The 230,686-nt window shown below is 37.0% G+C and carries 217 protein-coding genes, 4 pseudogenes, 1 riboswitch and 2 other annotated features (1 of these 224 cut by a window edge); of the genes and pseudogenes, 161 read left to right on the top strand and 60 right to left on the bottom strand.

What is annotated here, in order from left to right; translation table 11 throughout:
* Nucleotides 1-82 precede the first annotated feature (82 nt).
* Nucleotides 83-634, bottom strand: coding sequence for an ECF transporter S component (locus tag V4T18_RS00005; protein WP_332645201.1), 552 nt, complete (start codon nucleotides 632-634; stop codon nucleotides 83-85).
* A gap of 193 nt (nucleotides 635-827) precedes the next feature.
* On the opposite strand from V4T18_RS00005, the gene V4T18_RS00010 reads away from it, so the two are divergent.
* The 11 genes from V4T18_RS00010 (at nucleotide 828) to accC (ending at nucleotide 9,672) form a co-directional block, all read left to right on the top strand.
* Nucleotides 828-1,676 (top strand): pyridoxamine kinase, encoded by an 849-nt coding sequence (locus V4T18_RS00010; RefSeq protein WP_332645202.1) that lies wholly within the window; start codon nucleotides 828-830, stop codon nucleotides 1,674-1,676.
* A gap of 204 nt (nucleotides 1,677-1,880) precedes the next feature.
* Complete coding sequence (locus tag V4T18_RS00015; RefSeq protein WP_332645204.1) at nucleotides 1,881-2,894, top strand: NAD(P)H-dependent flavin oxidoreductase; 1,014 nt, start codon at nucleotides 1,881-1,883, stop codon at nucleotides 2,892-2,894.
* 84 nt (nucleotides 2,895-2,978) lie between these two features.
* The gene (locus V4T18_RS00020; RefSeq protein WP_332645205.1) at nucleotides 2,979-3,497 is read left to right on the top strand and encodes a sigma-70 family RNA polymerase sigma factor; all 519 of its coding nucleotides are present in this window, start codon (nucleotides 2,979-2,981) and stop codon (nucleotides 3,495-3,497) included.
* A complete protein-coding gene (locus tag V4T18_RS00025; RefSeq protein ID WP_332645207.1) occupies nucleotides 3,490-4,851 on the top strand; it encodes a hypothetical protein in 1,362 nt (453 codons plus the stop codon). The genes V4T18_RS00020 and V4T18_RS00025 overlap by 8 nt, the downstream gene beginning before the upstream one ends.
* A 143-nt stretch (nucleotides 4,852-4,994) precedes the next feature.
* Complete coding sequence (locus V4T18_RS00030) at nucleotides 4,995-5,201, top strand: stage III sporulation protein AC (RefSeq protein ID WP_332645208.1); 207 nt, start codon at nucleotides 4,995-4,997, stop codon at nucleotides 5,199-5,201.
* A gap of 2 nt (nucleotides 5,202-5,203) precedes the next feature.
* Nucleotides 5,204-5,581: a pyruvate formate-lyase gene (locus tag V4T18_RS00035; RefSeq protein ID WP_332645209.1), complete on the top strand. Its 378-nt coding sequence runs from the start codon at nucleotides 5,204-5,206 to the stop codon at nucleotides 5,579-5,581.
* Nucleotides 5,582-5,590: 9 nt separating this feature from the next.
* Entirely contained in the window at nucleotides 5,591-6,502 is a 912-nt protein-coding gene (locus V4T18_RS00040; protein WP_332645211.1) for a stage III sporulation protein AE, read from the top strand.
* 191 nt (nucleotides 6,503-6,693) lie between these two features.
* Complete coding sequence (locus tag V4T18_RS00045) at nucleotides 6,694-7,074, top strand: hypothetical protein (RefSeq protein WP_332645212.1); 381 nt, start codon at nucleotides 6,694-6,696, stop codon at nucleotides 7,072-7,074.
* Nucleotides 7,071-7,604, top strand: coding sequence for a SpoIIIAH-like family protein (locus V4T18_RS00050; RefSeq protein ID WP_332645213.1), 534 nt, complete (start codon nucleotides 7,071-7,073; stop codon nucleotides 7,602-7,604). The genes V4T18_RS00045 and V4T18_RS00050 overlap by 4 nt, the downstream gene beginning before the upstream one ends.
* 197 nt (nucleotides 7,605-7,801) lie before the next feature.
* Nucleotides 7,802-8,296 carry an acetyl-CoA carboxylase biotin carboxyl carrier protein gene (gene accB, locus V4T18_RS00055; protein ID WP_332645214.1) on the top strand — a complete coding sequence of 165 codons (495 nt, stop codon included), beginning with the start codon at nucleotides 7,802-7,804 and terminating at the stop codon, nucleotides 8,294-8,296.
* 14 nt (nucleotides 8,297-8,310) lie between these two features.
* Entirely contained in the window at nucleotides 8,311-9,672 is a 1,362-nt protein-coding gene (gene accC / locus V4T18_RS00060; RefSeq protein ID WP_332645215.1) for an acetyl-CoA carboxylase biotin carboxylase subunit, read from the top strand.
* Nucleotides 9,673-9,770: 98 nt separating this feature from the next.
* Here accC and V4T18_RS00065 read toward each other — a convergent pair whose 3' ends face one another.
* The gene (locus tag V4T18_RS00065) at nucleotides 9,771-9,956 is read right to left on the bottom strand and encodes a hypothetical protein (RefSeq protein WP_332645216.1); all 186 of its coding nucleotides are present in this window, start codon (nucleotides 9,954-9,956) and stop codon (nucleotides 9,771-9,773) included.
* A gap of 347 nt (nucleotides 9,957-10,303) precedes the next feature.
* On the opposite strand from V4T18_RS00065, the gene V4T18_RS00070 reads away from it, so the two are divergent.
* On the top strand, nucleotides 10,304-10,708 hold the full coding sequence (locus tag V4T18_RS00070; protein ID WP_332645217.1) for an Asp23/Gls24 family envelope stress response protein: 405 nt from the start codon (nucleotides 10,304-10,306) through the stop codon (nucleotides 10,706-10,708).
* 99 nt (nucleotides 10,709-10,807) lie between these two features.
* On the opposite strand, the gene V4T18_RS00075 is transcribed toward V4T18_RS00070, so the two are convergent.
* A complete protein-coding gene (locus V4T18_RS00075; RefSeq protein WP_332645218.1) occupies nucleotides 10,808-11,362 on the bottom strand; it encodes a GNAT family N-acetyltransferase in 555 nt (184 codons plus the stop codon).
* A gap of 251 nt (nucleotides 11,363-11,613) precedes the next feature.
* On the opposite strand from V4T18_RS00075, the gene V4T18_RS00080 reads away from it, so the two are divergent.
* Genes V4T18_RS00080 through glpK form a run of 3 tightly spaced genes read left to right on the top strand, consistent with a single transcriptional unit; the run spans nucleotide 11,614 to nucleotide 15,563 of the window.
* Nucleotides 11,614-13,248 (top strand): glycerol-3-phosphate dehydrogenase/oxidase, encoded by a 1,635-nt coding sequence (locus V4T18_RS00080; RefSeq protein ID WP_332645220.1) that lies wholly within the window; start codon nucleotides 11,614-11,616, stop codon nucleotides 13,246-13,248.
* Nucleotides 13,249-13,262: 14 nt separating this feature from the next.
* Nucleotides 13,263-14,060, top strand: coding sequence for an MIP/aquaporin family protein (locus tag V4T18_RS00085; RefSeq protein WP_332645221.1), 798 nt, complete (start codon nucleotides 13,263-13,265; stop codon nucleotides 14,058-14,060).
* Between the two features lie 12 nt (nucleotides 14,061-14,072).
* Nucleotides 14,073-15,563: a glycerol kinase GlpK gene (gene glpK, locus V4T18_RS00090; protein WP_332645222.1), complete on the top strand. Its 1,491-nt coding sequence runs from the start codon at nucleotides 14,073-14,075 to the stop codon at nucleotides 15,561-15,563.
* Nucleotides 15,564-15,614: 51 nt separating this feature from the next.
* On the opposite strand, the gene V4T18_RS00095 is transcribed toward glpK, so the two are convergent.
* Nucleotides 15,615-16,229 carry a hypothetical protein gene (locus V4T18_RS00095; RefSeq protein ID WP_332645223.1) on the bottom strand — a complete coding sequence of 205 codons (615 nt, stop codon included), beginning with the start codon at nucleotides 16,227-16,229 and terminating at the stop codon, nucleotides 15,615-15,617.
* A gap of 235 nt (nucleotides 16,230-16,464) precedes the next feature.
* Between V4T18_RS00095 and nusB the strand changes: the two genes are divergently transcribed.
* From nusB to V4T18_RS00160, 13 genes and pseudogenes are all read left to right on the top strand, one after another.
* Complete coding sequence (nusB, locus tag V4T18_RS00100; protein WP_332645224.1) at nucleotides 16,465-16,848, top strand: transcription antitermination factor NusB; 384 nt, start codon at nucleotides 16,465-16,467, stop codon at nucleotides 16,846-16,848.
* A 27-nt stretch (nucleotides 16,849-16,875) separates the two neighbouring features.
* Nucleotides 16,876-17,742 carry a bifunctional methylenetetrahydrofolate dehydrogenase/methenyltetrahydrofolate cyclohydrolase FolD gene (folD, locus tag V4T18_RS00105; protein WP_332645225.1) on the top strand — a complete coding sequence of 289 codons (867 nt, stop codon included), beginning with the start codon at nucleotides 16,876-16,878 and terminating at the stop codon, nucleotides 17,740-17,742.
* 144 nt (nucleotides 17,743-17,886) lie between these two features.
* Nucleotides 17,887-19,233, top strand: coding sequence for an exodeoxyribonuclease VII large subunit (gene xseA / locus V4T18_RS00110; protein WP_332645226.1), 1,347 nt, complete (start codon nucleotides 17,887-17,889; stop codon nucleotides 19,231-19,233).
* A gap of 2 nt (nucleotides 19,234-19,235) precedes the next feature.
* Nucleotides 19,236-19,466, top strand: a complete 231-nt coding sequence (locus V4T18_RS00115; RefSeq protein WP_332645227.1) for an exodeoxyribonuclease VII small subunit — start codon at nucleotides 19,236-19,238, stop codon at nucleotides 19,464-19,466.
* A 3-nt stretch (nucleotides 19,467-19,469) separates the two neighbouring features.
* The gene (locus V4T18_RS00120) at nucleotides 19,470-20,354 is read left to right on the top strand and encodes a polyprenyl synthetase family protein (RefSeq protein WP_332645228.1); all 885 of its coding nucleotides are present in this window, start codon (nucleotides 19,470-19,472) and stop codon (nucleotides 20,352-20,354) included.
* A 96-nt stretch (nucleotides 20,355-20,450) separates the two neighbouring features.
* Nucleotides 20,451-22,340, top strand: a complete 1,890-nt coding sequence (dxs, locus tag V4T18_RS00125; RefSeq protein WP_332645229.1) for a 1-deoxy-D-xylulose-5-phosphate synthase — start codon at nucleotides 20,451-20,453, stop codon at nucleotides 22,338-22,340.
* Nucleotides 22,337-23,155, top strand: a complete 819-nt coding sequence (locus V4T18_RS00130; RefSeq protein ID WP_332645230.1) for a TlyA family RNA methyltransferase — start codon at nucleotides 22,337-22,339, stop codon at nucleotides 23,153-23,155. The genes dxs and V4T18_RS00130 overlap by 4 nt, the downstream gene beginning before the upstream one ends.
* 161 nt (nucleotides 23,156-23,316) lie before the next feature.
* On the top strand, nucleotides 23,317-23,766 hold the full coding sequence (gene ahrC / locus V4T18_RS00135; RefSeq protein WP_332645231.1) for a transcriptional regulator AhrC/ArgR: 450 nt from the start codon (nucleotides 23,317-23,319) through the stop codon (nucleotides 23,764-23,766).
* A gap of 16 nt (nucleotides 23,767-23,782) precedes the next feature.
* The gene (recN, locus tag V4T18_RS00140; protein ID WP_332645232.1) at nucleotides 23,783-25,480 is read left to right on the top strand and encodes a DNA repair protein RecN; all 1,698 of its coding nucleotides are present in this window, start codon (nucleotides 23,783-23,785) and stop codon (nucleotides 25,478-25,480) included.
* A 179-nt stretch (nucleotides 25,481-25,659) separates the two neighbouring features.
* Nucleotides 25,660-26,598 carry a SpoIVB peptidase S55 domain-containing protein gene (locus tag V4T18_RS00145; RefSeq protein WP_332645233.1) on the top strand — a complete coding sequence of 313 codons (939 nt, stop codon included), beginning with the start codon at nucleotides 25,660-25,662 and terminating at the stop codon, nucleotides 26,596-26,598.
* A 262-nt stretch (nucleotides 26,599-26,860) separates the two neighbouring features.
* Nucleotides 26,861-27,651 (top strand): annotated as a pseudogene (gene spo0A / locus V4T18_RS00150) (sporulation transcription factor Spo0A).
* Between the two features lie 703 nt (nucleotides 27,652-28,354).
* Nucleotides 28,355-29,926, top strand: coding sequence for a DUF342 domain-containing protein (locus V4T18_RS00155; RefSeq protein WP_332645234.1), 1,572 nt, complete (start codon nucleotides 28,355-28,357; stop codon nucleotides 29,924-29,926).
* Nucleotides 29,926-30,648, top strand: coding sequence for a glycerophosphodiester phosphodiesterase (locus tag V4T18_RS00160; protein WP_332645236.1), 723 nt, complete (start codon nucleotides 29,926-29,928; stop codon nucleotides 30,646-30,648). Before V4T18_RS00155 ends, V4T18_RS00160 begins: the two co-directional genes overlap by 1 nt.
* Before the next feature lie 41 nt (nucleotides 30,649-30,689).
* Here V4T18_RS00160 and V4T18_RS00165 read toward each other — a convergent pair whose 3' ends face one another.
* Nucleotides 30,690-30,929 (bottom strand): DUF2627 domain-containing protein, encoded by a 240-nt coding sequence (locus V4T18_RS00165; RefSeq protein ID WP_332645238.1) that lies wholly within the window; start codon nucleotides 30,927-30,929, stop codon nucleotides 30,690-30,692.
* A gap of 307 nt (nucleotides 30,930-31,236) precedes the next feature.
* Here V4T18_RS00165 and V4T18_RS00170 point away from each other — a divergent pair, with 307 nt between their 5' ends.
* The 10 genes from V4T18_RS00170 (at nucleotide 31,237) to V4T18_RS00215 (ending at nucleotide 43,903) form a co-directional block, all read left to right on the top strand.
* A complete protein-coding gene (locus V4T18_RS00170; protein WP_332645239.1) occupies nucleotides 31,237-32,331 on the top strand; it encodes a Glu/Leu/Phe/Val family dehydrogenase in 1,095 nt (364 codons plus the stop codon).
* 116 nt (nucleotides 32,332-32,447) lie between these two features.
* The gene (gene lpdA / locus V4T18_RS00175) at nucleotides 32,448-33,863 is read left to right on the top strand and encodes a dihydrolipoyl dehydrogenase (RefSeq protein ID WP_332645241.1); all 1,416 of its coding nucleotides are present in this window, start codon (nucleotides 32,448-32,450) and stop codon (nucleotides 33,861-33,863) included.
* Nucleotides 33,864-33,947: 84 nt separating this feature from the next.
* On the top strand, nucleotides 33,948-34,955 hold the full coding sequence (locus tag V4T18_RS00180; RefSeq protein WP_332645243.1) for a thiamine pyrophosphate-dependent dehydrogenase E1 component subunit alpha: 1,008 nt from the start codon (nucleotides 33,948-33,950) through the stop codon (nucleotides 34,953-34,955).
* The gene (locus V4T18_RS00185) at nucleotides 34,955-35,938 is read left to right on the top strand and encodes an alpha-ketoacid dehydrogenase subunit beta (protein ID WP_332645244.1); all 984 of its coding nucleotides are present in this window, start codon (nucleotides 34,955-34,957) and stop codon (nucleotides 35,936-35,938) included. The genes V4T18_RS00180 and V4T18_RS00185 overlap by 1 nt, the downstream gene beginning before the upstream one ends.
* 12 nt (nucleotides 35,939-35,950) lie before the next feature.
* On the top strand, nucleotides 35,951-37,279 hold the full coding sequence (locus V4T18_RS00190) for a dihydrolipoamide acetyltransferase family protein (RefSeq protein ID WP_332645245.1): 1,329 nt from the start codon (nucleotides 35,951-35,953) through the stop codon (nucleotides 37,277-37,279).
* Between the two features lie 119 nt (nucleotides 37,280-37,398).
* Nucleotides 37,399-39,093, top strand: coding sequence for a methylmalonyl-CoA mutase family protein (locus V4T18_RS00195; protein ID WP_332645246.1), 1,695 nt, complete (start codon nucleotides 37,399-37,401; stop codon nucleotides 39,091-39,093).
* Nucleotides 39,090-41,234 carry a methylmalonyl-CoA mutase gene (gene scpA, locus V4T18_RS00200; RefSeq protein ID WP_332645247.1) on the top strand — a complete coding sequence of 715 codons (2,145 nt, stop codon included), beginning with the start codon at nucleotides 39,090-39,092 and terminating at the stop codon, nucleotides 41,232-41,234. The genes V4T18_RS00195 and scpA overlap by 4 nt, the downstream gene beginning before the upstream one ends.
* A gap of 5 nt (nucleotides 41,235-41,239) precedes the next feature.
* On the top strand, nucleotides 41,240-42,325 hold the full coding sequence (gene meaB, locus V4T18_RS00205; protein WP_332645249.1) for a methylmalonyl Co-A mutase-associated GTPase MeaB: 1,086 nt from the start codon (nucleotides 41,240-41,242) through the stop codon (nucleotides 42,323-42,325).
* Between the two features lie 104 nt (nucleotides 42,326-42,429).
* On the top strand, nucleotides 42,430-42,870 hold the full coding sequence (locus V4T18_RS00210) for a BrxA/BrxB family bacilliredoxin (RefSeq protein WP_332645250.1): 441 nt from the start codon (nucleotides 42,430-42,432) through the stop codon (nucleotides 42,868-42,870).
* A gap of 76 nt (nucleotides 42,871-42,946) precedes the next feature.
* Nucleotides 42,947-43,903 carry an aromatic acid exporter family protein gene (locus V4T18_RS00215; RefSeq protein WP_332645251.1) on the top strand — a complete coding sequence of 319 codons (957 nt, stop codon included), beginning with the start codon at nucleotides 42,947-42,949 and terminating at the stop codon, nucleotides 43,901-43,903.
* Between the two features lie 27 nt (nucleotides 43,904-43,930).
* Here V4T18_RS00215 and prli42 read toward each other — a convergent pair whose 3' ends face one another.
* Nucleotides 43,931-44,026 carry a stressosome-associated protein Prli42 gene (gene prli42, locus V4T18_RS00220; RefSeq protein WP_332645252.1) on the bottom strand — a complete coding sequence of 32 codons (96 nt, stop codon included), beginning with the start codon at nucleotides 44,024-44,026 and terminating at the stop codon, nucleotides 43,931-43,933.
* Nucleotides 44,027-44,126: 100 nt separating this feature from the next.
* Between prli42 and mce the strand changes: the two genes are divergently transcribed.
* From mce to V4T18_RS00245, 5 genes are all read left to right on the top strand, one after another.
* Nucleotides 44,127-44,543 carry a methylmalonyl-CoA epimerase gene (mce, locus tag V4T18_RS00225; protein WP_332645254.1) on the top strand — a complete coding sequence of 139 codons (417 nt, stop codon included), beginning with the start codon at nucleotides 44,127-44,129 and terminating at the stop codon, nucleotides 44,541-44,543.
* Entirely contained in the window at nucleotides 44,543-46,102 is a 1,560-nt protein-coding gene (locus V4T18_RS00230; protein WP_332645257.1) for an acyl-CoA carboxylase subunit beta, read from the top strand. Before mce ends, V4T18_RS00230 begins: the two co-directional genes overlap by 1 nt.
* A gap of 153 nt (nucleotides 46,103-46,255) precedes the next feature.
* Nucleotides 46,256-47,209: a hypothetical protein gene (locus V4T18_RS00235; RefSeq protein WP_332645259.1), complete on the top strand. Its 954-nt coding sequence runs from the start codon at nucleotides 46,256-46,258 to the stop codon at nucleotides 47,207-47,209.
* A gap of 72 nt (nucleotides 47,210-47,281) precedes the next feature.
* On the top strand, nucleotides 47,282-48,394 hold the full coding sequence (locus V4T18_RS00240; protein ID WP_332645261.1) for a M20/M25/M40 family metallo-hydrolase: 1,113 nt from the start codon (nucleotides 47,282-47,284) through the stop codon (nucleotides 48,392-48,394).
* A gap of 21 nt (nucleotides 48,395-48,415) precedes the next feature.
* A complete protein-coding gene (locus V4T18_RS00245) occupies nucleotides 48,416-48,898 on the top strand; it encodes a chemotaxis protein CheW (RefSeq protein ID WP_332645263.1) in 483 nt (160 codons plus the stop codon).
* A gap of 50 nt (nucleotides 48,899-48,948) precedes the next feature.
* On the opposite strand, the gene V4T18_RS00250 is transcribed toward V4T18_RS00245, so the two are convergent.
* A complete protein-coding gene (locus tag V4T18_RS00250; protein WP_332645266.1) occupies nucleotides 48,949-49,581 on the bottom strand; it encodes a TetR/AcrR family transcriptional regulator in 633 nt (210 codons plus the stop codon).
* A 128-nt stretch (nucleotides 49,582-49,709) separates the two neighbouring features.
* Between V4T18_RS00250 and V4T18_RS00255 the strand changes: the two genes are divergently transcribed.
* Nucleotides 49,710-50,459 carry an SDR family NAD(P)-dependent oxidoreductase gene (locus tag V4T18_RS00255; RefSeq protein ID WP_332645269.1) on the top strand — a complete coding sequence of 250 codons (750 nt, stop codon included), beginning with the start codon at nucleotides 49,710-49,712 and terminating at the stop codon, nucleotides 50,457-50,459.
* Nucleotides 50,460-50,509: 50 nt separating this feature from the next.
* Here V4T18_RS00255 and V4T18_RS00260 read toward each other — a convergent pair whose 3' ends face one another.
* Together V4T18_RS00260 and V4T18_RS00265 are read right to left on the bottom strand one after the other, a co-directional pair.
* Nucleotides 50,510-50,671, bottom strand: a complete 162-nt coding sequence (locus V4T18_RS00260) for a hypothetical protein (RefSeq protein WP_332645272.1) — start codon at nucleotides 50,669-50,671, stop codon at nucleotides 50,510-50,512.
* 127 nt (nucleotides 50,672-50,798) lie between these two features.
* Complete coding sequence (locus V4T18_RS00265; protein ID WP_332645274.1) at nucleotides 50,799-51,950, bottom strand: FtsW/RodA/SpoVE family cell cycle protein; 1,152 nt, start codon at nucleotides 51,948-51,950, stop codon at nucleotides 50,799-50,801.
* 191 nt (nucleotides 51,951-52,141) lie between these two features.
* Here V4T18_RS00265 and V4T18_RS00270 point away from each other — a divergent pair, with 191 nt between their 5' ends.
* On the top strand, nucleotides 52,142-52,759 hold the full coding sequence (locus V4T18_RS00270; RefSeq protein ID WP_332645276.1) for an NUDIX hydrolase: 618 nt from the start codon (nucleotides 52,142-52,144) through the stop codon (nucleotides 52,757-52,759).
* A 53-nt stretch (nucleotides 52,760-52,812) separates the two neighbouring features.
* On the opposite strand, the gene V4T18_RS00275 is transcribed toward V4T18_RS00270, so the two are convergent.
* Complete coding sequence (locus V4T18_RS00275; RefSeq protein ID WP_332645279.1) at nucleotides 52,813-53,520, bottom strand: class I SAM-dependent methyltransferase; 708 nt, start codon at nucleotides 53,518-53,520, stop codon at nucleotides 52,813-52,815.
* Between the two features lie 456 nt (nucleotides 53,521-53,976).
* Between V4T18_RS00275 and V4T18_RS00280 the strand changes: the two genes are divergently transcribed.
* The 4 genes from V4T18_RS00280 (at nucleotide 53,977) to V4T18_RS00295 (ending at nucleotide 59,583) form a co-directional block, all read left to right on the top strand.
* A complete protein-coding gene (locus tag V4T18_RS00280; RefSeq protein ID WP_332645887.1) occupies nucleotides 53,977-55,491 on the top strand; it encodes a malate:quinone oxidoreductase in 1,515 nt (504 codons plus the stop codon).
* 212 nt (nucleotides 55,492-55,703) lie between these two features.
* Complete coding sequence (locus tag V4T18_RS00285; RefSeq protein WP_332645281.1) at nucleotides 55,704-56,126, top strand: universal stress protein; 423 nt, start codon at nucleotides 55,704-55,706, stop codon at nucleotides 56,124-56,126.
* 78 nt (nucleotides 56,127-56,204) lie between these two features.
* Nucleotides 56,205-56,418: a binding site (T-box leader), on the top strand.
* A 51-nt stretch (nucleotides 56,419-56,469) separates the two neighbouring features.
* Nucleotides 56,470-58,137, top strand: coding sequence for an arginine--tRNA ligase (gene argS / locus V4T18_RS00290; RefSeq protein ID WP_332645283.1), 1,668 nt, complete (start codon nucleotides 56,470-56,472; stop codon nucleotides 58,135-58,137).
* Between the two features lie 231 nt (nucleotides 58,138-58,368).
* Complete coding sequence (locus V4T18_RS00295; RefSeq protein WP_332645285.1) at nucleotides 58,369-59,583, top strand: MFS transporter; 1,215 nt, start codon at nucleotides 58,369-58,371, stop codon at nucleotides 59,581-59,583.
* 202 nt (nucleotides 59,584-59,785) lie between these two features.
* Here the strand turns inward: V4T18_RS00295 and V4T18_RS00300 are convergent, their stop codons facing one another.
* The gene (locus tag V4T18_RS00300; protein ID WP_332645287.1) at nucleotides 59,786-59,896 is read right to left on the bottom strand and encodes a putative holin-like toxin; all 111 of its coding nucleotides are present in this window, start codon (nucleotides 59,894-59,896) and stop codon (nucleotides 59,786-59,788) included.
* Between the two features lie 227 nt (nucleotides 59,897-60,123).
* Between V4T18_RS00300 and V4T18_RS00305 the strand changes: the two genes are divergently transcribed.
* On the top strand, nucleotides 60,124-60,981 hold the full coding sequence (locus V4T18_RS00305) for an AraC family transcriptional regulator (protein WP_332645288.1): 858 nt from the start codon (nucleotides 60,124-60,126) through the stop codon (nucleotides 60,979-60,981).
* 75 nt (nucleotides 60,982-61,056) lie between these two features.
* On the opposite strand, the gene V4T18_RS00310 is transcribed toward V4T18_RS00305, so the two are convergent.
* Nucleotides 61,057-61,422, bottom strand: a complete 366-nt coding sequence (locus tag V4T18_RS00310; protein WP_332645290.1) for a hypothetical protein — start codon at nucleotides 61,420-61,422, stop codon at nucleotides 61,057-61,059.
* Between the two features lie 953 nt (nucleotides 61,423-62,375).
* Between V4T18_RS00310 and V4T18_RS00315 the strand changes: the two are divergent.
* Nucleotides 62,376-63,502, top strand: a pseudogene (locus V4T18_RS00315) (MFS transporter).
* 147 nt (nucleotides 63,503-63,649) lie between these two features.
* Nucleotides 63,650-64,162, top strand: coding sequence for an acyl-CoA thioesterase (locus V4T18_RS00320; RefSeq protein ID WP_332645291.1), 513 nt, complete (start codon nucleotides 63,650-63,652; stop codon nucleotides 64,160-64,162).
* Between the two features lie 275 nt (nucleotides 64,163-64,437).
* Here V4T18_RS00320 and V4T18_RS00325 read toward each other — a convergent pair whose 3' ends face one another.
* A complete protein-coding gene (locus V4T18_RS00325; protein ID WP_332645293.1) occupies nucleotides 64,438-65,088 on the bottom strand; it encodes a DedA family protein in 651 nt (216 codons plus the stop codon).
* A gap of 96 nt (nucleotides 65,089-65,184) precedes the next feature.
* On the opposite strand from V4T18_RS00325, the gene V4T18_RS00330 reads away from it, so the two are divergent.
* The 4 genes from V4T18_RS00330 (at nucleotide 65,185) to V4T18_RS00345 (ending at nucleotide 68,096) form a co-directional block, all read left to right on the top strand.
* Nucleotides 65,185-65,688, top strand: coding sequence for a DUF1648 domain-containing protein (locus tag V4T18_RS00330; protein WP_332645294.1), 504 nt, complete (start codon nucleotides 65,185-65,187; stop codon nucleotides 65,686-65,688).
* 209 nt (nucleotides 65,689-65,897) lie between these two features.
* Nucleotides 65,898-66,380 carry a nucleoside 2-deoxyribosyltransferase gene (locus V4T18_RS00335; RefSeq protein ID WP_332645296.1) on the top strand — a complete coding sequence of 161 codons (483 nt, stop codon included), beginning with the start codon at nucleotides 65,898-65,900 and terminating at the stop codon, nucleotides 66,378-66,380.
* Between the two features lie 91 nt (nucleotides 66,381-66,471).
* Nucleotides 66,472-67,200 (top strand): SIR2 family NAD-dependent protein deacylase, encoded by a 729-nt coding sequence (locus V4T18_RS00340; protein ID WP_332645298.1) that lies wholly within the window; start codon nucleotides 66,472-66,474, stop codon nucleotides 67,198-67,200.
* 35 nt (nucleotides 67,201-67,235) lie between these two features.
* Nucleotides 67,236-68,096, top strand: a complete 861-nt coding sequence (locus V4T18_RS00345) for a hypothetical protein (protein ID WP_332645301.1) — start codon at nucleotides 67,236-67,238, stop codon at nucleotides 68,094-68,096.
* Nucleotides 68,097-68,181: 85 nt separating this feature from the next.
* On the opposite strand, the gene V4T18_RS00350 is transcribed toward V4T18_RS00345, so the two are convergent.
* Nucleotides 68,182-68,652, bottom strand: coding sequence for a YbaK/EbsC family protein (locus tag V4T18_RS00350; protein WP_332645303.1), 471 nt, complete (start codon nucleotides 68,650-68,652; stop codon nucleotides 68,182-68,184).
* A 135-nt stretch (nucleotides 68,653-68,787) separates the two neighbouring features.
* Between V4T18_RS00350 and V4T18_RS00355 the strand changes: the two genes are divergently transcribed.
* Complete coding sequence (locus V4T18_RS00355; RefSeq protein WP_332645305.1) at nucleotides 68,788-69,060, top strand: hypothetical protein; 273 nt, start codon at nucleotides 68,788-68,790, stop codon at nucleotides 69,058-69,060.
* Nucleotides 69,061-69,091: 31 nt separating this feature from the next.
* Entirely contained in the window at nucleotides 69,092-69,571 is a 480-nt protein-coding gene (locus V4T18_RS00360) for an HXXEE domain-containing protein (RefSeq protein WP_332645307.1), read from the top strand.
* A 108-nt stretch (nucleotides 69,572-69,679) separates the two neighbouring features.
* Here V4T18_RS00360 and V4T18_RS00365 read toward each other — a convergent pair whose 3' ends face one another.
* Nucleotides 69,680-70,228: a biotin transporter BioY gene (locus V4T18_RS00365; protein WP_332645310.1), complete on the bottom strand. Its 549-nt coding sequence runs from the start codon at nucleotides 70,226-70,228 to the stop codon at nucleotides 69,680-69,682.
* Nucleotides 70,229-70,441: 213 nt separating this feature from the next.
* Here V4T18_RS00365 and lepB point away from each other — a divergent pair, with 213 nt between their 5' ends.
* The 3 genes from lepB to V4T18_RS00380 all read left to right on the top strand — a co-directional run bounded on the left by lepB (nucleotide 70,442) and on the right by V4T18_RS00380 (nucleotide 71,511).
* The gene (lepB, locus tag V4T18_RS00370; RefSeq protein ID WP_442916883.1) at nucleotides 70,442-70,981 is read left to right on the top strand and encodes a signal peptidase I; all 540 of its coding nucleotides are present in this window, start codon (nucleotides 70,442-70,444) and stop codon (nucleotides 70,979-70,981) included.
* 25 nt (nucleotides 70,982-71,006) lie between these two features.
* Nucleotides 71,007-71,159, top strand: a complete 153-nt coding sequence (locus V4T18_RS00375) for a hypothetical protein (RefSeq protein ID WP_332645315.1) — start codon at nucleotides 71,007-71,009, stop codon at nucleotides 71,157-71,159.
* Nucleotides 71,160-71,379: 220 nt separating this feature from the next.
* Nucleotides 71,380-71,511, top strand: coding sequence for a hypothetical protein (locus V4T18_RS00380; RefSeq protein ID WP_332645317.1), 132 nt, complete (start codon nucleotides 71,380-71,382; stop codon nucleotides 71,509-71,511).
* Between the two features lie 147 nt (nucleotides 71,512-71,658).
* Here the strand turns inward: V4T18_RS00380 and V4T18_RS00385 are convergent, their stop codons facing one another.
* Nucleotides 71,659-72,540: a LysR family transcriptional regulator gene (locus V4T18_RS00385; protein WP_332645320.1), complete on the bottom strand. Its 882-nt coding sequence runs from the start codon at nucleotides 72,538-72,540 to the stop codon at nucleotides 71,659-71,661.
* 110 nt (nucleotides 72,541-72,650) lie between these two features.
* Here V4T18_RS00385 and V4T18_RS00390 point away from each other — a divergent pair, with 110 nt between their 5' ends.
* The 6 genes and pseudogenes from V4T18_RS00390 (at nucleotide 72,651) to V4T18_RS00415 (ending at nucleotide 76,733) form a co-directional block, all read left to right on the top strand.
* Entirely contained in the window at nucleotides 72,651-73,673 is a 1,023-nt protein-coding gene (locus V4T18_RS00390; RefSeq protein ID WP_332645323.1) for a DUF2332 domain-containing protein, read from the top strand.
* A gap of 101 nt (nucleotides 73,674-73,774) precedes the next feature.
* The gene (locus V4T18_RS00395) at nucleotides 73,775-74,362 is read left to right on the top strand and encodes a dienelactone hydrolase family protein (RefSeq protein ID WP_332645324.1); all 588 of its coding nucleotides are present in this window, start codon (nucleotides 73,775-73,777) and stop codon (nucleotides 74,360-74,362) included.
* Nucleotides 74,363-74,379: 17 nt separating this feature from the next.
* Complete coding sequence (locus V4T18_RS00400; RefSeq protein ID WP_332645325.1) at nucleotides 74,380-74,988, top strand: peptidase E; 609 nt, start codon at nucleotides 74,380-74,382, stop codon at nucleotides 74,986-74,988.
* Between the two features lie 18 nt (nucleotides 74,989-75,006).
* Nucleotides 75,007-75,840, top strand: a pseudogene (locus V4T18_RS00405) (alpha/beta fold hydrolase).
* Between the two features lie 15 nt (nucleotides 75,841-75,855).
* Nucleotides 75,856-76,350 carry a GNAT family N-acetyltransferase gene (locus V4T18_RS00410; protein WP_332645328.1) on the top strand — a complete coding sequence of 165 codons (495 nt, stop codon included), beginning with the start codon at nucleotides 75,856-75,858 and terminating at the stop codon, nucleotides 76,348-76,350.
* A 17-nt stretch (nucleotides 76,351-76,367) separates the two neighbouring features.
* The gene (locus tag V4T18_RS00415; protein ID WP_332645329.1) at nucleotides 76,368-76,733 is read left to right on the top strand and encodes a hypothetical protein; all 366 of its coding nucleotides are present in this window, start codon (nucleotides 76,368-76,370) and stop codon (nucleotides 76,731-76,733) included.
* A 52-nt stretch (nucleotides 76,734-76,785) separates the two neighbouring features.
* Here V4T18_RS00415 and V4T18_RS00420 read toward each other — a convergent pair whose 3' ends face one another.
* A complete protein-coding gene (locus tag V4T18_RS00420) occupies nucleotides 76,786-77,358 on the bottom strand; it encodes a hypothetical protein (protein WP_332645331.1) in 573 nt (190 codons plus the stop codon).
* A 246-nt stretch (nucleotides 77,359-77,604) separates the two neighbouring features.
* Between V4T18_RS00420 and V4T18_RS00425 the strand changes: the two genes are divergently transcribed.
* The 3 genes from V4T18_RS00425 to V4T18_RS00435 all read left to right on the top strand — a co-directional run bounded on the left by V4T18_RS00425 (nucleotide 77,605) and on the right by V4T18_RS00435 (nucleotide 81,239).
* Nucleotides 77,605-78,630 carry a beta-carotene 15,15'-monooxygenase gene (locus tag V4T18_RS00425; RefSeq protein ID WP_332645333.1) on the top strand — a complete coding sequence of 342 codons (1,026 nt, stop codon included), beginning with the start codon at nucleotides 77,605-77,607 and terminating at the stop codon, nucleotides 78,628-78,630.
* Between the two features lie 120 nt (nucleotides 78,631-78,750).
* Nucleotides 78,751-79,329 (top strand): GNAT family N-acetyltransferase, encoded by a 579-nt coding sequence (locus V4T18_RS00430; protein WP_332645334.1) that lies wholly within the window; start codon nucleotides 78,751-78,753, stop codon nucleotides 79,327-79,329.
* Between the two features lie 246 nt (nucleotides 79,330-79,575).
* Nucleotides 79,576-79,651, top strand: a riboswitch (glycine riboswitch).
* 250 nt (nucleotides 79,652-79,901) lie between these two features.
* Nucleotides 79,902-81,239: an amino acid permease gene (locus V4T18_RS00435; RefSeq protein ID WP_332645336.1), complete on the top strand. Its 1,338-nt coding sequence runs from the start codon at nucleotides 79,902-79,904 to the stop codon at nucleotides 81,237-81,239.
* An 82-nt stretch (nucleotides 81,240-81,321) separates the two neighbouring features.
* Here the strand turns inward: V4T18_RS00435 and V4T18_RS00440 are convergent, their stop codons facing one another.
* Entirely contained in the window at nucleotides 81,322-82,242 is a 921-nt protein-coding gene (locus tag V4T18_RS00440; protein WP_332645339.1) for an aminoglycoside phosphotransferase family protein, read from the bottom strand.
* 66 nt (nucleotides 82,243-82,308) lie between these two features.
* Nucleotides 82,309-83,088, bottom strand: a complete 780-nt coding sequence (locus V4T18_RS00445) for a class I SAM-dependent DNA methyltransferase (protein WP_332645888.1) — start codon at nucleotides 83,086-83,088, stop codon at nucleotides 82,309-82,311.
* Between the two features lie 175 nt (nucleotides 83,089-83,263).
* Between V4T18_RS00445 and V4T18_RS00450 the strand changes: the two genes are divergently transcribed.
* A complete protein-coding gene (locus V4T18_RS00450; protein WP_332645341.1) occupies nucleotides 83,264-84,250 on the top strand; it encodes a ring-cleaving dioxygenase in 987 nt (328 codons plus the stop codon).
* A gap of 52 nt (nucleotides 84,251-84,302) precedes the next feature.
* On the opposite strand, the gene V4T18_RS00455 is transcribed toward V4T18_RS00450, so the two are convergent.
* The 4 genes from V4T18_RS00455 to V4T18_RS00470 form a co-directional block, all read right to left on the bottom strand.
* Complete coding sequence (locus V4T18_RS00455; protein WP_332645342.1) at nucleotides 84,303-84,899, bottom strand: YdcF family protein; 597 nt, start codon at nucleotides 84,897-84,899, stop codon at nucleotides 84,303-84,305.
* 52 nt (nucleotides 84,900-84,951) lie between these two features.
* Nucleotides 84,952-85,500 (bottom strand): DinB family protein, encoded by a 549-nt coding sequence (locus V4T18_RS00460; protein WP_332645345.1) that lies wholly within the window; start codon nucleotides 85,498-85,500, stop codon nucleotides 84,952-84,954.
* Between the two features lie 249 nt (nucleotides 85,501-85,749).
* Nucleotides 85,750-86,286: a hypothetical protein gene (locus V4T18_RS00465; RefSeq protein ID WP_332645347.1), complete on the bottom strand. Its 537-nt coding sequence runs from the start codon at nucleotides 86,284-86,286 to the stop codon at nucleotides 85,750-85,752.
* A 140-nt stretch (nucleotides 86,287-86,426) separates the two neighbouring features.
* On the bottom strand, nucleotides 86,427-86,591 hold the full coding sequence (locus V4T18_RS00470) for a hypothetical protein (protein WP_332645349.1): 165 nt from the start codon (nucleotides 86,589-86,591) through the stop codon (nucleotides 86,427-86,429).
* Nucleotides 86,592-86,653: 62 nt separating this feature from the next.
* Between V4T18_RS00470 and V4T18_RS00475 the strand changes: the two genes are divergently transcribed.
* On the top strand, nucleotides 86,654-87,388 hold the full coding sequence (locus tag V4T18_RS00475; RefSeq protein ID WP_332645350.1) for a DUF3784 domain-containing protein: 735 nt from the start codon (nucleotides 86,654-86,656) through the stop codon (nucleotides 87,386-87,388).
* A 34-nt stretch (nucleotides 87,389-87,422) separates the two neighbouring features.
* Here V4T18_RS00475 and V4T18_RS00480 read toward each other — a convergent pair whose 3' ends face one another.
* Nucleotides 87,423-88,148 (bottom strand): YwaF family protein, encoded by a 726-nt coding sequence (locus tag V4T18_RS00480; RefSeq protein WP_332645351.1) that lies wholly within the window; start codon nucleotides 88,146-88,148, stop codon nucleotides 87,423-87,425.
* A 165-nt stretch (nucleotides 88,149-88,313) separates the two neighbouring features.
* On the opposite strand from V4T18_RS00480, the gene V4T18_RS00485 reads away from it, so the two are divergent.
* The 3 genes from V4T18_RS00485 (at nucleotide 88,314) to V4T18_RS00495 (ending at nucleotide 90,496) form a co-directional block, all read left to right on the top strand.
* Nucleotides 88,314-89,561, top strand: coding sequence for a DNA polymerase IV (locus V4T18_RS00485; protein ID WP_332645352.1), 1,248 nt, complete (start codon nucleotides 88,314-88,316; stop codon nucleotides 89,559-89,561).
* A gap of 82 nt (nucleotides 89,562-89,643) precedes the next feature.
* Nucleotides 89,644-90,120, top strand: coding sequence for a hypothetical protein (locus V4T18_RS00490; RefSeq protein WP_332645354.1), 477 nt, complete (start codon nucleotides 89,644-89,646; stop codon nucleotides 90,118-90,120).
* Between the two features lie 145 nt (nucleotides 90,121-90,265).
* Nucleotides 90,266-90,496, top strand: a complete 231-nt coding sequence (locus V4T18_RS00495; protein WP_332645355.1) for an acyl-phosphate glycerol 3-phosphate acyltransferase — start codon at nucleotides 90,266-90,268, stop codon at nucleotides 90,494-90,496.
* Between the two features lie 118 nt (nucleotides 90,497-90,614).
* Here V4T18_RS00495 and V4T18_RS00500 read toward each other — a convergent pair whose 3' ends face one another.
* From V4T18_RS00500 to proC, 4 genes are all read right to left on the bottom strand, one after another.
* Nucleotides 90,615-90,866 carry a hypothetical protein gene (locus V4T18_RS00500; RefSeq protein WP_442916881.1) on the bottom strand — a complete coding sequence of 84 codons (252 nt, stop codon included), beginning with the start codon at nucleotides 90,864-90,866 and terminating at the stop codon, nucleotides 90,615-90,617.
* A 192-nt stretch (nucleotides 90,867-91,058) separates the two neighbouring features.
* Nucleotides 91,059-91,493 carry a hypothetical protein gene (locus V4T18_RS00505; protein WP_332645360.1) on the bottom strand — a complete coding sequence of 145 codons (435 nt, stop codon included), beginning with the start codon at nucleotides 91,491-91,493 and terminating at the stop codon, nucleotides 91,059-91,061.
* A 126-nt stretch (nucleotides 91,494-91,619) separates the two neighbouring features.
* Nucleotides 91,620-92,630 (bottom strand): NADPH dehydrogenase NamA, encoded by a 1,011-nt coding sequence (gene namA / locus V4T18_RS00510; protein WP_332645362.1) that lies wholly within the window; start codon nucleotides 92,628-92,630, stop codon nucleotides 91,620-91,622.
* Between the two features lie 21 nt (nucleotides 92,631-92,651).
* The gene (proC, locus tag V4T18_RS00515; protein WP_332645365.1) at nucleotides 92,652-93,458 is read right to left on the bottom strand and encodes a pyrroline-5-carboxylate reductase; all 807 of its coding nucleotides are present in this window, start codon (nucleotides 93,456-93,458) and stop codon (nucleotides 92,652-92,654) included.
* A 42-nt stretch (nucleotides 93,459-93,500) separates the two neighbouring features.
* Nucleotides 93,501-93,711, bottom strand: a binding site (T-box leader).
* Between the two features lie 127 nt (nucleotides 93,712-93,838).
* Between proC and V4T18_RS00520 the strand changes: the two genes are divergently transcribed.
* Entirely contained in the window at nucleotides 93,839-94,780 is a 942-nt protein-coding gene (locus V4T18_RS00520; protein ID WP_332645367.1) for an MBL fold metallo-hydrolase, read from the top strand.
* A gap of 197 nt (nucleotides 94,781-94,977) precedes the next feature.
* Here the strand turns inward: V4T18_RS00520 and hmpA are convergent, their stop codons facing one another.
* Nucleotides 94,978-96,138, bottom strand: a complete 1,161-nt coding sequence (gene hmpA, locus V4T18_RS00525; RefSeq protein WP_332645369.1) for an NO-inducible flavohemoprotein — start codon at nucleotides 96,136-96,138, stop codon at nucleotides 94,978-94,980.
* 182 nt (nucleotides 96,139-96,320) lie between these two features.
* Here hmpA and V4T18_RS00530 point away from each other — a divergent pair, with 182 nt between their 5' ends.
* From V4T18_RS00530 to V4T18_RS00575, 10 genes are all read left to right on the top strand, one after another.
* Nucleotides 96,321-96,764 carry an Rrf2 family transcriptional regulator gene (locus tag V4T18_RS00530; RefSeq protein ID WP_332645371.1) on the top strand — a complete coding sequence of 148 codons (444 nt, stop codon included), beginning with the start codon at nucleotides 96,321-96,323 and terminating at the stop codon, nucleotides 96,762-96,764.
* Nucleotides 96,765-96,891: 127 nt separating this feature from the next.
* Nucleotides 96,892-97,641, top strand: coding sequence for an SDR family NAD(P)-dependent oxidoreductase (locus V4T18_RS00535; RefSeq protein ID WP_332645373.1), 750 nt, complete (start codon nucleotides 96,892-96,894; stop codon nucleotides 97,639-97,641).
* Between the two features lie 179 nt (nucleotides 97,642-97,820).
* Nucleotides 97,821-99,017 carry an argininosuccinate synthase gene (locus V4T18_RS00540; RefSeq protein ID WP_332645375.1) on the top strand — a complete coding sequence of 399 codons (1,197 nt, stop codon included), beginning with the start codon at nucleotides 97,821-97,823 and terminating at the stop codon, nucleotides 99,015-99,017.
* 60 nt (nucleotides 99,018-99,077) lie between these two features.
* Nucleotides 99,078-100,448, top strand: a complete 1,371-nt coding sequence (gene argH / locus V4T18_RS00545; RefSeq protein ID WP_332645376.1) for an argininosuccinate lyase — start codon at nucleotides 99,078-99,080, stop codon at nucleotides 100,446-100,448.
* A gap of 264 nt (nucleotides 100,449-100,712) precedes the next feature.
* On the top strand, nucleotides 100,713-101,438 hold the full coding sequence (locus V4T18_RS00550; protein ID WP_332645890.1) for an ABC transporter ATP-binding protein: 726 nt from the start codon (nucleotides 100,713-100,715) through the stop codon (nucleotides 101,436-101,438).
* Nucleotides 101,435-102,445: an ABC transporter permease gene (locus tag V4T18_RS00555; protein WP_332645378.1), complete on the top strand. Its 1,011-nt coding sequence runs from the start codon at nucleotides 101,435-101,437 to the stop codon at nucleotides 102,443-102,445. Before V4T18_RS00550 ends, V4T18_RS00555 begins: the two co-directional genes overlap by 4 nt.
* A gap of 152 nt (nucleotides 102,446-102,597) precedes the next feature.
* Nucleotides 102,598-102,981 (top strand): hypothetical protein, encoded by a 384-nt coding sequence (locus V4T18_RS00560; protein ID WP_332645379.1) that lies wholly within the window; start codon nucleotides 102,598-102,600, stop codon nucleotides 102,979-102,981.
* A gap of 107 nt (nucleotides 102,982-103,088) precedes the next feature.
* The gene (locus V4T18_RS00565) at nucleotides 103,089-103,388 is read left to right on the top strand and encodes a DUF378 domain-containing protein (RefSeq protein WP_332645382.1); all 300 of its coding nucleotides are present in this window, start codon (nucleotides 103,089-103,091) and stop codon (nucleotides 103,386-103,388) included.
* Nucleotides 103,389-103,556: 168 nt separating this feature from the next.
* The gene (locus V4T18_RS00570) at nucleotides 103,557-105,083 is read left to right on the top strand and encodes a DEAD/DEAH box helicase (RefSeq protein WP_332645384.1); all 1,527 of its coding nucleotides are present in this window, start codon (nucleotides 103,557-103,559) and stop codon (nucleotides 105,081-105,083) included.
* 22 nt (nucleotides 105,084-105,105) lie between these two features.
* The gene (locus tag V4T18_RS00575; protein WP_332645385.1) at nucleotides 105,106-105,876 is read left to right on the top strand and encodes a YqhG family protein; all 771 of its coding nucleotides are present in this window, start codon (nucleotides 105,106-105,108) and stop codon (nucleotides 105,874-105,876) included.
* A gap of 416 nt (nucleotides 105,877-106,292) precedes the next feature.
* On the opposite strand, the gene V4T18_RS00580 is transcribed toward V4T18_RS00575, so the two are convergent.
* From V4T18_RS00580 to V4T18_RS00590, 3 genes are all read right to left on the bottom strand, one after another.
* Nucleotides 106,293-107,606: a M48 family metallopeptidase gene (locus V4T18_RS00580; protein ID WP_332645387.1), complete on the bottom strand. Its 1,314-nt coding sequence runs from the start codon at nucleotides 107,604-107,606 to the stop codon at nucleotides 106,293-106,295.
* A gap of 170 nt (nucleotides 107,607-107,776) precedes the next feature.
* Nucleotides 107,777-107,944 carry a hypothetical protein gene (locus V4T18_RS00585; protein ID WP_332645389.1) on the bottom strand — a complete coding sequence of 56 codons (168 nt, stop codon included), beginning with the start codon at nucleotides 107,942-107,944 and terminating at the stop codon, nucleotides 107,777-107,779.
* Nucleotides 107,945-108,043: 99 nt separating this feature from the next.
* Complete coding sequence (locus V4T18_RS00590) at nucleotides 108,044-108,274, bottom strand: hypothetical protein (protein WP_332645390.1); 231 nt, start codon at nucleotides 108,272-108,274, stop codon at nucleotides 108,044-108,046.
* Between the two features lie 121 nt (nucleotides 108,275-108,395).
* On the opposite strand from V4T18_RS00590, the gene V4T18_RS00595 reads away from it, so the two are divergent.
* From V4T18_RS00595 to V4T18_RS00620, 6 genes are all read left to right on the top strand, one after another.
* Nucleotides 108,396-109,118 (top strand): ZIP family metal transporter, encoded by a 723-nt coding sequence (locus tag V4T18_RS00595; RefSeq protein WP_332645392.1) that lies wholly within the window; start codon nucleotides 108,396-108,398, stop codon nucleotides 109,116-109,118.
* Between the two features lie 48 nt (nucleotides 109,119-109,166).
* Nucleotides 109,167-109,325, top strand: coding sequence for a hypothetical protein (locus tag V4T18_RS00600; protein ID WP_332645394.1), 159 nt, complete (start codon nucleotides 109,167-109,169; stop codon nucleotides 109,323-109,325).
* A gap of 153 nt (nucleotides 109,326-109,478) precedes the next feature.
* The gene (locus V4T18_RS00605) at nucleotides 109,479-110,630 is read left to right on the top strand and encodes a toxic anion resistance protein (RefSeq protein WP_332645396.1); all 1,152 of its coding nucleotides are present in this window, start codon (nucleotides 109,479-109,481) and stop codon (nucleotides 110,628-110,630) included.
* 133 nt (nucleotides 110,631-110,763) lie between these two features.
* Nucleotides 110,764-111,525: an alpha/beta hydrolase gene (locus V4T18_RS00610; protein ID WP_332645398.1), complete on the top strand. Its 762-nt coding sequence runs from the start codon at nucleotides 110,764-110,766 to the stop codon at nucleotides 111,523-111,525.
* Nucleotides 111,526-112,023: 498 nt separating this feature from the next.
* Nucleotides 112,024-114,126 (top strand): bifunctional metallophosphatase/5'-nucleotidase, encoded by a 2,103-nt coding sequence (locus V4T18_RS00615; protein ID WP_332645401.1) that lies wholly within the window; start codon nucleotides 112,024-112,026, stop codon nucleotides 114,124-114,126.
* A gap of 47 nt (nucleotides 114,127-114,173) precedes the next feature.
* Nucleotides 114,174-118,649, top strand: a complete 4,476-nt coding sequence (locus tag V4T18_RS00620; RefSeq protein WP_332645403.1) for an endonuclease — start codon at nucleotides 114,174-114,176, stop codon at nucleotides 118,647-118,649.
* A gap of 60 nt (nucleotides 118,650-118,709) precedes the next feature.
* On the opposite strand, the gene V4T18_RS00625 is transcribed toward V4T18_RS00620, so the two are convergent.
* Entirely contained in the window at nucleotides 118,710-119,084 is a 375-nt protein-coding gene (locus V4T18_RS00625) for a hypothetical protein (RefSeq protein WP_332645405.1), read from the bottom strand.
* A 146-nt stretch (nucleotides 119,085-119,230) separates the two neighbouring features.
* On the opposite strand from V4T18_RS00625, the pseudogene V4T18_RS00630 reads away from it, so the two are divergent.
* The 6 genes and pseudogenes from V4T18_RS00630 (at nucleotide 119,231) to V4T18_RS00655 (ending at nucleotide 124,707) form a co-directional block, all read left to right on the top strand.
* Nucleotides 119,231-120,123 (top strand): annotated as a pseudogene (locus V4T18_RS00630) (DMT family transporter).
* Between the two features lie 6 nt (nucleotides 120,124-120,129).
* Nucleotides 120,130-120,720 (top strand): pyroglutamyl-peptidase I, encoded by a 591-nt coding sequence (gene pcp / locus V4T18_RS00635; protein ID WP_332645892.1) that lies wholly within the window; start codon nucleotides 120,130-120,132, stop codon nucleotides 120,718-120,720.
* A gap of 139 nt (nucleotides 120,721-120,859) precedes the next feature.
* The gene (locus V4T18_RS00640) at nucleotides 120,860-121,891 is read left to right on the top strand and encodes an ABC transporter permease (RefSeq protein ID WP_332645407.1); all 1,032 of its coding nucleotides are present in this window, start codon (nucleotides 120,860-120,862) and stop codon (nucleotides 121,889-121,891) included.
* A gap of 1 nt (nucleotide 121,892) precedes the next feature.
* Nucleotides 121,893-122,585, top strand: coding sequence for an ABC transporter ATP-binding protein (locus V4T18_RS00645; protein WP_332645409.1), 693 nt, complete (start codon nucleotides 121,893-121,895; stop codon nucleotides 122,583-122,585).
* Nucleotides 122,586-122,644: 59 nt separating this feature from the next.
* Nucleotides 122,645-123,325, top strand: coding sequence for a response regulator transcription factor (locus V4T18_RS00650; protein ID WP_332645411.1), 681 nt, complete (start codon nucleotides 122,645-122,647; stop codon nucleotides 123,323-123,325).
* Nucleotides 123,322-124,707, top strand: a complete 1,386-nt coding sequence (locus V4T18_RS00655; RefSeq protein WP_332645413.1) for a sensor histidine kinase — start codon at nucleotides 123,322-123,324, stop codon at nucleotides 124,705-124,707. Before V4T18_RS00650 ends, V4T18_RS00655 begins: the two co-directional genes overlap by 4 nt.
* A 54-nt stretch (nucleotides 124,708-124,761) precedes the next feature.
* Here the strand turns inward: V4T18_RS00655 and V4T18_RS00660 are convergent, their stop codons facing one another.
* On the bottom strand, nucleotides 124,762-125,046 hold the full coding sequence (locus V4T18_RS00660; RefSeq protein ID WP_332645416.1) for a YqhV family protein: 285 nt from the start codon (nucleotides 125,044-125,046) through the stop codon (nucleotides 124,762-124,764).
* A gap of 112 nt (nucleotides 125,047-125,158) precedes the next feature.
* On the opposite strand from V4T18_RS00660, the gene corA reads away from it, so the two are divergent.
* Both corA and V4T18_RS00670 read left to right on the top strand, forming a co-directional pair.
* The gene (gene corA / locus V4T18_RS00665) at nucleotides 125,159-126,121 is read left to right on the top strand and encodes a magnesium/cobalt transporter CorA (RefSeq protein WP_332645418.1); all 963 of its coding nucleotides are present in this window, start codon (nucleotides 125,159-125,161) and stop codon (nucleotides 126,119-126,121) included.
* A 99-nt stretch (nucleotides 126,122-126,220) separates the two neighbouring features.
* Complete coding sequence (locus V4T18_RS00670; protein WP_332645419.1) at nucleotides 126,221-127,732, top strand: succinate CoA transferase; 1,512 nt, start codon at nucleotides 126,221-126,223, stop codon at nucleotides 127,730-127,732.
* 92 nt (nucleotides 127,733-127,824) lie between these two features.
* Here the strand turns inward: V4T18_RS00670 and V4T18_RS00675 are convergent, their stop codons facing one another.
* A complete protein-coding gene (locus tag V4T18_RS00675; protein WP_332645420.1) occupies nucleotides 127,825-129,036 on the bottom strand; it encodes an aminotransferase-like domain-containing protein in 1,212 nt (403 codons plus the stop codon).
* A gap of 183 nt (nucleotides 129,037-129,219) precedes the next feature.
* Nucleotides 129,220-130,119 (bottom strand): EamA family transporter, encoded by a 900-nt coding sequence (locus V4T18_RS00680; RefSeq protein WP_332645422.1) that lies wholly within the window; start codon nucleotides 130,117-130,119, stop codon nucleotides 129,220-129,222.
* 187 nt (nucleotides 130,120-130,306) lie between these two features.
* Here V4T18_RS00680 and V4T18_RS00685 point away from each other — a divergent pair, with 187 nt between their 5' ends.
* Nucleotides 130,307-132,475 carry a bifunctional diguanylate cyclase/phosphodiesterase gene (locus tag V4T18_RS00685; protein WP_332645424.1) on the top strand — a complete coding sequence of 723 codons (2,169 nt, stop codon included), beginning with the start codon at nucleotides 130,307-130,309 and terminating at the stop codon, nucleotides 132,473-132,475.
* Nucleotides 132,476-132,603: 128 nt separating this feature from the next.
* Nucleotides 132,604-133,131, top strand: a complete 528-nt coding sequence (locus V4T18_RS00690) for an N-acetylmuramoyl-L-alanine amidase (RefSeq protein WP_332645427.1) — start codon at nucleotides 132,604-132,606, stop codon at nucleotides 133,129-133,131.
* 212 nt (nucleotides 133,132-133,343) lie between these two features.
* On the opposite strand, the gene V4T18_RS00695 is transcribed toward V4T18_RS00690, so the two are convergent.
* Nucleotides 133,344-134,252: a methyl-accepting chemotaxis protein gene (locus V4T18_RS00695; protein WP_332645894.1), complete on the bottom strand. Its 909-nt coding sequence runs from the start codon at nucleotides 134,250-134,252 to the stop codon at nucleotides 133,344-133,346.
* A gap of 519 nt (nucleotides 134,253-134,771) precedes the next feature.
* Between V4T18_RS00695 and V4T18_RS00700 the strand changes: the two genes are divergently transcribed.
* The 10 genes from V4T18_RS00700 to V4T18_RS00745 all read left to right on the top strand — a co-directional run bounded on the left by V4T18_RS00700 (nucleotide 134,772) and on the right by V4T18_RS00745 (nucleotide 144,778).
* The gene (locus V4T18_RS00700) at nucleotides 134,772-135,671 is read left to right on the top strand and encodes an ABC transporter ATP-binding protein (RefSeq protein ID WP_332645428.1); all 900 of its coding nucleotides are present in this window, start codon (nucleotides 134,772-134,774) and stop codon (nucleotides 135,669-135,671) included.
* A complete protein-coding gene (locus V4T18_RS00705; RefSeq protein ID WP_332645429.1) occupies nucleotides 135,664-136,905 on the top strand; it encodes an ABC transporter permease in 1,242 nt (413 codons plus the stop codon). Before V4T18_RS00700 ends, V4T18_RS00705 begins: the two co-directional genes overlap by 8 nt.
* A gap of 147 nt (nucleotides 136,906-137,052) precedes the next feature.
* Nucleotides 137,053-138,816: an ABC transporter transmembrane domain-containing protein gene (locus V4T18_RS00710; RefSeq protein WP_332645431.1), complete on the top strand. Its 1,764-nt coding sequence runs from the start codon at nucleotides 137,053-137,055 to the stop codon at nucleotides 138,814-138,816.
* A complete protein-coding gene (locus tag V4T18_RS00715) occupies nucleotides 138,806-140,581 on the top strand; it encodes an ABC transporter ATP-binding protein (protein ID WP_332645432.1) in 1,776 nt (591 codons plus the stop codon). Before V4T18_RS00710 ends, V4T18_RS00715 begins: the two co-directional genes overlap by 11 nt.
* A gap of 217 nt (nucleotides 140,582-140,798) precedes the next feature.
* A complete protein-coding gene (gene rarD, locus V4T18_RS00720; RefSeq protein WP_332645434.1) occupies nucleotides 140,799-141,707 on the top strand; it encodes an EamA family transporter RarD in 909 nt (302 codons plus the stop codon).
* A gap of 115 nt (nucleotides 141,708-141,822) precedes the next feature.
* On the top strand, nucleotides 141,823-142,455 hold the full coding sequence (locus tag V4T18_RS00725; protein WP_332645437.1) for a hypothetical protein: 633 nt from the start codon (nucleotides 141,823-141,825) through the stop codon (nucleotides 142,453-142,455).
* A 111-nt stretch (nucleotides 142,456-142,566) separates the two neighbouring features.
* On the top strand, nucleotides 142,567-142,956 hold the full coding sequence (locus V4T18_RS00730) for a hypothetical protein (protein ID WP_332645439.1): 390 nt from the start codon (nucleotides 142,567-142,569) through the stop codon (nucleotides 142,954-142,956).
* A 152-nt stretch (nucleotides 142,957-143,108) separates the two neighbouring features.
* Nucleotides 143,109-143,819, top strand: a complete 711-nt coding sequence (locus V4T18_RS00735) for a cytochrome c biogenesis CcdA family protein (RefSeq protein ID WP_332645441.1) — start codon at nucleotides 143,109-143,111, stop codon at nucleotides 143,817-143,819.
* A gap of 64 nt (nucleotides 143,820-143,883) precedes the next feature.
* Nucleotides 143,884-144,240, top strand: a complete 357-nt coding sequence (locus tag V4T18_RS00740) for a response regulator (protein WP_332645442.1) — start codon at nucleotides 143,884-143,886, stop codon at nucleotides 144,238-144,240.
* A gap of 40 nt (nucleotides 144,241-144,280) precedes the next feature.
* Nucleotides 144,281-144,778, top strand: a complete 498-nt coding sequence (locus V4T18_RS00745; RefSeq protein WP_332645444.1) for a CcdC family protein — start codon at nucleotides 144,281-144,283, stop codon at nucleotides 144,776-144,778.
* A 12-nt stretch (nucleotides 144,779-144,790) separates the two neighbouring features.
* Here V4T18_RS00745 and V4T18_RS00750 read toward each other — a convergent pair whose 3' ends face one another.
* Nucleotides 144,791-145,222 (bottom strand): DUF2621 domain-containing protein, encoded by a 432-nt coding sequence (locus V4T18_RS00750; protein WP_332645446.1) that lies wholly within the window; start codon nucleotides 145,220-145,222, stop codon nucleotides 144,791-144,793.
* A 119-nt stretch (nucleotides 145,223-145,341) separates the two neighbouring features.
* Here V4T18_RS00750 and V4T18_RS00755 point away from each other — a divergent pair, with 119 nt between their 5' ends.
* The 4 genes from V4T18_RS00755 to V4T18_RS00770 all read left to right on the top strand — a co-directional run bounded on the left by V4T18_RS00755 (nucleotide 145,342) and on the right by V4T18_RS00770 (nucleotide 146,726).
* Nucleotides 145,342-145,557 carry a DUF1659 domain-containing protein gene (locus V4T18_RS00755; protein WP_332645448.1) on the top strand — a complete coding sequence of 72 codons (216 nt, stop codon included), beginning with the start codon at nucleotides 145,342-145,344 and terminating at the stop codon, nucleotides 145,555-145,557.
* 35 nt (nucleotides 145,558-145,592) lie between these two features.
* Nucleotides 145,593-145,811 carry a DUF2922 domain-containing protein gene (locus V4T18_RS00760; RefSeq protein WP_332645451.1) on the top strand — a complete coding sequence of 73 codons (219 nt, stop codon included), beginning with the start codon at nucleotides 145,593-145,595 and terminating at the stop codon, nucleotides 145,809-145,811.
* A gap of 56 nt (nucleotides 145,812-145,867) precedes the next feature.
* Nucleotides 145,868-145,993, top strand: a complete 126-nt coding sequence (locus tag V4T18_RS00765) for a YvrJ family protein (protein WP_332645452.1) — start codon at nucleotides 145,868-145,870, stop codon at nucleotides 145,991-145,993.
* Nucleotides 145,994-146,111: 118 nt separating this feature from the next.
* A complete protein-coding gene (locus V4T18_RS00770) occupies nucleotides 146,112-146,726 on the top strand; it encodes an SCO family protein (RefSeq protein ID WP_332645454.1) in 615 nt (204 codons plus the stop codon).
* A 121-nt stretch (nucleotides 146,727-146,847) separates the two neighbouring features.
* Here the strand turns inward: V4T18_RS00770 and cydC are convergent, their stop codons facing one another.
* Together cydC and cydD are read right to left on the bottom strand one after the other, a co-directional pair.
* Nucleotides 146,848-148,521, bottom strand: coding sequence for a thiol reductant ABC exporter subunit CydC (cydC, locus tag V4T18_RS00775; protein ID WP_332645455.1), 1,674 nt, complete (start codon nucleotides 148,519-148,521; stop codon nucleotides 146,848-146,850).
* A complete protein-coding gene (gene cydD, locus V4T18_RS00780) occupies nucleotides 148,505-150,220 on the bottom strand; it encodes a thiol reductant ABC exporter subunit CydD (protein ID WP_332645458.1) in 1,716 nt (571 codons plus the stop codon). Before cydD ends, cydC begins: the two co-directional genes overlap by 17 nt.
* Nucleotides 150,221-150,397: 177 nt before the next feature.
* Between cydD and V4T18_RS00785 the strand changes: the two genes are divergently transcribed.
* The 5 genes from V4T18_RS00785 (at nucleotide 150,398) to V4T18_RS00805 (ending at nucleotide 155,420) form a co-directional block, all read left to right on the top strand.
* The gene (locus tag V4T18_RS00785; protein WP_332645460.1) at nucleotides 150,398-151,591 is read left to right on the top strand and encodes an NAD(P)/FAD-dependent oxidoreductase; all 1,194 of its coding nucleotides are present in this window, start codon (nucleotides 150,398-150,400) and stop codon (nucleotides 151,589-151,591) included.
* A gap of 16 nt (nucleotides 151,592-151,607) precedes the next feature.
* Nucleotides 151,608-152,147, top strand: coding sequence for a hypothetical protein (locus V4T18_RS00790; RefSeq protein ID WP_332645462.1), 540 nt, complete (start codon nucleotides 151,608-151,610; stop codon nucleotides 152,145-152,147).
* A gap of 14 nt (nucleotides 152,148-152,161) precedes the next feature.
* Nucleotides 152,162-153,556, top strand: coding sequence for an MBL fold metallo-hydrolase (locus V4T18_RS00795; RefSeq protein ID WP_332645465.1), 1,395 nt, complete (start codon nucleotides 152,162-152,164; stop codon nucleotides 153,554-153,556).
* A 201-nt stretch (nucleotides 153,557-153,757) separates the two neighbouring features.
* Nucleotides 153,758-154,792, top strand: coding sequence for an ATP-binding protein (locus V4T18_RS00800; RefSeq protein WP_332645466.1), 1,035 nt, complete (start codon nucleotides 153,758-153,760; stop codon nucleotides 154,790-154,792).
* The gene (locus V4T18_RS00805; protein ID WP_332645468.1) at nucleotides 154,785-155,420 is read left to right on the top strand and encodes a response regulator transcription factor; all 636 of its coding nucleotides are present in this window, start codon (nucleotides 154,785-154,787) and stop codon (nucleotides 155,418-155,420) included. The genes V4T18_RS00800 and V4T18_RS00805 overlap by 8 nt, the downstream gene beginning before the upstream one ends.
* A 600-nt stretch (nucleotides 155,421-156,020) precedes the next feature.
* On the opposite strand, the gene V4T18_RS00810 is transcribed toward V4T18_RS00805, so the two are convergent.
* Both V4T18_RS00810 and V4T18_RS00815 read right to left on the bottom strand, forming a co-directional pair.
* On the bottom strand, nucleotides 156,021-156,869 hold the full coding sequence (locus V4T18_RS00810; RefSeq protein WP_332645470.1) for an MBL fold metallo-hydrolase: 849 nt from the start codon (nucleotides 156,867-156,869) through the stop codon (nucleotides 156,021-156,023).
* Between the two features lie 4 nt (nucleotides 156,870-156,873).
* Entirely contained in the window at nucleotides 156,874-157,323 is a 450-nt protein-coding gene (locus V4T18_RS00815) for a MarR family winged helix-turn-helix transcriptional regulator (RefSeq protein ID WP_332645473.1), read from the bottom strand.
* Nucleotides 157,324-157,793: 470 nt separating this feature from the next.
* On the opposite strand from V4T18_RS00815, the gene V4T18_RS00820 reads away from it, so the two are divergent.
* From V4T18_RS00820 to cydS, 4 genes are all read left to right on the top strand, one after another.
* Nucleotides 157,794-158,570 carry a sulfite exporter TauE/SafE family protein gene (locus V4T18_RS00820; protein WP_332645475.1) on the top strand — a complete coding sequence of 259 codons (777 nt, stop codon included), beginning with the start codon at nucleotides 157,794-157,796 and terminating at the stop codon, nucleotides 158,568-158,570.
* A 115-nt stretch (nucleotides 158,571-158,685) separates the two neighbouring features.
* Nucleotides 158,686-160,026, top strand: a complete 1,341-nt coding sequence (locus V4T18_RS00825; protein ID WP_332645478.1) for a cytochrome ubiquinol oxidase subunit I — start codon at nucleotides 158,686-158,688, stop codon at nucleotides 160,024-160,026.
* Nucleotides 160,017-161,045 carry a cytochrome d ubiquinol oxidase subunit II gene (locus V4T18_RS00830; RefSeq protein ID WP_332645480.1) on the top strand — a complete coding sequence of 343 codons (1,029 nt, stop codon included), beginning with the start codon at nucleotides 160,017-160,019 and terminating at the stop codon, nucleotides 161,043-161,045. The genes V4T18_RS00825 and V4T18_RS00830 overlap by 10 nt, the downstream gene beginning before the upstream one ends.
* A gap of 13 nt (nucleotides 161,046-161,058) precedes the next feature.
* Nucleotides 161,059-161,154, top strand: a complete 96-nt coding sequence (gene cydS, locus V4T18_RS18320; protein WP_442916882.1) for a cytochrome bd oxidase small subunit CydS — start codon at nucleotides 161,059-161,061, stop codon at nucleotides 161,152-161,154.
* Between the two features lie 95 nt (nucleotides 161,155-161,249).
* Here the strand turns inward: cydS and V4T18_RS00835 are convergent, their stop codons facing one another.
* From V4T18_RS00835 to mscL, 3 genes are all read right to left on the bottom strand, one after another.
* Entirely contained in the window at nucleotides 161,250-162,419 is a 1,170-nt protein-coding gene (locus V4T18_RS00835) for an aminotransferase class I/II-fold pyridoxal phosphate-dependent enzyme (protein WP_332645481.1), read from the bottom strand.
* Between the two features lie 3 nt (nucleotides 162,420-162,422).
* Nucleotides 162,423-163,535, bottom strand: a complete 1,113-nt coding sequence (locus tag V4T18_RS00840; protein ID WP_332645483.1) for a methionine biosynthesis PLP-dependent protein — start codon at nucleotides 163,533-163,535, stop codon at nucleotides 162,423-162,425.
* A gap of 175 nt (nucleotides 163,536-163,710) precedes the next feature.
* Complete coding sequence (gene mscL, locus V4T18_RS00845; RefSeq protein WP_332645486.1) at nucleotides 163,711-164,094, bottom strand: large conductance mechanosensitive channel protein MscL; 384 nt, start codon at nucleotides 164,092-164,094, stop codon at nucleotides 163,711-163,713.
* Between the two features lie 250 nt (nucleotides 164,095-164,344).
* Here mscL and V4T18_RS00850 point away from each other — a divergent pair, with 250 nt between their 5' ends.
* The gene (locus tag V4T18_RS00850; RefSeq protein ID WP_332645488.1) at nucleotides 164,345-165,043 is read left to right on the top strand and encodes a lytic transglycosylase domain-containing protein; all 699 of its coding nucleotides are present in this window, start codon (nucleotides 164,345-164,347) and stop codon (nucleotides 165,041-165,043) included.
* A gap of 51 nt (nucleotides 165,044-165,094) precedes the next feature.
* Here V4T18_RS00850 and V4T18_RS00855 read toward each other — a convergent pair whose 3' ends face one another.
* Together V4T18_RS00855 and V4T18_RS00860 are read right to left on the bottom strand one after the other, a co-directional pair.
* Nucleotides 165,095-165,352: a GlsB/YeaQ/YmgE family stress response membrane protein gene (locus tag V4T18_RS00855; RefSeq protein WP_332645491.1), complete on the bottom strand. Its 258-nt coding sequence runs from the start codon at nucleotides 165,350-165,352 to the stop codon at nucleotides 165,095-165,097.
* 96 nt (nucleotides 165,353-165,448) lie between these two features.
* Complete coding sequence (locus V4T18_RS00860) at nucleotides 165,449-165,991, bottom strand: cysteine hydrolase family protein (RefSeq protein ID WP_332645493.1); 543 nt, start codon at nucleotides 165,989-165,991, stop codon at nucleotides 165,449-165,451.
* Between the two features lie 335 nt (nucleotides 165,992-166,326).
* On the opposite strand from V4T18_RS00860, the gene V4T18_RS00865 reads away from it, so the two are divergent.
* The 11 genes from V4T18_RS00865 to leuD all read left to right on the top strand — a co-directional run bounded on the left by V4T18_RS00865 (nucleotide 166,327) and on the right by leuD (nucleotide 180,208).
* A complete protein-coding gene (locus tag V4T18_RS00865; RefSeq protein ID WP_332645496.1) occupies nucleotides 166,327-167,514 on the top strand; it encodes an alanine racemase in 1,188 nt (395 codons plus the stop codon).
* The gene (locus tag V4T18_RS00870; protein ID WP_332645498.1) at nucleotides 167,502-168,818 is read left to right on the top strand and encodes a D-arabinono-1,4-lactone oxidase; all 1,317 of its coding nucleotides are present in this window, start codon (nucleotides 167,502-167,504) and stop codon (nucleotides 168,816-168,818) included. The genes V4T18_RS00865 and V4T18_RS00870 overlap by 13 nt, the downstream gene beginning before the upstream one ends.
* Before the next feature lie 264 nt (nucleotides 168,819-169,082).
* Nucleotides 169,083-169,961: a branched-chain-amino-acid transaminase gene (gene ilvE / locus V4T18_RS00875; RefSeq protein ID WP_332645500.1), complete on the top strand. Its 879-nt coding sequence runs from the start codon at nucleotides 169,083-169,085 to the stop codon at nucleotides 169,959-169,961.
* A 25-nt stretch (nucleotides 169,962-169,986) separates the two neighbouring features.
* On the top strand, nucleotides 169,987-171,657 hold the full coding sequence (ilvD, locus tag V4T18_RS00880; RefSeq protein ID WP_332645502.1) for a dihydroxy-acid dehydratase: 1,671 nt from the start codon (nucleotides 169,987-169,989) through the stop codon (nucleotides 171,655-171,657).
* 453 nt (nucleotides 171,658-172,110) lie between these two features.
* Nucleotides 172,111-173,859, top strand: coding sequence for a biosynthetic-type acetolactate synthase large subunit (gene ilvB, locus V4T18_RS00885; protein WP_332645504.1), 1,749 nt, complete (start codon nucleotides 172,111-172,113; stop codon nucleotides 173,857-173,859).
* On the top strand, nucleotides 173,856-174,371 hold the full coding sequence (gene ilvN, locus V4T18_RS00890; RefSeq protein WP_332645507.1) for an acetolactate synthase small subunit: 516 nt from the start codon (nucleotides 173,856-173,858) through the stop codon (nucleotides 174,369-174,371). The genes ilvB and ilvN overlap by 4 nt, the downstream gene beginning before the upstream one ends.
* Before the next feature lie 74 nt (nucleotides 174,372-174,445).
* Nucleotides 174,446-175,459 (top strand): ketol-acid reductoisomerase, encoded by a 1,014-nt coding sequence (gene ilvC / locus V4T18_RS00895; RefSeq protein WP_332645510.1) that lies wholly within the window; start codon nucleotides 174,446-174,448, stop codon nucleotides 175,457-175,459.
* Complete coding sequence (locus tag V4T18_RS00900; protein ID WP_332645513.1) at nucleotides 175,459-177,000, top strand: 2-isopropylmalate synthase; 1,542 nt, start codon at nucleotides 175,459-175,461, stop codon at nucleotides 176,998-177,000. Before ilvC ends, V4T18_RS00900 begins: the two co-directional genes overlap by 1 nt.
* A gap of 75 nt (nucleotides 177,001-177,075) precedes the next feature.
* Nucleotides 177,076-178,176 (top strand): 3-isopropylmalate dehydrogenase, encoded by a 1,101-nt coding sequence (leuB, locus tag V4T18_RS00905; protein ID WP_332645516.1) that lies wholly within the window; start codon nucleotides 177,076-177,078, stop codon nucleotides 178,174-178,176.
* 15 nt (nucleotides 178,177-178,191) lie between these two features.
* Nucleotides 178,192-179,598 carry a 3-isopropylmalate dehydratase large subunit gene (leuC, locus tag V4T18_RS00910; RefSeq protein ID WP_332645517.1) on the top strand — a complete coding sequence of 469 codons (1,407 nt, stop codon included), beginning with the start codon at nucleotides 178,192-178,194 and terminating at the stop codon, nucleotides 179,596-179,598.
* Between the two features lie 16 nt (nucleotides 179,599-179,614).
* Entirely contained in the window at nucleotides 179,615-180,208 is a 594-nt protein-coding gene (gene leuD / locus V4T18_RS00915) for a 3-isopropylmalate dehydratase small subunit (protein WP_332645520.1), read from the top strand.
* Between the two features lie 103 nt (nucleotides 180,209-180,311).
* Here leuD and V4T18_RS00920 read toward each other — a convergent pair whose 3' ends face one another.
* Together V4T18_RS00920 and V4T18_RS00925 are read right to left on the bottom strand one after the other, a co-directional pair.
* Nucleotides 180,312-180,494: a hypothetical protein gene (locus V4T18_RS00920; RefSeq protein ID WP_332645522.1), complete on the bottom strand. Its 183-nt coding sequence runs from the start codon at nucleotides 180,492-180,494 to the stop codon at nucleotides 180,312-180,314.
* Between the two features lie 168 nt (nucleotides 180,495-180,662).
* Entirely contained in the window at nucleotides 180,663-181,229 is a 567-nt protein-coding gene (locus V4T18_RS00925) for a nuclease-related domain-containing protein (RefSeq protein ID WP_332645896.1), read from the bottom strand.
* 1,073 nt (nucleotides 181,230-182,302) lie between these two features.
* Here V4T18_RS00925 and V4T18_RS00930 point away from each other — a divergent pair.
* The gene (locus tag V4T18_RS00930) at nucleotides 182,303-183,583 is read left to right on the top strand and encodes a methyltransferase domain-containing protein (RefSeq protein ID WP_332645525.1); all 1,281 of its coding nucleotides are present in this window, start codon (nucleotides 182,303-182,305) and stop codon (nucleotides 183,581-183,583) included.
* Complete coding sequence (locus V4T18_RS00935; RefSeq protein WP_332645527.1) at nucleotides 183,583-186,162, top strand: polynucleotide kinase-phosphatase; 2,580 nt, start codon at nucleotides 183,583-183,585, stop codon at nucleotides 186,160-186,162. Before V4T18_RS00930 ends, V4T18_RS00935 begins: the two co-directional genes overlap by 1 nt.
* A gap of 48 nt (nucleotides 186,163-186,210) precedes the next feature.
* Here V4T18_RS00935 and V4T18_RS00940 read toward each other — a convergent pair whose 3' ends face one another.
* The gene (locus tag V4T18_RS00940) at nucleotides 186,211-186,630 is read right to left on the bottom strand and encodes a universal stress protein (RefSeq protein WP_332645530.1); all 420 of its coding nucleotides are present in this window, start codon (nucleotides 186,628-186,630) and stop codon (nucleotides 186,211-186,213) included.
* Between the two features lie 13 nt (nucleotides 186,631-186,643).
* Entirely contained in the window at nucleotides 186,644-188,077 is a 1,434-nt protein-coding gene (locus V4T18_RS00945; RefSeq protein WP_332645532.1) for a SulP family inorganic anion transporter, read from the bottom strand.
* Nucleotides 188,078-188,324: 247 nt separating this feature from the next.
* On the opposite strand from V4T18_RS00945, the gene V4T18_RS00950 reads away from it, so the two are divergent.
* The gene (locus tag V4T18_RS00950) at nucleotides 188,325-190,163 is read left to right on the top strand and encodes a dynamin family protein (protein ID WP_332645534.1); all 1,839 of its coding nucleotides are present in this window, start codon (nucleotides 188,325-188,327) and stop codon (nucleotides 190,161-190,163) included.
* A 166-nt stretch (nucleotides 190,164-190,329) separates the two neighbouring features.
* Here the strand turns inward: V4T18_RS00950 and V4T18_RS00955 are convergent, their stop codons facing one another.
* Entirely contained in the window at nucleotides 190,330-191,100 is a 771-nt protein-coding gene (locus tag V4T18_RS00955; protein WP_332645536.1) for a sporulation protein, read from the bottom strand.
* Between the two features lie 24 nt (nucleotides 191,101-191,124).
* Nucleotides 191,125-192,465, bottom strand: coding sequence for an MFS transporter (locus tag V4T18_RS00960; protein ID WP_332645539.1), 1,341 nt, complete (start codon nucleotides 192,463-192,465; stop codon nucleotides 191,125-191,127).
* Nucleotides 192,466-192,656: 191 nt separating this feature from the next.
* Here V4T18_RS00960 and V4T18_RS00965 point away from each other — a divergent pair, with 191 nt between their 5' ends.
* The gene (locus V4T18_RS00965) at nucleotides 192,657-193,910 is read left to right on the top strand and encodes a helix-turn-helix domain-containing protein (RefSeq protein WP_332645541.1); all 1,254 of its coding nucleotides are present in this window, start codon (nucleotides 192,657-192,659) and stop codon (nucleotides 193,908-193,910) included.
* Nucleotides 193,911-193,934: 24 nt separating this feature from the next.
* Here V4T18_RS00965 and yfkAB read toward each other — a convergent pair whose 3' ends face one another.
* The gene (yfkAB, locus tag V4T18_RS00970) at nucleotides 193,935-195,044 is read right to left on the bottom strand and encodes a radical SAM/CxCxxxxC motif protein YfkAB (protein ID WP_332645544.1); all 1,110 of its coding nucleotides are present in this window, start codon (nucleotides 195,042-195,044) and stop codon (nucleotides 193,935-193,937) included.
* A 231-nt stretch (nucleotides 195,045-195,275) separates the two neighbouring features.
* Nucleotides 195,276-197,216 carry a right-handed parallel beta-helix repeat-containing protein gene (locus V4T18_RS00975; RefSeq protein ID WP_332645547.1) on the bottom strand — a complete coding sequence of 647 codons (1,941 nt, stop codon included), beginning with the start codon at nucleotides 197,214-197,216 and terminating at the stop codon, nucleotides 195,276-195,278.
* Between the two features lie 515 nt (nucleotides 197,217-197,731).
* Between V4T18_RS00975 and V4T18_RS00980 the strand changes: the two genes are divergently transcribed.
* From V4T18_RS00980 to V4T18_RS01010, 7 genes are all read left to right on the top strand, one after another.
* Nucleotides 197,732-198,853 (top strand): AAA family ATPase, encoded by a 1,122-nt coding sequence (locus V4T18_RS00980; protein ID WP_332645550.1) that lies wholly within the window; start codon nucleotides 197,732-197,734, stop codon nucleotides 198,851-198,853.
* A gap of 61 nt (nucleotides 198,854-198,914) precedes the next feature.
* Nucleotides 198,915-200,375 carry a vWA domain-containing protein gene (locus V4T18_RS00985; protein WP_332645551.1) on the top strand — a complete coding sequence of 487 codons (1,461 nt, stop codon included), beginning with the start codon at nucleotides 198,915-198,917 and terminating at the stop codon, nucleotides 200,373-200,375.
* Nucleotides 200,376-200,444: 69 nt separating this feature from the next.
* Entirely contained in the window at nucleotides 200,445-201,278 is an 834-nt protein-coding gene (locus V4T18_RS00990; RefSeq protein WP_332645553.1) for a DUF2785 domain-containing protein, read from the top strand.
* A 258-nt stretch (nucleotides 201,279-201,536) separates the two neighbouring features.
* A complete protein-coding gene (gene acnA, locus V4T18_RS00995) occupies nucleotides 201,537-204,242 on the top strand; it encodes an aconitate hydratase AcnA (RefSeq protein ID WP_332645554.1) in 2,706 nt (901 codons plus the stop codon).
* A gap of 162 nt (nucleotides 204,243-204,404) precedes the next feature.
* The gene (locus tag V4T18_RS01000; RefSeq protein WP_332645555.1) at nucleotides 204,405-206,600 is read left to right on the top strand and encodes a 5'-nucleotidase C-terminal domain-containing protein; all 2,196 of its coding nucleotides are present in this window, start codon (nucleotides 204,405-204,407) and stop codon (nucleotides 206,598-206,600) included.
* Between the two features lie 356 nt (nucleotides 206,601-206,956).
* Complete coding sequence (locus V4T18_RS01005; protein ID WP_332645556.1) at nucleotides 206,957-209,272, top strand: YhgE/Pip domain-containing protein; 2,316 nt, start codon at nucleotides 206,957-206,959, stop codon at nucleotides 209,270-209,272.
* A gap of 123 nt (nucleotides 209,273-209,395) precedes the next feature.
* Entirely contained in the window at nucleotides 209,396-209,653 is a 258-nt protein-coding gene (locus V4T18_RS01010) for a hypothetical protein (RefSeq protein WP_332645558.1), read from the top strand.
* Between the two features lie 28 nt (nucleotides 209,654-209,681).
* Here the strand turns inward: V4T18_RS01010 and V4T18_RS01015 are convergent, their stop codons facing one another.
* The 3 genes from V4T18_RS01015 to V4T18_RS01025 form a co-directional block, all read right to left on the bottom strand.
* Nucleotides 209,682-210,005, bottom strand: a complete 324-nt coding sequence (locus tag V4T18_RS01015; protein ID WP_332645560.1) for a nucleoside triphosphate pyrophosphohydrolase — start codon at nucleotides 210,003-210,005, stop codon at nucleotides 209,682-209,684.
* A gap of 77 nt (nucleotides 210,006-210,082) precedes the next feature.
* Nucleotides 210,083-210,376: a YxcD family protein gene (locus V4T18_RS01020; protein WP_332645562.1), complete on the bottom strand. Its 294-nt coding sequence runs from the start codon at nucleotides 210,374-210,376 to the stop codon at nucleotides 210,083-210,085.
* On the bottom strand, nucleotides 210,364-210,831 hold the full coding sequence (locus V4T18_RS01025; RefSeq protein ID WP_332645563.1) for a hypothetical protein: 468 nt from the start codon (nucleotides 210,829-210,831) through the stop codon (nucleotides 210,364-210,366). The genes V4T18_RS01020 and V4T18_RS01025 overlap by 13 nt, the downstream gene beginning before the upstream one ends.
* Nucleotides 210,832-211,048: 217 nt before the next feature.
* Here V4T18_RS01025 and V4T18_RS01030 point away from each other — a divergent pair, with 217 nt between their 5' ends.
* The 3 genes from V4T18_RS01030 (at nucleotide 211,049) to purU (ending at nucleotide 213,819) form a co-directional block, all read left to right on the top strand.
* Entirely contained in the window at nucleotides 211,049-212,032 is a 984-nt protein-coding gene (locus tag V4T18_RS01030; protein WP_332645565.1) for a diaminopimelate dehydrogenase, read from the top strand.
* A gap of 284 nt (nucleotides 212,033-212,316) precedes the next feature.
* On the top strand, nucleotides 212,317-212,892 hold the full coding sequence (locus V4T18_RS01035; RefSeq protein ID WP_332645567.1) for a transcriptional regulator: 576 nt from the start codon (nucleotides 212,317-212,319) through the stop codon (nucleotides 212,890-212,892).
* A 48-nt stretch (nucleotides 212,893-212,940) separates the two neighbouring features.
* Complete coding sequence (purU, locus tag V4T18_RS01040; protein WP_332645898.1) at nucleotides 212,941-213,819, top strand: formyltetrahydrofolate deformylase; 879 nt, start codon at nucleotides 212,941-212,943, stop codon at nucleotides 213,817-213,819.
* Nucleotides 213,820-214,199: 380 nt separating this feature from the next.
* Here purU and V4T18_RS01045 read toward each other — a convergent pair whose 3' ends face one another.
* Both V4T18_RS01045 and V4T18_RS01050 read right to left on the bottom strand, forming a co-directional pair.
* Nucleotides 214,200-214,571 carry a nucleotide excision repair endonuclease gene (locus V4T18_RS01045; RefSeq protein ID WP_332645568.1) on the bottom strand — a complete coding sequence of 124 codons (372 nt, stop codon included), beginning with the start codon at nucleotides 214,569-214,571 and terminating at the stop codon, nucleotides 214,200-214,202.
* A 254-nt stretch (nucleotides 214,572-214,825) separates the two neighbouring features.
* Nucleotides 214,826-215,635, bottom strand: a complete 810-nt coding sequence (locus V4T18_RS01050) for a TetR/AcrR family transcriptional regulator (protein ID WP_332645570.1) — start codon at nucleotides 215,633-215,635, stop codon at nucleotides 214,826-214,828.
* 114 nt (nucleotides 215,636-215,749) lie between these two features.
* Here V4T18_RS01050 and V4T18_RS01055 point away from each other — a divergent pair, with 114 nt between their 5' ends.
* The 10 genes from V4T18_RS01055 to V4T18_RS01100 all read left to right on the top strand — a co-directional run.
* Complete coding sequence (locus tag V4T18_RS01055) at nucleotides 215,750-218,836, top strand: efflux RND transporter permease subunit (RefSeq protein WP_332645572.1); 3,087 nt, start codon at nucleotides 215,750-215,752, stop codon at nucleotides 218,834-218,836.
* A 133-nt stretch (nucleotides 218,837-218,969) separates the two neighbouring features.
* On the top strand, nucleotides 218,970-219,158 hold the full coding sequence (locus V4T18_RS01060; protein WP_332645573.1) for a hypothetical protein: 189 nt from the start codon (nucleotides 218,970-218,972) through the stop codon (nucleotides 219,156-219,158).
* A 378-nt stretch (nucleotides 219,159-219,536) separates the two neighbouring features.
* Nucleotides 219,537-220,295: an N-acetylmuramoyl-L-alanine amidase gene (locus V4T18_RS01065; RefSeq protein WP_332645575.1), complete on the top strand. Its 759-nt coding sequence runs from the start codon at nucleotides 219,537-219,539 to the stop codon at nucleotides 220,293-220,295.
* 293 nt (nucleotides 220,296-220,588) lie between these two features.
* Entirely contained in the window at nucleotides 220,589-221,017 is a 429-nt protein-coding gene (locus tag V4T18_RS01070) for an acyl-CoA thioesterase (protein WP_332645576.1), read from the top strand.
* Nucleotides 221,018-221,112: 95 nt separating this feature from the next.
* On the top strand, nucleotides 221,113-222,333 hold the full coding sequence (locus V4T18_RS01075) for an RtcB family protein (RefSeq protein WP_332645577.1): 1,221 nt from the start codon (nucleotides 221,113-221,115) through the stop codon (nucleotides 222,331-222,333).
* Nucleotides 222,334-222,524: 191 nt separating this feature from the next.
* Nucleotides 222,525-226,277: a DEAD/DEAH box helicase gene (locus V4T18_RS01080; protein WP_332645578.1), complete on the top strand. Its 3,753-nt coding sequence runs from the start codon at nucleotides 222,525-222,527 to the stop codon at nucleotides 226,275-226,277.
* Nucleotides 226,278-226,289: 12 nt separating this feature from the next.
* On the top strand, nucleotides 226,290-227,033 hold the full coding sequence (locus V4T18_RS01085) for a nucleoside-diphosphate sugar epimerase (protein WP_332645580.1): 744 nt from the start codon (nucleotides 226,290-226,292) through the stop codon (nucleotides 227,031-227,033).
* A 164-nt stretch (nucleotides 227,034-227,197) separates the two neighbouring features.
* A complete protein-coding gene (locus tag V4T18_RS01090) occupies nucleotides 227,198-229,579 on the top strand; it encodes a hypothetical protein (RefSeq protein ID WP_332645583.1) in 2,382 nt (793 codons plus the stop codon).
* Nucleotides 229,579-230,514 (top strand): ABC transporter ATP-binding protein, encoded by a 936-nt coding sequence (locus V4T18_RS01095; protein ID WP_332645585.1) that lies wholly within the window; start codon nucleotides 229,579-229,581, stop codon nucleotides 230,512-230,514. Before V4T18_RS01090 ends, V4T18_RS01095 begins: the two co-directional genes overlap by 1 nt.
* Nucleotides 230,511-230,686, top strand: the 5' end (the start) of a protein-coding gene (locus V4T18_RS01100; RefSeq protein WP_332645587.1) for an ABC transporter permease. The gene runs 667 nt beyond the window's last position; 176 of the gene's 843 nt are visible here — the first part of the coding sequence; its start codon is at nucleotides 230,511-230,513; the stop codon falls past the right edge of the window. The genes V4T18_RS01095 and V4T18_RS01100 overlap by 4 nt, the downstream gene beginning before the upstream one ends.

Here is a 230,686-nt window from a genome sequence, read left to right on the forward strand (position 1 = left end):
TTCAACAAGTTGCCTAGGCTTTTTTCAAAATGTCCTTTACAAAGGGTACACTTTAAACTGAGGAGGCGTGTTTCCTTTGGTATTAAAAATTCTTTTTAAAATAAGGCGTTTTTTTCAGTACGATACAAACTGGAATTGCGATGATTAAACCAACAACACATTGAATTACATCTCCAGGTATTGATGCCATTGGGGCAATCCAGCTATTAAACATGATTGCTTGACCAACGTAATAAACTGAGATCATTACCGGCATTGAAACAACTGCTGCTATTATGTTTAATGTGATGTTGTTGCCTTTATTTCCGTTAGACCAAGCGATTTTCCCAACGATATAGCCTTGAAGTGCCCGTGCAATGATTGTTGTCGGTGCCCAAATTAACCAGCCACCTACGATATCGAATAAGCCCATTCCGATTGCTCCAGCCAATGCACCCTTTTTTGGTCCAAATAATATCGCCGCAATAAATAGCATCGCCGTACCTAAGTGAATCAGTCCACCTTGTCCGATCGGCAGCTTAATATTAATAAATACTGTTGCAACAAAAACAAGTGCTGCTAGTATTGCCGTAATGACTAAATCAAGTGTTTTCGTCCGTAATTTTGTAAACGACTGACTTTGAATATTTTGCATCTTTCTCTTCCTCACTATTTTGAATTCTGAGATAACTTTAGCAGAGGATTGACTATCATAAAAGTGTCAATTTGACAAAAAAATATAAGGTCAGATTGAACGTGTAAGTGTCAGAGCAAAGGTACATTTTCGACTTCTGTTATTTATGATACGATAAAAGTATTGAAGAGAGATGAGTTAGGTGGAGTGTTTTATGAAAAAAGTTGCAGTTATTCAGGATATGTCATCCTTTGGGAAGTGCTCATTAACAGCTGCGTTGCCAGTTCTATCAGTGATGGGGGTTCAGGCAGTACCCTTACCGACCGCAATCTTAACCTCGCAAACGGGGTATCCGAGCTTTTATTGCGAGGATCTGACCGCAAAGATGGATCACTTTGTAACGGAGTGGCGTAAGCTTGGGGCATCCTTTGATGGTATTCATACTGGCTTTGTCACAGGAAAAGAGCAAATCGATAATATTTTTCAGTTTTTAAATGAGTTTCATACGAGTGATACGACGTTGCTAGTTGATCCAGTGATGGGAGATATGGGTGAGGTGTATAAACTGTATACAGGCGAGCTGCTTGATCGAATGAAAGAGCTTGTAAAGCGGGCAGATATGATTACGCCCAATACGACGGAATGCTGCTTGCTAACAGGTCTTTCTTATGAAAAGCTACATAGTTATAAAGAGCAAAAGGATTATATACAAGCACTCGAGGAGGCCGGTCAGAAGTTGCACCAGGCCACAGGGGCAAAGGTCATTATTACCGGCTTGAACCCACCAGGTGCAGATTCAGACAAACGAAATGTCGGGAATATGTATATTGATTCGAATCGTTCATTCTATAGCTTACGTGAATATAACGGAGAAAGTTATTCTGGCACAGGTGACTTATTCGCATCCGTTATCATGGGCGGTATGATGCGGGGGCAGGATTTAGTTCAGTCGATGAAGCTTGCGGAGTCATTCCTTGCAGCCGCAATTGATGATACATCACAGGAAAGAATTCCGCGAGAAGCTGGTGTGAATTTTGAAAAGTACTTACGGATGTTGTTGTAAATATCTTTTTGTTCTGAGCATGTTTTATGAAGGTGTCTATAAATATTAATAAGATCAACATAAAAGTATTTATTAATAAAACTAGTTTTTCTAACTAAATTTCGTTTTCGCATCAGGGAAATTAGATAAACATAAAATTGTTTCTCGAACCATGTGGTATATTTCCGAAGTATCCTTTACAATTTTTGTATGGGGTGATGGTTAATGCTGAAAAAATTTAATATTGAAAAACCGATTATTCAAGCACCAATGGCAGGGGCGACGTCTCCTCGTTTTGTGGCAGCTTGCTGTGAGGCAGGTGTCCTAGGTAGTATAGGAGCTGGATATTTAAATGGTGAAGAAACAAGAGACTTTATTCGGGAAGTCAAGAAACTAACGGATAAGCCGTTTTCCGTGAATTTATTTATCCAAGAGGAGCCTCAGATTGACATTGGAGTACTACAAGATGCTCGAATGGCACTTCAGCCGATTTATGAGGAGCTTGGGATTGAGGGCGTTTCGAAGGTTATTTCAGACGAGGTATTTTCTGGGCAAGTACAAGCTGTAATTGATGAAAAGGTACCGATTCTCTCCTTTACATTTGGCATTCCTGAGCAAGAGGTAATTAAACGCTTAAAGGATAACGGCGTTTTTGTAATCGGTACGGCAACTACACTTGAAGAAGCAATCGCGGTGGAGAGAGCCGGCTTACAGGCGGTCGTTTTACAAGGAAGTGAGGCGGGTGGTCATCGTGGGTCATTTACTGAGCCACTGCAGCTTGTTCCACTACGTGAATTAATGGGAAATGTAGTCAGTGGGGTGTCGATTCCAATCATTGCAGCAGGCGGCATTATGACGAGTGAGCATGTGGGAGAAATGCTTAATCTTGGTGCAGGTGCTGTTCAGGTGGGTACAGCACTATTAACAGCTGAAGAAAGTGAAGTGAATGAGCTGCATAAAGAAGCCATTCTTCACTCTAAGGAAAAGGATACGACATTAACGAAAGCATTTACTGGTAAATATGCGCGCGGTTTGAAGAATACATTTACCGAGGCGCTAAAGGATGCCGTTGTTGCACCATATCCATTACAGCATCATTTAACAATCACGATCCGGCAAAAGAGTGGTAAAATCGGAAAGCCAGAGTACTTATCACTCTGGATGGGTGAAAACAGCTATATGGCGAAACGGGCACCTGTACACATATTATTAGATGAACTTACTCGAAATTTAGACTGAGAAATTTTTCTCAGTCTTTTTTCATTTCATTAAAACGAAGCGTCAACCACAATCGTCTAATATGTAAAGAAAGGAAGGGGAATCGTGAGTCGGATTTCTGAAGAGACTTTTAGGGAATTGATGGAACTGTATACCGAACCACTTTTGAAGATTGCCTATTTATATGTGCATGATTGGCAGGCAGCAGAGGACCTTGTGCAAGACATGTTTCTTACGTACTATGAAAAATCCTCACAATTTGCAGCACGCGCCTCAATTAAAACGTACTTAACAAGAATGCTCATCAATAAGTGTAAGGATTATTTAAAAAGCTGGCGCTATCGTACACATCTATTGACCAATAAGTTTTTCACTAAAAGTAGCGAGCGAAATCGAATCGTCGAAAGGGATGAACGGTTGCAGCTTGCGGAAGCAGTGCTCGGATTACCACTCCCATATCGTGAAGTAATTATCTTTTACTATTTCGAGGAGCTGACGGTGGCAGAGACCGCTGTCACATTAGCCCTATCAGAAAATACGGTAAAAACGCGCTTACGGAAAGCAAGGCAGCTGCTAAAGGATCGGTTAATCGATGAACGTTGGGAGGTGCTAGCAGATGAATGATATTAAGGATGCGTTGCTTTCGAAAATGGGGAATACAAAGGAAAGGGCGATTCGTGTGAGAAAAAAGGTAAATCAACAAAAACGCAAGAACAACAGGAATAGGTTTTACTATGTAGCGTTATCAATCGTCACGACAGCGGTGCTTCTTTTTTTACTCTATCCATTATTCGATCAGGAGCAACAAACAGCCATTGAAAAACCAACCCCAACTTACGAGGATGAGTTAAAGGCTTATTTTATGGAAGATGGAACAACCGCCTATTACAAAGGTGTCGGCAATGAGTTTGCTAGCTATAGAGAAACAACGTACTGGCTATCAGATCGATATGTACAGCTTATAAAGGATAATGGCGGAGCAGTTGTGGAGAGGGTATATCGAATTACGGAAGATGAAATTAGGTTAGTGCTAGAAGAGGAGATTGCAGAAGAGACAGTAAGAACGACCGATATTGATAAGCTTGAAGGGATGGCAACTCAATCGGTCTTTTTAAAACTACCGATAGAACAGGGAATGAAACTAGGAAATCAAACGGTTGTAGAAACTGATGGGAATCTGGAAACAGTTTTTGGTGAGTTTTCTCATGTGCTCGTGTTACGTGAAGAAAGTGACGCATCTCAAAACGACGTATTTCTTGCAAAAAACTATGGTGTTATTAAGCATAACTTTAAAAGTAAAGAGGATAATTATGTTGTGAGCTCAGAGTTGGCGTCAATTGGTACACCTTATGTGGAGCAAGAGGAGGAAGTTAACGTTGAAGTACCTGTTAATGCAGAAATGCCTGATACTGTAACCGTAAAAAGTAAGCTAACAGGGGAAGCGAAATCATTTATTGTAGCCGATATGCCACCGATAAGAGAGCGTCTTCAGGAAAGTAGTGATTACGGACTTGAAGTTAGCAAGATGGCTTATATAGAACTCTATTTACCAGACTCCTCTGCTAAATATTTCTTCCTGGAAACTGCGTGTGAACAGAATACTTGCAATGTTTTTTTAGTGAAAGAATCGACAGCGGGGATACAAACTTTAGCTATTGGGGAAGGGCTAGTCGATGAATATGCAGAATTCTCTCCGAATATGAAACGAGCACTAATCCGATTTGCAAAAATCACCTCAGAAGAAGTGATTCGTCACAGACTAGTTGCAGTTGATTTATCAACAATGAAGCTGTTAAATCCAGCATCAGGAAAAGAATATTTTATGGAGTACACATTACCAATTGAAAAATATAACTGGTTAAACGATGAGAGGATTAGTATTTTAACTGCTGATATTGACAGCTATACAGACAAAGATATTCGGACATGGCGCTCTGGTGCAAAAGATTTACGCGAAATTCAAATTACAATCCAATAAAAATATGCCGCGCAGGAAGGTCTTGCGCGGTTTTCTTCTATTATAAATCTTATGTTTTATTAATTGGGAAAATCGAATAGTTAATAAATGTTCTGAATAAATGCACGTCTTCATATAATACGGTACACGAGGAGGCAAAAAAAGTGGAGCTACAAGATGTATTAAGAGTTGCTGGTGTAGGGCTTGTGATTGCGTTATTACATGTATTCTTTGAGCAGACTGGGAAGAAGGAGTTTTCGTTTTTCTTATTTTTCATTGCCTATTTATATATGACAGCCGAATTAATTCGGTTTTTACGTCTATTCTTTGATGAAATCGCATTATTTTTACGCTGGTTAACTGCCTCTTAACGATGGTACTTCTACTATATTCTATTATATTACTACTACTCCTTCTATTAATTAAAGGTTCTATGGACAAGCTGACACCAATATTTACTGTGATGTTCTTTTTTATATTTTTCGAGCGTGTGTATTCATTATTGCTACGCCCATTTTTAAGTGAACTAGCACAAATGACAAATGGTCTTCCTTACAGTCGCTTATTATTGTATTCGGCATTTTTGTTTATATTAGGAAAATTATTTGGAGCTCTTTTAGAACAAAATGAACATGACGCGCTAGCCGAGCTTGTACAATTGGCAGTGCGTATTTTTATTCTTAGTTTATGGCTGAAGGAAATGGCACCCATTTTTTCGAAGCTGTCCAAGCTACTACAAATGCTTCAATAGGAGTTTTCAATGGAACAATTACTTGCACCGTTAACGTCGCCGATTTCACAAGCATTGCAAATTGTTTTATTAGTGTTATTGTATGTTCTCTTTTATTTAATGCTAGAAGCGTTCGATTCCAAAAGAATGAATTTGTATACAACGATATTACTTTTTTTATTATTAATGGCGTTAGGGGATATGGTTGTTGAGGCATTCGTCACCTTGCATAATTTAGCTTCAGTATTTTCGGCATTTTTTTTAGCACTAATCCCTATCGTAACTTCCGTGTTAGTTGTTATGCAATCTGTGCTATCACTGATTGCCTGGAGCCCGGTTATTATTTTCATTATCGAACTGCTCGTTTATATTTGTGAAAAATTGCTCATCCCTGGGCTCGTTCTTTCTGTGCTACTCGATATTTGTACACGAATCCTACCTGAAATTTCATTTGCAAAAGCAGCCGAACTGATACGAAAAGTCATATTAAGCTTAATTACGGCAGCCATCATCGGACTCAGTTCAATTTTGTCTTTTTCCTCTGTTGCCTTTTATACATTAAATGAGGCTCTAGCTTCACCTATAAAAAAAATAATAGAGCAAAATATTCCTATTATCGGTTCTTTACTAGTACAGGGTATTTCATTATTAAAAAAATTCCAATCCACAGCTACTACACTAACGGGCCTTTCAACGATCACAACTGTATTAGTAGTTGCCTTCTATCCAGCGTTAACCCTACTCATATATGCGTTTACTTTCAAGTTTGCGGCAGCAGTATCAGAACCATTTACAAATAGTCGAATAAGTGGACTTCTCGATGATATTGGTAAATCGTTACTAATCCTTTGTGCTGTTGCTATTTTACTAGCAGTTGGATTTATTGTTGTCTGGTTACTACTGTTTTTAATGCTTCAAATCGGAATGGGGAAAAGTCTATGATGGAATTTCTGTCAATCATATTACTTGGAAGAGTTTTATTACATTTGACCGAGGAAGCACAGTTTATTGTCTATATTAAACTAGCCATTTTCGTTTCACTTTTTTTCTTAATTAGTAAAATCCTAAAGTATATTTACGATATTGTGCTCATACAATAGGGTGACTTGTATAGAAAGGGGTGCAAGCAATATGTGGGACAACAAAAGCTTAGTATAATTTTAGTCGTTGTAGTTGCGGTAACACTATTTTTCTTTCTTCAGACAACTAATAGTGTGCCAGAAAAAGAGCAAGGTATAGAGGCACAGCTAGCAGCAACGCTTTCAAAAATTGCAGGCGTTGGACAAGTAGAAGTGTATTTACATGCTGAAACAATCCAAAATGAACGTTCTATTTTAAGTAGCTATTTCGAAGATTCTAGTAATAACCCATCCTATACAGGTGTATTAATTGTTTCGGAAGGTGCAGACTCGATGGAGATAAAGCGCCAACTAACAGACACGGTTAGTCGGGTATTGCAATTGCCGGCCCATCGTATTGTTATATTACCAATGGAAAAAGGGGGATCACAATGAAAGTGAAAAGAAGAACAGTATGGTTTTTAACGTTGCTAAGCTTAGCAGCAGTAATCTCAGTGTATTATTTATTTGAGCCAACAAATAAAATTGATTTTACAACTATTTTCTCTGATGGTGATTTGGACGAGACTATTTTAACAGGTGTTGATGACTCAAAGGCTGTAGAATCAGATAGCTATGTATTTGAGGAAATGCGTATGGAAATAGACAATGAAAGAAGTCAGCTTCGTGATCAGCTTGTAGCTAAAATGGCATCAGAGCAATATTCAGCAGAGGAAAAAAACGAAGCATTTAATGATATGAATAATTTAATAAAGCTTGAATCATCTGAGGCGATGTTGGAAATGCTAATCAAATCACTAGGCTATTCAGATACATTGGTACGTATTGAAGGGGAAAAGGTAGCAGTATCGGTCATGACTAATGAAATCTCACCTGCACAGGCAAATGAAATTGTATATATCGTTAGATCAGAACTAGAAGATGCCGTTGATGTTTCAGTAAAACCACAATCATCTTACTATTAATGTAAAAGAGGGTCGGAAAATTCTATATTTTCAGTGTTGTTATATAGCAGGGAAATGCAATTTTGTATTGAATATGTAAGCGTTTGTACTTATTTATGTGAAATTTTTTTAATTTTTAAAATACCTATTTCAAAATCATAAAATAAATTATACAATAGAACTCGTAGTTTAAAATTACGTTTAAGGGAGAGTTATTAATGTTCAAAGTCCAAGAAATCCGTGAAATTATCAAATTAGTTGATGCTTCAACAATTGACGAATTCGTATACGAAGCAGACGGCGCAAAAGTTAAACTAAAAAAGAATGGTGTAGTTACTGAAGTAGTCTCACCTAAAAAAGAAGCTGTAGCAGCTCCTGTTGTACAACAAACTCCAGCAGCACCAGCTCCTGCAGCGGCTCCTGCACCAGTTAAAGAAGAAGCTCCAGCAGCACCAGTAAGCGCAGATGCAGACTTACATAAAATCACATCACCAATGGTAGGTACGTTCTATCAAGCTCCATCACCAGACTCACCTGCATACGTGAAGGTTGGAGATAAAGTAGGCGAAGAATCAATCGTATGTATCGTAGAAGCAATGAAATTATTCAACGAAATCGAAGCTGAAATCACAGGTGAAATCGTAGAAATACTAGTTAAAGACGGTCAATTAGTAGAATACGGTCAACCATTATTCTTAGTGAAACCTGAGTAAGGAGCGCTACTAACATGAAAAAAGTATTAATTGCAAACCGTGGTGAAATTGCAGTACGTATTATTCGTGCATGTAAAGAACTAGGTATTTCAACAGTCGCAGTATATTCAGAGGCAGATGCTGATGCACTTCACGTAAAGCTTGCAGACGAGGCATATTGCATTGGTCCAAAATTATCGAAAGACTCATATTTAAGTTTCCCAGCTGTATTAGGCGTAGCGCAAAAAACAGGTGCTGACGGCATTCACCCTGGCTACGGGTTCCTAGCAGAAAACGCTGATTTTGCAGAGGCTTGTGAAAACGCTGGTATTAAATTTATCGGTCCATCATCACACTCAATCAAAATCATGGGTATTAAAGACGTTGCGCGTTCTGAAATGGAAAAAGCAAACGTTCCTTTAGTTCCAGGTACAGGTATCGTTCCTGATATCGAAACAGGTAAAGAATGGGCTGCAAAAATCGGTTACCCAGTTATCATCAAAGCAACTGCTGGTGGTGGCGGTAAAGGGATCCGTGTAGCTCGTACAGAAGAAGATCTTGTAAAAGGTATCGAAATTACACAAAAAGAGGCTGCTGCAGCATTCGGTAACCCAGGTGTATACTTAGAGAAATTTATCGAGTTCTTCCGTCACTGTGAAATTCAAGTATTAGCAGATGGTCATGGAAATGTTGTTCACCTTGGTGAGCGTGACTGTACAGTTCAACGTCGTATGCAAAAACTTGTTGAAGAAGCTCCATCTCCAGCGTTATCAGAAGAACGCCGTGCAGAAATGGGTGAAGCAGCAGTTAAAGCAGCTATTGCTTGTAACTATGAGGGTGCTGGTACGATTGAGTTTATCTACGACTATCAGGAAGACCGTTTCTACTTCATGGAAATGAACACTCGTATCCAAGTAGAGCATCCAGTAACTGAAATGATCACTGGTGTTGACTTAGTTCAACAACAATTAAAAATTGCTAGTGGAGCTAAGCTTCCATTCAAGCAAAAAGATATTAAAATCAATGGTTGGGCAATTGAGTGCCGTATCAACGCTGAGAACGCATACAAAAACTTCATGCCATCAGCTGGTACAGTAGACACTTACGTAACACCAGGTGGTTACGGAGTACGTATCGATTCAGCAGTATACGCTGGCTACACAATCCCACCATTCTACGATTCAATGGTTGCAAAGCTAATCGTTCACGCAGATACTCGTGAAGAAGCAATTGCAAAAATGAACCGTGCACTTTCTGAGTTCGAAGTTTCTGGTCCTGGAATCAACACGACAATTCCATTCCACCAAGCACTAATGAACAACGAAGTATTCCAATCTGCTAAATTCAATACGAAGTTCCTAGAAGAGAACGATGTATTAGGTGTAGCAAAAAAATAATTGTTTCGTAGATTCGAAACAACCAAATATAAAAACCTTCTAACTTTTTGGAGTTAGAGGGTTTTTATTGTTAAGGGCCATCTTTAATTGATTCCCTTCTAGTTTCTCTTCATATCAAAAAAGGCTATAGTTCCGCATATTATTACACCTAATCCAAATAAAGCAGTCATAAACCAATCATCGCCCCAATTTCTTATGGCACTATACAAGCAACCTAAAGCAACAGCTAGTGCAGCGAATTTAGATCTCCATTTTTCTATTTTTGAAGCTTTTTCGTTAGACAAAATATTTTCCTCCAATACTGTGGCTATATGCTAAAGGGATATTTGATAAATATAATACCTCGTAGGAGCCCTGGTCGAACAATAGTCGCCAATCTATAAAACTTCATTTTAGGCATAAAACAATCTTAAAATAGTATAACACGTTGGAAGATAAATGGTAAAATAGAGGCAATTGATGTTGCTTTTACTATCTGTTGATTCCAGGGATTTATAAATCATAATCAATCATTTATCAATTTATCTATACTTTCCGAAAGCGCCTGGATAAAAAGTGTAGTATACTATAGAGGTAGATAAGTGTTGGGAAGAAACGGCTTGTTTCTTTGCCTAAAGAGAGGATGGAAATGATGGCTGAGAAAATAACAAAATCATTTGCACAATCAACACCGGTTGGAAAAGAAGAGTTAGGGCAAATTGAGGTAGCACCAGAAGTAATTGAAGTTATCGCTGGTATTGCGACGACGGATGTTGAGGGTGTAGCAGCAACACGTGGTAACTTTGCATCAGGTGTTGTTGAACGCTTCGGTAAAAAAGTGCATTCTAAGGGAATAAAAACATCCACAACAGATGAAGGGCAGCTTGTTATTGACGTGTTCTGCTCCGTGAAATATGGTTTCTCCATTCCAAAGGTTGCGAAAGAGGTACAAACTTCGATTCGCCAAGCTATATTAAATATGCTTGCGATTGAAACGAATGAAGTAAATGTACACATTACAGCAATCCAATTTGAGAATGCTCAAGTTACAGAGTAACAACTGCATAAGATAAAGGAATATAAAAACGCTTGGGAAAAAATCCAAGCGTTTTTATATTCAGTTTTAATAAATAATGACAAGCATCTATTTGTCCGTTTACTTTGAATTTATAAAGTAAATTAAGTTGTCAGTCCATTCATCAAATTCGAAAATAAATCCTTTTCTTACACATTCAAATCTCATACCAACACTTTCTGCTAATTTTATTGAAGGTGTATTATCGAGATTAATGTGTGCTTCGATACGGTGGTAATGTAGTTTTTCAAAAGCGAGTCTTATTGCACCTTTTACAGACTCCTTACCATATCCTTGGCTCCAAAAATGGTTGTGAATCGTATATCCACATCTTGCCCATTGAAATTCATCCCTCATAATGGTTGAGAAATCAACTGTACCTAAATGAACATGATCTTCTTTTCGGAAAATACCAAATACATACACTTTGTCCTCTGAAGCCATTCTTTGGTGGTTATGCACTAATTTTTCAAACCAATCTATAGTACAAATACTCATATCTATTTTACCGTCGTCATATTTGTGTTGAGAAGGCATTCGATTATTAAATTGGGTTAACCAATGCAAATAATCCTCTTTATTATATGGCCTTAATATTAATCTATTTGTTTCTAAAGAATGGTTAAACTGACTCAAATAAGCATCTCCTTACGTAGTATTTCTTTTCATATAACTATTGTTGTATTATTTTACCATAATTTTAATGAAATTATTTTTAAATATCTCTACTAAATTTTGCTTTTGGAGCGTCTTTATGACCAGCCTCCAATTTCACCTGATGCTTTTTCGCTATCTGTTTCTTCAGGTATTGAATAATTCTCGTTTAACCGCACATATAATGCACTGAAAATAGTCAATAATAATTTTTAAAACGAAGAGGTGGTATTTTGAGAACATTCTCTGTATTAGATAGGGAATTACTGATATCGAATGCTGAACAGGAAATAGTAGATTTACTTATTATTGGGGGAGGGATAACAGGGGCTGGTATTGCCTTGGATGCAGTTACTAGAGGCTTATCAGTCGTGTTAGTGGAGATGCAGGATTTTGCAAGCGGTACTTCAAGCAGGTCTACAAAGCTTGTTCATGGTGGTTTACGTTATTTAAAGCAGCTCGAGATTAAAGAGGTTGCAGAATTAGGGCGTGAACGCGAAATTGTATATGAAAACGCTCCACATGTAACGACGCCAATTTGGATGCTGCTGCCTTTTCACGAAGGTGGAACATTCGGTAAGTTTACAACATCTATCGGGTTAAATGTTTATGATAGGTTAGCGGGTGTAAAACGGAATGAGCGTCGTTTTATGCTTTCAAGAGAAGAAACGCTAGCTAGGGAGCCACTCCTAAAAGCACAAGGGTTACTTGGTGGTGGGATGTATGTCGAATATCGTACGGACGATGCAAGATTAACAATAGAGGTAATAAAAGCAGCGAATGATCGTGGAGCACAACTATTTAATTATATGAAAGCAATCGCTATTGACGCAGAAAGTTCCCCATTTATAACGGTTACTGTTGAGGATGGGCTAACAGGGAAGCGACATAACATTAGGGCAAAAAAAGTGGTGAATGCAGCGGGTCCGTGGGTTGACCAAGTACGATCTTTAGAAGGCGAGGTAAAAGGGAAGCATATCATTTTGTCTAAAGGGATTCACTTAGTGTTTGATGGTTCTGACTTCCCGTTACATCAAGCAATTTATTTTGATTCCCCAGATAATCGTATGGTCTTTGCTATTCCTCGTGATGGGAAAACGTATGTAGGTACGACGGATACGTTTTATAAAGGGGATCCGAATGATTTACGTATTACCGACGAAGACGCTGCATATATTTTACAAGCAATCTCTTATATGTTCCCTAACTTAACATTAAATAGTACACATATTGAATCGGGTTGGGTAGGTGTACGACCTCTTATTCATGAAGAGGGGAAAAGTCCATCTGAGATTTCGCGTAAGGATGAAATTTGGAAATCGAAACATGGGGTTATCACGATTGCTGGTGGCAAACTTACTGGATATCGTAAAATGGCAGAAAAAATAGTAGATGTCATTTGTCAACAATTACAGAAAGAAACTAATAATACCTATTTACCGTGTGCAACTAAAAAAATGCCTATTTCTGGTGGGGATTTGTTTGGTTCAAAGTATTTTGAGCAGTATGTTCTTGCAAAACGTGTGAAAGGGGAGATGCTTGGATTAGCTGAGGAAAGTGAGCGGCTAGTTCGACTGTATGGCACGAATATAGAAATTGTTTTTCAACATGTAAGGGAAGCAACAGGTTTACTACCTCCTGCGATATATGCACAGCTTATGTATAGTATATATAATGAATCCATTGCAAAACCGGTTGACTTCTTTATTCGTCGAACTGGCGCATTATATTTCAATATTTCCTTTGTTAATCAGTATAAATTTGATGTGATTCAAACGATGAGTAACATGTTTAATTGGTCTGAGGAAATAGAAAAGGTGTATCGGGATGAATTAGAGGATGAAATACGTATGGTAAGAGCTGAATAAAAGGAGGAGAACAATTGTCAGCTTTTTTAGGGGAAGTCATTGGTACGATGATTCTCATTTTATTTGGGGGCGGGGTCGTTGCAGGTAGTTTGCTGAAAAACTCTAAAGCTGAAAATAGTGGATGGGTAGTGATAACAATTGCCTGGGGTCTTGCTGTAGCAATTGCAGCGTATTCAGTGGGCGGGATTAGCGGCGCACATTTAAATCCTGCATTAACAATTGGACTTGCTACCATTGGAGAATTCGCTTGGAGTGATGTGCCGGTATATATTGTTGCACAAATGATTGGTGCGATTTTAGGTGGAATTATAGTATTTTTTGCTTATAGTGCACATTGGGGTTTAACGAATAATCCAGATTTAAAGCTAGCGGTGTTTGCAACAGCTCCTGCAGTCCGTAATACAGCGGCTAATATTGCAACCGAGTTAATTGGTACGTTTGCGCTTGTCCTTGGTATACTTGCAATAGGGGCAAATGAATTTACAGAAGGGTTAAATCCCATTATAGTTGGTGCACTTATTATTGGTATTGGGATGAGTTTAGGAGGACCGACTGGTTACGCAATTAATCCAGCACGTGATTTAGGCCCGCGTATCGCGCACTATTTCTTACCGATTCCTGGTAAACGTGATTCTGATTGGTCTTATTCCTGGATCCCAGTCGTAGGGCCAATTATCGGTGGGATGTTCGGCGCTTTATTTTATAAGCAATTTTTCTTAGATGAAAATACAATGTTATTCTGGATTGTATTAGTCGTTGTGTTGGCGATTTTTGCGGCAGCTTATAAATCAACAGTGAAAAGCAGTGTATAGGGGGATATAGAAATGGAAAAGTACATTATGGCACTTGATCAAGGAACGACTAGTTCAAGAGCGATTCTATTTGATAATAAAGGAAATGTTGCGCATGTTGCACAACGAGAATTTAAACAGCACTTTCCTAAATCAGGCTGGGTAGAGCATAGTCCCGCAGAAATTTGGAGTTCAATTTTATCTGTAATTGCTACAGTATTATCAGAGAATAATATTCAAGCTACTCAAATTGAGGGTATTGGTATAACGAATCAACGTGAAACGACTGTTGTATGGGATAAAAATACAGGTGAACCTATATACAATGCGATTGTATGGCAATCTCGTCAAACAGTTGAAATCTGTGAAGAGCTAAAAGAGGCTGGTCATGATGAGATGGTACGAGAAAAGACGGGCTTACTAATTGATGCCTATTTTTCTGGCACAAAAGTCAAATGGATATTGGATCATGTTGAAGGTGCTCGTGAGAAGGCTGAAAATGGTGAATTATTATTCGGCACGATTGATACGTGGGTTATTTGGAAGTTAACTGAGGGTGCTGTACATGTCACGGACTACTCTAATGCATCACGAACATTAATGTATAATATTTATGATTTGAAATGGGATGAGGATTTGCTGGAAATCTTAAATGTCCCATCATCAATGCTGCCGGAAGTTCGTCCTTCATCCGAAATTTACGGTGAAGTAGCGAGTAAACATTTCTTTGGTTATTCACCGCCAATCTCTGGAATTGCTGGGGATCAACAAGCTGCGCTGTTCGGACAGGCTTGTTATGAAAAAGGGATGGTAAAAAATACGTATGGCACAGGTTGCTTTATGTTAATGAATACAGGTGAAGAGGCCGTTCGTTCAGAGCACGGTCTACTTACAACGATTGCTTGGGGAATTGATGGTAAAGTCAATTACGCTTTAGAGGGCAGTATTTTTGTAGCAGGATCGGCTATTCAATGGTTACGCGATGGCCTACGGATGTTTAGAAGTTCTGCAGAAAGCGAAGCTTATGCAACAAAGGTTGAGGATGCGGATGGTGTTTATGTTGTACCTGCCTTCGTGGGTCTAGGAACTCCATACTGGGATAGTGATGTACGCGGAGCAGTATTTGGACTAACACGTGGTACATCGAAGGAGCATTTTGTACGTGCAACATTAGAATCTCTTGCCTACCAAACACGTGATGTATTAGATGCTATGCAATCTGATTCTGGAATCGATTTAAAAACTTTACGTGTAGATGGCGGAGCTGTTACAAATGACTTTTTAATGCAGTTCCAGGCTGATATTTTAAACGTACCAGTAGATCGTCCGGCAGTTAATGAAACAACTGCCCTAGGAGCAGCTTATTTAGCGGGTCTAGCAGTTGGCTTCTGGGAGGACCAACAATCGCTACAGGCGCATTGGCAATTAGATCAAAAATTTGACCCGGAAATGGAAGAGGATCGTCGAGAACAGCTGTTTAGTGGCTGGCATAAAGCGGTCAAAGCAGCGCAAGTATTTAAATAAATTAAAATTAAAAATACGAGAATAGCGTAAAGTGAGCTATTCTCGTATTTTTTATTGCTCGCCAATTCTAAGAAAGAAATGATAGATAGTGTAATGCTGGATGCCTCGAGCGTGCTTTAGTGCCTCTTCTCGAAATTCTTCATAACGAATTCTATCACCATCTTGGAATGCTAACACAGCCTCGATTAATGGTTTCATCCACTTCTTTGATAATCTGAATGAATTCGCGTCATTCTGATTTCCTTGAAAAGCCTGAATTAACGCTAAAGTGTATTGCCCTAGTGGCTGGTCCTTTATCGGTTCTATCGCTTTTTTTGCAGCTTCAAAATCCATTTGTAGAATAGCTCGATTCGCACCGTATGTAGCTTGCATAAGTGGTGATGGATATTTAGCGAGGATTTTATCGATTGCCTGTATTTGCTCGGATTTTGACCCATTAGGTAGTGTTAATGCGTAAGCGTAAAGGGTATGACGCTTATTGGACTTTAAGTAGCCTTGGATAAGCTTAGGGTTTTGAATATAGTAGAGAATGAAAAAAATATAGGCTAGTCGAATAAGTCCTATTATTAGGATCGTTACTACAAAAAACCAAAATGGAATCGAAAAAACCGCCATAAGTATCCCTGCAATGACCGAAAAAATAATAATACCGATTGTATAAGTCATCCTCTTACTCCTTGAAATTGAGATTGAAATTATATTTTACCAGATAATTCTATAGAGTCGTATGTTTATAGAAAAGTTATTATCGGATTATAGAATTTTTTACGCTAAATCTTTAGTAAAACAAGATTTTGCTTCTTTGCTTTGTTGTAATTATCAAAATTTAATTCATACTGTGTTAAGACAGTTAAAATGTGCTATTATAGGACTTAATGCCACCAAAGAAGGAGATTTATGAATGAAACGACATGATGCGCGTCAAAAAGCGTTGCAAGTATTGTTTCAACTAGACAGCACGGAGCTTTCAATTGATGAAGCAATCGGTCACGTTCTTCAGGATGAAGAGACAGATGCTTTTTTTGAAGGGCTTGTTCGTGGAACAGTTGAACAAAAGGAAAAAATCGACGTAGCGCTAGAAGATAAGCTTGAAAACTGGACGCTTGCTCGTCTACCTAAAATTGAAAGAACGGTATTACGTTTATCAGTTTACGAATTATTATTTATGAGAGATACACCGAGTCGTGTCGTGTTAAACGAAGCAATTGAACTGTGTAAAATATTTAGCGATGAAAAATCAAGCAAATTCGTTAACGGTGTACTTTCTAAATTTACACAACAATAAGTAGTGAACATTGGAAGGAGTAATAACATGTCAAGTGCAATTATTAATGGTAAAGAAATCGGTCAAGAAATTCGCAAGTCAGTAGCCCAGCGTGTAAAAAAATTAAAAGAGCAAGGCTTAACACCGGGCTTAGCAGTAATCTTAGTAGGGGAAAACCCTGCTTCTAAAACATACGTAGCAAACAAGCAAAAATCTTGTGAAGCAATTGGTATGTTCTCTGAGCTTATTAAGCTTCCTGAAGATATTTCTGAACAAACTTTATTAGATAGAATTCGTGAATTAAACACTCGAAAAGATATTCACGGAATCCTTGTACAGCTTCCTCTTCCAAAGCATATTGATGAGGATGAGGTCATTGCAACAATTTCTGACGAAAAAGATGTAGATGGCTTCTCACCAGTAAGTGTAGGGAAAATGATGCTAGGACAAGAAACGTACTTACCATGTACTCCTTTTGGTGTAATGAAGCTGCTTGAGCATTCAAATATTGATGTAGCTGGAAAGCATGCAGTGATTGTTGGTCGTAGTCATATTGTTGGTAAGCCTATGGGTCAGTTGCTACTTCAAAAGGATGCAACGGTTACATATACGCACTCTAAAACACCGGATTTACCTTCTTTCACGAAGCAGGCTGACATTTTAATCGTTGCAGTGGGTCGTGCTAAATATATTACAGCAGAGCACGTAAAGCCAGGGGCAGTGGTCATTGATGTTGGTATGAACCGTGATGAAAATAACAAGCTTTGTGGCGATGTTGATTTTGCCAATGTTGATGGTGTTGCATCTCACATTACACCGGTGCCAGGTGGTGTAGGTCCAATGACGATTACAATGCTATTAGAAAATACTGTTCAGGCAGCTGAAAAAACAATAGCACACGACAAAATAAACTAAAACATGTAAAATAATCAATAGAACAGAAGCTGTTTTTCTGAAAGGATAGAAAGTACCCATTTATCCTCTAAAGAAACAGCTTTTCTATTGTATACATAATAATTTGTTTTCGTACATATCCGAATAAAGGAGTCTGGCGAATTTATGACATCGTCTTCGTACTTAACCGTAAAAGCGTTAACTAAATATATAAAGCGAAAATTCGATGCAGATCCTCATTTGCGTGACGTATATGTAAAAGGGGAGCTTTCGAATGTTAAAATGCATAGCTCTGGACATATTTACTTTACTTTAAAGGATGATGGAGCACGCATTAATGCTACTATGTTTCGAAATCAAGCTGCCAAATTAGCCTTTAAGCCAGAAGAAGGTATGCAAGTTTTTATTCGCGGGGACGTCAATGTTTATGAAGCGAGTGGAGTTTATCAGTTGTATGCACAAACGATGGAGCCAGATGGAATTGGTGGGCTTTTTGTCGCCTTTAATCAGCTAAAGGAGAGATTGCAAAAGGAAGGGCTATTTAATCCGAATTTTAAGCAGCCTATCCCACAATTTCCGAAAACAGTAGCGGTATTAACTGCAACAACAGGGGCGGCAATTCGAGATATTGTTACGACGATTAATAGACGTTTTCCACAAGCCGATATCCTTATTTATCCAACGCTTGTACAAGGAGCAGGGGCAGCACAAAATATTGCAGATAATATTTATTTAGCAAACCGACACGCCTTCTGTGACGTCCTAATTGTAGGTCGAGGTGGCGGCTCGATTGAGGATTTATGGGCATTTAATGAAGAAATCGTAGCGCGTGCCATTTTTGAAAGTCGAATCCCGATAATTAGTGCTGTTGGACATGAAACGGACACAACAATTGCCGATTATGTAGCAGATTTACGTGCTCCAACACCGACAGCTGCAGCTGAGCTAGCAGTTCCGAACAGACAAGAGCTCTATCAACGTGTATTAGCCAAAAAAACACAGCTGCATCAAATGGTAGTTGGACAACTTAATTTTGAACGAAGTCGATTAACAAAGCTTCAGCAATCCTACCCATTAGCAACACCAGACCGTTTGTATCGACCATTTATCGAAAAGCTTGTGACGATAGATACACGGTTGGCCAATGGGGCACAGCTTTATTTAATGAAGCATAGAAATGGACTTGAAAAGCTTAGTGCTTCGTTGAAAATACACTCACCGCAAGCATCGATTCAATTTTCAAAAAGGCAACTCGATGCAATTACACAAGGCCTTACAAGAGCAGCATATACTCATGTAGATCAGCAAAAGCAAGCATTTGCTGGAATGATTCGTACGTTAGAGGCCTTAAATCCACTATCAATAATGAGTAAAGGCTTTAGTGTCACATATCTTGACAAAAAAGTCGTGAAATCTGTTGAGGAGTTGTCAGATAAGGACAAAGTCAAAATACAATTTCATGACGGTGTTGCTGAAGCTAAAATACTTTCGACAAACAAGAAGGGGGAATAAGGATGCCTAAGAAACAAGCATTTGCAGATGCAATGACAGAGCTTGAGGAAATTGTCCGTAAACTAGAGCAAGGTGATGTCCCACTAGAAGAGGCCATTGATTTGTATAAAAAAGGGATGGAGCTTTCTAAATTTTGTCACGAAAAGCTAACAAATGCGGAAGAACAATTAATTTCAATAGTAGGTGAGGATGGACAAAAGCAACCATTTGCACCCTCAACTGGAGAGGTATAAAAAATGAGTGAATATTTAAAAGGATTTATTCAAGAAAATGTGCCAAAAATTGAAGCAGAAATGTATGCATTAGTACAGCAAATTCAAGCACCCCAAATGTTAAAGGAATCAATGCTATATTCGTTAAAAGCTGGTGGGAAACGAGTTCGTCCATTATTTGTTGCAGCTGTATGTGAACACTTTAAGCAGCCATTACATGCAGCGTATACGGTCGGTGCATGTGTAGAGATGATTCATACGTACTCTTTAATTCATGATGATTTACCATGTATGGATGATGATGATTTACGCCGTGGTAAGCCAACAAATCATATTGTTTACGGGGAAGCGCTGGCAACACTTGCGGGTGATGCTTTAAATTCGCTAAGCTTTGGCATATTAGCACGTTTAGATAGCGTGGATGCAGAAAAACGAATTGAGCTGATTCGATTATTAAGTGAAACGGCTGGTGCCCAAGGAATGGTTGGCGGCCAAGTGCTTGATATGGATGGCGAAAAGCGTCAGCTAAATTTAACAGAGCTAGAGCAAGTTCATGTGAATAAAACAGGTGCACTTCTACGATTCTCTATCGAGTCGGGTGCAATTCTTAGTGGTGCAACTATTGAGGAGCGTCAGGCGTTAATAGAGTATGCGCATCATATTGGCCTTGCTTTCCAAATTCAAGACGATATTTTAGATATTGAAGGTACAAGTGAACAGTTAGGAAAAACAGCTGGGAAAGATATTGCAAGTGATAAAAGCACATACCCAGCCTTACTTACTCTAGAGGGTGCAAAAGCTAAGCTAGAAGAACATTATGAGAAGGCGATTGCAGCATTAAATACATTGCAAAGTGACAGTACATTACTTCTAGACTTTGCCACTTACATTGTGCAAAGAAATAATTAAATAAAAAGGATATAGTTTTGTTCTAGCGAAGGACACTGTTATAATAAAACAATATCACTTACTTGTGAATAAATAGATGAAAAGGTGTGTGTAGAGATGGATTTATACAAAATTTCTAGTCCATCCTTTTTAAAGGGCTTGAACAATAGGCAATTAGAGGCGCTCTCACAGGAAATTCGAACGTTTTTAATTGAAAAGTGTTCTGTCACTGGAGGTCACATCGGTCCAAATCTTGGTGTAGTAGAGTTAACAATCGCTTTGCATAAAGCGTTTAATAGTCCACAGGATAAATTTTTATGGGATGTTGGGCATCAAGCCTATGTCCATAAAATTTTAACAGGTCGTGCTAGTCAGTTCGATACACTACGTCAATATAAAGGATTATGTGGATTCCCGAAGCTTATTGAAAGTGAGCATGACGAATGGGAAACAGGACATAGTTCAACGTCTTTATCGGCTGCTATGGGGATGGCGGCAGCACGCGATATAAAAAAGGGGAAAAACTTTATCGTGCCGATTATTGGAGATGGTGCGCTTACAGGTGGTATGGCACTCGAAGCGTTAAACCATATCGGGCATGAAAAAACAAATATGATCGTTATTTTAAATGATAACGAAATGTCGATTGCTCCAAATGTTGGCGCTCTTCATAATGTATTAGGTCGACTACGAACTGCGAAGGAATATTCGAAAGCGAAAGAGGAATTAGAAAGCTTAATGCATAAAATTCCTGTCGTAGGCGATCGTTTGGCTTCAACAGCAGAGCGTGTAAAGGATAGCTTAAAATATTTAGTCGTTTCCGGTGTGTTTTTTGAGGAAATGGGCTTTAAATATTTAGGTCCGATTGATGGACATGATTTCGAATCGTTAGATAAAACGCTAGAGTATGCAAAAAAAGTACGAGGGCCTGTTATAGTACACGTTATTACAAAAAAGGGTAAAGGTTACAAGCCTGCTGAGGAAGATACAGTTGGTACTTGGCACGGTACAGGTCCCTATAAAATGGAAACAGGTGATTTCGTAAAATCAGCTGTAAAAGGTCCAGCATGGAGTAGTTTAATCTCTGAATCAGTTCGTAAACTGATGAAGGAGGATGAGCGAATCGTTACGATTACGCCAGCAATGCCGGTAGGGTCCAAGCTAGAAGGCATTCAGCGTGATTTCCCGAAACGTTTTTATGATGTTGGAATTGCAGAACAGCATGCAGCAACGATGGCAGCAGGTCTGGCAACGCAAAAAATGAAACCGTTTTTAGCGATTTATTCGACATTCCTTCAGCGTGCCTATGATCAGGTGCTACATGATATTGCACGTCCGAATTTAAATGTTTTCATTGGTATCGATCGATCAGGTTTAGTAGGCGCTGATGGAGAGACACATCAAGGTGTATTCGATATTTCCTTCCTTCGTCATATTCCTAATATTGTGCTTATGATGCCTAAGGATGAAAATGAAGGTCAGCATATGGTGAAAACTGCACTAGAGTATGATGGTGGACCAATAGCACTTCGCTATCCGCGTGGAAATGGCCTAGGTGTACCGCTTGATGAGGAAATGAAAGTGCTCCCAATCGGCTCTTGGGAAGTTTTACGTGAAGGCAGCGATGCAACGATTCTAACATTCGGTACAACAATTCCAATGGCTCTTGAGGCAGCGGAAGAACTTGCAGCACGTGGGAAAAGTGTGAAGGTAGTAAATGCACGTTTTATCAAGCCTATGGATGAAGTAATGCTACACGAGCTTATGCAAACGAATAAGCCAATTTTAACGATTGAGGAAGCCGTGCTACAAGGTGGCTTTGGAAGTGCTGTATTAGAATTTGCAGCAGATCATCGTTATAGTGTAGCTATTGATCGAATCGGTATTCCAGATAAATTTATTGAGCATGGTAATGTAGATCAATTATTAGAAGAAATTAATGTAACAGCTGAAGAAGCAGTTAAGCGTATCGAATCACTAGTGAAAAAGCAGGTAGGAACCCTATGACGAAACAACCAAAAGAACGTGTAGACGTTCTTCTTGTCGAGCGCGGGCTTAGCGAAACACGAGAAAAAGCAAAGCGCTCGATTATGGCGGGGCTAGTATTTTCAAATGAAATTCGCATCGATAAGGCTGGCGAAAAAATAACTATCGATGCTCCGCTACAAGTGAAAGGTTCCGATTTAAAGTATGTAAGTCGTGGTGGCTTAAAGCTTGAAAAGGCCCTACAAATTTTCGATATGTCTGTTGATGGAAAGCTAATGCTTGATATTGGCTCGTCGACAGGTGGTTTTACAGACTGTGCATTACAAAATGGTGCAAGACATTGCTATGCATTAGATGTTGGCTCTAACCAGCTTGCTTGGAAAATACGTAGTGATGAACGAGTAACAGTTATGGAAAAAACCAATTTCCGCTACACAAAGCCTGAAGACTTAGTAGAGGGACTGCCTGACTTTGCAACGATTGATGTATCCTTTATTTCATTATCGCTCATTTTACCTGTATTAAAAACGGTTTTAATGCCCGGAGGAGATGTCATGGCGTTAGTAAAGCCACAATTTGAAGCGGGTAAAGAAAATGTCGGTAAAAAAGGGATAGTTCGAGATTCGAAAATTCATTTAGCTGTACTAGAGCAAACGGCTAAAATGGCTACAGAGGTAGGTTTTGTGGTTAAGGATGCTTCCTATTCACCAATTACTGGTGGAGAAGGTAATATTGAATTTTTATTCCACTTAAAAAATCCAATTGATGGTGATTTAATTGAACCATTTACTGATTTTTCATCAATTGTTCAACAGGCACATAATGAATTAAAGTAATAAAAAAGGGAAATCTTATACGTAGGATTTCTCTTTTTTTATTTATAATTAATACTAAATCCTAATGAGTAAAGCAAATTGGTACATCATTTCAATTTTTCTTGTTTTTTTTTTATGCAGATGGTAGTGTAAATATACAATGAAAAATAGAGGTGAATCTTATGAATAAAGGGCAACGTCATATTCGAATTCGCGATATTATTACAAATAATGAAATTGAAACACAGGACGATTTAGTCGAATACTTAAAAAAAGCTGGCTATAATGTGACACAAGCAACAGTTTCACGTGATATTAAAGAGTTACATTTAGTAAAGGTACCTTTACAGGATGGTCGTTATAAATATAGCTTGCCAGCAGATCAACGCTTTAACCCAATTCAAAAATTACAACGAGCACTTGCCGATGCATTTGTTAGTATTGATGGGGCATCGCACTTTTTAGTAATGAAAGCACTACCTGGAAATGGTAATTCTATAGCTGTGCTATTAGATCATTTAGATTGGCCTGAAATTTTAGGGACAATCTCAGGTGATGATACGATCTTAATTATTTGTAGAACAGAACAAGATAGTGAACATATTAAAAATCGATTATTAGATATGTTGTAATTCGAGGTGGATATTTTTGTTAAGAGAGCTTAGTATTCGTAACTTTGCCATTATTGATGATTTAACTGTTAGCTTTTCTGATGGACTTACTGTATTAACAGGTGAAACGGGAGCTGGTAAATCGATCATTATTGATGCAGTGCATTTACTTGCTGGAGGTCGTGGTTCACTTGAATTTATTCGTCATGGTGCAAGAAAAGCAGAACTTGGGGGATTATTTCAAATAATGAGCGATAATCATCCAATCTATGCAAAGCTAGAAGAAGCGGGTATTGAAGTCGAGGAAGGCACGATTATTCTTCGTCGTGATTTGAATGATAATGGAAAAAGTATCTGTCGTGTAAATGGCAAGCTTGTGCCTTTAACTGTGTTACGTGATATAGGTAGTAGCCTGATAGACATCCATGGACAACATGAAAATCAAGAACTAATGGATGAAAAATTCCACATTAATTTGCTGGATCATTTTGCAGCCGATACGTTGCAAGCTGTAAAAGAAAAATATACAGCCGTATATGAGGAGTACCGAGCACTAAAACGTGAAGTACAGTCTTTAAGCTTAGATGAGCAACGAATCGCCCAACGAATCGATTTATATCAGTTTCAAATTAATGAGCTTGAGGAAGCGGCTTTAAAAATGGATGAGGAAGAGCAACTTATAGAGGAACGACGACGTTTGATAAATTTCCACAAAATCTTTGAACGCTCTCATGTTGCCTATGAAACAATTTCTGGAGAATCAAAAGGGCTGGACTTTATAGGGGATGCAATGAACGCGTTAGAGGATATTGTTTCTCTAGATGCCAGTTTCCAGGAAGCCGCTGATGCGGTAACATCTAGCTTTTATGCTTTGCAGGACGCTGCCTATCAAATAAAAAATGTGATGGACGAGCTTGAATTTGATCCTGAACGCATGAATGAAGTAGAGCAACGTTTAGCGCAATACCAAGCAATGAAACGTAAATACGGAACAACTGTAGAAGAAATTTTATCGTATCATGAAAAAATTGAAGAAGAATTAATGCAGCTAATTAATCGAGATGAAACGATTGGGCAAAATGAGAAACGTCTGCAGGAAATGGAAGGCGTATTAGAAACACTTTCTGCTGAGTTATCGCGAATTCGTAAAGAAAATGCAGTTCTTCTTAGTGACGCAATTATGGAGCAGCTTCAAGTTTTACATATGGAGAAAGCAAAATTTATCGTGAATTTTACCTCTTTAGAGAGGTTTGACAGTAACGGTAAAGATGAAATTGTTTTTTACATTTCAACCAATGTTGGGGAACCACCAAAATCGCTACCTAAAATTGCATCTGGTGGGGAACTTTCGCGAATGATGCTGGCTCTAAAAACAATTTTTTCATCATCAAATGGAATTACGTCGATTATTTTTGATGAAGTTGATACAGGAGTAAGTGGACGTGTTGCACAGGCAATTGCAGAAAAAATTGCAGCAATTTCAATTCAATCGCAAGTTCTTTGTATTTCTCATTTGCCACAGGTTGCGGCGATGGCGGATCAACATTATTATATAAAAAAGCAAGTTGAGCATGATCGTACATTTACGACTGTAAACGAACTAAAGGATTCAGCGCGTATTGAAGAAGTAAGTCGAATGATGAGTGGAGCAGAAATTACGGAATTAACGCTACAACATGCCTCAGAGCTTATACAAATCGCATCAAGTCGAAAACAGGCAATGGTAACTGGGTAAAGGCTTAAAAATGTGCAATTGATGTTCGTTTTAACAGTCTTTGGACAGTAAAAAAATTGCAATCATGATATCATGAACTTTTAAGCAAGAAACACTGTCTGATATGCTTCAAGGGCACCTAATTTTTCCGTTCATAATGCGCCAAAACTTTCACATAGTAAGTGAAAAGGAGGTGGATTATGAACGGTTATTTGCGTAATTTGTTAATTGTTTTTGTTTTGCTTCTTTGCGCCTTTCCGACAAATGCTGAGGCAAAGAAGCTTATTCCAATGGGCCATTCAGTTAATATTCAGCTTCAAATGCCTTTCGTTTTTGTTACCAATGATGTATTACTCGACAACGGACAATGGTTAAAAAAAGGCGATAAGTTATTGAAAATGAATAAAGAAAAACTTCATTCCATTGATGAGCTCAAAAATATAGACGATAGCTCTGTGGAAATGACCTTTGAGCGTGCAAAAAAACGGCATAAATTAAAATTAACAAAAGATGAGCTAAATCAACTTTCCCCTTTTTTAAAAAATGAGACAGACGGTATTGGTACGTTAACCTATATTGATCCAGACGATTTGCAGTATGGTGCACTCGGTCACCAAATAATCGATCATTCTTTAAATATTGCGCCAGAAGTGGCAAAGGGGTCGTTATTTTTAGCGACAATTACGCAAATAAAAAAGAGTAGCCCTGGAGAACCAGGCTACAAAATTTCTAAAGAACCGACTGAAGAAGCAAAATTAGGTTCTGTAGTGACAAATGATGTATACGGCATATTTGGGAAATGGCAACAGCCGATACAAAAAAGTTTGCAACAACCGCTCGAAATTATACCTTCAGATGATATTCAATCGGGAAAAGCACAACTTTTCACTTCGATTGAAGGCTCTGAGGTAGAGGCATTCGATATTAGAATCGAAAAAAAATCGGGATCTACTTTCCAATTTTCCGTTACAGATGAACGTTTATTAGATAAAACAGGTGGCATTATACAAGGAATGAGTGGAAGCCCAATTATTCAAGATAACAGGTTCATTGGCGCCGTGACTCATATGTATGTCGAACAACCGACAAAAGGTGCAGCAATCACCATTGTCGAAATGATTAAAAAATCACCTGAATAAGGTATTATTGACTACACTTTATATAAAAGTGTAGTCTTTTCTTCTTTTTTTTATTAAAATGAATCTATGTAAAATATCGAAAAATAGGATAGGTTATCCTTTTATGTCGGTACATAAAGAAATTCTGTGACTCATTAATTATTTTTAATTATTAAAAAGGTATTTTTTATAAAATGTCGAATTTGAAATATTGTGTCAATTGGTATTGCTTCGTAGATGAGTAATATTTTGGTAGTTCAATAAAGATAAGGGGGAAACGATGGTGGCGAAGGTTAAAATTGCAATTGCTGATGATAACAGAGATTTAGTCAAAATGATGGAGTCGTTTTTTGAAAATCATCCTTCAATCGAAGTCGTATTTACCGCTTCAAATGGCAAAGTGTGTATTAAAATGTTAGAAGAGCATAGGCCTGATGTGCTGTTATTAGACATTATAATGCCGCATTTAGATGGACTAGCTGTTTTAGAGGCGATGTATAATGATGAAGGGCTGGCAAATATCCCAGTTATAATGCTAACGGCTTTTGGTCAAGATGACGTGATGAAGCAGGCGGCTACATTTGGGGCATCGTACTTTATGTTAAAACCATTCGAATTCGATCAATTAGTGCAAAAGGTAATGCATGTAGCTGGTAATAAAACTGAATCGGAAAAACGCAAAAGTATTTTACAGCCAGATCCTTCACCAAAGATGGATCAGCGTCTTCTGGATACAACGATTACATCCATTATTAAAGAAATTGGCGTGCCAGCACATATAAAGGGATATTCTTATTTAAGAGAAGCTATCCAAATGGTGTATTATGATATTGAGCTCCTCGGATCAGTAACGAAAATACTTTATCCTGAAATCGCTAAAAAATTTGGTACAACTTCCTCTCGAGTAGAGCGTGCTATCCGCCATGCAATTGAGGTCGCGTGAAACGAGGCAATTATGAGTCAATTTCTGAACTTTTTGGTTACACAGTCCACCATTTAAAATCGAAGCCGACAAATTCTGAGTTTATTGCCATGATTGCGGATAAAATTCGTATTGAAATGGTTGCGAGTTAATTGTAATTATAATATACTTTAATATTTTTATAGCACGTTCATTTACAAGTTGTAACTTGTGGTGGAGGTGTTTTTTTATTTAAAATGCTATATATTATCAGCTTCTTAAATAATTCGATGCCAGAATAATTGATTTTTCTTTGTAACGTTCGTAATTGTTGATGATAATGTGAATTAAGGGGTGGACTCAAAATAGCAAATTAAATGCCATTAATCGTATATTTTTCATGGAAAAACATTATTTTCAAGTGAAAACCATAATGTTATGAATAATAATTTATGAGGGTGAATTATATATGTTTCGACTTCATCATTGAATCTTTAAAACGGAAATATTGTAATAACATTCATCTTTCACTAAAAAGTATTGCTTATCAATGAGAAAGCATAACAGGTATAGCCTTGAGGAGGATAGAAAATTTATTATTCATTGTTGTAAAATTATATTATTAAAAGATTATTTTAGGGTGCAAAATTCAGTGCATTTATATTTAAAATGAGAGGTTAAATATTTTTAAGAATTAGGCGATATTAAGTTTATATGGCAAAAAAATGTTTAATAATAACTAGAGAGGGTAATTGGTCTAGTATGAAAAGAATGAATAATGATTCGAAAGATACATGTTTTAGATTGTCTGAATTATTGCTAAACAAAAGACCAGATTTTGTATATACTTAAGCTTAAGAGAAAGGAGGAATTCGCGTGATCGTCTTTATAAATGAATTTTTTGAATTAACCGAAGAGAATGGGAAGGTATATTTAAAAACTATTAAATCGGGATTTCCTTTAAAAGATTTTGACGGCATTTTACGAAGTTTTCCTCGTATTAAATTAACGAATTTTGCCTTATTAAAAAATGTATTATCAAAAAGTAGCGAAATGCCAAATGAAATTGGTGAATGGTTGCCAAATGTGATTATTGAAATTTCAAGAGATAAAATGTCGGCGTCCCTATATATTAATGAAACACTGGATTTCATTCGTATGAATCAAGCTGATCTAGAAACTCAAATAAAGAAAGTGCTAGAGGATAATCATATTGTTTCTGGTGTTGTACCACTACAAATCGAAAGCGTTGTTCCTGGAAAAGCAATATTAATTGCACAGGGTTCGCCTCCTGTAAAAGGAGATGACGCTAAAATTACATACTTACAAATTCCTGAGCGGAAGCCTGTAATTCGTGAGGATGGAAAAGCGGATTACTACGACATGAATTTTATTTTTGAAATAAAAGAAGGGTCATGGTTAGGTGAAAAAATTCCACCTCAACCTGGTAAAGATGGGACGAATATACACGGTGATTTAATTCCATCGCAGCAAGGACGAGATATTCCGCTGAAATATGATCGAAAATCGGCCTATGAAGTAGAAGAGGACGGGAAAATCGTCATTCGCTCGCGTATTGGAGGAGTACTTGAGAAAATTCAAGGACAAATTTCTGTTAATCATCATCTACCTATAAGTGGAGATGTAGGAATTGAAACAGGAAATTTAGAATTTGAGGGATCAATAAGTGTTCGAGGAACTGTACAGCACGGCTTTACAATCGTAGCGAAGGGCGATATATCAATCGAAGGTCCTGAAGGTGTTTCAGGAGCTAAATTAATTAAATCAATTGAGGGCGATATATTTATTCGTGGAGGCATATTTGGACTTGGTGAAACGCGTGTTGAAGCGGGTGGTAGTATTTTTGTAAAGCATGTTAATGAAGCAAATTTAACAGCTGGAGAAGATATTCACATTGGATTCTATGCGCTAGGCTCAAATTTGAAAGCGCATTCTGTTTTAGTCGATGAACGAAAAGGGAAAATAATTGGTGGAAAGACAACTGCTAAAAATCAAATTGTAACGGCCATTTCAGGGAACAGGCTGGAGAGACGGACAGAGCTTATTATTAATAGTGTGAACAAACAAGAAGCCTATGCGATTATTCAGGACAAGGCAGCTCATTTAAAGTCATTACAAGAGGAGATTGTTTCGTTAGACGAGCAAGTAAGTAGACTAACTCCTATAGTTGACCGTTTAAATAAGCAACAAATTGCTGCATTTGAGCAAGCAAAGCAAAATCTGAATGAATATAAAGAGGATGCTATACAAGTAGATCTCGAAATTAAGCAATTGATGAATGATTTACGAAATGCAGGTAAAGAAGAGATTATCGTTACTAAAGAAGCGTATCCTGGTACTTATATTCAAATCGGAAAAAAATCTTCTATTTTAACAAAAATGACTAATGGAAAGTTCCTACTAGAATTTGGAGAACTGAACGTCTAATGTCAAACTATGTACCGATTTTTGCTCATCGTGGTGCTTCAGCCTATGCTTTTGAAAATAGCATTGAAGCATTGAATGAAGCACTAGTATTACAGGCAGATGGTGTTGAAATTGATATCCAATGTTCAAAAGACAATATTCTTTTCGTTTTTCATGACTTGAATTTAAAACGTTTAGCAGATATTAATAAAAATATTGTCGATTGTACTGCAGAAGAATTAAAAGGCTATCGTTTAGGGCGGAATTTTTTAAGAAGATTTTCTAAGAGGACGATGCCAACCTTTGAGGAAGTGATCTCTTGGGCTCTAGAACATAGGATGCCTATTAATGTCGAACTGAAGGAATCGTTAGTAGGTCAGCCCACGTCAATTATCGAGGTCTTAAAAATAATACAGCTACCAGATGGAAGTCACTTTTCTTCTTTTCATAATGAATTGCTACAACTTGTGAAAAAACACCGACCTGAATTCGAGACAGCACTTATAATTACTAAGAAATTTAATTGGGAAGAACTTCATCTCTATTCACATATAGATACGATTCATGCACATAAGAAATACTATAAGACGCGTTTTTTAAAGGCATGTGAAAATGCTAATAAAAACATGCGTTTTTACGGCATTACTGGTGAAGAGAATTATATTGAAGATCCGCATCCTATTGTTACTGGTTGGATTACGGATTACCCAGATCGTTTGGCAAAAAAGCAAAATAGACAATAACTATAAAAAAGGAGTTGCCTCATCACTTGAGGCGACTCCTTTTAAGCTTTTTTCTGCCAACGAGTAGAAACTTTACCTTTTTTACGATCGCGGTGTAATAAGAAGCCAGCAAAGAAACCGAAACCGAGTATAAAGAATGCTATTCCTACAACAAATTGTAACCAAATCCAAGGAAATGGGTAAATTAAAATGCCAAATAATGTATCGCGCATAAATTTAATGCCAGCTGCTGCCATCAAACCTGGAATTAATAGTACGATAAATGCTGCCATACGAGCCATGCCGTAACCCCCTAACCACATACCTTTTATTTTACAGTGAAGAGAATGAAAGTCAAGAAACCTCGCCTCATATAGCGAAATAGCAATGTTAATGCTACGCAAAAAATTCACAAATAATCACAATTAAATTGAAAGAATATTCTCAATACGGTGATGAGATATGTTTTTAGTTGCGCTAAGGTCAAATAGAAAGTATTGTAAAAATAGAAGGGGAATATTATAGTTTTGAAAATATATGCAATACAATAAGTAGCGAAAAGTTATTTAAACGTCAGAAAATGATTCATTTATGGAAGGAGATAATAATATGGACATTATAAAATACATGGAAAAATACGATTACGAGCAGCTTGTAATATGCCAGGATAAGGCATCAGGTCTTAAAGCAATAATTGCCATCCATGATACAACCTTAGGACCAGCCTTAGGTGGCTGTCGTATGTGGACTTATGCAACAGAAGCGGATGCAATAGAGGACGCATTAAGATTAGCAAGGGGCATGACCTATAAAAATGCTGCAGCTGGACTTAATTTAGGTGGCGGTAAAACTGTAATTATTGGCGATCCGTTTAAAGAAAAAAATGAAGAAATGTTCCGTGCCTTAGGTCGCTTTATACAAGGCTTGAATGGACGCTATATCACTGCTGAGGATGTTGGTACTACTGTAACAGATATGGATTTAATTCACGAAGAAACTAACTATGTAACTGGTATTTCCCCAGCATTTGGTTCATCAGGCAATCCTTCTCCTGTCACAGCTTACGGGGTTTATTTAGGAATTAAGGCCGCAGCAAAGGAAGCTTATGGTATTGATCAATTAGAGGGACGAACAATAGCAGTTCAAGGTTTAGGGAATGTTGCATATACATTATGTGAGTACCTGCACAAGGATGGAGCCAAATTAGTTGTAACCGATATTAATTCGAATGCAGTATCGCGTGTGGTAGAGGCATTTGGTGCTAAGGCGGTTGATCCGAGCGATATATATAAGCAAGATGTAGATATTTTTGCGCCATGTGCTTTAGGTGCAATTATTAACGATGATACGATTGTACAACTAAAAGCTAAAATAATTGCTGGTTCGGCAAACAATCAGTTAAAGGAATCTCGTCATGGTCAAATATTACATGAAAAAGGGATTATTTATGCCCCTGATTATGTGATAAATGCTGGTGGTGTAATAAATGTAGCCGATGAGCTTTATGGTTATAATCATGATCGCGCAATGAAACGAGTTGAAACGATTTACGATAGTTTAACTAAAATTTTCAGAATTTCGAAGGAAGAGGATATTCCAACATATTTAGCAGCTAACCGTTTAGCGGAGCAGCGAATTGAAAGAGTAGCAAAATCAAGAAGTCAATTTTTACAAAATGAAAAAAATATTTTAAATGGTAGATAAAAAAATTCCGGGGGTGAAGCTCATCCTTCACTTCCACTGTATTAAAATGATTCCCTCTCCAATAATGGGAGGGATATGACACCTAGGTCGAAATACTGCTAAAAGGAGGTAAACCGATGGCAAAAGAATATGATGTAGTAATTTTAGGTGGAGGTACGGGCGGTTATGTGGCAGGGATTCGTGCATCTCAACTTGGCTTAAAAACAGCGATTGTGGAGAAAGCAAAGCTTGGTGGAACTTGCTTACATAAAGGCTGTATCCCTAGTAAAGCGTTACTCCGAAGTGCAGAAATCTACACTCAATCAAAAAAAGCACATAGCTTTGGGGTAGATATAGCTAATGTGACGTTAAATTTTAAAAAGGTTCAAGAGAGAAAAGGTAGAATTGTAGAAAGGTTGCATGAGGGTGTTCAACATCTCATTAAAAAAGGGAAAATTGACGTTTTTTACGGAACTGGTCGAATATTAGGTCCTTCAATTTTTTCGCCGATGCCAGGAACGATTTCTGTTGAAATGGCAGATGGGTCTGAAAATGAAATGCTTGTACCGACAAATGTAATAATAGCAACCGGTGCAAGTCCACGTCATATTGATGGCATTGAAGTGGATGGACATTCGATTCTAAATTCTGACGATGCACTCTCCTTAACTAAGCTTCCAAAGTCAATCATTATTGTTGGTGGCGGTGTGATTGGTATTGAATGGGCCTCAATGCTAGCGGATTTTGATGTAGAAGTAACTATTTTAGAATACGGAGATCGTATTCTACCAACTGAAGATGTTGACATTTCAACGGAAATGATGGCGTTGTTAAAGAAACGCGGAATCAAAATCGTAACGAACGCCCGGATAAATCCTGCATCATTATTAATCGAGGAGCAGCAAGTACTAATATCGCTTGAAGATGGTGAAACATATACTGCAGAGAAAATGCTCGTTTCTGTTGGTCGTACAGCCAATATTCATGGCATAGGCATTGAGAACACTGACATTGAAATAGAAAACGCTTTCATTAAAACTAATGAGCATTATCAAACGAAGGAACGTCATATTTATGCCATTGGCGATGCTATAGGTGGGATGCAGCTAGCACATGTAGCAGCTCATGAGGGAATTCGAGCAGTAGAGCATATTGCCGGTATATCTCAGCACCCTCTACTCTATGAAAATATCTCTCGTTGTGTATATAGTAGTCCTGAAATCGCGAGTGTAGGCTTAACAGAGCAGGAGGCAACAGAAAAAGGATTTTCTATTAAAATAGGAAAGTTTCCTTTTAAAGGAATAGGGAAAGCGTTGGTTTACGGTGATACAGAAGGTTTTGCGAAAATTGTAGCAGATAAGGAAACTAATGATGTGCTAGGCATTCATTTAATAGGAACACATGCTACGGACATGATTGCAGAAGGTGCCCTTGCCTTATTCTTAAATGCAACACCGTGGGAAATGAGTGCTACTATTCATCCACATCCATCACTAAGTGAAATCATAGGTGAGGCCGCTTTAGCAGTGGATGGAAGGGCAATTCATTTTTAATAAATTACTAAAGTTTAGGGAAACCATAGTTCCGTCTTTTTTAGGATGTGAGTTTTTTTCTAAAATGTGAAAGGGGATGTTCGAATGGTTGATACTTTACATCATGTTGATTTAGGTCTAACAAATGAAGATGTATTAAATATGTATGAAACAATGCTACTTGCGAGAAGAATTGATGAGCGGATGTGGCTATTAAATCGAGCTGGAAAGATACCTTTCGTCATATCGTGTCAGGGTCAGGAGGCGGCACAAGTTGGCGCTGCTTTTGCACTTGATCATACAAAGGATTATATTGCTCCGTATTACCGTGATATGGGCGTCGTTTTACATTTTGGCATGACAGCAAAGGACTTGATGCTATCTGCCTTTGCGAAAGCCGAGGATCCAAATTCAGGTGGTCGTCAAATGCCTGGTCATTTTGGGCAAAAGAAAAATCGAATAATAACTGGTTCATCACCGGTGACGACACAGGTGCCTCATGCAGTTGGTGTGGCTCTTGCAGGGAAATTACAGCAAGAGGATTTTATAACGTTTGTTACGCTTGGTGAAGGTTCGTCCAATCAAGGTGACTTCCATGAAGGTGCGAATTTTGCAGGGGTTCATAAGCTGCCTGTGATTATCATGGTAGAAAACAATCAATATGCAATTTCTGTACCTGTGGAACGGCAACTAGGTTGTGCAAAGGTTTCGGATCGAGGTATTGGCTACGGTATGCCTGGTATAACAGTTGATGGTAAAAATCCATTAGCTGTTTATCAAGTAGTAAAAGAGGCAGCAGATAGAGCAAGACGCGGCGAAGGTCCGTCCCTAATCGAAACAGTAACGTATCGACTCACAGCTCATTCTTCTGATGATGATGATCGTCAATATCGTTCGGCAGAAGATATTGAGGAGGGGCGAGCAAAAGATCCGATTTTGCTATTTAAAAATTATTTGATTGAAACGGGCGTTACTACTGAGGAATCCCTACTGCAAATGGATAAGCGTATAGCGGACATTGTCAATGAGGCTACTGATTATGCTGAGGCAGCTCCGTATGCCAATCCTGAACATGCCCTAAAACATGTCTATTCGGAAGGAGATGATATGTAATGGCTATCCTGTCTTATATCGATGCAATCAATCTAGCGATGAAAGAAGAGATGGAGCGAGATGATCGAGTCTTTGTTTTAGGGGAGGATGTTGGTAGAAAAGGCGGTGTATTTAAAGCGACAGCAGGCTTGTATGAACAGTTCGGAGAATATCGCGTCCTAGATACACCACTTGCAGAGAGTGCAATAGCAGGTGTTGCTATTGGCGCGGCTATGTATGGTATGCGCCCAATCGCTGAAATGCAATTTGCAGACTTTATTATGCCAGCAGTAAACCAAATCGTATCTGAGGCAGCGAAAATTCGTTACCGCTCGAATAATGATTGGAGTTGCCCTTTAGTTGTGCGTGCTCCGTTTGGTGGTGGAATTCATGGTGCACTTTACCATTCCCAATCCGTAGAAGCATTATTTGCTAATACTCCAGGGTTGAAAATTGTTATACCATCAACACCATATGATGCTAAAGGACTTTTAAAGGCCGCTATTCGAGATGAGGATCCGGTGCTGTTTTTCGAGCATAAGCGTGCTTACCGTTTAATTAAAGGTGAAGTACCCCAAGAGGATTATACACTACAGATTGGAAAGGCTGACATCAAGCGTGAGGGGGATGATGTTACAGTCATCACATATGGTCTTGCCGTCCACTTTGCCCTGCAAGCAGCAGAGCGACTTTCAGCTGATGGTATCGAAGTGCATATTTTAGATTTACGTACTGTGTATCCACTAGATCAAGAGGCGATTATTGAAGCAGCTTCAAAAACTGGCAAGGTATTACTTGTTACAGAAGACAATAAAGAGGGAAGCATTATGAGCGAGGTTGCGGCAATTATTGCAGAGCACTGCTTATTTGAATTAGACGCTCCAATTAAACGTTTAGCTGGACCAGATGTACCAGCTATGCCTTATGCACCGACAATGGAAAAGTTTTTCATGATAAATCCTGAAAAAATTGAGCGAGCAATGCGAGAGCTTGCAGCATTTTAGGGGGGATAGCATTTGCCAATTCAAAATATAACAATGCCACAACTTGGCGAAAGTGTAACAGAGGGAACAATTGAGCGTTGGCTTGTAAAACCCGGTGATGTCGTTAAAAAATACGATCCACTAGCAGAAGTAAATACAGATAAAGTAAATGCTGAAATTCCATCATCCTTTGGTGGTAAAATTATCTCTATTTCTGCAAAGGAGGGGGAGACATTACCAGTAGGAGCTGTCGTATGTACGATTGAAGTTGAAAGCGATACGCAATTATCTGCAGCTCCGGTTGAGAAAAAATCGAATGTGAGTGAAGCTATTCGGAATGCCGGAATGCAAAATTCAAACGTACAAAGTGAGAAAAAAACACCGGCCCGTGAGCTCCGAGAGGCAAAAGCCAAAGCTAGATATTCTCCTGCTGTGTTGATGCTTGCCTCAGAGCATGCGATAAATTTAGAATCCATACAAGGAACAGGTTTGGATGGTCGGATTACACGAAAAGATGTACTAGCATATATTGAATCCGGCCAAAATGAGAAAGTAACTAGTACTAAGGATCAAAAGAATAATGCTACGCAGGAAGACCCTTCTACTACCTTACCAAGCGTACATGAGTTTGCTCCGTCGAATCCACAACAGCAACTACCAGGGGATATTGAGATTCCAGTTACTAGCGTGAGACGAGCGATTGCAAATAATATGGTACGAAGCAAACAAGAGGTTCCTCATGCTTGGATGATGATGGAAGCGGATGTAACAGATTTAGTAGCCTATCGTGATCGTATAAAAGATGAATTTAAGCAACGAGAAGGATATAATCTGACGTATTTTGCGTTTTTCCTTAAAGCTATAGCAATTGCCTTAAAGGAATATCCGATGATGAATTCGATGTGGGCAGGGGATAAAATTATCCAAAAAAGAGACATCAATCTATCTATTGCCGTAGCAACAGATGATGCTTTATTTGTACCTGTTATAAAACACGCCGATGAAAAGTCAATAAAAGGGATTGCAAAAGAAATTCATGAGCTTTCTCAGTTAGTAAAGCTTGGGAAGCTACGCCCAGAGCATATATCTGGAGGCACGTTTACAGTTAATAATACAGGATCTTTTGGTTCTGTTCAGTCAATGGGCATTATAAATTATCCGCAAGCTGCTATACTACAGGTGGAAGCTATTGTAAAAAAACCGGTAATTTTTAGTGGGAATATGTTTGCCCCAAGGGATATCGTAAATTTATGTTTGTCTCTAGATCATCGTGTACTAGATGGATTGATTTGCGCGAAATTTCTAAAAAGAGTGAAAGAAATACTCGAAAATGCAAATAATAGTATGATGTCAGTCTACTGAAATCTTAAAGGAAGCCGATAAATAAAGGCTTCCTTTAATTTTTATGCTTTATTGTAAGCACTTTCTCATGTAAAATACATCTTAGAAAATAGTAAGGGGGGAAGCTGATTAGCGTCCACATGTCAACTAACATGAAAGAAATTGAGTTTCAGGCAGCTAGTTATGAACAATGGAAAGAGCAGGCAGTCTCTGCTTTAAAAGGGAAGCCTTTTGAATCCTTGTTCACGAAAACAATTGAAGGGGTAACACTTGAGCCACTTTACACGCAAGAAATGCTCCTAGAAAAATTAGGAGATCAGCTTGAGAAGCAAGTATCTACAATCCGTACGTTATCGGCAACTACGGGCTTAGATGTTGCTCAGCAAATTACTGGTGATTCTACTGAGGAGTTTATCGCTAATCTAGAAGAGAGCTTAGCTCGTGGAAATGATGTCATTACGATTGATAGCCGTGTACCCTTTACATGGGATAACTCAATCGTAGGCAAATTAGCGGATTATTTAACTGAATATTCTTTCAAACTGATTATTCAAAACGAAAATGACCCTATCCTATCCGTGTTTGACAAAATCGAAGAGGCAAAACGTGCAGAGGTTGAAGGCTACATAGTATCCGATCAAGCGATTCAATTATCGAATTATCCAAAAGTACGTACTTCAGGAGCAAACACTGTAAAGTACCATAATAATGGTGCGAATGCGGTACAAGAGCTTGCAATTGCCCTCGCTTTAGCTAGTAAGTATGCGGGTCAAGAGGGTAGCTATGAAAAGTTCGCTTCAAAATTCTTTGTGAATTTTGCAATCGATACTCAGTTTTTCGCAGAAATTGCTAAATTACGTGCTTTTAAAGTACTTTGGAAAGCGTTTTCTTCAGCATTCGACGCTGAGGCTATAGCTGTTCCAATCGTAGCTGAAACGTCAGTACGAAGCTTCTCTAAGGTAGACGTATATGTAAACCTTTTACGTGCTGGTAACGAGGCGTTTGCTGGTGCGATTGGTGGGGCTGATGTATTTACAGTACATCCACATGATGTTTTATCTCGTCCAACAAACCAATCTACACGTATTGCGCGCAACGTACTACTTGTAACGAAGGAAGAATCGTTAGTCCTAAATGTACAGGATCCATCAGGTGGTTCTTACTTTATCGAATCGTTAACTGCTGATTTTGTAAAAGAAGCATGGGAGCTATTCCTTGAAATTGAGGAGGCAGGCGGTATCGATGCTTACGAAGAAAAATTAACAGAGCAAATCGATGCGGTCTATGCAGATCGATTAAAAGCTGTTGAAACACGTAAAGCATCCCTAATCGGTACGAATATTTATGCAAACCCAGTCGATGAAATCGCTACTGAGGAAAATATTCAATTTACAGACGTAAAGCGATTAGCTATTCCATTTGAAAATATTCGTCGTGAATTCGCAGCGGCTAATATTAAAATTGGAATCCTAACTTTTGGTCAGCTGAAAAACTTTAAAGCTCGCGCTGATTTCGTTGCAGGCGTATTTGCAACTGCAGGTGTAGTAGCAGAGCAATCAGATGCTATCTCTTCTATGGAAGAGGCGAAAGCCTGGTTAAATAATTCGGACTTTGATTATGTAGTCGTTGCTGCTACAGATGATGATACAAAAGCGTTAGTGCCAGCTTTACTTGAGGGCAAACGTGCTGGGCTAGTATTAGACGCAGCAGGTAAGTACAAAGAGGAAGAGGCAGAGTGGACAGCAAAAGGCTTAAATGGCTTTGTGTTTGCTGGTCAAAACATCATCGAGAAGCTCAACTCTGTTGCTGCTAGTGTGAAGGAGGTACAACGATGAGTAAACCAAACTTTAAGTCTGTTATCATCGAAAACGTGTTAAACGCTGAAGCACAGCAATCAACAGGTACGTTTTTAACAAACGAAGGTATAGATGTGAATTCTGTTTATACAAAAGAGGATATTAAAAATACAAAGCATGTGAAAGATGTTGCAGGTATTGCACCAAACACACGTGGACCATATCCAACAATGTACGTTGCTCGTCCTTGGACGGTACGTCAATATGCAGGTTTCTCAACTGCAGAAGAATCAAATGCGTTCTATCGTCGTAACTTAGCGATGGGTCAAAAAGGTTTATCAGTAGCGTTTGACTTAGCAACACACCGTGGTTATGACTCAGATCACCAACGTGTAACAGGTGATGTAGGAAAAGCTGGTGTTGCTATCGACTCTGTAGAAGACGCTAAAATTTTATTTGACGGCATTCCGTTAGATCAAATGTCTGTATCGATGACGATGAACGGTGCGGTATTACCAGTTCTTGCTTTCTATATCATTGCAGCAGAAGAGCAAGGAGTATCGCCTGATAAGCTTGCTGGGACAATTCAAAATGATATCTTAAAAGAGTATATGGTGCGTAACACATACATTTATCCACCAGCTATGTCGATGAAAATTATCGCTGATATTTTTGAATATACAGCGAAATATATGCCTAAGTTTAACTCGATTTCAATTTCGGGCTACCATATTCAAGAAGCTGGTGCAACGAATGATATTGAGTTAGGTTATACACTTGCTGATGGTTTAGAGTATGTTCGTACAGGTTTAAAAGCAGGAATTGATATCGATGCATTTGCACCTCGCCTATCATTCTTCTGGGCAATCGGTATGAACTATTACATGGAAGTGGCGAAAATGCGTGCAGCTCGTCGTATTTGGGCACAAATGATGTCTACATTCAATCCGAAAAACCCGAAAACATTAGCGCTACGTACACACTCTCAAACTTCTGGATGGTCTTTAACTGAGCAAGATCCATTCAATAACGTAACGCGTACATTAATCGAAGCAAATGCTGCAGCTATGGGCCATACACAGTCTCTTCATACGAATGCATTGGATGAAGCGATTGCACTACCAACAGACTTCTCTGCACGTATTGCACGTAATACACAGTTATTCTTACAAGAAGAAACAGGTATGACGAAGGTTATCGATCCGTGGGGCGGTTCATATTACGTAGAAAAGTTAACAGAAGAGCTTACAGAAAAAGCTTGGGCATTAATCGAAGAAATTGAGGAGCTTGGCGGTATGGCGAAAGCAATCGATACAGGTCTTCCAAAAATGAAAGTTGAAGAAGCAGCGGCAAAACGCCAAGCAAAAATTGACTCAAAAACAGAAACAATAGTTGGCGTTAACAAATACCGCCTTGCTGAAGAAGAACCGATTGATATTTTAGATATCGATAATACAATTGTTCGTCAAAAGCAAATTGAGCGTCTTGAAGAAATGAAGTCGAAACGTGATGAAGCAGAAGTACAAAAGCATTTAGCTCGCCTTACAAAAGCAGCTGAAACAGGTGAAGAAAACCTACTTGCAGTTGCAGTTGACGCTGCTCGTGCACGTGCTTCACTAGGTGAAATTTCAGATGCAATTGAAGCAGTTTCAGGTCGTCATAAAGCTATTATCCGTTCAATTTCAGGTGTATACTCTTCAAACTTCTCTGATGCTGAACAAATTACAGAAGTGAAGCAAATGACAGAAGAGTTCTTAGAAAACGAAGGACGTCGCCCACGTATTTTAGTAGCAAAAATGGGACAAGACGGGCATGATCGTGGTGCAAAGGTCGTAGCAACAGGTTATGCTGACTTAGGCTTCGACGTAGATATTTCACCATTATTCATGACACCAGCTGAAACGGCTCAAATGGCTGTTGAAAATGATGTTCACTGTGTAGGTGTTTCATCACTTGCAGCAGGTCACAAAACGTTAGTACCAGAATTAGTAGGCGAGCTCAAGAAGCTTGGTCGCGAAGATATTATCGTAATTTGCGGTGGAGTAATCCCAGCTCAGGATTATGAATTCTTATACGAAGCAGGTGCTGTTGCAATCTTCGGTCCAGGTACAGTAATTCCTGTATCAGCACAAAAAATTATCGAAGAAATTTATAAACGATTAGGCTACGAGGAAGTGTAAAACTAATGGAATACTTCAAAGGGATGGAAGAGAACGGCTTACACGTAATGGATGGTGTCAAGGGTGGTCATGATGGTATGAACTATGCTACGCCGAAAAAGTTTCGTAAAAAAAAGCATGAAGCACTTGATATCCCGAGCTTGGCTAGTGAGGTACGAGAAGGAAATCGTGCCTCGCTGTCAAAAGCAATTACATTAGTGGAAAGCTCTAATCTCGAGCATAAGGATCAAGCACAAAAGTTATTACAGGAATTACTACCCCATACAGGAAATAGTATCCGAGTTGGCATTACGGGTGTCCCTGGAGCAGGGAAGAGCTCATTTATTGAGGCATTCGGTACGATGCTTTGTAAAATGGGGAAAAGAGTGGCAGTACTTGCCATCGACCCTAGTTCCTCACTATCAGGTGGCAGTATTTTAGGTGATAAAACACGGATGGAAGAGCTTGTGCGTCAGCCTAACTCTTATGTCCGACCTTCTCCATCAGCTGGTACACTTGGCGGAGTGCATAAAAAAACGCGTGAAACAATGCTTATTTGTGAGGCGGCTGGCTATGATGTCATTTTGATTGAAACAGTCGGTGTAGGACAAAGTGAAACATATGTACGTGGTATGGTGGATTTCTTCCTGCTACTTGCGTTAACAGGGGCGGGAGATGAGCTACAAGGAATGAAGAAAGGGATTATGGAGCTTGCAGACGGCATTTTAGTGCACAAAGCAGATGGTGATAACCTCCGTATTGCACGTAAGACAGTTCAAGAATACAAGCAAATCCTGCATTTCTTACAGCCAGCTACACCGGGTTGGCTAAGTACATCACTTCCTGCGTCATCTTTAGAAAAGACTGGACTAGATAAAGTTTGGGAAATGATTCTTTCATTCGAAGGGACAATAAAATCGTCAAATTACTGGGAAGTTCGTCGTCAGCAGCAAACGCGAGATTGGTTCCATTCTATGATTACGGATCATCTAATTGACTCGTTTTATAAAAATACTGACCGTAAAATACAGGTGAGAAATTTAGAAAACGAAATTCTACATGGACGACTTACCGTAACTCAAGGTGTAAATCAATTATTTGAAGATAATTAAGCATAAATCGTTATGAACTGTAATTTTTATATCATTTCAGTCCTTTGCACAGAGGGTATAGTCCTGCTATGATTAAATAGTATTGTGAAAGGAGCAATGAAGTGATGAATATGGATTATGATTTATTTATGCAACAAATTACGACAACAGCTCGTGCTGAAATGGAAGCAGCAGGTTATGAACAGCTTCGTACACCAGAAGACGTAGAGGCTGCTTTTGAAAGAAAGGGTACTACACTTGTAATGGTGAACTCTGTATGCGGCTGTGCAGGTGGGATTGCTCGTCCAGCAGCCTCAAGTGCTGTTCACTATGACAAACGTCCAGATCATTTAGTAACTGTATTTGCTGGTCAAGATAAAGAAGCAACTGCAGCAGCTCGTTATCACTTTGGTGAAGATCATTTACCTTCATCACCATCTTTTGTATTACTAAAAGATGGAAAAGTTGTAGCAGAAGTAGGTCGTTATGAAATCGAAGGACACGATCCAATGTCTGTAGTAACGAATTTACAAGCTAACTTTGAAGAATACTGCGAAGAAGTCTAGTATAGCGGTGTTTAGAAGTGTTAAGTCCTTAACTTTTAAGGACTAACACTTTCTAATATAGAGGAGAATGGTCGATATGAAAAAGTTTTCAATCGGTTATCGTACATTAAAAACCGCTGTTGGTGCTTCTATTGCGATAGCAGTTGCCCAGTATTTTGATTTGCATTTTTATACCGCAGCAGGGATTTTAACGATTCTTTGTGTGCAGCCAACTAAAAAGAAATCACTCTATGCAGTCTATACACGTGTTGTTGCAAGCTTAATAGGAATGGCTCTTGCATACATATTTTTCGAAATATTCGGATACAATCCGGTCGTTTTAGGTATTATGCTCGTGCTATTTGTACCAACAATTGTGTCTTTAGGTGTCTCTGCTGGATTTGTTTCTAGTGCAGTAATCATTTTGCACATTTATTCTGAGGCGAATTTTACCATCGCCCTATTCTATAATGAACTAGGATTAATGGCGATTGGATATTTAACAGGCTTGGCAGTGAATATGTATATGCCAGATATTCAAAAACAGCTCGATCGTTATCGTATTGAAATTGAAGCGTTATACCGCAATGTATTTTCTGAAATTGCGAAATATTTGCGGAGCGGTGATACTCTCTGGGATGGGAATGAACTCGTTCAAGCAGTTACAATATTGAATAAGGCAAAGGCACTTGCTTTCCAAGACGTTGAAAATCATATCACTCGAAAAGACAATATATATTATGTTTATTTTGATATGAGGGAGCAGCAGCTTGAAATTATTGAACGAGTGCTGCCAAAAATTACTGCCTTACCTGTTATAGTACAACAATCAGAATTAGTCGCTGTGTTTATGGAAGAGCTAAGTGAAAATGTGCATTCAGGCAATACCGCTAGTTATTTTAGAGAAAAGCTAGAAGAAGTAAAAGTTGAGTTTGCAAAAATGCCGTTGCCAAATGACCATCAAACATTTCTGGCGATGGCGGCATTATATCAATTTATTGAGGAAATGGATGCCTATCTAGCAATTAAAGAATCGTTTAGAGGTATGAAATAAAAAAGCGGGTGCTAAACTGCACCCACTTTAACCGATCATTGCTAGACCCATTGCAATTGTTGAAATCAGCATAATAGCAACCATCGAATAGACAACAATTTTTTGGAATTTCTTATTACTCATAGTGATCGCTCCTTCTTTTATCTTTCAATAGTGTATCAAAAATAGAGAAATTCTCAAGCTAAATTGTTTTTAGCATTCATTAAAAGGGGAGTTTTACACAATGGAAAAAGTAGACCACATTGGAATTGCAGTAAGAAACATCGATGAACGTATTACATACTACACGGAGACACTTGGCCTAAAGCTATTAAAGCTCGAAGAAGTTGAATCTCAGCAAGTAAAAGTAGCGTTCATCGACGCAGGTAACGTGAAAATTGAACTTTTAGAACCTATGAGTGAGAAAAGTGCAATCCATGGCTTTCTAGAAAAGCGTGGAGAAGGCATCCACCATGTTGCATTTGGTGTAACTGGAATTCGTGAGCGAATGGCAGAGCTTCGCGAAAAGGGTGTACGCCTACTTTCAGATGAGCCAGGACCAGGTGCTGGTGATGCTGAAGTTGCTTTCTTACATCCGAAAGATTCTTTCGGTGTTCTTTATGAATTATGTGATAAAAGTGGAAAAGGGGAAAAGAAATAATGACGATTACGTTAGATATGTTTGACAAAATTAATGAACTTTATGACCGCAAAGGCATTATCGAGCTTGGTGGCGGTGATACTCGTATCCAAAAGCAACACGAAAAAGGCAAAATGACAGCTCGTGAGCGTATCGAAATGCTACTTGACGAAGGGTCATTTGTAGAAATCAATCCATTCATTACACACCGTACTGTAGACTTCGGCATGGAAAAGTTAGAAGGACCTGGTGATGGTGTAGTAACTGGTTTCGGTAAAATCAATGGTCGTAATGTGTATTTATTTGCTCAAGACTTCACAGTATTTGGTGGAGCACTTGGTGAAATGCACGCGAAAAAAATTGCAACTGTTATGGACTTAGCGGCGAAAAATGGTACTCCATTTATCGGCATTAACGATTCAGGCGGTGCGCGTATTCAAGAGGGTGTACTTTCACTTGATGGATACGGTCACATTTTCTACCGTAACTCAATTTATTCAGGTGTAATTCCACAAATCTCAGTTATTATGGGACCTTGTGCGGGTGGAGCGGTTTATTCACCAGCTATCACTGACTTTATCCTGATGGTAGATAAAACATCTCAAATGTTTATTACAGGTCCTAAAGTAATTGAAACAGTTACAGGTGAGAAAATTTCATCAGAAGGTCTTGGTGGTTCAAAAGTACACAACGCTGTTTCAGGTAATGCTCACTTCCGTGCAGCGAATGAAGAAGAAGCAATCTCGCAAATTCAACAACTACTTTCTTACTTACCACAAAACAACAAAGAGAAAGCACCAAAGCAAGCTGCTCCAGAGGGAGATAACTTCCGTTCAGAGCTTGTAGATATCGTGCCAATCGACCAAACGAAATCTTATGATGTTCGTAAAGTAGTTGAACTAGTAGTAGATGAAGGTACATTTATGGAAGTGCAAAAAGAATTCGCGAAAAATATCGTAGTCGGCTTCGCGCGCATCGCTGGTGAATCAGTTGGTCTAGTATGTAACCAACCAAAATTCTTAGCGGGCGGCCTTGATATCGATTCTTCAGATAAACTAGCTCGTTTTGTACGTACTTGTGACGCATATAATGTACCAGTTATTACGTTCGAGGACGTATCTGGCTTCTTCCCAGGCGTTAAGCAAGAGCATGGTGGTATTATTCGTCACGGTGCGAAAATCCTTTATGCTTACTCAGAAGCAACAGTACCAAAAATCACTGTAATTTTACGTAAAGCATACGGTGGAGCGTACGTAGCACTTAACTCTAAATCAATCGGTGCGGACCTAGTATTCGCTTGGCCAAACGCTGAAATCGCAGTAATGGGTGCTGCTGGTGCGGCAAACATCATCCACGCTGGTGAAATTGCGAAATCAGAAGATCCAGAAGCAACACGTGCACAAAAAATCGAAGAATACAAAGAGAAATTCGCAAATCCTTACGTTGCAGCATCTCGCGGTATGGTAGACGATGTAATTGACCCACGTGAAACACGTATTAAGTTAATCCAAGCATTAGATATGCTTTCAACAAAACACGAGGATCGCCCGTACAAAAAACACGGTAACATTCCTCTATAAGATAGATAGAGTCGCTCTCAATTTGAGGGCGGCTTCTTTATTTATTATAAAATAATCTGTCTTCATAATTTTAGCGCTATTAACCAATATAGTGTTAGTTTCCATTTCACTTAAATAACGATTACAATAGTAGAGAAGGAGTGTGGAAAGAAAATGAAATTAAGACAATACCAACAAGAGCTGCAAAAATATAAATTGGAAATACTCTCACTAGAAAAGTTAAAGAAACAACAACAATCATTAGAAAAACAATTACACCATACAGAATTGAATATCCAAAAATACGAGCAAGAATTAAAAAATGGACGAAAAAAATTAAATAAGTTAGATGGTTTTTCATTTGTTAATGTATTCTATAATTGGATAGGAAAACAGCAGGAGCTACAAGAAGAACGTTATGATCTATTAGCAACAGCAGAGCTTAAATTAATTGAAGCACAATTAATGTACGAGGATTTAAATGACGATTTAGTTGATACAATATACAAAATAAATGCAATTAATGAGGAGTACTTAATAGCTCAAATTAAGGAAATTGAAAACAAAATTCAAGTTTACTACATGGCAAATAATCACGTAAAGGCAGCCCAGTTAAATCAAGTTTTAGAGCAGCAATTTTTATTACAACAATTATTAATTGAAATACATGAGGCGATTGTAGCAGGAAAAGAAGCACAAAAAGAGCTAACTGAAGCTGCAAAAGCGTTAAGTAATGCAAATAATTATTCTACATGGGATTTGTTAGGTGGGGGATTTATTGTAACTACATTGAAGCACGAGAAGCTTGATCAGTCCAAAGCATATCTTCACCGGGCACAAATAGCGCTTCAACGCTTTCAAAATGAATTACTAGATATCCAAGAAATCAAAAACGATACCCTGCAAGTAGATACAGACGGCTTTGTAAAGTTCGCTGATTTCTTCTTTGATGATATTTTTTCAGCATGGTCGATTCATTCAAAAATTTCTACGTCTACAAATCAAATATCAAGAGTTTTAGATGATGTATCTAATACATTAATAGCACTACAACAAAAAGTTGAAATAGCGGAGCGAAAAAAAGAACAATTATCTGCTGAAAAAGATAAGTTGATATCAAATGAATAGGGATAATTGTTTTTTATTGGCTATAGAGGTAAAATAGTCTCATCTTGTTTCGAAAGAAGGAGAGTGTACTTTATGACTACACGAATCGTAAAAGAATTTTTAGAGCTTGTACAAATTGACTCTGAAACAAAGCATGAAGAAATCATTGCGCCAATTATTGTAAAAAAGTTAGAGGGATTGGGCTTTGATGTAGTCCAAGATGATGCCCATACACGAAATGGACATGGCGCAGGAAATATTATAGCAACGTTGAATGGATCCTTAAAGGTCGAGCCAATCTATTTTACGGTACATATGGATACAGTTGTACCAGGAAAAGGTATTCGACCAGAAATTCGTGAGGATGGATATATTTACTCTGATGGCACAACGATTTTAGGGGCTGATGATAAAGCTGGAATGGCAGCCCTTTTTGAAATGATACGTCGTTTAAAGGAGGAAAGCGTTGAGCATGGCACGATCCAATTCATTATTACTGCTGGAGAGGAAAGTGGCTTAGCTGGTGCGAAAGAGCTGGACCCATCAATGATTATTGCCAAATACGGCTTTGCTGTTGATAGTGATGGTAAAGTAGGAGGCATTGTTACTGCAGCACCATATCAAGCAAAAATCCAAGCAAAAATTATTGGGAAAACAGCGCATGCAGGGGTAGCACCGGAAAAGGGCATATCCGCTATTACAGTCGCTGCAAAGGCAATTGCAAAGATGAAGCTAGGACGTCTTGATGATGAAACAACTGCTAATATTGGACGCTTCGAGGGTGGAAAAGCAACAAATATCGTTTGTGATGAGGTGCATATTTTAGCAGAGGCACGCTCTATTAATAAAGAAAAGTTAGATACTCAAACAGCTCATATGAAGGAAACTTTTGAGGCAGTAGCAAACGAGCTGGGAGCGAAAGCGGAGGTCGATGTGGAGATAATGTATCCGGGCTTCTCTGTTACGGAGAACGATCGCGTTGTACAAGTGGCAATGAACGCAGTTCGCGCAATTGGTCGTACACCAAACCTCGGTAAATCAGGTGGAGGTAGCGATGCTAACATAATTGCTGGCTTTGGAATTCCGACGGTGAACTTATCGGTTGGCTATGAGGAAATTCATACGACTAATGAACGTATGCCTATTGAGGAATTAGAAAAGCTAGCCGATTTATTAGTTGAGGTAGTGAAAAGCTCCGCGAACTAAAATAGTAAAAGAGGTGACCTTATGGGGTTCGAAAAATCAGTTGTTTTTGCATGTGGACATGAAGAGTATGCAGTGCCAGTAGATCAAGTTGTATCGATTGAAAAGCTAGAGCGAGTAACGCCAATTCCACACTTGCCGAAATATTTATTAGGTTTTACACGAGCGCGCGGTGAGTTAATTCCAGTCATTGATTTTGGACTTATTTTATATAACCAGCCATGCTCAGGTGATAATATACGATGTTTAATTCTCAATACAGATGTGGTGAACTATGGCTTAGTTGTTGGAGAAGCGCGAGAAATTTTTGATTTTAACCCATCGACTTTAAAGCAAATGGGGCTTGTGAATTATGCGAAAACTCAATATTTCACAGCTGTAGCAAACCTAGAGGACCGTATGATTACGTGTGTGGATCCCAAAATTTTAGTTAATTCCTTAGAAGGCATCCGCGAAATAATTGAATACTTACACAAAATGCTAGAAAATGAAGAAGTAAATAGCTAATCGAGAGCCACGACATGTCCAACAATTGTATGTCGTGGCTTTCATGTATATTATAAAGGCTTTAATGACTGAAGGATTAACTTCATCATAATTTGCTGCTGCTTTTCATTTGTAATATCTTCAGGTAATTCTGCTAGATCTTCGGAAAGAGATAGCTTAGCTGTAAATTTACCAAAGCAATTAATATACGTAATGAGGGCAGTTTGAATATCCAATGATAAATTGATCGATCCATCAATTCTTCCTTGCTCAATAATAGATAGTAAATGGTTAATCATTCGACGCTGTACTTCTTGATATCTGTCAATATTTTCTAATGGTTCAGCTCGATAGGCAGCGTAGCTTTCGAAAACTTCACGAAAACGAATAATTTTTTTATTTTCTTCATCATTAAACGATAAAAAATAATTCAATAATTGCTCGACCTTTTCAAAAGCAGTTTGTGAGCTAGATGCAATCGTAAAGAATGCACGTTCAAAGCGAGTCATAATTTGACAGGCTACTGCTACTATTAGTAACTCTTTTTTAGGAAAATAGCGAAACAACGTTGCAATACCTATTTCCGATAAATTAGCAATCTCCTGCATTTGCACATCATACAATCCTTTACTAATAAATAATTCTGTAGCTTTATCAATAATTTGCTGTTGTCGAATTTCCTTATTTTTTTCTCTAATCCTCACTGTTTGTCACTTCCTTGTATTCCATTATAAATGTAAGCGTTTTTGTTGCAAATTAATTATTAGTATATTAGAATAAATTTGAAAATGTGATAGTCAGACTATCATAAATAAAAAATGAGGTGTCAAACATGGCTCGATTACAAAACAAAATAGCAATTATTACAGGTGCAGGAAGCGGTATGGGAGAAGCAACAGCTTTAACTTTCGCACAACAAGGCGCAAAGGTAGTTGCGACAGATATTAATACAGAAGCAGTAGAAGCTGTTGTAGCACGTATTAAAGAAGAGGGCGGAGAAGCAATCGCAGTTTCACATAACGTAGCCTCTCGTGAGGATTGGGAAAATGTATATGCACAAGCTATTGAGGCTTTCGGTGCTGTAAATATTTTAGTAAACAACGCTGGTATTTCACTAGCAACACCATTTAATGAGCAAACAGAAGCAATGTGGGATAAAGTATACAATATTAACATCGACAGCGTAATGCTAGGTATGCAATTAGCAATAAAGCATATGGAAGAAAACGGTGGTTCAATTGTGAACATTTCATCAACTGCCGCTTTAACAGGTATGGCAGGTGCAGGAGCTTATACTGCATCTAAAGGTGCTGTTTCAGCAATTACACGTGCTGCTGCTGTAGACTACGGTAAAAAGAACATTCGTGTAAATGCGATCAACCCTGGTTATATCGTGACACCAATGAGTGCGCCTCATATGGAAAATCCACAATATAAAGCGCATTTCTTAAACGGTATTGCATTACCTGAATTAGGAACGGCTCAAAATATTGCAGATACTGTTGTATTTCTAGCATCAGATGAAGCTGCTCATATTTCAGGCATTAACTTAGCTGTTGATGGTGGAATGACAGCGAAATAATAGAGAAAAAACCTGCGCCCGAATCAGCTCAGCCGATACGGAACGCAGGTTTATTTATTCATCTTTTCATTTATTTCTCCTAGTAATTTTGATTGTTGCTTTAATAATTTTATAACTGTAAAAGTGACCCAAACAATAAATACGATCGGTATCAAATAAAATACAATAATCATGATTGGTAATAAAGTAAGGACAGTTGTTGCTGGTTCCATATACATTTCTCCTAAATTAACAAAATATTTAATATGTCATATTATATTACAAATGTATTAATGTGGCTATTCTAAATGGAACATGCAACAATATGACCGTTTACTTTTCTGCTTCTTCCTTATTTATCTAAAAGAAATACCCCTCATACGTCTTTTTAAAGCTCAGTATTACGCCAATCAGCATGAAATTAGATAACAGTGAGCTACCGCCATAGCTTACGAAGGGGAGTGTGACACCTGTGATAGGCATTAGACCGAGTGTCATGCCGATATTTTGGAATATTTGAAAGGTTAATAACCCAATGATACCTGCGCCGATTACATAAGCAAAATGATTTTTAGTACTTATAATAATGACTACAAGTCGGAAAAGTAATAAGAAAAACAGTATGATTACAATTGAAGCGCCAATAAATCCAGTTTCTTCAGCAATCGTAGAAAAAATATAATCTGTATGTTTTTCTGGTACATAAACATCGTTTTGTAAATAACCTTTCCCCGTTAATTCCCCAGAACCGATTGCTAGCATTCCTTGTCTTCCCTGATAGGAAGAATCCTCAAATTCATAGGGTGAAAGCCAACCATTAATCCGTGATATTTGATGGTCATCAAGCTTACTAAGTAATTGCTCATTATAAAAATCATTGTATTGTGTGAAAATTACTATGAAGGCTAGTACAACGGTTAAAGGTATTGCAGCTAGTCCTATTAAAATTTTTCTGCTAATTGTTGAGAAATAAATCATCGGTATGATCAATGCTAAATAGAGCATAATCATCCCTGTGTCTGGTTGCTTATAAACAATGAGCATGGGTGGAACAGTAATAATGGCGATTTTTAATAATAATAAGCTATCAGAAGATAAACTATTATTTATAAGTTTTTCTCGATGCCCTGTGATTGTTTTCGCTAATACTAATACAAAAGCAAACTTCATAAATTCTGACGGCTGAAAGGTCCCGATAAAGGGTATTTGATACCACGCTTTCGCATCATTAATAGGCTTTGCGATGCTTTCTGGTGCAAAAATTAGAGCGATTAATAGTAGTAAAATTAGCACATAGAAAATCCATGCGATTTTTTTTAACTGCTCACTATCAAGCCAAGCGATCGCAAACATTATAATAAAGCCAATGCTATAAAAGAGGCATTGCTTTATTATAAATGCTCCTGAATATTGTGAGAATGTAGTATTACTTGAATGAATAAAAAAAACACTAATTATGCCTAGTAAAACTATGTATAGGATAACTTGCTTATCTAAATATTTGCTTATCATTGCTATCTGAACTCCTGGAATGAATTGATAAAATATTATAGTGATACCATTTAGACGTTCGGATAGCAAATATGTTCCATGATATATAAACATTGGATAGTATTGGTGATGTAAACATATTGATTCCCTTTATCCCTTATCATATAAATGTTAGGATAATAGGATATAACATTTAAGGTGAGGGAAGGTTCATGTTCATAGAAAAAGTGAATGCTAAATTAAGCGAGCATAAATCTCTATTTATTGGAGAGGACAATGCTTTCCGTTCAGCAGTGTTAATTCCTTTAGTTAAAATAGAAGGGGAATGGCATATTTTATTTGAGGTTCGTTCTTTTACGATGCGAAAGCAGCCTGGAGATATTAGTTTCCCAGGTGGACGAATAGATGCAACTGATTCATCTCCGTTGGCCGCAGCATTACGTGAAACGCATGAGGAATTAGGTGTCGATCCCAACGATGTGGACTTAGTTGGGCAACTAAGTCCATATATTGCCTCCCCGTCGTTTGTCATTTATCCGTTTGTCGTTCAGCTAGAATATGACAAAATCATTCATTCGTATAATATAGAAGAAGTCGAAGAAGTATTTACAGTTCCAATTAAATGGCTATTAAATTATGAACCATATATGAGTTTAGTTACAGTGCAGCCTGTACCTTCACCAGACTTTCCTTTTGATAAGATAATGAATGGTACTGCCTACCAATGGGGTGGACGTTCGATGGAGGAATGGTTTTATGATTATGAAGGCTATACGATTTGGGGACTAACGGCAAGAATCTTGAAGCATTTTATTGAACTCATAAAATAGAGGGTTGCAGCAAGGGGAAACTAACAATTATTCCTTATCCGTTTACCCCAACATTATTTTGTACAAATAAAAACACGGAAATCCAAAATATGTGCATACTTTTCAGTCATGTCAACATGCTTTTCCATTAGCGTATAAAGTTCTGGTTCTATGTGATCAGAGTAATGAAAATCAGGGGTTGAATAACTTTGAGTGATGGATTGCTTCTCGAGAACATTGATAGGGATAAATCCGGATTGTTCGAATCGATTGATCCATTCTCCTTCTGAAGGGATAGACTCAAATCCGTAAAACTCCTGTATTTCTTTTTTGATATTTTCTTCGATCGATTGGGAAAGGCTTATCTCATTTGCAATAAAACGACCTCCAGACTTTAATAATCGATATATTTCGTTAAGTGCTACAGTTGTTTTGACAAACGAAAGTACAGATTCTGAAAGGATCAAATCAAATGAATTTTCCTGTAGCGTAGTTTTTTCTATGGAACCTTGAAGTATATTAACATGTAATTGCGCTACACTTATTCGCTGCTTAGCCTTTTCAATCATGAGCGGATTTATATCGATAGCAGTTACCTTAGCTCCATACGTTTTAGCTAAATAAGCAGCGGTTTGTCCAGTGCCGCATCCTACATCTAAAATCGTAGTATCGCTGTTAATTTTCTGTAGCTTTAACATTTCTTTCGTTAGATCAATTCCGCCAGGATGAGCACCACCAATACCGAATGTAGATAGTAGATTAAGGTAGTCAGAAATATTCATAAGTATCACCTGCACTGTATATTTGTTTGCATTATATGGGGAATATCAAAATTCGTTCCAAATAATTGAGAATTGATTTTTGATTCACTGCATTGTCTTGAAATTACCGAAATTTGATTAATTTATTTACATTTCGTGTTAAATGTGAGTCTGCAAAGATAAATAGATTTATTTTACTTGCAATTTGGAGAATAAAATGGAGTTTTTTATCGAAATATAAGTATAAATTTTTTTCAGAAATATCTGCAAATGAAAGGGTATCGTTATTAATGTCTAAATATTCTCGCTTTTTCTGTTTTTTAAATAGCTTACTACTATGATAAACATAGAGGATATTTAATTCTAGAATTAATTGTGATACACTATGATATGGTTATATTTGATACAGAAATGGTGTGAACCAAGGTCTTGGCTTGTTGAGACGCTTAAGAGGGAGCGCTTACATCCTTTCTGCAAATTAAAGGTATAAAAAGGAAGGTAAACATGAGTAACGAACAATTTAAATCAGACGTTATCTTAATTGGTGGCGGTATCATGAGTGCGACTTTAGGGACACTACTTAAAGAATTAGCACCAGACTGGAAAATTACAGTGTTTGAGAAGCTCGACAAAGCTGGGGAAGAAAGCTCTAATGAATGGAATAATGCCGGTACAGGGCATGCTGCGCTATGTGAGTTAAACTACACTTCCGAAAAACCAGACGGATCGATCGATATAAAAAAAGCGATCAATGTAAATGAGCAATTCCAAGTGTCGATGCAGTTTTGGTCTTATCTTGTTAATAATAATTTAATCCAAAATCCACAAGATTTTATTATGCCAATACCACATATGAGTATGGTTCAAGGTGCTGCAAACGTTGAGTACCTTAAAAAGCGTTTTGAAACAATGACTCAAAATCCATTATTCCAAGGTATGGAGTTTTCTGATAATCCAGAAAAGTTAAATGAATGGATACCATTAATCATGCAAGATCGTAAATCATCAGAGCCGATTGCTGCAACTAAAATTGACAGCGGTACAGATGTAAACTTTGGTGCTTTAACTCGTATGTTACTTGAACATTTAGAGAAGAAGGATGTTGAAGTAAAATATAATCACAGTGTAGAAAAAATTAAACGTGGCAAAGATGGTTCGTGGGAGCTAAGTGTACATGATAAGGAAGGCTGCAAAATGGAATACCATTCAGCAAAATTCGTATTCCTTGGTGCAGGTGGCGGAAGCTTAGAGCTATTACAAAAAACAGGTATTCCTGAAGGTAAGCATATCGGTGGTTTCCCAATTAGCGGACTGTTCTTAGTATGTAAAAATCAAGAAATTGTTGAACAGCATCATGCAAAAGTGTATGGTAAAGCTGCTGTTGGAGCGCCTCCAATGTCTGTTCCTCACCTTGATACACGTTTTATTGATAATAAAAAATCGCTATTATTCGGACCATTTGCTGGTTTCTCACCAAAATTCTTAAAAACAGGTTCGAACTGGGATTTAATCACTTCGGTTAAGCCGCATAACTTAACGACGCTATTAGCAGCGGGTGTGAAAGAAATGTCTTTAACAAAGTATTTAATCCAACAATTAATGCTATCAAAGGAACAACGTATTGAAGAATTACGTCAATTTATTCCAACTGCTAAATCAGAGGATTGGGATATTGTTGTAGCTGGTCAACGTGTACAGGTTATTAAAGATACAGAAGCAGGCGGAAAAGGTACGCTTCAGTTTGGTACAGAAGTTGTTAGCGCGAGTGATGGCTCAGTAGCGGCTTTATTAGGTGCATCACCAGGTGCTTCTACAGCCGTACACGTAATGCTAGAAGTTATTCGTAAATGTTTCCCTCAGGAGTTAAACCAATGGGAGCCAAAAATTAAAGAAATGATTCCTTCTTATGGCTTATCTCTAATGGACAACCCAGAGCTATTAAAAGAAGTGCATGAAACAACAGCAGAAGCACTTCAATTAAATCAAAACTAAAATAATGAAAAGAATCGCGAGAACCTTCTATCTAATTTTAGATTGAAGGTTCTTTTTAGTTAGAGTTGCCCATACAACTATCATATGCCTACGGTGAAAGTTGTATGAATACTTCTCGTCCAACATTTGAATAATTGAAAAAAAGATAATCAGTTGTTTACTATAGATGGAAGTATTTTGTTATAATTTTAGTAATGTAAAGGAGGAGTATAATGAGTACAAATTATAAAAAAATCGCAGTTGCTATCGATTTTTCTGCCCAATCACTTAAAGCGCTAGAACGCGCTATTAAAGTAACAAAAGAATATGGGGCCATTTTACAAATAGTTAATGTTGTGGATACAAAAACTTTCGGATCGATTACAGCCTATGATTTAAAATATGCTGATAAAATGAAAGAACAGCATTTACAAAAAATAGAGAAACTAAAAGAGCAAGCACTAGCGGCAGGTGTTAATGAAGTAGAAGCAATTGTAAAAATGGGCTCGCCAAAGGAGTTATTAACTAGTCTTCCAGAGGTAGAACTAATTATTTTAGGAGCTACAGGGCTGAATCAATTTGAAAAAATGCTTATTGGGTCAGTTGCAGAGCGCATTGTTCGTCATGCAGCATGTGATGTATTACTTGTTCGATAATTTTCCCCCTTGTTGTATTAAAAAAATATAGTTGCTTATAAATAATAAGTATGGTATATTTTTGGAAAATTTCATATAGCTTATTCGGTGAAGAAGAGAGTAGCTTCTTTGACCTTTCGAAGCGAGTTAGGGATGGTGGAAGCCTAATAAAGGAATAGAAGTGAACCGCACTTTGGAGAAGAATCTTGAACAGAAGTAGAGTCATTCCGGGGAGATCCCCCGTTAACAATGAAAAGTGGTCGGAACATCCGACAACTAGAGTGGTACCACGGGAAAAGCTCTCGTCTCTTTTTTTTAGAGACGAGAGCTTTTTAATTTTGCAAGTAACATGGAGGGAGTATCAATGAAAGTAGAAGTTGTAAAAGTTTTATCGAATGCACTAGAAGAGAAGTTATCCTCATTTCAAATTGAAAAAATGTTAGAAAAACCAAAATACGAGCATTTAGGAGACATTGCATTTCCTTGTTTTGCCCTTGCAAAGCAGCTTCGAAAGTCTCCAGCACAAATAGCTCAAGATTTAGTACAAAAAATTTCAATCAATACTTTTGAAAAAGTCGAAGTTCACGGTGGCTATATAAACTTTTTCTATAAGAAAGAGAAAATAGCCTATGAGGTAATCTCAAAAGTATTAAAAGAAAGAGAACTGTATGGGACAAAGAAAGTAACAGGTTCCAGAGTACTTGTCGATTTTTCTTCTCCAAATATTGCAAAGCCTTTCTCAATGGGGCATCTCCGTTCAACAGTTATTGGGCAAGCACTAGCAAATCTTGCAGAGAAAAATGGAGATGAAGCAGTTCGTATCAACCATTTAGGTGATTGGGGTACACAATTTGGGAAGTTGATTGTTGCATATAAGCTTTGGGGAGATCAAAAACGTGTACAAGATTCGCCGATAGAGGAGCTGCTTAAGCTATATGTTAAATTCCATGATGAGGAGGATAATGACCTTAGTGAACAAGCAAGAGCTGCCTTTAAGGCATTAGAGGATGGCGATGAAGAGGCGCAAAAGCTTTGGCAATGGTTCAAGGAAGAATCGTTAAAGGAATTCGCATCACTTTATGAGTTGTTAAATATTGGATTTGATTCCTATGCAGGGGAGGCCTTTTACAATGATAAGATGCAAAAAGTAATTGTTGAACTTCAGGAAAAAGGATTGCTAGTTGAATCTGATGGAGCAGATGTTGTGGAACTCGAAAATATGCCTCCGTGTCTGATTAAAAAGAATGACGGTGCCACTTTATATGCTACGCGAGATTTAGCTGCTGGATTTTATCGCATGCAGACGTATAAGCCAAAAGCAATTTATTATGTTGTTGGTAATGAACAATCCCTACATTTCAAGCAGTGGTTTAAAGTAGTAGAAAAGATGGGGCATTCATGGGCTGATAATTTACACCATATCCCGTTTGGCATGATGCTTAAGGACGGCAAAAAAATGTCGACAAGAAAGGGGAAAGTGGTGCTACTTGAGGATGTACTAGCAGAAACAATCAGCATGGCCAAGGAAAATATCGAACAAAAAAATCCGCTATTAGAAAATAAAGAAGAAGTAGCAAAGGCTGTTGGTATTGGTGCGGTCCTATTCAATGATTTAAAAAATTTTCGTCTAAATGATTTGGAATTTTCTCTTGAAGAAATGTTAAATTTCGAAGGTGAAACGGGTCCATATGTTCAATACACATATGCTAGAATTCAATCGCTTTTATCAAAACGAGCGCTAAATGTAGACAAAAAGTTCAATTTAGTAATCGGTGAATATGAATGGTCGATCCTTACACAATTGCAAGCCTTCACGGAAATAATTGAATCCTCATATAAACAAGCCGATCCGTCTCTAATTGCAAAATATGCATTAAAACTAGCGCGAGCATTTAACAAATACTATGGAAATTCAAAAATATTAACGGATGATGAATTCCTGTCAGGTCGACTTGCTTTATGTGATAGTGTAGCGATCGTATTAAAAGAATCACTAAGACTTCTAGGGATCGAAGCACCAAAGAAAATGTAGAGTGCAGGGCTAATATTGATACCTGCTGATTATGAAGAGATTTTATCTAAGCCGCTATTTTGTCCAATGCTTTGTTCGAAATAGTGGCTTTTGCAATTTGTGTAAGATTGTCTGATTTGAAAGAATTGTAGTCACTCTAAAATAGTAAATACACAATAAACTGTTGGCTAATTCTGTTAAAATAGTGATGGAGGTGTCAAGTGTGCGTAAGGATGAGAAGGAGGGGATTTATTGAGCATTCTAAAAAAATACGGACTATTACTAGGTGGGCTCGGATTTTCAAATTTAGGGAATTGGATTTATTTAATCGCATTAAATTTAGCTGTTTGGCATTTAACCCACTCACCTGCAGCCGTGGCAGGAATTTATATCGTCGGTCCAATTGCTAGCATTATGAGCAATTTTTTTGCCGGCTCTATTATTGACCGACACGATAAAAAACGTTTGATGGTGGCGAGCGATGTAGTACGAGGCATTATCGTGTGCTCCATGCCATTTATGGATTCACTCTGGTTAATTTATTGCTTCATTTTTCTTACAAACATAGCCGGCAGCTTTTTTGGTCCGAGCAGTACGTATATTATTACTAAACTAGTAAAGGATGAAGATAAACAAAGGTTTAATGCTTTAAATAGTACACTAAGCTCTGGTTCCTTTATGATTGGACCTGCACTTGCTGGCGGAATTATCGCCATTAGTAATACGAGTGTGGCAATGTGGATCAATGGCCTTACGTTCTTTGTATGTGCATGGGCGATTGCTTCATTACCTTATGTAGAGGATGAGGGGGTCAAAAGGAGAGAGAGGGTTACGTTTAAGGTTATTCGGAGCGACTTTGGGCATGTTTGGGCGTTTATCAGAGAGCAGCCGAAACTGCTGACGTTTTTTGCTGTGTATACAACGGCACTTATGATAGCATTTGCCCTCGATTCACAAGAGATGACATTTTTAAAGGATGTTTTACATACATCCGATAGAACTTATGGAATTGTTGTTAGTATAGCCGGGCTCGGGGCAGTTATCGGTGGCGTATCTGCAACGTCGCTAGTCAATAAGCTGTCCCTTCAAACCTATATTGGTGCGGGCTTTTGTTTAACGATAGGAGGCTATACACTATTTTATGCATCACATGCCCTCTGGATAGCAATAATCAGCTTTATTGCACTCGGCTTTTTTATGGCTTTTAGTAATACAGGCTATGCAACGCTTTATCAAAAAACCATTCCCCCTGAACTTATGGGACGTTTCGGGAGTTCACTGCATCTCCTTCAAAGTATTGCTCAAATAATATTCACGTTAGTCATTGGTGCACTGGCAGAATGGTATTCCGTGCAACTAGTGACTGTTGTATTTTCATGCATTGCACTTCTTCTAGCCTTGTATTTATACGTGCATATTTTGCGCTCTAGTAAACACTTACATTTCGAGCATGTACATGCTGACTAGAATAATCAAATCAAATAAGTTAGATTAACAAATCAATGGATTTAGATGTTTAACGATGTTATGATGAACATATAATAAAAAAATGACTGAGTGCACCAACACCCAGTCAAAGCGTAGCCAATAGTCCGCATCTTGCGGTTGGCCATGTAATCATCATAAAATAACCCATTTCGTCAACTACATGCCACAGTAGCGGAAGGGGTTATTTTTTTTGGCTCAAAAACAAAGCAACAATTGTGCCAATAGCAGTAATAACTGCTATTAGAAACATACCAAATTGGAACATTAAGTTCATTGCCTCGTAAGTCACCATTTATATCACCCCCTTTCTGAAGGGAGTGCCAACCGCTGTCCGCTATACTATTAACTACATTAAATAGTTTATCATAACTATAGGTTAATTTTTCCTTGAAGCCTCTACTTTTTGAAATTATTAGGTTCAAAAAATACATATATCCACCAACCATTCCAAAGAGAGCATAAAATGACAGGATTGGGTTGTAAAGTAATATTATACTGTAACCATAAGGAGAGAGTACCATGAACTGGATTGAGTCAATTCAAAAAGCCATTAATTTTATTGAAGAAAATTTGCTAGAAGAGATAACACTGGAACACATTGCTACAGAAGCAAATTCATCGCTGTTTCATTTTCAGCGTACATTTACCATATTAACTGATATGTCAATTACAGATTATATTAGACGTAGAAGACTAACAATAGCAGCACAAGAATTAATGAGTACAGATACTAAAATAATCTATTTGGCTCTCAAGTATGGTTACGAATCTCCGGAAGCCTTTACAAAAGCGTTTCGTAAACAACATAACGTGACGCCTAGTAAAGCGAGAAAAAAGCAAGGTACATTACAAGCATTTAATCGCCTAGTTATTCAGGTGAAATTGAAGGGAGCAGAACCAATGAAGTATAAAATTGTAGAAAAAGAAAAGTTTCAAGTTGTAGGGATGAAGCGAACATACAATTGGGAAAAAGGGGAGAATACGAATGGTATCCCTCTATTTTGGGATGAAATAAACGGTGCAGGCATGGATAAAAAATTAATTAAACTAAATAATGGAGAAATTAACGGCGTTCTAGGTGTCTGTGTATCAGACAAAAACAATAAAGCTCTAATTGATTATTGGATTGCAGTGGATCACGAAGGGGATGTACCAGAAAACATGTTATCGATAGAGATTCCCTCATCAAAATGGGTCGTTTTTGAAGTGCATGGTCCAATGCCTGAAGCAATGCAAAATACATGGAAGCAAATATACTCAGAATGGTTCCCATCTAATCCATATGAACCAGCTGGTACACCTGAGCTAGAAGTTTATTCTGATGAGGATCCATACAAACCTGATTTATACTCAGAAATTTGGATACCTATTAAGTAACTTCTGATAGACAGATTTTGATCAAAGTAAATAAATTAATTGGTGCTATAGTATCTTTAGTTATAGCACCAATGACTATTTATTGGATCTATCGTCAATCGCTCGAATAGCTAGTTCTAACGCTTGTATTCTTCTCTCTAAAAGCGTTCTTTGAGGACTACCAGGCTTTGACTTAACATAACTATTCTTAATTGAAGGAAATAAACCATTTAGAATATTACGAGCTTCGGTTAAATCTTCCTGGGTGTAAGGATGTTGTTTTTGATCCCAAACGTTTTCTAGCATTGCTAAGCCGATGGAAGCAGCTTTGAGCCGTTTTTTTACTAAGATAGTATTTGCGCCTTTCTGAGTCATTCCGGACAAGGCTTTTTCGAGTTTACGGACTGTCGATTGCAAAGATTTTATTGATTCTAATTTAACCACATTTGTTACGTTTTCCATAACAGTAATGCCCTTTCTTCATTGCTATATTACTTCGCTTTATTTTTGACAGAATTGTTAAGAAACTATTTTGTGCTCGCGATATTTTAACATAATCAAACTCACTTTGATAGGGATTTGGCATGTCAATATCAATAACCAAACGGTACACCTGAGCTGGAAACTTAATCTAGGGAAATAAGTATATATTATTTAATAAATAAAAAAATATAAATTCACAAAAATAAACACTGTACAAATTATCGGTATCATAAATAATAGTAATTTTTTTGATAATGAAAACACTACTCGGTTTTTAAAGATTAAATATATTAGATAAGAGCATATTAATAAAACAATAAGTAATGAGGTTGGAAATGCTATTAGATAAAATAATTTATCTCCAGTAGTTATGTCTCCAGGATAACTTGAAGAGGCGTAACTACGGCTGATATCTATATAAATATGACTTCCTATTATCCAAGAATAAGTTATACTAATGGATGCTACTAAAAAGAGTAATAAAGTTATAAAGAACAGTATTAAGGACACATTCAAATCTCCCAACTCTATTAGTTTTCTATATACCTAAAATATTACATTCGATAAATGAATCGTCTAAAAGATAAAATATCTCGAGAAGAGGAAATCTCGAGATATTTTTTATACTTTAATGCATTTCCTGATTATAGGAAATGCATAAGTTCAATTTTTTTTTAGAATGCATGTTCGTTTTCTGCCGCACACAAAATAGAGGTGTGATAACCAATATTTCCATATTATTAGTATATTAAATTTTTCATTATAAGTCTATTTTTTTCATTGTGCCTTTCTGTATGATAAATGTACGCGGCCGTAGTATTTGAAGTATCAAAGGAGATTGTATGAAATCATTTCATTGGGATGGAAATTTAAAGATTCGCTTAGTTGGGGAGACAATATTTAATTTATTTTACTGGATGTACTTCCCTTTTATGGCGGTGTACTTTAGTCAGTCTTTAGGACTTGGATTGGCTGGATTATTAATGATACTTCCGCCGATAATTAGTTTAGTTTTTAACTTAATTGGTGGATATTTAGCGGACAGCATTGGAAGAAGGCCTTTAATGCTAGCCGGTGCAGCTATTCAAACTCTCGTGTTTGGTGTTTTTGCTATGTCAGCCTCCCCATGGTTAGATTATGTGGCGTTTTTAGCAATAGGCATGGGGGGGCATTATATAAACCTGCAAGTGAAGCGATGGTAGCAGACCTTGTAGAAGAACCCTATCGTAAGAAAGTATTTGCCACATTTATAACCTTTAATAATATTGGTGCCGTACTAGGTCCAATTATTGGCGCCATATTGTTCTTTGAATATCGATCAATCTTGTTATGGAGCCTTACAGTAATACTACTCCTTTATACATTACTTATTTTTATAAAGATTGAAGAAACAAATCCAGGACAACCATCAGTTGAGAGGTATTCCACAATATCATTGTTAAGGGATCAATGGAGTAGCTATAGAAATATTTTTAATAATATATATTTCATGTATTACATTATAGCGGGGGTATTTTCGGTGATGGCGATTATGCAGCTAGACTTGTATTTAGCTGTTTATATTTCAGAATCTGTTCCGCTACAAACATTGTTCTCGTGGAGTGGGTGGTCCTATGAAATAGGAGGAACGAATGCTTTAGGGTTGATGCTTGGGGTAAATGGGCTATTATTTGTGTTTTTTATCCTTCCTGTATCTAATTTGCTAAAAAAGTGGTCTGACCGTAATGTATTTATTCTTTCGGGTTTATTGGCAGGCCTCGGTATGTTCGCGGTAGGGTTTACAACAAATATTTGGTTACTCCTATTATTAACAGTCATTTTTACCTTTGGCGAAATTGTAAAGGCACCCGTCCTATATAATTTTGTGAGTACACATGCACCAAAAGAAGCGAGGGGGCAATACATGGGGGCAGCGAATCTCCAGTTTACTATTGGACGTTTTTTTGCACCAATCACCATTATTGCTTCAGCATGGCTGCCACCAATAGGTATATTTGGGATCATTCTTGGGTGTTCTGTTATTAGCTTAATGTACTATATAAAACTCTATAAAGATTAATACCCGAAATAGAAAAGGTTTTGCCTTTTCTATTTCGGGTATTAGTATGGTATATATAAGTACTATTAAAATAGAAAGGCATATGTAGGGAAGTGTTTTACAGTTTATAAAATGCTTCAACTGCTATGTGTCAAGAGGGGGATAAGGATGGAGGAAGAAAAATATTGCTGGGAATCACGTGTGTTTCGTTCAAGTCGTGTATTTCCTAATGATTTTAACAATCACAACACATTATTTGGTGGACGATTAATCAGTGATATGGACCAAGTAGCTTCGATATCAGCAGCAAAGCATAGCCGAAAGGAATGTGTAACAGCATCAGTAGATACAGTAGAATTTTTACATCCTATACGACCAGAGGAAGCTGTTACATTTGAATCATTCGTTATTTGGACAGGTACGAGCTCTATGGAAATTTTCATTAAGGTACATACTGAAAACTTATTAACAGGAGCAACGAAAATTGCTGCAATTGCTTACTTTACGTTTATTGCCCTTGATAAAAATGGTAAGCCTTGTCCTGTGCCACAAATTGTGCCAGAAACTACAGAGGAACGCTATTTGTTTGAAAAATCAAACCAACGTTCTCAATTCCGAGAAGATAGAAGAAAATTCAATAAAGAGATTGTTAAATTTTTAAAAGAATACACGGTTTCTTAGGTATTCTTTGAGTAACGATTAAGTTTTCGCGTAATGTTAATAAGGAAGAGGGAGCCAATTATCATGGTTCCTTTTTTTATGCTCAACTTATTGAGTAACAAATTATGTATGACTCCTTAGCAAAAAGCAGGGAGTGTATTTCAGATTAGTTTAGGGAATAAAAATTGGAGTAACTAAGTATAAATATACCGGCGAAAGCTAATGTATAGGATTTGGCAGCCGAACGAGCAAAATTGCAAGCTTTGTAATAATCGGACTCTAATAAGTGTCCATAATTATACAAGCTTGCGATTTCGGACCATTTGCGAGAAGTAAGCATAGAGGGTTGGAATAAAAACAACGATCGTAATAAGAGTTAGCGTTAGTAATAAATTTTCTGCCACCCATTTAATATTCCCAAGAGCATAGCCCGTGACGAGCCAGATTGCAGTCCAAAGCAGCGCACCTATGACATTATATCGAATAAACTTTAAGTAAGAATATCCCGTATAGCCGGAGATAAAAGGAGTCATTGTACGCATTAATGGAACAAAGCGACTAAATGTAATTGCAACTCGATCATAATCTTCAATAAATTTTTTTGCCTGTGTAATCGCAGATTCTGGCATAAATCTAACAAGCCAAGAATCACTAAGTCGCATTTTATTTATTGTTTTACCGATAAAGTAATTTTGACTATCACCTAAAATGGCTGCGAAGAAAAAAATGAAAAATAGTGCTGTAATATTTAATTTTTCAATAGCAGCTAGAGTTCCACTTGCAAACACGAGTGAATCGCCAGGCAAGAATGTTAAAAGTACAAAAGCCGTTTTTGAAAATACAACAGCGAACAAAATAACATAAATCATAATTCCGAACTGCTTAATATAACTATACAGTTCTGTATCAAGCATTTTTAAAAAATCAAAAATATCACTTATTGACATTATCTTTCTCCATTCAAATCATTATTTCTGAAAAATGTGTAAATTCTGCGAAACCAGTATATCCGATTTCCGTATTATTAAGAGAGGGGGTTTCTTATGTACAAAACATTTCGTCCAAAGCTATACTTACCAAAAAATTATATCGCAAAATTAGCTGACACGTTTGGTATTGCCTTAATATTATGCTCAATCGGATTTATTATTATCAATTGGTCAGCTTTACCAAACGAAGTTCCAACACATTTTAACTTCGAGGGGGTAGCCGATGGTTGGGGATCTAAATATCAAATGCTACTTTTACCAGTTATATCAATTGTAATATACATCATGATGGAAGTAATTGAGCGTAAGCCCCATACTCATAATTATCCTGATCGACTAAACGAAAAAAATGTTGCGAATTTTTATAAGGTTAGCCAACAGCTTGTAAATTATACCAAAAATATTTCTATGCTATTATTTACATATATATCTGTGCGTTCAGTCCTGATGGCGTTAGGGAAAGCAGAAGGACTATCGATTATACCATTTTTCAGTATTGTTGCGTTACTACTCATTATATTAGTGATTTGCATTGTTAAAATGAAGAAAATAACATAAATTTTGGCTCATAACCGTAAGTCGAAGTTGCTATATAAGCACTGCACGCTACACTCTGAGCGGACGTGAATTCAGGGCTCGTATTTTTTAATGCAAATATGAAATAGAATCAGATAAAAACTATTTGGTTAGTATCAACTTAAATTTTGTCAGTTATATTGAAGAGTGCTGTTTAAAATGGTACTTTAAATGTAGATTAGGTTAAGAGGGTGGCAATATTGAAAGCATATTTAGCAAATGGATTATTTTCGATAGGAGATCGTTATGTTAATGAGCTTCTTGCAACAGAAATTCGAAAAGCAATTCCAAACATCAACCTTTACGTTCCACAGGAAAACGATGCAATTAATGATAAATCTGCCTATGCTGATAGTTTAGCAATAGCGCGAGCCGATATGCAAAGTCTTCAACAAAGTGATGTTCTAATAGCCGTAATTGATGGTGTCGAAATCGATTCGGGGGTTGCTGCAGAAATCGGCGTATTCTCTACATATAATCGACCCATCATTGCATTATTTTCTGACGTTCGTCAGCAAGGGCGAGATAATACGAAAAAAATCGAAGCATTAATTGAAGATGGCATAGAAAATCAATTTATTTATCGAAATTTATTTGTCATTGGATTAATTAAAAATAATGGCAGTATCGTGCAATCGGTACAAGAAGTAGTAGATAAACTGAAAAACATGTAAATTTTAGATAATCGAGTTCATTCTGTAGTGAACTCGTTTTTTATTTCATTTATAATAAAGAGTAAATCTGTTGATTGGTGGGTGAGTTGATATGATTCATGGTAGCTTAGAGCTATTAATTGAATGGCTTCAACATGCGAAAGGGACAGTCGTTTTAACTGGTGCGGGGATGTCAACGGAAAGTGGAATACCTGATTTCAGATCCCACACGGGCTGGTGGCGAAATATTGATCCAAGAATTGTTGCAACAGTTGATGCTCTCGAACATAATTACGATTTATTCTATGACTTTTATTGTATGCGATTAGAAAGATTAAAGAATTGTAAGCCTCATGAAGGGCATTATATTTTGGCGAGCTTAGAAGAACAAGGCCTGATTTCAAGTGTTGCGACTCAAAATGTAGATGGATTTCATAAGGCTGCAGGAAGTAATAAAGTATATGAGCTACACGGAAATATACATCATATCCGTTGTCACGAATGTCAGCAGCCATCCACAATCAATGCGTTCCTTGCAAAAGAAAACTGTTCGTCCTGCGGAGGAAAACTTCGACCAGGCATCGTTTTATTTGGTGAGTTTTTACCAGAATCGGCATGGGCTAAAGCGCTTGGGAGTATTCAACAGGCGGATCTTGTTATTGTTATTGGGACAAGTTTAGAAGTATATCCTGTAAATCAATTACCGTCAATGACTAATGGGAGAACGGTATATATAAATATGGAAGTTGATGAATATGAGAATGAGTTTGACTTAATTATACAAGGCTCAGCAAAAGAAGTCCTGCAAGCAATAAAAGAACGAGTAGACATAGCACGATAATTACGCGAAGTATTGAGAGTGAGTGGAAGAAGGAAATGAAAAAGAAGTGGTTTATTTTAATCATGCTTATGTTTGTCATGGTTGGGTGTATTGGATTTATTAAAGGAGATTCGAATGTGCAATTTTCAACATGGATTTGGGATGCTGAGTCGTTAGAGAAAAAAGGGGACCAATATATTCAATTTGCCAATGAGCATAAGGTAAGTAAACTGTTTGTACAAGTTAATGAGGATGTATCGAACGAGCATTATGCGGATTTTATCGACAAGGCAAGTAAGAATAACATTGAAGTGTATGCACTTGGTGGGTCAAAATCCTGGGTATTTGATGATAAAAAAGTAGATAAATTTCTTGCTTGGGTAGAAAGATTTCAGCAGCAATATGGAAAGCTAGCGGGCGTTCATGTAGATATTGAGCCCTATTTGCTGGATCAATGGGATACAGATCAAGGGGCTGTGGTGCTAGCATATTTTGATACATTGAGCACGATACAAGCATTTGCTGAAAAGCAAGAATTAACATTTGAAGTGGATATGCCGTTCTGGTTTAATAAAGTCTCTTATGATAATTCATACGGTAAAGGAAATGTAAGTGAGTGGGTCATTGATATAGCCGATAACACAACCTTAATGGCATACCGAAACAAGGCAGAGGGACGAAATGGTATTATCCGATTAGTAGAGGATGAGCTAGTATATGCAGAGGCGCAACGGAAACAAATTACGATTGCTGTTGAAACGTATCCGTCTAAAGAGGGCGAGCATATTAGCTTTGCTGGCAAATCGAATGAGCAATTAACGAAGGTGTTGCAGCAGGTGATAAATCAATATGATCATAATGATGCATTGTCAGGCATTGCTGTTCATCATTTAGAAAGCTGGCAGCAAATAAAGTAATATAACTTATACTTATATAGGGAAATAGCTGTGAACGAAAATGTCGTCCAAATGGACATTTCGCACAGCTTTTTTTACTTTTTTTTTACTCCCAGCCTTTACACACATCCACCCATTTTTCAAAAGGTGTATAAGCTTCAAGTTCAGCTAGTGTTAGCTCGATGGCAGAATTGCTGCTACCGCATGCAGGAAAAACTGTTAGGAAGCGTTTTAATGATTCGTCTAAATAAATTGTCACATCCTCGTTCACTCCAAAAGGACAAACACCACCAACATCATGACCAATTCGGTCTTCCACTTCTTCTTTTGCGACCATTTTTGCCTTTACTCCAAATGTAGACTTGAATTTTGCATTATCAATTTTTGCATCTCCAGCTGCTACGACTAGCATTGTTTCATCATCGATAACGAATGATAGGGTCTTTGCAATTCGCTCTGGCTCACATCCTAACGCCTGCGCGGCTAATTCGACTGTTGCCGAGCTTTCATTTAATTCCTGTATACGGTTTTGGATATCCCACTGTGCAAAATGATCACGAACTTTTTCAATAGCCATATGTATCTCCTCCTTTAACTTCCATACATTTTAACATAATTTTCGGAATTTATTGAGTGAGACTCTTTGAATGCTTAACTAGATTAGGAACTTTTTCCCTAGTATTTCGTGTTAGATGAAAAGGGGTGTTGAATTTTGCAGAAAATAATGCGCGGGCTCGTGATTGGGACGGTTGTTTTACCGATTATTATAGGAGCGGGAGTAGTATATACGAAAAATATAACGGAAAAGGAGCAACTCGTTTTAAATGAGGTAATGGCACATGTGAACGATGATAAAATTGGTATAGAGCATTTAAAAATAGTGAAACCGACATTTTTTTCAGGGTATGATGAATGGTATGTTGAAAGAGCTGATACGAAAGAAAGGTATCAATATCAGAAGGGGAATGTTGTCAAAATAAAATAATTAAATTTCACTACTAAGAATGGGGAATTGTATGAAAAGTTATTATGCTATGTTTTTCTGCCTAGCTATTACATTACATAATATAGAAGAAGCATTATGGTTGCCTGAGTGGTCTCAACAAGGTCAAGTCTTTCAAAAATCAGTAGCTCCAGGTGAATTTTATTTTGCCGTTATCATTATTACAGCCTTTGCATATTTATCTTCTTTTCTATTTTTATATTTTCCAAAATCAAACTTTGCCAGAAGGCTATTTATTGGATTTGTAGGAGCTATGATAATCAATGCAATTTTCCCTCACTTACTAGCTACTATTTTAATGAAAAGCTATGCACCAGGCCTTTTGACAGCCCTGCTATTAAATGTACCAATTAATCTATTCATTCTTTATCACTTAAACAAAGATTGTATAACTTCCAAAAAAGAATTGATAATTTCTACAATTGGTATGAGCGTAGTATTATTAGCCTGTATTCCGATTTTGTTAGTCTTAGGGGCTAAATTAACGGCATAATAACATTGACTATAAAAGGGAGGCTCATGAACTTTTTAACCCTCAACTTAAATAAAAAAATGGTGTGAATATTTCGGTTCACACCATTTATATAAGGAGAATACCATTCTAAGCTAATGTAGGTAATAGCTTTGCACGCATTAAACGATCGCGAACAATAACGCCAACCCAAGCAGCGATTAATCCTTTTACGACACCAACAACTAAGAATGGCGCAACGCCACCAACCCATGCAGCTGTCCATGATAAATCATTGCTTACTTTCAACCATACAGCACCAAATAATAAAGTTACAAACATGCCTAGCATATTGGCAATTACTGCATGTGTAAACGACACACCTGCAAATTTAAAATATAGTCCCATTACGAGCGAACAAGCGATAAAGCCTACAATATAGCCGCCAGTAGGTCCAACTAAATGTACAGCTCCACCAGAGAATCCTTGGAATACTGGTAACCCAATAGCACCGAGTAGTACATATAGTAAAACAGAATATGTCCCGAACTTAATACCTAGTATTGTTACAACTAAACCAACAGCAAGGGTTTGCCCTGTAATTGGAATAAGTGGTAGTGGGATTGACACCTGTGCTAACGCAGCAATAATTGCTGCACAGAAAGCTGTCAGGATATAAGGATAAACAGAATTTTTCATAACACACCTCTTTGCGTAAACTCTTATTAAAAATAAGTTAACGTAAGAATAAACGACAAAGAAAAGAATGTCAATATAGTTAAAAGTTTTGTAGAGAGAATTCTTTAAAAAAAGAATATTCGAAACCTTTTTGCTGTTTATGTCGTATAATTAATAGTTAATATAAGGAAGCGGGGGAGGAACTTGGAAGAGAGTAAAATCAAAAATGAATTGATGGAATGGCTAAAGGCTTGTGTATTTGCTTTTGCAGTCGTTTGGATTGTAAACGCCTTTCTATTTTCACCAGTAAAGGTGAAAGGTGCTTCTATGATGCCGACAGTTGAGGAAGGAGAACGGGTCATTGTCAATAAAATCGGAAAGTCATTCTCGGACTTTGAGCGTTCAGATATTATTGTATTTGAAGAAAGCCCAGGTACTTACTTTATAAAACGAGTAATCGGTATTCCTGGAGATACGATTGAATACAAAAATGATGTCCTCTATGTGAATGGTGAGAAGGTAGAGGAGCCTTACTTAGATACGAATAAAGAGGGTTTAGTAGATACTGGGACTTTGACAGAGGACTTTACACTTTATGATTATACAGGTGAGCAGAAAGTTCCTGAGGGACAATTGTTTGTATTAGGGGATAATCGAAGAAAAAGCTCTGACAGTCGGGATTCACGCGTTGGGTTTATTGAGATCGAGAGTGTTCTAGGGACAACAAATATCGTTTCATGGCCAGTTCAAAAAATACGTATCATAAATAACTAGCAACAATGGTATCCGGGGGGTTACTATGGATTACAAAACACTTATACTGCAGTATATTTTACCAATTGCATTTGTTTTATGGTTTACAGGTACAACGATTGCTTTACAAAGAGAGAGAAATCAATTACTTAAATCCATTCAAAAACTGTTAAATAAAGAGGATGTTAAAAGCGATTAAACTTGAAGATAGGTAGATGAATAATTTACGAGCTTTCTTTTTATTTTTGTGCAATTTACGTCCGTGATTATAATGCAAGGGTATTCGAGACTGGTGCTAGAATACCCTTTTTCAATGATATTGAATACTACATAATTTTGAAGTATTGTTCAGCAAACAATATTGTTACAATAAATCTATAATGGTATAATTTAGTTCAACCTTACTGGGAGGTATTTTAATGGAAGTGATCGTATATGCTGCTTTGTCTCTTACTTTTATAACTCTGTCCATGGGATATTCCCAAGATTCTAAAATGAAAAAACTAGAAAAACGTATCGAAGAGCTTGAAAAAATAAATGAAATAAAGTGAATGGTTAACTTTTAATGGGAAACCCCTTCTTTTTTTACTCGACATAATGTTTCAATTGCTCAGTATAATTTTTTTCATCCCACTCCTTACTACAAAACAGCCTTAAAAAGTAAAGCTTATAAAATTACATTTTAGGGTTTATAAACTTTATCCAATATAAGATTTTAAAATAAGGTCTCGTAGGTGAATGATATTTTTATTATGCCGAACAGTCATTACATAAACGGAAATATCCGGCAACTTAAATTCATGAAAGGGGACGACATTAAATCGGCCTTCCATCATTTCACGCCGAATAATAAATTGTGGTAAAAATGAAATACCTAGTCCGTCTCGAATGAAACGTTTCACAATATAAGATTGCGAGATAGAAATGGTACGTGAGGCAGCAAATCTTTTTTTCACTAATACCTCTAATGGATACGGTAGACTCGGTATATGTCCAGTAAGTAAAGGGTACTTTTCAAATAACTGATCGATATCATAGAAAGCGCCACTTTCATCATCATATTCGTCTAAAGGTATAACGAAAACGAGAGGACTAGTGAGTAGTAGCTTGCTTTCTACTAAACTACTTTGACTTGAATGAAGTCCAATGCCAATATGTGCTTTTCCTGATTGCAATAGTTCTTCGATGCGATGGGATTCTTCGACCATAAGGTTAATTTCGTAGCCTTGATTTTCTAAAGAGTACTGATAAATTATATGTGGGAGTGTTGTTTCGACAAGCATTGGTGAAATCACAATATTCAGCTTGACAGTTTTATTATTTGCTAATAGTTTTACATTTTGCTCAGTTTCATTCACGATACGTAATATTTTTTCCGCTTCCTCAAGAAAAAACTTCCCTTCCTCTGTAAGCATGACCTTTCCTTTTTCACGTTCAAAAAGTGTGACATGTAAATACGTTTCGAGCTGTTGTATGTGCACACTTATACTAGGCTGAGAAATATATAAGATTTCAGCTGCCTCACGAAAATTCTCTGTTTTTGCTGCAACAACGAATGTTTGTAACCATTTCATCTCCATCCCGATCACCCTATTAGAATTTTTAATTACTTTAATTATAAATGATTAATTCTACTAATAACCAGATTTTTCTATACTAAAAGTAATAAAATATAAGGGGGATGTTTGATATGGATCACTATCAAAAAAGCTTTATACGATTTGCAGAGGCTGAGGCGCAAAACAGCAGTCCATTGTATTTTTTTTTAAGCAAGAAAATTGTAGAAGATGAGGAATTGATGGGAATTGTTCGCGAAATTCCTATTACTCAGCCAAAACCGAATTTATTTTTTGGAGCTATGCATTATTTAGTTTGCAAATCTACAGACCCAATAACAGCGTATTACCCATCCTGTACAGAAAATCCTTACCCAGTTGAAGACAGTTTTCCAGCATTTAAGGCATTTGCTCTAGAGCATAAACAACAATTATTGGCGTTATTTCAAACTCGGCTAGTACAAACAAATGAGGTGAATCGATGTAGTTTTCTTTATCCACTATTTTTTGAAATTGCGAAGAAAAGAAATCGGAGTCTTACTTTAATTGAAATTGGCACAAGTGCTGGATTATTGCTGACACCAGATCTCTATAATTACAGGATCAAAAATGGAGAAGAAACGATACTAATCGAGCGAGAAAAGAATGCACCTAGCCTTTGTTCAGTTAATAAGGGTGAGCCATTGCCAGTGATGGAAGGGGAATTTTTAATGGATCGTAGAATCGGTATTGATTTAAATGTGATTGATTTAGAAAAAAGCGATGATGTTGAATGGATGATAGCACTTATTTGGCCAGAGCATCATGTAAGGAGAGAACGCTTTAAAAAAGCAGCGACAGTTGCAACTACTACCGAAAAAGAGCTTTATCAAGGCGATCTGCTAGAAATATTACCAAATGTATTTAGTACACTGTCACGAAATACTGAAATTATCGTATTTCATACACATGTCGCCAATCAATTTTCTGAAAAATTAAAGGTGCAATTTGAGCAATTGCTATTAGAATTAAGTAAAGATCAACCTTTTTATCATATCTATAACAATATGTATGATGAGAATTTACATCAGGATTTCCTAGGAAATGGTATTTCGATACAAGAAAAAAACATGCCTCGTGGAGATGGACACGGCAATGTTTTTTACTGGATGAACTAAAATTTACAACCATCCTATACTTGGGATGGTTGTTTTTTGTATGACAAAAATATTAGAATGGATAAAACTGTATTATTATTCTGGGGATTAGGAGGTGTTAAATGATTGAATATAAGCGAGGGTCAGAGCATGTGATCGTTTTACTGCATGAAATATATGGAATTAATGAGCATGTAAAAGATACTGCAAAACGATTTTTTAATTTAGGTTATGACGTTATTTGTCCCAACCTTCTTCCAATTGAGTGTCCTTTTACATATGAGGAGGAGCAACAGGCTTATCGTTATTTCATCGAGAACATAGGTTTTGAGAATGGGGCAGCGAGAGTAAAAGAATTACTGCAACCATTATCTAACAACTATAAAAAGGTAACAATTGTTGGCTTCAGTATTGGAGCTACAATTGCGTGGCTTTGCAGTGAGGAGAAGGGGGTTCATTCTATCATCGGGTATTATGGCTCAAGAATACGAGATTATTTATATCTAAAGCCTACTTGCCACACGACTTTATTCTTTGCAGCTCAGGAGAAATCATTTGATGTAAATAAAGTAGCAGAGACAAGACAATGCAATGATGTGCAAGTATCAATATTTGACGCAGATCACGGTTTTGCCGATGCACATTCATCTAATTTCAATGCACAGGCAAGCGAAAAAGCATGGACCTTGTTACAGCAACAACTAAATTGATTAGGAAGTGAATTGTAATGAGACGTCAAATTCTTGCCATTTCAGGTGGAGGTTTTTCAAAGGAAATCCCATCTGAGATTGATAGCTATCTGATTCTTCAAATCCAAAAGGAAAAGATTAAAATTTGCTTTATACCTACAGCGAGCAATGATGCACAGGGCTATATCGATAATTTTTACAAGGCCTTTCCAAACTGTGAGGCAAGCCATATCTTGCAAAATAATTTACAAGAAGCTGCAACAATGGAGCATGTCTTGAGCCAGGATATTTTGTATGTTGGTGGAGGGAATACGAAATCTATGCTAGCTAAATGGCGAGAGGCTGGGTTTCATGATGTCCTACTTGAAGCGTATGAAAAGGGGGTGCTGTTAGCCGGGATTAGTGCAGGTGCCATGTGCTGGTTTGAAAAATGTTTTAGTGAAAATGAACAAGATGAATACGAAGCATTTGATGGACTAGGAATATTAAAAGGTACATTTTGTCCGCATTATGATGATAAAAATCGTAGAGCAGCATTTGCTAGCTGGATTGCTCAGCGGCCAGATTTACAGGCCTATACCCTAACCGATGAGGAATATTTGCATTTTGAAAATGAAGGGCTCAAAGCACATTTAATCACTAAATAGCAAAAGGAGATTAGCGGCATGTGGATTCAACGATTGATCGATACTGAAAGAGGTACTTTTGAGTTATTCGAGAAGGGAACAGGCGAGCCATTGGCGGTTACCCATCTATATAGTGCATTTGATGAGCGAGGGAATACGTTTTCACAGCCGTTTACAGAGCACTATCATGTTTATTTAATCAATTTAAAAGGAGCAGGTCAGTCTGTAAAAGTAGAGGAGGAATTGGAATACAGTTTGGATAATGCTGTTTTTGATTTAGAAGCTATTCGAACTACGCTAGGGCTAGAAAAATGGGCGTTTGCAGGTCATTCTACCGGTGGAATGCTCGCGCTTAAATATGCTATTTATGCACAAGCCAGTTTAACTAAAATTATCGCAGGAGGAGCAGCGGCAAGCTATGAATACGGGCAGGATCCGGCAAGTATTTACTGCCGAGAAAATCCGAACTTTAAAAAAATCGTTGAAATTATGGATGCGCTTAATAATTCTGATACGCCTATTGAAGCGCGGCAAAAATTAGGGTACGAGTGGGCACTAATGTCGTACTATTCAGAAGGAAAGTTACAGGCGGCATTAAAAAAGCCGAATAGTGGGAAAACAGTTGGTCCACGATTGGATTATTTTAGAAAAGTAGATTATCCAGCCTACGATGTTCGTGACGCATAAAAAAATATCGCCTTACCTAGCTATATATATGCAGGGAAATATGATTCACAGTGTCCTATGAAATATGGAGTAGAAATAGCAGGCTGTATTCCAAATGCTAAATTAACGATATTCGAGGAAAGCAATCATTATCAGTTTTCGGAGGAAGAGGGAAGTTTTAATGAGTTTGTGAAGAGTACATTATAAAGGGAGAGTAGAGCTATGATAATAAGAGAAGCAAAAATTGAAGATGCAGCACATATGGCCAAGGTGATGAAGGATGCTGAGGCATCGGGGTTTATGTTATTTTCACCAGGTGAACGGAAAATGGCGCCAGAGCAGATGGGCAAGCTAATTGAGATGCTGAAATCGAAAGTTAAGTCAGCTATTTTTGTTGCACAACATGATGATGAGGTCGTAGGTTATTTGATTGTTCAAGGAGATCAACCAAGTCGTATTGCTCACCGTGCATATATCGTTATTGGAATTGTTAGTAGTTTCAGAGGGAAAGGTATTGGAAAAGCGCTGTTTCAACATGCAGAAGAGTGGGCGAAGGGACAAGGTATACACCGTTTAGAACTTACTGTAATAAAGCATAATGAAGCTGCTTTTAACTTATACAAAAAAATGGGCTACGAGGTTGAAGGTACAAAGCGGGACTCATTATTAGTTGATGGCAGCTACGTTGACGAATACTATATGGCGAAATTAATTTAGCCGAAAAGAGTGGATATATGGTGCAGGTTTATTGTAATGAGGATTGCGGGAATGCCCCGAAGAAAAAATTATGTCTTGATTTTTTAAAGGCTGTAGCGGAGGGACGTACTGACGAAGCAATCACTTTTTGCATACCAGAAATTACAGTCGATATGATCGGTAGAGAAAGTATCCAAGGTCAGGAGAGGCTACAACAGTTCCTACAGCAAATACCAAGTGTTGAAGCATTACATATTCACAGATTGATTACACATGGTAAGGAAGCGGCTGTAAATGGTGAAGTAAAAACAGCGCAAGGTTCGCATTCATTAGCACTTTTCTTTACATTTAATGCGTATAAAAATGCATTTATTAAAAAGTTAGTCGTTTATTTAGTCTTATAAGAAAGTAATCTAATGGAGGAGCATATTAGGATATCCTGATATGCTCCTCCATCTATTCAACAACCTTAAAAATAATCGCTGTATGTATTTTATATGGAATACCATTATCTTCATTTTTAAAATCTGTATGTGCCTCTATTTTATATTGCCCTGGTGGAAAGTTCATTTTAGACATTTTAGAATTTTCGTCTTCACTATAGGGATTACCACCTAATTCCTCAACATATAACCCACCAGTATATTGATATTGCTCGCTAATTGTCTCTCCACTGGCTAAAGGTGTTGTACTATTTGCAAGGAACATAGAAGAGCCAAACTGATAATTTTTTGTAAGGTTGGTTGTTCCTAAAGATACCCATGAACCAGCATATCTTATATGAATAGCTTTTTCCCCGTGATAAGTCAGTTGAGCAACAATATTCAAATCCTCTCCTACCTTATATTGATCTTTTTCGCTTTTTAAGGTTAAAGTAAACGAGCCCTTTTGAATCTCACTTTCTTTAATATTTGTCGGCTGACCTTCAACATGTGTTACTTTTTCTAGTTGATCCTCAACAATTATATCCTTCTCATTGCTGCAAGAAGCTAGTAATAATATACATAGTCCAGCAATAATAAATCTCACACGTCTCCCTCTCTTTCAAGGTGAAAATGAATATTAGTTCTATACTTAATTATTGATAAGAAATTTATTATCCACAACCCTATATTTTACATATTTTCTACAATTATTAAATATCGTTAGATTGTTATGAAATTGTGTATTTCATTCGTCTTTATTTTTGCTGTATTTTCAGAATTGTTTGCTTTAAGGGCTTGTATAAATTTAAAATAGATGTAGAACCTTGCTTTGAAGGAAGGGAGTTACATTATGTTAGTATTGAAGCGAAAGAAAAATCTTTGGTTTGTGTTTGGGCTACTTATTCTCCTCTCAAATATGATGTTATATCGTACTTCATTTGGCCATTCTATTTTACCACAGGAGGCAAATGGGGTTGTGCTTGGCTCGTTAATCGATTTAGCCATTATTGCACCGTTAGCCTTTCTGCTATCACAAAAGAAGTTCTCGGTGAAAAAATTTATTCTTCTAGCAGCGGCGGGCTGTGTTGCTGCACGCTTTATTATTCCAATAGAGCATTTAGAGCCATTTGTAATGTTTACTTGGGTTGGTTTTGCGATTGAAGGGGTAATCATATTATTTGAGTTAGCGTTCGTATCCCTAATTTTCATCTATCTACCAAAAATGATTAGCTATGTTAAGCAGGCAGATTTACCAGTCTTATTCGCATTCCCAAAAGCAGTAGATAAATTCATTCCCCCGCAAAAAATTGTTAGAATACTTTGTACGGAAATGATGATGTTCTACTATGCATTTGCTACTTGGCGAAAGAGTCCACCTAGTGGCGTTACGTTGCATAAAAATACGAGTTACTTTGCTATGCAATTGATGATTATTCATGCAATCCTTATTGAAACGATTGGGATTCATTGGTGGCTACATGATGTTTCACCGATTCTCTCAATCATTTTATTAATTCTCAATATTTATTCGGTGTTGTTCTTTATCGGTGATATGCAGGCCATGCGCTTAACGCCAATTCTTTTTAAGGATGAAGCTGTATTTATAACTGAAGGCCTTATGAAATCTGCTGAAATTTCTTATGACAAAATAGAAGAAATCATTACAGATAAAGAAATACTCGAGCAAAAGCTAACGACAAAAACACTACAATTTATCGTAAGAGATTTTGAGCCATTACAGCCTCAGATTATCTTAAGGATGAAGGAGCCTATTACGGCCGTTTATTATTTAGGTCTCAAAAAGCAATTTAAAGAAGTGGCGATTCGTGTAGATGACCCGCAGCGCTTCCTGCAACAGCTACAAGTGAAAATGTAATTACACATGTCCAAGGGAAATCGGTCCCTTGGATTTTTTGGTGTTGCATTGTTAAAGGGTAATTGTAATAGATGATTGCAGATGTTAAAATAATCCAACAAAGTAGGGAGAATTTCGAAAATGAAAAATGGGGTGAAAAAGTTGAAGTATAGTATAACAGAAAATTCGATAGAGACAGAAAGGCTATTATTACGTCCATTCCATGAGTCTGATGCAGAAGATGTTAGTTTCATGTGTAACAATTATAATGTTTTCAAAAGTACATTGAATCTACCTCATCCATATACATTAGATTGTGCATTAGCTTGGATTGCAGATCATGAACAAAACTTTAAGGACGACCGAATGTATGAATTTGCAATCACAGATAAAAATAGTGGGAAGTTATATGGGGCTATCGGTATTTCAAATCATCAACAATTCAAAAATGGTGAAATGGGCTATTGGATTGGAGAAGAATATTGGGGAAATGGCTATGCTACTGAAGCAGCTAAAGCAATACTAGATTTCGTTTTTAAAGAGAAAAATTATCACCGTGTTTATGCACGTTATTTTAAATCAAATCCGGCTTCAGGAAAAATTATGGAGAAGTGTGGGATGAAATACGAGGGTATACTAAAGGATCATATTTATAAAAATGATTGTTTTGAGGATATAGTTTTTTATGGAATAATTAATCCGATGAATAAAGGTATTTAAATCGATAAAATAGTAAATGGAAAGTCTTATAAGTTGCGTTTAATTCTGTAGAAAAATGCTCGTAAATGTTGTGGTTATTCGTTTTATATCATATTATTTTCTTTTATTCCGGTATTCTGAAAAATAAAAGTATTGCAAGATTATGCTCTCGCTGATAGGATTGTTACTATCTTGAAATAATACATCGACTTGTTGTGATGGCAAGTCAATAATAGCGCGTTGATTGCTATGGATCAAACTATAGCAGGAGCATTTTCTGGAGAGTACGCATTTGCGTCGCCGAAGGGTTCACTATCTCAGGCAAAAGGACAGAGGGGTAATAAAGAAAGCTTTTTATGCTTTACGATTTGTAAGTGTTTACGATTATTGACGATTTATTGTCAATATTGATTCGTTACTTTAACATACATTCGTTTTCAGTTATTCTTTTGTATATGAGACTAGTGCTATTTGCCACTAGTCTCTTTATTTTTGTACTAATATTATTTTTAGTAGATTTATAAAAAGCTACAAAAGTGAACCCGCTTGATGTGTATTTATTGTTCAGGAGTTAACATCTTGGAGGGATCAGCATGGAACAACATTTAAAGCGGGATTTAAAAAATCGGCACGTCCAATTAATTGCGATTGGCGGCACGATCGGTACGGGACTATTTTTAGGGTCCGGGAAAGCCATTGCACTTGCGGGGCCGTCCATTATTTTAGCGTATTTAATCGTCGGTATTGCTCTATTTTTCGTGATGCGTGCACTAGGGGAGCTACTACTGTCAAATACGGGTTACACATCATTTACTGATTTTGCAAGTGAATATATCGGACCTTGGGCGGGCTACATAACGGGGTGGACATATTGGTTCTGCTGGATTATGACAGCGATGGCGGACATTATCGCTGTCGGCGTGTATTCACAATATTGGTTTGATATCCCGCAGTGGGTACCTGCAGTTGCATGTTTAGTTGTGTTACTGCTACTAAACTTATTAACGGTAAAGTTATTTGGTGAGTTAGAGTTTTGGTTTGCTCTTATTAAAATTATTACAATCGTTGCATTAATCATCATCGGTGTAATTATGCTGATTACAGGGTTCCAAACAAGTGCAGGGCCTGTATCCCTAGAAAATTTATGGGCACATGGCGGATTCTTCCCAAATGGCATCGGTGGCTTCCTATTAGCCTTCCAAATGGTTGTGTTTGCCTTTGTTGGGGTCGAGCTTGTTGGGATTTCTGCAGCGGAAACAGCCAACCCAACAAAAAATATTCCATCTGCTATTAATAAAATTCCGGTACGAATTTTACTGTTTTATGTAGGTGCTCTTTTTGTTATTTTATGTATTAATCCATGGTACACATTAAATGCAGAAAACAGCCCATTTGTACAAGTATTTACTTTAGCAGGTATTCCGATTGCAGCGGGCTTAATCAATTTTGTTGTGTTAACATCGGCAGCATCAGCAGGGAATAGCGGAATGTTTTCAACGAGCCGTATGCTATATAATTTAGGATCGAACAAACAAGCTAGCCCAGCATTCGCTAGATTAAATAAACGAAGCGTACCACAAAATGCATTAATCGTTTCAACGATTGTTGTATCAGTAGGTGCTCTGTTAAGTAAATTAATGCCGGAAAATGCCTTTAATGTAGTGACAACAATTAGTGCGATTTGCTTTATCTGGGTATGGAGTATTATTTTAATCTCACACATTATTTATAAGCGAAAAAACCGTGCTCTACATGAAGCATCAAGCTTTAAAGCACCGTTTACACCATTTATTAACTATGTAGTACTTGGATTTTTTGTATTTTTACTAATCGTTATGCTTGTTGCTGAAGCTACTCGTACAGCATTGTTGCTAACACCAATCTGGTTTATTATATTAGCTGTGTTATATCGTATGAAACGAAAAAAATAAATATAGAGGAAAAAGGGATCCACCTAAAAACGATTAAAACGTCGGTTTTAGGTGGATGTTTGTTTTCTCAAATTAGAATGCACTAGCTATAATAATTTGGTTCATACCAGCTTGGCTGTGCTCTATTAAAATAATCATGATCCTTTAAAATACGATCTATTTTTTCTAGCATGTTTTCGATATCATCTGGAACTACTTTTAATGTCCATACGATAGATGAAAACACACTCATTGCCAAGTACAGAGAGTATAACTGCCAAAATTCTTTCGGTGGAGCTTCTCGTTGAAAATACCCATTAATTTGTCCAATCGAAAAAGGGACACTAATATTTCTTGTGAAAATGCCGATTTTTAAAAACTCGTGAATTGGATCTCCATAGTCATATCGACCAAAATCGATAATACCTGCTAAAAGATTGTTTTTTATTATAAGATTACCTGGGTGGAAATCATCGTGCTGAAAAATATTTGGACGCCCAAGCATTAAATGCATGTGTTGATTTATAAATTGCATTATCTTCTCGTCTTGATCGAGCTTTATACCACATTTTTTATATGAACCTATATAATGATTATGTTTGATTCGTTTTCTTTCAAACCAAGGCTGTATATGTTCCGGGGCGTGTAGCTTATGCATCTTATACAGTTCTCGACCAGCTTCTAATCCAATTTGATATTGGTCAGAAGGGGCTAGCTTAGGTAAAACCATTTCACCATCATTACCTTCAATATAAGTGCTAATCATATAGCCTTTTCCTGCAATTTCTCCGACTTCAATTGCTCTTATAGCTTTTACATTTATTGCTTCAATTCTTCTCAGTATATCTAGTTCATTCATTTTATTTTCTAACTGATTGATTGGGAATAATCTTAATAAATATCTTTCGACCGAATCTTGTAAAGAAATGATGTATTTTTCCTCTAACGAAAATCCTTTGTCGATTTTTATGATGTCCTTATAATGTTTAAATCCAGCAATTTCATTTAAAATACGATCAATCATAGGTTTACCTCCTCAAACAAGGTGCCTGTTCAATTGTTTTACCTTTTAACAAAGAGATGCTTTTGCCTATTTCCTCGAGCCCTTTTTACAAACGTAAATCATTTCATAACTATCCTTCGTTATAGGAGTTTCTTGCCAATCTTTGTAGAGATGTAAAATCTCAAACCCATGATAATGCAATAATCGATTCATCTCTTTTGGGAATACATACCTTAAACTAATATGAGTTCGCATTTCATTTATTATTTCACCAGCATCGTTTTTATATTTTCTAATCGTCGTATAGTGTTGAATCTGATTTAATGAGTCATACTCGCTAATAGTGAAAAGGTCAACTATTTGCTTAGTTTCACTGTCCCTATAACTACGCCAATATTCCTCTGTAGGTGGTTGTATTAATTCCTCGGTGCTTGGAAAACGAGTGCCAAAAATAAATATCCCATCGTTTTCTAAATGTTTGGTTACTGAAGATAAGAATCTATCCTGATCCTCATTCGTAAGCAAGTGCTGAAAGGAATTGCCGACTGAATAAATTAAACTACTTTTTGCATGTAGCGCCAATTTTGTACAGTCCTGCTCAACCCAATTTATTTGTAAATTGAGATTAGCAGACTTATTTTTTGCTTCTGTTAACATGCCATTATGTATATCGACACCTATTAGCTCATATCCATTTTTAGCTAACGGTATTGTAATTCTACCAGTGCCACAAGCTAAATCGATAATGACTCCTTGTTTTTTGGCCGCCCATTTCGATAAAAAGGGGAGTTCAGGAATAAATTGTTCGTTTTCCTTATCGTATAAAGTAGGATTGTCGTATTCTTCGAAATTGTTAAATGTCATCATAATCTCCATTTGTAGTTTAGTCATTGTAAATTTTTTCAATCTGACCTAATAATAAATCATTTTCAGAAAAAATAGAATAGGTGCTCTTTGTGACAAATCTTTCTAATTAGACAATCGAAAAGGGATGTGATATCATTATCTCGAATTCGAGATATTTTTCGAGGAGGAATTTAAAATGAAAACATTAAAAGGTGTACACCACGTAACTGCGATTACGAGTAGTGCAGAAGAAAACTATAAATTTTTCACATATGTTCTGGGGATGCGTTTAGTAAAAAAGACGGTAAATCAGGATGATATTCAAACATATCACTTATTTTTCGCAGACGATAAAGGGTCAGCTGGAACGGATATGACATTTTTCGATTTTCCTGGTATTCCAAAGGGGGAGCATGGTACTAACGAAATTTCACGTACTGCATTCCGCGTTCCGACAGATGCAGCGCTTGACTATTGGGTAAAACGCTTTGATCGTTTAGAGGTAAAGCATTCAGGAATACAAGAGCAATTTGGGAAAAAGGTAATCAACTTTGTGGATTTCGACGAGCAGCAATACCAATTAATTTCGGATGAGCATAATGCAGGAGTAGCTTCAGGTACACCATGGCAAAATGGTCCGGTTCCGTTAGAGTTTGCTGTTACAGGTTTAGGTCCAGTGCATATTTGTATCTCAAACTTTGATTACTTACGTCAGGTACTCGAGCGTGTAATGGAATTTAAGTTAAGGGCAGAAAATGGAAGCAGCTATTTATTTGAAGTTGGTGAAGGTGGAAACGGAGCAAGTATTATTGTCGAGCATAATGATGAGCTACCGATTTCACGCCAAGGCTTCGGTACTGTGCACCATGCTGCATTCCGTGTGGATGATAAAGAAATGCTACTAGACTGGCAGCAGCAATTTGAGTCATTTGGATTCAACACTTCTGGCTATGTAGATCGCTATTTCTTCCAATCATTATATACGCGCGTAGCTCCACAAATTTTATTTGAGCTTGCAACGGACGGCCCTGGATTTATGGGCGATGAGCCTTATGAAACGTTAGGAGAAAAGCTATCTCTACCACCATTCTTTGAAAGCAAACGCGAACAAATTGAGCAGCTTGTACGCCCAATCGATACAGTTCGTAGTACAATTCAATTTGAAAAAGAATATGAGGCGTAAGGTGCCGATAATCAAAAACCCATCATCTATTAGCTGGGTTTTTTGATTTTGGTTACCTAAAAGGCTGACTGATAATATAACCTATATAGAAAAACAACTCTCGTAAAAAGAACGGGAGTTTACTTTTCAAAGACGTATAAACAGAGCTTTGTGTAGGGGATGAGTATGCTTCCATTCCCGTGTTTTTTGCCATTAGTATAGCCCTTTTCATATGCAACGGGTCGCTTACAATCGTAAATGTATTGAAGTCATGCTCAACCCCAATTTCATAAGCGTACTGTAAGTTCTCTTCTGTGATTTTGGACTTAGTTTCTATTAGGATATCTTCAGGATTAACATTGTTTTCTATAGCATAATCCCTTGCAACCTCAGATTCTGCGTATGGATCACCTTCGCCTTTGCCACCAGTGAAAATGATTTTATCTACATATTCATTCTCATAAAGCCAGATAGAATGATTGATCCTCTCGCGTAAAACAGGAGATGGTTCATCATCCCAAGCGGCAGCACCAAGTACCACAGCCACATCGGTTTTAACTAATTGCATTTTTTTACTAAAAGACAAAATGCTAAAAGCTGAATAGCCTATGAATATTAGAAAAATAACTATTATGGCAAAGGGTATTCTTAAACCTAATTTTTTGGTCAATCTCAATCAATCCTTTAGCTAGCATTTTTCTGAAGATACCCAAAAGCCAATATTAATCTAAGTTATAATATTTTTTACATAATAGAAAATGATGTTTCTCATGTATACCTAGTATGTTAATACATTGAATTAAATTAGGATAATGAGCGATTGGATCCGGGTAACGTATATGTCCAGCAACGTTATCGCTAATATTAGAAAGTATTTTTTGTAAATATCTTGTTTCAATATCGAGCTCGCTTAATATCCATTGAAATGAAATTTTCTCTTTAATATCTTTTGGTGGCATTAAAACGAAAGGTGCTTTCATAGGTTTGTTATGCTTAGCTGTATATTCAGTGAATATGTCTTCACTATGTAATTTGTATGGCTTTTCGCTTCTTAGTTTAGCAACGGGCTTAGCAATCGGTAAAAAAGATTTATTTAACTGTCTAAATAGTTTAATCATTAAGTATAAATGATAATATGTCTCTCCAATTGACCACTTGTCTTCTTGAGGACGTTCCCATTCTTTCTCTTTTAAATTTTTTATCTCATTAGCAAATTGTTCTCGTTGCTCATAAATGACGGTAAAATAATTTTTCATGTATATACTTTTCATAACGTCTCCTATGAAATCTAAAGTTTTTTATATTATTAGTATAGCGCAAAATTATTCCATTATTTAACTGATGTAAGATATGCAACGTATCAATTGTATCGTTTACCAGGTTCGACAATTATCCTCATAGAAAGGAAGTCGACAAAGAAAATATGATTCTGTTTTACCTGGGCTTTTTTAGAAGGTATCCTATCATGCATAAAAAGCCCGTTACCAATGAAGAGTAACGTGTTTTCGTACAAGTATATATTATTCATCAGGCCAGTTTATAATAATACCTTCTGCTTTTTCGATTCCTGAAACGATAGTTCTAAGTTTTTTTAAATAATTTTCTTTAGTCCAATCAAATGCCCCTTCGTTGTCAAAGCCTTGTTGGGTTAGTAGTGTATTGAACCTAATTAAATTCAATTTCATTTCCTCTAAGGTTTCTGGTGAAATCTCGGAATTAGTAATATAAGAATATCTTTCAAAGTAGATACTTAACTTCAAAAGTATTGCAGTATCATCTTTGTCTATTGTTTTACTCGTTACCCCAATGGTGAGCGCATGTGCAACGCTCGTACTTGTTTCTTCTAATTCGTTCGAAAGGAAGTCCAAATCAGACCAATTTTCGTTTTCTTGTTTAGAGATGGTATCGTGTAATTTAAATAGCGGATCGGTTGCGTTTGTTATAAGCGTCCGGTTGGTTACGTAGTTCAATTGATTAACAGACATGACAACAACTAAAATTAGGACAATATTTAAAAATATTGAAGCTGAAATTAATATTTTATGTTTTTTATTCAATATCAATCACTCATTCCTTAATTGCAAGACTATTATAGAGTTGTTGCAAAATTAATTCCAAAAATTATCTGATAGTTGAATAATTGGTAATTTTATCGTATTAATGATTATAATCTAAATCTTCCATTAATTCGAGCCCTTTACATATTTTTGAATAATGCTTGTTTAAACTGACTTGCAATGCCTTGACCATCTTCATATGGATTTAATAGATTTTGTGTAAATGCTGGAGGCTTTCCGCCATCAAGAGCAGCGATGCCAACGGTGAATTGAATCTGTATGGAATATGTGTAAGGTAGTTTCAAGTGGTGTACAATAAATACATATACATATTCTAAGTTAGTTATTTAGAAAAGGAGTGAGCGTTTTGATTCTGTGGATATTAACAGCATTCTTAGTCTTTCTCGGCTTTGCTGTACACAAATTAAAATGGTATTTTTTAATTTCGGGCTATAATACGATGTCGAAGGAGCAAAAGAAAAATGTCGATGTTAAAAACCTTAGCCGTTTAGTTGGCTATTATTGTTATTTTCTAGCCTTTTTATTTTTAGTGCTAGGCATTTTAAGCTGGCAGGAGCAAACAGCGTATTTTATACCAATTTTCATTTTGCTTTTCGTATCTGCAATTTACGTTGTGATCAAATCACAAAAATATAACGGGAATCTATTTGATGAGCATGGGAAGCTTCGTAAAGGGGCGGGCAAAAAGTTCAAAATACCACTCATTATTTCAGCAGTCGCTTTTGTAGGGGGTGGGATTTTGATTTATTTTTCTATGCAGCCAACAAAGGTTGAGCTTAAAGCTGATGCCCTTGAAATTAGCGGGATGTATGGGGATACGTATGAGTGGGGAGAAATAGAAAGATTAGCTCTTATGGAGGAACTCCCTAAAATTTCGATACGAACAAACGGCTCTGCTATCGGCTCTAGTTTAAAAGGGCATTTTAAATTTAATAATGGTGACAAGGTAAAGCTATTTATTGATAAAAGCAGCCCACCGTTTATTTCATTCGTTTCAAACGGGCAACATGTCATTTTTAATTTAGAAGAGGCGGACAAAACAGAGGAAATGTATGAGCAAATGCAAGAGCGTGTACAGTAGCATGGAAGCCATCGTTTGATAAGAAACGATGGCTTTATTTTATAACGAAGCATTTTTTTATGGCAAAGAACAGGCTATACTGAATATTCCATAGAACTAGAACAAGTAAGACTAATCCTAAAATATAACCAGGGTTGCCTAGCCACGTTTCTAGCAGCTCAAGTGGAGAATCTGGTGCTGGCCAATTGATAAACATAAAATTTGTGTTCGCAAGCTTATTTAATACATATGTCGGTGGTACGACCATAAGTAAAAAATAAATGCCGTAACGAATATTCCACCAGCGCGGCTTGATTTCCGATGAGGCTAATAAAAAAATACAATAGTAAAGCAAGAGAGCATGAAACAAAAAGCCATGAAAATGCAAGTAACTAAAGACCGGCTCGATTGCCCAACCTGGAAAAATAAGTGCCGATAATGTTCCTGGGAGCGTAATAGAAAATAGTACCTCTTGAATAAATGGGCTCGGCTTATAGATTTGGAGTCCAATCACAAACATACCAAGCCCACATAAATGAAGTGGCAAAGTGTAAATAGTATAGCTACCTGTTATTAGTGCTTCAATTTGCTTAATGCTTTCTAATAGTAGAAGTGAAAGAAAAATCGTCATTTTATATTTAAATTTTAATTCGTTGGAAGCTTTTTTATAGCGGGGCGTTAATAGTAAAAGTATACCGAGAACAAGGATTAACCAGCCAATGTGAATCGATTGAAATAATTCAAAGCCTGTATGAAAAGTATCTATAGTTAATAAGGTCATTCCATTGCACCCCTTACTAGTAGGATCTACTGAAAGATGTAATCTTATATCTTATGTATACGTCGTGTATTCTATTTAATTTTATCGTATCATAAGAAAAATATGGTGTGAATGGTGCGAGGGTTGTGATAAGATTCGTTCATTGATTAAAGGGGGGAAGAATGCATGACTAAGAGCGCTCGCATCATTTTACATATTGATATGAATAGTTTCTATGCGTCTGTTGAGCAAATCTACTCCCCAGAGCTAAAGGGAAAGCCTGTTGCCATAGCAGGAAACCCGAAGGAACGTCGAGGCATCATTATCACGTGCAGCTACGAGGCGCGGGCAAAGGGTGTTTTCACAACACAACGGGTGTCCGATGCCTTAAAGGTATGTCCGGAGCTCATTGTGATGTCACCAAATTTTGACCGGTACCGAGATGCATCCAAAAAGTTCTTTAATTTACTAAAGGAATTTACCCCACTCGTTGAGCCCGTTTCTATCGATGAAAGCTATGTAGATATTAGTGTGCTTGACAATGGAAAACACCCGTTAGAAACAGTTCAAGAAATTCAAAATCGAATCTTAAACGAGCTTGGGCTTCCGTGTTCAATAGGTGTTGCTCCAAATAAGTTTCTAGCAAAAATGGCATCAAATTATAAAAAGCCGCTTGGTATTACTGTGATTCGAAAACGTGATATACAAGATATCCTATGGCCATTAGATGTGATCGAGATGCACGGTGTAGGTAGAAAAACGGCAGAAAAGCTAAAGAGCTTAAACATCGCAACGATTGGGGATTTAGCAAAAGCTGATCAACATACGATGCATAAACTTTTTGGGATTAATGGGCCTCGTTTAGTTGAAAAGGCGAACGGTGAGGACAAAAGAGAGGTTAATCCTGATTCCATTTATGATACGAAAAGTGTTGGCAATTCAACGACGCTGCCACATGATGTGTCTGAGAGCCATGAATTACGAGATATTATTTTCACGTTAGCTGAAAAGGTAAGTGACCGATTAAAGGCAAAGGGGTTAGTCGGTACAACAGTCGGTATCCAAATAAAGTATGGCGATTGGAAAAACCAAACGAACAGCAAAAGAATTCAAAATGGCATCGATGAGAGTGCTCAGATTTTTGAAATTGCCTGGGATTTATTTTTAGAGCATTGGAAGGAAAAACCAGTGAGGTTATTAGGTGTAACAGTTGGCAATGTCATCGACAAAATAGATAGCACAGAGCAATTATCAATTTTTAATTTTGAAGAGCATGTGAAGGAAGAGCCAATTATCGATGTGATGCACAAGCTAGAGCGAAAATTTGGTGAGGGCATCATTAAGCGCGGTGTAAAAGGAAAAAGGGCTGGGAAATATCATGCAAACACCAGTTTTAGTAAGGATTTTTTAGATGATTTGAGGGATGACAATTGAAGTATTATTTCTCTTATCAATGAATGATTTCATGGTCTAATAAATATGTCTATACTAAGGACTCTTATAATGGAGGACATAGATGAAAAAGTGGCTGATATTGGTAATCCTACTTTGTGCCGGCTGTTCAAGCTCTGACTATTCACTTTCGGGATCCTTCGAGCAAATTTCGCAAAAAGAATATAAATCCATGATCAAAAAATACGAGCTGAATAATATCGAAAGAAAAGATTTTTATGAAGTGAGCATTGTCTTTGAATGGAAATCGAATAAAAAAATCAAACATTTTAATGTGTATTTAATTGATAATTTGGAAGAAATAATTAATGAATATGATGGGGCATCTGGTTATTTCTCGAAATCGACTATTTCTAATATCGATTATGAAGAGTTTACTGTTGCATATGAAACTCAATTTTTATTCTATGCTAAAAATAGTAATGGAGCTAAAATTAAAGAGCTTTTCAGGGGTGAAAAATTTATCGTTAGTAGAGTAGAGGATGGGAAAGAAGTTCAAGATATTATTGGAATTGATAGTTTGATTAATGTTAGCAAATGATAGGGTCATTGATAACAAAAAGTGTATCCAAACGAGGGTATGCTTTTTTGTTTACGGAATGTTCGATAATGCTATTTTTAATAGAACCACTTGTAGCAATTTTTGCCTTAAGCGAGTTATAATTACATAGAAAGGGGATGAACATATGAATCAACCAAAAATGAATCCAGCTGTCTTGAGATTGCTCGTAATTTTTCCGAATGTACTTAGCTACTTATTATTGTTCGGCGTTATTATTTATATAGTAACAAACTTTGGTGGTTTAAAAGAAGCAGGAGCATTAAACTTTTGGCTAATCTTACTTGCTGTTTTAGCACCAATGGCAATCTATACTACATACTCGATTGTCAAACGTATGAAGGCAGGGGTCCTATAATTATAATGAGAGGATTTTATGCAAAGTGCATAAATCCTCGTTTGCTTTTTATTAAAAAAAAGAGATAGACTTTTAAATATACCTATCCCTTTATATAATGAGTATATTTATATAGCTCCTATTCCGCCTTTGGATAATATTCTGGATTCCAAATATGAGTGAAGCCGATTTCTTCATCGGTTAACATGTAAAATTCTTTGCTAACTTGGTCTTCATGCTGATTACCAAGGTCGTTATTTGTTGCATCAATATGTCGCCACATTCCGTCCACCTTGACCAAATTCCAAGCATGGAGCCTTGTATCGGCTATGTCCTCAATTAAATCGCCAACAATACAGCGTGTTTCAATACCAGCCTGGGTTAAAAGCATATACATGGCCATTGCTTAGGCCTGACAAACGCCTTTTCCATATAAAAAGAAGCCAGAAGGGGAATGATTCGTCAGAAGTTCTTCATCGAAATTATATTCCATACCATTGATCACAGCGCTATGAATCCTTTCGACAATCTCAGCCTCAGATTTAGCTTGTCTATCTAGACTTTCAAGTACTTCCTTTTTAGCCTAGTTAATCGAAGCCATTTCAATTTTATTTGTTGTGAACAATGAACTCATATCAAATAAAACAGCATCTTCTACTTGTTCAAAGTGCAAGTTAAATTGCAGCAAGGTACCAGCAATAAAATCCTCTTGCTGTACGATGTCGTTCATTACACGATCGAATAGTTGATCAGGTTTTTCTTCATTTCCCTTATATAAAATGGCCATACGCATATCGAATTGCTGAAGATTTTCGATAAGAATCGCTTTCAGTTCAGCTTCATTTTTTACTGTAAACACATGACCGTAAACTGGGCGAACGTATGATTCGTTATGAATTAACGTTTGAATTGTTTCGTTCATTTTGTTTTCAAAGAAGGGCTCAATTGCGATCCCTTCTTGAATACTACGATAGTAAAAAATCTTTTCAGAAGAAAGGTTAGGAGCTGATGTCTTCATTGTCGGTGTACGCTGCTCCTCATTATATATAGAAGATGTTTCTTGTTTATCATTTTGCTTTCAGCCTACTAACAATAACAATAAAACAATCGCAACATAGCCTTTCATCCAAATAGCCTCCTAAGGTTACCAGGCTCTCTTATACGTTGGGCTTGGCGTTTCAATTTCTATCCCTAATTGCATTGCAGCGCGGTAAGGGAAATATGGATCACGTAATAGCTCGCGTCCGATAAAAATCAAATCCGCTTTGTTTTCCTGTAAAATACGCTCGGCCTCTAATCCGGTTGTAATCAAGCCAACAGTACCAGTAGGGATTCCTGATATCTTTACTGTCTCTGAAAAAGGGACTTGATACAGTGGATATGCCTCAATCGTCGCTGGTACGACACCACCAGAGGAAACGTCAATTAAATCAACGTTCTGTGCTGCCATCCAGCGTGCGAAAATTACATAATCCTCAGGCTCTAATCCGCCATCACGGTAGTCCTTTGCAGAAACACGAACAAGTAGGGGACCTTCCCAAATCGAACGAACCGCGTCAATTACCTCACGTAACAGTCGATAACGATTTTCAGGACTTCCACCGTATTCATCCTGTCGTTTATTTGTTAGTGGAGATAAGAATTCGCTAATTAAGTAGCCATGTGCACCGTGAATTTCAAGTACATCAAATCCGGCTTTCTTAGCGCGAATTGCACCTTGTTTAAAGGCCTCCACAACATATGCAATATCCTCCGTTGTCATTTCAGTTGGTGTGTTATACGTTTCATCGAAGGCAATGGCAGAAGGGGCATATGTAGGTCCTTCTACTGTAGCTTTTCGTCCAGCATGTGCAAGCTGTATGCCAGTTTTGGCGTTGAAGGCCTTCATTTGCCCGACTAGCTCTGAAAGGCCTTCAATATGTGCATCACTCCAAATACCGAGATCGCGATTTGATATACGTCCTTCAGGTACGATTCCTGTAGCCTCGAGCAGTACTAATCCAACCTGACCCATTGCACGTGAAGTATAATGAATGATATGGAATGGCTGAACGAATCCATCGTCCTTTGCCTCATACATGCACATTGGTGCCATTACGATTCGATTTTTTAATAGAATAGACTGGAGTTGATAGGGTTCAAATAATTTGGCCATAGAAAGGCTCCTTTCCTTAATTTAAATGCCTTTAGCTAATTCTCGAGAGCGTGCCTCTGCACTTTTAACGCAGGCACTAATTGTTTCATTAAAGTGATTTTCCTCTAGCGCTCGAATGCCAGCCTCCGTTGTGCCACCTGGACTTGTAACTTTCCGTCGAAGCTCATCAGGCTCTTCGTTAATTGCTTGTAGCATAGCAGCTGATCCCGCAATCGTTTGCACCATTAGTTGACGAACAACTTCCTTCGTAAGGCCGAATTCCGTCCCGGCTTTTTCAAAAGCTTCTATTAAATAATAAAGGTAGGCTGGACCACTACCTGAAAGTGCTGTTACAGCGTGAAGCTGATCCTCGTCTACTTCAATAACTAGCCCAATCGCATCAAGCATCTTTATATAATCTTGCTTTTGTTTATCGCTTACTCGCTCATTAAAGGAAATACCACTTGCTGACATTCCAATTGTAGCAGAAGTATTTGGCATGACTCGAGCAATTGGGCGGTTGCCTAATCCCTGCCCAATCGTTTCGATAGCAATGCCTGCTAGCACCGATAAAATAGCAGTATCCTTTGAAATATATGGCTGAAGAGATTCCATTGCAGTCTGCACATCTTTAGGTTTCATTGCTAGTATAAGTAAATCTGCATCCTGAATATGAGATAGACTTGATAAAATTTTTACGCCATATTTATTATTTAAATATTGTAAACGCTCCTGGTCTGAACGATTTGTCACATAAATTTGCTCTGGAAGAACACAGGATTTCTCAATCCAACCTCCAATTAAAGCTTCCGCCATTGAACCAGCGCCTAAAAAAACAACCTTTTGCATAAAATGCCTCCTTAAAAATAAAAAAAGCGCTCTCGTCCTCAAAATAAGGACGAAAACACTATAGTTTCCGCGGTACCACCTTAGTTCACGATTATCGTGCAACTTTTAGCCTTTTTATCGCAAAGGGTACGGTTATGTTGTCATAACAGCTCGGAAGTAGGTTCGATAAACTGAGCGGACTATACTGCTTTCACCAAATGCAGTACTCTCTTAAGTCATCAATCAATGTACTTGTCTTCGTCTACGCATAAATTTAGAATTATCCAAAATTATATAAGTAGCATACTCAAGTGTCAACCTTTACCGTGACGAATTAAGAAAAAAAGTGTAAAATAGAATGAATAATCATTCATTTTCAATAAAATAAGGGGTTGTTTTCAATGCAAGTACACAAAATTATCATTCCAACACCGTATCCAGTGGGGGATGTGAATGCATTTTTAGTGAAAGGGGATGCGTTAACACTATTTGATGCTGGACCAAAAACAGAGGAGGCTTACGAGGCACTAAAATGGGGAATTCGTTCGGCGGGCTACGAGATGAAGGATATAGAACAGGTAGTGTTGACTCATCATCATCCGGATCATGCTGGATGGGTAGATGCATTTCCACATGCTGAAGTACTTGGGCACCGATATGTTGATTACTGGATGCGCCAGGCAGAAGATTTTATTTCATATCGAAATGCTTTTTATATTCATGAACTAGAGCGTGAAGGAGTTCCTAAGCAGATTATACAGGACATTGTTGAAGTTAGAGGGGAGATGGAGCTATTTGGCACACGTCCGTTGACAGGCTTTTTAGCAGAGGGCGACGAAGTTCCAGGTCATCATAAGCTAAAAGTATATGAAACACCAGGGCATGCACAAAGTCATTTAATTTTTGTTGAGGAAGGCTCGAATGAAGGTATTGGTGGGGATTTATTATTAGAGGGAGTATCCTCTAATCCACTTGTAGAGCCACCGAATGAACTTGCTGGGGATCGCCCGAAATCTTTGCTTCAATATAATGCGTCGTTAAAAAAGTTAAGGGATTTACAAGTGTCAAAGCTGTATACAGGGCATGGAGGAGAGGTTTATAATAGTGCAGAACTTATTAATGACCGGCTGGAAAAGCAAAAGCAGAGGGCATTTAAAGTACGTGAAATGCTAGAGGAACCAAAAACAGTATTTGATGTAACGAAAATGTTGTTTGAGAAAATTTACAAAAAGCAGCCTGGTTTAACGCTTTCAGAAACACTTGGTCAGCTGGATTATTTAGTGGATAATCAGCTGGCTCAAATAATTGTACGAGAAGATATCGAGTTCTATCAAAAAGTATAAATTGAATGATCAACACCCCTTGCTTTTGTGTCGCAAGGGGTGTTGATATTCGAAGAGAGTATAAATTTTTAGAGTTTGAGCAGTGTCTAGCTTCGGCGTCAGACCCAGCCCCTCGGTCGAAAGCGGGGAAGATGCTTTCGTTTCGTATATTCCAGCGCTTATCATGGAAAAACGTGGTGCTGCTGCTTTTATTATTATTATTTTGCTGTAATAGTCATAGCTGGTCCGAAGAACTCGTAATGAATGTTTTCCCCAGGGACTTGTAGGTCCTTTAAAGCTGCAATTGTACATTCCATAAATGGTACTGGGCCACAAATATAGACATGGGCGCCTGGTTGTAGGAACGGAGCAATTTTTTCCTTTGTTAAATAGCCATCCTCGTCTGAATAAAAGAATGTGTGTTTTCCATTTAATGAAGCCATTTTTCTCGTTACTTCATCCCCTAATGCAACCACTTGCTTATTACGAGCACATTGAATAAATGCAACCAGACGATTGTTCTCGATGCTTTGTAGCATTGTGTTTAATGGTGTAACACCAATTCCGCCACTAATAAATAGAACAGGAGATTGGCCTTCTTCAAGTGTAAATACTCCTGCAGGTGCACTCACCTCAATCGTGTCACCAACATTCACATCATGATGTAAATAATTCGAAACCTTACCGATTGGCGTGTGATCGTCTTCGCGTTTAACAGAAATACGGTATTCATTTTCGTTGCTTGGCTGAGAAACAGTATACTGACGGTTTAAAGTATATTCTTCACCTGGAATTTTAACGCGAATGCCAATATATTGACCTGCTTTATATTCCGGTAATTTTTCGCCATCAACAGGTGCTAAATAAAAGGAAGATACGTTTTCGCTTTCTTGTTCTTTTTTTGTTACTTTAAATTTTTTAAAGAAGCGCCAGCCGCCATTTGACTCAGCTTCTTTATACAAGTCTTCCTCTACTTGAATGAAAATATCAGCAATCACACCATAGGCCTCTGCCCAAGCATCAATGATTTCTGGTGTTGCTGCATCACCTAGCACCTCTTTAATTGCGCGCAGTAAATGTTCCCCAACAATAGGATAATGCTCGGGTAATACGCCTAAGCTACGGTGTTTATGTGCGATAAGAATGACAGCAGGAACAATAGGCTCTAAATTGTCTATATGCTTCGCTGCTGCATAAACTGTGTTAGCTAAAGCTGTTTGTTGACGACCTTTTGCTTGATTTGCGTGGTTAAAGATGTTTAATAAGGTTGGATTTTCACCTAGCATGTTTTTGTAGAATGTTTTTGTAATTTCTAAACCATGAACCTCTAATACTGGAACTGTTGACTTAATGATATCAATTGTTTGTTGTTGTAACATATTGTCACGTCCTTTCTATGGCAAATATACATCCTCGTAAATTTTAAAGCAATATATAAAATACATCTTTAACAAATCGTTCACAAAACATGTATTTAAAATACATGTTAAAAATAATACACATTTTGTAGTTGACAGAGAAATCAATGCTATACTAATAAAGAGAAGGTTGGTGGACAGAAGTGCGCTTAACAGTATATACAGATTATTCTTTACGCGTTCTAATGTATTTATGTATTCGTGGAGAAAAGCATTTAGCAACAATTCAGGAAATAGCTGACACATATCAAATTTCTAAAAATCATTTGATGAAAGTAACATATGATCTTGGCCAACTTGGTTACATTGAAACAATTCGTGGGCGAGGTGGTGGCATTCGTCTTGCGATGGTACCAGAAGAAATTGTCATCGGCGATGTGGTACGAAAAACAGAAGAAGATTTTCATATTGTAGAATGTTTTAATGCTGAAAATAACTTATGTAAGATCTCTCCAGAATGTCAGTTGAAAAATGCATTGTATGAAGCATTACAAGCATATTTAGCTGTACTTGATAAATATACGTTAGCAGATGTAGTGCATTCGAAAAATGCTTTGTTAGAATTATTTGGAATAAAAGAGCCTTAGTGTATGGGAGACTCCCGTTATACTAAGGCTCTTATTTATGATTTTGAAAATTAAACTTCTAATGTTTCAATATGTTATATTAGTGTTGAAAAGCGAGTCCTAGTAGAAATGGAGGATATACATAGAGATGAATAAAAAAACAATATTTGTCACAGGAGCTACAAGTGGAATTGGCTTGAAAATCACTGAGCTATGCATAGAGAATGGCTATAGTGTATATGCAACAGGGAGAAACAATTCCTCATTAGAGACATTACAACGTATGGGAGCCCATGTAATCAAGGCGGATTTAAGAAAGGTAGAAGACATGGACCGGGTTGTTTCCCAACTGCCGCCTCTGGATGTTGTTGTGTTAAACGCTGGAGCAGGTGTCTTTGCAAACGCCTTTGATTTAACTGATGAAAATATTGATATGATGCTAGAGGTGAATGTAAAGGCACCTATTTACTTAACAAATCGTTTAGCACCTAAATTGATCGAACAAGGTCATGGACAGTTAATTTTTATTAGTTCACAGGCAGGTAAGGTGGCTACAAGAAAGGCGAGTGTGTATGCAGCAAGCAAGCATGCGGTGACAGGTTTTTTAAACGGACTAAGGCTAGAGCTAGCTCCTTATAACATTCACGTGACAGGAATATATCCCGGTCCTATTGATACACCATTTTTACAAAAGGCAGATGCGACGAATGCTTATCGTGAATCGATAAAACGATTTTTAATTACGCCAGAATATGTAGCAAAGGAAGTAATGAAAACAATCGATCGCCCGGTGCGAGAAGTAAATTTACCCCGAATTATGGGATTATCTTCGAAACTTTATGCAGTCGCACCCTCTCTTGTTGAAAAGCTAGGAAGTGGCTTTTTTAATAAAAAATAATACATGAGCGAGTAGATACGAAACGCGATAAAATTAGACTTTTTCAATCTATTGAAAAAGTCTAATTTTTTATAGAAATACACTTGTATTTATTTTTATTCCATGTTACTATTCGTGTATAAACTATTAATAATATGTATAAACATACATCATATGATTCATCGGAGGCAGGAAACGACATGGCAAACAAAAAAGTAGTACTTGCATATTCAGGCGGTCTTGATACATCTGTAGCAATTCCGTGGTTAAAAGAACAAGGTTGGGACGTAATCGCAGTATGTCTTGACGTGGGTGAAGGAAAAGACCTAGAGTTCATCAAAAACAAAGCACTTCAAGTAGGTGCGGTTGAATCGTACATGGTAGATGCGAAGGATGAATTCGCTGAAGATTATGCATTGATTTCTTTACAGGGTCACACATGGTATGAGCAAAAGTATCCTTTAGTATCAGCTCTTTCACGTCCATTAATCTCAAAAAAACTAGTAGAAATCGCAACTGAAGTAAATGCTGACGCTGTAGCGCACGGCTGTACGGGTAAAGGAAATGACCAAGTTCGTTTCGAAGTTTCGATTAAAGCATTAAATCCAAATTTAGAGGTATTAGCTCCTGTACGTGAGTGGGGCTGGAGCCGTGATGAAGAAATCGAATACGCAGCAAAACATGGTGTGCCAATCCCTGCAACAATCGATTCTCCATTCTCAATCGACCAAAACCTATGGGGTCGTGCAAACGAAGCGGGCGTAATGGAAGATCCATGGGTAGCACCACCAGAAGAAGCTTACGGCTTAACAGTTTCTGTAGAAAATGCACCAAACGAAGCAGAATATGTTGAAATCGAGTTCGTTGAAGGGAAGCCAGTTTCCTTAAATGGGACAGAAATGAAATTAGCTGATTTAATCCAAGAGTTAAATAAAATCGCTGGTGCACATGGCGTTGGACGTATTGACCACGTTGAAAACCGTTTAGTTGGTATCAAATCACGTGAAGTGTACGAAATTCCAGGTGCAAAAGTTCTATTAACTGCACATAAAGAATTAGAAGATATTACGCTTGTAAAAGAGCTTGCTCATTTCAAACCAATTATTGAGCACAAATTATCTGAAATCATTTATAACGGTTTATGGTTCAACCCAATCCGTACAGCACTAGAAGCATTCTTAAAAGAAACACAAAAGTATGTAAATGGAACAGTACGCGTGAAACTTTACAAAGGTCATGCAATTGTGGAAGGACGTAAATCTGCAAACTCTTTATACTCTGAAGAATTAGCAACTTACTCTAAACATGATAAGTTCAACCATGCTTCAGCGGTAGGTTTCATCGAATTATTCGGTATGCCAACGGTTGTAGCAGCAGAAGTATTAAAAAACAAATAAGTAATGAGGTGAGCGATTCGGAGGCCGAGTCGCTTCTTCTTTTAAATAGGAGTGTTAGCAATGGCAAAATTATGGGGCGGACGTTTCCAAAAATCAGCAGAGGCTTGGGTAGATGAATTTGGTGCGTCAATCGGTTTTGATCAGCAATTAGTAATGGAAGATATAGAAGGCTCAGTTGCACACGTTACAATGCTTGGTGCACAAGGGATCCTACCAGAGGAGGATGTAGCAAAAATAGTAGATGGCTTAGCACAATTAAAAGTAAAGGCAGAAGCAGGAGAGCTTGAATTTTCTGTTGCAAATGAAGATATTCATTTAAATTTAGAAAAAATGCTGATTGATTTAATCGGTCCTGTTGGTGGTAAATTGCATACAGGGCGTTCGCGTAACGACCAAGTAGCAACAGATATGCATCTGTTTTTAAAGAAACGAGTACCAGAAGTGATTGGTTTAGTCGAGGCTTTCCAACAAACGATAGTAGCGCAAGCGGAAAAACATGTTGAAACGATTGCACCAGGCTATACACACTTACAACGTGCGCAGCCAATTTCTTTTGCACATCATTTAATGGTGTATTTCTGGCAGCTACAACGCGATAAAGAGCGCTTCTCAGAGTCCATGAAACGTATCGATCTTTTACCTTTAGGTGCTGGTGCGATGGCAGGAACAACTTTCCCAATCGATCGTTTAAAATCAGCTGAATTACTAGGTTTTGCAGATGTTTACGCTAACTCAATGGATGCAGTATCGGACCGTGATTTTATCGTAGAGTTTTTATCAAACTCAGCACTACTGATGACGCATTTATCACGTTTTGCAGAGGAAATCATCATTTGGTCAACAGATGAGTTCAAATTTATTGAGTTAGACGATGCATTCTCCACAGGTTCATCGATTATGCCACAAAAGAAAAATCCAGATATGGCAGAGCTTATTCGCGGTAAAGCGGGACGCGCATTCGGTAATTTAATGAGCTTATTAACGGTATTAAAAGGTACACCATTAACGTACAACAAAGACATGCAGGAAGATAAAGAGGGCATGTTTGATACGATGGAAACAGTACTCGGCTCATTAAAGATCTTTGAAGGTATGGTTCGTACAATGACGGTCAACAAGGAACGACTACATGGAGCTGTTCATTCAGACTTCTCTAATGCTACTGAGCTTGCTGATTATTTGGCAACAAAAGGCATGCCATTCCGTGAGGCGCATGAAGTAACAGGTAAATTAGTATTTACTTGTATTCAAAAGGGTATCTATTTATTAGATTTACCACTTGAAGAAATGAAAAAAGAAAGTGTTCTTATTGAAGAAGACATTTATGATGTGCTGGCACCAGAGGCAGCTGTTCGTCGACGTAACTCACTTGGTGGTACAGGCTTCGAGCAAGTAAAAATTCAACTTGAAAAGGCAAAAGCTTGTTTGTGATCCACCCATTATAAAAATTGCCTCAATTAATGTTGAAAAGTGGAGAAAAGCATAATGCAGAAACACTTTACAACTATAGAAGGTCACATAGCCCATTCCCGAGATTTGATGCTTGGGATGGGTTTTTGTATTTTTTAAAATGTTAATTTGGAGTGAATGAAAGCATTCTTGCATAGAACAATTTTTGTCAAAGGATAATTGTTTCTTTTAACGAGCTAGCGTACAATTTTACTAGACTCAATATTGTGTATTAATGAAGGAGTGATGAAAATGGCGATTGAAATGATAAATGTAAGAAAAAGCTTTAAGCATAAAAGAGTGATTGCTCCGTTATCCTTACAAATTGAAAAGGGCAAAATTTTTGGTCTACTCGGTCCATCAGGTTGTGGTAAGACAACATTAATAAAAATGATCATAGGCATGTTACCTATTGACGAGGGTACGATAACAATACTTAATAATAAAATTCCACATTATGGGACGCTAAGGGATATTGGCTATATGGCTCAAAGTGATGCGTTATATACAGATTTAACAGGCGAAGAAAATCTTCATTTTTTTGCAAAGCTATATGGACTTTCTAAAAAAGCTCGAGCATCTCGAGTTGCATACGTAGCTGATTTAGTTAGTTTATCCCAGGACCTTAATGTAAAAGTTATCAACTATTCTGGGGGAATGAAGCGGCGGCTATCTTTAGCAATTGCGCTAATTCATAATCCAAAGCTACTAATTTTAGATGAGCCAACTGTTGGTATTGATCCTATTTTAAAAAAGCAAATTTGGCAGGAGCTTTTACGTATGAAGGAGGAGGAGCAAAAAACAATTCTTGTCACAACACATGCAATGGATGAGGCAGAGCAGTGTGACATTCTTGCCTTGCTTCGGAACGGATCAATCCTCGCTAAAGGTACGCCAGTTGAATTAAAGGCACAATTTCAAGCAAGTAATTTTGATGAAGTATTTATGAAGGCGGGAGGCGATCTCGTATGAGGGTTGTCGCTCTAGTAACGAGAATTACGCAGCAAATGATTCGTGATAAACGTACTTTAGCTTTATTATTCATCGCACCACTATTTGTTTTGTCGCTCATGTATTTTATATTTAATAGCAATGAAAGTAAATTGACCCTTGCTGTTTCGAATAGTCCGGCCAATGTAATGCAAAAGCTAGAGCAAACATCCTTATCAATTATAGAAGTAAAAGATTATTCAGAGAGCAAATTAAGGGATGACAATTTTGACGGCTGGCTTAATTTTCAAGAGCAAGGTATGCTACTTACGTTGTTAAATGATAACCCTTCCGCTGCCAAAGCTATTCAAACAACTGTTGCGAAGGCAATGCAGTCCCAAGCTAGCTTAATTAATGATATTAACTATATTTACGGTGATGAGAATACAGTCATTTTTGATGTTTTTAGCCCAATGCTCATAGGCTTTTTCGTATTTTTCTTTGTATTTTTAATTACAGGAATTTCTTTATTAAAGGAGCGAACTACTGGTACACTAGAACGTTTGTTAGCAACACCGATTAAGCGAAGTGAAATTGTGTTAGGCTATTTAATTGGATATGGATTTTTCGCGCTTATTCAGACTGTTGTCATCGTTTTGTATGGTATTTATATACTTGATATTGTTCATGTTGGCTCCATCTGGCTCGTATTACTGATCAATATATTAGTGGCAATTGTTGCCCTATCGCTCGGTGCATTACTGTCAAGCTTCGCAGGGTCCGAGTTTCAAATGATGCAGTTTATCCCGCTAGTCATTGTACCGCAAGTGTTCTTCTCTGGGCTATTCCCACTTGATAATATGGTAGATTGGCTGCAAAAACTCGGTCAGGTTATGCCACTTTATTATGCTGCCGATGCGTTAAATGGAGTTATGTATAAAGGACTTACAATTGGCGATATTGCTATAAACTTAGGTGTGCTAGTTAGTTTTGCATTTGTGTTTATTTTGTTGAATATTATTAGTTTGAAAAAATACAGATCAATATAGAGCTGAATTTGGAAGCATTTAGTATTACTGCAACTTCGTATGGTATTAAAATAAATACAGAAAACGAAAAATAAGTTGTATCCTAATCACCTGTATATTCTTTTGCATGAATGTAAATAGCTAAGAGGAAGAATGAAAAGGAGTATAAAATTATGGAACAGCATATTGATAAAATAGAAAGTTATTTAACAAGTTTAAAAGCTAAGCCAATGCCTCCAAATGCTGCTGCACTTGATTTTCGTTTAAAAATTGATCGTTTTGTTGATTCCTTTGACCTTGATCTGGTCTACATTGATCGTGAAGGAAAACAAATAAAGGATGATCAGCACGTACTTCTACATGTAATAGAAAATGGGTTTGAAGAGCGTTTACTTGAACGCGATTTTAAGGATGTTATTTTTGCTATCTTTCGCAAGCTTCATAATGATGGGCATAACCATTTTCCTTATCCTACATTTGTAACCTACATCGGGGACGAGGCGGTACGCTTTCATGTACAAACAGGAGAAATTACCTCCGTGAAAAATTTAGAATAAAGGTAACGTTGTAGTATTCATAAGCTATACTCGTATAAATCCCCCTTTTTTGTAAAAGATAATGGTGCGTTTTAACGCGAATTTACATGTAAAGGGGGGTGGATATTGTGGGCGTGTTATACAAAACAGCATTAGCTTTAGTTATAGTCGGTGCAATAAACTGGGGACTAATTGGATTTTTCCGATTTGATTTAGTTGCTACTTTATTTGGTGGACAAACTACAGCGCTATCAAGATTTGTATACGGATTGGTCGGTCTTAGTGGACTTGTATGTATTCCTTTACTATTTAAATCGATGTTTGATGCGGAAAGTAGCGAAGAATCAAATCTTACTGATTCTTATCGGAAAATGAATCCTCAAACAGAATTTTCTGAAGAAGAAAACTTCGAGGAATTTAAAAAGTAAATACAACCCCTTTTATTGAGAAAAATGGCGAACGTTTTTGTTCAGCCATTTTTTTAATTTGGAGCGCAGACTTTCCGTTCAAATTGCCAATTGTAACTAATCGATATTCTTAAACATAGCTTTTTCTTTTTTGGATACTCTAAGAGAAATTGTTGGGAGGTGACTGTAATGATTATTGAAAGATCATCCGAATGGAAAGAGGGATTTATTCAGCGGTTAGAAGAAAATGTCCCTTGGGATAATTGGACGCTTTACAATATGACTTACGAAGTGGAAAAAATGAATTTGATTCCAGAGTTTACGGGTTTACAATGCCCTAAAATCCTTTCCAACCTTTCACCATTACCACATCAATTGCAAGCTGCAGAAACAGTTATTGAAAGTATGAATGGAAAAGCAATTTTGGCTGACGAGGTTGGTCTTGGGAAAACAATTGAGGCTGGTCTCGTGTTAAAGGAATATTTGATACGAGGGCTCGTAAAAAAAGCACTCATTTTAGCACCAGCTTCACTTATAAATCAATGGGTTGATGAATTAAATAATAAATTTTTTATACCAGCGTATGCCTATAAAAAGAATACCCAAATTGACCAATATCAAATCATTGTCATGAGCATTGATACTGCGAAAAAAAGTCCTCATAAGGATCAAATTTACATGCAGGAATATGACATGATTATTATTGATGAGGCTCATAAGCTAAAAAATCATAAAACCCAAATTTACCAATTTGTCCAAAGCTTAAAGAAAAAGTTTTGTTTGCTGCTTACGGCTACGCCGATTCAAAACAATGTATTTGAATTGTTTTATTTAATTTCTTTATTAAAGCCGGGCCATCTAGGAAGCTTTGAGGCTTTTCAATCGGCATTTTCAGCAAGTAAGCATAGCTTAGAGCATGATGAGTTTTTAAAAGAGCTAGTTCATCAAGTTATGGTTCGAAACCGACGTCAGGATACAGGAATTGAATGGACGAATCGCTGCGTTCAAATGATACCTATTCGTTTTTCAGAAGAGGAGCAGCAAGTATATAACAAAATTCTTGAATTAAAGAATATTTCCTCTGTTTTTTCCGGGTCATTTTCAATGATTACACTAATAAAGGAAATGTGTAGTAGCAAAGAAGCGACATATTTAACGCTCAATAATATGCGCCAGAAAACTACCAATCAAGAGGAAATCCAATATATTGAAGGCGTTATTGAACAGCTTATGTCACTAGAAACAAATGCAAAGGCAGAAAAAACACTAGAAATAATACAACAAGCAAATGATAAAGTGCTAATTTTTACAGAATATCGTGCGACACAGGTGTACCTCCAATGGTATTTGCATACGAAAGGTATCACAAGTGTGACCTTTAACGGTAAATTTAGTAGGAGTAAGCGTGATTGGATGAAGCAGCTCTTCAAAGAAAAGGTGCAAGTGTTGATTGCAACTGAATCAGGGGGAGAAGGAATTAACCTTCAATTTTGCTCTCATGTAATCAATTATGACCTGCCATGGAATCCGATGAAGCTGGAGCAGCGAATTGGCCGAGTACATCGTTTAGGTCAGGAAAACGATGTGCATATATATAATTTAGCCATTCAACATACGATTGAAGAAAAGATCGTCAGCCTGTTAAGTGAGAAAATTGATGTGTTTGAAAAAGTAGTAGGTAAGCTAGATGCCATTTTATCAGAAAAATCAATTTAGCTAAGGACGGGGAGAGGCTATTATGTACCCACAACAAGTTCAACAATATTTACAAGCTTTTTTTACTGAAACGGCATGTGAGATTTTAGCTAATAATGGTCATTCTCTAACCGTTCAATTGACAATTGATATCGATAAGAGAATTATGAATCGTCCATTTTATTGGAAATATATTGAGAGTACGAATGGTGAGCCGAGCCCTATGCAGTTAACATTTATTACTGATCAACAATATGTGAAGAGGGGAATCGGCGGTGAAATTATTAATTATGGTTCACCGAGGCTTACTCAGCTGTTTCGAGTAACAAAAGAGCTAGGAGCAGTTGTACAAATGTTTGAAAGAGTAGAGCCGGGCAAAACTTTAACACCTTGGCTTTGTGTCAATTATAAAGTGTCGTATAAATGTGATCTTGCAAAAGAAACGTTGTATTCATTAGGCATCAATTTGATGACAGGTGAAATGGAGGATCGTTTTCATGAATCACTGCATACGGTTCATTTAACACCTAATATGCCTGAGGATGCCTATGCCCTTCCATACATCATAAAACCGTTGCGTGCACTGGAGCGATTAGATGAAACCGTTGAGGGGCTAATCAATCAGGATGACCATAGCTGGGCGAGTGCAGCCCAACATCGATTAAAAAAGGAGCTACGCATACTTGATTATTTTTACGAGGGTGTCGATGAGAAACCGGAATGCTATGAGATTGAAAAAGCAGCATTAGAGGAACGGTACACACCGAGGATTTGTCTTGATGTAGTGAGTGGAGGATTGTTTTATTTAAGTTAATCGTTATAAAAAGGGGACTATTTAATGAGCCTCCTTTTTTGATTAATTTCAAAGAGGGACTCTATTATTTCTGTTGTATGCATTAACTTATCCTCTTTTCAACTATTGCAGAACATCCTGAACAAAGCATTTTGGTAATTCTTACAGCCTGCTCGATTGTTCGTTCTCACATTAAAAAAATCAAGAATTCAGGTATGTATCAAATACCAACCTCTACCTTTAAGAAACCAAAAAAATTAAAGAGCGTCAGACCTTACTAATTTTATATTTGAAAATTAGTTTGTCGGCGCTCTGAAATGCTTTTTTTCTATTTATATTTTCACAATGAGATTTTTTCTCTAATAATGGAGCTATAACATAAACACATTTTTTTAACGATAATATGAGGCAAAAAGTCATCGTAGCCTACAAATTTTTTAATATTCTTTAAAGTTTAAAATATAGTCTGCGACATTGGTATGGCCGGAATTCTCAGCATAATGATAAGCATTATAGCCGTTAGCATCTCTTGCTGTTTTGTCTGCACCAAAAGCTAACAACAGCGTCACCAATTCCAAATCGCCATTTGAAGCGGCATCTATTAACGGTGTATAGCCGTATTCATCCCTTGTATTTGGATCTGCTCCTTTACGCAATAAACTAGAAGAGATTTGATAGTTGCTTTCCATTACGGCTAAATGTAGTGCTGTATACCCTTCACCACTTACTTCGTTTAGTGTTGTAGCATCTATTGGATTTAATAACACAAAATCGTAATCCCCGTCCACAGCAGCGAGCATTAAACTATTCATCGTTGTTCTATCATAAGTATACGGAGTTTCTTCGTTTATGCTCTCATCTTCTAACGGTAAATTTTCTTCTGCAAGTGAACTCACCATAACCGTCAAAAAAATAGCAAGGAAGAATAAAATAGTTAGTGACATTATGCTAGCAATTCCAATTATAGCTCCTCTATTGGAAGTTTTTATAGAAGGTGTTTTATCTTTCAGGAAAAAGTCGCTAATAGCATGAACACGTTTTGGTAAATTCGGATGAGTTGATAGAATTTCATCTAACCAACTAAACACACTTGTTTCTGTTTCAATTTGCTTCATAAATTCTATTTGATCTACCTGATTATATATTTGTGGTCCAATCGATAATATTACCAGTGCATTTTGGGCAGCTTCATAGGACTGACTGTAATAGGCACCAAAGCGATCACACGTAAATTCACAGGCACGAGAATAAGCATTATTTAAAAAAGGTATAATTAAGGCTGGCATTAATAGCCATCCAAATCCTATATGGCTACGTTTTATATGAGCAAATTCATGTGCTAAAATAAAGCACACCTCATCTTCTCCTTGTTCATCAATTATTGAAAAAACATCTGAATATAACACAACCATATTTTTTAAGCCAAATTTGGTGGCAAAGGCATTTAATATACCGCCAGATTGAATAACATAAATATCTGGTATCTGTGTTAACTTCATTCGATTGGAAATATTTTTGGCGTGCTCATAAAAGTGGGGAAATTGGTGCTCATTTATTTTAACACCGTTTTTTCGAATGTTAACGATAGCCAGATTATGCATCAACCAATAGAAACATAACATAGAAATGATGATAATAATTCCAAATAATGATATTACTGCAATCAAATAAATAAATCCACTGACGATGCATAAAATTATAAAGTATAATTTTTCTTTACTAATAACTAAATCTTCCTCATGAAATTCCATAGTATCACTCCATTATAAAATTATTCCAGTATTAATAATACAGATTAAATTTGAAAAAGGAATAAGGAAAAAGGATAAATAGTTATAAGTAATTATTCATAACTTTTAACTTTTGTATGATGTTTTTCTGCAAATAAAAACCTTGCGTTGCTGCAAGGAATAATCAATTTTTATGAAAATTGGTCGTTATTTTTACCAGTCTCAGCACTGCTGCCTTCATTTGACATAGCCGAGATTGATTTGTTGTAAGCGACAAGTATTACACCGATTTCTTCTGCCAAAGAATTAATTTTATCAAGTTGCTGTGAATCCAGCTCTGCATAATTTGACGTGTCCACTTTTTAACATCCTTTCTAATCATAAATGTTTATTACAAGTAGTATTGAGTAGATTACTTAATACAACTAAAGAAGCTAATTATTAGAGAGATTTTCCCTTTATTTATCTAACGGAGTTCCTCGCATAAGCCGCTCGAATTTATCCATTTCCTTATCACATTTCGGCTTGTATTTAAAAGGGTTTTTTTCGACTCCAAATTCCTCATTAGAGCTTGTTTTGATTCCGATAAGGGAGCTTTGGGTTGCTAAAGGGTCATCGATTAATTCTTCTTTTTTACCGTCTCGATGAGGGGTTGTTTCGGTATGCTGATGCTCTTGATTGCGCGGCATTTTATCATCTCCTTCTATTTTAATATGCAAGCTTAGAACGTAAATTATGCAAACAATTTATTGTTGATTTTGCAGAATAATTTCCTATTTTCAGCGTATTACTATTAAAAAGGAGTATATAATGTATTTAATAGGTTTCATTGGTTTTCTTGGTTCTACTATAGGCATCTCTATTGGTGGTATACTTGCAATGCTCGCTAGCGAGTTTAAGCAGGATATAGCCATGATTTATGCATTATGTAGTGGATTAATCATTGGGTTAATCGGTTTAGAAATAGTACCAGAAAGTTTACATCAGGGACAGTTCATACCGTTTATTATGGGGATACTAGCAGGTGGAATTTTATACGAGCTTATAGATCGAGTGTTCGATTCATTTGACATATTACATGTTAAAACAAATGGGGATGGTTATATTCGGACGGGGATTGTCCTAGCGATAAGTATAGCTATTCATAATTTTCCAATGGGTATGGCCTTTGGTGCCGGACAACATGGCATCATGCATAATTCAATTCTTCAAACGATACTTCTACATAATATACCCGAGGGAATTGCTCTTTTTACGCCATTTATTCTTGCTAAACTCAATTGGAAAGCCTTACTATTTTTCGCCGTTGTTATTTCTTTACCGATCGCATTTGGAGCCATTTTAGGAAGTATGATTGATATGTCTTATCCTAATCTTTGGTCAGTAGTGACGGGACTTGCCGTCGGGATTTTAACCTTTGTTACAATACAAGAAATCTTTGGAGCAGCGATTAAAAGGTCCTCGCTCCTTAGAAGTGTAATGATGGCCGGGATAGGTTTTAGTGTTATTTGGTTGTATTTGAATCTATTTTAGAATAGGCATTTTATCAAAAAATTATGTACAGAAGAGGAGTTGTATACAGTGCAAGTACCAATAAAAGCATTAGCAGATGCTGTTAATCAATTATCTGAACAGGAAGCAAAGCAATTATTAGTATCGATACTAATTGCAAAAAACTATAGCAATCAAGAAGTACTGCAGAAAGTACAGGAAATCATTGACGACCTTGTGAAACAATAACGGTGGGGTTTCACTACTCCATCTTTTTTTACGACCTCCTATAGACTGAATTTTCGTTCTTTTATGACGTTTTACAGATTGAAACTTTTGTCGGTTTATTTCGTATGTTAAAGTATGGATAGTGGCATATTGATTGAAATGGAGGACAACACAATGACAGAAATGAAAAATCCATTATTTGATGATTTAGACTCACGTCAGCAAGAACCGAATAATGAAATAGTAGAGTCTGAACCAAAGCAGCTTGTTTCGGTAGAGGAGCTATCACAAATTCGAAAACGTCAGTTAATGTTAAAGGAAGATCCGAATGTACTAGCTTTAGCAAGTAAAATTGATATAAAAAATCAGGTGGCAGTATTAGAGTTTGGTAAAGAAACGGCGAAAGGAATTTCAACTTTTTCCGATCGAATGCTTGCAACAATCAAATCGACAAATTTAGAAAAATCGAGTGCACTTTTAAATAATTTAAATAAAATCATGGATAGATTTGATCCGAAAGAATTTCTAGAAGAAGAGAAAAAGGGCGGCTTTTTAAAGCGAATGTTTTCGAGAAGTAAGGAACAGCTAGAGCGGATACTATCAAAATATGATTCTATGAGTAAGGAAGTCGATGCTGTTCATCGTGAAATTCAAAAGTATGAAGTAGAAATGAAACGAAATACCGTTGAGTTAGAGAACATGTACGATGAAAATTTAAACTATTTCCATTCCTTAAGTGAGCATGTAGCAGCAATTGAAGTCAAGGTTGAGGAATTAAATACGGAGTTGCCAGCTTTACAGGCACGCGCTAGTGAAGGGGATCAAGAGGCGATATTAGAGCTTGAAACCGTACAACGTTCGATTGAACTATTAGAGCAACGTCGATACGATTTAGAGATGGCACAGCAAGTAAGCTTCCAATCAGCGCCTCAAATACGTTTAATGCAGCAGGGGAATAATCATTTAATTGGGAAAATCAACTCGGCATTTGTAACGACGATTCCAATCTTTAAGCAAGGTTTAGTTCATGCTGTTACAATGCAACGCCAAAAGCTAGTTGCAAATTCAATGGCAGAGCTTGATAAACGAACAAATGAAATGCTCGTTAAAAACGCTGAAAATGTGCGTCAAAATTCTGTTAACATAGCTCGTATGGCAGGAGGACCAAGTATTACGATTGAGACAATTGAAACGACATGGCAAACGATCATGTCAGGTATTCAAGAAACAAAGCAAATCCAAGAGGAGACGATTCGTAACCGTGAAGAGGGCCGTAAGCGAATTGAAAAACTTCAGTTAGAATACGAAAAACTAAAAAGAATATAAGCTTATCGACGACTTTGCAGGAGATTTCTTGCAAAGTCTTTTCATTTTTCTCGAAAAATAATTTGCATAATAAAATAATGTATATTAAACTAATTGGAATTAAAGGTTTTTATAAAAGAAGGTTGTGAAAGATATGACACAGTTACATAAGGCTGCTAAAAATTACTTGAAAAAAGTAAATAATATTCCATCCTTAGCAACTATGACAGCACTTGAGGCTAGAGAGATGAGGGCAAAGCTACATCCTCCTAAAATTAAAATTGCTAGGCTGGCAAGTATCGATGATAAGGCCATAAGGGTTCGGGATGGCTCAAATATTCCCATTCGTATATACACACCAGAGGGGAACGGTCCATTTCCAATTGTTATTTACTATCATGGAGGGGGATGGGTCTTAAATGACTTAAATACATGTCACGAAAGCTGTTCATATCTTGCAAAGGAAACAAATTCGATTATCGTGTCAGTTGAGTATCGTTTAGCTCCAGAATATAAGTTTCCTGTTCCCCTTTATGATGCATATGATGCTTTTTTATGGGTAAGAGCTAATGTTGAAAATTTAGGTGGAGAGAAAGATTTAATTTCGGTGGCAGGGGATAGTGCAGGAGGAAATTTAGCGACGGCCGTTACACTTTTGGCGAAGAAAGAGCAACAAAAAATTGCTGCCCAAATTTTATTGTATCCTGTAACGGAGCTTTCTTATAATAGCGTCTCATATTCAACTTACGCTAATGGCTATGGACTAGATAAAGATGTTATGAAATGGTTTGGAAATTACTATATCCGACAGGAGGGAGATATATTTAACCCATTACTTGCACCACTTTTGGCAGATGTCCGAGAGCTACCTCCTGCATTTGTGCTTGTTGCAGAGAATGATGTGCTACGTGATTAGGGGATCGCCTACGCTAAAAAACTAGTGAAAAATGGTGTTATAGTTGAGCAGCATATAGCAACAGGAATGGTTCACAGTTTCTTTACTAAAAATGATTCATTTGAGGAGCAAATAAATCAAACAATTGATCAAATATCTTCTTTCTTAAAAAGGAATATCTATAGTACGAATCAAATAGCTAAATAAATAAGGCAGATGAAGGATTAAAACATGATAATTCTTCATCTGTCTTTTTGTTATATTTATGGGTATTACTATTTATGTTTGGGGGAAAGTAAAGAATAAAAATATCTAGTGTTTATTATAAAAGGTAATTCTATTTTACTAGATTCGAACAAAGGTTAATATACTTTATCTTAATATAACCTTCATTCTAATAAATTATTAAGTTCTTGTTAATAAATATTTACAAATTCCTAATATAGAATCGACATATATTTGATACGTTACATATATATATTAATGTAAGTTACTTTTAAAATATGAAAGGGGTACGACATGAAGAAGTATAAAAAGTATTTTAATGCAACGCTTGTCACAGCAGTGGCTGCAACAACCCTTGTTGTTGCACCGATATTGTCGGCAGCAAGTGCGAATTTTTCCGAAGTGGAACAGGTTGACAAGGATGTACTAGGTTTATCTAAACGGAAGATTTTGGGTGATTTTTCCGGTGTGACATCACCACAACTATCCGACCTGTACTACGGATCGATTGCAACCTTACTAAATGCTGAAATTAATGGAAAAGGCAATGGCCATTCATCAAATGGCAACAAAGGTAAAGGACCAAATAAAAATTTCACATTATCCTTAATGCACACTAATGATACACATGCGAATTTAGATAAAATAGCAAAAAAAGCCACAGCGGTAAATAATGTACGTGCTGAAAAACCAAAATCGCTCCTTATTAATGCAGGGGATGTATTTTCAGGCACTTTATATTTCAATGAGTATAAAGGACAAGCTGATCTTGAGTTTATGAATTTATTGGGCTATGACATTATGACATTTGGTAATCACGAATTTGATTTAGGTTCAAGTGCGGATGGTCATAAAGCTCTTGCTGATTTTATTAAAGGCGCCGAATTTGCCTTTGTAAGTTCAAATATTGATTTTTCAAAGGATAATAATTTAAAGGGCTTATATACTGATGAAATTTCAAGAAATCCTAAAAAAGGGAAAATTCATAATGGAACTGTAAAAGTGATAAATGGACAAAAAGTAGGTTTCTTTGGGCTAACAACAGCCGAGACGAAAGATATTTCAAGTCCAGGTGCTGTTCAGTTTGTGGATTATATCGAAGAAGCGAAAAAAACTGTAAGAGAATTTGAAAAAATGGGTGTTAATAAAATCGTTGCAGTAACTCATATTGGCTACGATGATAATCCAGCTTATGATAATGACCTTATGTTAGCAGAAAAGGTAGAAGGAATCGATGTTATCGTCGGCGGTCATAGCCATACGAAATTAGACAAGCCAGTTGTCGTCGCTAAAGACAGTACGCCGACAGTCATTGTGCAAGCTTATCAATACAATGATTTTTTAGGCACATTAGATGTTGAATTCAATAAGGATGGTGTTGTCGTAAATCATGAGGGCCAACTAATTGAAATTGGTAAGTTACCAGAAGATGAATACACAGCAAAGAGACTTGAGCCTTATAAAGCGAAAATAAAGGAAGTTTCAGAAAAGGAAGTTGGTGCTACGGCTACAGCAGCATTAGATAACCCACGTGATAGTGGAGATGTAACAAAGCCGAGTGTTCGTAAAAATGAAACTGCTCTAGGAAATGTTATTACAGATGGCATGCTCGCAAAAGCAAAGCATTATAACAGCAAAGTTATTATGGCCCTTCAAAATGGTGGCGGCATTCGCGCAGGCATCAATGAGGGACCAATTACAGTTGGTGAGGTTATTACAGTTCTACCATTCGGTAATACGTTAGCAACAATAGAATTAACAGGTGCTGAACTTAAAGCAACACTGGAACATAGTTTGAAGGATTATCCAAAGGAAAGTGGGGGCTTCTTACACGTTTCTGGGGCGAAAATAGAATTTGACTCAACCAAGCCTATGGGTCAGCGCGTTACAAAAATTTCATATGAAAACGGTGGTCAATTTACTGAAATCAATGAAACGGAGAAATACACAATCGCAACAAATGCTTTCACTGCAAAAGGTGGAGATGGTTTTGATATTTTGAAAAAAGCATACGAAGAAGGTCGGGTTACCGATTTAGGTCTCTCTGATTGGGAAAACTTTGCAGAGCATTTAACACGACTAATTACAGTTGAGCCAAAGGTAGAAGATCGTATTGTTGATATATCAAAAGAAAATCAGGAGATTATTGTTTTACAAGAAGACTTCTCTGGTACTCCAGATGCACCAAAAGTTTTTACTGGTAATGTAGTTGTAAATATAAATGATTTCAGCTTGTTAGCAAACGCTGAAATTCGAGGGAATTTAACAATCAAAGGAAATACGAACAATCTCTCTTTTGCCAATGTGAAAGTGACTGGCAATTTAGATCTTTCATCATTAGAAGTAGAAGCGCTTGATATAGACGGAATTACAGTGGATGGAGAAATAATCCTATAATTTGCAAATAAGTTGAATGTCACAAAATGTAAAGGAGAATTGTGAGGATGGGTAAATTAAATTGGAAAAGAACTTTCAATACCCTCTTATCAGCTAGTTTAGTAGCTAGCTTAATCGTACCAGCATTCCCTGCACAAATTTCTGCTGAAACAAAAGCCACTGATTTAATCATTTCAGAATATATTGAGGGAAGTAGCTTTAACAAGGCGATAGAAATTTATAATGGTACAGGTGCGACGGTTGATTTAAGTAGCTATTCTTTAGAGCTACATTCAAATGGAGCTATAGCTTCTAGCCAAAAAGTTCAATTGTCTGGGATGTTAGCAAGCGGAGATACTTTTGTTGCTCATCATAAGGACGCAAATGCAGCTATTAAGGCACAAGGAGATTTGCTGAATTCTACGGTCATTAACTTCAATGGTAATGATCCGATTGTTCTTCGAAAGGGCATTCAAATAATTGATTCAATTGGACAAGTAGGGTCAGATGCTGATTTTGGAAAAGATGTTACCCTAGTTCGTAAAAGTACTGTAACTACTGGAGATTCAATGATTAATGACGCATTTATTCGTGATAATGAATGGATTGTATATCCAATCGATACAACTGAACATATAGGAAAGCATACGATGAATGGTGATACTGACCCAGGTGAGCCTGAACAACCAACTGTCATCTCAATTGCTGATGCTCGTACAAAAGAGCTTGGAGAAACAGTTACAGTTAAAGGTGTTGTTGCAGCAAACTTAAAAAATACTATTTCCGTTCAAGATGAAACAGGTGGAATTGCAGTTCGTCCAACGAGTTTGAATGTATCTGTAGGGGATGAGGTTACCTTGACTGGTAAATTAGCGGATTACCAGGGGTTACTTCAATTAGACGGTTCAACAGTTGTTGTGAAGGGGGCGAATATTGGAGAACCTCTGGCTAAAATAGTGACAGGAGCAGCGGTAAATGAAAGTAATGAATCGCAGCTTGTGACAGTAGAAAATGTCACACTTTCACATGTAAATGTTGGAAGTGGTTGGGCAAACTATACGGCTGATGATGGTTCACAATTTATTGTTCGTGATGAAAAAGCATCACTCTCATCACTAGAGGTTGGAAAAACGTATGAATCTATTTCAGGGATTGTGCAGCAGTTTGGTAGTGATTATCAACTCATTCCTCGTTCAGAGTTAGATATTATTGTAGATAGTTCAATACTTCAGCCTGCTGCTGCTACACCAGGTAGTGGAACATTTGTCGGCAGTACATCCGTTACTTTAACAACATCAACAGCTGGAGCTGATATCTTCTACACTACAGACGGTACGGAGCCGACAGCACAAAGTACGAAATACACAGCACCAATAGCTATCAATGAAACAACAACACTGAAAGCAATTGTAGTCAAAGACGGTACGGCTAGCGAGGTGTCGACATTCGACTATACGATTACGGATGCCTTACAAATCCATGATCTTCAAGGGGAGGGGCATGCCACTCCGTTTAACAATCAAACTGTTGAGGGAATTGAAGGAATTGTAACGTATTCGTTTACGTTAAATAATTCGAATTATTATACAATTCAAACGCCAGATGCCCTTGCAGATAGCAACCCGAACACATCAGAAGCTATTCTGCTCTACAGCGGCAATAGGGCGTGGCCGATACAAGTAGGAGATTTAGTTTCTGTCACTGGTAAGGTAAGTGAATATGCTTATGATGGCTATAGTGACCGTAATACGACAGATTTAAAAACGACACAAATTAACGTTCGAGACGATCAAGGTGGAAAAGTTACGGTAAAACAAAGCGGTGTAGAATTACCGACACCGATCATCATTGATGAATCCAATATGTCACTCTCAAAAATTGATAGCGATAGGCTTACTGTATTTAATCCAGAGGTGGATGCGATTGATTTCTGGGAAAGTATTGAGGGCATGCGTGTTCAGGTTGGAAATGTGAAGGCTGTTGCACCACAAGAGCACGGCGATTTAATAACGGTTCTTGAAAGTGCACCAACAAACTCTCTTCACGGTGGTGTATTGTTCGAGGAAGGCAAGCAAAATGCGAATCGTATCCAATTCCGCCTAGAGCCGAATGGACCAGCGCGTGATTTTGAAGTAGCGACAGGAGATAAATTTAATGGTCCGATTCTGGGCATTGTAGGGTACTCTTATCAAAACTTTAAGATTTATGTCCCGCTTGATGAAATGAAACAGAAGCATGTGAAAGGTCAAGTAAAGCCAGAAGTGACAAAAATTGAGAAGGCAGAGGATAAACTAACGGTTGCTACCTACAATCTTGAAAACTTCTCAAATAATAAGACTGAAACATCCGATGATAAAGCGAAGAAGCTAGCTCGTGCAATTGCATCTGATATGGGAAGCCCTGATATTGTTGGTGTCACAGAAGTTCAAGATAATAACGGTGCACAGGCAGGGGATTCTAAAGCAGACCAAAGCTATGCTCGTTTAATTGCTGAGATTAAAGCGGCAGGTGGTGTTGAATACAAATTTGTCAACATTGACCCAGAAAACAATTCGGACGGCGGTGCACCAAATGCTAATATCCGTGTAGGCTTCTTATACAATCCTGAGCGCGTTGCATTAACTGAAGGCATTCCAGCTGGTGATGCAACGACAGCAGTAGATTATCAAGATGGAAAACTAACATTTAACCCAGGACGAATCCACCCTGCGAACCCAGCGTTTGATAGTAGCCGCAAGCCATTAGCAGCCCAATTCGAATTCCAAGGTGAAAGTGTTATTGTCATTGCGAACCACTGGAATTCAAAATCAGGTGACACTCCGTTATTCGGTGCAGCTCAACCACCAGTTTATAAAAGTGAAGCTCAGCGAAATGAAATTGCAAAAATTGTATATAATTTCGTAGGAAATATTAAAGAAAAAAATCCAGAAGCGAATATTGTTTCCTTAGGCGATTTTAACGATTTTCAATTTGCAGCTCCTCTGAAAATTCATGAGGGCGATCTTATGACAAATATGATCAATAAAGTAGAAACTTCAGATCGCTACACGTATTTATATCAAGGAAACTCTCAAGTGCTTGACCATATTTTAGTATCAAATAACCTCGCTCCTAAAACGATTGTAGATATACTGCACATTAATGCCGACTTTACTGATATGGCGGGCCGTGCAAGTGACCATGATCCTGTAATGGTACAAATTGATTTAAAGAAAGAAATCGTACCACCGATTGTAGCAGAAAAAGTATATCGAATTAAAAATACGATAACCAAAAAATTAACTTTTACAAAGCCGAGCGTTGAAGTGCACCTAGATGCCTCGTCTATCATTTCTGAAGGTATTTTGATTAAGGGTCACTACGCAGAGCTGCATGGTGAAGGATTCAAAGCGACAGATGTCACGATTAAACCGGATAATGCTGGTGCAATCCTTGACTTAAAAGGCACAGCTATCAAGAAATTGATCATTGATGGAAGCAACGTAAGTGAAGTAAGAGGCGCTGAAAATATTCAAAGCATCGAATTTATTAATGGTGCCGACGCAAGCAAGATAAAATTCACAAACACAAAAGGGGATCCCATTGCGGATCCTTCTTTTCCAATTAACAATCCTCCGACCCTAGTAAAGCCTTTTTCTAATACGACTGTTTCCGTAGGGGAAGAAATATCCTTCTTATTAACAGATTATTTTTCAGATAGCGATGGCGATGAGCTTACTTTTACATCAACATTAGGTGAAGTGAACGACAATCGACTGACATTAAAATTATCAGAAGGTAGTCATATTGTTGGTGTCACAGCCTTTGATGGTAAGGATAGTATGACAGCTAGCTTTAGTGTGACAGTGAAAAATGATACGATTGAGGATGATTACTACTCTAGTTCTCTCGGTAAGGAGGGGGCTGAGTTAAAGGCAGCGCTTCATGACATTATTTCAAATCAAAAACAGCTTTCCTATAATGAAGTTTGGAACGCTTTAAAAATAACGGATGAGGATCCAGTAAACACCAATAATGTCATCTTGTTTTACTCAGGAGAATCTCGTTCAAAGGATCGAAACGGCGGGAATGTAGGCGATTGGAACCGTGAACATACATGGGCGCAATCTCATGGCAGCTTTGGAACAAGTAAAGGACCAGGAACGGATATCCATCATCTACGCCCAACTGATATGAAAGTAAATAGTGCTAGAGGAAATTTAGATTTTGATATTGGGGGAAGTCCAGTTTCTGGATGCCGTGGCTGCTATAAGGATGGGGATTCCTTTGAGCCACCGGACCGCGTTAAAGGTGACGTAGCACGTATCCTATTTTATATGGCTACTCGTTATGAAAAAGGGGATATGGTGGATTTAGAGCTGAATGATAAGACGGGAAATGGAAGTGTACCTTATCATGGTAAACTTTCTGTACTCCTACAATGGCACAAGCAAGACCCAGTGGACAAATACGAGAAGCAGCGAAATGAAAAAATATATTCGATTCAAGGAAACCGAAATCCATTTATTGATCATCCGGAATGGGTTGAAAAAATCTGGAAATAAGTAAAGGCCTAGTTCACTGTACAAGCTGAACTAGGCTATAATTATGATTCTTTAAATCCTTTATTGATAAAAATGCTCATGCAATATTTTTGAATAGCCAAAGTTCCCCTTTGGACTATAGAGCCATTTTGGAATAATCTCCGCTAGCTCTACTTTAGAAATCGCTATGCCATCGTTGTTAAGTACTGCCGAAAAGGCTTGAATATACTGACTTAATGTTATCGATTCATGGAGCTGTAACTTTTGTTCAAACTGACGCGTCAAAACTCGTAATTTATGGAAAGTATCTTCATTCATATTCGTTGAAATAATAATTTGAAAAAGCTGATATTTATCGCTATCAAGCACTAATTTTTGTAATAGTTTTATATGAAAGGCTTGCATCTCTATTTTTTTTTCCATTGCTGCTAAACGTTCCTCTGTTGTTCTATACATGGCATACACCTCTCTTCATACCTTTTCTTTATCACTTTTTATTGTACCAAAAAATTATTATCGAATGTGAATATTGTATGATATAGTATTTCGAGTATGGAAGTATTATTTTTTATTTTTTGTTTGAGTTTTATAGGAGTGTTGGAATGAATCGTTTGAAAGGAATTGCAATGATCCTCATTGGTGCAATGTTTTGGGGTACGACAGGTCCAATGATGGAATGGTTGCTGCTTCATACACAAATGACCGCTACCTTTATGTTAGCCTTTCGTTTAGTTGTTGCAGGATCGTTATTGCTGCTTTTTTAAAGCTAGCAGGAAAAAATATATGGGCTATTTGGAAGCTTGCCGCATGGAGAAATCAACTATTAATCTTTAGTATAATAGGTATGCTTGGACTACAGTATACATTCGTAAAAACAATAGAAGAAAGTAATGCTATTGTAGCTACATTACTTCAATTTTTAGCACCAATTTTTATCGTAGTCTATGTTTCATGGATTCAGAAAAAGCGCCCGCCAAAAACTCAGGTCATAGGAATTGCAGGTACTTTAATCGGACTATTTTTACTATTATCTAATGGTTCGTTTACATCTCTTGTGGTTAGTAAATCCGCTCTATTATGGGGTATTGCTCTAGGTTTTACGTATGCATTTTATACACTATATCCAGCACGATTAATGCAAGAATGGGGTGTGCTAATCGTCGTCTCGTGGGGGCTGTTGCTGAGTGGTCTGGAGCTAGCAATTATCGGGCGAATTTGGGCAAGTAATGAATGGGGATTATTAGTACAATCGGATGTTATCCTTATGATTACAGGACTCGTTATTTTTGGCACTGTAGCGTTTGTGTTGTTTTTAAGCAGCATGAAATATATTACTGCCGTAGAAACAAGTGTACTATCTAGCTTTGAACCGTTAACAACAGCGGTAATTTCATCGATTTGGTTAGGTTCCAGTCTTCAAAGTGTGCAGTTGATGGGAATGGTTTTAATGCTAGCTTTTGTTGCTTACTTATCGATAGCAGAAAAGAAGGGATAGGTTATGATGAAAAAAGTATTATTAACAGGCTTCGAGCCATTTTTACAGTTTCCTAAAAACCCAACAGAAGAAGTAGTAAAGGCGCTTGATGGGAAAGGGATAGGTAATTATATGGTTGTTAGTAGGGTGCTTCCAGTAACGTTTCAGCAGGCTGGTGATCTTCTTTTACAATTGATTGAAGATGAAAAGCCCGATGCGATCGTTCTTCTTGGTCTTGCTGCTGGGCGATCAAAAATTACGCCAGAGCGTATTGCCATAAATGTGAAGGATGGAGAGAAGGATAATAATGGTATTGCTTTTGAAGACGATCCTATCGAGATGAATGGAGAAGACGGTTATTTCTCTACGCTACCAATTCGTGACATGGTTCGTTCATTAAAGGCGGCAGGCTATCCAGCAGAGGTTTCGAATAGTGCTGGTACATATGTTTGTAACTATATTATGTATAATGCACTTCATCATTTAGACAGACAAATCCCAGCAGGCTTTATACATATTCCGGCTAGTCATGAGCTAGCGATCCTGCACGGAAAAGTCCCTAGCTGGTCGCAGCAGGATTTAAATAAAGCCGTAGAAATCTGTATTGAGTGCTTGTAACTTACAAAATATTTGCAGAGAAGATTCTTTTAAGAATTCTCTCTGCTTTTTTAAATCCAGAAATGTATTGGGTCATTCACATTCCATTCATATTTCGATAGTACGCTAAACGTACAGAAAGTAAATGGAGGAGATTATGATGAATTTAGCTTGGAAAGAAATGCAGAGAAATAAAAGTAAATTTCTTATCATTGGGTCAGTCATTTTTTTAATTAGCTTTTTAACGTTTATTATATCAGGATTAGCAGCTGGCCTTTCCCAGGATAATGCAGCCCTAATTAAAAATATGCCAGATGGACAATTTTATATAGCAGAGGATGCGGATGGATCCTATAATTTCTCACAAATAGATGAGAAAGTACAGGGTGATATATTGGAGCGTTGGGATGACGCTACTTCGTTTTCAATTGGAATGGGATTCCTAAATAGCAAGGTTGAAACACAGCATAGTGTTGCATTTGTTGCATCAAAAGGATCAAATGTTTTTAAGAGTGTAGCACCAGGAGAAATTATATTAGATGAATCAATGATAGTGGAAGGAATAAAGGTTGGAGATGTGCTGACAAATACTCAATTTGAAGGGGATTTCGTCGTAAAGGGCTTTGTAGAGCAATCAAAATTTAGTCACGCACCTGTAGCGTTTATCCATCCGGAAAATTATAGTGAAATGTATCGTACAAATTCAATGCAACTTATTTTTATACCAGGGGATGAAAGTATCGAACTGGAAGGCCTACAAGCATTTTCAAAGGCGGATTTTTTAAATTCTATTCCAAGCTATAATGCAGAGCAGCTTTCACTTAATATGATTGTAGCCTTTTTATTTGTGATTAGTGGCATGCTAATTGCTATCTTCTTCTATATGATGAATGTTCAAAAAATCGGATTATATGGAATTCTAAAGGCAATTGGCTTGAAAACATCCACTCTTTTTAAAATTATGTGGACTCAAATGCTTGTTATTACGACGATTGCCCTTTTATTAGCAATTGTTCTGACTCAAAGCTTTAATATGATCGCACCTGAAGGTATGCCATACTATTTACCAATGGATACGTCATGGAAGCTTTCAATTGTCTTTTTAGTAATTGGATTTGTTGGAGCAACGATATCGGGCTTGCAAATTCGGAAAATCCAACCACTACAAGCAATTCAACAAGGAGAAATGTAAAATGACCCTATTTACAATGGAAAATGTAGAAAAATCATTTAACGTCGGAGAGATTTCAGAACACGTATTAAAAGGTGTTAATTTAAGCGTGAAGGAAGGTGAAGTGACGGCATTAGTAGGCGCGTCAGGTTCAGGAAAAAGTACTTTACTAACAATTGCAGCCTGTTTACAGCAAGCAACTGATGGTAACATTATATTTAATGGTCAAAATCTAAATCTGATGAAGCAAGAACAGATTCGCCAAGTACGAGCACGAGAATTCGGATTTATATTTCAATTTTCTCATCTAGTTCCATTTTTAAATTGTGAAGATCAGTTAAAGCTTATGCTAGATGTCGCAGAAATCAAAATGTCAAAAAAGGAACAGCAGGAGGAAATTCATCGAATGTTAGAGCTTGTTGGGATGGCACATCGTAAAAAAGCGTTTCCTGCGTCCCTTTCTGGTGGAGAAAAGCAACGTATTGCTATAGCTAGAGCTCTTATCCATAAGCCGAAAGTGTTATTTGCGGATGAACCAACAGCAAGTTTAGATTCCAAACGTTCAAGAGATATTATGGAGCTGATTCGTCACCTAACATTAACATTAAATGTAACAACACTAATTGTTACACATGATGAAGAAATGCTTTCATTTGCAGATCGCATCATCAAAATGAGCGATGGTATAATTGTTCAGGATAATAGTAACTTTTGATACAATAAAGAATGATAGCTCTGCTTTTGCTGAGCTATTTTTCTGTGGAGGTGAGTTTTATGCTAACAGTTTTAGTAGTTGATGATGATCAAAATGTAAGAAATCTTGTTCGAATTTATTTAGTGGAGCAAGGCTATAAAGTGATAGAAGCTAGTGATGGCACAATGGCTTTAAATGTACTTGAGCAAGCAAAGTGTGATATAGCGATTGTTGATGTGATGATGCCGTTTATGGATGGCTTTACACTAACGAAGGAAATTCGCAGCCGTTTCGGGCTTCCGATAATTTTACTAACAGCAAAAAATCAAATTGAAGATAAAGAACAGGGCTTTGCAGCGGGAACGGATGATTATGTTGTAAAACCGTTTGAGCCAAAGGAATTGCTTTTTCGTATTAAGGCGTTACTCCGAAGATACGATAAAGGGGAAAGCGATTCGATTGTAAGGATGGGACAAACGGTTATTAATAAAAAAAGCTATGAAGTGCAAATAAGAGACCGGACGATTATACTCCCGTTAAAAGAATTTGAATTATTATTTTGGTTACTTTCTCATCCTTCGCAAGTATTTTCAAGGGAACAATTAATCGAGCAAATTTGGGGACTAGATTATGAGGGAGATGACCGGACAGTCGATGTGCATATAAAGAGACTACGGGAGCGTTTCTCTAAATTGACGGATGATTTTACTATAAAAACAGTTCGTGGAGTTGGCTATGCATTAGAGGGGAATGTAGGATGAAATCACTTTATTCAAAATTTGTGGTTGTGACAATTAGCATAATGTTATTCAGTGGCCTACTTTCATTCCTATTTTCGAATTTATATTATCAATACGAATTAAAGCCTTATAATGATATGAAAACGGCAAGTTTTGCACGTTCAATTGCTAGCTTCCCAAGTGAAAATCCAACAGTCGATGTTCATGAATACTTACAAAATGTATCTTCAATAGGCTATCAGATTTACCTTGTTGGGGAAGATGGAGAGAAAAGATTTTTTGGTGCACCGTTTCGCGATAAAGAGTTGCCCGACCAAGTTATAGAATCGGTTTTACGCGGAGAAGAATATCACGGTATTCTCCAGTTTCAACATCAAATCTTTGTCACAGGATTTTTTGCTAATGAATTAAACAATTCCATAGGCGTTCCTCTAACCTATAACGATGAAAATTATGCGCTATTCCTACGTCCTAATATAAAGCTCTTATTTAATGAAATGCACTTGTTATTTGCAGCGCTACTAGGTTTTACGATTTTCTTAAGTATAGTTTTCGTATTGTTTAGTACGAAATATTTAGTGAAGCCTATATCTAAGCTTACAACAGCAACATCAGTAATAGCGAATGGACAATATGATATTCAGTTGGATATTTCTCGAAAGGATGAGCTCGGTGAGTTGTCGAATAGCTTTATAATGATGGCACAAAAGCTTGGAAAGGCTGAGGAAACGCGTAAAGAGTTTATTTCGAACATATCACATGATATACAGTCGCCTCTTTCAAATATTCAGGGCTATACATCGCTACTAGAAAAAGAACATTTAAGTAGCGAGGAGAAGACAAAATATGTTGGGATTATTAATGGTGAGATTAGACGTTTGTCATCCCTTACAAAACAGCTATTGCTATTAGCCTCACTTGATCGTAATGAAGATATATTGAAGGAAAGAGTATTTAATGTAAGTAAGCAAATTCGAGAGCTTGTACAAAACTATCAATGGCAGATTCAGAATAAAAACATTATGTTAAGTTTTTCATTACAAGACATTGAATTAAAAGGGGATCCTGCATTACTAAATACTGTTTGGGATAATATTTTATCGAATGCTATTAAATATAATCGTTCCAATGGGTCCATTGATATTACTGTTAAAGAGCAAGAAGGAAAGATAATTATTGAATTTGAAGATACAGGTATCGGAATTTCGGAGCAAGCACAGACTCGAATTTTTGACCGTTTTTACCGTGTGGATTCAGCTCGAACAAGAACGATAGAAGGAACGGGGCTTGGCTTATCGATTGTCTTCAAAATTGTAAGTATGCATAACGGTCACATAGTAGTTAAAAGTGAAGAGGATGTAGGAACTAAAGTAACGATTATTATTCCAAGCTATTCATCATAAAAATGGTATTACAAAACCGAAAATCCTTGTCGAAAAGGATAAGGATTTTCGGTTTTATTTCATTCGAAGGCTGATCATAATCAATACAACGCCACTAAATAAACAAATCATTTTTGCATATGAGACTTTATCGCTAAGACCGGCTAGCCCAATACCTGTTGTTGTGATAAAAATAATCGGACCAACGATAGCTAGAGAGGAATTAATAGTAAATGCCTTCTCTAAATCATTCAGTTTATACATTACAGTCGCAGCGAGAATATCAATACTCCCTGAGATGATTCTCAATAACACGATATATAAGAGTGCAGCGTGCAACTCAACACCACCTTTTTTCATGCCTTTTCGATAAAATGTATGATTGTCCCCTTGAAAATATATTAACGAATAAAAAATTGTTGTGTGAACACATCGTTTTAAGGGTAGGTTTAATGTAAAAAGGTGTAGTTCGATGATTCATTTTATTGGAATAACAAATGATAATAGGCTGGAAAAGGATATTAGTATTAATGAAGAAAATATTCAAAAATATAAATGGTTTTGGGCAGATTTTAGTGAACCAACGCCTGAGGAGATGGAGGAATTAGCCTCTAGCTTTCATTTTCATCCATTGGCTATTGAAGATTGTATCCAGGAGATTCAACGACCAAAGCTTGATTATTATAGTAACTATACATTTTATGTCACCCATATTATTCGTGATGAAGAAAAAACGATTACGAAAAATGAATTAGATTTCTTTGTTGGAGATCATTTTATTGTGACATTTCACCATATCCCATCACCAGAAGTGACGACTGTATGGAATAAAATGCTAGCATTAAAAAACTGTGAAAAATGGAATCCATTTTATGTGTTTTACGAGGTGCTTGATAAAATTGTCGATAATTATTTTCCGATTCTCTATAAAATTGAAGAGGAGCTACAGAAGCTAGAGGATAATACACAAAAAAAATCGATGAACCATTTAATGGGTGAATTGTTTGACACACGTAATATGCTATTAAATTTATTGCACACAGTCAATCCGATGAGAGATTTATTATATCGAATGTTAAATTCACAGCATTTAAACTTAAACCGAGTTGTGGAGAGAAGAGAGTATTTTTCTGATATCTATGATCATCTATTGAAATTAGCTGAAATGGTCGCCGCTAATCGTGAAGTGACGGCAGATATTCGAGATAGCTATCTCTCGCTCAATTCACATCAAACAAATAATGTCATGAAGCTCTTAACAATAATTACCTCGATTTTTGCTCCATTAACCTTTATTGCTGGCATTTATGGGATGAACTTTCAAAGGATTCCTGAATTAAATTGGACTTATGGGTATTTTGTTATTCTCGGTTTAATGGGTATGATTGCACTTGCAATGATTTATTGGTTTGTCAGAAAAGGCTGGTTTGAATAAACTAGCTTTTTGGTTCTAAATTAACGCCCCTTTGAATATATCAATACATAGAAGAATATATTATTCTTTTGAAAATATTTTAGATGTGGGGGAGATTGAATGGAACTAACAATTGAAAAACGAATCGGAATTAGTAGTTTAATGGACAAAGTTGTATCTGCAGAAGAGGCAGCAGCACTTATTCAAGATGGTGATATTGTTGGTATGAGTGGCTTTACACGAGCTGGAGATGCAAAAGTCGTGCCATTAGCCCTAGTTGAAAGAGCGAAAAATGAGCAGCTACAAATTGATGTATATACTGGAGCTTCCCTAGGTCCGGAAGTTGATCAACGTTTAGCTGAGGTAGGGGCGATTCGTAAGCGAGGACCATATCAAGGCGACCCAGTTATCCGAAACATGATCAATCAAGGTGACATTCTATATGTAGATGCTCACCTGTCACATAATGCTGAATTAGTACGTCAAGGAATTATTGGACCGATTAACTTTGCGATTATTGAAGCCACTGCTATTACAGCAGAAGGTTATTTAATACCTACAACTTCTGTAGGGAACTCACCAATTTTCGCAAAGCATGCAGAAAATATTATCGTAGAACTTAATGTTTCTCATTCTGAAACTTTAATCGGTGTGCATGATATTTATATTCCGGAAAATCAAGGGGAGCGCGGTCCTGTACCTTTATTAAAAGCAGATGATCGAATTGGTGAGATTGGAATAAAAATCGATCCGAATAAAGTAAAGGCGATTGTTATTTCTGAACAAATGGATGCTCCTTCATTAATCGTTGCCCCTGATGATGAAACGCAAACAATGGCTAATCATTTACTAGACTTCCTGCGCAGTGAAATTAAAGTGGGGCGCTTTACAAATAAACTTGCTCCGATTCAATCTGGCGTTGGCTCTGTCGCAAATGCTGTATTAGAAGGATTTTTAGATTCTGAATTTGAGGATTTACAAATATTCTCGGAAGTATTACAGGATGCTGTATTCAATTTAATTGATGCGGGGAAAGTGTCCTTTGCATCTTGTACTTCGATTACAATTTCTGAGGAGCTGCAGAAAAAGGTTTACGCTAATGTTGAAAAATATGCAGATAAGCTAATGCTTCGCCCTCAGGAAATTTCGAATCATCCAGAGGTTATTCGTCGTTTAGGGTTAATTGCTATCAATGCAGCACTTGAAGTCGACATTTACGGAAATGTAAATTCGACACATGTGTCTGGCACTAAAATGATGAACGGAATTGGTGGCTCAGGGGATTTCACTCGAAATTCGCGGTTAAGCATTTTTGTTACAAAATCTTATGCAAAAGGTGGAGCCATTTCATCGATTGTTCCAATGGTAGCTCATATTGATCATACTGAGCATGATGTTCATGTTATTGTAACCGAGCAGGGGGTTGCAGATCTACGCGGTTTAGCACCGAAAGAGCGTGTGCCACTTATTATCGAAAATTGTGTACATCCAGATTATAAGCAGCAACTATGGGATTATTATAATGAAGCACTTGATTTAACTGGAGGACATCATACACCTCATAATTTAGAAAAGGCGCTTTCTTGGCATGTGAACCTAGCGAAAAACGGTACGATGAGATTAGATAAATAAAATCTAATAAGTATTAATATGGGATAATTAAAACCTGTTATTTGATAAAAAACGAAAAGACCGCACAAATCGAAATGTGCGGTCGTTTTAATTTACTCAAATTCATCATGGAGGATTTTTCCTAAGCGTTTAATTCCTTCTTCGATTACTTCCGGCGTAGCATTCGTATAATTTAAACGAAACGTATTTACATTCGTTTTGCTTGTATAGAATGGATCACCTGGTACAAAAGCAACTTTCTCTTCCATTGCCTTATGGAACAATTGTAGTGCAGAAGATCCCTCCGGTAGAGTAACCCAAATAAACATACCACCCTCTGGCTTTGTATACTTAATATTAGAAGGGAAATATTTCGCTATTGCATCAAGCATTGCATTTGATTGCTCACGATAAAGAGTGATAATTTTATTCACATGCTCTTGGTATTCATTATTTGCTAAATAATCATAAATTACATATTGAGAGAAAATATTAGTGTGTAGATCTGTTGCTTGCTTTGCAGTTACGATATGCTGCATAATCTCTTTGTTTTTTGTAATTAAAAATCCTAGACGCATACCGGGTGTAACCGTTTTTGAAAAAGAACCTAAAAGGATTGAATTTTCAAGGCGACCAGCTCCAATATACGGTAATGGTTCACCTTCAAAGCGCAGCTCACCATATGGATCATCCTCAATTAGCGCTACATCATATTTCTTAACAACCTCATAAATCTGTTCACGTTTTTCTTTTGAATACGTTAAACCAGTAGGGTTTTGGAAATTTGGTACAGTATAAATGAATTTTACATTTGGATTTTGGAGAGCTTTCTCTAATTCTTCAATATTTAATCCATCATTTTCTAAAGTAACAGAATAAAAGGTTGGTTCAGCAAGTGTAAACGCCTGGATCGCCCCAAGATAACCAGGCTCCTCCATAATAGCGCCGTCCCCTTTATTTAACAGTACTTTACCAATTAGCTCTAGCGCCTGCTGTGAGCCTGTAGTAATTAATATATCCTCGGGCTGTACATCATAACCATAGTTTTTCTTATACTTATCCGCAATATACTGGCGTAAGGATAAATAGCCATCCGTAGTAGAATATTGGAAAATCTTCGTTCCATTTTCTTCGATCGCTGCATTTATTGACTTTTGTAATGCATCTGTTGGGAATGAAATAGGGTTTGGTAAACCACCTGCGAATGAAATGACATCTGGCGCATCCGTCACCTTTAAAATATTTCGGATAAATGAAGAAGGTGTGTTTAAAATTTTTTCTGAAAACTGCATAAAATAATCGTCCCTATCTTTAATTAATATCATTATTTGCTGGACTTCCTGATAGGGAATATCCCTTCATTCAATTCAGTATTCTTTGATAATATCAGATAATTCTAATAAATAAAACTGTTATATAATAATAAACACGGAAATTAACAATAGAATGATTATTTCCATACGTATAGTAGAAAAAATATCCATAGTCAAAGAATTTCTTGTTTAAAATTATTCTTTTTTTAAGGCTAAGTAAACCATCATAAAAAGAATGAGCGCGGTTCCAAGCCACTGAAAGTTTCCGAATGGCTCTTGTAACCATAGGACAGTCGCAAGTACAGCCGTTAAAGGCTCAATATTCCCAAGTAAGCTTGTTTCCTTCGCTTTTAAGGATTGTAAGCTTTCAATGTAAAACCAAAAAGCAAGCATTGTGCCAAATATAATGACAATAAATAGATAGAACAAGGCTTCACCTGTAAGAAGTGCTACATCAATTTTCCAAGGCGGATGAATAAAGCTCATAGCAAAAGAGCCTATAACCATTGCCCATCCAACAACAACAAGTGAATCAAATTGCTTTAGGAGAGGAATAGCGTACAAAGTGTAAAAAGCGAGAGTAACCCCTGATAGAATTCCCCAGATGATGGCGGGCATCGGCACAGCCAACTCCGATATGGACCCATTCGTTAATAATAGAAAGCTTCCACTTAGTGCAAGTATAACTGTAACGCCATCTTTTCTTGTAAATACGGTTTCTCTACGAATGACAAGATAAAAAATAATCATTACTGGTGCTAAATATTGTAGTAGTGTTGCAACAGCAGCATTCCCATACTGAATACTTGCCATGTATGTATATTGAACAGCTAACATTCCAACAAGGCCGAAAACTATTAGACGAAAAGCAGTAAATTTTTGGCGCCATATATCAAACACTTGTTGACGATCCTTAAAAATGGCTTGAGTAATAAGTAATAGCGTCCCCGCAATTAACAGTCGAGTAGAAACAAGCCAACCTACCTCAATATTAAATTTTTGGAATAAATGTTGTGCCACTGTGCCGCCTATTCCCCAAAAGAAAGCCCCTGAAATAACGAGCACAAAGCCAACAAATCTTTTTGAAATTTGCATATTAACCTCTTTTTTCACATAGTTATGTCAATTGTATCTAAAAATAATTATAAAAACTATAATTATATTCTTGTAAATATTAAATTATTTTAAGAAATATATACATTTAGCTGCAATCTAATGGTAGTATGAACTTAATATTACAATAATGTTAATTCTAAAACTCTACGTAAAGTGAGGGATGGATATGAACTTTTTAAAGACAATAATTGGGCAACAAAAATCTCTTTCCCTGTATATTTTTTTCACTATGTTGGCATTAGCAATTTCAATTTATTTTAGTGATTCGCTGTATGGGATTTTTGGTGCAGAAAACTACATCACTATTCACTTGTTGTTTGAAATTTTCATTATATTCTTCTCATTAGCAATTTCTATGCAAATTTGGTTAAGCTCTAAATTTAATAGAGAAAATGATTCGATTTATTTAGGAGCATTATTTTTATTCCTTGCAATACTCGAAATTATTCACGCACTCTCCTATAAAGGGATGCCGTTTTTTATTCAAGAAAGTGATCCATACTTAGCAACATGGTTTTATATGATTCCTCGGTTGTTGCTACCGATTGGATTAATTTTAATTCTTCTAGTAAAAGAGAAGCACATTTCTGAAAGGGTCCGACATTTAGTTTATGGGGCAAGCATTGTTTTTGCATTAGGAATCATTTTTTTAGTGTATTTTCCAAGTAAAATTTTACCTGATTTAGTAGATGAAAGTGGTACTACGATATTAAAAAATACACTTCAATATATTGCACTTATCATACAGATTGTCGTTATTGCTTTGGCAATAAGAGGATTAAAAAAGAGACCAAGACGTGCTGCTCTAATGATTACGGCCTCAGTTTATTTGATTTTTAGTGATGTTTTTTATACGAATTATTACGATGTGTATGATATTTATAATTTTATGGGTCATATATTTCAGTTGTTTGCATTTTTAGTGCTATTTAAAATGATTTATTATTCTTCTGTTGAAAGACCTTTTATACAGCTGCTAAAGGCTAAAGAATATTTGGAAAAGTCTAAACGAGAGATGCATCAAATGGCGTATTATGACGACATTACATTATTACCTAATGAACGATATTTACATGAAACATTGAGTGATAGCTTAAACATAGGAGTAGGAAAAAAAGCGCTTATTACGTTTGAAGTAGATAGGTTAGATTCTTATAAAAGATCACTTGGTACGCTATATGTGGAAAAAATGCTGAAAATGATGACAGACAGGATTCAAACTTTTTTACCACAACAATATTCATTGTATAAGCTGCGGGAAGATCAATGTGTAGTTTATGTCAAAGATCATGGGGATTCAGCGGCGATATTGAAGCTTTGTAATAGGCTGCAGGAGATGATGGCTGAACCATTCCAAGTACAGCATTTATCTTTAAATATTTCTGTTAATATTGGCGTTTCATTTTACCCTAAGGATGCAAGTAATGGAGAGGAATTGTTGAAGTTTTCGCAAATTGCAATGCATGAGGCAAAAAATGCTGTAGATCGTGTCCTTTTTTACCATCCTGCAATGCTTGAAGCAAGAACTGCTCGTTTAACTTTAGAAAATGATCTGCAGCATGCATTAGCAAACAATGAGCTGTATTTAGAATATCAACCTCAGCTTAATTTAAGAACAGGTGAAATACTTTCAATGGAAGCATTAATTCGATGGCAGCATCCTGAAAAAGGTTTTATTTCACCATTGGATTTCATTTCAATTGCAGAGGAAACAGGTTTAATTGTTCCGATAGGTCAGTGGGTACTAGAAACTGCTTGTCAGGATACGTTTAACTGGCAACAAAAAACGAAGCATCCAATTCAAGTAGCTGTTAACTTATCAATGGGACAACTGTATCATGATGATTTTGTGAAAATTGTTCAACAAACTTTGGAGAAAACAAAACTTGAGCCAAAGTTTTTACAGCTTGAAATGACTGAAAGTATGACAATGAATACAAAGCAAATTACACCAGTTTTAGAGCAGTTAAAGGCACTTGGTGTGACAATTGCAGTTGATGATTTTGGAACAGGGTATTCTTCGTTATCCTATTTGAAGGACTTTCCGATCGATTGCTTAAAAATTGATCGTGGGTTTATTCGAAATATTTTACAAAACAAAAATGATGAAGCGCTAGTGGCATTAATTTTATCAATGGCGAAGCATTTACATTTAAAGGTAGTAGCTGAAGGGATTGAATCATTAGAACAATTGAATTATTTAAAGAAAAATGACTGTGATATTATTCAAGGATATTTAATAAGTAAGCCAATTCGATATGAAGTGTTAATAAATCAATATGAAGGAATTCAAAAAAATGCAAAAGAATATCTTCGTCAATTATTAGTTGTTTAGTAAATTGTGGATGCCTGAAGAAAGAGAATTTTCTAGGCATCTTTTTTATTTTCGTGCATATATGCGCTATTTCGTCCCTTTTTGTTAGAGTCAAATCTATATATTTAATTAAAAAGGGAGGGGTTTTTATGATTACAATAAGTCCAGGACATTGGGCAGTAGGATCAGGTGCTATAGGAATCATTGATGAAGTAGCAGAGGCACGAAAGGTCGTTAGTAGAGTAGTATCAATACTAAAAAAGAATAAAATAGTCGTTCAAGAGGTACAGGATAATCAGTCTCAAAATCAAAAGCAAAATCTACGATATTTAATACATCAGCATAATTCAACAGACAGGCGATTAGATGTTAGTGTCCATTTTAATTCCGTAGCAAAAAGAATAAATCATCCACTAGGCTGTGAAGTATATTATGTAAATCCTTCTATTAAATCGTTTGCTCAGCAGGTTTCTGCTGCTATTGCTAGCGCTGGTAAATTAAAGAATAGGGGGGCGAAGAGAACAACAGATTTCGCCTTTTTAAATAAAACGACAAAACCAGCATTATTAATTGAGGTTTGCTTCGTGAACTCTAGCCAAGATGTGCGCTTGTACCAAAAAAACTACAAAGCAATATGTGAAGCAATCGCGAACACATTAAGACAATATGTTAAATAGAACTTAATAGCAGACATGCTGATGAGAGGTCCAACATTGATTTCTGAGAATCCAAGGACTTCACTTGTAGTTAAAGATTCGCCCAAGGGAAGAGAGCAGCCCGTAGCAGAAAATACACGTAATTTAATATATTAAAAACGAAAGACATCCTATCAACCAATTCTAGGCTGAAAGGGTGTCTTTGATAGTTTGTACTTCTATTTTTAAGGATACTAAATAATGCTCGTAAATTTTTGTGCCCGATCATCTAATTCTTCAGCTGATGACGCTATTTCAAAAAAATCTTCAAGTGCTACATGTATTTGCTGATCTGTTGTTTTTACATTTTCTGAAACACGAGTAATACTCTCTGTTACATAATCTATTTCTCGAACGATTCCTTCAATGTTTTCCTTCACCTCTAGAATCGAATTTTCAACTCGAGTCGATAGTTTTCTTACTTCTTTGGCTACTACATCAAATCCTCTACCGTATTCACCAGCCCTTGCCGCTTCTATAGCTGCATTTAATGCTAATAAATTTGTTTGAGATGCAATATCTTGAATTGTTTTTACAATTCCTTTAATCGAAGTTGCTTGCAAATGAAGACTGTCAAGATTGGCTGCATTTTCTTCCGATTCTTTTGCGATGTTTGTGATGTTGTCGCGGAGTTGCTTACTTCTTGAGATACCCAGCTCTGAGCTTCTATGTAACTGTTCCGCCATTTTTTTAAAATCATCAGCTACTGCTAAAATACCATTTTGCCGTTCGGTAATGTTAGTTGCTATTTTTAATACTCCAATAACTCTTCTGCTTCCTTCACCAAAAATCGGCATGTAGGTTGCTTCTAACCATATCCGGTTTCCTAGGGCATCGATTCTTTCGATTTTGTCCTGAAAGCTCTTCCCAAAATAAAGATTACGCCAAAAATTCTCATAGGCTACACTATTTACGAAAGAAGGTAAACAAAATTCTTGATGACTCTTTCCAATCATTTCTTCCGCACTGTAGCCAAGGGTATTGGCAAAAAGGGTGTTGACATAAGTGACGCTCCTGTTCATATCAAAGCGGATCATGGCAATATTTTTATCGATGGTTTTAGCTATAAGATCGCCGTTTACATTATTGTTGCCTGTTAACATATTTCTCACATACATCCTTCTGACAGTCGATAGTAAAGAATGATCCATAGCCTGTCTATTATTTTAATGAAATATTTTATGTTTAAATTACCGATGTTTATTAAGGGGGATTGAAATTTATTGTAAAAATCAGAAAAATATCAAACGGTGTTTATTTTTATGATTCTAAAAATATGAATATAGGGATTATATTTTCTTTTTGTTGCTGAAACTACATTCTACCTAATACTAAATACCTCATTTTCCCTCTACCGGAATAATATTAATGCATAATTGATTCTACTACAACTGATAAATTACAACATGTAAGCGGTTTTTTGTGAATAATTTCAAAACTTTTGAGATAACTAGGTGCCCAAAGGTTCTGCATTTTAGTTTAATTCCTATTTTGTGTAAACCAAATTTTATGAGTTTTTACAATTTTATAGAAATTATTTGAAACTAAAACTGACTTTATACGTATATTGAGTTAGGCAAGCAAGTATTATTACAATAGTTAGAGGAAAGGAGTATACATAAATGGCATTAAAGCTTGAGCACGTAACAAAACGCTACAAAGATTTCACAGCTGTGCAGGACTTAACTTTTGAAATTGAAAAGGGTGAGATTTTCGGTCTAATAGGTCAAAATGGAGCCGGTAAAACGACAACTTTTCGTATGATTTTAGATTTACAGGATACAACAGAAGGGACGATAAAATGGGATGGAACGCCCATCAATTCAGTTAATCGTGATCTTCTTGGGTATTTACCAGAGGAAAGAGGAATATTCCCTACGATGAAGGTAGAGGATCAGCTTTACTTCTTCGGCGAATTACGTGGAATGAAAAAAGAGGTATTAAAAAAAGAAATCGATTTTTGGATAGAACAATTTGATCTTGAAGAAAAGCGAAAGGATAAGGCAGAAACCTTATCAAAAGGAAATCAGCAAAAGGTGCAGCTAATTGCTAGCTTTATTCATAAGCCAAGGTTCTTAATTCTTGATGAGCCGTTTAGTGGTCTTGATCCAGTGAATAAAGATCTACTAAAAAATGCGATTCTACATTTGCGTGATGAAGGAATGACTATTTTATTTTCAAGTCATCAAATGGAAAATGTCGAGGAGCTTTGTGACCACTTATGCCTATTAAAAAGAGGTGTTTCTCTATTCTCGGGCTCCTTACTAGATCTAAAAAAGCAGTATGGTAAAACAAAGCTGACAATTCGTACAGCATTGTCAGAACAAGAGCTAGCTAAGTTACCCGGTGTAAAAGATATAAAGGTTGATAGGGACCAATATATATTAACTTTAGAGGACGAAAAATATGCTAAGCAAGTATTTGAAGCTGTATCGAATGGGGAGTATATTGAGAAATTTAGTCTGGACTATTTATCGCTAGACGAAATCTTTAAAGATCAAGTAGGTGGCAATCATGTCTAAGTTTTCAGTTCTATTAAAGCAATTATATAAGCAAAAATTACGTTCAAAGGCATTTATTATTACAACAACAATTTATCTAGTTGCCATATTTGCAGTTGCATTTTGGTCTGACATTAAGGGACTTTTTGATAGTAAGGATGAGCAGGCAGAGCAAATCGCCCTTATTGTTAAAACAGATATGGATGTTTCGAATTATTTCCATAGTGATGGTAGTACCGAATTTGAGGTAGTAGAAAATGTGAAGGATATAGAGAAAGACCTTAAAAATGGTGATTACTTAGCTGCTATTGAGCTTAGTGATAAAGACGGGAAATTAGCAGCCGATATTTATTCATTTGATCCGCTCCCACTAAATAAACAAGAGGATATTTCCTATCAGCTTGATGCAGTAGCGCAGCTTTACGCAATGGGGCAGCTTAATTTAACAGATGAACAATCTGCTTCGTTGCTCGATACAGCACCTATTTTAAAAATGACTCCGTTAAATAAGGAGGCTTTAGAAGGCAAAACAACAGAAGAGAAGCGTGCTGGAATGTTCGGTTCCTATGCTGCAGGAATTCTAATTTATATTTTTGTACTATCCTATTTATCAATAATAACAACAGATGTTGCATCAGAAAAAGGCTCTCGTGCATTAGAAATGCTACTTGTTAGTGTAAAGCCAGAAACTCATTTTCGTTCAAAAGTATTTGGAATATACCTAGTAGCAATTACACAATTCGTTATTCTGTTTAGTGTCCTATTTGCCGTACTGAAGTTTAAGGATGGAGGGGCAATGTGGAAATTCGTGGAGGAAATCATGTCTGATTTATCTCCAACGTTTTTAATCTATGTTGTGTTATTCTTACTGCTGACGATCCTATTATTCTTAATTGTTGGTGCATTATTTGGGTCCCTTGTGTCCAAAGTAGAGGAATCCTCACAAGTAATGACACCTGCGATGATTGTTATTATTATAGGGTTTTATATTATGATCGCTGCCATGACAAATCCGGATACTCTATTGATTAAAGTATTTTCATACGTGCCGTTCACATCAGGTATGGTCATGCCAATGCGAATAGGTGGTACAGATATGGCTTTCATTGAGCCATTATTATCCCTAGGCGTACTTCTAGCAACGGTTATTGGGCTTTATTTGTTAAGCTTAACCTTCTACAAACGTAGTGTTTTAACATATTCAACAGGTGGTATACTTCAAAAAATTAAAACGGTATTTAAAGTAACAACCTAATATAAATGAGCCTCAAGAACGTATTCTTGAGGCTTTTTTCATGGAGAAAATAATTTCAAAAATCGGAATGTTTTATTATAAAACTATTCATAGGCTTTAGAAAATTTGCTAAAATATACAAATCGAAGTAGGGAAATGGGTGAGTATATGAAGGTGTTTATAAAACTCGGTTGGTTTTTTAAGGAGAAGAAAACCGAATATTTAGTCGGTATATTTATGCTGGCGCTCGTTGCAGTGATACAGCTTATACCACCAAAAGTGATTGGCTATACAATTGATGAAATAGGGGCAGGTTCCTTAACGAAAGGCTCTTTAGCGAAATGGATTGGCCTCATCATTATTGTTGCTATTATTATGTATGCTCTTCGCTATTACTGGAGAAAAATGATTTTTGGTTCGTCAAACTATTTAGCGAAGGCACTCCGAGAAAAATTATTTCGGCATTTTTCGAAGATGTCACCCGCCTTTTACCAGCAGCGTCGTGTTGGAGATTTAATGGCTCATGCAACAAATGATATCTCTGCTGTTCAGCAAACGGCTGGTGGGGGCGTATTAACGCTTTTTGATTCTGCCATGACAGGTGGTTTCGTTATCCTCGCTATGGCTTTTACAATCGATTGGCGTCTAACCTTGATTGCACTGCTTCCAATGCCGTTTATGGCGATTTTAACTAGCTATTATGGGAAATTACTGCATACTCGATTCCGTACCGCTCAAGGTGCTTTTTCGGATTTAAATGATAAAACACAAGAGAGTATTAGTGGAATCAAGGTGATTAAAACTTTTGGTCATCAGGAACAGGATATAGGAGATTTTACTCGCCTTTCTGATGAGGTAGTGGAAAAGAATCTCCATGTAGCAAAGGTGGACTCGTTGTTTGATCCAACGATTAGCCTTGTCATAGGCGTAAGTTTTATATTAACACTATCCTTTGGCGCAAAATTTATTGTTGATGGGGCCATGTCAATTGGTGATTTAGTTGCCTTTACGACCTACTTAGGCTTACTGGTGTGGCCAATGCTTGCTATCGGGATGCTGTTTAATATTGTTGAGCGGGGGAGTGCCTCATATGACCGGATTGAACAGTTGCTAAGAGTACCTATTGAAATGGAAGATTCATTCGGTGCAATCGATAGACGACCAAATGGAGATGTAATTTTTCGTGTGAAATCATTCTGTTTTCCAGATGACACAACACCAGCGTTACAAAATGTCTCATTTCACTTAAAAGAGGGCGAAACGCTAGGAATCGTAGGAAAAACAGGCTCGGGAAAAACAGCTGTTTTAAAATTACTGCTGCGCGAATTCGATGGATATGATGGTGAAATTATGTACAATGGTATACCAATTGAGCAATATAAGAAACTTTGCTACAGAGAAGCAATTGGTTACGTGCCTCAGGATCATTTTTTATTTTCGGCCTCAATTTACGAGAATATTGCATTTGCAAATGTTCAAGCGAAAGAGGAAATTGTGTATCGGGCAGCAAGAACAGCTCATATCCATGAAGACATTGAACGTTTTCCAAAAGGCTATGAAACTGTCGTTGGTGAGCGAGGGGTATCTTTATCTGGTGGGCAAAAGCAACGAATATCCATTGCACGTGCCCTTTTAACTAAACCAGAGCTTCTCATATTAGACGATTCCTTATCTGCAGTCGATGCAAAAACAGAGGAAGCTATTCTACACTCACTAAAAGAGGAACGTATGGATGCAACGACCATCATTACGTCTCATCGTCTAAGTGCCATTCAGCATGCCGAGCTTATTCTAGTTATGCACGATGGAACGATTGTAGAACAGGGGAATCATGATGAACTGATGTCTTTAAAGGGGCGTTATTGTGAAATGTATAGGCTGCAGCAGCTAGAGCAGCTTGTGGAACAAGGAGGGCAAGTACATGAAGGATAAGCCAACCTTTTCACGTAAGGAGCAAGCAGCAATATTAAAACGATTATTATCGTATTTAAAGCCTCATAAAAAGGCTATCGCTTTTGCATTATTATTACTCGTATTAACAGTTACAGGTGATGTATTAGGTCCCTATATAATTAAGGTCTTTTTAGATGAACATGTAGCCTTGCGAAGCTTCGAGCAAGGACCGATTCTTTTTTTAGCAGGCTCGTATATTCTCATTCAGCTTTTAAATGTTGTAATAAGCTATTTCCAGCAGCTGAGGTTTCAGGAAATTGCATTGAAGGTTATACGTCAGCTTCGGATAGATGTTTTTACAAAAATTCATGGGCTTGGGATGCGTTATTTTGATCGTGTACCAGCAGGGGCAATTGTTTCTCGTGCTACAAACGATACAGAAGCAATTAAAGATTTATTTGTAAGTGTCCTTATTAGTATTGTACAGGCTGCCTTTTTAATCATCGGAGTTTATGTAGCGATGTTTTTACTTAATCCGATGCTCGCTCTGTTTGCAGTTGTGTTGCTTCCGGTTATCATTTACATTATTTATTTATATCGTAAGCTTAGCTCGGTCATTTATATGGCGATGCGGGAAAAGCTAAGTGAACTAAATGCGAAGCTTTCGGAATCGTTATCAGGAATGAGCATTATTCAGGCGTTCCGTCAAGAGTCACGTTTTAATAAGGAATTTGATGTTATCAATGAACAGCATTATAAGGCAATGATGGACAATACAAAGCTAAACAGTTTACTACTTCGTCCAATTATTGATTTAGTATATTTTGCAGCGATTGTATTACTCTTAACCTATTTCGGTCTTACCTCGTTACAAACAGCAGTTGAGGTGGGGGTTGTCTATGCTTTTGTATCGTATATTAGTCGATTCTTTGAGCCAATTAATCAAATGATGGAACGGCTGTCCTTGTTTCAGCAAGCAATCGTTGCATCAAGTCGAGTATTTGAGCTGTTAGATGATACGAATGTAGAACCAAAGCAAAATACTACTGATTTAGAGATAACAGACGGGAAAATTGAGTTTCAGAACGTGTCATTTAGCTATGACGGAGCTCAGGACGTGCTAAAAAACATTTCGTTTACAGTTCATCCGGGCGAAACCGTTGCCTTAGTCGGACATACTGGTAGCGGAAAAAGCTCAATCATTAATATGCTGATGCGCTTTTATGAATTTGAACGAGGAGCTATATTGATAGATGGTGTATCTATCCGAGAGTATAGTCAGCATGAGCTTAGAAGAAAGCTAGGTTTAGTTTTACAGGATCCTTTCCTGTTTTATGGTACGGTTGCAAGTAACATACGCCTTTATAATGACGAGCTTTCTGATCAGGATGTCCGAGAGGCCGCAAAGTTTGTACAAGCAGATAGCTTTATTGAAAGCCTACCTAATAGTTATTATCAAAAGGTAACTGAACGAGGATCGACATTTTCTAGTGGGCAGCGTCAATTAATAGCGTTCGCCCGAACAATTGCAACAAATCCTAAAGTACTAATTTTGGATGAAGCGACAGCATCAATTGATACGGAGACAGAGGTAGCTATACAAGCCTCTTTAAATAAAATGCGGAAAGGTAGAACGACGATTGCCATTGCACATCGATTATCAACCATTCAGGATGCAGAACAAATACTCGTACTTCATCAGGGAGAGATCGTTGAGTGCGGTAATCATCAGCAGCTACTAGCCCAAAAAGGCTTGTATCATAAAATGTATTTGCTGCAAAATGGTATTGTGGAAGTTGAATAGGTAGGAAGGAAGGGGGCTATTCGTTAGTAATAGCTCCCTTCATTTAGGCAAAGTAAAAATATATTTTGTAAAGAATTACTTATCTCTGAACCATTTATAAGTTGATAGGTTGATAATTTCTATTTCCGAAATAATTTTAACTTTATCGCATTTACATTTTTAAGTATGCCCTCTATAATAGGCTTTATTTATATTATGCTAAGTAAGAGGTGCGGTTATGACAGAGCAACAAAAGGGCATGGTATTTGCCTTTTTATCTTATGCAATATGGGGTATTTTCCCGATGTTTTGGAAGCTGCTTCAACATGTTGATAGTATGGAGCTATTAGCTGGTCGTATAATTTGGTCATTTGTCTTTACAACCATATTTGTATTAATAATTGGTCAACTAAAATATTTACGTCAAGATCTACTATTTCTTTGGCGCAATAAAAAGCAATTTTTCTCATTAATAGCAGCGTCATTTTTTATTTCAATCAATTGGTTTACATATATTTGGGCGGTCACGCATGATCATGTACTAGAATCGTCTATGGGCTATTATATTAATCCGTTAATCTCAGTATTATTTGGCATGTTATTTTTTAAAGAGAAATTATCGAGGGCGACAATCCTATCGGTCATTATGGCATCGTTAGGAGTACTTATCATTGCAGTGAATTATGGACAGGTTCCATGGACATCATTGCTCTTAGCTTTATCTTTTGGAATCTATGGAGTTCTTAAGAAAAAAATCGAGCTCGATGCAACACGTGGGTTAGCTATTGAAACTTTATTTATTTTACCATTCGCGCTTATCTATATGCTTTATTTGTATGGTAAAGGAACAGTAGCATTTTTACATATTGATATTACTACTGATGTATTAATCTTAGTTAGCGGAATTTTAACTGCCATTCCACTCGTTCTTTTTGCAAAAGGAGCTCAAAAAATTCCGCTGTACTTAATGGGCTTTATCCAATATGTATCACCGTCAATCACGTTTGTTCTTGGTGTATTCTTATACAAGGAGCCATTTTCAAATATAGACTTACTCGCCTTTTCATGTATTTGGATTGCTCTTCTCATTTTTTCACTTTCAAAATTAATAGAAGCTAGGAAAAGAAACGCAATAAAAACAGCATAGAAAATGAGAAGGATAAGCTACGAGACTGAGACTCGTAGCTTATTTTTATTTTTAGCAGGGTTTCTGCGATAAATGTCGAATAATAATACTTGTAATACATAAAGGGGGAGAAAGGATGTATGTAACATTTGGGGATAAGAAGTATGATTTTCACAAAATCGAATTAGATGTTCTTCAAAAGGGGATTGAGAACACCTTTGCAAAATTCGATAAAATGACACTTGAGGAGCTGCTGCAGCAAAAAAAGTATGAGCATTTAAAAGATGATACCGAAACACAGTATACAAATTTGCTCGACAAGCCTGCTGGGCAAGCGTTACTTGAGCTTAAAGAATTGGGGAATCCGTTTTATAAGCAGTTTTTAAATAATTACGGGGATTTAAATTTTTCACGTTTTGTTGTTAAGGGAAATGAGGATTTGCTACAAAAAAATGGCGTGTATAACATCATTGTAGGGAATGAACTTGTTTTTTCAGGGGTATGTGCACGATCTTATCGAGAGCGCTTTAACCAACACATTGGCAATATTTCAGCGAAGGGTTGTTTTAAGGATGGGACTGCAACTCATTGTCATATTAATGCACGTTTAACGGATCGATTTGGAAAGGATAAAATTCACTTTTCGATATGTCCTATGAATGATACGAAGGAAATGAATATGCTGAAAAATTCAATTATTCGACGCTTCGAGCCGATTTGGAATTTAAGAGCAGGTAAGGAAGTAACTGAATTTTTACGTACGTTTTAATAAAAATGCTTTGCACAAATCATTGTGCAGAGCATTTTTTTATTGCATTTGTTTCTAATTGATGCCTCTTAAAAATAAACTAGTAGGAAGAATACAAAAGGGTGAGTGTTTATGAAGGAGGCATTACGTTTTTACGGCGAAGTTCATAAGCAATATTGGTGGCTCCATTTTATTGTATTAATTCTATTACTATTTACATCTCTTTTTTGGTATGTACTACCATTCTACATTGTGAGCTATGGCAATTATGATCCTTCATTTCTCATAAGAATAATTCTACTATTATTCCTTTTTATATTTCCTTCCGTATTTATAACATTTCATTGCTGGTTTATAAGCTTCGCTGCTGCAAAAAAATGGGTTGAACAAAAGCCAGAAAAAAAGAAATGGGCTTGGTTGTTTATTTTTCAGACAATGGCCTATGTTATTGTAATTTTATTTACCGTTTTGATTTATTCAATGTTCAGTGTTGTTGATTTTTTTTATAATCCAAGCTTTTAGAAGGGTTTGCTTTGGTTATATGTTTTGCTTTATTTTGTTACTTCACATTTATCACACGAAGTTGCCATGAAATATTCAAAGTTGTAAAGAGCGCTTTTTTGCTTGGAATTTGATACGATTGAAATATTAACAAGAAGGGATGAACATATTTCATGGCAACAGATATTAATGTATTTTTTGCGTTTGGAGCTGGATTTTTAAGTTTTATTTCGCCATGCACCTTGCCGCTTTATCCGGCATTCCTATCATATATAACAGGAATGACGCTAGATGAGCTGAAAAATGAAAAAGGAATGATGCAAAGAAGGGCTATCTTACATACACTCTTTTTCCTTTTAGGATTTTCAATTATTTTTATTGCAATCGGTTTTAGTGCTTCACTTGCAAAGGATTTCTTTTTCAATTACCAGGATTTAATTCGTCAAATTGGTGCTATTTTAATTGTTATCTTTGGTTTAATAATTGTAGGCTTGCTTCAAATCGATTTCTTAATGAAGGATCGTAAATTTCAATTTAAAAATCGACCAGGTGGCTATTTTGGCTCCGTATTAATTGGTCTAGCTTTTGCAGCAGGATGGACGCCTTGTACAGGCCCGATTTTAGCCTCTATTATTTTACTTGCAGGAACAAACCCAGATGCAGGCTTAGGCTATATGCTTGCTTATTACTTTGGATTTGCAATACCGTTCTTTATCCTATCTTTCTTTATTTCACGAATGAATTGGATTCGAACACATAGTCAAAAAATCGTTAAAATTGGTGGCTATATTATGATAGCGGTCGGAATTCTTCTATTCTTTAATGGACTTGATTATATTATTCGTCTTCTTTCACCAATTTTCGGTGGATTTACTGGCTTCTAATTTGTTAAACTTAAGAGAATGCAAATGTACAATTGTTAGCCGAGTTTTGTGAAGGAGTTTTTCTATGCCAACTGTATTAATAGTAGATGATGCACTCTTTATGCGTGTCACTATTGGAAAAATGTTAACAGAATGGGGTTTTGATGTAATAGGTGAGGCATCAAATGGAAAACAAGCGGTAAAAATGTATCGTGAGCTACGCCCAGACCTTGTTACTATGGACTTAACGATGCCTGTAATGTCTGGCTTAGAAGCTGTAAAAGAAATTATACCGGAGTTTCCTGATGCTAAAATCGTTATGATCACAGCATTAGGGCAGCAACGAATTATTGTTGATGCAATAGAGCATGGGGCAAAAGATTTTATTACAAAACCGTTCACACCTGAAAAGCTAAAGCAGGTTATTGATAACCTTTTTTAATCGCAGGAAGGTCAAGCAACGAGATAGAGGAGGGATTCGAATGTTTGGTGCAATACCTTCTCATTATTTAATATTGGCATCTTCTATTGGAGCAGTTTTTATGGGGATTCTTGTTCTCTTCGTACGTATTCGGTCACAGAATAAGCCTGTGAATGTACGAAAAATAATCATTCCGCCACTAGCCATGTCAACAGGTGCTTTTATGTTTCTTTTTGAAGAGTTTCGAGTGGCACCTATGCAAATTTTAGAGGCAACTCTATTAGGGTTATTGTTTTCGACGGTGTTAATTGCAACATCTAAGCTAGAAGTGCGAGATGCTTCTATTTTTTTGAAGCGCTCTAAAGCTTTTGCTTTTATTTTAATTGGACTACTTGTATTACGAATTGTATTGAAATCAGTATTTTCCAGCAGCTTAGACGTAGGAGAATTAGGAGGAATGTTTTTCCTGCTAGCTTGGTCAATGATTATACCATGGCGTTTATCCATGCTACGTCAATATAAGAAGCTAGAAAAAAGCCTTACGAGAATGAACTCGTAAGGCTTTTCTCTTTTATTCGAATAAATGCTCGTAAGGTGTAATATCAATTTCCATTTGATTTAATTTTTTTCGTAAAAACTTATGGTCTCGCTTTGGTGTAGCTTGAATATAGCCACGAATAATTAAATCATGAGAGATTGAATTTGCATGCTCCTCCAGTGCTAACTCACCGATTTTGCCTGCAATTTTTTCCTTTGCTACCTGTCTAAAAAGCTCAGGTACAGGGCTTGTCAATTCGCCAAGTAACTCTTTTGCATCCTCACTCCATAAATGGATTGTTTTATCCAAATAAAAATTTTGCCAGTCTAAATCAGATTTACCATCCTTTTTAGGTAGTGCCTTTAAAAATTTTCTAAACATGAAAAATCCGCCGATTCCCATTAACGAGATAAGTACGACAACCCAAAATAATATAAACCATAAAAACCATCCACTTAATATCATATGTTCACCTCTTTACTAGCTCTCTAACTATTATAAGAGCTTTCTCCAATTTTTTCATTAGCTATGTCCCTTTTTCTCTTTCAAAAAACTATATATGTTTATGAAAGGGGGTGAACATCATGGCAGCCTATCAATTCCAAAGCGCTTCACTTGTTTTATCGTTTGATGCTGGTGTTAACGAGGAAAATAAGCCGATTGTTAAAAAGGCAACGTATCGAAATGTGAAGGAGCAGGCATCTGCTACTGAATTAGCAGCAGTAGCTACTGCACTAGGAAGTCTTTCTGAATTAACATTAATCGATGTTGAAAAGACACAAAAAGAAACAATTGCCTAATGCAAGCTTGAAATCAGTAGAAGGGAGGGAATCGTATGACAAAAGTATTAGAGCTAGTATTTGAATTAACTGGCGGTAAAACTTTAACACTTTCAATTAATAACCCTAGTACGAGTTTAACAGATGAAATGGTTAATTCCACAATGCAAACAATCATTGCACAAAATATCTTCGAGCGAGAAGGGCAATCGATTGTTGGAAAAAAATCAGCGCGCTTAGTTGATCGTGTTGTTACACCGTTTACTATGAGCTAACGATTAAGCCGGCAAGAGCTCTTGCCGGCTTTTTCATAAGAAAGGGGGGCTGACCGATGGAAGAGTGGGTATCGTTAGTACAAGAGATTGGATTTCCGATTCTCGTATCGTTTTATTTACTCTATAGAATCGAAAATAAACTCGAGGCTATTCATACAGCACTAGTTTCCATGAAGCCTTAGAAAATTGTGAAATTATTTTTCACAATATCGTTGAAAAGCCTTCACGAAACCGACTATTGTCATTACTAGCGCAATTAGGGTAAGATGAAATCAATGATGGAAGAGTGGAGAGATAGTTATGAAAAAAAGATTAGTCGGACTCGTTGCGCTACTTTTCATTGCAACGATTGTAAGCGCATGCAGCAATTATAAATTTAAACCTTCGACTGCATATGAGATTGATGATTTCGAGATGACAGATCATAGAGGCGAAAAGGTAACGCTAGAATCATTAGAGGGTAAGCCATGGATCGCGATGTTTATATTTACTAACTGTACGACAATTTGTTCGCCGATGACTGTCAATATGGCTAAAATCCAAGAGGAATTAATCGAGCGTGGAGTAGAAGACTATAATATCGTTGCGTTTTCAGTGGATCCACAAAATGATACGCCGGAAGTGTTATCAGATTATTTAAACTTTATAGAAGTGCCTGATGAATCAAAATGGCATTTACTAACTGGTTACGACCAAAAATTTATTGAGCAATTTGCAAAACAATCGTTTAAAACCATAGTGAAGATGCCTGATAATTCAGACCAAGTATTGCATGCGAATACGTTCCATTTAGTCGATGAAAAAGGGATTATCGTGAAAAATTATACAGGCTACTCAGAAACAGAAGATGGCGTTTCCTACGATACAATCGCCATTGATATGCAAACACTTATTGAAGAACGATTAGGTAAGTAAATAAGTAAGTATACAACGAGCTGTCCGTAATGGGCAGCTTTTTCAATGGAGTTATTCATTTATAGACAAAGATAGAGGGCTGATTGAAAGAATTAATCTCTTTCAATCAGCCCTTTAAAATTTATCGCTTTTGCCCTTGATACATTTTATAGAAGAGACCACGTGCACTCATTAATTGTTCAAATGTTCCGCTTTCAGTTAGTTCGCCATTATCCATCAGTAAGATGTTGTCCATTCTCGCTAAGTCTGTTAGTTTATGAGTGATGAGTATAATTGTTTTGTCTCTTCCACAATTGAGAAGTGTATCGAATAAATGTGCCTCCGTTTTAGCATCTACACTTGTGAACGGTTCGTCAAGTAGCCATAGCTCGGTGTTTTTTAACAGGACTCGAGCAAAAGCTAGACGCTGCTTTTCTCCACCTGAAAGATTTGATCCTTTTTCATAAATAGGTGAATCTAAAGGTTTTGAAATGAATACTTGATTTAACACATGTTGTAGCTCCTCATCAGGCGCTGCTGGCTTTGCTAAAAGTAAATTATCTCTAAGGGTTCCAGAAAAGAAGTGATTATGCTGTAATTGAATACTCATTTGATCCCAGAGCTGCTGCTTTTCAATTTCAACTATTGACTGTTCGTTTACTAGTATATTTCCGCTACTTGGCTGAAGCTCTTGAATGAGCAGCTGGAATATCGTTGATTTACCTGAGCCACTTTGACCAACAATGGCCACTTTTTTCCCAGGAGAAACCGCAAAACTGACTTGTGAAATAGCCGGGTGAATGGATTGCTCATAACTATAGCTCACTTTATCACATGTTATTTTTAAGCGTTTATCTCTCACTAATGGCTTAGAATTTATAGCCGGAGTGGAACAAACCTCTTCTAACCGATTAGTCGCCTCCTCTGCATTAAGATAATGACTCGGTACGACCGCTAAACCAATAGCTGATTCAAATACTGTTAATGAGATTAGAATTAGCATGGCAAAGTATAGCCCGTCTAAATCTCCGATTGAAACTAAGTAAGCACCAACACCAACAATGAAAAATGCTGTAAGTAATGAAATAAGCTGATTCCAAAAATGAGCACTCTGTTCGCGGTTCATTTCTTGTCGAATTTGTCGAGAATAATCAAGGCTGATTTTTTGTAATGCCTGCTCCTTAGAGGCTAATTGGTTATGCAACTGTAAATCACGGTATCCGTATAAATATTCCGTTGCATCATTTGAAAATACTCTTTTCACTGATGAGCGATCCATGTTCCTTTTTTGACTAATAAGGAACGCCGGAACGATTGTACTTGTGAAAATAAAACCAATCATTAAAATTAACGAAATCCACGGAGAAAACCAAACTGTAAACAGGATTGTAGCCAAAAAAACAAATAGTGCAATAAACGGAGGATACACAACGCGTAAGAAAAAATTCTGCAATACATCAACATCGCTTGTTATTCGATTTAGTAGGTCTCCGCTTTTATAGGTATGCAAAAGATTGGCTTGTCCAACGAGCTTTTTGAAAAAGCGCATTCGTACAGCACTCATGAAGCGAAATGTGACGCGGTGAGAAATATAGCGCTCCCCATACTTACTAGCTGATTTAACAACACCAAACAGCTTAAGAAAAGCTGTTAAAATTAATATTATATAAAAGGGAGGCATAAGAGCCGCCTTTGAAATGAGAAAGCCGCTTTGCGCAAATAGCGCTACTGCAGTAAGGCCGCTAATAGTCCCAGCAGCCATGGCCAGTAGTACATCCTTTTTATCCTGCCAAATCATACTATAGAGTGCCTTCATTAGATGAGCCCCCGTTCTTCATAAAAGAATAAAATGGGTGAGAGGCTAATTGTGCTTGTGTACCATAAGCACTCACTTTTCCATTTTCGATTACATAAATTGTATTTGCATGCTGAACGCTTTCAAAGCGATGTCCAACAATAATGACGGTCGCACGTTGCTGGAATGCCTGAATCGCTTTTGTTAGTAACTGCTCTGTTAACACATCGAGTCCTGCAGTTGGTTCATCGAAAAATAAAATGGAAGGGTTTTTTAAAAAAGCTCGGGCTATAGCGACGCGCTGCTTTTCACCACCAGATAATCCTCGCCCACCTTCACCAATAAATGTATCTAGCTTTTCAGGAAGTGTTTCTAGCCAATCAGTAAGCTGTGCTTGTCGTAATGCATCGTAGATTTCCTCATCAGAAGCTAGAATACCCATTCGAATATTATCACGAAGCGTACCTGCAAACACATATGGATGCTGAGAAATATAGCTCATTTTTTCATACCATGCTTGCTCAGATACTTTATTTCGTGGCTTTCCATCTAGTAAAACCTTACCGCTATTTATTTCCATCATGCTTGATAGCATATTTAATATCGTTGTTTTACCGTGACCAGTAGGGCCAATTAAAGCAATAGTTTCGCCAGGCTCAACATTGAGAGAGATTGGTCCTATAAGTGGACCATTATTATATTGATATGTTGCCTGCCGTAATGAAAGCTGCGGTTGATCTCCAATCGGATCTTTGCCCCAACGAACAGGTGTTGAAGATGATTGCATTGCTTCCTCGATAATCGATACAGCTCCTAAGCTTCCTCGACCTGTATGAAAGGCTGCACCAAGCTCTTTTAAGGAGTTGTAGTACTCAGGTGCTAATGTTAATACAAAAAATGCAGGTGCAAAAGAAAGAGACTGAAAGACAATCATTTGAAAGCCTATTTCAAGTGCCACTAACCCCACCCCTAATGTTGTGATTAGTTCAATAAATAGTGTAGAAGCAAAAGCTATTTTTAAAACGGATAACGTACGCTCCATAAATCCTTTATTACTCTGGGCTAATACTTGCTCTTGCTGATCACTTTGTCCAAAGAGGCGAATCGTTTGAAGGCCTTGCAGTAAATCAAGAAACTTTCCTGAAAATCGATTCATCGCTACTAATTGCTCTTCGGATTTGGCTTTCGTTTGTAGACCGACAATAATATACGTTAACGGTATAAAAGGGGCTGTAATGAGCATAATCCAGCCACTTGTCGAATGCGTCATAAACACGGCGATTAATACGATTAGTGGTACGACAGTTGTTTTGATAACTTGCGGAATATATTCTCTGTAATAGCTTTCAATTTGGTCAACAGTATCAATTAACAGCGTAACCTTTTCACCTGTTTGGGTTGTTATTTGCTCTTCCATTGCACGTTTTGTCCAATTACGAAGTAACGCTTTTCGAACAGTGTTTTTCACTCGTTCCGCTAAGGCTCCACCAATTCTGTTAATCCCGAACTGGGTCGTTAAACGTAATAAAATCACAATGAATAATACGATTAAATAATGATAAATAGAAGTAAAAGCTTGCCCCTCTATAAATACAAGATTCACTATTTGTACAATGCTGTAGCCTTGTAGCACAATAGTGCCAGCTAGAATGAGCGATAAAAAGAGTAGGAGAAGCAGCTTTCCTTTGTGTGCTATTGCCCAAGATTGTAAAGTACCCATGAAATCAGCTCCTTTCTTCTTATATTAATATAACCGAAAACAGATTGATTTAGGGGTTTTCCACTAATATTGTAGGTTACAGTTTAGGGGGAAACCCCTATATTTTTGAGATGTGGTTTTCACTATGATGAGAGTGTAAAGCATCACAAGTAAAATAATTAGAAAGAAGGAAGAAGCATGAAGGGTTCTTTCAAAGTCATTATTGTTGGTGGGGGAACAGCTGGTATTTCGGTTGCCGCTCGCTTACTAAGAAAATCGCAAAGCCTGAAAAATGAGGTTGTGATTATAGATCCAGCATCCAAACATTATTATCAGCCGTTATGGACACTAGTCGGCGGAGGGGCTGCTAAAAAAGAAGATTCTGAACGCTCGATGGAATCTGTTATCCCAGAAGGAGCGGTATGGGTTCAACAACCCGTACTTGAATTTAAACCTGAACAAAACGAAGTCCTTCTAGGAGACAAAACAGCTCTTACGTACGACTACTTAATTGTAGCAGGTGGTATTGAAATTAATTGGGGTGCTATTAAAGGATTAAAAGAAGCACTTGGTACAAAATCTGTTTGCAGTAACTACTCATTCGAACATGTAGATTATACATGGGAAACGATTCGCAATTTAAAATCGGGTACAGCGTTATTTACACATCCAAATTCGCCTGTAAAATGCGGTGGAGCGCCACAAAAAATTATGCATATAGCTGAAGATTACTTCCGTAAAGCGGGTGTACGTCAAAATATGAACGTTGTATTTGGTTCAGCAAATCCAGCTATTTTTGATGTACTGAAATACCGTGAGGCGCTAGAAAAAGTAGTAGAGCGAAAAAGAATTGATGCACGATTCCGCCGTAACTTAATTGAAATAAAAGCGGATGAAAAAATCGCCGTCTTTGAACATCTCGATACGGGTGCGAAAGAGGAAGTAAAGTATAGCATGATTCACGTCACACCTTATATGAATGCACCGATGTTTATCGCGAATAGTCCATTAGCTGACCAAAATGGTTGGGTAGATGTAGATATGTATACACTGCAGCACAAAAAATATGAGAACGTATTTGGTCTTGGCGACTGTGCAAACTTACCGACATCTAAGACAGGGGCAGCCATCCGTAAGCAAGCGCCTGTTGTTGCCGAAAATGTACTCGCAAGTATGCGCAACCAAACAATGGATAAAACGTATGACGGTTACTCATCTTGTCCGATCGTCACGGGTTATAACAAACTCATTTTAGCAGAGTTCGACTATTCAAAAGAGCCTGTTGAATCGATGCCATTTAACCAAGCCGTTGAACGTACGAGCATGTATATGATGAAAAAAGATTTACTACCAATCATGTACTGGGACGGCATGCTCAAAGGAACGATGTAGAAAGGAGGCATGAGTGATGGAAACGAATCCGTTACTAGAGCAACTAAAGCAACCAGAAGTGCAAGCCACTCTCGTATCTTTACTACAGCAATTGCCTGCCTACGAGAAAAACTTACAAGCAATCGATAACGTAGTGAGTTTTGGCCAAGCGGTACTGCAAGACGAGCAAGCAATTCAAAAATACGATGAACTTGTGCGAAGCTACAATCTTAATCTTGAAACAGTGGAAGCATTAGTTGGCTTACTAGAAAAATTGCCAAAGCTTCTACAAATAATTGATAAACTAGAGGATGTACTCGATTTTGCAACCGCTGTGCTAAGAGATCAACAAACAATCGATTATGCAACAGCCAGCATCCAATCTTACACAGAACCCGTTGTAGAAAAAGGAAAGCAAGGCTTATTACTAGTAAAAGAAATTCAACAAAGAGCAGAAGATACAACAGAACCTGTCAAACTCTTTACGATTATGAAATGGTTAAAAGACCCTAGTGTTCAAAAGTCATTGAAATATGTACAAGCGACACTACAGGTTTTAAATAAAAAATCAAATTAAAAGGAGAGATTTTTATGTTATTACGTTATTTCTATGATGAAAAATTAGCACACGCTTCTTACATGGTAGGCTGTCAACGAAAAGGGGAGGCAGTAATTGTTGACCCAATGCGCAACATCGAGCCATATATCCAAGTAGCTCAAAAAGAAAATATGAAAATCGTTGGGACATTAGAAACGCACATCCATGCTGATTTTGTAGCAGGTTCTCGTGAATTAGCTGATCGCTTCGGTGCAACAATGTATATTTCAGATGAAGGCGATGAAAACTGGAAATATCAAAATTTAGAAGGTATTAACTATGTGTTATTAAAAGATGGTGACAAATTTGAGCTTGGTAAGCTTATTTTTGAAGTGATGCATACCCCAGGTCATACGCCAGAATCGATTTCATTCCTGTTAACAGATGGCGCAGCAGCAGATAAGCCGATTGGAATCTTCACAGGTGACTTTGTGTTCGCTGGTGACATTGGTCGACCAGACTTACTTGAAAAAGCAGCTGGTATTCAAGGCACGGCCGATGCAGGGGCAAAAGTGATGTACACTTCGGTTGAACGCTTTAAAGAGTTACCAGACTATTTACAAGTATGGCCGGCACATGGAGCAGGTAGTGCGTGTGGAAAAGCGCTTGGTGCAGTACCTTCGACAACGGTTGGCTACGAAAAACAATTCAACTGGGCAATGCAATTTGATAACGAGCCAGACTTTGTTGCAGCATTATTAGACGGTCAACCAGAACCACCTTACTACTTTGCGGTAATGAAATCAGTGAATAAAATTGGTATTGAGTTAATTAAAAATTTACCAGAGCTACAAGTCATTACTTCAGTTGAGGAAATTGAAGGATTGATTGCAGCAGGACAGCAAGTAGTAGATACACGTGATGCACAAAGCTTCTCACAAGGACATATTAAGGGAACGATGAATGTGCCATTCAATAATTCATTCACAAACTGGATGGGCTGGATTGTGAACTACAAGGAACCTTTATATTTACTAGTGGATCCTAAGCAGATGAATGATATGCTGATCGCCCTTCGCTCAATCGGTATCGACCAAGTTTTAGGGTATGGGGATGTAGAAGCGATGACCCAGCAAGCGAATGTACTAGATTCATATGAAAACGTTACACCTTTAGAAGCAAAAGCGATGATGGACGCAGAAGATGTAGCAGTATTAGATGTGCGTAATCTGACAGAATACAATGAAGGGCATATTGAAGAGGCACAGCACATTATGGTGGGTACATTAAAAAATCGTTTAGATGAAGTGCCAAATAAAAAGCTAATTGTTCAATGTCAAGCAGGTGGTCGTTCTGCGATTGCAGCGAGCGTATTAAAAGCAAATGGCTTCCACAATTTAGTCAATATGACTGGAGGCTATAGTCAATGGATAAATGAAGTAAAATAAGCCTATAATCTAAAAGAGTGTCTTCTGTATTAGAGACACTCTTTTAGTAGTTCCAAATTTAAGTGATAGGGAAAGAAAATTACGATTCAAAATTGAAGTCCATTATTTTGTTAAGGCTAATACGAGATAATGGTGATAGTATAAGTAGTACATAATAATACATTAAGGAACGATTAATCAATTTTTTAGGAGGTGTCATATATGCAATCCCGGCTACAAAATGAGTATTTACAGCAAATTTTTGAGCATATACAGGATGGTATTATTATTATGAAGGAGAGTAGGGAGATTGTGATGATGAACCCTGCTGCTAAGCTGTTAACTGGCTGGAAAATTGGTGATTTTGTACCTTTTTGCTCGTATTGTATGATTCGTAAAAGGGAGCAGGGGGAGCCGACCTGCTATTTAATTGCAAACAATGAGGTGCCTTCATTTTTATCAGAAATGCCAACCTATCATGGACGGAAAATTGATGTAGAAATGAGTACTGCAGCTATTTATGCTAATGAAAATACAGGGGAAACGGAATACCTACTTGTATTACGTGATCAAGAAACATTTAAAAAAGCACAAGAGGCGGCTATTAATAAAAAAATGATTCGAGCATTAATTGAGGCAAAGGAATCCGAGCATAAACGATTGGCACAGGAGCTGCATGATGGAGTCGGTCAATCATTATTTTCAGTTTCCGTTGCAATGCAGGCAATTGAATCGTTTGTGAAAGATAATGCGGAGCTAAATGACTATATCGCTGAGGTACGAAAAGAGCTTGAAAAAGTGATGAAGGATATTAGTGCCTATTCTCATCAATTAAGGCCACATAGTTTAGATCAATTAGGGCTCGAGCCTACGATACAAACAACAATTGCTGGAATTAAAAAAAATGTACCCCATTTGGACATTCAATTAACGACACGAGGTCTCGATCGATGTGATCCTGCGGTAGAAATAAACTTATATCGTATTACACAAGAAGCGCTACATAATATAATAAAATATGCAAAAGCAACTCAAGTTCATATCCACATTGTAAAGGATAATACGCATATTTATATGACCATCCAAGATAATGGAATTGGCTTTGAGCGAGAAAAGATTAAAAATGAGGGGCTTGGCTTAAAGCATATCGAGGAGCGTGTTGACCAATTGGGTGGTACGTGTTCGATTCTCTCAAAAGTTGGACAAGGTACATGTATCGACATTGTTATTCCTAGATGGAGGCCACAACATGATTAAAATATTACTCGTTGATGACCATGTATTAATCCGGAAGGGCATTGCGCTTCTTCTAGGGAACTATCCAGATATTACAGTTATAGGAGAAGCGAGTGACGGAGAAGAGGCGATCGGGCTTGCTTATCAAACAGAGCCTCATGTAATCTTAATGGATATTTCCATCCCGAATGGTCTAGATGGTTTTACTGCTACAAAGGAAATTAAAAAGAATTTACGAGAAACGAAGGTTATTATGCTAACGATGCATAACGAAATCGCCTATATTCAACAGGCGATGGAAGTTGGGGCAGATGGCTATATTTTAAAAAATAGCCAAGGTGGCGAAATGTATGAAGCGATTCAAAGTGTGTATACAGGTCGTCGCTATTATGAAGTCGGATTGCCACAAGATCAAATCGAAAAATTATTTAAGAAAAAAGGAAAAAACAACCCGGATGTATTATCAACACGTGAACAAGAAATTGTTCGCTTAACGATTTTAGGCTTTACGAATATGCAAATTGCAGACAAGCTATTTATTAGTGCTAAAACGGTAGAAAACCATAAAGCCAACATTATGCAAAAGCTACATTTAAAAAGCAAGGCAGAACTTATTCAATATGGTATTACGAATAAATATATTATGTAGTATGCGGGGGCTGTCGAAGGAAATCTGCTCATCTCAAATTGGTGAGTAGATTTTTGCTATTTTCTATGTCGTGGTTGAAAATGAGTGATTAGATCGGCTTTTACCTTGATTAGTTTGGTTTGGCAGCGGTATAAAATCTAAACAAGTGAAACCTGTTCAACTCAGTGACATCTGTCAAAAGGGCTTTGAAATTTTATACAACCCCGAATGTTGCTGTTTACAAATCGTCAAGTAATAATTACATTTTTAAATAATACGAGAAGATAAGGGAAAACCCCTATATTTATAAAGTATCTTAAGAATGATAATAGGAGCGTAAACATTTTGTAAACGTCATACAGTTTATAATCCCTTCTTACCCTTTTATTGAGCGATAAAGCACTCGGCTTTATCGCTTTTTACATGTTAAATATTTAGGAAAAGCATAGAAACTTGTTCATCATCCACGAGGCACAATCCCGTTCATTCAATAGAGCGCCAGTTTTTAATCGTTCTACAAAATGTGAGTTACCTGATACCCAGATTATCCATCATTTCTATGCTTTGTTTCAATATTTAGCTCGTTTATTTGGTATTTCATAGTTCTCTAGTTCAATCAACTCATAATCCGTTAATAAAACAATAAACAATCTCTTCTTCTAACTGACTTAATTTACGGTTTAATCGAGTAGCTAGCTCATTAACCAAACTCAAGTGGTTTCTTTGATGTTTTTCTGTTAAATCACAAATTAACTTCAATAACTGTATATAACCGATAAAGTTCTCTTTAGATAATGGAGATTCATGTGACAGCACATAGATTTCGGCATCAAACATTTCAATATTTTCTAAGAGGCGTCTAACATTATCAATTGTATATTGTGGTTGTTGTGTGTAAATACTTGGATACAAACAGTCCCCTAAAAAAAGTACTTTTTCTTCTTCTACAAAAATGAGTGATGAATCGTCAGAATGATCTCCACCTACATGTTTGACTATACATCGAATCCCACCTAAATCAATCTCGAATTTTTCCTTAAAAGTAACATTAGGTAAAGTGATGGTGATATTTCTGTCTACTCCAAATTCCTTTTTTATCATTTCTGAACAAAACGGATTCTCTAAGCCTTTTTCTACACGACTATCTAAAGCCTGGTCTGACCAATCATACTCCATAATTTTCTCGAGATGTATTTTTGTGTTTTCATGTGCGATAGTTAATATATTCATCTCATTTGTTCCAAAGCTATGATCCCAATGCCAGTGTGTTAATACTACAGAATGATAATTAGTAATTTGGTATTTGTTAAGTTCTTTAAGAAATAACTTAGCATGTTTATCAGAATTTCCTGCATCTACAATTAAAGTTTGGTGAACTCCACATATGGCAGACAGTATTGGTCGATCTGTTTCACTGTTATGCGGTAAATAATATATACGATTAGTTAATTGTTTCAAATTTTCCCCCATTATCTTAACTCCCTTTGTTTTTTGTAGTTCCAACAATCTTATTTAATGTATCAAGCACATTTTTTAATGCTGCTAAACTTACTTTCGAATAATATTTTTCCACAAGAATGTCGTCAATTTTTTTTAGAAGCTGATGAAACTCTTGCCCTCTATGTCCAAGATAAATAAAGGTTTCTCTACGGTTTATTGAATTTTCTTGACGATGTATCATGTTCATTTCTTCGAGCTTTGAAATTACTTGGCTAACTGCACTTTTGGAAATATCAAAATGATTTGCAATATCATTTGCAATTACAGGCTCATTACGAATGATATAAAACATGATAATTTCTTGTTGGGGAGTCAAATGGAAGTTTTCTAATTCCTCAACCTCTTTTGTTTCTTTTAAAACTAACAACTTGAACTGCTCAAACTTTTGATTAATTTCATCTATGATTGTTAAATAATCATGCACAGGCTTACCATCTCCAATTCAACTTAAAGGTTTATAGTTAAGTTAAGTTTACTTAACTATTTTGTGTTTGTCAATGATTGGGATTTTTGAAGGGGGCTAATAAGCGACTAGTCTTGACATCTTTGTCCTTATTAGTAGGGGGAATTCCAAAAAAAGTTCTAGATTACCTATCACACAAGATAAAGAAAACATGCTTAGAAAGTAGGGGATTAAAAAAACTGATATTCATAAATTTGGGATTCAAGAAAGGGGGACATTTTGGTATATCTTTTAAGTATATGTCCTCAAAGTAGCGGTTTTGGTTTTATTCATTTTTTATCTTCACTATTAATAAGTGTCGCTTCATTTCATTGATTCATTAAACACACAAATCCGCCTTTTTCTCTAGCATTATAGGGGCTTCCCCCTATACTTTAGCAACCGCGCACTCTCTATACTTAAAGTAAATAAAGGAGAAGGAAGGTGGTACGATGGATTTTGCATTCATCGTCGTCATATTTTTAATTGGTTTTATTGGATCATTCGTATCAGGGATGGTTGGTGTAGGGGGATCCATTATTAAATACCCGATGCTCCTGTATATTCCTCCGTTATTTGGGTTAGCAGCTTTCACCGCACATGAAGTTTCTGGGATTAGTGCTATTCAAGTATTCTTTGCATCGATTGCGGGTGTATGGGCATATCGTAAAAGTGGCTATTTAAACAAAACACTTATTCTTTATATGGGTACGGCGATTTTAGTTGGTAGCTTTATTGGTAGCTTTGGTTCTAGCATGTTATCGGAAGCGGCAGTGAATATCGTATACGGTGTGTTGGCATTAATTGCAGCTGTGATGATGTTTATTCCAAAAAAACAAATCGATGATAAGCCATTAGATCAACTTACATTTAGCAAATCACTAGCAGCTACCTTGGCGTTTATCGTTGGGATTGGCTCGGGGATTGTGGGAGCTGCGGGGGGCTTTTTATTAGTCCCAATTTTACTCGTCGTATTAAAAATTCCAACACGTATGACGATTGCAACAAGCTTAGCGATTACGTTTATTTCATCGATTGGTGGAACAGTCGGCAAAATTATGACAGGGCAAATCGACTATGGACCAGCAGCGGTCATGATCGTAGCAAGTATCATTTCGGCTCCACTTGGCGCAAAAATTGGCGGCAAGCTCAATACAAAAGCGTTGCAAGCGATTTTAGCTCTATTAATATTAGGAACAGCCATTAAAACATGGTTAGACATTTTATAAGAGGTGATACGTTATGGAAAAATCGAAAGGGTTTATGATTACAAGCTTTACCATTTCAGCTGTGTTTTTAGTAGCGGTAATTTCAACAATATTTGGCGTTTAGGAGTGAATCCACATGGAAGAGGCAAGTGTCTTTTGGAGTAGAGCATTAACCGAATTAACATTATCTTTCCATATTATTTTTGCAACGCTCGGTGTGGGAGTGCCGTTAATGATATTAATTGCTCAATATGTCGGCTATAAGAAAAATGATATGCACTATACGATGATGGCAAGACGTTGGGCACGTGGCTTTACGATTACAGTCGCAGTCGGTGTCGTAACAGGGACGGTCATCGGCTTACAGTTATCACTACTGTGGCCAGAGTTTATGGAATTAGCAGGGCAGGTAATTGCATTACCGCTATTCATGGAAACATTCGCATTCTTCTTTGAGGCGATTTTCTTAGGAATTTATTTATATACTTGGGATCGATTTAAGAATCCTAAACATCATATGCTACTACTTATTCCTGTAGCAATAGGGGCATCGATGTCAGCTGTATTTATAACGATTGTTAATGCCTTTATGAATGCGCCACAAGGATTTGATATCGTCGGTGGCGAGCTCATCAATATCCAACCGATTTTAGCGATGTTTACACCTGCTATGCCGACAAAAATTGGGCATGTACTCGTAACAAGCTATATGACGGTCGCCTTTATTTTAGCAGCGATTGCAGCGTATAAGCTATTGCGTGGTGAAGACCATATGTATCACAAAAAAGCGTTATATATGATGATGAAATTAGGTGTTATTTTCTCGATTGCTTCAGCATTAATTGGTGACTTTTCTGCAAAATATTTAGCTGAATATCAGCCTGAAAAGCTAGCCGCAGCAGAGTGGCATTTTGAAACAGAAGAAGGAGCAGATTTAATCCTCTTTGGTGTATTAGATGAAGGGGAAATCAAGTATGAAATCCGCATTCCTAAAATGTTAAGCTTTTTAGCGAGTAATGATTTCAACTCAGAAGTGATTGGGTTAGATCAATATCCAGAAGGCGAACATCCACCACTTATTACCCACTATCTCTTTGATATCATGGTAGTAATTGGTATGCTTATGATTTTCCTTTCCGTTGTTTATCTACTAGGGAAGTGGAAAAAGTGGCAATGGGTTGAATCAAGATGGTTCCGAGTATTGATCGTTTTAAGTGGTCCATTATCACTTGTAGCGATAGAAGCAGGCTGGTGGTTAGCGGAATTAGGACGACAACCATGGATATTATATGGCATTATGCGGACGGAGGACGGTGCGACAAGTGCTACCGGCGTAGAATATTTATTTGTCGCCTTTGCGATTGTTTACTTTGTGTTGGCAATCGGTAGTGTCGTCGTATTGCAGCGTATGTTTAAAAACAACCCGGTTGAAAAAGAATTAGCAGCACGACAAGGCGGTGATTCCTCATGGCATTAGAAATACTAGGCATTTCGGTACTTTGGCTTTTCTTATTTGGTTATGTTATTGTCGCATCGATTGATTTTGGCGCAGGATTTTTTAACGCCTATAGCTTAATGCGCGGTAATGACCATATTCTTTCCAACATTATTAAGCGGTATTTATCTCCTGTATGGGAAATTACGAACGTCTTTCTAGTCTTTTTCTTTGTGGGGATTGTCGGTTTCTTCCCACAAACCGCTTTTTATTATGGTACGATTTTATTAGTACCAGCTTCCCTTGCGCTTATTTTACTAACGATTCGTGGTAGTTACTATGCCTTTGAATCTTATAGTGGGATGAGTGGACATAAAGGCTATGCACTCGCTTATGGGGTGTCCGGGCTTTTTATTCCAGCTGCATTTTCCGTCATCTTAACGATTTCTGAAGGTGGCTTTGTGACGATGCAAGGCGATCAGCCAGTTTTGGACTATAAAGCATTGCTGACAAGTCCGTTATCCTGGTCTATCGTTGTATTAAGTGTTATAGCAGTATTGTATATCTCAGCGGTCTTTTTAACCTGGTACGCACAAAAGGCAGGGGATCATAAAGCGAGTGAATTGATGCGTAAATACGCACTTATTTGGGCGATTCCACTCATCATTAGTGCGCTAGGCATTATTATTGAGTTAAAGGCGCTTGGGAATTGGCACTATGCCCAAATGGTTGAGTTATCCGGGTTGTTTGGACTATCCGGTATTGTCTTTTTAGCGACAGTTTGGCTTCTATGGGCGAAAGTAAAATATGGATTAGCCGTCATTTTATTAGTCGTCCAGTTTGCGATCGCATTTTTTGCTTACGGGATTTCGCACTACCCATATTTACTTTACCCGTACCTAACAATCCATGATAGCTTTACGAATGAAGCGATGGCAATTGCACTCGTAGTGGCATTTGTTGTAGGTTTAGTATTACTCGTGCCTTCTTTATATTTAGTATTTAAACTATTTGTGTTTAATAAAGACTATGTATCTGGTAAAGAAGAAACACATGTGTAAGGAGTGTTAGATGATGCAAGATTTTTTAATCTTTTATGCACCAATTTTAGTCGTAATCGTTTCAATATTTGTTGCTTTTATTGCAGCAACAAAAACAAAATTAATTTAAAACTTTAATTCTAATACAATGTAAAAGGGGATGTTCAGAAAGAAAAAACTTTCTGAATATCCCCTAAGCTATTTAAATGGATTGAGTTTAAAGTATTATTTTATTTGCGCTACTTTTGTCGCTTTTTCTAATGCTTGTGTAAAGTCCTCAATTAAATCGTCCCCACTTTCTAAGCCAACAGAGAAACGTAATAGACCGTCAGTGATGCCTCGTTTTGCTCGTTCCTCAGGCTCCATCGCTGCATGGCTCATTTTTGCCGGGTACGATAAAATTGACTCTACACCGCCTAAGCTAACTGCAAAAACAGGAATTTTCATCGCCTCGACAAAAGCCTTGGCAATTTCATAGCTTGGTAAAGTAAAGGAGAGAACAGCTCCACCAGAAGTAGATTGAGCTGAGTGAATCTCGTATCCAGGATGTGTTGCTAAGCCTGGGTAATAAACTTTTTCTACTAACGAATGCCCATCTAAAAATGCTGCAATTAGTCCTGCTACTCGGCTTGACTCATTAAAACGTACCGCTGTCGTTTTCATATTTTGTATGAGTGTAAATGAGTCCTGGACACCAAGTACAGAGCCAAATGAATTTTGAATAAAGTATAGCGCTTCACTTACAGATGGGTCCTTCGTAACAACAAGACCTGCTACGATATCAGAATGGCCTGATAAGAATTTCGTTGCACTATGTATGACGATATCAACACCTAATGCTAACGGACGCTGATGAATAGGTGTCATAAATGTATTATCTAAAAATGTTAGTGCATTTATTTCACGTGCAATCTTTACGATACCTCTAATATCTGTAATGCCTAATGTTGGATTCGAAGGTGTTTCCATATATAATAGCTTTGTTTCTGTTTTAACAGCCCCTCGAACTGCCTCTAAATCTGTGAAGTCTACAAAAGTATGAGTAATACCAAAGCGTGGTAATACCTTAGTTACGAAGCGATATGTACCGCCGTATACATCCTCAGTTATTACAATATGGTCGCCCTTAGATAGCAGCATAAAGCACGCTGAAACTGCAGCCATACCTGTAGCAAATGCAAAGCCGCGATCGCCACCCTCAAGCTCTGCAATTGCTTTTTCTAGTGCAGCTCGTGTCGGGTTGCCAGAGCGTGCATAATCATACTCACCAAACTCATCCATTGACTCCTGATGGAAGGTTGATGATAGATACATTGGAACATTGACCGCACCTTTTTTATCCTCGTAGCCTTCTCGAATGGCGCCATGAATTAATGCTGTTTCAATTCTGCTCATTGCTTAACCTTCCTTTCGTAGAACATTAAATACTTGTTGTAAATCGGCGATAATATCGTCTCCCTCTTCAATTCCGACAGAAAAGCGAAGGAGGCGATCACAAACACCACGAGCTACACGTTCCTCATAGGGCATATCTGCATGCGTTTGTGTTGCAGGGTACGTAATAAAGCTTTCCACACCGCCAAGACTTTCAGCAAAAGTAATTAATTTCATGTTTTGTAGGAATGGATTGACCATACGCTCATCCTTCACACGGAAGCTTAGCATACCGCCTTTACCCGTATATAAAACATCTGTAACAAGCTCTTCTGCCTCTAAAAATGCTGCTACTTTTTTAGCGTTCGCATCATGCTGCTTCAAGCGTAAATGAAGCGTTTTTAATCCGCGAATAATAAGCCACGAATCCATAGGGGATAGAACTAAACCAATGCCGTTATGATTAAATGCTAATTTTTCACATAGCTCAGTTCCTTTTGCAACAACAAGACCTGCAAGCACATCATTATGACCACCGATATATTTTGTTGCACTATGTACAACGATATCTGCTCCAAGCTCGATTGGACGTTGGAAATATGGTGTGTAGAATGTGTTGTCTACGATTAATAGTAAATTGTGCTCCTTAGCAAGTGTAGCATAAGCCTTTAAATCAATTTCTTGCATAAGTGGATTAGTTGGTGTTTCGATAAATAAAGCCTTTGTATTACTATTAATTAATGTTTTTACTTCATCTACTGATAGAAAAGGGGAGTATACTGGGTTAATGTTATATTGCTCGGAGTATACTTTGAATAAGCGGTACGTCCCTCCGTATAAATCCTCTGGTACAATGATTTCATCGCTCGGCTTGAATAAAGAAAGCACGAGTTGAATAGCTGCCATGCCGGAGCTACAAGCAAAGCCAGCATCGCCTCCTTCTAAATCTGCAATTCCTTTTTCTAAAATCTCACGTGTAGGATTTTTCGTTCGTGTATAATCATAGCCTGTTGATTGACCAATTCCTTCATGTTTATACGCGGTAGATAAATAAATAGGTGGATTGACAGCGCCAGTCTTTGGATCACTTAAGTTACCAAGCTGAACGAGCTTCGTTTCAATTTTACGGTTTATCATAGTATCACTCTCTCTGTCCAATGATTTTACGAAACATTTTGAATGCATCGACTATTAAACCAATTTAACATGTATAATCATTCCCGACAATACTTATAGTGATTGTTTAACAAAAACGAGAGAGTAAGAAAAATAAAGACGCCTATTAGAATCAATAAGCGTCTGATGATTATAATTATTGTTTTTTCAATAGGTCACGAATTTCTCTTAATAGTTCTTCCTTTGCATCGAGTTCTGGAGCTGGCTCTTCTACGACCTCCTGCTCTTTTTTACGATTCAGTTTGTTCAGTAAACGAAGTGCCATAAAGATAGCAAAAGCAATAATTGTAAAATCAATGATTGATTGAATAAATGTACCGAAGAAAAACTCTGACTCCTTATATTTCCAAACAAATTTATTCGTAAAGTCAATACCACCTGTAATAACACCGATAAAAGGTGTAATAATATTTTCGACTAATGAAGAAACGATCTTACCAAATGCAGCACCAATGACTACTGCTACTGCTAGATCCATTACATTTCCACGCATCGCAAATTCTTTAAAATCTTTCCACATACGATTGTACGCTCCTTTATTGTATACTTATGGATGATAGATTTTTATTCTAGTCATTTCTCTATTACAATTCAACTAATAGATATTATTTTTTTCGATCATAGCTTTTGTAGGTTCGTCATTCGGAGTTAGGTAGGACAAAAAAGTTATAGCTAGCCTATTGAAATGTCGTCCTGTCGGAACGGGAATCAACCTTACGTTTTGTTGATGAGACCTATTCAGAATAAATAATTGAAGGTTCGGTGATATAGTGGGCAAGAAAAAAAAAGAGAATAAACCTTATATTTCTCCAAGAGTTAAATTATTTTTAATCATTTTACTAATTCCAGTGGCCATTACAGTTTATTTTTTTGTATTTTTGGCGTGGCAAGGTTTAAGGGAGCTACCAATGTTTGAGGATAAGGTAGAGGAAACAGACCTTCAGCGAATACAAGCTAATTTTGATTTAGAAATCCCTGTTGAATACATACCGATATATATAAAAGCTGGTGAAAAGTATAATGTACCTTGGACATTACTTGCTGCACACCATCGAATCGAAACGCGTTTTTCAACCATGAAAACACTCATCTCACCAGTTGGGGCAGAGGGACATATGCAGTTTATGCCCTGCACATTTGTTGGATGGAAGCACCCGACATGTTCAGGACTTGGAGAAGGGGATATAAGCGAGACAGACAAAACCAACCCAGCGATTATTAAAAAATACGGTGGTTATGGTGTAGATGCAAATGAGGATGGTGTAGCTGATCCGTTTCAAATTGAGGATGCCATTTATTCAGCAGCCAATTTTTTATCAATTGCTGGAGCGTCTCAAGGCGAGATAAAAAAAGCAGTGTATCAGTATAATCATAGCGAGGAGTATGTAGAGGATATACTTTATTATTATGAACTTTATAAAAAGTATAAGGACGATATTGAATCTATTGTTGTGGCGACAAAATTATAAAAAACGAGGGGCTGCTAGATGCAACCCCTGGCCTTGAGCTATCATTTTAATTTATGTGGCTTTTTGCATCGATTTCATAATAAGACTAACAATTAGAATCAATACGATTGCTCCAATTAACGCTGGAAATACGTAAAAATCCGAAACTTTCCAGCCCCAATTACCTAATACTAAACTTCCTATCCAAGAACCGACAATACCTGCTACAATGTTACCTATCACACCACCAGGTACGTCTTTTCCTAAAATAACGCCAGCTAACCATCCTAGTACACCACCGATGATTAGAAACCAAATGAAGCTAATCATGATTGCCAACTCCCTTATTTAGTATTAAAAAATGATAGCGTCTATAGAATTATTTCCTAAAGGCAATGGAATTAAACGTAGCATCCATTATCTTTTCTAAACTAGATCTACCCCTAACGTACTAGTGAAATGTTCTAGAGCCCATTGATGCCCAGCTTCATTAAAGCTTGCTACTCCATCACGGTAGATTGTTATTTTATAGCCGTAGTTATACGCATCCACAGCTGTGTGCAATATACAAATATCCGTACAAACTCCAACTAAATGAATTTCGTGGATTTTACGTTCTTGTAATAGTTGATGTAAATTCGTTCCAGCAAAAGCACTGTAGCGTGTTTTATTTAGAGAAATACAGTGCTGCTTATTTTTATCATATGCATCCTTTACTGTTCCGTATAGTTCTCTTCCTACTGTCCCCGCAATATTATGTGGTGGAAATAGTTTTGCCTCCGGGTGGTATGTATCACCCTCATAATGAATATCATTAGCAAACACAACTAATTGCTCCTCTTGTAAAAACTGTTGGATTAACCTTGTAATTTTTAATTCGATTGCCTGACCGGGAGCACCGCAAGTTAATTTTCCATCATCCGCAACAAAATCTACCGTGTAGTCAATTACAATTAAAGCCGTATTCAAAATTTTTTCCCCCTTACTTCATTTTCTTTATTATGCATTTCAATTACAAAAAGAGCAAAAAAACAACGAAATAATATTCTAATAATTTTGTCAATTGAATAAGGTTGCTGTATAATTTTTTTAAGATGAGGTGATGACGAATGGATAGCGAGTTAATGAAAAAATTAAACCGCCAGGCAATCATCTTTGTAATTTTTCATACAATCATCTTATTAAATTTCGCATTTGAATTTTTATTATTCTCATAAAAAAGTCTAGCTTTATGCTAGGCTTTTTCTTTAGTAAAGTTTCGAACAATCATCAAAAGTATTAGTTGAATAGATTGGAGGTAGGCTATGAGTAAATATAATACGGTCTTTGATGCAATCACACGCCCTTTTGCTTGGCTTGATTATGATGCACTTGATCAGAATATTGCATTCGTTCAAAATGCATGCGGGAACAAAAAAATTCGTCTTGCTACAAAATCAATTCGGTCAGTTGAAGTACTCCGCTATCTTCACAATAAGTTATCTAATTGTAGCGGTTTGATGACATTTACAGGAGAAGAAACGATTTATTTAATCGAGCAAGGCTTCGACCATTTATTGATCGGATATCCAATTATGGAAGAAACCTCAATCCTGACGCTGTTACAATTTGCGAAAGCTGGCTACGATATTACATTTATGGTAGACCATATCGATCAAGTTAACCTTATACAACACCATGCTTCACAGCTCGATGTCATTGCACAAGTTTGTATTGATATAAATCTATCAGTAGATTTTAAGTTTATTTATTTTGGAACAAAGCGTTCTCCTTTAGATGGTTACGAAAAAATTGCTCAAGTGATACACCATATAATGGCACAGCCTAATGTAGTGGTTCACGGGGTAATGGGCTACGAGGCACAAATAGCTGGATTAGCAGATAGTAGTCGAAGGAGCACAGGGTGGCTTAAAGAAACGATTAAGGATGGGCTTATTAAGGAGTTAAAGAAGCAATCAATTTTCCATTTGGAGCAGCTTCGTTTGGAAGCATTGAATTTAATAAAGACGTTAGCCCAGCCAGCTATTATTAACGGTGGTGGTTCTGGAAGTATGCAATATACGGCAAATCAACAGGTGACGGAAATTACAGTTGGATCAGCCTTCTATGCGCCAGCTTTATTTGATGGGTATAACGCTTTAGAGCTTCAGCCAGCTGCCGGCTTTGCACTATCGGTTACTAGAAAGTTTAGTGAGAATATTGTGGTATGTCACGGTGGAGGATATATCGCCTCAGGTGCACCAAATACGGACCGTTTGCCTCAATTTTTAGAACAACAAAAGTATGAATATTTGGCAACAGAAGGAGCTGGTGAAGTACAAACGCCAATTAAAATCAAACAAGGTAACGTAGCTTTAGGGGATTCAATTTATTTTCGACATGCTAAGGCAGGGGAGCTTTGTGAACGATTTTTAGCGTTACACAGTATTCGAGGCAATGATTATTTAGGACCTATAAAAACGTATAGAGGTGATGGACAATGTTTTCTGTGAAAAATTGGCGCGATGGTCAAGCCTGGAAGAATTGGTCTGAAAATTATTTATCCTTTCCAAGCTTTTATTCTCCTACAACGGTTGAAGAGGTTATGGAGATTGTTCAAAAGCATGCTAAAGAGCGAAAAACGATTCGAATTACTGGTGCTGCTCATTCTTTTAGTCCAGTAGCGATGCCGGAAATGTCGGCAATGTCTCTTCATCATTTACGAGGGTTGATTTCGGTTGATTTAAAAGCTATGGAAGCGACATTTTATGCCGGAACTTATCTATATGAAATAGGTCCATTATTAGAGCAGTATGGGCTTGCTCTCATAAATATGGGAGATATTAATGTTCAATCGTTAGCAGGAGTTATTTCAACTGGTACTCACGGAACGGGCATTAAGCTTGGCTCTTTTTCATCGATGGTTACGAAGTGGGGTTTTGTAAATGGAACAGGTGAGTATATAGAACATAGCAGGGGAGCCAATCCGCTTTCAGAAGCCTTACATGTTTCATTAGGACTACTGGGTGTTTTAGTCACAGTAACGATAAAGGTAATCCCTATTTATAGTTTACAATATGAATCAACTTCACAAAATATTAATACGGCTCTCTTAACTTTCCAAAGGGATATTCGTGCAAATAGACATTTAGAGTGGTATTACTTTCCAGGATCAGAAACTATTCAAGTTAAAAAAATGAACAATGTAGACTCTCAAAAAGCGAGTTCTATTCAAAGATCAATTGAAGGTATGAAGCTACAAGTTGTTGAAAATGGTCTGTTTTATATGGCCTCAAAACTATGCCAATGGCGACCGTCAATGAGCAGTACCGTTAGTAAAATTTCCTCCAAATTAGTATCACAAGGAGAAAGAACGGATATTTACTACAATATTTTTCCCTCACCACGCCATGTTAAGTTTGTCGAAATGGAGTATGCAATTCCTTTGAAGTATTTTGAATCCTGTATGGAAGAAATACATCATGCGTTTAAAAGTGAGAAATTTCAAGTGCATTTCCCGATTGAATGTCGAACTACAGCCGGTGAATCAGGCTATTTAAGTCCAACGCAAGGTGAGGAAAGTGCATTTATCGCATTTCATATGTTTAAAGGGATGGATGAAACAGCCTATTTTAATTGGGCACGATCGTTGATGAGAAAATGTAATGGTAGACCACATTGGGGGAAAATGAATGACTATTGCGCTGAAACAATCGAAAGTTATTACCCAAAAAATAAACAATTCAATTTTATTCGGATGCAGCATGACCCTCATAACATTTTTATGACATCATATTTTAGTAAAATTTTCCCTTAAAATCAGCGTTATTTTTATATTTAAAAGTATCATAGCGCAAAAATGAATTTTGTTGAAATTTCGAAATATTTAACCGAAACAGCGAAAATACAACAATAAGAACTATGAAAGCGTTTACGAAAATATCTATTATTTTAAATTGTTAAAATAATTAGAAAAATAGTGTTGACGGACCTTACATTTTCGTACTATGATAGCAACAATTTAATACGTTCGTTTCACTACACGAACATAATTATGTAACAAAAGAAAGAAGTGAAATTGATGGGTGAACAACTAATTTTTCTGAATGGTGATTTTGTAACAAAAGAGAATGCCGTTGTATCTGTTTATGATCATGGTTTCTTATATGGTGATGGCGTATTTGAAGGTATACGTGCTTATAACGGAAACGTATTTCGTTTAAAGGAGCATTTGATTCGTTTATATGAATCTGCCAAATCGATTTTGTTGGACATCCCTTACTCTTTAGAAGAGATGACCGATATTGTTACAGAAACTTTACGTAGAAATGAACTGAGTAGTGGTTATATTCGATTAGTTGTATCTCGTGGTAAAGGGAATTTAGGATTAGACCCACGAAATTGTACTTCGCCTAGCGTCGTCTGTATCGCTGAAGAGTTAGCCCTATTTCCTAAAGAGCTTTATGAAACAGGTGTAGAGATTATTACCGCATCTAGTCGACGAAGCCGTTCTGACGTTTTAAGCCCAAAAACAAAATCTCTTAATTATTTAAATAATATTTTAGTAAAAATCGAGGCAAATCTTGCGGGAGTACCTGAGGCATTAATGTTAAATGACCAAGGCTATGTAGCAGAAGGTTCTGGAGATAACATTTTTATTATAAAAGGTGATCAGTTAATAACGCCACCCGGTTATGTCGGTGCTCTTGAGGGAATTACTCGTAATGCAATTATGGATGTAGCAAAGCAAAAGGGCTATAAAGTAAAAGAAGATGTATTTACACGCCACGATGTGTATGTTGCAGATGAAGTATTTTTAACCGGCACTGCCGCAGAAGTAATTGCCGTTGTAAAAGTTGATGGTCGCGAAATTGGCAACGGAAAGCCAGGACCAATTACAAATAATATTTTAACTGGATTCCAAGAAATTGTAGAATTAGAAGGCACAAAATATTTATAGAAATTACACTTGAGGGGCGTTCTAAATGAGAAGTGATATGATTAAGCTAGGGGTAGACCGTGCTCCTCATCGTAGTCTTTTATATGCTACGGGAAAAGTAAAAGCAAGAGATTTAGATAAGCCTTTTATTGGTGTATGTAACTCTTATATTGATATTATTCCAGGACATGTACATTTACGCCAATTCGCGGATGTTGTTAAGGAAGCGATAATCGAAGCAGGCGGTATTCCATTCGAGTTCAATACAATTGGTGTTGACGATGGAATTGCAATGGGACATATCGGGATGCGCTATTCATTACCATCTCGTGAAATTATTGCCGATGCCGCAGAAACAGTGATTAATGCACACTGGCTTGATGGCGTATTTTACATACCAAACTGCGATAAAATTACACCAGGTATGTTAATGGCGGCTGTGCGAACGAATGTGCCATCTGTGTTTGTATCAGGTGGACCAATGGAAGCGGGAACATCCTCTAGTGGGAAACAACTTTCATTAACGAGCGTATTTGAGGGTGTAGGCGCGCTTAAATCCGGTAAAATGACTGAAGAAGAGCTATTAGATATTGAAAATAATGCATGCCCTACTTGTGGATCTTGTTCAGGAATGTTCACGGCAAATTCGATGAACTGTTTAATGGAAATGCTTGGAGTAGCCTTGCCAGGGAACGGAACAATCGTTGCAACAAGTGACGAGCGTCACAGACTAATTAAAGAGGCAGCCCAGCACTTAGTACGTATGGTTAAAGAGGATATTAAGCCTCGTGATATCATTACAAAAGAAGCGATTGATGATGCTTTTGCTCTAGATATGGCGATGGGTGGATCTACAAATACAGTGTTACACACATTAGCTATTGCAAATGAAGCTGAAATCGAGTATAACATTGAAGATATAAACAAAGTTGCCGAGCGTGTTCCTTACTTAGCAAAAATTATGCCTGCTTCAGATATCTCTATGGATGATATTGAAAAGGCAGGTGGCGTCAGTGCCATCATCAATGAATTAACAAAAATCCCTGGTGCAATTCATCCAGACCGTCAAACTATTGCGGGTGTTACAATGGGTGAACTTGTAAAGGATTATCATATTTCAAATGATCAAGTTATTCGTACTAAGGATAATCCGTATTCACCAGTGGGTGGTTTATCAGTATTATTCGGTAATATAGCTCCAGAAGGCTCTGTTATTAAAGTCGGAGCTGTAGACCCATCAATAAAGGTATTCTCTGGAGAGGCGATTGTTTTTGAATCACAGGAAGAGGCTCAAACTGCTATCGATAACGGTGAGGTTCGAGAAGGGCATGTTGTCGTCATTCGCTATGAAGGTCCTAAAGGTGGTCCTGGAATGCCAGAAATGCTTGCACCAACGTCTGCTATTCAAGGACGTGGCTTAGGAACAAAGGTTGCTTTAATTACTGACGGACGTTTCTCAGGTGCTTCTCGTGGAATTTCAATCGGTCATATTTCTCCTGAGGCTGCTGAAGGCGGACCAATTGCCTTAGTACAAAATGGAGATACAATTACGATTGATTTACCGAATAGAACGATCCAACTTGAAGTTTCGGAAGAGGTCCTTCAAGAACGTCGTCAAAATTTAACACCATTCCAACCAAAAATTAAACGCGGCTGGTTAGCTCGTTACTCAAAGTTAGTGACAAATGCTTCCCAGGGCGGTATTATGAAAATATAATATTTATCAAAACGTTGATGAGGTTAAAGGTGCTAGAGATTTGTATCTACCAGAGAGCCGGTGTTGCTGGAAGCCGGCGATACAACTAGTTCCGACATCCCCTCGGAGTGAGCTGTTAAACGCATTTGCCATTAGATAGCTCCGGGCATATTCGAAGTGCTCGTTATTAATGAATAGTGTGTCTTCTTTAGTTGCACATCGAATTTTCTGATTCTTTAAAACATTCGATGAAAGTAGACTTATATCACTATTCACGAGGTAGCTAAAATGCTATGAATAAGGGTGGTACCATGGAAAGTCTTTTTCATCCCTACGTAAAGGTTTTATTTTGCGTGCGGAGAAAAGGGCTTTTTATTTGCATATAAATCGATAATTTAGCAAAAGAACTCGTATGTTTCAGTAGATTTTTAAGTAGCATGAGTTTTATTAAGTAAAGTAGGGAGGAGTAAAAAAATGTCTGCAAATGCAAAAGTATTACAAGAGCAAGTGACAGAACAACAAGAAGTGAAAAAGCCGAAAGATGGTGCGGATATATTAATTCAAGCACTACATGATCAAGGCGTTGATATAATTTTTGGTTATCCAGGTGGAGCTGTATTACAAATTTATGATGCGATGTACCGTAATCCAATCAGACATATTTTAACACGTCATGAACAAGGTGCAATCCACGCTGCTGAAGGTTATGCTCGTGTTTCCAATAAACCAGGTGTTGTAATTGCAACAAGTGGTCCTGGAGCTACGAACTTAGTAACAGGAATTGCGGATGCTATGATTGACTCGATTCCACTTGTTGTTTTCACAGGTCAGGTTGCTACATCGGTAATTGGTACAGACGCTTTCCAAGAAGCAGATATTATGGGGATTACCACACCAATTACTAAGCATAATTATCAAGTGCAGGATGTAAAGGATATTCCTCGAATTGTTAAAGAGGCTTTCCATATTGCTAATACAGGCCGTAAAGGACCGGTATTAATTGATTTCCCTAAAAATGTATCGATGACAATATTCGGGGATGGCGATATGCCAGAAACACCCGAAGAAATTTATTTACCAGGTTATCAGCCAACTTATAAACCGAACTACTTACAAATTCAAAAGGCAATTCAAGCAATTAGCTTAGCGAAAAAGCCATTAGTGTTAGCTGGTGCAGGTGTGCTATTCTCAGATGCATATAAAGAATTATCTGAATTTGTAGAAAAGTACAAATTACCTGTCGTTAACACATTGCTTGGATTAGGTAGTATACATGGTGATCACGAGCTATTCTTTGGAATGGCGGGCATGCATGGTACTGTGACAGCAAATGATGCGATTACAAAATGTGACTTATTAATTAATATTGGGGCACGCTTTGATGATCGTTTAACAGGTAATCTTGCAACGTTTGCACCAAATGCAACAATCATCCATATTGATATTGATCCAGCTGAAATCGGTAAAAATGTACCAACAGATATTCCAATCGTAGCAGATGCGAAAGAAGCGTTGAAAGCTCTTCTAAAAAAAGAATTTGAAGCTCCTGATACAGAAGCATGGTTAGAGTTTTTAAATAATAATGCGAAAGAGTTTCCATTATGGTATGACGAGGACCATGCTGAAATCATGCCACAACAAGCGATGGAAGCCGTTCATAAAATTACTGGTGGAGATGCTATTGTTACAACAGATGTTGGGCAGCATCAAATGTATGCAGCACAGTACTACCGCTTAAATAACCCACATAATTGGGTAACGTCTGGTGGACTTGGTACGATGGGCTTCGGATTCCCAGCGGCAATCGGAGCACAATTTGCGAAACCAGAGAAAAAAGTCATTTCTATTTGTGGTGATGCAGGATTCCAAATGACTGCGCAAGAGCTTTCTTTACTACAGGAATTCAATTTACCAGTTAAAATCATCATTATTAATAATAGCTGCTTAGGAATGGTTCGCCAATGGCAAGAAACATTCTATGAAGAACGCTATTCGCAAAGTTTAATGCCAATTCAGCCTGACTTTGTCAAGCTTGCAGATGCATATGACATTAAAGGATATCGGATTGAAAAATTAGAAGACATGGAGACAACATTAGCAGAGGCAATTAACAGTGATGAGCCTGTGTTAATCGACCTTCGTGTAAAGCAACAGTCAAGCGTTTACCCAATGGTAGCGCCAGGTAAAGGATTACATGAAATGATCGGGGTGAAAAAGCTGTGAAACGCGTAATTACCGTAATTGTTATTAATCAAAGTGGAGTATTAAATCGCGTAACAGGTCTTTTAATGAAGCGTCAATTTAATATTGAATCAATTACAGTTGGTCATACAGAGCAACCGAACTTCTCCAAAATGACGTTTGTCGTTCATGTAGAGGATGAAAATAAAATTGAGCAATTAATTAAGCAACTATCCAAGCAAATTGATGTACTAAAAGTTAACGATATTACAGATAAATCTATCGTACTTCGTGAGCTTGCTTTAGTTAAGGTGATTTCACCACCGAACTTACGCTTAGAAATGAACTCAATTGTTGAGCCGTTCCGTCCACAAATCATTGATACTGCTAAAAATGTTGTAACGTATCAGGTTGTCGGTCATCCGGAAAAAATCGATGCTTTTATCGAGCTAATCCGTCCTTACGGGATTAAAGAATTAACACGTACTGGTGCAACTGCATCGGTGCGAGAGGCACAAAAAACAGATCAACCGCAGCTATCTATTTTGAAATAACAAAATAGTTTGCATATAAAACGAGCGGCAGAAGCCGCTCGTCAATTAAACAAATTACTTAGGAGGCTATTCTAATGGCACAAATGTATTATGAAAATCAAATCAACGATGAAGTACTAAAAGGGAAGAAAATCGCAATTATCGGTTACGGTTCACAAGGTCATGCGCATGCATTAAACCTTAAAGAATCTGGCTTTGATGTAGTAGTAGGTATCCGTCCAGGTAAATCTTACGATGCAGCAAAAGCTGATGGTCTAGAAGTAATGACAGTAGCGGAAGCAGCTCAAGCAGCAGATGTTATTCAAATTTTACTTCCAGACGAGCGTCAAAAAGCAGTTTACGAGGCTGAAATTGCACCACATTTAACTGAAGGTAAAGCGTTAATGTTTGCACATGGATTTAACGTTCATTTCGGTCAAATTACACCTCCAGAAAACGTAGACGTATTCTTAGTTGCACCAAAAGGTCCTGGTCACCTAGTTCGTCGTCAATTCCAGGAAGGTGCTGGTGTACCTGGTTTATTCGCTATTCATCAAGATGCAACTGGCGGAGCACGTGATTTAGCATTAGCTTATGGTAAAGGTATCGGTTCTGCACGTGGTGGATTACTAGAAACAACATTCGCTGAAGAAACAGTAACTGACTTATTCGGTGAGCAAGCCGTACTTTGCGGTGGTGCAACTGCATTAGTTAAAGCAGGCTTCGAAACTTTAGTAGAAGCTGGCTACCAACCAGAGCTAGCATACTTCGAAACATTACACGAGCTTAAGTTAATCGTAGACTTAATGTTCGAGGGTGGTATGGAAACAATGCGCTATTCAGTATCAGATACAGCAGAGTGGGGCGACTATGTAACAGGTCCACGTATCGTAACTGATTCTGTAAAAGCAAGCATGAAAGAAGTATTAACAGACATTCAAAACGGTACATTCGCTAAAGATTGGATCAAAGAAAACGAAACAGGTCGTCCTCGTTATACTAAATACAAAGAAGATGGTGCAAACCACCAAATCGAGGAAGTTGGTCGCAAACTTCGTGTAATGATGCCATTCATCAATGAAGGTAAAGAGAAGGTAGTGGTGAAATAGTGCGTAAAATCGACATTTTTGACACTACACTACGCGATGGAGAGCAATCAGCGGGTATTAATTTAAATACTGCTGAGAAAATTGAAATCGCAAAACAATTAGAGCGCCTTGGAGTTACTATTATTGAAGCAGGTTTCCCTGCTTCAAGCCCAGGTGACTTTGAAGCAGTAAATTTAATTGCTAAAACAGTAAAAAATTCTATCGTAACAGGACTTGCGCGAGCTGTAAAAAGTGATATTGACGCAGTGTGGGAAGCAATTAAAGTTGCTGAGCAGCCACATGTGCACACGTTTATTGCAACAAGTCCTATTCATATGGAATATAAGCTGAAGAAAACGCCTGATAGTGTAATAGAGCAAGCAGTAGAAGCAGTAAAATATGCGAAGAGTAAATTTTCTCTAGTCGAATTCTCTTGTGAAGACGGCTTCCGTTCGGATCGCAACTTCCTTGTTCGAATTATTAATGAAGCAATCAAGGCTGGAGCGACGACAATTAATGTACCAGATACGGTTGGATATGCTTCACCTGAAGAATATGGTGCGTTATTCCGCTACCTTCGTGAAAATTGTCTAGGTGCCGATAATGTAAAATTCTCTGCACACTGTCACGATGATTTAGGGATGGCGGTAGCGAACTCGATTGCAGCAGTCCAAAATGGTGCCGATCAAGTTGAGTGTACTATTAATGGTATCGGTGAACGTGCGGGGAATGCCGCACTTGAGGAGCTTGGCGTTGCATTCCATATCCGAAATGATTTTTACGGTATTGAAACGGGACTAAACTTAAAAGAAATTAAGCGTACGTCCCAACTAGTAAGCCGCCTAACAGGTGTAGTAATTCAACCGAACAAAGCAGTTGTAGGTAAAAATGCATTTGCTCACGAATCTGGTATCCATCAGGACGGTGTGCTGAAAAACCCTGAAACCTATGAAATTATTTCTCCGGCTTTAATCGGGGAAGGTGATGTGCCATTAGTTTTAGGAAAGCACTCTGGTCGTGCTGCATTCCGTGACCGTGCGGAAAAAATGGGCTTTGAGCTATCGGATGAAAAACTAAATAAAGCATTTAGTGAATTTAAAAAGCTTGCAGATCGTAAAAAAGAAGTTACTGAAGATGATTTAGTAACTCTATTAACGGAACAACAAGTTTCAATAGCTGATGTATCATTATTCGCGTTAAACAGTGTTCAAGTTCAGTACGGAACGGAAAATATTCCAACCGCAACAGCTTCTGTCATTACTCCAGAAGGTGAAACTCGAACTTTAGTTTCTACTGGATCAGGTTCAGTAGAGGCGATTTTCAATACATTATCTCAGCTTGTAGATGGTGAAGTAAATATCCTTGATTACCGAGTAACATCAGTTGGTAAAGGTAAGGATGCTCTTGGCGAAGCAGTTATTAACTTAAGCTACAACGGCTATAGTGTAACAGGTAGAGATGCAGCTCAAGATGTTTTAGAAGCCTCTGCAAAAGCATATTTGAATGCAATCAATCGTCAATTAATTCAACAAAGTATCCGTGTCAGTGAGCCGGTGCTTTAACCCTTGGCGCCATCAAATACAATTATTTGATGGCGTTTCTATAAATGAACAACGCGAAAAGGAAAGGTGTTTTCAATGGAAAAGAAAATTACAGTATTGCCTGGAGACGGCATTGGTCCTGAAGTTATCGCTTCAGCCGTAAAAGTTTTACAAGTTATTGGTAAACGATTTAATCATACATTCCATCTAGGGTATGGTTCAATTGGCGGTGCAGCGATTGACCAATTTAATAATCCATTACCGGATGAAACAATTGCTATGTGTGAACAAAGTGACGCTGTATTATTAGGTGCAGTTGGTGGTCCGAAATGGGATAATAATCCACCTGAGTTGCGTCCAGAAAAAGGTTTATTAAAAATCCGCAAGACTTTTGATTTATTTGCTAACCTCCGTCCTGTAAAAGCGTTTCCGAGCTTACTGGCATCTTCTCCTTTAAAGCGTGAAATCGCTGAGAACGTAGATTTAATGATCGTACGTGAATTAACAGGTGGTATTTATTTCGGAGAACCTCGTAAAAAGACAGAAAAAGCTGCGATTGATACATGTGTCTATTCACGTGAGGAAATTGAACGTATTGTCGATAATGCATTTGAGCTTGCTCGCTTACGTCGTGGAAAACTATGCTCGGTAGATAAAGCAAATGTTTTAGATACTTCACGTTTATGGCGTGAAATTGTAGAAGAAAAGAAAAAACAATATCCGGATGTTGAAGTAGAACATAACTTAGTCGATTCAGTAGCGATGAAGCTTATTACAAATCCAGGTCATTATGATGTTGTTGTAACAGAAAATATGTTTGGTGATATTTTATCAGATGAAGCTTCTGTTATTACAGGCTCACTTGGCGTATTACCTTCAGCTTCAATTCGTGGCGATAATTTTGGTCTTTATGAGCCAGTACATGGTTCAGCACCAGATTTAGCAGGTCAAGGTGTGGCGAACCCAGCAGCAACTATTCTTTCGGTAGCGATGATGCTTCAGTATTCATTTGGGTTAAAAGAAGAGGCTGCGGAAATTGAACGAGCTGTCAATGCTGTGTTTGAGGATGGGTATTTTACAGCAGATTTAGCACGTGATGGAGACCGCGTGTTATCTACAGATGAATGGACAGACAAAGTTATTAACGAAATTGATGCAAGCTTCGTTTCTGACTCAATTATGATTTCATATAATTAAGGATTGGTGAAGAAAATGGGAAAAAATATAATCGAAAAAATTTGGGAAAATCACGTAGTCGTTCGTGAAGATGGTAAACCGGACCTATTATATATTGATCTGCATTTAATTCATGAAGTAACAAGTCCGCAGGCGTTTGAGGGGCTACGCCTAAATAACCGTAAAGTTAGACGAACAGATCTTTGCTTTGCAACAATGGACCATAACGTACCAACGAAAAATTTACCAACAATTAATGACCCGATTGCCAAAAAGCAAATTATGACTCTTGCAGATAATACAAAAGAATTTGGTGTTCAGCTTGCTGATATTGGACATCCAGATCAAGGGATTGTACACGTAATCGGACCAGAGCTAGGCCTTACTCAGCCTGGTAAAACAATCGTATGTGGTGACTCACATACAGCGACCCACGGTGCATTTGGTGCATTAGCATTTGGTATTGGTACTTCTGAAGTAGAGCACGTAATGAGTACACAAACTCTATGGCAAACAAAGCCACCAACAATGGAAATTCGAGTAGATGGTGAGCTACCGTTTGGTTGTACAGCAAAAGATATTATCCTTGCAATCATAGCAAAATGGGGTATCGGTATTGGTACCGGTCATATCGTAGAATATACAGGTGATGCAATTCGTAAACTTTCTATGGAAGAACGAATGACAATTTGTAATATGTCGATTGAAGCTGGAGCTAAAGCAGGTCTTATTTCACCAGATGAAACTACTGTTGAATTCTTACGTGGTCGTCGTTTCGCTCCGCAAAAACAGTTTGAAGAGGCTGCTGCATACTGGTTAAGCTTAGCATCTGATCCCGATGCTATATACGATGTAACGTTAGAGTTAAATGCATCTGAAATTGAACCAATCGTCACTTGGGGTACAAATCCATCAATGGGCATTGGCGTAACGAAAACGGTGCCAACAAAAGCAGATTATAATAATGAAATTGATCGTAATGCATTAGAAAAAGCGTTGAAATATATGGATTTACAAGAAGGGCAAAATATTACTGATATTGAAATCCAGCATGTATTTATCGGTTCTTGTACAAACTCTCGTCTATCAGATTTACGTGCAGCAGCAGATATCGTAAAAGGCAATCACCTTGCAGCAGGTGTGAAAGGGATTGTTGTACCAGGGTCTTGGTCTACAAAGCAGGCTGCTGAACAGGAAGGACTACATAGAATCTTCCTAGATGCAGGCTTTGAATGGCGTGAATCAGGATGTTCAGCATGTTTAGGAATGAATGAAGACGTAATTCCAGCCGGTGAACGATGTGCATCAACATCAAACCGTAACTTCGAGGGTCGACAAGGTGCAGGTGCTCGTACACATTTAGTATCACCAGTAATGGCAGCAGCAGCTGGTATTCATGGTCGCTTCGTCGATGTCCGCACGCTAATCAAGCAGGAAGCATAAGCAGGGGGTTAAATTTATGGAACCAATTAATATTGTAAAAAGTGTGTACGCACCACTTGATCATAAAAATGTAGATACAGACCAAATTATTTCAAAAGAGTTTTTAAAGCGTATTGAGCGTACGGGGTTTGGCCAGTATTTATTCTATCACTGGCGATTTGATGGGGAAGGCAATGAAATCTCATCATTCATCCTAAATAAACCAGCTTATAAAGGGGCTCAAATACTAGTAGCGCAAGATAACTTCGGCTGTGGTTCATCACGTGAGCACGCACCTTGGGCTATTTTAGATTACGGCTTTAACGTAGTAATTGCACCATCATTTGCGGATATTTTCCATAATAATTGCTTTAAAAATGGTATTTTACCAGTTAAATTAACTGAAGCTGAGTGCGAAGAGTTACTGGCAAAAGGCTTAGAAAATGCACAGGAAATTGAAGTGAATCTTCAGGATCAAACAGTCACGACTGGCTACGGTAAAACGTATACATTTAATATAGACCCATATTATAAAGAAATGCTATTAAATGGCTGGGACGAGATCGCATTAACATTTAAGTATGAAGAACAAATCACAGCATACGAAGCAAAACGTGTAGTATTTGAATAATGTAACATCATGAAATGACCCGAGCTTCTCGGGTCATTTTTTTACTAATGATTATAAAAAACCTGCTACAACAAAAGCTGTAGCAGGAAAGGGGGTATCAAATTTATGCAATTAGATGGTGTTTTACCAATTCGTAAGCTTGGCAAATGTCAGCGAACATTTTACCGTCGTTATGGCTAATCAAATCTGTAGCAATTTCATATAAGTCCTGCTCATTTTCAGTGACGATGTCTGATAGAATCGTAGCTTCCATTTTTTCAACGAAATATTCGATCTGTTCATTCATATGTATCATCTCCAGCTAGGATATTTGTTGAGGCAATCATACCCCGGATGAGGACGGACATCAACATAGAAAATTTTGTTGACACAAGTTATACAAAGTATTATATCAAGAAAATGAACTCGTATTAAATATACTGCTTGGAGACGCTTTATTCTTATTTTAAAAAGCTTATTTATATTTTTCTTGAATAGTTTCTATATGTTTTTGCTTAATTTGGTCTGCAACTGAGCAATGTAATAGTAATTGTAAGTATATTTCTTCTATTTCATTATAACTTAAAAGATAACTCCTCTTTGAATGCTTCGCAATATAAGCACTTAAATCATTTCGTTTTATTACATTTACATTCTGTCGTTTTATAGAAACTGATTTTAAAGTGCACCGTTCACTAAAGACGATTACCGATTGGAAAAAGTGAGATTCCAGTTGTAATGCCTGCTGTAATGCTTTGATATGTGTGTCATTCTGTTTCACAGGATTATAAAACGTAAATTTTTGTTTATTCGGTAGCGTTTGTGTCCATTTAAATTGTTCTTCCTTACCGAATATCCATCCACTATAGTTTTTTGATTCAACAACATAAATCCCTGTTCTATCAATATATACTAAATCAATTTCAGTTATTTCCTCACTATTGCTCTTCCTTAAATACAAGTTGAATAGTTGTTTGTGTGTTGGAAGAGCTCTCTTTTCGATAATTTTTGATATTAAATACTCCCCATCACATGTGTTGATTTACCTATTATTGTTATAATGTAATCGTATTAAAAGTTGATTTCCGCTACATTCGGCTCGCTTTCCACGGGCATGGCCTCAGCCTCCTCGTCGCTCGTACCTCGCTCCTGCGGGGTCTTCAGCTCACGCTATTCCCGTAGGAGTCTCGCCGATTCCGCTACAATCAACTGGCAAGTTATTTTTGATAATACTTTGATAAAAAAATGTAACTATATTAGAGATTTTTTACAATAAACACACCTGACTCCCCATGTTTTCCTTTGTTAAATAAAACACTAAAAAAGCGTTCATTTGTTTGTCTTTTATAAATACTATTATTAAATTGATACCACTTTATAATGAATATTATCGTAGATATGGATAGTAACAGAATAGCTATCATAGTATCACCTCTTCAAAAATTATAACATTTTGGATAAAATCAGATTCATCACCAAAAGTCGGGTTTGCTATATGCACCGCACACTGCACTCCGAGCGGACGCTTTCCGCGGGCGAAACGCTGAGCCTCCTCGTCGCAAGGTGCTCCTGTCGCTGCGCTTTCGTCGCAAATAAATTTCCTGCGGGGTCTCATCACTCCGCTTTCCCGCAGGAAGCTTTGCACCTGCCGCTTCACTTCCGGTGCAAAAATACATTGCTCTGTAGCGAAAGGCGCAGCCGTCAGCTACACTCGCCGCTATACGTTACATGTGCTAAAAATTGCTGGAAATAATTCCGGATAAAATAATTTTCTAAATATTGATTCTCATTAATTATCCATTAAGAAATATTGCTCCTGCGGTGGTCGCATCATGATTCACCATCCTCGTCGTAAAGGAACCGTCTCAAAATGTCTTTTCAGACGGTCCCTTTGTTGATTGGAGTGGAGCCAGCGTGACTCCTTGGGGATTAGCGTCACAGATGAGACCCCGCAACGTAGTGAGGAGGCCATCGGACGCCCCCAGGAAAGCACGCTGGAGCAACGGAAATCAACCCCGATTTATGGTGAAGAGCCTAAAATCAACAAACACAAACAGTGAAATATAGAATAATTTTTTAATATCCTTTATGCTAGAAATAGAAGGGGGTTAGGATATGCAGTTATCGATTTATTCGAAAACACCTTATGCAAAAGAGTTATCATATTTGCTTGCAAAAAATCCAAATAATTTATATGAGCGAACTGAAAAGGGCCATGCTGTTCGTTTTGTTTATCATACACTAGCCGAAGAGGAAATGTATGCAACTATTTTTGTTACACCAGACCCGTTAGCTCTTGTTTACAATGAGCAGGCGTATGATATTACTCATTATATTAATGATCGTGGCTTTGCTACTAGTAGTATCTTTTTATCGCTAATTCGAAAAGCACTTGGTACGGCCTTAAATGGAAAGCCAAAGGAAGAATATGCAACTTTTGCGGAACAAGCTTTTCCATTGCAATTCGAGTTTGGGCCAGTCTCAACGAAGCTGAGCGATACGGAGATTGTAGAATTATTCGAGCCACTTGGCTATAGTGTCGAATTTGATACAATATCCGAGCAAAAACGAGCAAGGTTTATTAAAATCTCAGGTAATACTACATTGAAAAGGGCACTTCATCAATTATTTGTTTTAATACCTGTGATGGATGATTATAAGCATTATTTTATAGATGAAAAAGAGCGTGAACGCCTAGAAAGATACGGAGAAGGCTGGTTACATACACATCCTAAAAAGGATTTTATTTTAAAAAAGGCGTTACGATTCCAGCACCTTATCGGAGAGGCGCCACGAATAAAAAAGGATTCTTTAAATAGGCAACGTTATGAGGCTATTGTTGAGAAAGTAAAGCAGGTAGCACATAAGACGGTTGTTGATTTAGGTGCAGGTGAAGGGAAATTAACCGCTTTGTTAAGTGAAATTCCAACGATTAGAGAGCTAATTGCTGTTGAGCCTAGTGCATCCGAGATAAAGAAAGCAACACATCGGTTTGAAGGGCTTGAAACAGCGGTCCTTCCTAAAATTCAATGGGGCTCGTTATTCTATTGGGATGAATCATTAAGAGGTAAGGATGTCATGATTTTGTGTGAGGTGATTGAGCATATAAACGAAGAGCGTTTACCTAAAATCATGGACATGCTATTACATGATTATGAACCTAACACTTTAATCATAACGACGCCAAATGCTGAATTTAATAAAGTTTACGAACTAGAGGAAATGCGTCATGAGGATCATCGATTTGAATGGACTCGAGAACAATTTGAGTGCTGGTGTTTTGAGATGAATAAACATCGGTTATATGATCTTCAGTATTTTGGAATTGGTGCACAGGATGCTGTTTACGGGACACCGACACAAATGTGTATTTTTAAAAGAAGGGAGGAAAAATAATGCAAATTCATTTACCGCATGCTGCAATCATCCTTCTTATCGGTCCTTCGAATAGTGGCAAATCTCACTTTTTACAGAAGCTTGTTGAAGAAGGAACTATTTCTTCTTCAGAAATAGTAAGCTCAGATGCTTACCGGATTCTTGTTGGAGATCAGGATTTTATTGATTTTAATGGGAAGTCGAAGCGGGAATCAGAGTTATTGTATGAAAAATATAGTGCCTTATCGACCGAGGCCTTTCAGATGATGGAGCACGTCATTCTTGCTCGTGCAAAATTGAATCGACTAACTTTTGTTGATGCAACACATTTACAGGCAAAGGAGCGAGAGAAATACTTTAAAATCGCGAAACAACAGCATGTTCCTGTATATGGAATAGTATTTGATATAGCGCTTGATGTTCTTGTAGCACGAGATGGTAGTCGTGATAAGCCACGTGGTGTGAACCGTGTGAAGCAACAGTTCCGAAAACTACAGGATGAGAAAAGATTTATTAAAAAGGAGCCCTTCACACGTGTCTATACGGTGAAGGATGAACCGATTCAAATTATTCGTCATTCCTCTCCGCTAAACATTGAGATTGGGAATGGAATTGACATTATCGGTGATATCCATGGCTGTTATGATGAAATGATGGAGCTTATTCAGGAGTTAGGATACCTTGAGGTAGAGGGGCTTTATATTCATCCTGAAGGTAGGCGTTTAATGTCGGTTGGAGATATTATGAGTCGGGGTCCGAAATCACTTGAAACGATGGAGTTTTGGTTAAAGCAAATTGAAGCAGGACTAAGCTTTATGACCGACAGTAATCATGGCTGGAAAATAGGTCGTTGGCTAGAAGGGCGTTCCGTCCAATTAGCACATGGAGATGAACTAGTACAACAGGAATTCTTACAGTATGAGCAAATGCATGGAGCGGAAACAACAAATGATTTGAAGCTTCGACTTTCAAAAATGCTATATAATGCTCCATCACATTATATTTTAATGGAAAACGGCATAGGAAAAGTGGTCGTAACCCATGCAGGCATTCGGGATCGCTATATAGGCAAAACCTCATCACGAATTAAAGATTTTTGCCGTTATGGAGACATCGTAGAAGTGAACGAAAATGGCAAACCAATTCGTGCAGACTGGTTTTTAGAACACAAAACGTCTGAGCTTATTGTTTGGGGGCACGATCCAAAAATAAATCCGTATAAGATTAATAACACAATTAATATCGACCAGGGGGTTGTATTTGGTGGTGAGTTAACCTCTTTTCGCTACCCTGAGCAAGCTTTTGTTGCAATAAAGGCGCATGCAAATTATGCAGGAATAGATGGAAACCCTTTAGTTGAAGCTGAAGCTAAACGTTTCAACCCACCAAATATACAGTCGTTTTTGAATGGGTTCGATGTTGAAACGATGCACAGTGGGAAAATCCACATTGGAGAGGGGAATGCGAAGGCAGCGTTGGATACAATTTCACATTATACATTACCGCTTGAGCAGCTTATTTATATTCCACCAACGATGAGTCCAACACCCCAAACCTCTTCGTTAAACGATTATTTGGAGCATCCTGCTGAGGCGATTTCATACTATAAAAAACATGGAATTTCGAAGCTAATAGCAGAGAAAAAGCATATGGGAAGTCGAGCTGTTTTACTTCTATTTAAAAATGAAAAAGTAGCTCAATCAATGATTGATAAAGAAACACTTGGAATTATTTCAACTCGAACGGGAAGAGCATTTTTTGAACAGAATGTCCAGCAGAAAATAGTAGGACAAATCCATGAGGAATTGCTAACTAAACAATATTTTGACAAAATGAACACTGATTTTGTGTTATTAGATGCAGAAATCCTTCCATGGAACTTAAAAGCGCAGTCATTGATTGATGAACAGTATGCACACGTAGCAGAGCATGCAATGATGGATCGTCAAAAAATCCTCCAAAAATTACAAGAAACAAAGAATTTGGATGTTTCCCATTGGCTAGCTGAGTATGAAGAGCTAGTTCGCAATGCAGTTCGCTTTGATGCAGTGTATCAAAATTATTGCTGGCCGGTTGATGATTTATCGGCTATTAAAATTGCCCCGTTCCATGTACTTGCCCATAGCGATGAAACATGCTTCCACAAACCACATACATGGCATATGGAAATGAATCGTTTATTCGCACAGCATTCTAAGCTGTTTATTGAAACAGAATATAAGCTAATTGAAACAGAGCAGGACGTAGCATCTGTTATTAGCTGGTGGGAAGAAATGACAGCCGTTGGTCATGAGGGCATTGTGATTAAACCGTTAGAATTTATACCAAAAAATAAAGGGAAATTAGTGCAGCCAGCCATTAAAGTAAGAGGGCGAGAATATTTACGTATTATATATGGGATGGATTATACAGACACGGAGCAGCTAGCACAACTGAAAAAACGTAACCCGAGCAAGAAAATGAAGCATGCCTTACAGGAATTCTCGCTCGGCCTAGAGGGAATAGAGCGTTTTGTGCGCGGTGAAAGTACAGCACGTATCCATGAATGTGTGCTCGCTATTCTTGCACTAGAAAGTGATGCTGTAGACCCAAGATTATAAAAACAAAAGAGAGATCCCTATTATTTGGGGATTCTCTCTTTTTTAAAATCATTTTACAATAAGGGCAGGGCAGTTTACACGTTTCATCACCTTATGTGAAACACTACCTAAAACCATTTCTTGGAGTGAATTTAAACCTCGGCTACCGATTACTACTAAGTCTACTCCATTATTGTTTGCATATTTGACAATTTCAGGTCCCGGTATCCCCTTTAATATTTCTACCTTGTATTGAATTTGTGCGTCTTTAAATACTTGCTCTACTAAAGTTATTTTTTTTCGACGCTCTAAAAATAAGGTTTCGGCTGATGAAGAATAAAGAACCTCGGTTTTACTCTTTTCAAAATGGGCTACATAGATAACCGTTACAACAGTATGACTGCAAAGCTTTGCAATTTTTGCTGCCTCCCTCGCTGCACGTAAAGCATTTTCAGAGCCATCAGCGGCTAGTAATATATGGTTATACATTTCATTTCCCCCTTTAATTTATAGGAAATCCTGTTATTTTTTTGAACAGCTGCTCACTTGAATGATCGAGTCCAGAAAAATGCACCTCATTCTCATTTGCCTGTAATAAATCACGTACTTTTAATAGGGCACCGACTGCTGAATCGTCCCATACTTTACATGAGGAAAAATTAATTTCTATAGTCGAATTTTTTGTACTACATTGTTTGAAGTAAGCAATAAATCCTTCAGTTGAAGCGAAAAATAGTTGACCATTTACTTCGAATGTACCTTCGCTTGATTGTTTGATAGTCACAGTTGAAATTTTTGAAACAAAGAACATAGCACTTACTAAAACACCCGAAACGACACCTATGGCTAGATTATGTGTATATAAGACGACGCCAACTGTTAATAGCATGACAAATACATCCTGCTTTGGTGCTGTCACCATGTATTTAAAGGAATTCCAGTCAAACTGTGTAATACAAACGACAACCATTACGCCTGCTAAAACGGGCATCGGAATTTGAATAACATAGTCGCCAAGAACTAAGATTAAAAACATTAAAAATGCACCTGCAACGAATGTAGAAAGACGACCACGGGCACCCGATTTTACATTGATGATAGATTGCCCAATCATCGCACATCCTGCCATTCCACCGAAAAAGCCATTGATGATATTTGCAATACCTTGTCCACGTGCTTCAGCATTTTTATCGCTTCCTGTGTCTGTCATATCATCTAATATAGCTGCCGTCAGTAGGGATTCCATTAATCCAACAACAGCTAACGCTAGAGAGTAGGGTAAAATAATCTTCAGCGTTTCTAAATTAAGCGGTACATCGGGAATAAAGAAAGAAGGTAAGGATTGTGTGATAGATCCCATATCTCCAACTGTCTTTAAATCAATCCCCATATAGACAACGGCAATTGATAAAATTACTACTGCAATAAGCGGAGCCGGAATACCTTTAATAAATATTGGAATGATATAAATAATGGCAATTGTTAAAAGTAAAAACAACCATGTTATAGCACTTTCACCTAGAAAATGTGGTGTTTGTGCAATAAAAACTAAAATCGCTAAAGAGTTTACGAAGCCAAGCATAACTGCATTCGGTATAAACTTCATAAAACGAGCTATTTTAAATAGACCAAATAAGACTTGAATGATCCCTGTTAATACCGTTGCTGCAAGTAAATATTGTAGGCCATGATCCTTGACTAGTGAGACGATTACAAGGGCCATAGCACCGGTTGCTGCCGATATCATAGCTGGTCTTCCACCTACAAAGCTAATTGTTACTGCTATAACAAAAGAGGCATATAACCCAACCATAGGATCTACACCGGCTAAAATAGAAAAAGCGATTGCTTCTGGAATTAAGGCTAGGGCTACAACAAGACCAGCCAAAATATCACTACGTACATTACTAAACCATTGTTCTTTATAATTTTGCATACACTACTCCTTAAAAAAAATCCTAATTCATCTTATCATTTTTTTAAAAGTTTTGTAAGCAGGTTATAGTAGTCTTATTCATTTCTACATTAAGAATTGTTCGTGCACTTATGTTATTATGCCTATTTATGACAAAAAAGGATAAGTATTATTACCCTATTTTTTTGTTAAAGTCATTTCCATATATATGTATCATTCGAATCTACCTTATAATTGAGTTATAGAGTTGAGAAGGGGTTTGATAGATATGAATGAACAACAAAATAGCCTACTTGCCGGTACATCAACTCCATTACAACAATTGATAGAGCGGATTAAGCCGTTACAAGTGTTGCTAGCGCAAAATTCGTATATAAAAGATACGACAAAACGATTAGAGCGTATTATCGAAGATGCCAGCTCACAAGCAATGATATTAGTAATGGGGAAAGAACGCGTTGGAAAAACGACGGTCATTAATGGTCTATTAGGTCGAGAAGTACTATCAGCAAGTAGTAAAAATCCAACAAGTGCCAATACGTTTATTCGATACGGTGAAGAGGAATGTGTAAAGGCTGTTTTTTTAGACGGTATGGTGGCCACTTTCGATATCGATAAAGTGGAATTATTGACAACATCTGATGCCTTTTGTGCACAAATTATCCGTGAACATTTAGATTATATTGAAGTATTCATTAAGCATGATTTACTAAAAACCGTAACAATTGTTGATTCTGTTGCGTTAGAACTTACGACTGAATATGCAGCTTTCTTATCAGAGCTACTAGTAAATAGAGTGGATGAAATTTTTTGGGTTATTCGCAGTGGCTCAGTCGCGACTGATTCTGAACTAAAGCTATTAGAGCGATATAATGAACGTGGCGTCAAGCCTCATTTTATTATAAACGCAATTGATAGCTATGAAGGTAACATTGTGGAATTTGTGAAATCGGAATACAGTCGTTATGGTAATCAGATTGAATCGATGGTGGCAGTTTCTGCAACAAAAGCACTTGAAGCGAGTAAAACGAATAATGAGCAGCTAAAGATTGACTCGCAATATTATGAGTTGTTTCAGCTTATTACTAAGCTCTCAAAAAATCATGAGAAAAAGACACGTCATATAATTGAACAATTTATTGAGTGGTTAAATCGTTTTAAAAGAGAAGTTGAACAGATTCCGTCAAAAGAACCGTATTTATCCTCACGACAAAATATAGAGAAATATAATTCTGGTGGGGGATTTGAGTATACACGAGAACAACGAGATATGGCGATTTTGACTGCATATGAAGAAGAATACGAACATGTATGCCATATATTTAAGCCTATTCAAACACTTTATCAGCTCTTGCAGCTTTTGACGAGCGAGCTGTATTTACGTGATGAAAGAGTAGAGCTTTTTGAGGACTATGCGTTAAATTACCAGCAGGCTGTTCGTGACTATCGTAAGCTTCATGTCGAGTATATGCAGCAATATGGGTTATTAGATCAGCAGCTAAGAAAAGTGCATGGTCGTGGCATTGAGAAAGGTAACTTTGGTGAAAATAGACAAAATACAGTGTTAAATCAAAAGGTCATCAGGCTAAATTCGCTACAACAAAAATGTAAGGAAAAGCTTCAACAAATTCACTATTTTGAAGCGCTAGTCCTCGAACATTTATATAGTACTCAAAATTATATAACGGAGTTAGCCTCTAAACGCTTACAAAATATAATTCATCAAGTAGCAGAATTAAATGTGCAACGAAAGCGCGAGGTAGTCGTATTAAAATCATACGTAAATAAACTAAGTGAATTTACATGTATCGAGGATGCTCAGAGCTTTGTGCGAGATGGGATTCTACCATTATTATTAAGCGGTACGCTGGCACTTTCAAATGAACATAAAAAAAATATTGAAGAGACGATTGACGCTATATGTGCTGTGGATTTGTCTCAAGAAGGCTTGTACAATAATCTACCAACGAATGCATATGATAAAAATATAGTTTTACAAACTGATTTTGAAACGAAATACACTTTAAGTCCACTAAGTTTAACGGATGGGGACATACTCTCACAGGTTCCAGACCTACCAGAGGAGCTCGTTCTTCAATATGGATAAGGAATGGCCATTAGCGCCCGTTTAGATGCGACAAGCGCCCGAGAGCCAAAGTGATCTCGAGCGGCGTGATCATGTCACTGAAGCCTTCATCACATAAAGAATTTTAATATTTTCCTATAAAGAAAACTGGTCGAAGGCAAAAGTGCTTTCGACCAGTTTATTGTTTTTATATATACTTATTAATTGCTTGCTGTAGCTTTTGGTTTAAATAAGGAATGTCCTCAGCTGTAATCGAAAGACGCACAAAGCTTTCATCCATATCTAATGCTTCTGCAAATAACCCCCCAAGTCCACGTGCACGTCTGTCAACCTGAAGTAGTAGCTGAGCTGAATTAACTGTTTGTGATAGGAAGATGACTTCAAGCTCGTCCAGCCGGCTACGATACGTGCTATTTGTTGGGGTAAATTCGAACTCCTGAACAAAAACATAAGGACTGCGAAGCTTCATTGATGCGTACTCGCAATCTACTTTTCTTAGGCGAAATCCTATTCGTTCAACCGCTTGTAATACTTGAGACGCTAAAGGGGAAGGATTCACCTCAATATAATCTTTGTCAGTTGGATCAACCGCATTTTTAATATCAAGTCCAGTTTGAATCCATACACGTGTTTTACCTAATGTAGCAGGAGTATCGAACGGTAATTGGAATGTAAAAGGTATTGATTTACGTTCATTTGCGCCTATTGTAAAAGGTTCATTAACTTTTACTTTATGAATAGCAGCGCTGTCCGTATATTTGTTGTCATTAACTTCCTTAATGTACGTTGTATACAGCGTTAAATAAATGGCATCGATGAACTGCTCTGTGCTACCTCCTGCAATTTCAATCGTCCCTCGAAGAGTTTCTCCAGCTGTGTAGGTTGATTTTTCAAGGCGAGTATCAACAGTGGCTGAACCAATGCCGATACTCGCAAGCACTTTATTAAAAAATGACATGCTTATTCCCTCCCAAATAATTTGTTAATACATACTACGATGTATAGGATAAAAGGTTTCATTTTTCATTTGGATAAAAGTTTTTTTCTGTCTTTTAACCTGAATAGCATCGTTTTTTAATTCCGGATGTGCAAGGAATAATACCGATTTTCGTAGTGTGAGAACTGTCACAATAACTAAAAGTATGCTACTAACGATAAGAATAAACGAAGCTGGTAAGAAATCAAATAAAACTCCATATAGAATTGTTCCAATCGGCATCATACTCATCGCCATCATTTCAAGTAAGCCGAAAACACGTGCTCGATATTCTTCAGCGACGGAAGTTTGAAAGATTACACCAATAGGAGTATTTGTCATGACAGTTAAAATACCGAAGATGCCCATAGCTACTGTATAGTAAACAAAGTTTGTTGAATATTGAAACGATAGTAAAAGAGGTATAGCAAATATACCAATACATAGTGACATCATAAACACGGCACGCTTCGAAACGAGTAAAGGGAACAGGAAGGATTTTCGAGAGGCTAAATATATGGATGCCACTAACATCCCTATAGCCCCAGCTGCTTCCGTTATTCCGATATGTTCTGGGTTCATCTTTAGTTTTTCTAGAAAAATAAAATCACCGCCAACATTTAAACAAGTGAAAAATAAATTTAACCATAGGGCAGTCAACATGATTGCTTTAATTACTGGCTGAGAATTTACATATTGGACGCCTTGTTTTAAACTATCCAACATATTTTCTTTAACCATCTGTACGTTTTCACGCTTAAATAAGTTAAAGTCCATCGTTGATTCGAAAATAAACGTAATAAGCATCGATACAATATTAATGATTAGGAATGTCTCCATTGATACGAACCCAAATAGCATACCCCCAAGGATAGGTCCACCGATACCAGAAACGGAATAAGAGAGCTGATTAAACGACATGGCTTTTTGTAATCGTTCCTCATCCACTAAATTTGCAATGGATGCTGAAAATGCCACGCTTGAAAATGAGCTAAAGGTTGTGTAAAACACTGTCGTCATATAAATAGCACCGAGCGATAAACCATTAAAAATGGAATAGACAAGTAAAAGGGATAATGTGATAACAATGCCGAGTTGCCCTCCAAGTACTAGCCATTTTCTTGGCATCCGATCACCGAGTACACCGACGATCGGTGAAATTATCGTTCGAGGTAAAACACTTAAAATTAAATTGACAGCAAAGCTTAATGAAGAACCAGTTAGCGATAAAATAAACATACTCATTCCGAATGCATAAACATTAGCCCCTAATGAAGAGAACATTTTACTTACTAAAAACGTGTATAAATGATACGTCGCTTTTTTATATTTAATCGTCGTATTCATACGAGTACACCCCTTTGTTTAATTTAGTTAAACTTATAATATGAGATTTTTTTATAAAACGCAAGACAAAAGTTTAATTTTATTTAACTTTGTTGATTATTCTTCTTTTTTTATATATTATTTAGTTTAATTAGATTGAATTTCTTAATTTAAGGAAGATTTGATGTACAATATGAATAGAGGTGACATTTATGAACGAGCTAGGTGCAACAATAAAAAAATTACGTAAGGAAAGAAAAATGACGTTAGTTGATGTAGCAGGAGATCGGTTAACGAAAGGAATGCTAAGTTTAATTGAGAATGGTAAAGCACAGCCCTCTATGGAAAGCTTGCGTTTTATTGCTAAGCAGCTTGGCGTAGAGGTAACGTTATTATTAAATGACCGTTCCATTGAGGAATTACGACAGCTTCTATTAGAAATAGAAGAGGACTTAAAGGCTGCAGAGGAAGTGTTTGGTTCTGAAAACTATAATACGGCTAAACAAGCTATTGCGAACAAAATTGAACCACATCTTTCAAAGCTTGTTGGTAAATACTTTGAAGAAATACGCCTACTAAGTATTTACGCCACAATTCAATTACAGCTTGGTAAAAATAAGGATACATCTATTTTCAATAAAATAATTCAACAATATAAAGCCATTCATGCTTTTTCTTATGCGATTAAGTGCTACAGTGTACTATGCTGGGATGCATTTAACCGAAGAGATTATGAGGGTGCTGTCGAATATATGGAGCAATGTGAACGTGAGATGAGAACTCATGAATTTTTAATTGATGATCTAGTTAAGCTCGATGTTTATTATAATTTAGCGGTAACTTATGCAGCGGTAAATAATTATGAACAAACGGCTCTTTATACAGATAAAGCAATTGATATTGCTAAAAAGAAAAAGATATTTTATCGAATTGATGATTTCTATCGCTTTAATTTTATTCGAGAGGTTGAAAAGGGTGACCGTGAAAAAAGCCTGTATTATTTAGAAAAGGTGCAGTTGTTAACGGAATTTTCAGATGACTTATCGATGCGTGTCGGTGCTAAGTTTATGGAAGCTCATTATTATAATTTTGTTGAAAAAAATTATAAATTTACGTTAGAAATACTGCAGAATTTTAAAGAAAGTATTGATCCTGATTTGATGAGGGGGATGCTATTGTCACCAATTTTCTTTGTAGAAAAGGCATATGCTTTATGGAGTTTGGATAAATTTGAGGAGGCGATAGAAGCCCTAAAGGAATTAAAGGTTCCGGTTTATCATAATCATCCGATTGATATTATGTTCTTATTTACGGGCTTTGCAGTACGAGCATTATGCTATTATCGGTTAGGTGATTTTGAGGAGGCAAAGCAGGACATTTTATATGCAGCGGATGGAGTCAAGAATTTTTATCATTCGATTTATTCTACTTTCATTAACGATGCATATGAGACAATTATGCAATAAAAAAGTGCGCGGTGAGCGCACTTTTTATTTTACCGAGCCACTAACAAAAGTAGCATCCTTGTAATACATATTTTTTACTAATACATTCGGCCCTAAGCATTTAACAGCGGGACAATGACAGTTTAAGCTTTTCGCCAAATCTGTTTCTAGCCATTTGTCAAAAATGGATGGAAGCGTATCTTGATTAATATTTCCTAATGCTGGTGCATCACCGAAATCAGTCACAATGACTTCTCCTGTGAAAATATTAATATTTAAACGGGACCGGCCATCAGGATCATTACGTAACGTTACGTTTGGCGCAGTACGAAGGCGGTGTAAGAGCCCTAAATCCTCTTCATTTGAGCTACATGGATAAAACGGTAGTGTACCAAAAAGCATCCATGTATTTTTATCACGAATATCTAGTAAATGATGAATGGCATCACGAGTTTCCCTCAGGGATAGCGATGTTAAAGCGCTAGCGAAATCAGATGGGTACATTGGATGTATCTCATGTCGGGCACATTTCATCTCATGCACTATTTGGTGATGAATACTTTCTAAATATGGCAGTGTCTTTTTATTCAGCATTGTTTCAGCTGAAACCATAACACCTTGGTCTGCAAGCATACGCGAATTGTCTATCATCCGCTGGAAAAGTGCCGCACGTTGGTCAAAAGTAGGCTTTCTCTCCATCATAGCAAAGCCAGTTTCTACAAATTCCTCAATCGTACCCCAGTTATGTGATATATGTAACACATCTAAATACGGTGCGATTTCTAAATAACGATCGCCATCGATTGTTAAGTTAGAGTTCATTTGTGTTCGAACTCCTCGTTCATGTGCATATTTTAACAGCGGAACAACATAGTTTTGTACCGATTTTTTGCTCATCATCGGCTCGCCACCGGTAATACTTAGCGTTTTTAAATGAGGGGTTTCATCTAATCGTTTTAGGATTAAATCGAGAGGCAGCGCTTCTGGATCCTTCGTTTGTAGTGTATAGCCCACTGCACAATGAGCACAGCGCATATTACAAAGTGTAGTTGTTGTAAATTCAATATTAGATAGGGTTAATCCACCATGCTGCTCCACATCTAGATAGGCTTCCCAAGGATCGTAACTCTGTGTGATTTTTTGTAAAGTTGTCATGACTGACCTTCCTTTCCAAGAATGTCAGTTACCGATCACTATAGGGCAACTGATATTCAATAACGAATATTAAAAGATAAAATAATCTTCATATCCACTAGTAGAGTATTTTCTCATAAATTCTTATTTTCGCAAACAACATTTACTAAGAATAGCATAAAAAGATCGGGGAGTAGGGGGAATTGTACAATAATGCACGAAAAACGGCTACCGTTGTGATAGCCGTTCAAATTATTCTCCATTTACTTCATCTAGAGAATTTGTAATTGTACTATTATTTTCGCTATAAAATTTATCTCCAATAGGATTTTCTATTATTGTTTCCTGTAATAAGATTTTTGAATAGTTAACAGCTTGAATATTTAAAGCGAATTTATCATTTCGGATAATGCAATTATTCGCGATGGTTGTAGAATTATTTTGAACATAAATATCAGATTCGCTTCCTTTTGTTAGCTGAGTGGAGAATAATTCCACATTTGATTTTAAATCGATCCAAATTTGTGGATATAAATGGTTAGAGATAAAAGATTCCTTTATATAGGCTTCACTATTGTTTTCGATAATAAAACCATTCCGAGCACCATCTAAAAGCTCGCTCCCTTTAAAAATTAGTGAGCTATCATTTATTGCGATTTGAGGCATTTTATGATGTGAAATTTGACTATTATATACATGAAGTGATGAATTTCGGCTTGCCTTAATTCCATTGGACGTACCATTATAGATTTTACAATTTTTTAAATGAGCTTCTGTTCCATTGGTAATTTCAATTTGTATTCCAGAGCTATCATGTATTGTACTATGATTAATATAAAGCTTGGAATGATCAATAATATAAAAGCTCTTTCCAGTATGCAAATCACAATGATTGATTGTTATAATTGCCCCAGCTTTACCTGCAATATGTGGCATATCATTTGCCCAAAGTGTACAATATTCCACTAAAATCTCAGCATTAGAGGTAGCTAAAATTCCATTACCTTGATTTTGTGAAATTTCGCTTTCCAGAAGGGTTAGCTCACCGTCCATAACAGTTATGGCAGAATTAACATGATTCAAAATTTTTGTTTGCACAGCTGTACAGCTTCCGAGAGATTTTATTAAAATACCGACTTGCTTACCCTCTTTAATTTCGCAGTCCTTTAATGAAGCGATTGAATTTTCAGTCACAAGTAGCTGAGATAAAATATTCGCTGCAAATACAGTCTCTGTGAATGTAGCAATCGATTTTTCACGTAATTGTACACCGATTCCTTCACAGCTATGAATTTGTGTATCAACTGTATTTATACGAGATGCTGTAGTTAATTGGATATTGGCTAGTTGATGATAGGCTATTATACAATGCTGGAGATCTGCTGTTGCATGTTCTTGTAGCATGATGCCCGATTCTTTTCCGTAATGAATTGTACAATTGGAGGCGATACATTCGCTATCCTGAAGCCAAATTTGTGGTAGTGGATGGTGCTGCAAAAAGGTGCCTCTTAGTGTAATTTGCGAGGAGTTTGTTACATATAAGCCGTTTCCTTGCCCATGTTCGATTGTACTACCTATATCATGAAAGGTGGAGCGTGTTTGAACAATAACCTGAGTACCTAATTGATGATGCAATCGATTATTGTTTGATTTGACTGTGGCGTTTTCCTTCATCCAAAATCCATGGTCTGCATTTGAAAATTCACTATTTTCTACGACAATGGTGGATGCTTCTAATAAAATATGTGCTTTCCCGTTATGTCCAAAGGTACAGTTGGAAATCGATGCCTCGCTTCTATTAAATAAAGCAATTCCGATATCCTTTGCTTTGGTGACTAGGCATTCTTCCAACTCCAATTGACCTTGATTAACCGAAAGAATGGCGCTCGTGTTATCTCCTTTAAACGTACAGTTTTTAAAAATTGAATGGCCCTCTATATATATTTGAGCAGTCGGACAAAAGTATACATTTTCAAATGTTACCTTTACTGAGTTAGGTATAATGATGATCCCTTCAATTATTACCTTCTCTTGTTCTTTTCCTACTACTAATACATCCTCGTAAAATTGAATAGATTCTTTATAGTGTCCAGGTGCTACTTGGATTTCATCCCCTGAATCTGCTTTTTGAATCGCTTTTTCAATTGTTTTGACTGGTGAAAAAATAGAGGTGGAAACCTTTATAATTGCCATTTTAACCCTCCCAAATCTATTTCAAGTATTAACATTATATTTTCACAAAACATCTTAAATTTAATCAATAAAACCGAAAATAATTTGAAATATAGTTCATAAATGGAAAAAATGATTCGTTAGTAATAGTTTGTACTGATTGAATCTGTTTCAACATATAAACATTAGAAATAAGAATTTTAGTTAGAATTGATTCGATAATAGTATTTAAGTGAGCCAAATTCATAATTCATATTTCTATCATCAATTACGAACATTATAAAGAAAGAAAACATCTTTACTCGCATCGTTACGCTATAGGCAGACACGTTCCGTTTCACTAAAATGTTCGTGAATCTTCTTAGAAAACCATTTATGAAATTGCCTCAAGTGAAAAATAATAGTAATAAATGAGATTTACATTTTTGTATTGAAAGATAATCTTCATCACAAAGGTAAGAAGACATATGTTTTTCTAATATGCGAAAAGGGTGCGAGATATTACTTGGCACTAAAAATAGAAGGGGGAGTATTAGATGTCACATCTTCGGCTACATCAAATACAGCAAAGTCTAAATGCGAAATTTTATGACCGTGAAGAAGAAATTGAAGCGCTTTTAACCGCTCTTCTTTCGAGACAACATATTTTATTTATTGGTCCAGCGGGAACAGGGAAAAGTGCACTATCAGCGATGCTTGGTGAAATTGTTGAAGGAAGCCGATTTTTTCAACATCTCCTAACTTCATTTAGTACACCGGAAGAATTGTTTGGCGTGTTGTCGTTAAAAGATTTAGAGCAAGGGGTATACAAAAGAAATATTGAAGGTATGCTTCCCCAAGCACATTTTGCTTTTATAGATGAAATTTTTAAAGCTAACTCAGCTATATTAAACGCGCTACTAACCCTAATTAATGAGCGTGTTTTTACGAATAATGGTGTTGCGATACCGTCACCTTTAATGACGATTGTAGGTTCCTCTAATGAATATATTGAAGGAGATGAAGGACTAGAAGCACTTTTTGATCGTTTTTTATTACGTTATGAGGTAGATTACATTCGAGAGGATAATTTATTTATTGCTATGCTGAAAAATGAGCAGCAAACGGAGGTACCCCGACTATCGTTAGAGGAACTTTATGAGCATCAGGAGCTTGTTGACACAGTAAAAATACCAAATGATGTTTATACCTCGCTTTCAAATATCCGAAAAAAATTACGGGATGAGGGTATACGCCCATCCGATCGTCGGTTTAAGCAATCTCTATCATTATTACGAGCAAAGGCTTATTTAGATGGGCGTTTTCAGGTGAATCGGTCCGACCTCGTATTGTTATCAAATGTATTATGGGAAAGAGCAGAGCAAAGAGATGCCACAACGGAAATAGTAACAGGGGTAGCCCATGATACAGTAGATACATTTATTCAACAAATTCGACCGGCATTTGAATCCATTGTGCTTAATGTTCAAAATGAATTAATTCAAAAAACACCTAGTTCAAGAGCCAAATTAAGTGAATTATTACTACAGGGGAAATCGTTATATTTAGAAGTGCAGGAAAAGCATCGTCAAGCTCCTAATAGGGAAGAATTGCTTCTTTTAAAAAACGATATGCATAAACGGTTAATGAAAATTACGTCAGATGTTATTGGATTTTAACTTTAAACAGGATAATCGAAAGTAGGGAATGCCCTTGGACAAAAAATATCACGTTTCCGTTTTGAATATTCAAAAGAGTGATTTTGAAAGATTTAATGATATTTTCAAGCTTTCGGCTTTACTTCAGAGCGTTTGTCTCAATGGAGAAAAAGTGTATTCCGGATTCACCAATGTTGTTGGAGATGTTTGGTACGTCTTTTTTGCTGTTCGACCAGCCCTTTGTTCTAGTAAGAAAAGTCAAGCTCCTGTACAAAATAATCTATTAGTCAAAGTGATGGAGAGTGATAGCTACAAAAGTTGGCATCGTTTAACAGCTGGCGATGATTTGTTATCAGTTATAACAGCTATTACTTTTAGCGAACAGCTCATACAATGGCTCGAGCAAAATTCAACGATTCAACAAGCACAACAAATAGTTAACAGTACGCAAAGTAAAATTGATGCTGCTAGCAATACTCTACAGCAGCTTCGAAAGAAAAAAATTAGTTTAAATGCAACAATAGAAGAGAAAAGGCAGTACCATCAAAATAAACATGAACAATTTGAAATGCTAACGTCGGCACAACAAGCAAGAAAGCAAGCAAAGTTTGAAATTCAGCTAGAGATTGAAAGGCTTTCAAAAGATAAGCTAGAAAGCATGATAAATAAAAGTAGAACGAATGCAAAAGAAATAAAAAAATCCGTTATGTCGCTTAGTTCTCCAGATGGGAAACAGTTAGCGAATGTACCTATTTCAGATCAACTGCTACTCTCAGATCAGCTTCAATCCAATGTTAAATTAAAAAGAATTGCGGAGCTCACTGGTCGGTTCAAAAGTATTGCAAAGAAAAAGCAACGTCAAATAGAAAAAATAACGATGAATCGTAAAGATATGACACTTGGACAAGAAATAACAAGATTATTGCCAATAGAGCAGGCGAATTTATTATTGCCGAATTTTAAGAAAGACTTTTTACGAAGGTTCTCAGAGCACCAAACGCTAGTTTTTGATATAAAGGGAAAAGATCGACGTGGAAAGGGACCGATTATTATTTGTATGGATGAGAGCAGCTCCATGACAACTCTTAAAGAGCAGAGTAAAGCTTTTTGTCTTGCTCTTCTTTCAATAGCTCATAAACAGAAACGTGACTTTGCAATTATTCCGTTTGCTAGTGATATCGGTGACACGTTAATTTTTTCTAAAGGGCGCGCTACAACAGATGAAATACTCTCCTTTACTGAAGAATTTTTAGGTGGAGGAACAAATTTTGAAAAGCCTTTACTCGCATCATTAAATATACTGTCAAGAAGTGAATTTAATTTAGCAGATATATTATTTGTAACAGACGGTACTAGTTTTCTTTCTAGCGCATTTATAGATCAATTTAATTCGATAAAAAAGCAACGTAAATTTTTATGCACAGCCATTGTTCTAACAAATTTATTTAATGCAGTTGACTTAGCACTGGTCAATAGGTTTTGTGATGAGGTCATAGAGGTTAATGATTTATTCGATGCAGAAGATGTTTTTTCAATAACCTAATAGTTCCTTCTAGCGAAAATTGTTATTGTTTCATACAATGGCAATAGAGTTTCGTTAGGAGGTTTTTTTTTGATACAGGAATTACAGCAAATACTCGCCATGAATGAGGGGGAGCGTCATACATATGTTGGACAGCATGAGGTACCTTTATTACAAAGGATGTTGCAACATATTGGGGATCCTAATAGCAAGCTGCGAGATCAATTAAATTATCGTGTATTTATAGAGCTACTAGCTTCAAACACCTTTTCACAGGAGGGCTTAAAAACGGTGAGCGAAGCACTAATTAGCGATGATCTATTATTTTTAAATATTAGTGGTGGGCAAACAGATTCAGTATTTACTCGTACATTTACAACACTTTGGCTAACAGGAATTCTTCATGTGGATGCAAGGTTACGATTTATTGAAGAAGATAAATTAACAGAAATATTTACTAGGAGCAGTCGATATTTTTTACAGGAAAATGATGTGCGAGGTTTTGTTGATGAGGCAAGAGGATGGGCACATAGTATGGCTCATGGTGCAGATTTAATGGAAGCCATCATTCGTCATCCAAAGTTTGATTTTCGTTTTGCACCATTCATCCTGCAAGGCCTAAAAGAGGCGTTTTGGAAGGGGAGCGTTTATATCGATGATGAGGAAGAACGTTTTGCTAAAATCATTGATGCATTAATCTCGGTAGAATTTAATGAAGAAGTACTAATTGAATGGGTAGAGCAAACATTTGATAAACTAGAAGCCTACCTGTATCAAGAGGGCTATACACCTGCCTGGTTCAAAGCGCGTACAAATACATTACATTTTATGAAAACACTCTATTTCACAGTCAAGTTCAGAAATAAATATGACAAACTTCGTGGCGTAACATCGATCTTTATTCAAAAATGGATGAAGATGTAGTCTGACTAGAAAAAAACGATAAAAAAGTTTGGTAAATTAGTTTATCGTGAATTATTCTCCCGCAATTGCAGTAGACTATGAACGGTAAAAATTCTTATCTTAGAAGAATCACGCATTTCCGATAAGTCATAATTAAAACTTATGGCAAAAGATAATATTAATGTAATTTACTTATGTTAATAAATGAGCTATCATAGTGGATGGAGAAAAGAAGCTTTTACATAGCCTTTTCAATATGAAAATTAGGGGGATTTACTAATGGCACAAGAGAACTTACACAATAGCCGTTCGTCTTTCGAAGTAAATGGTAAGACATATAACTATTACCGTTTATCTGCAATCGAAGAAGCTGGTATTGCAAACGTATCACGCCTTCCTTACTCAATCAAAGTATTATTAGAATCTGTTTTACGTCAATACGATGCATACGTAATCAAAGATGAGCACGTAAACGAATTAGCAAAATGGGGCGCTGGCGCTGATGCAGAAGCAGAAGTACCATTCAAACCTTCTCGCGTAGTTTTACAAGACTTTACTGGTGTACCAGTAGTAGTAGACTTAGCTTCTTTACGTTCAGCAATGAAAGAAATGGGTGGTAACCCTGATAAAATCAACCCTGCAATCCCTGTTGATCTTGTAATTGACCACTCAGTACAAGTTGACAAATACGGTAATGCAGCAGCATTAAACGCTAACATGGACCTTGAGTTCGAGCGTAACGCTGAGCGTTATAACTTCTTAAAATGGGCTCAAACTGCTTATGATAACTTCCGCGCTGTACCACCAGCAACTGGTATCGTACACCAAGTTAACTTAGAGTACTTAGCTCCAATCGTACACGTTAAAGAAAATGCAGATGGCACTTTCGAAACATTCCCAGATTCAGTAGTAGGTACTGACTCACATACAACAATGATCAACGGTATCGGTGTTCTTGGATGGGGTGTTGGTGGTATTGAAGCTGAAGCAGGTATGCTTGGTCAACCTTCTTACTTCCCGATTCCAGAAGTTATCGGTGTTAAATTAGTAGGCGAATTACCAAACGGTACTACAGCTACTGACTTAGCTTTAAAAGTAACTCAAGTTTTACGTCAACGCGGCGTAGTAGGTAAATTCGTTGAGTTCTTCGGTCCTGGTGTAACAAAATTACCATTAGCTGACCGTGCTACAATCTCTAATATGGCTCCAGAATACGGTGCTACTTGTGGTTTCTTCGCAATCGACGACGAATCATTAAGCTACATGCGTTTAACTGGTCGTGACGAAGAGCATATCGCTGTTGTAGAAAACTACTTAAAAGCGAACGACATGTTCTTTGACCCAACTTTAGAGCCAGTTTACACTGACGTTTTAGAAATTAACTTAGCGGACATCGAAGCAAACCTATCAGGTCCAAAACGTCCACAAGATTTAATTCCTTTAACTCAAATGCGTAATGTTTACCGTGATTCTGTAGTAGCTCCACAAGGTACTCAAGGTTTCGGTTTAACTGAAGCAGAATTCGACAAAACGTCTACGGCTAACTTTGCTGAAGGTGCTGTTGAAATTCCAGCAGGTGCGGTTGCAATCGCTGCAATCACATCTTGTACAAACACATCTAACCCATACGTGCTTTTAGCAGCTGGTTTAGTAGCTAAAAAAGCAGTAGAGCGCGGCATCAAGCCAGCTAAATGGGTTAAAACTTCTTTAGCACCAGGTTCTAAAGTAGTAACTGGTTACTTAGAAGATTCTGGCTTACAACAATACTTCGATGCAATCGGCTTCAACACAGTTGGTTACGGTTGTACAACATGTATCGGTAACTCAGGTCCATTACTTCCAGAAATCGAAGAAGCGATCAAATCTAACGACTTATTCGTAACTTCTGTTCTATCTGGTAACCGTAACTTCGAAGGCCGTGTTCACCCACTAGTAAAAGCTAACTTCTTAGCTTCACCACCACTAGTAGTTGCATACGCTTTAGCTGGTACTGTAGATATCGACTTACAAAAAGACGCAATCGCAGTTGACAAAGACGGTAACGATGTATTCTTCGCTGACATCTGGCCATCAACTGAAGAAGTAAACGAAGTATTAAACAAAGTAGTAACACGTGAGCTATTCCAAAAAGAATACGAAACAGTGTTCACTGCTAACGAAAAATGGAATGCAATCGAGACTTCAACTGAATCTCTATACACATTCGATGATAAATCAACTTACATCCAAAACCCTCCATTCTTCACGGGTCTTTCTAAAGAGCCAGAAGCAATTAAAGGTCTTGATGGATTACGCGTAATGGCGAAGTTTGGTGACTCAATTACAACTGACCATATTTCTCCAGCTGGTTCAATCGGTAAAGATACACCAGCAGGTAAATATTTAATCGAAAACGGTGTAGCAATCCGTGACTTCAACTCTTACGGTTCACGTCGTGGTAACCACGAAGTAATGATGCGCGGTACATTCGCTAACATCCGTATCCGTAACCAAGTTGCTCCAGGAACAGAGGGTGGATTCACTACTTACTGGCCAACTGGTGAAGTTATGTACATCTATGATGCATGTATGAAGTACCAAGAGCAAGGCACTGGCTTAGTAGTACTTGCTGGTAACGACTACGGTATGGGTTCTTCTCGTGACTGGGCTGCTAAAGGTACATTCTTACTAGGCGTTAAGACTGTAATTGCTCAAAGCTACGAGCGTATCCACCGTTCTAACCTTGTAATGATGGGCGTTCTACCATTACAATATTTAAACGGCGATTCTGCTGATTCATTAGGTTTAACTGGTGAAGAAACAATCTCTGTTAACATCACTGACGATGTAAAACCACGTGACATCTTAACTGTTACTGCTACATCTCCAGACGGAACTGTTAAAACATTCGATGCTTTAGCTCGTTTCGACTCAGAAGTAGAAGTTGACTACTACCGTCACGGTGGTATCCTACAAATGGTATTACGCGCGAAAGCAGCTGAATAATTCATTTGTATCAGTCCGTAGGCATTTAGCTTACGGACTTTTTTTTGTGTTTACAATACTTTTACACTAATTTCAGAAAATTTAAACATTTGAATCTCTTAATCATGTAAAATAGTATTGTAAGATATTTCACAATATTATAGAGGATGGGAGATAATTTAAATGAAAGCACATCGTAAAAAATTGTATAGTGCATCAGCCTTCGCATTAATCGTTTCGTCTATTGTAGTTCCAGCAGCGGTTGCAGCAGAGCCTTTTAAAGATGTCTCAAAAAAGAACGTACATTATGAAGCAATTTTAAGCTTATATCAAAGCAAAATGATTAGCGGCTTTAAGGATGGTACGTTTAAACCGAATCAACAAGTAACACGTGGACAAGCAGCAAAAATGATTGCTACCGCATTCGAGTTTGATCTTGAAAATGTTAAAGAATCAGGTTTTACAGATATTACAGAAAAAGCTTATTTTTATAAAGAAATTAACGCTTTAGCAGAACTTGATATCATCAGCGGATACGAAGATGGTACCTTTAAACCAAATGAGCCTATTACTAGAGAACATCTTGCAAAAATTCTATCGTTAGCAATCGGACTTCAAACCTCAGATGAAACTCCATTTACAGATGTAGATCACAATAATATTTTTTCTCCATATATTGCAGCGCTATATAAACATGGCATTACAAAAGGAGCAACCCCTACAACCTATAAGCCACAAAGTTTAGTATCGAGAGGCGAATTAGCATCATTTATTTATCGCTCATTAGATGTTGTCGATTATTTATTCGATTATGAGCTCTCGGTATTACATGTCAATGATACGCATGGTCGTGTGGAAAGCTTCCCAAAACTTGTGACTGCCGTAGAAAATGCGCGTAAATCAACTAGCAATTCTATACTATTACACGCTGGTGATGTCTTTAGTGGAACACTATATTTTAATGAATTTTTAGGACAAGCCGATGTAAAATTATTGAATTTAATGAATTTTGATGCGATGACTTTAGGAAATCATGAATTTGATTTAGGTGTTACTGAAGGAGGGCATGGGGCATTAGTTGATTTTATAAAAGCAGCACAATTCCCAATCGTTTCAGCAAACGTCAACTTTTCAAATGATAGTAAATTTAATGGATTATTTACAGACGCAATATCGAATAAAGCGAAAGATGGGCATATTTATAGCGGTATTGTGAAGGAAGTAAACGGTGAAAAGATAGGTATTTTCGGCTTAACAACCGAGGAAACAAAAGATATTGCTTTTGCAGATAAAGTGACTTTTGAAAACTATATTGAAGAAGCTAATAAAGCAGTGGAAGCACTTGAAGCACAAGGGGTAAACAAAATCATTGCTGTAACGCATATTGGCTACGATGATAATCCAGCAGTCGATAATGACTTATTACTAGCGCAAAATGTAGAAGGTTTAGATATCATTGTTGGTGGTCATAGTCATACACAGCTAAGCGAGCCAATCATTGTCGACAAAAATACCGTTGGAGAAGCAAAGGAGACAACACTCATCGTACAGGCATATCAATATGCGGATTATCTCGGTACATTAGATGTTTTCTTTAATGAAGACGGAGTTATTACAAAATATAATGGTGAATTAATTAAAGTTGCAGATCAAGTAGCAAATGAAGAGGCCCTAAAATTATTAGCACCATTTAAGGAAAAGGTAGATGAAATACAAGGGAAAGAAATTGGGGTGTCAATTTCAGAGCCATTAGTCAACCCTCGTATAAGTGATGAAGGAAATGAGAAAGGCATCTCCGTACGCAATAGCGAAACAGCACTCGGCAATTTAATAACAGATGGAATGAAGGCGAAAGCGCAGAAATTTACGTCGAAAAATGTCATAATGGCTCTACAAAACGGTGGCGGAATTCGAGCAGCGATACCGGCTGGTAATGTGACGGTCGGCCAGGTTATTACTGTACTACCATTCGGAAACACTTTGGCGTTAATGGATGTAACTGGAGCAGAGATCAAAGAAGCATTTGAAATTTCTGTTAAAAATGCACCGGAAGAAAATGGTGGATTCTTACATGTTTCAGGAGCTAAAGTTGTATTTGATTCTTCGAAAGATATAGGTTCACGCGTTGTATCTGTAGAGTATTTAAATGAAGCAGGTCGATATGAAGCGCTGAACGATAATACTACGTATACTATTGCTACAAATGCCTTCACTGCAAAAGGTGGGGATGGTTATAAAGTATTTGCAAAAGCATATGAAGAAGGGCGAGTGACAGATTTAGGTCTTTCAGATTGGGAAAACTTTGCGGAGCATCTAAAAACTTTACAGTCTATTCCAACGAATACAGAAGGTCGAATTACTGATAAAGAGGCTAAATAATATTGATAGTTAAACATTCCTCTCCTATTTTAATACATGGATTCTGAATCAATCCATTAATTTTAGAAAAAACTACTTCAAATGGAGTAGTTTTTTTATAAAAATTTATTTATTTTACTATGAAATTAATAAGAATAAAGTTATATACCTATATCTTAATTCATATATATGTAAGAAAAACATATTTAAATTACTATTTATTTTATAATTTCACTCCGTACAAAAAATACCTTTTCGAACAAAATAATCGCATAAAGCAGAAAAATAAGTGGAAAATAAAGAAAAAATAGAATATATTGTAATTATAATTGAGTGAGTATTCATTCAATTATAGTTCAAAATAAGGGGGGTATTATATGGGGATATGGAATCTGTTAGTAACTGAACTAAAGTTATTAACGCAAAAAAAGGGTGTCTTATTAACAATTGCTGGCGTATTACTCATTCCGATTGTCTATGTAGCTGTGCTATTATCAGCTACTTGGGGACCGTATGACAATTTGGATAATCTACCAGTTGCTTTTGTAAATAAAGACTCCGGTGCTGTTTCAAATGGCGAGCCAATTCATGTAGGGGATGATTTAGTCGAAACGTTAAAGGAAAGTAATACACTCGGCTGGCATTTCGTATCTGAAGATGAAGCCAAAAAAGGTCTCGACTTACAAAAGTATTATATGATAGTAGAAATTCCAGAAGATTTTTCTAGAAAAGTTACAACGGTGTTAGAAGAGAATCCTGAGTCGCCAGAGCTGCGCTATATCCAGAATGAAGGCCTAAACTTTATGGCAGCGCAAGTAACGAAAAGCGCTACAGAGAGATTACGCGAACAATTAGGTGACAAGATCACTGAAACGTATACGCGTACATTATTCTCAAGATTTGGCGATATTTCAAATGGGTTTTCAACAGGAGCTGATGGTTCTAAGCAACTATATGATGGAACAACTACATTAGCCGAAGGTACAAATGAATTATTAACTTCATTAACTGGAAAAAGTGGGGATGTAAAAAAATTAGCAGCCGGTGCTCAAACAGCAGAAAACGGTGCGGGACAATTACTCACTTCTATTCGTGGAGGGAATGGGGATATTCAGAAACTTGCGAATGGCGCAAAACAACTTGCAGACGGAACAACTTCGCTACAAAGTGGATCTAGTCAAGTATTATCAGGATTAAAATCTGTTCAAAATGGATCTGATCAAATACTAACAGGTTTAAAATCTGCAGAAGGTGGAGCGAACCAAGTATTAACAGGTATAAAGGATGCAAAGAATGGTGCTTCTCAATTAACGGCTGGTTTAGAATCTAAGCTTGTTCCTGGAGCAACTCAAGTTGCAGAGGGAGTGAACCAAGTTGAAGGGGCTGTAGCACAATTAGCACCCGGTGCAAATCAGTTAGCCTCTGGTCTAGAACAATTAGCGGCACAAGTTCCTGGATTAGCTCAATCTGATCAATTTAAGCAATTACTTGCTGGAAGTAAGCAAATCTCAGCAGGTTTAACAGGGCTAAATTCGACATTACCAACGTTAAGTGCAGGAGCAGATCAAGTTTCCACAGGGTTATCGCAGCAAGTTTTACCTGGAGTAAAGTCTCTGGATGCAGGCTTAAGTCAACTTTCTGCTGGTCAATCACAAGTAGCAGGTGGTTTAACTCATTTAGTAGATGGCCAATCAACTGCAAAAGCTGGTGTTGATCAATTAGTAGCTGGTCAATCGCAGGTAGTTGGAGGTATTAGTAAGTTACAAAGTGGTGCATCACAAGTTGCAGAAGGAAACCGTTCTTTAACATTCTCTTGGACTAAAATTGACAATGCAGTATCAAGTTTAAAGACTGGCCTAACACAAATTAGTGATGGAAATCAAACCGTTGCAACTGGTTGGGATACAATGACAACCGGTGTAACGAAATTAAACAACGGGGCAGAACAGCTGAAATCTGGTAGCGAACAGCTAGCAACTGGACTTTCAGATGGTGCAACCCAAGTTAACGGTATTAAAGTATCAGATGCTAATATTGCTATGTTTGCCTCACCTGTTCAATTAAAAGGGGAAAAAGTTAATAGCTATTCATTTTACCGTGATTCAACAGCACCTTATGTATTGTCTCTAGCCCTTTTTGTTGGTATGTTAATCCTTTCTTTCTTTGTTGACTTTAAAAAGCCTGCAGTTTTACCGGGCTCAGTAGTTAGTTGGTTTATGAGTAAGTGGATGCAGTTAGCGCTATTTGCAGTTATTCAAGCTTTAATTGTATCGCTATTTACACTTGTAGTAATTCGATTAGATGTAAGCAATATTCCGCTATTTATCGTATTTAGTATTTTAGTAAGTGTTGCATTTATGTCGATTATTTTCTTCCTAGTGTCCTTAGGTGGCCATATTGGTCGCTTTATCGGATTAGCATTTATTGTACTACAATTATCGACGACTGGATCTAACTTACCAATCCCAATGTTACCAGAGAATTTACAAAATTTAAGTAAGTTTTTACCGTTAACATATTCTAATGCAGGATTTAAGTCCGTTATTTCATTGGGGGATATTTCAAGCTTTACTTCCAATGTAAATGTTTTATTAATTTATCTAATTGCAACTACAATTTTAGCGTTAATCGTTTTCTTTGTAAGTTTCAATTCTATGAAAAACTCGTTTACAGAGACAGAAATAAGCTCTTAACCTAATGAAGCTACCTTTACTTATCACTGATATAGTAGAGGTAGCTTTATTCGTAGTCAAACTAGTGAAAAAATATATAATATAAGGTAATATAAAGATAAAATGGGAAAAGGAGTTTGATCGATGGCGCGATATATACTATTAGCGAAGCTACGGAGTGGTCAGCACTATTTGTTAACTTTTAACCGCGACGATATTTTAGATTGTTTAAATCAATTTCCTACAGATAGAGGCTTAGAAGTACTTGTAGAATGGCCACTCGAAAATAAAAAGGAATTAAATTTTTTTTTAGAAATGCTAACAAAAAATGTATGCTATTATTATCTGAAAGATTTAGTAACAGAAGAAAGAAAATTTGTAAACGTTGATCCGTCCTATTAAATGTTTACTAGATAGCTATTCTTTCGTGTTATTTGGAAATGCTATTTAAAAAGATTCCTTTTTCAAATCCACCTTTTAATTTTCTTTTTTCCAGACGAATCGCCTCAAATTCTTCTGCTGATACATCATGTAGTTTTAGTGCAGCATAAATTAGTTCTACCATATCAGCAAGTTCTTCAATGGCTGCCTCCTTTGTTTCTGCATCATTATATTCATCAAGCTCCTCGTACATTTTATTCGTGATTTCATGTTGATGTTCGAGTGGAGAAAGTAGTTTTAAAGAATAGCTGCCACCTTCCTTTGTAACAATGGAAGGGATTTTATCTCGAACCAATTTGTTTAATATAAGCATAATACAACCTCCCTATTAACTATTATTCTATCAAGAAAAAAATAACGAAAAAAGACGCCGGTTAGACGTCTTATTGCTTACCACTCAACATTAGCAATCATACCATGCTCATCATCAATATCTAGAACAATACGTGCCGCAATCGAATCACGATGAAGCTGTTCGTCTATAAACAATCGAAGAGCTGTAATAAAATTCACAGTATTATACTGTTCCACAGTGCCATTTATAAACGCTTCAGCAGCATAACCTGTTGCATCGTCAAACAAAAGTTCAACCTCGATATCAGCAGGGGATACACCCTTAAAGCGAGCATGAAATAAACATACGGCATTAATTAAATCTTGCTCAAATAGAGTTAGTTTTTCCATTGAGGAGCCTCTTTTTCTTTTTTACGCGTTACAGCTTGGTAAATTTTAATACATAGGAATACGATCAGTAAAATGGCACCTGCATTCACTAAAAAGCCTAAAATAGAGCCAAGTACACCTAAATCACTAAATAGACTACCAAAAAGTAAACCAGCTAACCCCCCGATAAATAAACCTTTCATTAAACCGCCTGCTGTAAATCCACCTTTTGACGATTTTGTAGCGTCCGTTTTATTTGAATTATTCGTAGAGTTATTTGTTGCTGTGTTATTTTTATTCTCATTTTCTTTATTTTGAATATTAGAATTTGAATCGTTTTTGTTGTTGCTATAGCCCTTTTTACCAGATTTATACGATTTTGCTTCTACCTGAGTATCCCCAGCGAAAAATAAAGTGCTACCTACACTTGAAAATACAAGCGTAAAAGCGAATAATACTGCTACTAATTTTTTCATGTTCTTTCCTCCGAAATTTATTTTACGAATATAGTATAACAAAAATAATGTAGTTTAGCATTTCTTTGCTCCACCTATTTGAATTATATATCCTAGTTTCTACGAAAAAACTTGTGCATTTTTATACAAGAATGTATGATAAATATTAAATTTGTTGGGTATTCAGAATTCACATAATAATGTGAGTTATAGAGTGTCCATCCTAGGAGGAGTATTCTTGAGTAAAATTCGAATCGGTATTGTTGGCTATGGAAATTTAGGGAGAGGGGTAGAAGCTGCCCTTACTCAAAATCCAGATATGGAGCTAGTAGGTGTATTTACACGACGTGATCCATCTTCAGTTAAGATAACTACGGAAAACGTAAATGTATATAAACTGGATGAAGCGCCAAAGTATAAGGATGAAATTGATGTCATGATTTTATGTGGTGGCTCTGCAACTGATTTACCAGAGCAAGTACCACATTTTGCGCAATGGTTTAATACGATAGATAGCTTTGATACACATGCAAATATTCCAGCATTCTATGATGCAGTTGATGCAGTGGCTCAAAAAAGTGACAAGGTGGCCGTGATTTCAGTTGGTTGGGATCCAGGTTTATTTTCATTAAATCGTCTATTAGGAGAAGCCGTTTTACCAGTAGGGAATACATATACGTTCTGGGGCGATGGTTTAAGTCAGGGACATTCTGATGCGGTACGTCGTATTGAAGGTGTTAAGAACGCAGTCCAATATACTTTACCAATTCGCGAGGCTGTAGACCGTGTCCGTAGCGGCGAAAATCCAGAGCTTACTACTCGAGAAAAGCATGCACGTGAATGCTTCGTAGTACTTGAAGAAGGGGCCGATGCAGAGAAAATTGAAAACGAAATCAAAACGATGCCAAACTACTTTGCAGATTACGATACAACGGTTAACTTTATTTCAGAGGATGAGTTAAAAGCAAACCATTCGGGTATGCCACATGGAGGGTTTGTCATTCGCTCAGGGAAATCTGGTGTAGAGGATAATCAAATACTAGAATTCTCTTTAAAATTAGAGAGTAATCCAATGTTTACATCAAGTGTACTAGTAGCTTACGCACGTGCGGCATATAAAATGGGTCAAGGGGGCGATAAAGGGGCTAAAACAGTCTACGATATTCCGTTCGGTTTATTATCACCAAAATCACCTGCAGATTTACGTAAAGAATTACTATAGAATGAAAGGCAAAATCGTATTATGCGATTTTGCTTTTTTTAGTATAAGAAAGTGCAAATATTTGGTGTTTGAGCAGTGTCTAGCTCCAGCGTCCAACTCCTAGAGGTCACTTTGAAAGTCTCTACACGTGACAAGCATGCTATAAGCTTGTCGAGGCTAAACAGGGTGCTTCCGCTTTTTTATCTAAGATTTTCTTTTCAAAATATTGAAAATATGATAATGTGATTGTTACGATAATTCTGTAGATTATAAGAATAAGAAGCTTTAGGAAAGGGGTATTTCACTTGGAAGCTGCAAAAACACAATATAATGGCATAATGCTTCTTACATCATACGTACAACGATTATATGTAGCCGAGTCCATTACAATGAGGTTGAATAAGAGAGAAGCTGCAACTTTAACGGAAGTGAAGAATATATTTGATAGCATTAATGCGATCGTACCGGTTTTTGAACAGACAAAGAAATTAACTGACGGTCAACTTCAAAGCCTACTAGCACTAACGGCAAGAGTAAAGCAATTAATGAATAGTTATTTTAGTCCTCTTAACACAGCGTTTTCTTATAAGTTAGCAATTGTTGGTTCTAGTCTTTATGGTGAGCAGCAGATGAATAACGGAGTCATTCGCTTGGGAGAACTATTTAATGAAAATATTAATAGGGATTTTTTTATGCGAGTAAAAATGTACGAGGATCGAACGAAAATGATTGATTTTATTGTGCATCTTTATTCCGAAGGTAAAAACCCGGAGGATAGTATTCTATCTATTATCGAACAATGGTACGAAGGCATCGTAAGACAGCAAAAGCATATTTTACAGGATATTGATAAAATTGCCCCCATGTTGAGTGACAGTTAGGTTAGGAGAGTAAAATACATGAGTATAAGCAGTGTAAAAGCAACTAGAATGACAGAGGAAAACAGAGATTTACAAAATCAAGCACGTATTTTAGTTAAGTGTCCGGATAAACCAGGGATTGTTTCGGTATTGTCTACTTATTTACATAAGCATAATGCAAATATTATTGAATCGAGTCAATATTCCACAGATCCAGAAAATGGTATGTTTTTTATCCGTATCGAATTTTATTGTGATAGATTAGAGGCTAAGAAGTCCGAAATGGAACGAGAGTTTACAGAAATTGCAGCCTTACATAGGATGGATTATAGCTTCCATTATCGTACAAATCGGCAACGCTCGGCAATTTATGTTTCAAAAGAAACTCATTGCTTAATGGAGCTTTTATGGGAATGGCAAAATGGTGATTTAGAAACAGATATTGCATTAGTTATTAGTAATTCAGAAGCAGCGCGTGAAGTTGTAGAGCCTCTTGGAATCCCTTTTTATTATATTCCGGCAAATAAAGATATTCGTGCAGAGGTAGAGCGAGAACAAATCCGTTTAATGGCAGAATATGATGTGGATTTATTGATTTTAGCTCGCTATATGCAAATATTAACACCAAATTTCGTTAGCCATTTCGAAAACAAAATAATCAATATTCACCATTCATTTTTACCTGCTTTTATCGGGGCTGATCCATACTCAAGAGCATATAAGCGTGGTGTGAAATTAATTGGTGCAACAAGTCATTACGTAACAAATGATTTAGATGAAGGGCCAATTATCGAGCAGGATGTCGAACGAGTAGATCATCGTGATGATATTCCTACACTTAAAAAAATCGGCCGTAAAATTGAAAGAAGAGTACTAGCAAAGGCCGTAAAATGGCATCTAGAAAATAGAATACTTGTAGAAGGAAATAAAACCATCGTTTTCCATTAAAAAAATCGGTGCCATTGTAGCAAAATGCTAAATGGCACCGATTTATTTTAAACAGAAATAAATGTTTGATAAATTAATACTCCTAGAGAAATTGAGCAAACAACCCCAAATGTAGATAATAAAAAATGTGATATTTTCAAACAAAATCACTCCTTTCATTAGCATTTATTATAAAATATGTATGACAAACTGTATGTGATAAACTTCACAGTTATTACGAAAAATTTTGAATAATTAAAAAATATTAACTGTGATTTTGTTGGGATTTAAATTGAAGTTTTCCAGGAGTATAAAGCGTATGTAAAAATTGCTGTAAAGGTCCTGAATACGAACCGAATAAGAGTCAAAAAAAACGCCCTACGAAAGTAAGGCGAAAATAATTAATAGAATACTTTATCTGTATTATATTTTGCTCTCAGTGTATTAATTGCGTATGTTTCGTAAATTTCACGCTCCATAGGATCCTCAATTTCATACACTTCAATTTTAAAAATTTCATCACGATGATTTTTCATCGGCGACACATTATCCTCAAAATGCTTTTTAATTCTTTGTCGAACTTTGCGAGCTTTTCCTACAAACAATAGCTCATTTGCCTCGTTATAAAAGAAGAAAATGCCACCTTTTTCACGCGTGATTTTATGGAAATCGATAAAGCCATGATAAGGTGTAATAGGTACATCTCCTGGCTTCAATATTTGCTCTCGTTGGCGAATAACGAGATCCGGCTTTGGTAATTCAATTTTAATCAAACGATTCACGTCCTTTACATGTTAAAAATATATTTTAGCATAATTAGCGAACAATGACTATAAGTATCATACTTGACTGAATTTCTGCTTTTTATAAAAGGGAAATGACTATTTTTGTCGAATAACTAATAATTATAACTTAAAGCTCTATTACATATTATCCGACACTTCATGTTTAGTGGTCATAACTTCACTCGCACCAAAAACATATTAATACAAAACCCTTCACGAACATATTTATAATGACATAGTTATTATAAATTAAAGTATTTGCGAACAAGGAAGCAAAGCCAGCTGCATTTAGATTCCTGCTGTAAATTTAATAACATGCCATGGATAATTGCTTTTCTGGGAACCGCACTGTTTAGTTGTTCGTTTAATATTGAAAGGGAATCAAGAATAATTTCATCTTCCATATTTTTGTATACTCTTTGTAATTCGTTAATTATATCTTCTTTTACTACTTCGACTACATGATAGGCACTTTGTTTAAACATTTCTTCTGTAATGAAAAATTTATTACAATGCTGTGCAATACAATCTGTTTTTTCAACAAGACTTTCACATAATTCTTTAAGATTTAAAGGTTGAGTCGTTTTCATAATTAAATGTGAGTACGATCCTATAAAACCTTTTATAATGTATGATAAATCATATTGATGCTGATCAATTCTTTCACCATAAAGCTCTAATATAATGTTTTGCAAGGTTTTTGTAATAAAGGTTTCATAAAATGTCATTTTATTTATTAACGCCTCATCTATTGAATGAAGCTGCTCTTTAATAAATACTTCTGTAAAATTTGCATTTTTTTTCATCATTTCAAATGTTGTTAAATAGAAGTGGAATAGCTTATCATTTGGATTCGAAAACGCATTGACTATTCGGTCAATTTCAATCGTAAAACTCTTCATGAAATAGTCAATTATTGACATAATAAGTTCATCTTTTGATTTAAATGACAAATAAAAGGCACCTTTAGAAATTCCACATTGTTCAGTGATTTGTTGAACAGACGTTGATTCTATACCTTTTGTTGCAAATAGTTCAATTGCTGTTTCCATTATTAATTGTTTTTTTGACATAACGATAAACCGCCTTCCTTAATTGACAACTGACCAAGTAGTCATTATTATAGGATGTGGAGTTTAGAGAGTCAAGAAAGGTAAGGTGTCCAAGTGAAAGGATTAGTTAATTTCGTCCTGAAAAATAAACTTGCTGTATGGCTATTAACCATTATTATTACAGTTTCAGGTATTTATTCAGGGACACGAATGAAAATGGAGTCAATTCCGGATATTTCTATCCCATATTTAATCGTCATGGGTGTTTATCCTGGGGCTACTCCTGAACAAGTAATGGATGAACTGTCCATTCCATTTGAAAAGGCAGTTGAGAGCCTTGAAGATGTAAAGGCTGTATATTCAACTTCTTCGCCAAACGTTTCCCAAGTACAGGTGGAATATGAGTTTGGTGTTGACATGGATGAAAAAAAACGTCAGTTAGAATCCGCATTAGATGGCATCACATTACCTGAAGATGCACAAAAACCAACGATTATGGCGATTAGCATGAACATGATGCCAGTTGTTGCGTTATCTGTCAGCAGCTCGGCAGAAGATATTGTTGAACTAACATCAACAGTTGAGGATATTTTATTACCTAAAATAGAAAAAATTGATGGTGTAGCCTCGGCTACTATTACAGGTCAGCATATTGAACAAGTGTCATTTACATATGACACAAAGAAAATGGAAGCTTTAGGCTTAACAGAAGAAGCTGTTAGACAAATGATTCAAGCAAGTGATATGGCATTATCACTCGGTTTATACGATTTTGCTGTCGGTGAACAAGTCGTTTCAGTAGACGGAAAAGTAAAGTCAGTCGAGGAATTTAAGGAATTATTAATTCCTGTAACACCTTCTGAAACAAATCCTTCTCCATTCGTTCGTTTAGGCGATATTGCTGAAATTGAAGTAGAGGGTAAGGTTCAATCTGTTTCTCGTACAAATGGTGAAGATGCAATTGCTATCCAAATCGTAAAAGGGCAAGAAGCAAATACTGTAACAGTGGTTGATGCTGTTAAAGATTTAATTCAAGATGAAGAAAAACGTATCGATGGATTACAAGTTGATATTTCGCTTGACCAAGGTGAACCAATTAAGGATTCAGTATTTACAATGGTTGAAAAAGCTGTATTTGGTGGATTAATTGCCGTGTTAATCATTTTACTATTCCTACGAGATTTCAAATCGACAATCATTTCAATTATTTCGATTCCAGTTTCGATTTTCCTAGCCTTGTTGCTATTAAATTGGATGGATATTACGTTAAATATTATGACACTAGGTGCTATAACCGTTGCGATTGGTCGAGTAATTGATGACTCAATAGTAGTAGTAGAGAATATTTACCGTCGTATGCATTTAAAAGACGAAAAATTATCTGGTCGCGCTCTAATCCGTGAAGCAACAATTGAAATGTTTAAACCGATTATGTCTTCTACGTTAGTAACGGTAGCTGTATTTGCTCCATTAATTTTTGTTGGTGGTATGGTTGGTGAATTATTCATGCCATTCGCATTAACGATGACATTTGCACTTGGAGCCTCTTTAATCGTTGCGGTTACGATTGTTCCGGCACTTTCACATTTCTTATTCCGTAAAAAGTTATATACTGAAAAAACGGATAGTAACCATAAAGAAGTTGGGAAGCTTGCAACATGGTATAAAGGAATACTAGAAAAAGCGCTAAACCATAAAGTGATTACATCCGTACTTGCAATCATTTTACTTGTTGGTTCACTTGCGCTTACACCTTTAATTGGATTCTCTTTCATGGGTTCTCAAGAAGAAAAAGTGATGTATTTAACATATACACCAGCCACAGGAGAACTAATGGATGAAACAGCGAAAAATATTGATGAAGTTGAAAAAGAATTATTAAAACGAGATGATATTGATATTTTACAAGTATCAATCAATGATCCTGATAATGTTGATCCAGCTGCGATGATGATGGGTGGAGGCGGAGGCGGTGCATTAATGTACCTAATCTTTGATCCAGAAATGAAAGACTTCCCAGAAGCTCGTGAAGAAGTAGAGGAATATGTATTCAACATCGGTCAATCGGGCGAATGGAAATCTCAAAACTTCTCAATGAATATGTCTTCAAACGAGGTTAGCTATACCCTATATAGTGAAGATTTAGAAGATTTATCGACTGCTGTGAAGCAAGTTGAAGGCGTTTTAAAGGATGTTAAAGGACTAGAGGATGTAACATCTGACTTTGAAGATGCATATGTTGAACATGTGTTAAAAGTTGATCAGCAAAATGTATTACAATATGGCTTAACAACAGGTCAAATTGTAATGGCATTATCAGAATCTGCAGCGAAAGAAGTATTAACGACAGTCAAACATGATGGCAATGATATTGAAGTAGTTGTTAAGCGTGAAGCAAAAGCTGCAGCAACTTCGATTGAGGATGTTTTAGCGACAGAAATCAATACTGCGCTTGGTACGACAATGACCATTGGTGACCTCGTTGAAGTTGAAGAAGGAGAAGCATTAAATTCACTTTCTAGATCAAAGGGCGAATACTTCACTACTGTATCAGCTACAATTACTGATGCTGATATTTCTAAAGCAACTGCTGCCGCTGACAAGAAAATTAATAACCTTGAATTACCTAAAGGGGTAACAACAGGTGTTGCTGGTGTAGCAGCAGATATGGCTGAAACATTCACTCAATTAGGAATTGCGATGCTTGCTGCAATTGCTATCGTTTACTTCATCCTAGTTGTAACATTTGGCGAAGGTCTTGCACCATTTGCTATTCTATTCTCATTACCATTTACAGTTATCGGCTCGTGGGTAGGATTATGGGCTACCGGTCAAACAATTTCTGTATCCGTAATGATGGGGTTATTAATGTTGATAGGAATTGTTGTAACAAATGCCATTGTACTTGTAGACCGAATAATTCATATGGAACGTGATGGATTATCAATGCGCGAGGCAATTCTTGAAGCGGGTGGAACTCGTCTTCGTCCAATCTTAATGACGGCAATTGCGACTATCGGTGCTATGCTACCAATGGCATTTGGTGGAGCTGGTGGTGGTCTGATTTCAACAGATCTTGCAATAACAGTTATTGGTGGATTATTATCGTCAACGCTTTTAACACTAATTATCGTACCGATTGTTTATGAAGTACTATCAAAAATGTTAAAGAAAAATCGTAAAGATGTAGAAGAAAATTAATAACAATAAAGCTAGCTAAATTAGGATACATTCCAGTTTAGCTAGCTTTTGCTTTCAAAAAGAAAGCAAAATATTACTAAAGGATTTTTTATAATTATTGTCGAATATTTTTAAAAAGGAAGGAGGGAATTGAATGAAGTTCACAGCATTTTATCAATACCTAGATGACAAACAATTAATTCAATCTAGTCGGTGTGTTGTGAAGGCAGATCTAAACACAACAATGTCTGATGAAGAAAAAAGCAATATCTTAATATCTATACTTAAAGAAATGACTGGTCATGAAGTACAGGTTATTGAAAGAGCACTAAGATATCGATAATATACTTAAAAAACACTCTCTTTTGGGGAGTGTTTTTTCTTTAAAGCAAAATTACTGTTGTCGGTTGATTATTAATCAGTTGTTATAGAGTTGTTTTTTGTATGAATTATTGTTTAAGCTTTAATTGAATCTTTCATTTGCTATATTTGCATTCAAACTTTAAAGGATATATTATTTCTCATTCTTAATATTATAGATTTTATTTTCCGCATTTTAGTTTAGTAAGGGTAGCACTGTTTACAATGGGCTAGTTACTGATATACCAGTAACTATTTTGAGTATATTATCATTATTCGGTAATATCTTATACTCTATCACTAATGACATTTCCTAAAGCACACAAGCCCTAAAATAGAAAAAGCTAAAGGAGTGAAATAAATGATTAAAGTAGCATATGATGCAGGACACTTTTACAATACACCTGGTAAGCGCACACCGGATGGAGAGCGTGAATGGACTTTTAACGATAAAGTCGCGAGTGCATTTGCAAATGAATTAGCTCTTTATAAGGGTGTAATGACAAAGCGGTTTGATGATCCAACAGGGATAACAGACATACCATTAAAAGAGCGTACAGACGGCGCTAATGGATGGGGAGCAGACTATTATTTCTCTTTTCATAAAAATGCTAATACTGCACAGTGGGGGAATTGGACTGGTGTTGAAACTTGGATTTACAGCAATGCTTCAGCTAAATCAATAGCACTTGCTAACGCAATTCATCCGACTGTAGTTGCAGCCTATGGGTTGCGAGATCGTGGTATTAAGAAGGGTGATTTGCACATCCTCCGAGAAACTAAAATGCCAGCAATACTTATTGAAGGTCCATTTATGGATTCAATTATCGATATTAATAAGTTACGTGATATAACAGTACTCGAAAAGGCAGGGAAATTAGTTGCCAGAGCACTCGCTCGTTACTTAGGACTCAAAAGAATTATATCAGAGGAAGATGAGGAGGAAACACTAGTGACACAGCCAATTTATGAAAAGGATGCTAAACCATCTGAATGGGCAGCGTCAGCGGTAGAATGGGCGAAAGAAAACGGCATATCAGATGGCACATATTTAAAACGCCCAGCGACACGAGAAGAAGTAATTACAATGTTATATAATATGCAAACAAAATTAAAATAAGTTAGGAGCCTTTATCGTGGTAGTAGCATTTTTGGTGAATTGTGGATGTAAAATACGAAATACTAAATCTCAAAAAAATTAAAAATTGCCTTCCACAGAATTGTGGAGGGCCTGTTAAACGTACCTCATTTGTACCCAAAATCATAATACTAAATAACGTTCCTAAAAAAATATAAGAACTATATCCTTCAGATTTCCTCACATGCACTCCCTCAATCAAGTATTTTCTACAAAATACAAAACCCATTACAAACACCGTCTTATCAAGGTATGATAGACGATGAGGTGATTTTATGTTTATTAGTGAAAAAAGAATTGAAATCCGTTATGCCGAAACAGATCAGATGGGCGTGGTGTATCATGCGAATTATATCGTTTGGTGTGAGATTGGACGAACACAGCTAGTAAGCGATCTTGGTTTCAATTATGCGGGACTTGAAGAGGATGGCTATGTTTCGCCTGTACTTGATCTATCTATTCAATATAAAAAGGCCATGCGATACGGACAAACTGCAACAGTGCGCACATGGATTGAATCGCACGGTAAGCTTCGTACAACTTACGGCTACGAAATACTGCATGAAGATGGCTCGATCGCAGCAACGGCAACTTCTGTACATACTCTAATCAAAAAAGAAAACTTCCGTCCTGTTTCGCTTTCAAAAATTGACTCTGCATGGGATGAAAAATATAAAGAAGAGGCTCGAATTAAAGAGCAATAAATTTTGGTTTCAGTAGGAAGTGTATTTGTCTATCCTTTTACCAGAAATTGAAACTTCTCCCTCGTTTTATCGTATAATTACGTAGAGGTGATACGATGATTCATGTAAAAGGAAAATATACGGATGCAAATATTTATACAAATACGCCACTTCCAACAGCAATTGAGCAAATTCAGGAGCTAACGGATCAACCATTTATGGCTGGAACAAAAATACGTATTATGCCAGATTATCATGCTGGCAAAGGCTGTGTAATTGGAACAACGATTAAATTAAAAAATCATGTTGTGCCAAATCTTGTAGGGGTAGATGTAGGCTGTGGTGTATTTGTGGCAGAAATTGATCAGGAAAGGATTGATTTTGCAAAGCTAGATTCAACAATTCGAGAGTTTATTCCGAGCGGAGCAAACATTCATAGCGATATATCTCCGTCTCGAAATTTCCAAGAATTTGATAGCTCACAGTTTATTGCAGCAGGTCTTAAAAATGAATATACAAATCTATCGCTAGGGACACTCGGTGGTGGTAACCATTTTATTGAGCTTGCTAAAGACGAAAATGAAAAACACTATTTACTCATTCATACAGGCTCTCGTTACGTAGGGGCGAAAGTTGCAAATTGGCATCAAAAGAGAGCATTCGAATTGCTTCGTCGAGATGATTTAGCGGTTATCATTGAAGAGTTAAAGGAACAAGGTCGTGAACAGGAAATCCAAAAAATGATTCAAGAGTATAAACAGCAAAATCCTGTTATCCCAAAGGAGCTCGCGTACTTAAAGGATGAGCCATTCCACGATTATCTGCACGATATGAAAATTGCCCAAAAATTTGCACGGATGAATCGTTGGGTTATTGCTGAAACGATAGCACAGCATATGGGCTGGTCATATAGTGATACATTTGATACGATTCATAACTATATCGAAATAGAAACGATGACACTTCGCAAAGGGGCAGTACGTGCGAATAAAGATGAAAAACTCGTGATTCCATTGAATATGCGCGATGGATCTCTTATTTGTGTCGGAAAAGGGAATAAGGATTGGAATTATTCTGCTCCACATGGCGCTGGTCGACTTTATTCACGAAGAGCGGCAAAGCAAGCCTTAACAATGGAAGATTTTAAGGATACAATGCAAGGGATATGGACTACTTCAGTGAGTGAGGAAACACTTGACGAAGCACCTATGGCATATAAGCCAATGTCTGAAATTACATCAGTTATTAATGAAACCGTAGATATTATTAAGCTTGTAAAGCCTGTGTACAATTTCAAGGCGAGTGAGGAAAAAAAGCCTTATGAGCGAAGAAAATAGTCCGTCTCTAAAAATATCGTAAAGACAAATCTTTTCTATTAATTAGATGAGATTTGTCTTTTTGTCTTTTTGTTTTTTATTAGCTAGTAATTCCCCTCGGTATGAGTGATTTGCGCTACCAACGAACGTGTCTTCTTGTTATAATAAAGTTTGTGACTATTTTTGAATGAAGAGATAGAAAGGGTGTTAACATGGGGGCAATAACGACTGAAAAAGTGCGATGTCATATCGTGTTAACCAATACAGCACGTGAAGCGATTAAGGAGCATGTTCCAGATGAGCAAGCCTTTTTTAATCTTCAACGAGCTTTCATTGTATACGTCGAAAAACTCGCGATTGAACAAACGCAGCTTTCGATTACTCTTTATTTTGACCCGGATAAAAACAAAGCACTGACTAAGAAATTTCCTAATCGCGTCGTCATTATGGACTGTTTATTTGACCTGAAGAGTGGGCTAGTAGCTAAAAGCTTTCGAACGAGGGGAAAAGGGACACCAGTTATAACAAACCGTCGTGAAAAGATGTTAATTCATTTTGTCCCAACTCGAATAAACGGTCATACGTATCCTGAACCGTTTATCACGACCCTTGCCAATTTACCAGTTGCCCAGGAACGCTTTGATTATGTAAATAAACGAATATCAAGTTGGGAAGGGTACTTAAAGGTTCTAGACAAAAATGCAGCCATTGAAGATATAGACGCAAGCTTTTCTTCTGCACGATTTAATGCAGCAAATACGCATGTTGTCATGCAGCTCGGTGGCTTAGATGCTAAACAGTGGAAAGCATTAAAAGGATTAAGTGCAAGAGTACGAGGCTTTAAACACGATTTAGGAGAGGTTGTGAAGGTTAACCGCGGCGACCGAACTGCTGAAATCGAATTACATCCTGAAATGGCAAGGCTTGCACATAAACATGAATTAACCTTTCAAAATGAGCAAATAGAATTTACTAATGCCGCAACGAAATCACAATTGAAAAGGTTGTTGAAAGGCTTTGAGCGGCTAAAGGAAGGATTGGCGGCTAACGCTAATCTTGAAAATATACTATTTGAAGATAAACCAGTTATCGCAGCAAGGCGCAAAGATGTAGAAATAGAATTTCATAATCAATTAAATGAATTTCAGCGTGATGCCGTTAAAGGTGCGATGAGTGCAGAGGATTTATACGTTATTCAAGGTCCACCAGGTACGGGTAAAACAACGGTTATTTCAGAAATCTGTTATCAAAACGCCAAGGCCGGCTTAAAAACACTCGTTGCTTCTCAATCGAATTTAGCTGTAGATAATGCATTAAGTCGATTATTATCAAATAAAGATATTCGCATTCTTAGATATGGCCGGACAGAAAGTATTGAAGAAGAAGGTAAAAAATTCATCGAGGAAAATGTTTCAGCGTATTGGAAAAAGCAAACATACGAAGCCATTACGGATGAAAATGATCATCATACTTTAAAGGAAGCGCAGTTACAAGCAGAAATTACATTAGGTCAGCAAACGATTCAAAATCTAGAAGAAAAAAAACAAACGCTGCTTGAGCAAATTGAGCAAAAAAAACAGGCAGAGAAGCAGCTTATTCCGTTAAACGAGGAAATCACTCTTTTAAAAAAGAAGCTTGTTACCTTTAAAAAAGAGCGTGACGAGATTGAAAGAACGATTGACAAGCTTCAACCTACAAAAGCTGACTACCAGGCTAAAATCGACAAGCTTGAGCAAACCTTAGCTGAGTTCGATCAAGAGGAAGTGCTACAAAAAAATATAGAAGATAAAAAACAACTACTTGAACAAGTTACAAAGGAATTAGAAATTGCAAAGTTAATACAAGAGCAGCAGCAAATTCGTACAGAGCTTAATGAAAAAGAGCAAAAAATGGATGCACTTTCTGGTGGCGCAGCACAAATTGAAGCTAAGGCTACAGAAATAGCGGCTTTAAAAAAGGTTTACGAAGTAGAAGCTTATATGGAGCAGCATCAAATCCGCAGAAGTTATGTCCTTGACCGTATTTTAATGTCACTTGACAAATGTCAAATGCAGCTAGAGGAATATCAAGGAATTAAAGAGATTGCGGCTCGTATCGAAAAAGCGATTGTCTATAGTGAAACAGCACTTGGAATCACAGTCCAGCAGCTACCACTTCCAACAAACCATAGCTATTCGATAAGAGAAGTAGATGACTTTTTATCAAAGCTAAGTCATGCATTTGTTCAGAAAAAAATAAATAGATCAAATGGTACCCGCTCTATACAGGGCTTATATTTACGCAAGGGGTTTATAGAACAACTGCAGATTCAATATAAAAAGCTAATCAATGATACTGTAATTCTTTTCGGTAAAATGAAGGAAGAACTGATCGAATCCTTTAAACAGCAGCAAGGAAATACTAACGAAGTCATACAAAGCCTACAAGAAACTGTACAAAAGCTTAAAGGGCGTATGACAGCAACATCGCTGCATCTTGAATCACTCCCTAGTATAGAAGCACGGCCAATTGCTGAATTACAGCAAATACTTCAGACGACCGAAAGTGATTTAAAACAAGAGACAAATGCAATAGCAAATATCTCTGAAATTATAAATCAGCTTTCAGAGCAGCAACAGCAGCTAAAAGTAGTTGAGCAGGAAATGAGCAACGGTGAAAAGCTATTAACCGAGAAAACACTTGAACTAAAAACAATTAATTCAACTGGACTTCAACTCGAAAAAGAAAAGCAAGAGCTAGAAAATCTAATAAAACAAAATCCTGAAGCGGAGCTAGTGAAAACAGAGCAGCAGGTCATTGAAGAGACAGACAAAATTGCTAACCTAAGCACGAAGATTACCATGCTTCCAATAACTCAAAGCTTACAAAAGCAGTGGCAAGGTTTATTAGAAAATGCCAATGATCATGACTTAGATGAAATTCGTAAATTATATGTAAAGCATGCAAACGTCATTGGAACAACATGCGTGGCCTCAGCAAACAAAGAATTTATGGACAACTATCCGACATTTGATGTTGTCATTATTGATGAGGTTTCAAAGGCAACGCCACCTGAGCTTCTGCTACCAATGCTAAAGGGAGCTAAGATAATACTAGTAGGAGACCACCATCAATTGCCACCGTTAGTAGGGGATGAAACCTTTAACGAAACACTTGAGCAGGTTATAAAAGATAGTGATACATTCGAGGAAAAGCGTGAACTTGAAAAGCTATTAGAGGAATCGCTATTTGAACGGTTATATAAAAATCTGCCTCCGTCAAACAAGAAAATGCTAGCAATTCAATATAGAATGCATGAAAACATTATGAAAACGATTGCACCTTTTTACAAAAATGAAAACGAAGAATTGCAATGTGGCATACAGGATTCAGATGCAATGCGTGACCATCAGCTTGAAGCTACTCAATTTACGCGAAATAACCATCTGCTCTGGGTCGATGTACCGAATAAGCAGGGCTATTTTGAGGAACGAATGAAGGAAGGCTCTAGTTTATTTAATGAAGCAGAGTTAAACATCATCAAAGAAACGTTACTAGAAATTAATGAGGCAACAGCATTAGCTAAGGAACAGGGACGATTACCATCCGACTCATTAAAATCAGTAGGTGTCATTAGCTTTTATGCTGAACAAGTAAAGCGTATTAATCGCCTAATCGACCAAGAAGTATCGCTACCACATTTACACATCCGAACAGGCTCTGTCGATAAGTTTCAAGGGATGGAGATGGATGTAATTCTCGTAAGTATGGTTCGTAACAATGGGAATCCGCATGGTGATATTGGGTTTGCAAAGGATTATCGCCGTTTAAATGTTGCGCTATCTCGTGCCAAGGAGCTATTAATGCTTGTAGGAAGTACAGAGATGTTTACGAAACGACCAAAACAGCAGAAAACACGCGATATGTATTCTCATGTTCTTGCCACAGTTAAGGATCAAAACGGCTATCGATTAGTGACTACGTAAAGAGGTGACATTTTGAAGCTACAAGTTTTACAAAAGCAGCTTGCCAGTGAGCTACAGCAAAATAACCAGATTAAGATCATCCATGAAATGAGCTTTTGTATACCCGTTCATTCCATGAATGTTACGTATCATCCTGTGTTAAAAAAGCCAATGGACATTTTAATGAAAATGATGCTATTGTCATTTAAACAAGGAGACTTTCGAAATGGTGAGGCGTTAGCAGACGTGCTACTCGTTGAACCGCTTTTCATAAATGATCTTCTCCAAAAAATGCAGAAAACGGGGCTCCTTAGAATGGAAGCTGCAATTAAATTAACAGAAAAAGGCGAACAACAGCTTGAAGAGGGCATCTATGAGGAGGAGCTCGATGAACAATCGCACATTTTGCAATTTAGCCCGATACACAATCATTTTCTAACTGGCGATATCGAAAGTGTATTGGATTTTGATGATTTTCCCGAGGTACTTCCTTATGCACAAGACCTATCGCTACCTGAATTAGAAGATCAAGAAATCATCGAGCTTCTACAGCAGGAAATACTAGATGAAGAAATACCAACATATATTACTTCCATAATATCGACTGAGGAGCTACAAATAAATGATGTTCCTTGTCCCGCATTTATTTTATATGAGGCATCCTCCGACACATTATTCGCCCGTGTGTACAATACATTAACAAATCAGTGGGACGAAAGCCTTGCTACATTTCTACATGAGAAGGAACGTTCGAGCTGGCGTGAAAAATATTTGTAATCACAGAAAACCTGTCAACAATTGGCAGGTTTTTTCTTGTTCCTTAAAAGGTATAAGAATCTTCATAATTTCTATAAAAATATTAAGAAATTCTTAAGGGGGTTTTTGGAACTTACAATTTAAAAAAAGCGTATAATAAAGGTTAGGGAAAAGGAGATGAGGTTGTGAAGAAGAGAATTGGATTTATTATTCTCATTTTATGTTTACTCACTTTTAGTTATCAGACAAAAGAAGCCTATGCGAAGGCAGAGCTAGAGGTAGATGCTGAAATTGGAATTAACAACAAAATAAAACAAGAGAAAGGTGTTCCATTAAAGGTTACCATTACGAATAATGGCGATGATTTTTCAGGGGATTTCGTTATTGATGCGGAAGTCAGCTATTCTATCGGATCAGCCCTAGTTTATCCTTTAGATATTGCTGCTGGTGAAACAAAAACCTTTAATATTTTTTTAGAGGGTTACTCAGATAATTTAATGTACTCAAATACGAATACACGTCAAGATTACTTCCACTTTTATGAGGGTGGGATAGAACAAGGAAAAAAGATAAAGTATAAAGGTGACCATTATTTAACACCTAGTGTACTTGAGTATGATGCAAAATTTATTTATGCCATTACAAATAATGAGGATCGTTTAGCAGGTATTAAGAAAATCTCTCAATTTGCAACAATGCCCGTTCAAACATACTTTATTAATCAAACAGAAGGTATGGTTCTTCCTGAAGATGCAAATGAGCTTGAAATGATTGATGTAATTGCATTTGATGAAGTGTCCATTAGCGATTTAACTGAAGAACAACAGCAGGCCCTGTATTCCTGGGTTCAGCAGGGGGGTACTGTAGTTTTTGGTGCAAATGACCTTGGAGATAGGGCAACTGGAATATTTGCTAAGCAATTACCTCTTATTTTTAATGGAGAAACTGAAGTAATTGCGAAAGGGAGCCTAGAGAAATTAACAGGGAACGGTGTTTTCACTGAAGATATTTCGGTGAGACAAGCGTCTTTAAAACAGGGTAGTGCGATTGTTTCAAGTGTCGACAATAAAATATTAGCAGCCTCAACGTCGATTGGACAAGGAAAGCTCATTCAAACAGCTTTTTCCTTAGGCGATGAGCCATTAGCTTCGATGGCAGGCTATAGCAAACTATTAACAAATATTTTATCTCTACACACGAATAACACAAATTATGTTTACAAACCTAGCTACGGATTTGGAGAAAACTGGGCGTATTCAAATGAGCTATTCCCGTCCTTTAAATTTTCTACTGGGTGGGTAATTGCTCTGATTATTATATATATCATTATTATTGGACCAATCCTATATATCGTCTTAAAACGAAGGGATAAACGCGAAAAAATGTGGCTTTATATTCCGGTCATTTCAGTACTAGTTTCCATTGCCTTTTTCGGGTTCGGTGCAAAAGACAGAATACTAAAACCTCAAATTCAGCAAATGGCACTGTTCGAGGTTCAGAACGACGGTACTTTAATTGGTACGTATACAAACGCCCTTTTAACGAATAAAAGTGGAGATTTTATATTCCAGACAGATAACAATACGAGTGCCATTGCATCAAACGGCTATAATCCTTTATCAAATTCTAGAGAATTACACAATTCCTCCTACATTAAAAAAACAGCAGAAGGTAGTGAACTTACATTAAATGATGTAGATTATTGGTCTGTCCAATCCATTGTTGGTAAAACTACAATCACGGATGGTGGCAAGCTAGATATTCAATTAGAAGTAAAACAAGGAAAGTTAACAGGAACTGTAAAAAACTCCTTACCGGTTAATTTAAAGGATGTTACGGTGTTAACAGGTACAAAAAAAATCGTACTAGGAGATCTGGATATTGGGGATACACTAAACGTTTCTGAGGAAGTAACGAACCAAACGTTACCAGCAGCAATCCAGAGCTACGGCGGCAACTACTATAATCCAACTATCAATCAAGATTTATTCCAATCAAAGCTAGAAGCAATACAGGCCACGGCTATTGACTCAACGATTACTTCAAAGCAGCCAATCATTACAGCTTGGTCAGACAGTTCTCTTGTACCTGTTGAATTTAAAGGGAACGCCGATATGTCGACCCTTTCTTATTTTGTACAACCTTTTACTCCGAAAATATTTCTGGACGGTGAGGTAAAGTTTACAAAGGACGACTTTAATGCAGAAGTAGAGCCAGTAGATTCAAATAACTATTCACACCTTGATTATGATAATCCAAATAATGTTTATATAAGTGAGGGTGAACATAAGTTACTTTATCGAATAGCTTCAAATATGAAATTAAACGAATTTACATGGAATGAGCTTGTAACAACGTATGATAGTAACGTAATGACATTAGAAATATTGAATCAAAAGACATCACAATATGAGGCGATAGGCGATAGTCCACACGCAATAACGTCTAATATCTCAGATTATATTTTGGAGGACGAAGGTATCATCTTTAAAGCGACAAAAGTGGGAATAGATAATGGTGAGAGCGTTAAACTCCCAACATTTATATTGAAGGGAGTGGCGAAATAATGATTGATATTCAAGGATTAACAAAAAAATATGGCTCGTTTACGGCACTAGACGATTTAGATTTAAAAATTGAAGAGGGTGTTGTATTTGGATTTGTTGGATCAAACGGTGCTGGTAAATCCACAACATTTTCAATTCTATCAACACTTTTAGCTCCAACGAGTGGCAACGCATTTGTTAATGGAGTCAGCGTTATTGATGACCCTGTTGCAGTGCGTCAGCAGCTTGGCTATATGCCTGACTTTTTCGGTGTATATGATCAATTAAAGGCAGACGAATATTTAGATTTTTACGGAGCTAGCTATGGTCTATCCGCTGCAGAACGGGAAGTCTTAATTCCTGAATTATTAGAACTTGTGAATTTAACAGATAAGCGCTACGAATATGTAGATTTGTTATCTCGCGGGATGAAACAGCGCCTTTGTTTAGCTCGTGCGCTCATCCATGATCCCAAGGTGCTTATTTTAGATGAACCTGCTTCTGGTTTAGACCCGCGGGCACGTACAGAAATGCGAGATATATTAAAGCATTTAAAATCCATGGGAAAAACAATTTTAATTTCCTCACATATTCTACCGGAGCTTGCTGAAATGTGTGATGAAATTGGTGTACTCGACAACGGGAAACTAATTGCACAAGGTAATGTTGCAGCCATTCAGGCACAGCTTCAGGGGGATAAGGAGCTTATTGTGAAGGTACTAGGGAATATTGAAAAGGCAGTAGCCTTCTTTGAAGAGGATCCTAATATTACGTCAATTGAAACAATTCCTGACAAGGAGACAATCACTTTCCTTTACCGCGGTACAATAGAGCAGCAAGTTCAAATGCTAAAAAGAGCGCTGCTTTCAGATATTCTCATTTATAGTGTCAATGAAATTGAGAAAGATTTAGAGGATATCTTTATGTCAATTACGAAAGGAGCGGATGGACAATGATGCAAAAATTGTATAATCCCGTTCTAATGAAGGAATTAAAGCTCCGATTCCGCTTCTTTAAAAGTATTACAGGAATCATGTTTTATTTAGGTGCTATGTGTGTGTTTGTTGTCGGATTCTTTATGATTACGACACAATTTACTGGCACGGGCTATTTTAGACCAGACCAAAG

Origin of the sequence: Lysinibacillus sp. 54212 (assembly GCF_036662795.1) — a bacterium.
Taxonomy (GTDB): domain Bacteria; phylum Bacillota; class Bacilli; order Bacillales_A; family Planococcaceae; genus Lysinibacillus_B.

Excerpts from the sequence above, each read along its gene's own strand:
- V4T18_RS00535 (WP_332645373.1), top strand. The coding sequence starts at position 96,892 with ATGAATAAAAAAACAATATTTGTCACAGGAGCTACAAGTGGAATTGGC.
- V4T18_RS01095 (WP_332645585.1), top strand. The coding sequence starts at position 229,579 with ATGATTGATATTCAAGGATTAACAAAAAAATATGGCTCGTTTACGGCA.
- V4T18_RS00695 (WP_332645894.1), bottom strand. The coding sequence starts at position 134,252 with ATGTTAACAGGCAACAATAATGTAAACGGCGATCTTATAGCTAAAACC.
- V4T18_RS00230 (WP_332645257.1), top strand. The coding sequence starts at position 44,543 with ATGACGATTACGTTAGATATGTTTGACAAAATTAATGAACTTTATGAC.
- V4T18_RS00795 (WP_332645465.1), top strand. The coding sequence starts at position 152,162 with ATGTTATTACGTTATTTCTATGATGAAAAATTAGCACACGCTTCTTAC.
- V4T18_RS00275 (WP_332645279.1), bottom strand. The coding sequence starts at position 53,520 with ATGAATATTTCTGACTACCTTAATCTACTATCTACATTCGGTATTGGT.
- V4T18_RS00550 (WP_332645890.1), top strand. The coding sequence starts at position 100,713 with ATGAAAATGGCGATTGAAATGATAAATGTAAGAAAAAGCTTTAAGCAT.
- V4T18_RS00660 (WP_332645416.1), bottom strand. The coding sequence starts at position 125,046 with ATGAAAAAAGGTGGTGTTGAGTTGCACGCTGCACTCTTATATATCGTG.
- V4T18_RS00755 (WP_332645448.1), top strand. The coding sequence starts at position 145,342 with ATGGCAGCCTATCAATTCCAAAGCGCTTCACTTGTTTTATCGTTTGAT.
- V4T18_RS00130 (WP_332645230.1), top strand. The coding sequence starts at position 22,337 with ATGACGAAACAACCAAAAGAACGTGTAGACGTTCTTCTTGTCGAGCGC.
- meaB (WP_332645249.1), top strand. The coding sequence starts at position 41,240 with ATGGAATACTTCAAAGGGATGGAAGAGAACGGCTTACACGTAATGGAT.
- V4T18_RS00340 (WP_332645298.1), top strand. The coding sequence starts at position 66,472 with ATGATTCATGGTAGCTTAGAGCTATTAATTGAATGGCTTCAACATGCG.
- V4T18_RS00975 (WP_332645547.1), bottom strand. The coding sequence starts at position 197,216 with ATGGCAATTATAAAGGTTTCCACCTCTATTTTTTCACCAGTCAAAACA.
- V4T18_RS00265 (WP_332645274.1), bottom strand. The coding sequence starts at position 51,950 with ATGATAAGCAAATATTTAGATAAGCAAGTTATCCTATACATAGTTTTA.
- ilvB (WP_332645504.1), top strand. The coding sequence starts at position 172,111 with ATGTCTGCAAATGCAAAAGTATTACAAGAGCAAGTGACAGAACAACAA.
- V4T18_RS00345 (WP_332645301.1), top strand. The coding sequence starts at position 67,236 with ATGAAAAAGAAGTGGTTTATTTTAATCATGCTTATGTTTGTCATGGTT.
- V4T18_RS01020 (WP_332645562.1), bottom strand. The coding sequence starts at position 210,376 with ATGGAAAAACTAACTCTATTTGAGCAAGATTTAATTAATGCCGTATGT.
- ahrC (WP_332645231.1), top strand. The coding sequence starts at position 23,317 with ATGAATAAAGGGCAACGTCATATTCGAATTCGCGATATTATTACAAAT.
- V4T18_RS00375 (WP_332645315.1), top strand. The coding sequence starts at position 71,007 with ATGGATTACAAAACACTTATACTGCAGTATATTTTACCAATTGCATTT.
- V4T18_RS00395 (WP_332645324.1), top strand. The coding sequence starts at position 73,775 with ATGATTGAATATAAGCGAGGGTCAGAGCATGTGATCGTTTTACTGCAT.
- V4T18_RS00330 (WP_332645294.1), top strand. The coding sequence starts at position 65,185 with ATGTACAAAACATTTCGTCCAAAGCTATACTTACCAAAAAATTATATC.
- accC (WP_332645215.1), top strand. The coding sequence starts at position 8,311 with ATGAAAAAAGTATTAATTGCAAACCGTGGTGAAATTGCAGTACGTATT.
- mce (WP_332645254.1), top strand. The coding sequence starts at position 44,127 with ATGGAAAAAGTAGACCACATTGGAATTGCAGTAAGAAACATCGATGAA.
- V4T18_RS00805 (WP_332645468.1), top strand. The coding sequence starts at position 154,785 with ATGATTAAAATATTACTCGTTGATGACCATGTATTAATCCGGAAGGGC.
- lpdA (WP_332645241.1), top strand. The coding sequence starts at position 32,448 with ATGGCAAAAGAATATGATGTAGTAATTTTAGGTGGAGGTACGGGCGGT.
- V4T18_RS00210 (WP_332645250.1), top strand. The coding sequence starts at position 42,430 with ATGAATATGGATTATGATTTATTTATGCAACAAATTACGACAACAGCT.
- lepB (WP_442916883.1), top strand. The coding sequence starts at position 70,442 with ATGGAATGGCTAAAGGCTTGTGTATTTGCTTTTGCAGTCGTTTGGATT.
- V4T18_RS00790 (WP_332645462.1), top strand. The coding sequence starts at position 151,608 with ATGGAAACGAATCCGTTACTAGAGCAACTAAAGCAACCAGAAGTGCAA.
- V4T18_RS01000 (WP_332645555.1), top strand. The coding sequence starts at position 204,405 with ATGAAAGCACATCGTAAAAAATTGTATAGTGCATCAGCCTTCGCATTA.
- cydD (WP_332645458.1), bottom strand. The coding sequence starts at position 150,220 with ATGGGTACTTTACAATCTTGGGCAATAGCACACAAAGGAAAGCTGCTT.
- V4T18_RS01065 (WP_332645575.1), top strand. The coding sequence starts at position 219,537 with ATGATTAAAGTAGCATATGATGCAGGACACTTTTACAATACACCTGGT.
- V4T18_RS00400 (WP_332645325.1), top strand. The coding sequence starts at position 74,380 with ATGAGACGTCAAATTCTTGCCATTTCAGGTGGAGGTTTTTCAAAGGAA.
- V4T18_RS00560 (WP_332645379.1), top strand. The coding sequence starts at position 102,598 with ATGGAACAGCATATTGATAAAATAGAAAGTTATTTAACAAGTTTAAAA.
- V4T18_RS00610 (WP_332645398.1), top strand. The coding sequence starts at position 110,764 with ATGACACAGTTACATAAGGCTGCTAAAAATTACTTGAAAAAAGTAAAT.
- V4T18_RS00590 (WP_332645390.1), bottom strand. The coding sequence starts at position 108,274 with ATGCCGCGCAATCAAGAGCATCAGCATACCGAAACAACCCCTCATCGA.
- V4T18_RS00115 (WP_332645227.1), top strand. The coding sequence starts at position 19,236 with ATGCCTAAGAAACAAGCATTTGCAGATGCAATGACAGAGCTTGAGGAA.
- xseA (WP_332645226.1), top strand. The coding sequence starts at position 17,887 with ATGACATCGTCTTCGTACTTAACCGTAAAAGCGTTAACTAAATATATA.
- V4T18_RS00380 (WP_332645317.1), top strand. The coding sequence starts at position 71,380 with ATGGAAGTGATCGTATATGCTGCTTTGTCTCTTACTTTTATAACTCTG.
- namA (WP_332645362.1), bottom strand. The coding sequence starts at position 92,630 with ATGGCCAAATTATTTGAACCCTATCAACTCCAGTCTATTCTATTAAAA.
- ilvE (WP_332645500.1), top strand. The coding sequence starts at position 169,083 with ATGGGTGAACAACTAATTTTTCTGAATGGTGATTTTGTAACAAAAGAG.
- rarD (WP_332645434.1), top strand. The coding sequence starts at position 140,799 with ATGACAGAGCAACAAAAGGGCATGGTATTTGCCTTTTTATCTTATGCA.
- V4T18_RS00580 (WP_332645387.1), bottom strand. The coding sequence starts at position 107,606 with ATGGAATTTCATGAGGAAGATTTAGTTATTAGTAAAGAAAAATTATAC.
- V4T18_RS00005 (WP_332645201.1), bottom strand. The coding sequence starts at position 634 with ATGCAAAATATTCAAAGTCAGTCGTTTACAAAATTACGGACGAAAACA.
- V4T18_RS00240 (WP_332645261.1), top strand. The coding sequence starts at position 47,282 with ATGACTACACGAATCGTAAAAGAATTTTTAGAGCTTGTACAAATTGAC.
- V4T18_RS00685 (WP_332645424.1), top strand. The coding sequence starts at position 130,307 with ATGAACTTTTTAAAGACAATAATTGGGCAACAAAAATCTCTTTCCCTG.
- V4T18_RS00445 (WP_332645888.1), bottom strand. The coding sequence starts at position 83,088 with ATGATGACATTTAACAATTTCGAAGAATACGACAATCCTACTTTATAC.
- V4T18_RS00180 (WP_332645243.1), top strand. The coding sequence starts at position 33,948 with ATGGTTGATACTTTACATCATGTTGATTTAGGTCTAACAAATGAAGAT.
- V4T18_RS00745 (WP_332645444.1), top strand. The coding sequence starts at position 144,281 with ATGTTTGGTGCAATACCTTCTCATTATTTAATATTGGCATCTTCTATT.
- V4T18_RS00605 (WP_332645396.1), top strand. The coding sequence starts at position 109,479 with ATGACAGAAATGAAAAATCCATTATTTGATGATTTAGACTCACGTCAG.
- argH (WP_332645376.1), top strand. The coding sequence starts at position 99,078 with ATGGCAAAATTATGGGGCGGACGTTTCCAAAAATCAGCAGAGGCTTGG.
- V4T18_RS00350 (WP_332645303.1), bottom strand. The coding sequence starts at position 68,652 with ATGGCTATTGAAAAAGTTCGTGATCATTTTGCACAGTGGGATATCCAA.
- V4T18_RS00450 (WP_332645341.1), top strand. The coding sequence starts at position 83,264 with ATGAAAACATTAAAAGGTGTACACCACGTAACTGCGATTACGAGTAGT.
- V4T18_RS00700 (WP_332645428.1), top strand. The coding sequence starts at position 134,772 with ATGGCATTAAAGCTTGAGCACGTAACAAAACGCTACAAAGATTTCACA.
- V4T18_RS00640 (WP_332645407.1), top strand. The coding sequence starts at position 120,860 with ATGAATTTAGCTTGGAAAGAAATGCAGAGAAATAAAAGTAAATTTCTT.
- V4T18_RS00170 (WP_332645239.1), top strand. The coding sequence starts at position 31,237 with ATGGACATTATAAAATACATGGAAAAATACGATTACGAGCAGCTTGTA.
- V4T18_RS00735 (WP_332645441.1), top strand. The coding sequence starts at position 143,109 with ATGGCAACAGATATTAATGTATTTTTTGCGTTTGGAGCTGGATTTTTA.
- V4T18_RS00855 (WP_332645491.1), bottom strand. The coding sequence starts at position 165,352 with ATGATTAGCTTCATTTGGTTTCTAATCATCGGTGGTGTACTAGGATGG.
- V4T18_RS00655 (WP_332645413.1), top strand. The coding sequence starts at position 123,322 with ATGAAATCACTTTATTCAAAATTTGTGGTTGTGACAATTAGCATAATG.
- V4T18_RS00095 (WP_332645223.1), bottom strand. The coding sequence starts at position 16,229 with ATGACTTATACAATCGGTATTATTATTTTTTCGGTCATTGCAGGGATA.
- V4T18_RS00495 (WP_332645355.1), top strand. The coding sequence starts at position 90,266 with ATGAATCAACCAAAAATGAATCCAGCTGTCTTGAGATTGCTCGTAATT.
- V4T18_RS00935 (WP_332645527.1), top strand. The coding sequence starts at position 183,583 with ATGCAAATTCATTTACCGCATGCTGCAATCATCCTTCTTATCGGTCCT.
- V4T18_RS00070 (WP_332645217.1), top strand. The coding sequence starts at position 10,304 with ATGGCTGAGAAAATAACAAAATCATTTGCACAATCAACACCGGTTGGA.
- V4T18_RS00705 (WP_332645429.1), top strand. The coding sequence starts at position 135,664 with ATGTCTAAGTTTTCAGTTCTATTAAAGCAATTATATAAGCAAAAATTA.
- V4T18_RS01060 (WP_332645573.1), top strand. The coding sequence starts at position 218,970 with ATGAAGTTCACAGCATTTTATCAATACCTAGATGACAAACAATTAATT.
- V4T18_RS00390 (WP_332645323.1), top strand. The coding sequence starts at position 72,651 with ATGGATCACTATCAAAAAAGCTTTATACGATTTGCAGAGGCTGAGGCG.
- V4T18_RS00725 (WP_332645437.1), top strand. The coding sequence starts at position 141,823 with ATGTATGTAACATTTGGGGATAAGAAGTATGATTTTCACAAAATCGAA.
- V4T18_RS00520 (WP_332645367.1), top strand. The coding sequence starts at position 93,839 with ATGCAAGTACACAAAATTATCATTCCAACACCGTATCCAGTGGGGGAT.
- V4T18_RS00305 (WP_332645288.1), top strand. The coding sequence starts at position 60,124 with ATGAACTGGATTGAGTCAATTCAAAAAGCCATTAATTTTATTGAAGAA.
- V4T18_RS00490 (WP_332645354.1), top strand. The coding sequence starts at position 89,644 with ATGAAAAAGTGGCTGATATTGGTAATCCTACTTTGTGCCGGCTGTTCA.
- V4T18_RS00570 (WP_332645384.1), top strand. The coding sequence starts at position 103,557 with ATGATTATTGAAAGATCATCCGAATGGAAAGAGGGATTTATTCAGCGG.
- V4T18_RS00770 (WP_332645454.1), top strand. The coding sequence starts at position 146,112 with ATGAAAAAAAGATTAGTCGGACTCGTTGCGCTACTTTTCATTGCAACG.
- V4T18_RS00430 (WP_332645334.1), top strand. The coding sequence starts at position 78,751 with ATGAAAAATGGGGTGAAAAAGTTGAAGTATAGTATAACAGAAAATTCG.
- cydS (WP_442916882.1), top strand. The coding sequence starts at position 161,059 with ATGCAAGATTTTTTAATCTTTTATGCACCAATTTTAGTCGTAATCGTT.
- V4T18_RS00425 (WP_332645333.1), top strand. The coding sequence starts at position 77,605 with ATGTTAGTATTGAAGCGAAAGAAAAATCTTTGGTTTGTGTTTGGGCTA.
- V4T18_RS01080 (WP_332645578.1), top strand. The coding sequence starts at position 222,525 with ATGGGGGCAATAACGACTGAAAAAGTGCGATGTCATATCGTGTTAACC.
- V4T18_RS00235 (WP_332645259.1), top strand. The coding sequence starts at position 46,256 with ATGAAATTAAGACAATACCAACAAGAGCTGCAAAAATATAAATTGGAA.
- V4T18_RS00595 (WP_332645392.1), top strand. The coding sequence starts at position 108,396 with ATGTATTTAATAGGTTTCATTGGTTTTCTTGGTTCTACTATAGGCATC.
- V4T18_RS01070 (WP_332645576.1), top strand. The coding sequence starts at position 220,589 with ATGTTTATTAGTGAAAAAAGAATTGAAATCCGTTATGCCGAAACAGAT.
- V4T18_RS00185 (WP_332645244.1), top strand. The coding sequence starts at position 34,955 with ATGGCTATCCTGTCTTATATCGATGCAATCAATCTAGCGATGAAAGAA.
- corA (WP_332645418.1), top strand. The coding sequence starts at position 125,159 with ATGATTCATTTTATTGGAATAACAAATGATAATAGGCTGGAAAAGGAT.
- mscL (WP_332645486.1), bottom strand. The coding sequence starts at position 164,094 with ATGTGGAAAGATTTTAAAGAATTTGCGATGCGTGGAAATGTAATGGAT.
- V4T18_RS00120 (WP_332645228.1), top strand. The coding sequence starts at position 19,470 with ATGAGTGAATATTTAAAAGGATTTATTCAAGAAAATGTGCCAAAAATT.
- V4T18_RS00300 (WP_332645287.1), bottom strand. The coding sequence starts at position 59,896 with ATGGTGACTTACGAGGCAATGAACTTAATGTTCCAATTTGGTATGTTT.
- V4T18_RS00360 (WP_332645307.1), top strand. The coding sequence starts at position 69,092 with ATGAAAAGTTATTATGCTATGTTTTTCTGCCTAGCTATTACATTACAT.
- V4T18_RS00485 (WP_332645352.1), top strand. The coding sequence starts at position 88,314 with ATGACTAAGAGCGCTCGCATCATTTTACATATTGATATGAATAGTTTC.
- acnA (WP_332645554.1), top strand. The coding sequence starts at position 201,537 with ATGGCACAAGAGAACTTACACAATAGCCGTTCGTCTTTCGAAGTAAAT.
- accB (WP_332645214.1), top strand. The coding sequence starts at position 7,802 with ATGTTCAAAGTCCAAGAAATCCGTGAAATTATCAAATTAGTTGATGCT.
- V4T18_RS00255 (WP_332645269.1), top strand. The coding sequence starts at position 49,710 with ATGGCTCGATTACAAAACAAAATAGCAATTATTACAGGTGCAGGAAGC.
- leuD (WP_332645520.1), top strand. The coding sequence starts at position 179,615 with ATGGAACCAATTAATATTGTAAAAAGTGTGTACGCACCACTTGATCAT.
- V4T18_RS00960 (WP_332645539.1), bottom strand. The coding sequence starts at position 192,465 with ATGAATACGACGATTAAATATAAAAAAGCGACGTATCATTTATACACG.
- V4T18_RS00480 (WP_332645351.1), bottom strand. The coding sequence starts at position 88,148 with ATGACCTTATTAACTATAGATACTTTTCATACAGGCTTTGAATTATTT.
- V4T18_RS00260 (WP_332645272.1), bottom strand. The coding sequence starts at position 50,671 with ATGGAACCAGCAACAACTGTCCTTACTTTATTACCAATCATGATTATT.
- V4T18_RS00165 (WP_332645238.1), bottom strand. The coding sequence starts at position 30,929 with ATGGCTCGTATGGCAGCATTTATCGTACTATTAATTCCAGGTTTGATG.
- V4T18_RS00365 (WP_332645310.1), bottom strand. The coding sequence starts at position 70,228 with ATGAAAAATTCTGTTTATCCTTATATCCTGACAGCTTTCTGTGCAGCA.
- V4T18_RS00015 (WP_332645204.1), top strand. The coding sequence starts at position 1,881 with ATGCTGAAAAAATTTAATATTGAAAAACCGATTATTCAAGCACCAATG.
- V4T18_RS00740 (WP_332645442.1), top strand. The coding sequence starts at position 143,884 with ATGCCAACTGTATTAATAGTAGATGATGCACTCTTTATGCGTGTCACT.
- V4T18_RS00940 (WP_332645530.1), bottom strand. The coding sequence starts at position 186,630 with ATGTATAACCATATATTACTAGCCGCTGATGGCTCTGAAAATGCTTTA.
- proC (WP_332645365.1), bottom strand. The coding sequence starts at position 93,458 with ATGCAAAAGGTTGTTTTTTTAGGCGCTGGTTCAATGGCGGAAGCTTTA.
- pcp (WP_332645892.1), top strand. The coding sequence starts at position 120,130 with ATGAAAAAAGTATTATTAACAGGCTTCGAGCCATTTTTACAGTTTCCT.
- V4T18_RS00040 (WP_332645211.1), top strand. The coding sequence starts at position 5,591 with ATGGAACAATTACTTGCACCGTTAACGTCGCCGATTTCACAAGCATTG.
- V4T18_RS01010 (WP_332645558.1), top strand. The coding sequence starts at position 209,396 with ATGGCGCGATATATACTATTAGCGAAGCTACGGAGTGGTCAGCACTAT.
- V4T18_RS00460 (WP_332645345.1), bottom strand. The coding sequence starts at position 85,500 with ATGAAAAGTATATACATGAAAAATTATTTTACCGTCATTTATGAGCAA.
- V4T18_RS01050 (WP_332645570.1), bottom strand. The coding sequence starts at position 215,635 with ATGGAAACAGCAATTGAACTATTTGCAACAAAAGGTATAGAATCAACG.
- V4T18_RS00270 (WP_332645276.1), top strand. The coding sequence starts at position 52,142 with ATGTTCATAGAAAAAGTGAATGCTAAATTAAGCGAGCATAAATCTCTA.
- V4T18_RS00715 (WP_332645432.1), top strand. The coding sequence starts at position 138,806 with ATGAAGGATAAGCCAACCTTTTCACGTAAGGAGCAAGCAGCAATATTA.
- nusB (WP_332645224.1), top strand. The coding sequence starts at position 16,465 with ATGAAACGACATGATGCGCGTCAAAAAGCGTTGCAAGTATTGTTTCAA.
- V4T18_RS00035 (WP_332645209.1), top strand. The coding sequence starts at position 5,204 with ATGGTACTTCTACTATATTCTATTATATTACTACTACTCCTTCTATTA.
- V4T18_RS00865 (WP_332645496.1), top strand. The coding sequence starts at position 166,327 with ATGAGTAAATATAATACGGTCTTTGATGCAATCACACGCCCTTTTGCT.
- V4T18_RS00145 (WP_332645233.1), top strand. The coding sequence starts at position 25,660 with ATGAACGGTTATTTGCGTAATTTGTTAATTGTTTTTGTTTTGCTTCTT.
- V4T18_RS00215 (WP_332645251.1), top strand. The coding sequence starts at position 42,947 with ATGAAAAAGTTTTCAATCGGTTATCGTACATTAAAAACCGCTGTTGGT.
- V4T18_RS00765 (WP_332645452.1), top strand. The coding sequence starts at position 145,868 with ATGGAAGAGTGGGTATCGTTAGTACAAGAGATTGGATTTCCGATTCTC.
- V4T18_RS00930 (WP_332645525.1), top strand. The coding sequence starts at position 182,303 with ATGCAGTTATCGATTTATTCGAAAACACCTTATGCAAAAGAGTTATCA.
- V4T18_RS00965 (WP_332645541.1), top strand. The coding sequence starts at position 192,657 with ATGAACGAGCTAGGTGCAACAATAAAAAAATTACGTAAGGAAAGAAAA.
- V4T18_RS00840 (WP_332645483.1), bottom strand. The coding sequence starts at position 163,535 with ATGATAAACCGTAAAATTGAAACGAAGCTCGTTCAGCTTGGTAACTTA.
- ilvD (WP_332645502.1), top strand. The coding sequence starts at position 169,987 with ATGAGAAGTGATATGATTAAGCTAGGGGTAGACCGTGCTCCTCATCGT.
- yfkAB (WP_332645544.1), bottom strand. The coding sequence starts at position 195,044 with ATGACAACTTTACAAAAAATCACACAGAGTTACGATCCTTGGGAAGCC.
- argS (WP_332645283.1), top strand. The coding sequence starts at position 56,470 with ATGAAAGTAGAAGTTGTAAAAGTTTTATCGAATGCACTAGAAGAGAAG.
- V4T18_RS00980 (WP_332645550.1), top strand. The coding sequence starts at position 197,732 with ATGTCACATCTTCGGCTACATCAAATACAGCAAAGTCTAAATGCGAAA.
- scpA (WP_332645247.1), top strand. The coding sequence starts at position 39,090 with ATGAGTAAACCAAACTTTAAGTCTGTTATCATCGAAAACGTGTTAAAC.
- V4T18_RS00415 (WP_332645329.1), top strand. The coding sequence starts at position 76,368 with ATGGTGCAGGTTTATTGTAATGAGGATTGCGGGAATGCCCCGAAGAAA.
- V4T18_RS00320 (WP_332645291.1), top strand. The coding sequence starts at position 63,650 with ATGGAGGAAGAAAAATATTGCTGGGAATCACGTGTGTTTCGTTCAAGT.
- V4T18_RS00680 (WP_332645422.1), bottom strand. The coding sequence starts at position 130,119 with ATGCAAATTTCAAAAAGATTTGTTGGCTTTGTGCTCGTTATTTCAGGG.
- V4T18_RS00245 (WP_332645263.1), top strand. The coding sequence starts at position 48,416 with ATGGGGTTCGAAAAATCAGTTGTTTTTGCATGTGGACATGAAGAGTAT.
- purU (WP_332645898.1), top strand. The coding sequence starts at position 212,941 with ATGACAGAGGAAAACAGAGATTTACAAAATCAAGCACGTATTTTAGTT.
- V4T18_RS00760 (WP_332645451.1), top strand. The coding sequence starts at position 145,593 with ATGACAAAAGTATTAGAGCTAGTATTTGAATTAACTGGCGGTAAAACT.
- V4T18_RS01005 (WP_332645556.1), top strand. The coding sequence starts at position 206,957 with ATGGGGATATGGAATCTGTTAGTAACTGAACTAAAGTTATTAACGCAA.
- V4T18_RS00625 (WP_332645405.1), bottom strand. The coding sequence starts at position 119,084 with ATGTATAGAACAACAGAGGAACGTTTAGCAGCAATGGAAAAAAAAATA.
- V4T18_RS00730 (WP_332645439.1), top strand. The coding sequence starts at position 142,567 with ATGAAGGAGGCATTACGTTTTTACGGCGAAGTTCATAAGCAATATTGG.
- V4T18_RS00050 (WP_332645213.1), top strand. The coding sequence starts at position 7,071 with ATGAAAGTGAAAAGAAGAACAGTATGGTTTTTAACGTTGCTAAGCTTA.
- V4T18_RS00010 (WP_332645202.1), top strand. The coding sequence starts at position 828 with ATGAAAAAAGTTGCAGTTATTCAGGATATGTCATCCTTTGGGAAGTGC.
- V4T18_RS01015 (WP_332645560.1), bottom strand. The coding sequence starts at position 210,005 with ATGCTTATATTAAACAAATTGGTTCGAGATAAAATCCCTTCCATTGTT.
- leuB (WP_332645516.1), top strand. The coding sequence starts at position 177,076 with ATGGAAAAGAAAATTACAGTATTGCCTGGAGACGGCATTGGTCCTGAA.
- folD (WP_332645225.1), top strand. The coding sequence starts at position 16,876 with ATGTCAAGTGCAATTATTAATGGTAAAGAAATCGGTCAAGAAATTCGC.
- V4T18_RS00710 (WP_332645431.1), top strand. The coding sequence starts at position 137,053 with ATGAAGGTGTTTATAAAACTCGGTTGGTTTTTTAAGGAGAAGAAAACC.
- V4T18_RS00615 (WP_332645401.1), top strand. The coding sequence starts at position 112,024 with ATGAAGAAGTATAAAAAGTATTTTAATGCAACGCTTGTCACAGCAGTG.
- V4T18_RS00620 (WP_332645403.1), top strand. The coding sequence starts at position 114,174 with ATGGGTAAATTAAATTGGAAAAGAACTTTCAATACCCTCTTATCAGCT.
- V4T18_RS00645 (WP_332645409.1), top strand. The coding sequence starts at position 121,893 with ATGACCCTATTTACAATGGAAAATGTAGAAAAATCATTTAACGTCGGA.
- V4T18_RS00950 (WP_332645534.1), top strand. The coding sequence starts at position 188,325 with ATGAATGAACAACAAAATAGCCTACTTGCCGGTACATCAACTCCATTA.
- ilvC (WP_332645510.1), top strand. The coding sequence starts at position 174,446 with ATGGCACAAATGTATTATGAAAATCAAATCAACGATGAAGTACTAAAA.
- cydC (WP_332645455.1), bottom strand. The coding sequence starts at position 148,521 with ATGAAGGCACTCTATAGTATGATTTGGCAGGATAAAAAGGATGTACTA.
- V4T18_RS00945 (WP_332645532.1), bottom strand. The coding sequence starts at position 188,077 with ATGCAAAATTATAAAGAACAATGGTTTAGTAATGTACGTAGTGATATT.
- V4T18_RS00540 (WP_332645375.1), top strand. The coding sequence starts at position 97,821 with ATGGCAAACAAAAAAGTAGTACTTGCATATTCAGGCGGTCTTGATACA.
- V4T18_RS00675 (WP_332645420.1), bottom strand. The coding sequence starts at position 129,036 with ATGATATTAATTAAAGATAGGGACGATTATTTTATGCAGTTTTCAGAA.
- V4T18_RS00670 (WP_332645419.1), top strand. The coding sequence starts at position 126,221 with ATGGAACTAACAATTGAAAAACGAATCGGAATTAGTAGTTTAATGGAC.
- glpK (WP_332645222.1), top strand. The coding sequence starts at position 14,073 with ATGGAAAAGTACATTATGGCACTTGATCAAGGAACGACTAGTTCAAGA.
- V4T18_RS00690 (WP_332645427.1), top strand. The coding sequence starts at position 132,604 with ATGATTACAATAAGTCCAGGACATTGGGCAGTAGGATCAGGTGCTATA.
- V4T18_RS00310 (WP_332645290.1), bottom strand. The coding sequence starts at position 61,422 with ATGGAAAACGTAACAAATGTGGTTAAATTAGAATCAATAAAATCTTTG.
- V4T18_RS00505 (WP_332645360.1), bottom strand. The coding sequence starts at position 91,493 with ATGAAGACATCAGCTCCTAACCTTTCTTCTGAAAAGATTTTTTACTAT.
- V4T18_RS00500 (WP_442916881.1), bottom strand. The coding sequence starts at position 90,866 with ATGCTTTTAACCCAGGCTGGTATTGAAACACGCTGTATTGTTGGCGAT.
- V4T18_RS00555 (WP_332645378.1), top strand. The coding sequence starts at position 101,435 with ATGAGGGTTGTCGCTCTAGTAACGAGAATTACGCAGCAAATGATTCGT.
- V4T18_RS00750 (WP_332645446.1), bottom strand. The coding sequence starts at position 145,222 with ATGATATTAAGTGGATGGTTTTTATGGTTTATATTATTTTGGGTTGTC.
- V4T18_RS00440 (WP_332645339.1), bottom strand. The coding sequence starts at position 82,242 with ATGATTGATCGTATTTTAAATGAAATTGCTGGATTTAAACATTATAAG.
- V4T18_RS00410 (WP_332645328.1), top strand. The coding sequence starts at position 75,856 with ATGATAATAAGAGAAGCAAAAATTGAAGATGCAGCACATATGGCCAAG.
- V4T18_RS00325 (WP_332645293.1), bottom strand. The coding sequence starts at position 65,088 with ATGTCAATAAGTGATATTTTTGATTTTTTAAAAATGCTTGATACAGAA.
- V4T18_RS00650 (WP_332645411.1), top strand. The coding sequence starts at position 122,645 with ATGCTAACAGTTTTAGTAGTTGATGATGATCAAAATGTAAGAAATCTT.
- V4T18_RS00810 (WP_332645470.1), bottom strand. The coding sequence starts at position 156,869 with ATGGGGGAAAATTTGAAACAATTAACTAATCGTATATATTATTTACCG.
- V4T18_RS00435 (WP_332645336.1), top strand. The coding sequence starts at position 79,902 with ATGGAACAACATTTAAAGCGGGATTTAAAAAATCGGCACGTCCAATTA.
- V4T18_RS00870 (WP_332645498.1), top strand. The coding sequence starts at position 167,502 with ATGTTTTCTGTGAAAAATTGGCGCGATGGTCAAGCCTGGAAGAATTGG.
- V4T18_RS00285 (WP_332645281.1), top strand. The coding sequence starts at position 55,704 with ATGAGTACAAATTATAAAAAAATCGCAGTTGCTATCGATTTTTCTGCC.
- V4T18_RS00920 (WP_332645522.1), bottom strand. The coding sequence starts at position 180,494 with ATGAATGAACAGATCGAATATTTCGTTGAAAAAATGGAAGCTACGATT.
- V4T18_RS00195 (WP_332645246.1), top strand. The coding sequence starts at position 37,399 with ATGTCAACTAACATGAAAGAAATTGAGTTTCAGGCAGCTAGTTATGAA.
- V4T18_RS00785 (WP_332645460.1), top strand. The coding sequence starts at position 150,398 with ATGAAGGGTTCTTTCAAAGTCATTATTGTTGGTGGGGGAACAGCTGGT.
- dxs (WP_332645229.1), top strand. The coding sequence starts at position 20,451 with ATGGATTTATACAAAATTTCTAGTCCATCCTTTTTAAAGGGCTTGAAC.
- hmpA (WP_332645369.1), bottom strand. The coding sequence starts at position 96,138 with ATGTTACAACAACAAACAATTGATATCATTAAGTCAACAGTTCCAGTA.
- prli42 (WP_332645252.1), bottom strand. The coding sequence starts at position 44,026 with ATGAGTAATAAGAAATTCCAAAAAATTGTTGTCTATTCGATGGTTGCT.
- V4T18_RS00025 (WP_332645207.1), top strand. The coding sequence starts at position 3,490 with ATGAATGATATTAAGGATGCGTTGCTTTCGAAAATGGGGAATACAAAG.
- V4T18_RS00955 (WP_332645536.1), bottom strand. The coding sequence starts at position 191,100 with ATGTCATTTTTTAATAAAGTGCTTGCGAGTATCGGCATTGGTTCAGCC.
- V4T18_RS00820 (WP_332645475.1), top strand. The coding sequence starts at position 157,794 with ATGGATTTTGCATTCATCGTCGTCATATTTTTAATTGGTTTTATTGGA.
- V4T18_RS00575 (WP_332645385.1), top strand. The coding sequence starts at position 105,106 with ATGTACCCACAACAAGTTCAACAATATTTACAAGCTTTTTTTACTGAA.
- V4T18_RS01075 (WP_332645577.1), top strand. The coding sequence starts at position 221,113 with ATGATTCATGTAAAAGGAAAATATACGGATGCAAATATTTATACAAAT.
- V4T18_RS00835 (WP_332645481.1), bottom strand. The coding sequence starts at position 162,419 with ATGAGCAGAATTGAAACAGCATTAATTCATGGCGCCATTCGAGAAGGC.
- V4T18_RS00825 (WP_332645478.1), top strand. The coding sequence starts at position 158,686 with ATGGAAGAGGCAAGTGTCTTTTGGAGTAGAGCATTAACCGAATTAACA.
- V4T18_RS01025 (WP_332645563.1), bottom strand. The coding sequence starts at position 210,831 with ATGAAAAAATTAGTAGCAGTATTATTCGCTTTTACGCTTGTATTTTCA.
- V4T18_RS00160 (WP_332645236.1), top strand. The coding sequence starts at position 29,926 with ATGTCAAACTATGTACCGATTTTTGCTCATCGTGGTGCTTCAGCCTAT.
- V4T18_RS00830 (WP_332645480.1), top strand. The coding sequence starts at position 160,017 with ATGGCATTAGAAATACTAGGCATTTCGGTACTTTGGCTTTTCTTATTT.
- V4T18_RS00385 (WP_332645320.1), bottom strand. The coding sequence starts at position 72,540 with ATGGAGATGAAATGGTTACAAACATTCGTTGTTGCAGCAAAAACAGAG.
- leuC (WP_332645517.1), top strand. The coding sequence starts at position 178,192 with ATGGGAAAAAATATAATCGAAAAAATTTGGGAAAATCACGTAGTCGTT.
- V4T18_RS00800 (WP_332645466.1), top strand. The coding sequence starts at position 153,758 with ATGCAATCCCGGCTACAAAATGAGTATTTACAGCAAATTTTTGAGCAT.